The sequence below is a fragment of the Clavibacter michiganensis genome, from assembly GCF_021216655.1.
GTDB classification, from domain to species: domain Bacteria; phylum Actinomycetota; class Actinomycetes; order Actinomycetales; family Microbacteriaceae; genus Clavibacter; species Clavibacter michiganensis.
Genome location: NZ_CP080437.1, coordinates 1,074,535 through 1,303,702, shown reverse-complemented (window position 1 = coordinate 1,303,702; position 229,168 = coordinate 1,074,535). Strand labels below are relative to the sequence as shown.

Annotated in this window: 210 protein-coding genes, 1 tRNA gene, 3 rRNA genes and 1 pseudogene (1 of these 215 cut by a window edge); 155 read left to right on the top strand and 60 right to left on the bottom strand. The window is 72.5% G+C overall.

Going from position 1 to position 229,168, the window contains the following annotated elements; translation table 11 throughout:
- Positions 1-121 carry the 3' end of a polyribonucleotide nucleotidyltransferase gene (locus K0V08_RS06065; protein WP_012038734.1) on the top strand. Its footprint begins 2,153 nt before the window's first position, so the window shows 121 of its 2,274 coding nt (coding positions 2,154-2,274); its start codon lies off the left edge, out of view; it ends in the stop codon at positions 119-121.
- A gap of 69 nt (positions 122-190) precedes the next feature.
- Here the strand turns inward: K0V08_RS06065 and K0V08_RS06060 are convergent, their stop codons facing one another.
- Positions 191-577, bottom strand: a complete 387-nt coding sequence (locus K0V08_RS06060; RefSeq protein ID WP_012038733.1) for a hypothetical protein — start codon at positions 575-577, stop codon at positions 191-193.
- 22 nt (positions 578-599) lie between these two features.
- Positions 600-1,130 (bottom strand): YbhB/YbcL family Raf kinase inhibitor-like protein, encoded by a 531-nt coding sequence (locus K0V08_RS06055; protein ID WP_012038732.1) that lies wholly within the window; start codon positions 1,128-1,130, stop codon positions 600-602.
- 420 nt (positions 1,131-1,550) lie between these two features.
- On the opposite strand from K0V08_RS06055, the gene K0V08_RS06050 reads away from it, so the two are divergent.
- The 7 genes from K0V08_RS06050 to K0V08_RS06020 all read left to right on the top strand — a co-directional run bounded on the left by K0V08_RS06050 (position 1,551) and on the right by K0V08_RS06020 (position 7,678).
- A complete protein-coding gene (locus K0V08_RS06050; protein ID WP_079534631.1) occupies positions 1,551-2,690 on the top strand; it encodes an aldo/keto reductase in 1,140 nt (379 codons plus the stop codon).
- Between the two features lie 150 nt (positions 2,691-2,840).
- Positions 2,841-3,407 (top strand): hypothetical protein, encoded by a 567-nt coding sequence (locus K0V08_RS06045; RefSeq protein ID WP_231840597.1) that lies wholly within the window; start codon positions 2,841-2,843, stop codon positions 3,405-3,407.
- Positions 3,398-4,306, top strand: a complete 909-nt coding sequence (locus K0V08_RS06040) for a hypothetical protein (protein ID WP_079534633.1) — start codon at positions 3,398-3,400, stop codon at positions 4,304-4,306. The genes K0V08_RS06045 and K0V08_RS06040 overlap by 10 nt, the downstream gene beginning before the upstream one ends.
- A gap of 63 nt (positions 4,307-4,369) precedes the next feature.
- Positions 4,370-5,725 (top strand): M16 family metallopeptidase, encoded by a 1,356-nt coding sequence (locus K0V08_RS06035; protein WP_079534635.1) that lies wholly within the window; start codon positions 4,370-4,372, stop codon positions 5,723-5,725.
- A gap of 8 nt (positions 5,726-5,733) precedes the next feature.
- The gene (locus K0V08_RS06030; protein WP_012038728.1) at positions 5,734-6,336 is read left to right on the top strand and encodes a histidine phosphatase family protein; all 603 of its coding nucleotides are present in this window, start codon (positions 5,734-5,736) and stop codon (positions 6,334-6,336) included.
- Between the two features lie 59 nt (positions 6,337-6,395).
- Positions 6,396-7,229, top strand: coding sequence for a 4-hydroxy-tetrahydrodipicolinate reductase (dapB, locus tag K0V08_RS06025; protein ID WP_079534637.1), 834 nt, complete (start codon positions 6,396-6,398; stop codon positions 7,227-7,229).
- Positions 7,229-7,678, top strand: a complete 450-nt coding sequence (locus tag K0V08_RS06020; RefSeq protein ID WP_012038726.1) for a hypothetical protein — start codon at positions 7,229-7,231, stop codon at positions 7,676-7,678. Before dapB ends, K0V08_RS06020 begins: the two co-directional genes overlap by 1 nt.
- Positions 7,679-7,698: 20 nt before the next feature.
- Here K0V08_RS06020 and K0V08_RS06015 read toward each other — a convergent pair whose 3' ends face one another.
- Complete coding sequence (locus K0V08_RS06015) at positions 7,699-8,619, bottom strand: TIGR01777 family oxidoreductase (protein ID WP_079534639.1); 921 nt, start codon at positions 8,617-8,619, stop codon at positions 7,699-7,701.
- Between the two features lie 107 nt (positions 8,620-8,726).
- Between K0V08_RS06015 and thyX the strand changes: the two genes are divergently transcribed.
- On the top strand, positions 8,727-9,518 hold the full coding sequence (thyX, locus tag K0V08_RS06010; protein WP_079534641.1) for an FAD-dependent thymidylate synthase: 792 nt from the start codon (positions 8,727-8,729) through the stop codon (positions 9,516-9,518).
- Positions 9,519-9,547: 29 nt separating this feature from the next.
- Here the strand turns inward: thyX and K0V08_RS06005 are convergent, their stop codons facing one another.
- Positions 9,548-10,801: a hypothetical protein gene (locus tag K0V08_RS06005; RefSeq protein WP_012038723.1), complete on the bottom strand. Its 1,254-nt coding sequence runs from the start codon at positions 10,799-10,801 to the stop codon at positions 9,548-9,550.
- Positions 10,802-10,931: 130 nt separating this feature from the next.
- On the opposite strand from K0V08_RS06005, the gene dapA reads away from it, so the two are divergent.
- The 15 genes from dapA (at position 10,932) to dapF (ending at position 27,639) form a co-directional block, all read left to right on the top strand.
- Positions 10,932-11,915 (top strand): 4-hydroxy-tetrahydrodipicolinate synthase, encoded by a 984-nt coding sequence (gene dapA, locus K0V08_RS06000; RefSeq protein ID WP_043560894.1) that lies wholly within the window; start codon positions 10,932-10,934, stop codon positions 11,913-11,915.
- Positions 11,916-11,973: 58 nt separating this feature from the next.
- Positions 11,974-13,650 (top strand): ribonuclease J, encoded by a 1,677-nt coding sequence (locus K0V08_RS05995; RefSeq protein ID WP_079534643.1) that lies wholly within the window; start codon positions 11,974-11,976, stop codon positions 13,648-13,650.
- Between the two features lie 212 nt (positions 13,651-13,862).
- Positions 13,863-14,888 carry a permuted SH3 domain-containing protein gene (locus tag K0V08_RS05990; protein WP_012038720.1) on the top strand — a complete coding sequence of 342 codons (1,026 nt, stop codon included), beginning with the start codon at positions 13,863-13,865 and terminating at the stop codon, positions 14,886-14,888.
- A complete protein-coding gene (locus tag K0V08_RS05985) occupies positions 14,885-15,592 on the top strand; it encodes an ABC transporter ATP-binding protein (protein ID WP_079534645.1) in 708 nt (235 codons plus the stop codon). The genes K0V08_RS05990 and K0V08_RS05985 overlap by 4 nt, the downstream gene beginning before the upstream one ends.
- Entirely contained in the window at positions 15,589-16,821 is a 1,233-nt protein-coding gene (locus K0V08_RS05980; RefSeq protein WP_079534647.1) for an ABC transporter permease, read from the top strand. Before K0V08_RS05985 ends, K0V08_RS05980 begins: the two co-directional genes overlap by 4 nt.
- A 77-nt stretch (positions 16,822-16,898) precedes the next feature.
- Positions 16,899-19,745: an FtsK/SpoIIIE family DNA translocase gene (locus tag K0V08_RS05975; RefSeq protein WP_043560890.1), complete on the top strand. Its 2,847-nt coding sequence runs from the start codon at positions 16,899-16,901 to the stop codon at positions 19,743-19,745.
- Between the two features lie 3 nt (positions 19,746-19,748).
- Positions 19,749-20,375 carry a CDP-diacylglycerol--glycerol-3-phosphate 3-phosphatidyltransferase gene (gene pgsA / locus K0V08_RS05970; protein WP_079534649.1) on the top strand — a complete coding sequence of 209 codons (627 nt, stop codon included), beginning with the start codon at positions 19,749-19,751 and terminating at the stop codon, positions 20,373-20,375.
- On the top strand, positions 20,375-20,896 hold the full coding sequence (locus tag K0V08_RS05965; RefSeq protein WP_050976311.1) for a CinA family protein: 522 nt from the start codon (positions 20,375-20,377) through the stop codon (positions 20,894-20,896). The genes pgsA and K0V08_RS05965 overlap by 1 nt, the downstream gene beginning before the upstream one ends.
- Positions 20,897-21,035: 139 nt before the next feature.
- Entirely contained in the window at positions 21,036-21,344 is a 309-nt protein-coding gene (locus K0V08_RS05960) for a helix-turn-helix domain-containing protein (protein ID WP_079534651.1), read from the top strand.
- 85 nt (positions 21,345-21,429) lie between these two features.
- On the top strand, positions 21,430-21,654 hold the full coding sequence (locus K0V08_RS05955) for a DUF3046 domain-containing protein (RefSeq protein ID WP_043561787.1): 225 nt from the start codon (positions 21,430-21,432) through the stop codon (positions 21,652-21,654).
- Positions 21,655-21,936: 282 nt separating this feature from the next.
- The gene (gene recA / locus K0V08_RS05950) at positions 21,937-23,025 is read left to right on the top strand and encodes a recombinase RecA (RefSeq protein WP_012038712.1); all 1,089 of its coding nucleotides are present in this window, start codon (positions 21,937-21,939) and stop codon (positions 23,023-23,025) included.
- A 119-nt stretch (positions 23,026-23,144) separates the two neighbouring features.
- Positions 23,145-24,194, top strand: a complete 1,050-nt coding sequence (locus tag K0V08_RS05945; RefSeq protein ID WP_227266456.1) for a regulatory protein RecX — start codon at positions 23,145-23,147, stop codon at positions 24,192-24,194.
- Positions 24,195-24,244: 50 nt separating this feature from the next.
- Positions 24,245-25,831 (top strand): tRNA (N6-isopentenyl adenosine(37)-C2)-methylthiotransferase MiaB, encoded by a 1,587-nt coding sequence (gene miaB / locus K0V08_RS05940; RefSeq protein ID WP_079534652.1) that lies wholly within the window; start codon positions 24,245-24,247, stop codon positions 25,829-25,831.
- Positions 25,828-26,751: a tRNA (adenosine(37)-N6)-dimethylallyltransferase MiaA gene (gene miaA / locus K0V08_RS05935; RefSeq protein WP_012038709.1), complete on the top strand. Its 924-nt coding sequence runs from the start codon at positions 25,828-25,830 to the stop codon at positions 26,749-26,751. Before miaB ends, miaA begins: the two co-directional genes overlap by 4 nt.
- A 9-nt stretch (positions 26,752-26,760) precedes the next feature.
- Positions 26,761-27,639, top strand: a complete 879-nt coding sequence (gene dapF, locus K0V08_RS05930; protein ID WP_079534654.1) for a diaminopimelate epimerase — start codon at positions 26,761-26,763, stop codon at positions 27,637-27,639.
- Positions 27,640-27,687: 48 nt separating this feature from the next.
- On the opposite strand, the gene K0V08_RS05925 is transcribed toward dapF, so the two are convergent.
- Positions 27,688-28,314 (bottom strand): class I SAM-dependent methyltransferase, encoded by a 627-nt coding sequence (locus K0V08_RS05925; RefSeq protein ID WP_079534656.1) that lies wholly within the window; start codon positions 28,312-28,314, stop codon positions 27,688-27,690.
- A gap of 40 nt (positions 28,315-28,354) precedes the next feature.
- Between K0V08_RS05925 and hflX the strand changes: the two genes are divergently transcribed.
- On the top strand, positions 28,355-29,920 hold the full coding sequence (hflX, locus tag K0V08_RS05920) for a GTPase HflX (RefSeq protein ID WP_079534658.1): 1,566 nt from the start codon (positions 28,355-28,357) through the stop codon (positions 29,918-29,920).
- 85 nt (positions 29,921-30,005) lie between these two features.
- On the opposite strand, the gene lexA is transcribed toward hflX, so the two are convergent.
- Positions 30,006-30,686: a transcriptional repressor LexA gene (gene lexA, locus K0V08_RS05915; RefSeq protein WP_012038705.1), complete on the bottom strand. Its 681-nt coding sequence runs from the start codon at positions 30,684-30,686 to the stop codon at positions 30,006-30,008.
- A gap of 361 nt (positions 30,687-31,047) precedes the next feature.
- On the opposite strand from lexA, the gene K0V08_RS05910 reads away from it, so the two are divergent.
- The 5 genes from K0V08_RS05910 to K0V08_RS05890 all read left to right on the top strand — a co-directional run bounded on the left by K0V08_RS05910 (position 31,048) and on the right by K0V08_RS05890 (position 34,382).
- Positions 31,048-31,446: a hypothetical protein gene (locus tag K0V08_RS05910; RefSeq protein WP_079534660.1), complete on the top strand. Its 399-nt coding sequence runs from the start codon at positions 31,048-31,050 to the stop codon at positions 31,444-31,446.
- Between the two features lie 112 nt (positions 31,447-31,558).
- Entirely contained in the window at positions 31,559-32,167 is a 609-nt protein-coding gene (gene hisB / locus K0V08_RS05905) for an imidazoleglycerol-phosphate dehydratase HisB (protein WP_012038703.1), read from the top strand.
- Positions 32,164-32,805 carry an imidazole glycerol phosphate synthase subunit HisH gene (hisH, locus tag K0V08_RS05900; RefSeq protein WP_079534662.1) on the top strand — a complete coding sequence of 214 codons (642 nt, stop codon included), beginning with the start codon at positions 32,164-32,166 and terminating at the stop codon, positions 32,803-32,805. Before hisB ends, hisH begins: the two co-directional genes overlap by 4 nt.
- Positions 32,806-32,868: 63 nt before the next feature.
- Complete coding sequence (gene priA, locus K0V08_RS05895) at positions 32,869-33,618, top strand: bifunctional 1-(5-phosphoribosyl)-5-((5-phosphoribosylamino)methylideneamino)imidazole-4-carboxamide isomerase/phosphoribosylanthranilate isomerase PriA (protein ID WP_012038701.1); 750 nt, start codon at positions 32,869-32,871, stop codon at positions 33,616-33,618.
- On the top strand, positions 33,615-34,382 hold the full coding sequence (locus K0V08_RS05890; RefSeq protein ID WP_079534664.1) for an SseB family protein: 768 nt from the start codon (positions 33,615-33,617) through the stop codon (positions 34,380-34,382). Before priA ends, K0V08_RS05890 begins: the two co-directional genes overlap by 4 nt.
- 39 nt (positions 34,383-34,421) lie before the next feature.
- On the opposite strand, the gene K0V08_RS05885 is transcribed toward K0V08_RS05890, so the two are convergent.
- The gene (locus K0V08_RS05885) at positions 34,422-34,907 is read right to left on the bottom strand and encodes a DUF1844 domain-containing protein (RefSeq protein ID WP_012038699.1); all 486 of its coding nucleotides are present in this window, start codon (positions 34,905-34,907) and stop codon (positions 34,422-34,424) included.
- 379 nt (positions 34,908-35,286) lie between these two features.
- On the opposite strand from K0V08_RS05885, the gene infC reads away from it, so the two are divergent.
- The 19 genes from infC to K0V08_RS05790 all read left to right on the top strand — a co-directional run bounded on the left by infC (position 35,287) and on the right by K0V08_RS05790 (position 53,778).
- Complete coding sequence (infC, locus tag K0V08_RS05880) at positions 35,287-35,880, top strand: translation initiation factor IF-3 (RefSeq protein ID WP_015490649.1); 594 nt, start codon at positions 35,287-35,289, stop codon at positions 35,878-35,880.
- Complete coding sequence (rpmI, locus tag K0V08_RS05875) at positions 35,873-36,067, top strand: 50S ribosomal protein L35 (RefSeq protein ID WP_012038697.1); 195 nt, start codon at positions 35,873-35,875, stop codon at positions 36,065-36,067. Before infC ends, rpmI begins: the two co-directional genes overlap by 8 nt.
- A gap of 46 nt (positions 36,068-36,113) precedes the next feature.
- Entirely contained in the window at positions 36,114-36,506 is a 393-nt protein-coding gene (gene rplT / locus K0V08_RS05870; protein ID WP_012038696.1) for a 50S ribosomal protein L20, read from the top strand.
- 62 nt (positions 36,507-36,568) lie between these two features.
- On the top strand, positions 36,569-37,369 hold the full coding sequence (locus K0V08_RS05865) for a TrmH family RNA methyltransferase (RefSeq protein WP_079534666.1): 801 nt from the start codon (positions 36,569-36,571) through the stop codon (positions 37,367-37,369).
- A gap of 151 nt (positions 37,370-37,520) precedes the next feature.
- Complete coding sequence (locus K0V08_RS05860; protein WP_012038694.1) at positions 37,521-38,309, top strand: amino acid ABC transporter ATP-binding protein; 789 nt, start codon at positions 37,521-37,523, stop codon at positions 38,307-38,309.
- A 154-nt stretch (positions 38,310-38,463) separates the two neighbouring features.
- Complete coding sequence (locus K0V08_RS05855; protein WP_012038693.1) at positions 38,464-39,387, top strand: glutamate ABC transporter substrate-binding protein; 924 nt, start codon at positions 38,464-38,466, stop codon at positions 39,385-39,387.
- Positions 39,388-39,504: 117 nt separating this feature from the next.
- Complete coding sequence (locus tag K0V08_RS05850) at positions 39,505-40,152, top strand: amino acid ABC transporter permease (protein WP_012038692.1); 648 nt, start codon at positions 39,505-39,507, stop codon at positions 40,150-40,152.
- The gene (locus tag K0V08_RS05845) at positions 40,149-40,973 is read left to right on the top strand and encodes an amino acid ABC transporter permease (protein ID WP_012038691.1); all 825 of its coding nucleotides are present in this window, start codon (positions 40,149-40,151) and stop codon (positions 40,971-40,973) included. Before K0V08_RS05850 ends, K0V08_RS05845 begins: the two co-directional genes overlap by 4 nt.
- A gap of 128 nt (positions 40,974-41,101) precedes the next feature.
- On the top strand, positions 41,102-42,139 hold the full coding sequence (gene pheS / locus K0V08_RS05840) for a phenylalanine--tRNA ligase subunit alpha (protein WP_012038690.1): 1,038 nt from the start codon (positions 41,102-41,104) through the stop codon (positions 42,137-42,139).
- 2 nt (positions 42,140-42,141) lie between these two features.
- Complete coding sequence (gene pheT / locus K0V08_RS05835) at positions 42,142-44,685, top strand: phenylalanine--tRNA ligase subunit beta (protein WP_079534668.1); 2,544 nt, start codon at positions 42,142-42,144, stop codon at positions 44,683-44,685.
- Between the two features lie 129 nt (positions 44,686-44,814).
- A complete protein-coding gene (gene argC / locus K0V08_RS05830; RefSeq protein WP_079534670.1) occupies positions 44,815-45,864 on the top strand; it encodes an N-acetyl-gamma-glutamyl-phosphate reductase in 1,050 nt (349 codons plus the stop codon).
- Positions 45,861-47,015: a bifunctional glutamate N-acetyltransferase/amino-acid acetyltransferase ArgJ gene (gene argJ / locus K0V08_RS05825; protein WP_079534672.1), complete on the top strand. Its 1,155-nt coding sequence runs from the start codon at positions 45,861-45,863 to the stop codon at positions 47,013-47,015. The genes argC and argJ overlap by 4 nt, the downstream gene beginning before the upstream one ends.
- 23 nt (positions 47,016-47,038) lie before the next feature.
- The gene (gene argB, locus K0V08_RS05820; RefSeq protein WP_012038686.1) at positions 47,039-47,950 is read left to right on the top strand and encodes an acetylglutamate kinase; all 912 of its coding nucleotides are present in this window, start codon (positions 47,039-47,041) and stop codon (positions 47,948-47,950) included.
- Positions 47,947-49,164 (top strand): acetylornithine transaminase, encoded by a 1,218-nt coding sequence (locus tag K0V08_RS05815; protein ID WP_079534674.1) that lies wholly within the window; start codon positions 47,947-47,949, stop codon positions 49,162-49,164. Before argB ends, K0V08_RS05815 begins: the two co-directional genes overlap by 4 nt.
- Positions 49,165-49,313: 149 nt before the next feature.
- A complete protein-coding gene (gene argF / locus K0V08_RS05810; protein WP_012038684.1) occupies positions 49,314-50,237 on the top strand; it encodes an ornithine carbamoyltransferase in 924 nt (307 codons plus the stop codon).
- Positions 50,238-50,285: 48 nt separating this feature from the next.
- Positions 50,286-51,524, top strand: a complete 1,239-nt coding sequence (locus K0V08_RS05805) for an argininosuccinate synthase (RefSeq protein WP_012038683.1) — start codon at positions 50,286-50,288, stop codon at positions 51,522-51,524.
- A 4-nt stretch (positions 51,525-51,528) separates the two neighbouring features.
- The gene (gene argH, locus K0V08_RS05800) at positions 51,529-53,022 is read left to right on the top strand and encodes an argininosuccinate lyase (RefSeq protein ID WP_079534676.1); all 1,494 of its coding nucleotides are present in this window, start codon (positions 51,529-51,531) and stop codon (positions 53,020-53,022) included.
- Positions 53,019-53,156: a hypothetical protein gene (locus K0V08_RS05795; protein WP_012038681.1), complete on the top strand. Its 138-nt coding sequence runs from the start codon at positions 53,019-53,021 to the stop codon at positions 53,154-53,156. Before argH ends, K0V08_RS05795 begins: the two co-directional genes overlap by 4 nt.
- A gap of 7 nt (positions 53,157-53,163) precedes the next feature.
- Complete coding sequence (locus K0V08_RS05790) at positions 53,164-53,778, top strand: DNA-3-methyladenine glycosylase (protein ID WP_012038680.1); 615 nt, start codon at positions 53,164-53,166, stop codon at positions 53,776-53,778.
- 30 nt (positions 53,779-53,808) lie between these two features.
- On the opposite strand, the gene K0V08_RS05785 is transcribed toward K0V08_RS05790, so the two are convergent.
- Together K0V08_RS05785 and K0V08_RS05780 are read right to left on the bottom strand one after the other, a co-directional pair.
- A complete protein-coding gene (locus K0V08_RS05785) occupies positions 53,809-54,408 on the bottom strand; it encodes a hypothetical protein (RefSeq protein ID WP_079534678.1) in 600 nt (199 codons plus the stop codon).
- On the bottom strand, positions 54,405-55,112 hold the full coding sequence (locus K0V08_RS05780; RefSeq protein ID WP_012038678.1) for a hypothetical protein: 708 nt from the start codon (positions 55,110-55,112) through the stop codon (positions 54,405-54,407). The genes K0V08_RS05785 and K0V08_RS05780 overlap by 4 nt, the downstream gene beginning before the upstream one ends.
- 219 nt (positions 55,113-55,331) lie before the next feature.
- On the opposite strand from K0V08_RS05780, the gene tyrS reads away from it, so the two are divergent.
- From tyrS to der, 20 genes are all read left to right on the top strand, one after another.
- Positions 55,332-56,636: a tyrosine--tRNA ligase gene (gene tyrS, locus K0V08_RS05775; protein WP_079534680.1), complete on the top strand. Its 1,305-nt coding sequence runs from the start codon at positions 55,332-55,334 to the stop codon at positions 56,634-56,636.
- A 557-nt stretch (positions 56,637-57,193) separates the two neighbouring features.
- A 16S ribosomal RNA gene (locus K0V08_RS05770) occupies positions 57,194-58,714 on the top strand.
- 427 nt (positions 58,715-59,141) lie between these two features.
- Positions 59,142-62,261: ribosomal RNA gene (locus tag K0V08_RS05765) — 23S ribosomal RNA — on the top strand.
- A 117-nt stretch (positions 62,262-62,378) separates the two neighbouring features.
- Positions 62,379-62,495 (top strand): 5S ribosomal RNA (rrf, locus tag K0V08_RS05760).
- Together the 16S, 23S and 5S rRNA genes form the textbook arrangement of a ribosomal RNA operon.
- A gap of 1,026 nt (positions 62,496-63,521) precedes the next feature.
- The gene (locus tag K0V08_RS05755) at positions 63,522-64,463 is read left to right on the top strand and encodes a tetratricopeptide repeat protein (protein ID WP_231689058.1); all 942 of its coding nucleotides are present in this window, start codon (positions 63,522-63,524) and stop codon (positions 64,461-64,463) included.
- Positions 64,453-65,493: an HAD-IIA family hydrolase gene (locus tag K0V08_RS05750; protein WP_012038675.1), complete on the top strand. Its 1,041-nt coding sequence runs from the start codon at positions 64,453-64,455 to the stop codon at positions 65,491-65,493. Before K0V08_RS05755 ends, K0V08_RS05750 begins: the two co-directional genes overlap by 11 nt.
- Positions 65,494-65,502: 9 nt before the next feature.
- The gene (locus K0V08_RS05745; RefSeq protein WP_012038674.1) at positions 65,503-65,712 is read left to right on the top strand and encodes a hypothetical protein; all 210 of its coding nucleotides are present in this window, start codon (positions 65,503-65,505) and stop codon (positions 65,710-65,712) included.
- Entirely contained in the window at positions 65,705-66,583 is an 879-nt protein-coding gene (locus K0V08_RS05740; RefSeq protein ID WP_172405424.1) for a TlyA family RNA methyltransferase, read from the top strand. The genes K0V08_RS05745 and K0V08_RS05740 overlap by 8 nt, the downstream gene beginning before the upstream one ends.
- 5 nt (positions 66,584-66,588) lie before the next feature.
- Positions 66,589-67,506 (top strand): NAD kinase, encoded by a 918-nt coding sequence (locus tag K0V08_RS05735; RefSeq protein WP_012038672.1) that lies wholly within the window; start codon positions 66,589-66,591, stop codon positions 67,504-67,506.
- A complete protein-coding gene (recN, locus tag K0V08_RS05730) occupies positions 67,499-69,214 on the top strand; it encodes a DNA repair protein RecN (RefSeq protein ID WP_012038671.1) in 1,716 nt (571 codons plus the stop codon). The genes K0V08_RS05735 and recN overlap by 8 nt, the downstream gene beginning before the upstream one ends.
- A gap of 73 nt (positions 69,215-69,287) precedes the next feature.
- The gene (locus K0V08_RS05725) at positions 69,288-71,030 is read left to right on the top strand and encodes a CTP synthase (protein ID WP_079533566.1); all 1,743 of its coding nucleotides are present in this window, start codon (positions 69,288-69,290) and stop codon (positions 71,028-71,030) included.
- A complete protein-coding gene (locus K0V08_RS05720) occupies positions 71,027-71,704 on the top strand; it encodes an NUDIX domain-containing protein (RefSeq protein WP_012038669.1) in 678 nt (225 codons plus the stop codon). Before K0V08_RS05725 ends, K0V08_RS05720 begins: the two co-directional genes overlap by 4 nt.
- On the top strand, positions 71,701-72,687 hold the full coding sequence (gene xerD / locus K0V08_RS05715; RefSeq protein WP_012038668.1) for a site-specific tyrosine recombinase XerD: 987 nt from the start codon (positions 71,701-71,703) through the stop codon (positions 72,685-72,687). Before K0V08_RS05720 ends, xerD begins: the two co-directional genes overlap by 4 nt.
- Positions 72,688-72,792: 105 nt before the next feature.
- The gene (locus tag K0V08_RS05710; protein WP_174239708.1) at positions 72,793-73,641 is read left to right on the top strand and encodes a ParA family protein; all 849 of its coding nucleotides are present in this window, start codon (positions 72,793-72,795) and stop codon (positions 73,639-73,641) included.
- Positions 73,625-74,494, top strand: coding sequence for a segregation and condensation protein A (locus K0V08_RS05705; RefSeq protein ID WP_050976308.1), 870 nt, complete (start codon positions 73,625-73,627; stop codon positions 74,492-74,494). Before K0V08_RS05710 ends, K0V08_RS05705 begins: the two co-directional genes overlap by 17 nt.
- Positions 74,484-75,095, top strand: coding sequence for an SMC-Scp complex subunit ScpB (gene scpB / locus K0V08_RS05700; RefSeq protein WP_012038665.1), 612 nt, complete (start codon positions 74,484-74,486; stop codon positions 75,093-75,095). Before K0V08_RS05705 ends, scpB begins: the two co-directional genes overlap by 11 nt.
- Complete coding sequence (locus K0V08_RS05695) at positions 75,079-75,939, top strand: pseudouridine synthase (RefSeq protein WP_079533564.1); 861 nt, start codon at positions 75,079-75,081, stop codon at positions 75,937-75,939. Before scpB ends, K0V08_RS05695 begins: the two co-directional genes overlap by 17 nt.
- On the top strand, positions 75,936-77,054 hold the full coding sequence (locus K0V08_RS05690) for a prephenate dehydrogenase (protein WP_079533562.1): 1,119 nt from the start codon (positions 75,936-75,938) through the stop codon (positions 77,052-77,054). Before K0V08_RS05695 ends, K0V08_RS05690 begins: the two co-directional genes overlap by 4 nt.
- Positions 77,051-77,779, top strand: a complete 729-nt coding sequence (gene cmk / locus K0V08_RS05685) for a (d)CMP kinase (RefSeq protein WP_227266445.1) — start codon at positions 77,051-77,053, stop codon at positions 77,777-77,779. The genes K0V08_RS05690 and cmk overlap by 4 nt, the downstream gene beginning before the upstream one ends.
- Before the next feature lie 39 nt (positions 77,780-77,818).
- Positions 77,819-79,327, top strand: coding sequence for a ribosome biogenesis GTPase Der (gene der, locus K0V08_RS05680; RefSeq protein WP_043586316.1), 1,509 nt, complete (start codon positions 77,819-77,821; stop codon positions 79,325-79,327).
- A gap of 113 nt (positions 79,328-79,440) precedes the next feature.
- Here the strand turns inward: der and K0V08_RS05675 are convergent, their stop codons facing one another.
- Positions 79,441-80,778 carry an acyl-CoA dehydrogenase family protein gene (locus K0V08_RS05675; RefSeq protein ID WP_174240264.1) on the bottom strand — a complete coding sequence of 446 codons (1,338 nt, stop codon included), beginning with the start codon at positions 80,776-80,778 and terminating at the stop codon, positions 79,441-79,443.
- Between the two features lie 286 nt (positions 80,779-81,064).
- On the opposite strand from K0V08_RS05675, the gene K0V08_RS05670 reads away from it, so the two are divergent.
- The 6 genes from K0V08_RS05670 to K0V08_RS05650 all read left to right on the top strand — a co-directional run bounded on the left by K0V08_RS05670 (position 81,065) and on the right by K0V08_RS05650 (position 86,578).
- Positions 81,065-81,604 (top strand): hypothetical protein, encoded by a 540-nt coding sequence (locus K0V08_RS05670; RefSeq protein ID WP_079533560.1) that lies wholly within the window; start codon positions 81,065-81,067, stop codon positions 81,602-81,604.
- Between the two features lie 73 nt (positions 81,605-81,677).
- Positions 81,678-81,751 (top strand) — tRNA-Pro (locus K0V08_RS05665).
- A gap of 261 nt (positions 81,752-82,012) precedes the next feature.
- Entirely contained in the window at positions 82,013-82,915 is a 903-nt protein-coding gene (locus tag K0V08_RS16150; protein WP_158219002.1) for a sce7726 family protein, read from the top strand.
- Complete coding sequence (locus K0V08_RS05660; protein WP_128516984.1) at positions 82,890-83,840, top strand: sce7725 family protein; 951 nt, start codon at positions 82,890-82,892, stop codon at positions 83,838-83,840. The genes K0V08_RS16150 and K0V08_RS05660 overlap by 26 nt, the downstream gene beginning before the upstream one ends.
- 176 nt (positions 83,841-84,016) lie before the next feature.
- Complete coding sequence (locus tag K0V08_RS05655; protein WP_158219003.1) at positions 84,017-84,865, top strand: RES family NAD+ phosphorylase; 849 nt, start codon at positions 84,017-84,019, stop codon at positions 84,863-84,865.
- 396 nt (positions 84,866-85,261) lie between these two features.
- Complete coding sequence (locus K0V08_RS05650; protein ID WP_079533556.1) at positions 85,262-86,578, top strand: DUF2510 domain-containing protein; 1,317 nt, start codon at positions 85,262-85,264, stop codon at positions 86,576-86,578.
- Between the two features lie 64 nt (positions 86,579-86,642).
- Here K0V08_RS05650 and K0V08_RS05645 read toward each other — a convergent pair whose 3' ends face one another.
- Together K0V08_RS05645 and micA are read right to left on the bottom strand one after the other, a co-directional pair.
- Positions 86,643-89,804, bottom strand: coding sequence for a type 2 lanthipeptide synthetase LanM family protein (locus K0V08_RS05645; RefSeq protein WP_079533554.1), 3,162 nt, complete (start codon positions 89,802-89,804; stop codon positions 86,643-86,645).
- A gap of 91 nt (positions 89,805-89,895) precedes the next feature.
- Complete coding sequence (gene micA / locus K0V08_RS05640) at positions 89,896-90,102, bottom strand: lantibiotic michiganin-A (RefSeq protein ID WP_079533552.1); 207 nt, start codon at positions 90,100-90,102, stop codon at positions 89,896-89,898.
- A 361-nt stretch (positions 90,103-90,463) separates the two neighbouring features.
- On the opposite strand from micA, the gene K0V08_RS05635 reads away from it, so the two are divergent.
- The 5 genes from K0V08_RS05635 to K0V08_RS05615 all read left to right on the top strand — a co-directional run bounded on the left by K0V08_RS05635 (position 90,464) and on the right by K0V08_RS05615 (position 94,824).
- On the top strand, positions 90,464-91,600 hold the full coding sequence (locus K0V08_RS05635; protein WP_079533550.1) for a sensor histidine kinase: 1,137 nt from the start codon (positions 90,464-90,466) through the stop codon (positions 91,598-91,600).
- On the top strand, positions 91,597-92,271 hold the full coding sequence (locus tag K0V08_RS05630) for a response regulator (RefSeq protein WP_012038652.1): 675 nt from the start codon (positions 91,597-91,599) through the stop codon (positions 92,269-92,271). Before K0V08_RS05635 ends, K0V08_RS05630 begins: the two co-directional genes overlap by 4 nt.
- A 152-nt stretch (positions 92,272-92,423) precedes the next feature.
- Positions 92,424-93,323 (top strand): ABC transporter ATP-binding protein, encoded by a 900-nt coding sequence (locus K0V08_RS05625; protein ID WP_012038651.1) that lies wholly within the window; start codon positions 92,424-92,426, stop codon positions 93,321-93,323.
- Positions 93,324-93,331: 8 nt separating this feature from the next.
- Positions 93,332-94,072 carry an ABC transporter permease gene (locus tag K0V08_RS05620; RefSeq protein WP_231689057.1) on the top strand — a complete coding sequence of 247 codons (741 nt, stop codon included), beginning with the start codon at positions 93,332-93,334 and terminating at the stop codon, positions 94,070-94,072.
- 5 nt (positions 94,073-94,077) lie between these two features.
- Entirely contained in the window at positions 94,078-94,824 is a 747-nt protein-coding gene (locus K0V08_RS05615) for an ABC transporter permease (RefSeq protein ID WP_079533784.1), read from the top strand.
- A 36-nt stretch (positions 94,825-94,860) separates the two neighbouring features.
- On the opposite strand, the gene K0V08_RS05610 is transcribed toward K0V08_RS05615, so the two are convergent.
- Positions 94,861-95,352 carry a GNAT family N-acetyltransferase gene (locus tag K0V08_RS05610; protein ID WP_079533546.1) on the bottom strand — a complete coding sequence of 164 codons (492 nt, stop codon included), beginning with the start codon at positions 95,350-95,352 and terminating at the stop codon, positions 94,861-94,863.
- A 213-nt stretch (positions 95,353-95,565) separates the two neighbouring features.
- Between K0V08_RS05610 and K0V08_RS05605 the strand changes: the two genes are divergently transcribed.
- From K0V08_RS05605 to K0V08_RS05570, 8 genes are read left to right on the top strand one after another with little or no spacing between them, the layout of a single operon-like run.
- Positions 95,566-97,218 (top strand): TIGR04028 family ABC transporter substrate-binding protein, encoded by a 1,653-nt coding sequence (locus K0V08_RS05605; RefSeq protein ID WP_079533544.1) that lies wholly within the window; start codon positions 95,566-95,568, stop codon positions 97,216-97,218.
- Positions 97,219-97,258: 40 nt separating this feature from the next.
- Complete coding sequence (locus K0V08_RS05600; protein WP_079533542.1) at positions 97,259-98,194, top strand: ABC transporter permease; 936 nt, start codon at positions 97,259-97,261, stop codon at positions 98,192-98,194.
- On the top strand, positions 98,191-99,039 hold the full coding sequence (locus K0V08_RS05595) for an ABC transporter permease (protein WP_012038645.1): 849 nt from the start codon (positions 98,191-98,193) through the stop codon (positions 99,037-99,039). Before K0V08_RS05600 ends, K0V08_RS05595 begins: the two co-directional genes overlap by 4 nt.
- Positions 99,036-100,673 (top strand): dipeptide ABC transporter ATP-binding protein, encoded by a 1,638-nt coding sequence (locus K0V08_RS05590; protein WP_079533540.1) that lies wholly within the window; start codon positions 99,036-99,038, stop codon positions 100,671-100,673. The genes K0V08_RS05595 and K0V08_RS05590 overlap by 4 nt, the downstream gene beginning before the upstream one ends.
- A complete protein-coding gene (locus tag K0V08_RS05585; protein ID WP_079533538.1) occupies positions 100,670-101,743 on the top strand; it encodes a putative FMN-dependent luciferase-like monooxygenase in 1,074 nt (357 codons plus the stop codon). The genes K0V08_RS05590 and K0V08_RS05585 overlap by 4 nt, the downstream gene beginning before the upstream one ends.
- Positions 101,740-102,396 carry a CMD domain protein gene (locus K0V08_RS05580; protein WP_079533536.1) on the top strand — a complete coding sequence of 219 codons (657 nt, stop codon included), beginning with the start codon at positions 101,740-101,742 and terminating at the stop codon, positions 102,394-102,396. The genes K0V08_RS05585 and K0V08_RS05580 overlap by 4 nt, the downstream gene beginning before the upstream one ends.
- Positions 102,393-103,025, top strand: coding sequence for an alkylhydroperoxidase domain protein (locus tag K0V08_RS05575; RefSeq protein ID WP_012038641.1), 633 nt, complete (start codon positions 102,393-102,395; stop codon positions 103,023-103,025). Before K0V08_RS05580 ends, K0V08_RS05575 begins: the two co-directional genes overlap by 4 nt.
- Positions 103,022-103,690: a VOC family protein gene (locus K0V08_RS05570; protein WP_079533534.1), complete on the top strand. Its 669-nt coding sequence runs from the start codon at positions 103,022-103,024 to the stop codon at positions 103,688-103,690. Before K0V08_RS05575 ends, K0V08_RS05570 begins: the two co-directional genes overlap by 4 nt.
- Before the next feature lie 79 nt (positions 103,691-103,769).
- Here K0V08_RS05570 and K0V08_RS05565 read toward each other — a convergent pair whose 3' ends face one another.
- The 3 genes from K0V08_RS05565 to K0V08_RS05555 form a co-directional block, all read right to left on the bottom strand.
- Positions 103,770-105,263 (bottom strand): MFS transporter, encoded by a 1,494-nt coding sequence (locus K0V08_RS05565; RefSeq protein ID WP_079533532.1) that lies wholly within the window; start codon positions 105,261-105,263, stop codon positions 103,770-103,772.
- A 255-nt stretch (positions 105,264-105,518) separates the two neighbouring features.
- Entirely contained in the window at positions 105,519-106,487 is a 969-nt protein-coding gene (locus K0V08_RS05560; protein ID WP_079533528.1) for a trypsin-like serine peptidase, read from the bottom strand.
- 111 nt (positions 106,488-106,598) lie between these two features.
- On the bottom strand, positions 106,599-107,591 hold the full coding sequence (locus K0V08_RS05555; protein ID WP_079533526.1) for a trypsin-like serine peptidase: 993 nt from the start codon (positions 107,589-107,591) through the stop codon (positions 106,599-106,601).
- Between the two features lie 267 nt (positions 107,592-107,858).
- Between K0V08_RS05555 and K0V08_RS05550 the strand changes: the two genes are divergently transcribed.
- The 4 genes from K0V08_RS05550 to K0V08_RS05535 all read left to right on the top strand — a co-directional run bounded on the left by K0V08_RS05550 (position 107,859) and on the right by K0V08_RS05535 (position 112,867).
- Entirely contained in the window at positions 107,859-109,229 is a 1,371-nt protein-coding gene (locus K0V08_RS05550; RefSeq protein WP_079533524.1) for an LLM class flavin-dependent oxidoreductase, read from the top strand.
- Positions 109,226-110,476 carry an acyl-CoA dehydrogenase family protein gene (locus tag K0V08_RS05545; protein ID WP_079533522.1) on the top strand — a complete coding sequence of 417 codons (1,251 nt, stop codon included), beginning with the start codon at positions 109,226-109,228 and terminating at the stop codon, positions 110,474-110,476. Before K0V08_RS05550 ends, K0V08_RS05545 begins: the two co-directional genes overlap by 4 nt.
- A 100-nt stretch (positions 110,477-110,576) precedes the next feature.
- On the top strand, positions 110,577-111,737 hold the full coding sequence (locus K0V08_RS05540) for a hypothetical protein (RefSeq protein ID WP_079533520.1): 1,161 nt from the start codon (positions 110,577-110,579) through the stop codon (positions 111,735-111,737).
- The gene (locus K0V08_RS05535; protein WP_079533518.1) at positions 111,734-112,867 is read left to right on the top strand and encodes a hypothetical protein; all 1,134 of its coding nucleotides are present in this window, start codon (positions 111,734-111,736) and stop codon (positions 112,865-112,867) included. Before K0V08_RS05540 ends, K0V08_RS05535 begins: the two co-directional genes overlap by 4 nt.
- Positions 112,868-112,942: 75 nt before the next feature.
- Here the strand turns inward: K0V08_RS05535 and K0V08_RS05530 are convergent, their stop codons facing one another.
- Positions 112,943-113,944 (bottom strand): trypsin-like serine peptidase, encoded by a 1,002-nt coding sequence (locus tag K0V08_RS05530; RefSeq protein WP_079533516.1) that lies wholly within the window; start codon positions 113,942-113,944, stop codon positions 112,943-112,945.
- A 132-nt stretch (positions 113,945-114,076) separates the two neighbouring features.
- Here K0V08_RS05530 and K0V08_RS05525 point away from each other — a divergent pair, with 132 nt between their 5' ends.
- Positions 114,077-114,568 carry a DoxX family protein gene (locus K0V08_RS05525; protein ID WP_012038628.1) on the top strand — a complete coding sequence of 164 codons (492 nt, stop codon included), beginning with the start codon at positions 114,077-114,079 and terminating at the stop codon, positions 114,566-114,568.
- Positions 114,569-114,611: 43 nt separating this feature from the next.
- On the opposite strand, the gene K0V08_RS05520 is transcribed toward K0V08_RS05525, so the two are convergent.
- Positions 114,612-114,845, bottom strand: coding sequence for a PLDc N-terminal domain-containing protein (locus tag K0V08_RS05520; RefSeq protein WP_043560865.1), 234 nt, complete (start codon positions 114,843-114,845; stop codon positions 114,612-114,614).
- Positions 114,846-114,990: 145 nt separating this feature from the next.
- Here K0V08_RS05520 and K0V08_RS05515 point away from each other — a divergent pair, with 145 nt between their 5' ends.
- On the top strand, positions 114,991-115,644 hold the full coding sequence (locus tag K0V08_RS05515; protein ID WP_128516981.1) for a hypothetical protein: 654 nt from the start codon (positions 114,991-114,993) through the stop codon (positions 115,642-115,644).
- A gap of 233 nt (positions 115,645-115,877) precedes the next feature.
- Positions 115,878-116,881 (top strand): annotated as a pseudogene (locus K0V08_RS05510) (IS481 family transposase).
- A 3-nt stretch (positions 116,882-116,884) separates the two neighbouring features.
- Here K0V08_RS05510 and K0V08_RS05505 read toward each other — a convergent pair.
- The 4 genes from K0V08_RS05505 to K0V08_RS05490 all read right to left on the bottom strand — a co-directional run bounded on the left by K0V08_RS05505 (position 116,885) and on the right by K0V08_RS05490 (position 121,608).
- A complete protein-coding gene (locus K0V08_RS05505) occupies positions 116,885-118,120 on the bottom strand; it encodes an amidohydrolase (RefSeq protein ID WP_012038625.1) in 1,236 nt (411 codons plus the stop codon).
- Between the two features lie 92 nt (positions 118,121-118,212).
- Positions 118,213-119,649: a threonine/serine exporter family protein gene (locus K0V08_RS05500; RefSeq protein ID WP_227266427.1), complete on the bottom strand. Its 1,437-nt coding sequence runs from the start codon at positions 119,647-119,649 to the stop codon at positions 118,213-118,215.
- A 247-nt stretch (positions 119,650-119,896) separates the two neighbouring features.
- Positions 119,897-120,808, bottom strand: a complete 912-nt coding sequence (locus K0V08_RS05495) for a dienelactone hydrolase family protein (RefSeq protein WP_012038623.1) — start codon at positions 120,806-120,808, stop codon at positions 119,897-119,899.
- A gap of 179 nt (positions 120,809-120,987) precedes the next feature.
- The gene (locus tag K0V08_RS05490) at positions 120,988-121,608 is read right to left on the bottom strand and encodes a (deoxy)nucleoside triphosphate pyrophosphohydrolase (RefSeq protein ID WP_012038622.1); all 621 of its coding nucleotides are present in this window, start codon (positions 121,606-121,608) and stop codon (positions 120,988-120,990) included.
- Positions 121,609-121,725: 117 nt separating this feature from the next.
- Here K0V08_RS05490 and K0V08_RS05485 point away from each other — a divergent pair, with 117 nt between their 5' ends.
- A complete protein-coding gene (locus K0V08_RS05485; RefSeq protein WP_079533510.1) occupies positions 121,726-122,073 on the top strand; it encodes a LysR family transcriptional regulator in 348 nt (115 codons plus the stop codon).
- A 58-nt stretch (positions 122,074-122,131) separates the two neighbouring features.
- Here the strand turns inward: K0V08_RS05485 and K0V08_RS05480 are convergent, their stop codons facing one another.
- The gene (locus K0V08_RS05480) at positions 122,132-122,968 is read right to left on the bottom strand and encodes an alpha/beta fold hydrolase (protein ID WP_012038620.1); all 837 of its coding nucleotides are present in this window, start codon (positions 122,966-122,968) and stop codon (positions 122,132-122,134) included.
- A 124-nt stretch (positions 122,969-123,092) separates the two neighbouring features.
- Here K0V08_RS05480 and K0V08_RS05475 point away from each other — a divergent pair, with 124 nt between their 5' ends.
- From K0V08_RS05475 to K0V08_RS05460, 4 genes are all read left to right on the top strand, one after another.
- The gene (locus tag K0V08_RS05475) at positions 123,093-124,808 is read left to right on the top strand and encodes an AMP-binding protein (protein WP_079533508.1); all 1,716 of its coding nucleotides are present in this window, start codon (positions 123,093-123,095) and stop codon (positions 124,806-124,808) included.
- A gap of 114 nt (positions 124,809-124,922) precedes the next feature.
- On the top strand, positions 124,923-125,591 hold the full coding sequence (locus K0V08_RS05470) for an FMN-binding negative transcriptional regulator (protein WP_012038618.1): 669 nt from the start codon (positions 124,923-124,925) through the stop codon (positions 125,589-125,591).
- Positions 125,588-127,153, top strand: coding sequence for an amidohydrolase (locus K0V08_RS05465; RefSeq protein ID WP_079533506.1), 1,566 nt, complete (start codon positions 125,588-125,590; stop codon positions 127,151-127,153). The genes K0V08_RS05470 and K0V08_RS05465 overlap by 4 nt, the downstream gene beginning before the upstream one ends.
- A 41-nt stretch (positions 127,154-127,194) precedes the next feature.
- Positions 127,195-128,223, top strand: a complete 1,029-nt coding sequence (locus tag K0V08_RS05460) for an NADPH:quinone reductase (protein ID WP_079533504.1) — start codon at positions 127,195-127,197, stop codon at positions 128,221-128,223.
- A gap of 92 nt (positions 128,224-128,315) precedes the next feature.
- Here the strand turns inward: K0V08_RS05460 and K0V08_RS05455 are convergent, their stop codons facing one another.
- The 5 genes from K0V08_RS05455 to K0V08_RS05435 all read right to left on the bottom strand — a co-directional run bounded on the left by K0V08_RS05455 (position 128,316) and on the right by K0V08_RS05435 (position 132,950).
- On the bottom strand, positions 128,316-128,612 hold the full coding sequence (locus tag K0V08_RS05455; protein ID WP_012038615.1) for a hypothetical protein: 297 nt from the start codon (positions 128,610-128,612) through the stop codon (positions 128,316-128,318).
- A 155-nt stretch (positions 128,613-128,767) separates the two neighbouring features.
- A complete protein-coding gene (locus tag K0V08_RS05450; RefSeq protein ID WP_079533502.1) occupies positions 128,768-129,460 on the bottom strand; it encodes an NAD(P)H-hydrate epimerase in 693 nt (230 codons plus the stop codon).
- A complete protein-coding gene (locus K0V08_RS05445) occupies positions 129,457-130,272 on the bottom strand; it encodes an SGNH/GDSL hydrolase family protein (RefSeq protein WP_012038613.1) in 816 nt (271 codons plus the stop codon). The genes K0V08_RS05450 and K0V08_RS05445 overlap by 4 nt, the downstream gene beginning before the upstream one ends.
- 112 nt (positions 130,273-130,384) lie before the next feature.
- Complete coding sequence (locus tag K0V08_RS05440) at positions 130,385-131,413, bottom strand: LLM class flavin-dependent oxidoreductase (protein WP_079533500.1); 1,029 nt, start codon at positions 131,411-131,413, stop codon at positions 130,385-130,387.
- Positions 131,414-131,510: 97 nt separating this feature from the next.
- Positions 131,511-132,950 carry an MFS transporter gene (locus tag K0V08_RS05435; protein WP_079533498.1) on the bottom strand — a complete coding sequence of 480 codons (1,440 nt, stop codon included), beginning with the start codon at positions 132,948-132,950 and terminating at the stop codon, positions 131,511-131,513.
- 101 nt (positions 132,951-133,051) lie between these two features.
- Here K0V08_RS05435 and K0V08_RS05430 point away from each other — a divergent pair, with 101 nt between their 5' ends.
- The 3 genes from K0V08_RS05430 to K0V08_RS05420 all read left to right on the top strand — a co-directional run bounded on the left by K0V08_RS05430 (position 133,052) and on the right by K0V08_RS05420 (position 136,243).
- Positions 133,052-134,863: a gamma-glutamyltransferase family protein gene (locus K0V08_RS05430; protein ID WP_079533782.1), complete on the top strand. Its 1,812-nt coding sequence runs from the start codon at positions 133,052-133,054 to the stop codon at positions 134,861-134,863.
- Positions 134,860-135,393 (top strand): iron-sulfur cluster assembly scaffold protein, encoded by a 534-nt coding sequence (locus K0V08_RS05425; RefSeq protein ID WP_079533496.1) that lies wholly within the window; start codon positions 134,860-134,862, stop codon positions 135,391-135,393. Before K0V08_RS05430 ends, K0V08_RS05425 begins: the two co-directional genes overlap by 4 nt.
- A 130-nt stretch (positions 135,394-135,523) precedes the next feature.
- A complete protein-coding gene (locus K0V08_RS05420) occupies positions 135,524-136,243 on the top strand; it encodes a hypothetical protein (RefSeq protein WP_079533494.1) in 720 nt (239 codons plus the stop codon).
- Positions 136,244-136,250: 7 nt separating this feature from the next.
- Here the strand turns inward: K0V08_RS05420 and K0V08_RS05415 are convergent, their stop codons facing one another.
- The gene (locus K0V08_RS05415; protein ID WP_079533492.1) at positions 136,251-136,874 is read right to left on the bottom strand and encodes a nucleotidyltransferase family protein; all 624 of its coding nucleotides are present in this window, start codon (positions 136,872-136,874) and stop codon (positions 136,251-136,253) included.
- Between the two features lie 67 nt (positions 136,875-136,941).
- Between K0V08_RS05415 and K0V08_RS05410 the strand changes: the two genes are divergently transcribed.
- Together K0V08_RS05410 and K0V08_RS05405 are read left to right on the top strand one after the other, a co-directional pair.
- On the top strand, positions 136,942-137,310 hold the full coding sequence (locus K0V08_RS05410; protein ID WP_079533490.1) for a hypothetical protein: 369 nt from the start codon (positions 136,942-136,944) through the stop codon (positions 137,308-137,310).
- Positions 137,307-138,086 carry a phosphatase PAP2 family protein gene (locus K0V08_RS05405; RefSeq protein ID WP_079533488.1) on the top strand — a complete coding sequence of 260 codons (780 nt, stop codon included), beginning with the start codon at positions 137,307-137,309 and terminating at the stop codon, positions 138,084-138,086. Before K0V08_RS05410 ends, K0V08_RS05405 begins: the two co-directional genes overlap by 4 nt.
- A 14-nt stretch (positions 138,087-138,100) precedes the next feature.
- Here the strand turns inward: K0V08_RS05405 and K0V08_RS05400 are convergent, their stop codons facing one another.
- The 3 genes from K0V08_RS05400 to K0V08_RS05390 all read right to left on the bottom strand — a co-directional run bounded on the left by K0V08_RS05400 (position 138,101) and on the right by K0V08_RS05390 (position 141,111).
- A complete protein-coding gene (locus tag K0V08_RS05400) occupies positions 138,101-139,555 on the bottom strand; it encodes an amidohydrolase family protein (protein ID WP_079533486.1) in 1,455 nt (484 codons plus the stop codon).
- A 211-nt stretch (positions 139,556-139,766) separates the two neighbouring features.
- A complete protein-coding gene (locus K0V08_RS05395; protein ID WP_079533484.1) occupies positions 139,767-140,432 on the bottom strand; it encodes a hypothetical protein in 666 nt (221 codons plus the stop codon).
- A 49-nt stretch (positions 140,433-140,481) separates the two neighbouring features.
- Positions 140,482-141,111: a hypothetical protein gene (locus K0V08_RS05390; RefSeq protein WP_012038602.1), complete on the bottom strand. Its 630-nt coding sequence runs from the start codon at positions 141,109-141,111 to the stop codon at positions 140,482-140,484.
- Positions 141,112-141,297: 186 nt separating this feature from the next.
- Here K0V08_RS05390 and K0V08_RS16060 point away from each other — a divergent pair, with 186 nt between their 5' ends.
- Both K0V08_RS16060 and K0V08_RS05375 read left to right on the top strand, forming a co-directional pair.
- Positions 141,298-142,404 (top strand): XdhC family protein, encoded by a 1,107-nt coding sequence (locus K0V08_RS16060; protein ID WP_079533482.1) that lies wholly within the window; start codon positions 141,298-141,300, stop codon positions 142,402-142,404.
- On the top strand, positions 142,401-143,693 hold the full coding sequence (locus K0V08_RS05375) for an APC family permease (RefSeq protein ID WP_079533480.1): 1,293 nt from the start codon (positions 142,401-142,403) through the stop codon (positions 143,691-143,693). Before K0V08_RS16060 ends, K0V08_RS05375 begins: the two co-directional genes overlap by 4 nt.
- A 19-nt stretch (positions 143,694-143,712) precedes the next feature.
- On the opposite strand, the gene K0V08_RS05370 is transcribed toward K0V08_RS05375, so the two are convergent.
- Positions 143,713-146,598, bottom strand: a complete 2,886-nt coding sequence (locus K0V08_RS05370) for a molybdopterin-dependent oxidoreductase (RefSeq protein WP_079533478.1) — start codon at positions 146,596-146,598, stop codon at positions 143,713-143,715.
- Positions 146,595-147,506, bottom strand: a complete 912-nt coding sequence (locus tag K0V08_RS05365; protein WP_012038598.1) for an FAD binding domain-containing protein — start codon at positions 147,504-147,506, stop codon at positions 146,595-146,597. The genes K0V08_RS05370 and K0V08_RS05365 overlap by 4 nt, the downstream gene beginning before the upstream one ends.
- Positions 147,507-147,681: 175 nt before the next feature.
- On the opposite strand from K0V08_RS05365, the gene K0V08_RS05360 reads away from it, so the two are divergent.
- The 3 genes from K0V08_RS05360 to K0V08_RS05350 all read left to right on the top strand — a co-directional run bounded on the left by K0V08_RS05360 (position 147,682) and on the right by K0V08_RS05350 (position 151,235).
- Positions 147,682-148,410, top strand: a complete 729-nt coding sequence (locus tag K0V08_RS05360; RefSeq protein ID WP_012038597.1) for a hypothetical protein — start codon at positions 147,682-147,684, stop codon at positions 148,408-148,410.
- Positions 148,411-148,590: 180 nt separating this feature from the next.
- Complete coding sequence (locus K0V08_RS05355) at positions 148,591-150,258, top strand: stealth family protein (RefSeq protein WP_012038596.1); 1,668 nt, start codon at positions 148,591-148,593, stop codon at positions 150,256-150,258.
- Positions 150,255-151,235: a J domain-containing protein gene (locus K0V08_RS05350; RefSeq protein WP_012038595.1), complete on the top strand. Its 981-nt coding sequence runs from the start codon at positions 150,255-150,257 to the stop codon at positions 151,233-151,235. The genes K0V08_RS05355 and K0V08_RS05350 overlap by 4 nt, the downstream gene beginning before the upstream one ends.
- Positions 151,236-151,322: 87 nt before the next feature.
- On the opposite strand, the gene K0V08_RS05345 is transcribed toward K0V08_RS05350, so the two are convergent.
- The 3 genes from K0V08_RS05345 to K0V08_RS05335 form a co-directional block, all read right to left on the bottom strand.
- Positions 151,323-151,574 carry a hypothetical protein gene (locus tag K0V08_RS05345; protein ID WP_043560845.1) on the bottom strand — a complete coding sequence of 84 codons (252 nt, stop codon included), beginning with the start codon at positions 151,572-151,574 and terminating at the stop codon, positions 151,323-151,325.
- Between the two features lie 46 nt (positions 151,575-151,620).
- Positions 151,621-152,649 (bottom strand): hypothetical protein, encoded by a 1,029-nt coding sequence (locus K0V08_RS05340; RefSeq protein WP_012038593.1) that lies wholly within the window; start codon positions 152,647-152,649, stop codon positions 151,621-151,623.
- Between the two features lie 221 nt (positions 152,650-152,870).
- Positions 152,871-153,305 carry a hypothetical protein gene (locus K0V08_RS05335; protein WP_012038592.1) on the bottom strand — a complete coding sequence of 145 codons (435 nt, stop codon included), beginning with the start codon at positions 153,303-153,305 and terminating at the stop codon, positions 152,871-152,873.
- Between the two features lie 92 nt (positions 153,306-153,397).
- On the opposite strand from K0V08_RS05335, the gene K0V08_RS05330 reads away from it, so the two are divergent.
- Positions 153,398-154,366, top strand: coding sequence for a hypothetical protein (locus K0V08_RS05330; protein ID WP_012038591.1), 969 nt, complete (start codon positions 153,398-153,400; stop codon positions 154,364-154,366).
- Here K0V08_RS05330 and K0V08_RS05325 read toward each other — a convergent pair.
- Positions 154,363-154,791: an RNA-binding S4 domain-containing protein gene (locus K0V08_RS05325; RefSeq protein ID WP_079533476.1), complete on the bottom strand. Its 429-nt coding sequence runs from the start codon at positions 154,789-154,791 to the stop codon at positions 154,363-154,365. The two genes, K0V08_RS05330 and K0V08_RS05325, sit on opposite strands and share 4 nt — an antisense overlap.
- A gap of 43 nt (positions 154,792-154,834) precedes the next feature.
- Here K0V08_RS05325 and K0V08_RS05320 point away from each other — a divergent pair, with 43 nt between their 5' ends.
- A complete protein-coding gene (locus tag K0V08_RS05320) occupies positions 154,835-156,328 on the top strand; it encodes a flavin monoamine oxidase family protein (RefSeq protein ID WP_079533475.1) in 1,494 nt (497 codons plus the stop codon).
- Here the strand turns inward: K0V08_RS05320 and K0V08_RS05315 are convergent.
- The gene (locus K0V08_RS05315; protein ID WP_174240265.1) at positions 156,325-157,059 is read right to left on the bottom strand and encodes a hypothetical protein; all 735 of its coding nucleotides are present in this window, start codon (positions 157,057-157,059) and stop codon (positions 156,325-156,327) included. The two genes, K0V08_RS05320 and K0V08_RS05315, sit on opposite strands and share 4 nt — an antisense overlap.
- Positions 157,060-157,105: 46 nt before the next feature.
- A complete protein-coding gene (locus tag K0V08_RS05310) occupies positions 157,106-157,855 on the bottom strand; it encodes a Pr6Pr family membrane protein (protein WP_227324515.1) in 750 nt (249 codons plus the stop codon).
- 116 nt (positions 157,856-157,971) lie between these two features.
- On the opposite strand from K0V08_RS05310, the gene K0V08_RS05305 reads away from it, so the two are divergent.
- Positions 157,972-158,979 carry an NADP-dependent oxidoreductase gene (locus tag K0V08_RS05305; protein ID WP_228510693.1) on the top strand — a complete coding sequence of 336 codons (1,008 nt, stop codon included), beginning with the start codon at positions 157,972-157,974 and terminating at the stop codon, positions 158,977-158,979.
- A 40-nt stretch (positions 158,980-159,019) separates the two neighbouring features.
- Here K0V08_RS05305 and K0V08_RS05300 read toward each other — a convergent pair whose 3' ends face one another.
- On the bottom strand, positions 159,020-159,499 hold the full coding sequence (locus K0V08_RS05300) for a hypothetical protein (RefSeq protein ID WP_079533469.1): 480 nt from the start codon (positions 159,497-159,499) through the stop codon (positions 159,020-159,022).
- Between the two features lie 40 nt (positions 159,500-159,539).
- On the opposite strand from K0V08_RS05300, the gene K0V08_RS05295 reads away from it, so the two are divergent.
- Positions 159,540-160,496 (top strand): NUDIX domain-containing protein, encoded by a 957-nt coding sequence (locus K0V08_RS05295; RefSeq protein ID WP_079533467.1) that lies wholly within the window; start codon positions 159,540-159,542, stop codon positions 160,494-160,496.
- Here K0V08_RS05295 and K0V08_RS05290 read toward each other — a convergent pair.
- Genes K0V08_RS05290 through K0V08_RS05270 form a run of 5 tightly spaced genes read right to left on the bottom strand, consistent with a single transcriptional unit; the run spans position 160,493 to position 166,214 of the window.
- On the bottom strand, positions 160,493-162,085 hold the full coding sequence (locus K0V08_RS05290; RefSeq protein ID WP_079533465.1) for an inositol monophosphatase family protein: 1,593 nt from the start codon (positions 162,083-162,085) through the stop codon (positions 160,493-160,495). The genes K0V08_RS05295 and K0V08_RS05290 overlap by 4 nt on opposite strands.
- Positions 162,082-163,233, bottom strand: a complete 1,152-nt coding sequence (locus tag K0V08_RS05285; protein WP_079533462.1) for an ABC transporter ATP-binding protein — start codon at positions 163,231-163,233, stop codon at positions 162,082-162,084. Before K0V08_RS05285 ends, K0V08_RS05290 begins: the two co-directional genes overlap by 4 nt.
- A gap of 7 nt (positions 163,234-163,240) precedes the next feature.
- Positions 163,241-164,056: an ABC transporter permease gene (locus tag K0V08_RS05280; protein WP_012038581.1), complete on the bottom strand. Its 816-nt coding sequence runs from the start codon at positions 164,054-164,056 to the stop codon at positions 163,241-163,243.
- Complete coding sequence (locus tag K0V08_RS05275; RefSeq protein ID WP_012038580.1) at positions 164,056-165,009, bottom strand: ABC transporter permease; 954 nt, start codon at positions 165,007-165,009, stop codon at positions 164,056-164,058. The genes K0V08_RS05280 and K0V08_RS05275 overlap by 1 nt, the downstream gene beginning before the upstream one ends.
- Positions 165,006-166,214: an extracellular solute-binding protein gene (locus K0V08_RS05270; protein ID WP_174239703.1), complete on the bottom strand. Its 1,209-nt coding sequence runs from the start codon at positions 166,212-166,214 to the stop codon at positions 165,006-165,008. The genes K0V08_RS05275 and K0V08_RS05270 overlap by 4 nt, the downstream gene beginning before the upstream one ends.
- A 112-nt stretch (positions 166,215-166,326) precedes the next feature.
- Here K0V08_RS05270 and K0V08_RS05265 point away from each other — a divergent pair, with 112 nt between their 5' ends.
- Entirely contained in the window at positions 166,327-167,400 is a 1,074-nt protein-coding gene (locus K0V08_RS05265) for a LacI family DNA-binding transcriptional regulator (protein ID WP_012038578.1), read from the top strand.
- 23 nt (positions 167,401-167,423) lie between these two features.
- Here the strand turns inward: K0V08_RS05265 and K0V08_RS05260 are convergent, their stop codons facing one another.
- The 5 genes from K0V08_RS05260 to K0V08_RS05240 all read right to left on the bottom strand — a co-directional run bounded on the left by K0V08_RS05260 (position 167,424) and on the right by K0V08_RS05240 (position 172,158).
- Positions 167,424-168,284: a DUF3097 domain-containing protein gene (locus K0V08_RS05260; RefSeq protein WP_012038577.1), complete on the bottom strand. Its 861-nt coding sequence runs from the start codon at positions 168,282-168,284 to the stop codon at positions 167,424-167,426.
- Positions 168,281-168,562 (bottom strand): protealysin inhibitor emfourin, encoded by a 282-nt coding sequence (locus K0V08_RS05255; RefSeq protein WP_012038576.1) that lies wholly within the window; start codon positions 168,560-168,562, stop codon positions 168,281-168,283. The genes K0V08_RS05260 and K0V08_RS05255 overlap by 4 nt, the downstream gene beginning before the upstream one ends.
- Positions 168,563-169,609 carry a M4 family metallopeptidase gene (locus K0V08_RS05250; protein ID WP_079533460.1) on the bottom strand — a complete coding sequence of 349 codons (1,047 nt, stop codon included), beginning with the start codon at positions 169,607-169,609 and terminating at the stop codon, positions 168,563-168,565.
- A 93-nt stretch (positions 169,610-169,702) separates the two neighbouring features.
- Positions 169,703-170,407 carry a response regulator gene (locus tag K0V08_RS05245; RefSeq protein WP_012038574.1) on the bottom strand — a complete coding sequence of 235 codons (705 nt, stop codon included), beginning with the start codon at positions 170,405-170,407 and terminating at the stop codon, positions 169,703-169,705.
- A complete protein-coding gene (locus K0V08_RS05240) occupies positions 170,404-172,158 on the bottom strand; it encodes a sensor histidine kinase (protein ID WP_174240266.1) in 1,755 nt (584 codons plus the stop codon). The genes K0V08_RS05245 and K0V08_RS05240 overlap by 4 nt, the downstream gene beginning before the upstream one ends.
- A 141-nt stretch (positions 172,159-172,299) precedes the next feature.
- Between K0V08_RS05240 and K0V08_RS05235 the strand changes: the two genes are divergently transcribed.
- The 4 genes from K0V08_RS05235 (at position 172,300) to K0V08_RS05220 (ending at position 175,995) form a co-directional block, all read left to right on the top strand.
- On the top strand, positions 172,300-173,685 hold the full coding sequence (locus K0V08_RS05235; protein WP_012038572.1) for a C4-dicarboxylate transporter DctA: 1,386 nt from the start codon (positions 172,300-172,302) through the stop codon (positions 173,683-173,685).
- Between the two features lie 88 nt (positions 173,686-173,773).
- Positions 173,774-174,256, top strand: a complete 483-nt coding sequence (locus tag K0V08_RS05230) for an FHA domain-containing protein (RefSeq protein ID WP_012038571.1) — start codon at positions 173,774-173,776, stop codon at positions 174,254-174,256.
- Positions 174,256-174,957 (top strand): transcriptional regulator FtsR, encoded by a 702-nt coding sequence (gene ftsR, locus K0V08_RS05225; protein ID WP_079533458.1) that lies wholly within the window; start codon positions 174,256-174,258, stop codon positions 174,955-174,957. Before K0V08_RS05230 ends, ftsR begins: the two co-directional genes overlap by 1 nt.
- Positions 174,958-175,452: 495 nt before the next feature.
- Positions 175,453-175,995: a MerR family transcriptional regulator gene (locus K0V08_RS05220; RefSeq protein ID WP_012038569.1), complete on the top strand. Its 543-nt coding sequence runs from the start codon at positions 175,453-175,455 to the stop codon at positions 175,993-175,995.
- Positions 175,996-176,188: 193 nt separating this feature from the next.
- On the opposite strand, the gene K0V08_RS05215 is transcribed toward K0V08_RS05220, so the two are convergent.
- A complete protein-coding gene (locus K0V08_RS05215; protein WP_012038568.1) occupies positions 176,189-177,001 on the bottom strand; it encodes a ParA family protein in 813 nt (270 codons plus the stop codon).
- Positions 177,002-177,079: 78 nt separating this feature from the next.
- Here K0V08_RS05215 and K0V08_RS05210 point away from each other — a divergent pair, with 78 nt between their 5' ends.
- The 3 genes from K0V08_RS05210 to K0V08_RS05200 are packed head-to-tail and all read left to right on the top strand — an operon-like array spanning position 177,080 to position 182,495.
- Complete coding sequence (locus K0V08_RS05210; protein WP_079533456.1) at positions 177,080-180,481, top strand: pyruvate carboxylase; 3,402 nt, start codon at positions 177,080-177,082, stop codon at positions 180,479-180,481.
- Positions 180,482-180,496: 15 nt separating this feature from the next.
- Positions 180,497-181,969, top strand: a complete 1,473-nt coding sequence (locus tag K0V08_RS05205) for a mycothione reductase (protein ID WP_012038566.1) — start codon at positions 180,497-180,499, stop codon at positions 181,967-181,969.
- A 34-nt stretch (positions 181,970-182,003) separates the two neighbouring features.
- Positions 182,004-182,495, top strand: a complete 492-nt coding sequence (locus K0V08_RS05200) for a peptide deformylase (protein ID WP_012038565.1) — start codon at positions 182,004-182,006, stop codon at positions 182,493-182,495.
- A 36-nt stretch (positions 182,496-182,531) separates the two neighbouring features.
- On the opposite strand, the gene K0V08_RS05195 is transcribed toward K0V08_RS05200, so the two are convergent.
- Positions 182,532-184,358, bottom strand: a complete 1,827-nt coding sequence (locus K0V08_RS05195; RefSeq protein WP_079533454.1) for an AMP-dependent synthetase/ligase — start codon at positions 184,356-184,358, stop codon at positions 182,532-182,534.
- 133 nt (positions 184,359-184,491) lie between these two features.
- Between K0V08_RS05195 and K0V08_RS05190 the strand changes: the two genes are divergently transcribed.
- The 3 genes from K0V08_RS05190 to K0V08_RS05180 all read left to right on the top strand — a co-directional run bounded on the left by K0V08_RS05190 (position 184,492) and on the right by K0V08_RS05180 (position 187,655).
- Complete coding sequence (locus tag K0V08_RS05190) at positions 184,492-185,457, top strand: ROK family glucokinase (protein ID WP_079533452.1); 966 nt, start codon at positions 184,492-184,494, stop codon at positions 185,455-185,457.
- A 78-nt stretch (positions 185,458-185,535) separates the two neighbouring features.
- Positions 185,536-186,225 (top strand): lysophospholipid acyltransferase family protein, encoded by a 690-nt coding sequence (locus K0V08_RS05185; RefSeq protein WP_012038562.1) that lies wholly within the window; start codon positions 185,536-185,538, stop codon positions 186,223-186,225.
- A gap of 59 nt (positions 186,226-186,284) precedes the next feature.
- Positions 186,285-187,655 (top strand): class II 3-deoxy-7-phosphoheptulonate synthase, encoded by a 1,371-nt coding sequence (locus K0V08_RS05180; RefSeq protein WP_012038561.1) that lies wholly within the window; start codon positions 186,285-186,287, stop codon positions 187,653-187,655.
- A 68-nt stretch (positions 187,656-187,723) separates the two neighbouring features.
- Here the strand turns inward: K0V08_RS05180 and pknB are convergent, their stop codons facing one another.
- Entirely contained in the window at positions 187,724-189,673 is a 1,950-nt protein-coding gene (gene pknB / locus K0V08_RS05175) for a Stk1 family PASTA domain-containing Ser/Thr kinase (RefSeq protein WP_079533450.1), read from the bottom strand.
- A gap of 82 nt (positions 189,674-189,755) precedes the next feature.
- Positions 189,756-191,027: a LysM peptidoglycan-binding domain-containing protein gene (locus K0V08_RS05170; protein WP_079533448.1), complete on the bottom strand. Its 1,272-nt coding sequence runs from the start codon at positions 191,025-191,027 to the stop codon at positions 189,756-189,758.
- Positions 191,028-191,239: 212 nt separating this feature from the next.
- Here K0V08_RS05170 and K0V08_RS05165 point away from each other — a divergent pair, with 212 nt between their 5' ends.
- Entirely contained in the window at positions 191,240-191,581 is a 342-nt protein-coding gene (locus tag K0V08_RS05165; protein WP_079533446.1) for an Rv2175c family DNA-binding protein, read from the top strand.
- A gap of 51 nt (positions 191,582-191,632) precedes the next feature.
- Here K0V08_RS05165 and K0V08_RS05160 read toward each other — a convergent pair whose 3' ends face one another.
- Positions 191,633-192,754 (bottom strand): polyprenyl synthetase family protein, encoded by a 1,122-nt coding sequence (locus K0V08_RS05160; protein ID WP_012038557.1) that lies wholly within the window; start codon positions 192,752-192,754, stop codon positions 191,633-191,635.
- Between the two features lie 77 nt (positions 192,755-192,831).
- Between K0V08_RS05160 and K0V08_RS05155 the strand changes: the two genes are divergently transcribed.
- From K0V08_RS05155 to dnaE, 20 genes are all read left to right on the top strand, one after another.
- Entirely contained in the window at positions 192,832-193,227 is a 396-nt protein-coding gene (locus K0V08_RS05155) for a DUF3040 domain-containing protein (RefSeq protein ID WP_079533444.1), read from the top strand.
- 338 nt (positions 193,228-193,565) lie between these two features.
- Positions 193,566-193,997, top strand: a complete 432-nt coding sequence (gene mraZ, locus K0V08_RS05150; protein ID WP_012038555.1) for a division/cell wall cluster transcriptional repressor MraZ — start codon at positions 193,566-193,568, stop codon at positions 193,995-193,997.
- 103 nt (positions 193,998-194,100) lie between these two features.
- Entirely contained in the window at positions 194,101-195,057 is a 957-nt protein-coding gene (gene rsmH, locus K0V08_RS05145; protein ID WP_079533442.1) for a 16S rRNA (cytosine(1402)-N(4))-methyltransferase RsmH, read from the top strand.
- The gene (ftsL, locus tag K0V08_RS05140; protein WP_079533440.1) at positions 195,054-195,728 is read left to right on the top strand and encodes a cell division protein FtsL; all 675 of its coding nucleotides are present in this window, start codon (positions 195,054-195,056) and stop codon (positions 195,726-195,728) included. Before rsmH ends, ftsL begins: the two co-directional genes overlap by 4 nt.
- A gap of 91 nt (positions 195,729-195,819) precedes the next feature.
- Positions 195,820-197,601, top strand: coding sequence for a peptidoglycan D,D-transpeptidase FtsI family protein (locus K0V08_RS05135; RefSeq protein WP_079533438.1), 1,782 nt, complete (start codon positions 195,820-195,822; stop codon positions 197,599-197,601).
- Positions 197,602-197,613: 12 nt separating this feature from the next.
- Positions 197,614-199,158, top strand: a complete 1,545-nt coding sequence (locus tag K0V08_RS05130) for a Mur ligase family protein (RefSeq protein ID WP_079533436.1) — start codon at positions 197,614-197,616, stop codon at positions 199,156-199,158.
- Between the two features lies 1 nt (position 199,159).
- On the top strand, positions 199,160-200,569 hold the full coding sequence (locus K0V08_RS05125) for a UDP-N-acetylmuramoyl-tripeptide--D-alanyl-D-alanine ligase (RefSeq protein WP_079533434.1): 1,410 nt from the start codon (positions 199,160-199,162) through the stop codon (positions 200,567-200,569).
- A complete protein-coding gene (mraY, locus tag K0V08_RS05120; protein ID WP_012038549.1) occupies positions 200,563-201,672 on the top strand; it encodes a phospho-N-acetylmuramoyl-pentapeptide-transferase in 1,110 nt (369 codons plus the stop codon). Before K0V08_RS05125 ends, mraY begins: the two co-directional genes overlap by 7 nt.
- 2 nt (positions 201,673-201,674) lie before the next feature.
- The gene (gene murD / locus K0V08_RS05115) at positions 201,675-203,219 is read left to right on the top strand and encodes a UDP-N-acetylmuramoyl-L-alanine--D-glutamate ligase (protein WP_079533432.1); all 1,545 of its coding nucleotides are present in this window, start codon (positions 201,675-201,677) and stop codon (positions 203,217-203,219) included.
- A complete protein-coding gene (gene ftsW, locus K0V08_RS05110; protein WP_079533430.1) occupies positions 203,176-204,465 on the top strand; it encodes a putative lipid II flippase FtsW in 1,290 nt (429 codons plus the stop codon). The genes murD and ftsW overlap by 44 nt, the downstream gene beginning before the upstream one ends.
- Positions 204,462-205,565 (top strand): undecaprenyldiphospho-muramoylpentapeptide beta-N-acetylglucosaminyltransferase, encoded by a 1,104-nt coding sequence (murG, locus tag K0V08_RS05105; protein WP_079533428.1) that lies wholly within the window; start codon positions 204,462-204,464, stop codon positions 205,563-205,565. Before ftsW ends, murG begins: the two co-directional genes overlap by 4 nt.
- 41 nt (positions 205,566-205,606) lie before the next feature.
- A complete protein-coding gene (gene murC / locus K0V08_RS05100) occupies positions 205,607-207,037 on the top strand; it encodes a UDP-N-acetylmuramate--L-alanine ligase (RefSeq protein WP_079533426.1) in 1,431 nt (476 codons plus the stop codon).
- Complete coding sequence (locus K0V08_RS05095; protein WP_231689055.1) at positions 207,034-208,269, top strand: cell division protein FtsQ/DivIB; 1,236 nt, start codon at positions 207,034-207,036, stop codon at positions 208,267-208,269. The genes murC and K0V08_RS05095 overlap by 4 nt, the downstream gene beginning before the upstream one ends.
- A gap of 137 nt (positions 208,270-208,406) precedes the next feature.
- Entirely contained in the window at positions 208,407-209,546 is a 1,140-nt protein-coding gene (gene ftsZ / locus K0V08_RS05090; protein ID WP_012038543.1) for a cell division protein FtsZ, read from the top strand.
- The gene (locus K0V08_RS05085) at positions 209,543-210,274 is read left to right on the top strand and encodes a YggS family pyridoxal phosphate-dependent enzyme (RefSeq protein ID WP_079533424.1); all 732 of its coding nucleotides are present in this window, start codon (positions 209,543-209,545) and stop codon (positions 210,272-210,274) included. The genes ftsZ and K0V08_RS05085 overlap by 4 nt, the downstream gene beginning before the upstream one ends.
- A gap of 48 nt (positions 210,275-210,322) precedes the next feature.
- Positions 210,323-210,817 carry a cell division protein SepF gene (locus K0V08_RS05080; RefSeq protein ID WP_012038541.1) on the top strand — a complete coding sequence of 165 codons (495 nt, stop codon included), beginning with the start codon at positions 210,323-210,325 and terminating at the stop codon, positions 210,815-210,817.
- Between the two features lie 66 nt (positions 210,818-210,883).
- Positions 210,884-211,183: a YggT family protein gene (locus tag K0V08_RS05075; protein ID WP_043561739.1), complete on the top strand. Its 300-nt coding sequence runs from the start codon at positions 210,884-210,886 to the stop codon at positions 211,181-211,183.
- A 146-nt stretch (positions 211,184-211,329) separates the two neighbouring features.
- Positions 211,330-211,977 (top strand): DivIVA domain-containing protein, encoded by a 648-nt coding sequence (locus K0V08_RS05070; protein WP_079533422.1) that lies wholly within the window; start codon positions 211,330-211,332, stop codon positions 211,975-211,977.
- 135 nt (positions 211,978-212,112) lie between these two features.
- Positions 212,113-213,030, top strand: a complete 918-nt coding sequence (locus K0V08_RS05065) for an RluA family pseudouridine synthase (RefSeq protein ID WP_012038538.1) — start codon at positions 212,113-212,115, stop codon at positions 213,028-213,030.
- A 127-nt stretch (positions 213,031-213,157) separates the two neighbouring features.
- Complete coding sequence (gene dnaE, locus K0V08_RS05060; protein WP_050976373.1) at positions 213,158-216,619, top strand: DNA polymerase III subunit alpha; 3,462 nt, start codon at positions 213,158-213,160, stop codon at positions 216,617-216,619.
- Between the two features lie 31 nt (positions 216,620-216,650).
- Here dnaE and K0V08_RS05055 read toward each other — a convergent pair whose 3' ends face one another.
- The gene (locus K0V08_RS05055; RefSeq protein WP_012038536.1) at positions 216,651-217,166 is read right to left on the bottom strand and encodes a flavin reductase family protein; all 516 of its coding nucleotides are present in this window, start codon (positions 217,164-217,166) and stop codon (positions 216,651-216,653) included.
- A 61-nt stretch (positions 217,167-217,227) separates the two neighbouring features.
- On the opposite strand from K0V08_RS05055, the gene hisD reads away from it, so the two are divergent.
- The 3 genes from hisD (at position 217,228) to K0V08_RS05040 (ending at position 220,121) form a co-directional block, all read left to right on the top strand.
- Positions 217,228-218,532 (top strand): histidinol dehydrogenase, encoded by a 1,305-nt coding sequence (hisD, locus tag K0V08_RS05050; RefSeq protein WP_174240223.1) that lies wholly within the window; start codon positions 217,228-217,230, stop codon positions 218,530-218,532.
- Between the two features lie 17 nt (positions 218,533-218,549).
- On the top strand, positions 218,550-219,023 hold the full coding sequence (nrdR, locus tag K0V08_RS05045; protein ID WP_012038534.1) for a transcriptional regulator NrdR: 474 nt from the start codon (positions 218,550-218,552) through the stop codon (positions 219,021-219,023).
- Between the two features lie 63 nt (positions 219,024-219,086).
- A complete protein-coding gene (locus K0V08_RS05040) occupies positions 219,087-220,121 on the top strand; it encodes a quinone-dependent dihydroorotate dehydrogenase (protein WP_079533418.1) in 1,035 nt (344 codons plus the stop codon).
- Between the two features lie 30 nt (positions 220,122-220,151).
- Here K0V08_RS05040 and K0V08_RS05035 read toward each other — a convergent pair whose 3' ends face one another.
- Positions 220,152-220,745, bottom strand: coding sequence for a DUF3043 domain-containing protein (locus K0V08_RS05035; RefSeq protein WP_012038532.1), 594 nt, complete (start codon positions 220,743-220,745; stop codon positions 220,152-220,154).
- A gap of 40 nt (positions 220,746-220,785) precedes the next feature.
- Between K0V08_RS05035 and K0V08_RS05030 the strand changes: the two genes are divergently transcribed.
- The 6 genes from K0V08_RS05030 (at position 220,786) to K0V08_RS05005 (ending at position 226,351) form a co-directional block, all read left to right on the top strand.
- Positions 220,786-222,207 (top strand): dipeptidase, encoded by a 1,422-nt coding sequence (locus K0V08_RS05030; RefSeq protein ID WP_012038531.1) that lies wholly within the window; start codon positions 220,786-220,788, stop codon positions 222,205-222,207.
- 127 nt (positions 222,208-222,334) lie between these two features.
- Complete coding sequence (gene erpA / locus K0V08_RS05025; protein WP_012038530.1) at positions 222,335-222,697, top strand: iron-sulfur cluster insertion protein ErpA; 363 nt, start codon at positions 222,335-222,337, stop codon at positions 222,695-222,697.
- 124 nt (positions 222,698-222,821) lie between these two features.
- A complete protein-coding gene (ctaC, locus tag K0V08_RS05020; protein ID WP_012038529.1) occupies positions 222,822-223,733 on the top strand; it encodes an aa3-type cytochrome oxidase subunit II in 912 nt (303 codons plus the stop codon).
- A gap of 12 nt (positions 223,734-223,745) precedes the next feature.
- Positions 223,746-225,491, top strand: coding sequence for an aa3-type cytochrome oxidase subunit I (gene ctaD / locus K0V08_RS05015; protein WP_012038528.1), 1,746 nt, complete (start codon positions 223,746-223,748; stop codon positions 225,489-225,491).
- Position 225,492: 1 nt separating this feature from the next.
- The gene (locus K0V08_RS05010) at positions 225,493-225,909 is read left to right on the top strand and encodes a cytochrome c oxidase subunit 4 (RefSeq protein ID WP_079533416.1); all 417 of its coding nucleotides are present in this window, start codon (positions 225,493-225,495) and stop codon (positions 225,907-225,909) included.
- 4 nt (positions 225,910-225,913) lie between these two features.
- Positions 225,914-226,351 (top strand): GNAT family N-acetyltransferase, encoded by a 438-nt coding sequence (locus K0V08_RS05005; protein WP_079533414.1) that lies wholly within the window; start codon positions 225,914-225,916, stop codon positions 226,349-226,351.
- 221 nt (positions 226,352-226,572) lie between these two features.
- Here K0V08_RS05005 and K0V08_RS05000 read toward each other — a convergent pair whose 3' ends face one another.
- Together K0V08_RS05000 and K0V08_RS04995 are read right to left on the bottom strand one after the other, a co-directional pair.
- Entirely contained in the window at positions 226,573-227,715 is a 1,143-nt protein-coding gene (locus K0V08_RS05000; RefSeq protein ID WP_079533412.1) for a PP2C family protein-serine/threonine phosphatase, read from the bottom strand.
- Between the two features lie 469 nt (positions 227,716-228,184).
- Positions 228,185-229,102 carry a methyltransferase domain-containing protein gene (locus tag K0V08_RS04995; protein WP_012038525.1) on the bottom strand — a complete coding sequence of 306 codons (918 nt, stop codon included), beginning with the start codon at positions 229,100-229,102 and terminating at the stop codon, positions 228,185-228,187.
- Between the last annotated feature and the right edge of the window lie 66 nt (positions 229,103-229,168).

Genomic DNA, 229,168 nt, shown 5'->3' with positions numbered 1-229,168 from the left:
GGAGATCACCAAGATCGACGACCGCGGCAAGCTGTCGCTCGCTCCCGTCCTGGAGGAGACCGCCGATCAGGAGGGCCGCGACGCCGCCAGCCACGGCTCCGAGGCGCCTGCGGAGGGCTAGTCCCCGCCGTACCCGCTCGAACCGGATGCCCGTCCCACCTCGGCGGGGCGGGCATCCGTCGTCTGCGGGCTACTTCCCGTCGTTCGGATCCGTCGGGTACGGGACGTCCTGCGCGGGCGGCGCGGACAGGGACGGGGCGGGCGTCGGATCCGCGGACGGGCTCGGCGCCGGCGTCGGTGCCGGCTCGTCCGGAGTCGGAGTCGGAGTCGGAGTCGGCGTCGGCGTCGGGTCGGGAGCCGGCGACGACGGCGTGACGTCGGGCGTCGGGCCGGGCTCGCCGGTGGTCGGGGCGGGCGGCACCTGCTCGACGTCGCCCTGCGAGAGCGTGATCGCCGCGATGACCCCGGCGATCACGAGGACGGCGGCGATGACCGCGAGGACGAGCACGAGGCGCCGGCGCCGGGCGCGGGCGTCATCGCCCTCGCCCGACGCCGTCCGGCCGCCCTCGTGGGTCACGTCGTCGCCTCGATCCGGTCGCTCAGTCCGCCACGTTGATCGCCGTGCCCATGAGCTGGGCGCGGCCGATCACGTGGGGGAGCATCAGGAAGCCGAGCATCGCGGGGGTCGCGCCCTCCGGGATGTCCAGCGACTCCACGTCGAGCGCGGTGACGGTGAAGAAGTAGCGGTGCGTGCCGTGGCCCGCGGGAGGCGTCGCCCCGAAGAAGCCCGTCGCCCGCGCGTCGTTGTGCAGGGTCACGGCGCCCTCGGGCAGGAGACCCGACTCCGGATCTCCGGCACCGGCGGGCAGCGCTGTGGTGGAGGCGGGGATCCCGCGCACCGCCCAGTGCCAGAACCCGCTGCCGGTCGGGGCGTCGGGGTCGTACGCGGTGAGCACGTAGCTGCGGGTCGCGGCGGGCGCGCCCGTCCACGTGAGGGTGGGGGACCGGTCCTCGCCGCCCTGCCCTCCACCTCGCGCGGACTGGGGCAGCGCTGCCCCGTCGGCGAAGTCGGGGCTGGTGAGGTGGAAGGGAGCGGCGTCCGGCAGGCGGTGCAGCGGGTCGTTGGGCACGTGGGTTCCTCTCGGTGGGGCTGACCTCTCCAGCCTCGCACGGCCGGCCGTGGGGCGACCGGGATCGTCCCGCCCGGACCGCGGAGAGGCCCCCGGACCTCACGCCGACGTGCGCGCGGCGGCACGGCCCGGCGGACAAGGCCCCCGAAGAGGGGTCTGGGTCCCGACGAGGGCGCCTGGCTACCGTTGTCGATGCGGGCAGGTCCACGTGATCGCCCGCCTCCGGGGGACGCATCGGGGGATGCAGACCGCCGAGGGGTGCCGGGGTCGGGGGATCGCGGCACCCCTTCCGGCGTCGAGGCCGTCCCGATCGCCCGCATGCGGTCGGTCGGTGAGCGGCCCATGTCCCGGAGGCGAACGGCGGCGCGCGCATTCCCTTGGTACGCAAACCTTTCGCCTGCTGGGCGGTATCCTCGGGGTGTGACGACGTCCCCTCCCTCCGCCTCCGACGTCATGCCCGGGCCGCAGCCGCGGCGCCGTCGCGGGGGCTCGCTCGTCCCGCGCCTCTCGCGCCCGACCGGCGCGACGTCCCTGCCCGGCGGCATCGTCGAGACCACCGTCCAGGCCGCCGGCGCCATCGTCCTCGAGGCCTCCGCCGCGGCGCCCGGCCTGCGCACCGGCGGGAGCATCCCGCAGCCGGCCCGCCGCCGCGTCATCGGCGACACCGACCTCCGCGTCTTCCCGCTCGCGCTCGGCGGCAACGTCTTCGGCTGGACCGCCGGCGCGGAGGACGCATCCGCGATCCTCGACAGGTACCAGGAGGCGGGCGGAAACTTCGTCGACACCGCCGACTCCTACGCGAGCGGCCGCAGCGAGCACATGATCGGCTCGTGGATGCGCGAGCGCCGCAACCGCGACTCCATGGTCGTCGCCACCAAGATCGGCAAGAGCGAGGACTTCCCCGGCCTCGGCGGATCCCGCATCGAGCGCGCCGTCGACGCCAGCCTGTCGCGGCTCGGCACGGACTTCATCGACCTCCTCTACTTCCACTGGGACGACATCGACGTGCCGCTCGAGGAGAGCCTCGCCGCCGCCGGTCGCCTGATCGCGTCGGGCAAGGTCCGGCACCTCGCGGCGTCGAACTACGCGGCCGAGCGCCTCCTGCACGCGCGGATCATGGGCGGCCTGTACGACGCACCGCGGTTCGTCGCCCTGCAGACGCACTACAACCTCGTCAACCGGGCGCCCTACGAGTCGGCGTTCCTCGACGTCGTCCGCGGTCAGCAGCTGGCGGTGATGCCGTACTTCGCGCTCGCGAACGGCTTCCTCACGGGCAAGTACCGCACCCGCGACGCGGTGCGCGAGGGCGCACGCGGGGCCCGGGCCGCCAAGTACCTCACCCGCCGCGGCCTCCGCGTGCTCACCGCCCTCGACGAGATCGCGGAGCACCACTCGACGAGCGTCGCGACGATCGCGCTGGCCTGGCTCCTCGCCAAGCCGGGAATCGTCGCGCCGGTCGCGAGCGCGAGCCGACCGGAGCAGGTGCACGACCTGGTGCAGGCGTCCCACGTCCAGCTCTCGCGCCACGACGTGGCCCGGCTCGACCGCGCGTCCGAGTAGTCGTCCCGAGGGCGTCGCGCCCGCCGTCCTTCCCCTGCGATGTGGAGGGCCGCGGTCGTGCTCGTGATCCAGCGGCTACCTTTCCTGGACCCGCGACGCCAGGCGCTCCTGCGCCGGCTTTCTCGCGCGGGAGCCGCACGCCCGGGGGAGATGACCATGCACGACCGACTGCGCATTCCGCTGAGACGACGAGGGGGAGTGGTGGTGGGCGGGCTCACGGTGGTGCTCGTCGGCGGTCTGCTGAGCGGATGCACGGCGTCGCCCGCCGCGGATCCTGCTCCGGCGCCGACACCGTCGTTAACGCAGGAGCAGCAGGACGATCAGGCGTTCAGGGACGTCATGACGAGGTACATCGACCTCGATGCGAACTCAGACATAGAGGATGAGTTGAATGAGCTCCTGACGGGGAATGTCCTCAACAGTGAGAAGGACGGGCTCGCTGAAGCACGACGAACCGGGGAGCGACAAAGCGGCAAGGAGATCGCTTCCGGCTTCCAAGTCACCGATCGAGGTCTGGACCCAGCGGGTCTTCAGTACATGACGGCTCAGGTCTGCCTCGACACCGGCGGTCTGCGCCTCCTCGACGCGAACGGCAACGACATAACTCCGCAGCACGACACGCGCCGCTCGCTCCAGGTCAAGGCAATCAAGTCCCCAGACTCACTTTGGCGAATCAGCGACATAGTGCGGAACGAGGATGTCCACGCATGCGGGTGACGGTCGCGACGCTCACCCCTCTTCTGGTCATCGGCATCGTCACGGCGCCGGCCACCGCCGCTCATGCATCAGGTGAGGACTGCTCGACGAAGTACGGTGCCTTCGGCCCGTGCGCCTCCGGTCTCATAGGCGACGGAGGAGTTTCCATTAGCGCGCACGACCAGCAACCGGAGTCCTCAGGTGGGGGACAGCCGAATCGCGGTGAGCAGAAACCGCGGCCGGAAGCTCAAGGCTTCGTGGTGCCGCCTCCGGTGCCGCGGGGTCGGATGGCTGCGGATGTGGATGTGCCGTGCACTCCGAGCGCGCGTCTGTCGGGTGGGGGTCAGTGCTCGGATGGGCAGCATGCGTTCTTGCCGCCGGCGAGGGGACCGTCGAAGCCGGCGGATCCGGTGCCGGTCGTGGCTGCGGTTCCGGCGGTGTCACTTGCGGATGTGGCGCAGTTCGTGCCGCGGGATGCGTCGATCCGGTCGCAGCCGAACGGGTGGGCGATCGTGGGGGCGCCGGTGAACCTGTTCACGGACGCGACGCCGCAGGTGGTGGACGGGGTGTTGCTGGGTCGTCCGGCGCAGGTGCGGTTCGTGCCGGTGTCGTTCGCGTGGGATCACGGCGATGGCACGTCGACGACGGTCGTGGGGCCGGGCGCGTCGTGGCGGGAGTTGGGGCAGCAGGACTTCACGCCGACGGACACGAGTCACGTGTATGAGTCCGTCGGGGATCGGCAGGTGTCGTTGACGATCTCGTATTCGCCCGCCTATCGGTTCGACGGGGGTGGGTGGCAGCAGATCGCGGGGACGCTGCCGGTGCAGGTCGGCCCGGTGACGATCCGCGTGCTGCAGGGGTCGACGGTGTTGGTCGGGGGTGCGTGCGGGGAGCGGAACGCCGGCCCCGGATGCCCGTGAGCTGCCCGTCGCCGCCCGTCAGCCCCCGGCTCGCCGCGGGGCCCGTGGCGTAGGGTGACGGTGATGTCCCGCGCCGTAGAACTCCCCCTCGATCTCCCCGATCTCACCGTGCAGTCGACGGGCGGCGCCCGTGTCCGGCGGTCCGTCCTGGCGTCCGGCGTGCGCATCCTCAGCGAGGACGTGCCCGGCAGCCGCAGCGCCACGATCGGCATGTGGGTCGCGGTCGGCTCGCGCGACGAGCAGCCGGGCGACCTCGGATCCACGCACTTCCTCGAGCACCTCCTCTTCAAGGGCACGCCGTCGCGCACGGCCCTCGACATCGCCGTGTCCTTCGACGCGGTCGGCGGCGAGCACAACGCCGTCACCGCCAAGGAGTACACCTGCTACTACGCCAAGGTGCAGGATCGCGACCTCGGCATGGCCGTCGACGTGCTGGCCGACATGGTCACCTCCAGCCTCATCGACGCCGAGGAGTTCGAGACCGAGCGCGGGGTCATCCTCGAGGAGCTCGCCATGGCGGACGACGACCCCGGCGACGTCGTCAGCGAGCGCTTCTTCGAGGCCGTGCTGGGGGATCACCCGCTCGGCCGTCCCATCGGCGGCAGCCCCGCGGACATCGAAGCCGCCGAGCGCGACGCCGTCGTCGCGCACTACCGCCGCAACTACCGCCCGCAGGACCTCGTCATCACGGCGGCGGGCTCCGTGGACCACGACGCCCTCGTCGCGCGTGTGACCACCGGCCTCGAGCGCGCCGGCTGGGATCTCTCGGCCGTGGCCGCACCCGTCGCGCGTCGCACCGGGTCCACCCCGGTCATCACGCGCGGCAGCGGCCTCGTCGTCGTCGACCGGCCCATCGAGCAGACCAACATCCTGCTCGGCGTGCCCGGCCTCGCGGCGTCCGACGACCGCCGGCCCGCCCTCGCGATGCTCAACTCGGTGCTCGGCGGCGGCATGTCCTCGCGCCTGTTCCAGGAGGTCCGCGAGAAGCGCGGCCTCGCGTACTCCGTCTACTCGTTCGGCGCCTCCTACTCGGACGCGGGCGTGTTCGGCCTCTACGCCGGATGCACGGCCGCGAAGACCGAGCAGGTGTCGCGCCTCATGGTCGAGGAGTTTCGGAAGCTCGCCGAGGAGAACGTGACCGAGGAGGAGCTGGCGCGGGCGTTCGGGCAGCTCTCGGGGCAGTCCGCCCTCGCGCTGGAGGACTCGGACACCCGCATGTCGCGGCTCGGGCGGTCGGAGATCACCACCGGCGAGTACGTCGACCTCGACGAGACGCTCGTCCGCCTGTCCCGCGTCACCGCCGAGGACGTCCGCGTCCTCGCGGCCGACCTGATCTCCCGACCGCTCTCGATCGCCGCTGTGGGGACCGTCGGCGCGGACGCGTTCGCCCCGCTGCTCGAGACCCCCGCGCTCCTGTAGGAGGAACCGTGTCCCACTACATCTACCTCGTGCGCCACGGCGAGCAGCAGGACGCCGAGCACGGTCTGCCGGACGGGCCGCTGTCGGGCCGCGGCAAGCGCCAGGCCCACTGCATCGCCGACCGGCTGAGCGGCGTCCCCTTCACGTCGGTGCGCCATTCGCCGCTCGCGCGGGCGGAGGAGACGGCCGCGATCATGGCGGAGCGCATGCCGGCTATCGAGCCGGAGCCGTCGTCGCTGCTGTTCGACTGCATCCCCTCGGGACCGGTGCCGGACATGCCGCACGCGTTCGAGTCGTTCTTCGGCGGCATCACCGAGGAGGAGATCGACGCGGGCAGCGCGCAGATGGCGGATGCGGTGAGCGAGTTCCTGGCTCCTGCCCGCGGAGAACGGCACGACCTCCTCATCACCCACAACTTCGTCATCGCCTGGTTCGTGCGCCACGTGTTCGACGCCCCGGAATGGCGGTGGATGGGCATCAACCAGGCCAACTGCGGCCTCACCATCATCCGCGTCCGCTCCGCGAAGCCGCCCGTGCTCGTCGTGCACAACGACCTCGGACACCTGCCGGTCGAGCTGCGCACGGGCCTGCCGGAGCAGCAGCCCTACTAGCCGCAGCGGCACGTCGGCCGCCCAGCGTCGACGGGGGAGCGCGCCGGTACGCTGGGCGGATGACAACCACGGTCGCCGTCGTCGGCGCAACGGGACGCATGGGCCAGCTGATCTCGCAGATCGTCGAGGCGAGCACCGAGTTCGAGCTCGTCGCCAGCCTCGACTCGAAGGACGAGCTGTCGGACATGCTCGGCGCCGACATCGCGGTCGACGTGACGCTCCCGGCGGTCAGCCAGGGCGTCGTCGAGTACGCGGTCGCGCACGGCATGAACGTCCTCGTGGGCACGAGCGGCTGGACCGGCGAGCGCATCACCGAGCTCGAGCGGCGGATCACCGGCAACCTCGCCGTGGGCGTCGTCATCATCCCCAACTTCTCCGTCGGCAGCGTGCTCGCGACCTCGTTCGCGCAGATGGCGGCTCGCTTCTACGACTCCATCGAGATCGTCGAGGCGCACGGCGCGTCCAAGATCGACTCGCCGTCGGGCACGGCCGTCCGGACGGCCGAGCTCATGTCGCAGGCACGCGGCGCGCGCGGGCCCGTGCAGGCGCCGCACACCGATCAGCGGGCGCGCGGCCAGCAGGTCGCGAGCATCCCCGTGCACAGCCTGCGGATGCAGGGCGTCGTCGCCAAGCAGGACGTCGTGTTCGGCGGCAACGGCGAGGTGCTCACCATCAGCCACGACACGCTCGCGCCGAGCGCCTACGAGGCCGGCATCCTGCTCGCCCTCCGCGCGACCCGCACCGCGCGGGGCGTGGTGGTCGGGCTCGACCGCCTCATCGACCTCGACGGCTCGCGCGAGCGCGCCGCGCAGGCGGCGGCGGGCGACGCGCCGTCGGGTCCTGTGGACGACGGCGGGCCGAGCGGCCAGGCCGCCACCGTCACGAGCGCCTGATGGGGACGCGCATCGGCGTCGCAGTCATGGCGGTGCTCATGGTGCTGTACCTGGCGCTGGCCGGTCAGATAGCGATCCTGCTCCTGATCTCGGGCGAGCCGGTCGGCGTCGTGTTCGGCGTCGCGCTCCTGGTCCTACCCCTGCTCGGCGTGTGGGCGCTCGTGCGCGAGCTGTCGTTCGGCGTGCGCAGCGCGCGCCTGGTGCGGATCCTCGACGGGGAGGGCGGCCTGCCCGTCGCCGACCTGCCCACCCGCGCCAGCGGTCGTCCGCTCCGCGACGCGGCCGACGCCGCGTTCCCCGCCTACCAGGCCGAGGTCGAGCAGGATCCGGCCAGCTGGCGCGCGTGGTTCCGGCTCGGCCTCGCCTACGACGCGAGCGGGGACCGGCGCCGGGCCCGCGGTGCGATCCGCCGCGCGATCGCGCTGCACGGATCCGACTCCGCCGTCTGAGCCGGCCTCGCGCTCGCGCCTCAGCTCTTCGCGAGCAGCCGGTCGATGGCGAGTTCGACCGTGGGGTCGCGGAAGGCGAACCCGTCGGCGAGCAGCTTCTCGGGCCGCGCGGGCTGGCTGGAGAGCAGCAGCTCCTGTCCGGCCTCCTGCAGCGCGAGCCGGATGAGGAACTCGGGCGCCGGCACCAGGTAGGGCCGGTGCATGCGCTTCGCGAGGTGGCGCATCAGCCGGTCGGCCATGACGGGCTCGGGGCCGGTGAGGTTCACGGGGCCGGAGACCGAGGACGTCAGCAGGTGCACGATCGCGGCGGCCTCGTCGCGGAGGGAGATCCACGGCCAGACCTGCCCACCGGTGCCCAGCCTCCCGGCGAGCCCGAGGTTGGTGAGGAGGCGGAGCGGCGCGAGTGCGCCCGCCTGGGCCAGCACCAGGCCGGTGCGCAGGGTGGCGACGCGGACGTCGGCCGGCGCCTGCGACGCCTCGGCCTCCCACGCCTCCACGACCTCGGCGAGGAAGCCCGCGCCGCGCGGCGAGTCCTCGGTGAGGCGCTCGGCGGGACGGTCGCCGTAGAAGCCCACGGCGGATCCGTTGAGCAGCACCCGGGGCGGGTTCGCCGCCGACGCGATCGCGCCGACGATCGTCCGCGTCGCGGAGACGCGCGACGCGCGGATCTCCTCCTGGTACGGCTTCGTCCACGGCAGGCGGCTGATGGAGGCGCCCGAGAGGTTGACCACGGCGTCCACGCCGTCGAGCGCCGCGGGATCCAGCCGCCCCTCGGCCGGCTGCCACTCGCGCTCGTCGGGCGAGGACGGCGCGTGACGGACGAGCGTCCGCACGCGATGCCCGGCGGCGTGCAGCTGGGCCTGCAGCTCGGTGCCGATCGTGCCCCCGGCGCCGGAGATGAGGACGGTGAGCGGGGCGGGGGATGCGGTGCTGTCGGACATGGTCGAGCCCTTCGTCGGTGCCCATCAGCCTAGGACGCGGCCCCGCACGGCAGCCGGGAGGGGCTGCGCGCAGGCCGGGCGCGAGCGGGCGCGGACCGTCGCGTACAGTGACGGTCGTGCCCCACGACGACATCGCCTTCCGATCCGACATGACCGTGGAGCTCGTCCGCTCCAGCGCCCACGACTCCGACGTGATCTTCGCCGCCCGCGTCTCCACCGCAGGCGAGAAGACCCTCGAGCGCGCGCTCGACGAGCCCGACGGCCAGGACCGCGCCCTCGAGGGCGACGTCGACACCGAGGCCGAGGAGAAGCGCGTCAAGCGCGACCGCGGCCTCATCAACTACCTCATGCGCGACCGCCACGGATCGCCCTTCGAGCACAACTCGATGACCTTCTACGTGCAGGCGCCGATCTTCGTGTTCCGCGAGTTCATGCGGCACCGCATGGCCTCCTACAACGAGGAGTCGGGCCGCTACAAGGAGCTCGACGCCGTGTTCTACGTGCCCGGCCCCGAGCGCAACCTCGTGCAGGTCGGCAAGCCCGGTGCCTACGAGTTCCACGCGGGCATCCCCGAGCAGACGGCGCTCGTGCAGGAGGAGACCCGCCGCACCTCCGCCGAGGCATACGCCTCCTACCAGCGGATGCTCGCGCAGGGCGTGGCGCGCGAGGTCGCCCGCATCGTGCTCCCGCTGAACATCTACTCGTCGATGTACGTCACGCTCAACGCGCGTGCGCTGATGAACTTCCTGTCGCTGCGCACCAAGCACGAGGACTCGACGTTCCCGAGCTTCCCGCAGCGGGAGATCGAGATGTGCGCCGAGAAGATGGAGACCGAGTTCGAGCGGCTCATGCCACTGACGCACGCCGCGTTCCAGAAGAACGGCCGCGTCGCCCCGTAGTCCGCGAGGCGACGCCGCCGTCCTCCGCCTCACCCGACGCGCACCGCGACGCTGGTCCGCGAGACGGTGGGGTAGGGGTACCGCTCTCCCGTCACGCTCACCTCGAGGAGCCGCCCGCGGTCGGCGGCGACCGGCGTGTACGCGGGCTCCTCGGCGCCCGGGATGACCACCCCGTCGCGCAGCCACCGGTAGGTCAGCGTGATGGGCGCCGGACGCCAGAACCCGGTCCTGACGGTGAGCTGCCGTCCGACGAGCGGGAGCCCGCCGATCGCCGGCACGCCTGGGGAGATGACGGGCATCGTGACACGCGGGGTCGGAGCCGAGACGCGCTCGACCGACGCACGGCCCGGTGCGCTGCCCCGGACGCCGACGGTGATCCGCTTGCCGCCGTCGAAGCGCGCGTCGACCTCGTAGGTCGGCCCCGACGCGTCGGAGATCCGCTGGCCGTCGCGGTACCACTGATAGGCGAGCGTGACGGGGCCGGGCCGCCAGGTCCCCGTCCGGACCGACAGGGTGCTCCCCGGGACCGCGCGGCCGACCACGGTCGGGGTCGGCGCGGAGGCGAACGACGGCGTGCCGGGAGGGCTGCCGGTGGCGAGCTCCAGGTACACGTACCGGGCCACGTCGACGTTGGGCCCGTGCCAGAACACGAGTCGGACGGTGCGGTCGTAGCCGACCTCGAGGGTGGTCGATCCCACGGCGTCGGCGAAGGTGTACGGGTCGTCGCCGAACGCGTACACGACCGACCGCTCCTCCGGCCAGCCCGCGAGGTACCCGCGGACGTCCCAGGCGAGGGTGATCCGGGGTCCGTCGACCGTGATGACCGGGTCGTACCGCGTGGGGTAGCCGAGCGAGAGCACGGCGACGGGTACCGAGGCGGCGCCGATGACGGGGACGCCGTCGAGCGCGCCCGCGGCCCGGAAGGAGATGGTGTGCGGCCCGGCGGGGGCAGCGATCCGGATGTAGGCGTGGTCGAGCGGCCCGCTGTATGCCGTCCGCCAGGATCCCGCGCCGTCGAGCAGGTACTCGAAGCGGGGCGATCGCACGTCGAGCGTGCCGACGTCGAGGGACAGGATGACCTCGATCTCGGGGACGTCCGTCACCTCGCCGCCCACGAAGACCTCGGGGGCGGGCAGGGAGGGCGCGGCGACCGAGGCGAGGGGGAGCGACGCTCCGGATTGCGCCGCCTGGGCCGGCGCGGCGCCGGCGAGGGAGACCCCGACGACGAGCGCCAGGGTGAGGGCCAGGAGCGGCGAAGGCCGTCTCCGTGCCGGGATGATCATGGTGGCACCAGCGTCTCCGGGACATCGTCGTCCCGAGCGAAGGGTGCTCCCGATCCGGCCCGCGCGCATCCCCCCGTCCGGGGCGCCGGGGCGGAGGTTCGCCCCGCCCGGCCGCGGCCCGCCCGTTACGATGGTGCCCGTGTCCACAGAGAACCCGTTCGGCCAGGTCCTGGTGGCGCTCGTCACCCCGTTCACCGCCGATGGCGAGGTCGACTGGGCGGGCGTCGAGAAGCACATGGACGACGTCATCGTCGCGGGCGCGGACGGCATCGTCGTCACGGGCACGACGGGCGAGACCAGCACGCTGACCGACCCGGAGAAGATCAGGCTCGTCGAGGTCGGCCGGTCCGTGAGCGCGGGCCGGGCGAAGATCATCACGGGCGGCGGATCCAACGAGACCGCGCACGCCATGCAGCTCGCGCGCCAGAGCGAGAAGGCCGGCGCGGACGGCAACATGATCGTCACGCCGTACTACAACAAGCCCACGCAGGCCGGCGTGCTCACGCACTTCCGCATGATCGCGGACGCGACCGACCTCCCGGTCATCCTCTACGACATCCCCGGCCGCACGGGCATCCCGATCCAGTACGAGACGATCCTCCGCGCCGCGAAGCACCCGAACATCCTCGCCATCAAGGACGCCAAGGGCGACCTCGCGCAGGCCAGCCGCGTGCTCAACCAGACCGGCCTCATGTACTTCGCGGGCGACGACGCGAACGCGCTGCCGACCCTCGCGATCGGCGGGACCGGACTCATCGGCGTCACCGCGAACATCACCGCGACTCCGTACCGCACCATGGTCGACGCCGTGAACGCGGGCGACCTCGGCGCCGCGACGCACGCGCACCAGCAGCTCGAGCCGCTCGTCCGCGCGGTCATGACCCACGTGCCCGGCACGGTCGCGGCCAAGTACATCCTCCACGGCCTCGGCCGCATCGGCAGCCCCCGCGTCCGCCTGCCCCTCGTGGGGCCGGAGGAGTGGGAGGCCGCGCAGATCGAGGACGAGATCGACCTCGTCCGCGACGTCCCCGGCGTCGACTTCCGCAACTTCCGACCGGACCGCAACGCCGCGGCGGGTGGAGCGCTGCCCCAGGTCGCCGGCACCACGCGCTGACGCGCGCCCCGAGCATCCCCGCCGGCCGCATCGGCCGCACCGTCATCAGAGGAGTCCCATGCCCCACGGCGTCTACGACCCGCCCGCGCTCAAGCCCGGCACCCTGCGCATCACGCCCATCGGCGGCCTCGGCGAGATCGGGCGCAACATGACCACGTTCGAGATCGACGGCAAGATCCTCGTCGTCGACTGCGGCGTCCTCTTCCCCGAGGAGCACCAGCCGGGCGTCGACCTGATCCTCCCCGACTTCTCCTCCATCAAGGACCGCCTCGACGACGTCGTCGGCATCGTCCTCACGCACGGCCACGAGGACCACATCGGCGCCGTGCCGTACCTCCTCAAGCTCAAGCAGGACATCCCGCTGATCGGCTCCGGCCTCACGCTCGCCCTCATCGAGGCGAAGCTCAAGGAGCACCGGATCACGCCGTACACGTTCCAGGTGAAGGAGGGCGACCGCGAGCGCCTGGGGCCGTTCGAGCTCGAGTTCGTGGCGGTCAACCACTCCATCCCGGACGCGCTGGCCGTCGCCATCACGACCGAGGCGGGCAGCGTGCTGCACACCGGCGACTTCAAGATGGACCAGCTGCCGCTCGACGACCGGATCACCGACCTCCGCGCCTTCGCGCGCCTCGGCGAGGCCGGCATCGACCTCTTCATGTCGGACTCCACCAACGCGGACGTCCCCGGCTTCACGCCCACCGAGCGCTCCATCGGCCCGGTGCTCGACGCCGTCATCTCGAAGGCGCCCCGCCGCGTGATCGTCGCGAGCTTCTCCAGCCACGTGCACCGCGTGCAGCAGGTGCTCGACGCCGCGCACGCGAACGGCCGCCGCGTCGCCTTCATCGGCCGCTCGATGATCCGCAACATGACCATCGCCGCCGAGCTCGGCTACCTCAAGGTGCCGGACGGGGTCCTCATCGACTCCAAGAAGGCCGTCGACCTGCCGGACGACGGGATCGTCTACATGAGCACCGGGTCGCAGGGCGAGCCGATGGCCGTGCTCAGCCGCATGGTCAACCAGGAGCACCAGATCGAGATCGGCCAGGACGACACCGTCATCCTCGCGTCGAGCCTCATCCCGGGCAACGAGAACGCCGTCTACCGGATCATCAACGGGCTCACGAAGCTCGGCGCGAACGTCGTGCACAAGGCCAACGCGAAGGTCCACGTCTCGGGCCACGCGGCCGCGGGCGAGCTGCTCTACTGCTACAACATCCTCAAGCCGCGGAACGTGCTCCCGGTGCACGGCGAGTACCGGCACCTCGTCGCGAACCAGCAGCTCGCGATCCAGACGGGCGTGCCCGAGCGCAACACGTTCCTCGCGGAGGACGGCACCGTCCTCGACATGAAGGACGGGCACGTGCGCGTCACGGGGCAGCTCGACGTCGGCTACGTCTACGTGGACGGCTCGACCGTGGGCGAGATCACCGACGCCGACCTCAAGGACCGCCGCATCCTCTCCGAGGAGGGCTTCGTCACGATCTTCGTCGTGGTCGAGCCGCAGACCGGCAAGGCCACGGTCGGCCCGGAGATCGAGGCGCGGGGCTTCGCCGAGGACTCGAAGGTCTTCGACAGCGTCAAGCCGCTCGTCGTGAAGGCCCTCGCGGAGGCGGCGGCCAACGGCACCAGGGACACGCACGCGTACGCGCAGGTCGTGCGCCGCACGGTCGGCCGCTGGGTCAACTCGTCGCACCGCCGGCGTCCGATGATCATCCCGGTGGTCATCGAGGCCTAGGCCGGCCGCCGGCGAGGGCCGGCGCGCAGCACGTCCGGAGGGGGCGGGGGAGACCCCGCCCCTCCGTCGCGCGTGCCGACGACGCTCGTCCGCGCGGCCCCCTGACGGGGGTGCGCATGTCATCCGCGTGGACGAAGCGCCGCGCACGGCGCCGCCCCTAGCGTCGGAGGCGACCGGACGGGCCGCTGGGGACCGCCGGGGAAGGAGCGGCCGTGGGCGTCTGGCGGAGATGGATCCTCCCGATCACGAGGCTGGTCGTGCTGGCGGCGATCGCGGTCGCGCTCGTGCGCATGGCGTTCTTCGGGACCACGACGGAGGAGACGGCCCAGGTGCCGACCGGCTCCGTCGTCGAGTCGCAGGTCCCGGCGTCCATCGCGACCGTGGTGAACGACGTGACCGTGAAGGGCAGCATCCAGCCGGATCCCGACGTGGCCGTGAAGGCGACGCTGCAGGGGAAGGTCTCGAAGCTCGTCGCGGGGCAGGGCGCCACGCTCGCGGCCGGCGACCCGATCCTCGTCATCCGCCAGGAGACGCCGGTGGATCCGGTGGTCGCGGCGGACGGCACGGTCACGCAGCCGAAGCCCAAGGTCGTCACCGAGACCGTCACCGCGTCCGCCGCGGGATCGCTCGCGGAGCTCGGCGTGCTCGTCGGCCAGGAGGTCTCCGTGGGCGACGCGGTCGGTCGGATCGCGCCGCCCACCTTCCGCGCGACCGCGCCGCTCACCGCCGAGGAGCAGTACCGGCTCGTCACGCAGCCGACGGCGGCGACGGTCGCCATCACGTCGGGCCCTGCGCCGTTCGAGTGCGCGGACCTGCGCATCGGCCAGCAGGCCGTGGCGTCCACGGAGGGCACGGGCGCGGCCGGCGGGGCGGGCTCCGGATCCACCGGCGGCACCGAGTCGGCCTCCACCGGCGCGACCGTCTCCTGCGCCGTCCCGGCCGGGACACGCGTCTTCCCGGGCCTCGCGGCCGACATCACGATCCCCGCGGGCGAGGCGCCCGACGTCCTGACCCTCCCGACCACCGCGGTCGAGGGCCTCGCCGACACGGGCAACGTCTGGCTCGCGTCGGACGGCGGCGAGCCGGAGGAGCGCTCGGTCGGCCTCGGCATCAGCGACGGCAAGGTCGTGCAGATCACCTCGGGCCTCGCGGAGGGCGACATGGTGCTCGAGTTCGTGCCCGGGGCGCCCGTCCCCGAGGACGGGGCGATGACGATGCAGGGCGGGTACGGCGGATGAGCCTCATCCGCCTCGAGCAGGTGACCCGCACGGTCGAGCGTCCGGATGACGAGCCTCTGACGATCCTGCACGGCGTGGACCTCGACGTGTCCGTGGGCGACCACGTCTCGATCGTGGGCCGGTCGGGGTCCGGGAAGTCGACGTTGCTGAACATCCTGGGCCTGCTCGACACCCCGACGACCGGTGAGGTCTACCTCGACGACGTGCCGATGGCCCGTGTCTCGGGTTCTCGGCGCGACCGGGCCCGCGGGGGCGACATCGGGTTCATCTTCCAGCAGTTCAACCTGCTGCAGGGCCGCACGGCGCGGGAGAACGTGATGACCCCGCTGCTCTACTCGACGGGCCGCTCGTTCTGGCGTCGGGCCTCGATCGCGGCGGACATGCTCGAGCGGGTCGGCCTCGGTCACCGCGTCGACTCGATGCCGGAGACGATGTCCGGCGGCGAGCAGCAGCGCGTCGCGATTGCGCGGGCGCTCGTGCGCTCACCTCGTCTGATCCTCGCGGACGAGCCCACGGGCGCCCTCGACATCGAGACAGGCGCCACGGTGATGACGCTGCTCGCGGAGGTCGCGCACGCGTCCGGCGCCGCGCTGGTCACGATCACGCACGACCCGACCGTCGCGGCCCGCGCCGATCGGCACCACCGGCTGGAGGAGGGCGTCCTCGCGCCGTCCGAGGCCCTCACCCGCGGGGTGCTCGCATGACCGGCTGGCTGTCGCGCACGGCGACCGGTCTCGTGGGCGCGGTCGTGGAGGCGTGGGCCGAGCTGCGGATCCACCGCACGCGCGTGATGCTGTCGCTCATCGGCGTCGCGGTCGCGGTGGCGGCGATCACCTCCGTCGTCGGCCTCGGCGCGGTCGTGCAGCAGTCGCAGACGGAGCAGATGGAGCGCCAGTCGGGCCGACCCGCCGCGCTGTCGGTGTCCGCGTACTCCGCGACCGGTGACGGCCTGTCCTACGCCGAGCAGCGCACGCTCCTCGCGGACGTCGCCGACCGGTACGGCATCACCTGGTCGACGATCGTCGGCTCCACGACGGTGCCGGTCGACTTCCCGCGTGGTCAGGTGCAGGTCCAGACGGTCGTCGTCGACCGGGACTACGGCGAGATGCGCCGCGTCGACATGACGGACGGCCGCTGGTTCGTCGAGCGCGACGCCGACCGCCTCGCGCCCGCGCTCGTCGTCAATCCCGCGTTCCTCGCGGAGCTCGGGTCGCCGGACATCGCCGCGCACCCCTCCGCCGTGCTGCACGGCGAGCGCTCGGACCTCGTGGGCGTCGTCGTCGGCACCGTGCCCGCGCTGTACGCGGAGGAGCCGCCGACCGCCTACCTGCAGGCGTCCGACGCCGAGCGCATCATGTCCGACGACGCGCTCGACGCGATGGCGCCGCAGTCCGAGTTCTGGGTGCCCGAGGCGGAGGCCGACGCCCTCACCGCGGCCATCACCTCGCAGGTGGCGGCGACCGCGCCCGAGGGCCTGCAGGTGAGCGTCGGCCGCAGCGACTGGGGGACGTACGACTACGACCCGCTGCTGTCGGTCAAGATCCTCGTCGGGGGAGTGGCGGGCCTCGTGCTGCTCCTCGGCGCCCTCGGCCTCGTCAACATCTCCCTCGTGACCGTGAAGCAGCGGATCCGGGAGATCGGCGTCCGCCGCAGCTTCGGGGCGAGCGCGGGCCGCGTGTTCTTCGCCGTGATGATGGAGAGCATCGTCGCGACGGTGGCCGCCGGCGTGGTCGGGGTGATGGCCGCGGTCGCGATCGTGAAGAACCCGTGGATCCTCTCGTTCGTCGCCTCGGGCGTCACCGATTTCCCGCCGTTCCCGCTCTCGGCGGCGCTCCTCGGGCTCGGTGCCTCGCTCGCCGTCGGCGCGATCGCGGGCCTGCTGCCGGCACTCGTCGCGGTGCGCGTGTCCGTCATCGACGCGATCCGGTACTGATGCCGAGGCCGCGCCGGGAGCGCCCGGCCCGGCCCGGCGCGCCGTCGGCGACGGCGGCGCGGGATAACGTGGGACGCATGGCTACGAGCACCAGGTCGACCAGCCGCGCCGGGAAGACCTCCTCGGGCGCGCCGCGCGCCACGCCCCCGCGCAAGGGGCGTGCCGCCGACACGAAGCAGCAGACCGTCGCCTACCCCGTCCAGACGGAGCGGCGCGGCCCGCTCGTCGCCGCGTGGATGGGCCTCGCGCACGCCACGGGCGCCCTCTTCCGGGCCCTCGGTCCCGAGAAGCTCGCGAAGGAGGAGCGCCGCGACGGCATCCCCTTCCTCCTGGTGGTGCTCGCGATCGCCGGCGTCGTCGTCGAGTGGTTCAACCCTCTCAACGACGTGGCCATGGCCTTCGACGCGTACACGTTCGGCGGGCTCTTCGGCCGCGTGGCGTTCGCGCTGCCCATCGTGATGGTGCTGCTCGCCCTCTGGCTCTTCCGCCACCCCTCCTCGGTGAGCGACAACGGCCGCATCGGCGTGGGCGTCTCTCTGTTCCTCGTCTCCATCGCCGCGCTCTGCCACATCTTCAACGGCGCCCCGGATCCGCGGGACGGCATGCTCGCCCTGGCCCGCGCCGGCGGCGTCCTCGGCTGGGTGCTCGCGGCCCCGCTGTCGCTGCTCATCACGCCCATCGGCGCGGGGATCGTGGCCGGGATCCTCCTGGTGCTCTCCCTCTTCATCATCACGCGCACGCCGCCGAACCGCGTCGGCATGCGGCTGCGCGAGCTGTACTCCTACCTCTTCGGCGCCCCGCCGGTGGACGAGGAGCAGCGCGCCGCCGACCGCGCGGCCCGCAAGGCGCAGGCGACCGAGCAGGTCGAGCTCGAGGGGATCGACGACGACGGCCCTGTCGACACCGACAGCCTCCCGTGGTGGCGCCGCAACCGCAGCCAGCGCGAGGACGCGCCCGCGTTCGACAGCCCGGTCCTCGCGCCGCACGCAGGATCCGACGATCGCGACGAGACGACAGGCCGCGCCGCCGCCGAGGCGCCCACGACCGTCATCGACCGCACGGTGGATCCCGACGCCTCCCGCCCCGAGCCCGGCGCCTTCGCGGGCGACGACGCCGCGACCCGCCGCATCGACCTCGACGCGCCCGTCGACGCCACGGCCACCGCGATCCTGCCCTCCGTCCCCGTGCACCCGACGGGGATCCGCGACGACGACGAGCCCGCGGTCCTGCCGGGCTTCGAGGACGACGGATCCGACGCCCCGATCGTGTCGGGGGAGTCCGACGCCCCGCAGGCGCCCTACCGCCTCCCCGCCGCGAGCACCCTCGCGCCCGGCACTCCTGCGAAGTCCCGCTCTTCCGTCAACGACGAGGTGGTGCGCGCCCTCACCGAGGTGCTCACCAACTTCCAGGTCGACGCGACGGTCACGGGCTTCTCGCGCGGCCCGACGGTCACGCGCTACGAGCTCGAGCTCGCGCCCGGCGTCAAGGTGGAGCGCGTCACGGCGCTGGCGAAGAACATCAGCTACGCGGTCGCCTCCAACGAGGTCCGCATCCTCTCGCCCATCCCGGGCCGCAGCGCCATCGGCGTGGAGATCCCGAACACCGACCGCGAGATCGTCTCGCTGGGCGACGTGCTGCGGTCGTCCGCCGCGACGAACAGCGCGCACCCGATGACCATCGGCGTCGGCAAGGACGTCGAGGGCGGCTACGTCATCGCCAACCTCGCGAAGATGCCCCACCTCCTGGTCGCGGGATCCACGGGCTCCGGCAAGTCGAGCTTCGTCAACTCCATGATCACGTCGCTCCTCATGCGGGCGAAGCCGAGCGACGTGCGCATGGTGCTCATCGACCCGAAGCGCGTCGAGCTCACCATCTACGCGGGCGTCCCGCACCTCATCACGCCCATCATCACCAACCCGAAGAAGGCGGCCGAGGCGCTGCAGTGGGTGGTGAAGGAGATGGACATGAGGTACGACGACCTCGCCAGCTTCGGCTTCCGCCACATCGACGACTTCAACAAGGCCGTCACGAGCGGGTCCATCGTGCTCCCCGAGGGCAGCGAGCGGACGCTGCGCCCGTACCCCTACCTCCTCGTGGTGGTCGACGAGCTGGCGGACCTCATGATGGTCGCGCCGCGCGACGTCGAGGACTCCATCGTCCGCATCACGCAGCTGGCGCGCGCCGCCGGCATCCACCTCGTGCTCGCGACGCAGCGCCCGTCGGTCGACGTCGTCACGGGCCTCATCAAGGCCAACGTGCCGTCGCGTCTCGCGTTCGCGGTGTCGAGCATGACCGACTCCCGCGTGATCCTCGACCAGCCCGGCGCCGACAAGCTCATCGGCCAGGGAGACGGCCTCTTCCTCCCCATGGGCGCCAACAAGGCGGTCCGCGTGCAGGGCGCGTGGGTGCAGGAGGCCGAGATCGCCAAGGTCGTCGAGCACGTGACGCGCCAGGCGCGGCCCGAGTACCGGCAGGACGTCGCGGTCGCCGCCGAGAAGAAGGAGATCGACGCGGACATCGGCGACGACCTCGAGGTGCTGCTCGCGGCCGCCGAGCTCGTCGTCAGCACGCAGTTCGGATCCACGTCGATGCTGCAGCGGAAGCTCCGGGTCGGCTTCGCGAAGGCCGGCCGGCTCATGGACCTGCTCGAGGCGCGCGAGATCGTCGGCCCGTCCGAGGGATCCAAGGCGCGCGACGTGCTCGTCTCGGCGGAGCAGCTCCCGGGCGTGCTCGCGACGCTGCGGGGGGAGACGCCGGCCGCGGCGCCCGCGGCCGCCGCACCTGCTGCTGCAGCTCCTCCCGTCGCCGAGGCGGACGACGCGAACCGCTACCCGTCGGATCCGCTGCACAAGGACCTGGACGCGTACGAGCAGGTGGACGCCGAGGGCGACGACGACGCCTGGGGCCTCACGGGGAGGGACTGACCAGTGGCCGAGCCGAGCGTACCGGGCGCGACCGGGACCGGGGCACCGCGTGTCTGGCGCGCGGGCGACTCCCCGGCGAGCCCCTGGAACGTCGCCAACGTCCTCACGATCGTGCGGATCCTGCTGGCCCCCGTCTTCGTCGTCCTCCTCGCGGCGGACGACGGCGCCGACGGCCCGCTCCGCTACGCGGCCGCGGCGCTGTTCATCGTCGCGATCGCGACCGACGGGGTCGACGGGCACATCGCCCGCAGCCGCAACCTGGTGACCGACCTCGGCAAGCTCCTCGACCCCATCGCCGACAAGGTGCTCACGGGCGCCGCGCTCGTCATGCTCTCGGTGCTCGGCGAGCTCCCCTGGTGGGTGACCATCGTGATCCTCGTGCGCGAGCTGGGCATCACGGCGTACCGCTTCGCCGTGCTCCGCGACCGCGTGGTCGCGGCCTCCCGCGGCGGCAAGCTCAAGACGGTCGCGCAGGCCGTCGCGATCAGCGTCGCGCTGCTCCCGCTGTGGGACGTGGTGGGCGATGGCATGCACGTCGTCAACACGGTCCTCATGTCGATCGCGTTCGTCCTCACGGTCCTCTCCGGCCTCGACTACATGCGCCAGGCGCTGCGGGCGGAGCGCGCGTGATGAGCGCATACGTCGACGTGACGGACGATCAGCTCGCCGAGCGCGTGATCGCGGCCCTGGTGGCGAGCGGTCGGCGCATCGCTGTCGCGGAGTCGCTGACGGGCGGCCTGCTCACCGCCGCCCTGGTGGGGGTCCCCGGCGCATCGCGTGCGCTCCTGGGCGGCATCGTCTCCTACGACACGGCCCTCAAGCGCACGATCCTCGGGGTCGAGTCCTCGATCCTCGCGGTCCACGGCGCGGTCCACCCGGACGTGGCGAGGCAGATGGCCCGCGGCGTCCGACAGGCATGCGCGATCGACGGGCGCCCCGCCGACATCGGCGTCTCGACGACGGGCGCGGCCGGTCCCGACCCCCAGGACGGGCAGCCGCCGGGCACGGCCTTCGTCGGCCTGTCCATCGACGGCGACTCGCGCGCCATCGCGCTGCACCTCGACGGAGACCGCCAGGCGGTCCGCGCGGGTGTCGTCCGAGCCGCCCTCGCGGCCCTCGTCGACGCGCTCGAACCCGGCGGGAACATCTGATGCGGCTCCCGCGTTGTCGTAATCACGTTCACAAGCAACGCCCAGTGCCCCTGCTTAGCCTGAGTCCTCGGCCAGATGGTCACCCATCAGCCCCGGACCTCCGGTTCGATCAGGCACCAGGCGCAACGAGGAGGCTCCCGTGGTTCTAGTCCGTCAGGAGATCGGCGACGTCCTTCGCGACTTCCGCCTGCAGAAGGGGCGCACGCTCCGCCAGGTCGCCAGCAAGGCGAGCGTCGCCCTCGGGTACCTCAGCGAGGTCGAGCGGGGCCAGAAGGAGGCGTCGAGCGAGATCCTCGCCTCCGTCGCCGACGCGTTGGACACCCCGATCTCCGTCATCATGCGCGAGGTGGGCGACCGCCTCGCCGTCATCGAGGGGCTCAACCCCATCCCCGACACCATCCCCGACGACCTCGTCGCCGGCTTCGACAGCGACCTCATCGCGCGCTGACCCCTCCTCCACGGCCTCCCGCCCCGCTCGTCCTCGCGACGGGCGGGGCGTCGTCGTGCAGACGGCAGCAGGTAGCGTGGTCGGCATGCGACTGAGCGAGTTCCAACGGGCCGTCTCCGACGAGTTCGGCGCCGGCTACGGACCGGTGCTCGTCGCGGACCTCGTGCTCGGCGACCTCGGCGGGCGCACGTGCGCGCAGGCGCTGAAGGACGGCACGCCCGCGCGCGAGGTCTGGCTCGCCCTCTGCCGCGCGCAGGATGTCCCGCGCTCGCGCTGGAACGGCGCCGGCGTCCCCGAGCCGCGCGCCTGACGCTCCCGTCGTCCGACGTCCCTCGTCCTCGACGCCTTCCGGATCCGTCGACGACACGCGGCGCGTCGTTCGAATATCCCTTCGAACGCGCGTAGTCTCCCCACAGGAGCGATTCGAAGCGTGGACTGCACAGGTCCGGCCCCTCCGGCAGCGATGTCGGCGGCGCCGCATAACGTGCACCTCGCGGAGATCACCCGTCGCCTTGTCGGCACCGGACCCCGCGGCCAGCGGGAGCGGAGCGACAGCCTGCAGGCAACCCACCTTCGACACGAGGAGCACCCCATGGCATCATCGGCAGACCGCGAGAAGTCACTCGAGACCGCGCTCGCACAGATCGACCGGCAGTTCGGCAAGGGCTCGGTCATGCGGCTGGGCAGCGACGAGCGCGCCCCCGTCGCCGTCATCCCCACCGGCTCCGTCGCGCTGGACGTCGCGCTCGGCATCGGCGGGCTCCCGCGCGGCCGCATCGTCGAGATCTACGGCCCGGAGTCCTCGGGAAAGACCACGCTCACGCTGCATGCCATCGCCAACGCGCAGCGCGCCGGCGGCATCGCGGCGTTCATCGACGCGGAGCACGCGCTCGACCCTGAGTACGCGAAGAAGCTCGGCGTCGACATCGACGCGCTCCTCGTCTCCCAGCCGGACACGGGCGAGCAGGCCCTCGAGATCGCCGACATGCTCGTGCGCTCGGGATCCATCGACCTCGTCGTCATCGACTCCGTCGCGGCGCTCGTGCCCCGTGCGGAGATCGAGGGCGAGATGGGCGACTCGCACGTCGGTCTCCAGGCGCGCCTCATGTCGCAGGCGCTCCGCAAGCTCACCGGTGGGCTCAACCAGACGCAGACCACCATGATCTTCATCAACCAGCTGCGCGAGAAGATCGGCGTCTTCTTCGGCAGCCCCGAGACCACGGCGGGCGGCAAGGCGCTGAAGTTCTACGCCTCCGTCCGCCTCGACATCCGCCGCATCGAGACCCTGAAGGACGGCACCGACGCGGTCGGCAACCGCACCCGCGTCAAGGTCGTCAAGAACAAGATGGCGCCGCCCTTCAAGCAGGCCGAGTTCGACATCCTCTACGGCACCGGCATCTCCCGCGAGGGCAGCCTCATCGACTTCGGCGTCGAGCACGAGATCGTCCGCAAGTCGGGCGCCTGGTACACCTACGACGGCGACCAGCTCGGGCAGGGCAAGGAGAACTCGCGCAAGCACCTCCTGAACAACCCGGAGATCGCCGCCGAGATCGAGCAGAAGATCAAGGTCAAGCTCGGCCTCGTGAAGGACCCGAACGCCGTCGCCGACGCTCCCGCGGATTCGGCTCCGGCGCCGGTCGCGGCTGTCGCGCCGAAGGCCTCCGCCCGCAAGAGCGCCTGACCCGGCGCACCCAGGTGGGGCGCATCGCTCCGATGCGTCCCACCACCTGCACGATTCCGGTTCTTCCCCCATGGCGCCCGACGCCAGCAGGGGGTGACCCATCCGAGGACGGACGCATCATGGTCAGATTCCCCTCCGAGAACGAGCAAGGCACGGGCCCCGGGCCCGACGAGATCGCGCCCGTCGCCTCACTCGCCGCGCGGCGTTCGCGTCGAGAGGCAGCCCGGCCGAGCGCCGAGCCCGCGGCGCCCGCCGCGGAGCCGCCCGCATCTCAGGTCGCGCCGACGCATCCCGCGCGTGGCCGGACCGTCACCGAGGTCGACGGCATCGTCACGATCGGCGCCGCCGTCGACGAATCGGAGGCCGGTCGCGCACTCGCCGCGCAGGAGCGCATCGCGGAGGCGCGGCGAGTCCTCGCCGAGGCCGAGGCCCTGGCCGCGCGAGGATCCGGGGACGCGGCTGCCGCGTTCCCCGACGCGCGACCGGTCGAGCCGACATCCGCGGACGACCCGACCCCCGCTGCATGGCGTGCCGAGCAGGAGCGCGCCGAGCGGGCGCGCGTCAAGGCGGAGCAGGACGAGGCGTACCGGAAGGACATGCGCCGGCTCGAGGAGGACCGCGTCGAGGACGAGCGCCGGGAGGCGGAAGCCGAGGAGGAACGCGCGGCCGAGCGGACGCCCGAGCGCCAGCGGCGTCGGGCGGACAACGTCCTCGCGAACCGCCTGCGCGGGAGAGGGCTCTCGCTCGCGGAGGCGCGCGAGGTGCTCGACGGTGCGGAGATCGACGCGGACATCGCTGAGGAGACGCTCGTCAGGTACGTCGCCCTGCAGTACATCGACGAGGCCGCGCTGGCGGAGCAGATCCTGCACACGCACCTCGACCGCAAGGGGCTCGGCCGCCGCTCGGTCGAGATGGAGATGCGTCGCCGCAAGCTCGACCCCCTCGTCATCGAGGAGGCCATGGCCGAGCAGCCCGACGACGAGCTCGCTCGCGCCACCGAGGTCGCCATGAAGCGCCTGGGGCAGCTCTCGTCCTACGACGACGAGACGGCCGAGCGGCGCTTGACGTCGTTCCTGATGCGCCGCGGCTATGGGGGCGGCGTCGTGCGCGACGCGGCGAAGACCGCGCTCGCCACCCGCCGCGGCTCGTCCCGCGTGCGCTTCCGCTGACCCGGTCGTCGGGCGGCGCTCGGCGTCCGCGCACGTAGGATCGAGCCATCATGAGCACCCTCGCCGAGCACGTCCGCGACACCCCGCCCGCAGCTGAGCGGCCCCGGACGTACGAGGTCCGCACCTACGGGTGCCAGATGAACGTGCATGACTCGGAGCGGCTCACGGGATCCCTCGAGGCCGCCGGGTATGTGTCGGCGGAGGGCGCCGAGGCCGACATCGTCGTCATCAACACCTGTGCCGTCCGCGAGAACGCGGACAACAAGCTCTACGGCAACCTGGGCCACCTCGCCGGTGTGAAGCGCCGGCACGAGGGCATGCAGATCGCCGTCGGCGGATGCCTCGCGCAGAAGGACCGGGCGACCGTGCTCGAGAAGGCGCCCTGGGTCGACGTCGTCTTCGGCACCCACAACATGGGCGCGCTGCCGACGCTGCTGGAGCGCGCACGGCACAACGGCGAGGCGCAGCTCGAGATCCTGGAGAGCCTCGAGACGTTCCCGTCCACGCTGCCCACCAAGCGCGACGAGATCGCGAGCGGATGGGTGTCCATCTCCGTCGGCTGCAACAACACCTGCACGTTCTGCATCGTGCCGGCCCTCCGCGGCAAGGAGAAGGACCGGCGGCCGGGCGACATCCTCGCCGAGATCCAGGCCCTCGTCGACGACGGCGCGGTCGAGGTCACGCTGCTCGGTCAGAACGTCAACTCCTACGGCGTCGAGTTCGGCGACCGGCAGGCGTTCGGCAAGCTGCTGCGGGCCGCGGGCGCCATCGAGGGCCTCGAGCGCATCCGCTTCACGAGCCCGCATCCGGCCGCCTTCACCGACGACGTGATCGACGCGATGGCCGAGACGCCGGCCGTGATGCCGCAGCTGCACATGCCGCTGCAGTCCGGATCCGATCGCGTCCTCAAGGCGATGCGCCGGTCGTACCGGTCCGAGCGCTTCCTGGGGATCCTCGACCGCGTCCGCACGCGGATCCCCGACGCGGCGATCACGACCGACATCATCGTCGGCTTCCCCGGCGAGACGGAGGAGGACTTCCAGGAGACGCTCCGCGTCGTCGAGGCCGCCCGCTTCTCGTCCGCGTTCACGTTCCAGTACTCCATCCGCCCCGGGACCCCGGCCGCGACGATGGAGGAGCAGGTGCCCGCCGACGTCGTGAAGGAGCGATACGGGCGCCTCACCGCGCTGCAGGAGCGCATCAGCCACGAGGAGAACCAGCATGTCGTCGGCCGCACGGTCGAGGTGCTCGTCAGCGCGCACGAGGGCCGGAAGGACGGCGACACCCGTCGGGTCACGGGGCGCGCGCAGGACGGCCGCCTCGTCCACCTCGACGTGCCTGCGGGCAGCGGCGAGCCGCGGCCCGGCGACGCCGTCGAGGTCGAGATCACCCGGGCAGCGCCGTTCCACCTCATCGCGGACTCGGTCGATCAGGCCCCGCTCCGCATCCGCCGCACCCGAGCGGGCGACGCGTGGGAGCGCGCGCAGGCCGACTCCTGCGGTGTGCCCGCGCCGGCGGCGGGGACCAGCGCGGGCGGTCCGCCGCGCGTCTCGCTCGGGCTGCCCTCGCTCCGCGCGTCGACGATCGCATCCGCGGGCGCGGTCGACGGGTCCGCGCACCCGCGCCATCGCGCGTGATCCCGATCGTCGCGGTCGTCGGCGCCACCGGCACCGGCAAGTCCGGGCTGTCCCTCGACATCGCGGATCGGCTGCGGGCGCAGGGTCGCGTCGCGGAGATCGTCAACGCGGACGCCATGCAGCTGTACCGCGGCATGGACATCGGCACGGCCAAGCTGCCGGAGGCCGCGCGTCGTGATGTGCCGCACCACATGCTCGACGTCCTCGACGTTACCGCCGAGGCGACCGTGGCCGGGTACCAGGGGGAGGCGCGCCGGGTGATCACCGGCATCCTCGGACGCGGTGCGGTCCCGATCCTCGTCGGGGGATCCGGGCTCTACGTCTCGTCGGTCCTGTTCGACTACGAGTTCCCCGGCACGGACCCCGAGATCCGACAGCGCCTGGAGCGGGAGCTCGCGGAGACCGGGCCGGGCATGCTGCACCGGCGCCTCCGAGAGCTCGACCCGGCCGCAGCCCAGCGGATCGGCGCGCACAACGGGCGGCGCCTCGTGCGGGCGCTGGAGGTCGTGGAGATCACGGGTCCGCAGCCGGAGCGCGCGTCCGCCGAGCCACGGCCGTGGCACCCGGCGCGGATCCTGGCGCTCACGCTGCCGCGCGAGGAGCTCGTGCCGCGCCTCGACGCCCGTGTGTCCGGCATGTGGGCCGACGGACTCGTCGACGAGGTCGCCGGGCTGCTTCCCGCGGGGCTCGCGGACGGCGTCACCGCGTCCCGCGCCATCGGCTACGCGCAGGCGGCGCGGCAGCTCGCGGGAGAGCTCACCGAGGAGGAGGCGATGGAGGAGACGCGTGCGCTCACCCGTCGCTACGCGCGGCGACAGGTGTCGTGGTTCGGTCGCTACGCCGACGCGGTGCGGCTCGACGCGCGCGACGAACGGCTCCTCGAGCACGCGCTCGACGCCCTCCCGGCGGCGCGCCCGTAGGCTGGCGGGATGGCAGACCTGCAGTTCACCAAGGGCCAGGGCACGGGCAACGACTTCGTGCTGTTCGCGGATCCCGCGGGCGAGATCGACCTGACCGACACGCAGGTTCAGGCCCTCTGCGACCGCCACTTCGGCATCGGCGCCGACGGGACGATCCGCGCGGTGCTCTCGACCCGCATCCCCGAGGGCCGCGCCGCCCTCGAGGAGGATCCGGACGCCGAGTGGTTCATGGACTACCGCAACGTCGACGGCAGCCCCGCCGAGATGTGCGGGAACGGCATCCGCGTCTTCACGCTCTTCCTCATCGAGAACGGCCTCATCGAGCTGCCCCCGGGGCGCACGATCCCCATCGGCACCCGCGCCGGTGTCCGCGACGTGCAGCGCAGCGGATCCGGCTTCCAGGTCGACCTCGGCCGCTGGGAGCTCGCGGGGGGCGAGCCGCTCGTGCGCGCCAAGGACCTCCAGGTCGCGCGTCCCGGCCTCGGCATCGACGTCGGCAACCCGCACGTGGTGGTCGCGCTGCCGAGCGAGGACGAGCTCGCGGAGGCCGACCTCGCGTTCGTGCCGCAGCTGGATCCCGAGCCCGCCGCCGGCGCGAACGTCGAGCTGGTGGTGCCGGCGGATCCGCTCGTCGTCGACGGGGTGGGCCACATCACCATGCGCGTCCACGAGCGCGGGAGCGGCGAGACGCTGAGCTGCGGCACCGGGGCCGCGGCGGCAGCCCTCGCGACGCGGCACTGGGCGGGTGCCGCAGCACCGCACCAGTGGCGCGTCCAGCTGCCGGGCGGCGCGCTCGGCGTGCGCATGTTCCCGACCGAGGACGGCGAGCACGTGGGCCTCTCGGGACCAGCCGAGCTGGTCTTCGACGGCGTCGTGGCGCTGGCCTGATGCGGTGAGGCGTCGGGCTCGCCCGGCGCCTGACGCGGATGCCCGGCCCTAGGAGTCCGAGCGGCTGTCGGCGCGGTGGACCCGCAGCACCCGGAACCCCTTGTCGGACACCGCACGCGTCGTCTCCAGGCCCGCGGGCAGCGTGTCCACCAGCCAGCGCTGCAGCGAGTCGGATCCGAGGTTCCGCTGCACCACGAGCCAGGCGTCCGCGCCAGGGGAGAGCCGCGGCATCCAGTCGAGCAGGATGCCGTGCAGCGCCTCCTTGCCGACGCGGATCGGCGGGTTCGACCAGACGGCGGCGAACTCGAGATCCACGGGGACGTCATCGGGCAGCACGGCGTTGAGGTTCTCGAGGCCGAGGGACCGGGCGTTCGCCCGCGTCAGCGCGAGCGCCCGCTCGTTCACGTCGACAGCCCAGACGGTGGCCGCCGGCGACCGCATCGCCAGATCCAACGCGACGGGACCCCAGCCGCAGCCCACGTCCAGCAGATGCCCCTCGGCGGGGGGCTCCGGGACGTTGCGCAGCAGCACCAGGGAGCCCTGGTCGACGTGCTCGGGGCTGAAGACGCCGCCGGCGGTCTCGACGTCCACCGTGCGTCCGCCGAGCTCGACCGTGATCGTGCGCGTGCGGAGGGGGCCGGTCGGCGACGGGGAGAAGTAGTGCGCGTCGGCCATACCGGGACGATACCGGACGCCCGCGCTACGATGGGAGCACATGACAACGCACGACGAGCACGACCACGAGCCCGCGGACACGACGACGACGTCCACCGAGAACACCGACCGGGACGACGTCGTCGCGCGCGTCCTCGGCCGAGCGGAGAACCGGTCGGCCGGCTACGCGCTCTTCCGGGGGTCCGGCGCGCAGGCCCTGTCCGCCAACCCCGACACCGAGCAGGGATCGGACGGCGACCAGAGCGAGCGCGCCGACCGCCAGGCGCTGCGCCGGGTCCCCGGCCTCTCGACCGAGCTCGAGGACGTCACGGAGGTCGAGTACCGGCAGCTGCGGCTCGAGAACGTCGTGCTCATCGGCGTGTACTCGCAGGGATCCGTCGACGACGCCGAGAACAGCATGCGCGAGCTCGCGGCCCTCGCGGAGACCGCGGGCGCCGTCGTGCTCGACGGCCTGCTCCAGCGGCGTCCCACGCCGGATCCCAGCACCTACTTCGGTCGCGGCAAGGCCGAGGAGCTGCGCGCGCTCGTGGCGGCGGTCGGCGCGGACACCGTCATCGCGGACACCGAGCTCGCCCCGAGCCAGCGGCGCGCCCTCGAGGACGTGGTGAAGGTGAAGGTCATCGACCGCACCGCCGTGATCCTCGACATCTTCAGCCAGCACGCCAAGAGCCGCGAGGGCAAGGCTCAGGTGGAGCTCGCGCAGCTGCAGTACCTCCTCCCGCGCCTCCGCGGGTGGGGCGACTCGATGTCGCGCCAGGCAGGTGGCCAGGTCGGCGGCGCGGGCGCCGGCATGGGATCGCGCGGTCCGGGTGAGACCAAGATCGAGCTCGACCGCCGGCGCATCAACACGCGCATGGCGCGCCTCCGCAAGCAGATCGCCGCGATGAAGCCCGCCCGCGACACGAAGCGCGCCAACCGCGACCGGAACTCGGTGCCCTCGGTCGCGATCGTCGGGTACACGAACGCCGGGAAGTCGTCGCTGCTCAACCGCGTCACGAAGGCCGGCGTGCTCGTCGAGAACGCGCTCTTCGCGACCCTGGACGCGACCGTGCGCAAGACCGAGACGGACCAGGGCCAGCTCTACACGCTGGCCGACACCGTCGGCTTCGTGCGCAACCTGCCGCACCAGCTCGTCGAGGCCTTCCGCTCGACGCTGGAGGAGCTCGCCGACTCGGATGTGCTCGTGCACGTGGTCGACGCGTCGCACCCGGATCCCGCGGCGCAGCTCGCGACCGTGCACGAGGTCATCGCGGAGGTGGACGCCTCGTCCATCCCGGAGATCGTGGTGTTCAACAAGAGCGACCTCGCCTCCGACGGCGACCGCGTCGTCCTGCGCGGCCTCGCGCCCCAGGGCGTCTTCGTCTCGGCCCGCACGGGCGAGGGGGTCGAGGAGCTGCGTCGCCGGATCGCAGAGCTGCTGCCGCAGCCGACCATCGAGGTGGACCTCCTGGTGCCCTTCGAGCACGGCGAGATCGTCGCGATGCTCCACGACGGGGCGAAGGTCCTCGAGACCGCCTACGTCGAGGAGGGCACGCGCGTGCGCGCGCTCGTGACCGCCGAGCAGCAGGCGCAGGTCCAGGCGTACTCGGTGGTCCCTGCGGTCTGATCCGCGCCGCACCACCGCCCACCGCACGCACGAGAGCGGCCGGCCCCCTCGGGGACCGGCCGCTCTCGTACGCCGTGCTCGGGGATCAGACGGAGCGCATGACCGCGACGACCTTGCCGACGACCTCGGCGAAGTCGCCGAGGATGGGCTCGAACGCGCTGTTGCGGGGGAGCAGCCAGGTGTGGCCGTCGCGCTGGCGGAACACCTTCACCGTGGCCTCGTCGTCGAGCATGGCCGCGACGATGTCGCCGTTCTCCGCGGTCTTCTGCTGGCGGACCACGACCCAGTCGCCGTCGCAGATGGCCGCGTCGATCATCGAGTCGCCGACGACCCGCAGCATGAACAGGTCGCCCTTGCCGACGAGCTGGCGGGGGAGGGGGAAGACCTCCTCGACCATCTGCTCCGCGGTGATGGGGATGCCGGCGGCGATGCGGCCGACCATGGGCACCATGGCGGCGTCTCCCACCGGGGTCGACGGCTCGCCGCTCTCCGCCGCGCCGCTGCCGGGCAGGTCGATGAGCACCTCGAGGGCGCGCGGCCGGTTCGGGTCGCGTCGGAGGTAGCCGGAGAGCTCGAGCTGGTTGAGCTGGTGCGTGACGCTGGAGAGCGATGCGAGGCCGACGGCGTCGCCGATCTCGCGCATGCTCGGCGGGTAGCCCTGGCCGGCGATGGTGCGCTGGATGAACTCCAGGATCGAGATCTGCTTGTCGCTGAGGCTCTTGCGACGCCTCGTCGCGCCGCCTCCCGCCGCTCGCTCGTCCGTCATGCCACGGCCCGCCTCTCGTCGCCGACGCCTCCGCGGCACGGTCGACCCGGCGGGCCGACGCGCTCGCGGGGGCGATGTCGGTGGTGCCCGATGCAATGGACACCAGGCACTCGAAACTGTATCCAGCCGAGGCACCCCGGGCAAACACCTGTTCGAGCGTGTCGTGGGCGTGGCGACGGGATCTAGGTGATGAGGGCTTGCGGAGGGCTGGTTTCGAATGTATGTTCGGAACACAGCTTCGCATCCGGCTCTCCCGGCCGAGAGCCGGGTGCGAGCTGCCGGACCCGCATCGCATGCCACACCGCACTGCACCGCCGGGTGCGTCGTATCGACGCCCCACCGTCTCGCACGAGAGGTCACCATGAACACCGCAGCCACCACCATCCCCGCAGCCACCACCCCCGCCGGCCCGTCCTTCGCGCCCATCGCGGAGGCCGCCGTCGCGCCCCGCACGCGCCTGCGCATCACGCGCCGCGGACGCCTCGTCCTCACCGCGCTGGTCGCCGCCCCTCTCGCGCTCGGAGCCGGTCTCGTGGCGCTCAACGGCGGCGCGGCCGTCGCGTCGAAGGACGCGGCGGGCACCACGTTCGAGTACGTCACCGTCTCCAGTGGCCAGTCCCTGTGGGACCTCGCCGAGGAGATCGCGCCGTCGGCCGACCCGCGCGACGTCATCGCGTCGGTCGTCGACCTCAACCGCCTGCCGTCGTCGGACGTCGCGGCGGGCCAGCAGCTCGCCGTCCCCACCGAGTACGCGCACTGATCCTCGGGCGACGCCGCATGGGGCGTCGCACGCACAGCGGTCCGCCGCCGCGCTCCCGGTGGCGGCCGGGAGCGCGGCGGGTGGAGGGGAACCGATCGGTAGCATGGAGCCCATGAGCACCCTCGCGCGCACCGCGCACGTCACGCGGCAGACCAGCGAGTCCACCATCGACCTCCAGCTCGACCTCGACGGCACCGGCGCCTCCGAGATCAGCACGTCGGTGCCGTTCTACGACCACATGCTCACCGCGTTCGCGAAGCATTCCCTCACCGACCTCAGGGTCACCGCCACGGGCGACACGCACATCGACGTGCACCACACCGTGGAGGACGTCGGGATCGTCCTCGGGCAGGCCATCCGCGAGGCGCTCGGCGACAAGTCCGGCATCGCCCGCTTCGGCGACGCGCTCGTGCCGCTCGACGAGGCCCTGGTGCAGTCGGTCGTCGACATCTCGGGCCGTCCGTTCCTCGTGCACTCGGGCGAGCCCGCCGGCTTCGAGATGCACCTCATCGGCGGCCACTTCACCGGATCCATGGTCCGCCACGTGTTCGAGGCCATCACCTTCCACGCGGGCCTCACCGTGCACGTCACCGTGCTCGGCGGACGCGACCCGCACCACATCGCGGAGGCCGAGTTCAAGTCCTTCGCGCGCGCCTTCCGTCAGGCGAAGGAGCTCGACCCGCGGGTGTCCGGCATCCCGTCCACGAAGGGCGCGCTGTGACGCGGCCCTCCGTCGTCGTCCTCGACTACGGGAGCGGCAACGTCCACTCCGCCGTCAAGGCGCTCGAGCTGGCCGGCGCCGATGTCGAGCTGACGGGCGACCCGAAGAGGGCGCACGAGGCCGACGGCCTCCTCGTCCCCGGGGTCGGGGCGTTCTCCGCCGTGATGACCGCGCTGCGTGCGGCCGGCGGCGACCGCGTCGTCGACCGTCGTCTGGCGGGCGGCCGCCCGGTGCTGGGCATCTGCGTCGGCATGCAGGTCATGTTCGACCGCGGCGTCGAGCGCGACGTCGACGTGGCCGGCCTGGGGGAGTGGCCCGGCACGGTCGACCGGATCGAGTCGGACGTGCTCCCGCACATGGGCTGGAACACGGTCGACGTGCCCGAGGGGTCGGCGCTGTTCGCGGGCCTCGAGGAGGAGCGTTTCTACTTCGTGCACTCGTACGCCGCGCGCACGTGGGGTATCGACCCGCTCCCGCCGCTGCCCGCGCCCCGCGTCACCTGGGCCACGCACGGAGAGCGGTTCGTCGCCGCCGTCGAGAACGGCCCGCTCTCCGCCACGCAGTTCCACCCCGAGAAGTCGGGCGCGGCCGGGATCCGGCTGCTCGCGAACTGGCTCGGCACTCTCCGCGCCGCCTGACGCATCCCACCCGCCGCCCTGTGCGGCATCCCGCATGCCCGAGCCCCATCGATGGAAGGCCCCATGAGCGAGTTCACCAGCACCCCCCGCCTGACCCTGCTGCCCGCCGTCGACGTGGCGGGAGGGCAGGCCGTCCGCCTCACGCAGGGAGCGGCCGGCACCGAGACCGGCTACGGCGACCCCGTCGACGCCGCCCGCGACTGGGCCGAGCAGGGCGCCGAGTGGCTGCACCTCGTCGACCTCGACGCCGCGTTCGGGCGCGGGGACAACCTGTCGGTGATCTCCCGCGTGATCCGCGCCATCGACGGCGTGCAGATCGAGCTGTCCGGCGGGATCCGGGACGATCGCTCGCTCGACGTGGCGCTCGAGAGCGGCGCGACGCGCATCAACCTCGGCACCGCCGCGCTGGAGAACCCCGAGTGGGCCGCCAGCGTCATCGCCCAGCACGGCGAGGCCGTGGCGGTCGGGCTCGACGTCCGCGGCCGCACCCTCTCCGCTCGCGGTTGGACGCAGGACGGGGGCGACATCTGGGAGGTCCTCGAGCGCCTCGAGGACGCCGGGTGCGCGCGCTACGTCGTCACCGACGTCACGAAGGACGGCACGCTGCAGGGCCCGAACCTGCAGCTGCTCCGGGATGTGCTCGAGCGCACCGAGCGTCCGGTCGTCGCCTCGGGTGGCGTCTCGAGCCTCGACGACATCCAGGCTCTCCGCGAGCTCGTGCCGCTGGGTCTGGAGGGCGCCATCGTCGGCAAGGCCCTCTACGCGGGCGCGTTCACGCTCGGGGAGGCGCTCGACGTCGCCGGGGAGCGATGACGGGATCCTCTCCGCACGCCGACTCGGCCGGGACCCCCTGGGCGGGCCGGTCGTTCGAGCCCACCCCGTTCCCGGACGACGACGGATCTGCGCCCCCCGCCGTCGCGGCCGCGCTCGCGCGGCACGGTCGCGGCGAGGTCGGGCAGGCCGCGGTCGTGGACGCGCTCCGCGATGCGCGCCTGCTGATCCCGCTGGTCGCCCGCCTCGGCGAGGGGGGCGAGGGCGTGCACGGCCTGAAGGCGGACAAGAGCGCCGAGCTCTCGATCATCACGGTGGCCGGGCCCGACGGGCGCACCGTGATGCCGGTCTTCACGTCCGTCGCCGCGATGGGGAGGTGGAATCCCGCCGCGCGTCCCGTCCCCGCGGACGCCGTCCGCGTGGCGCTGGCCGCAGCGAGCGAGGAGACCGACCTCGTGGTCGTCGATCCGATGTCCGACACCGAGTTCGTCCTGCGGCGGCCGGCGGTGTGGGCGGTCGCGCGGTCGCTGCCGTGGATCCCGAGCCCCGAGGATCCGGATGTGGTCGCGGCGCTGGAGGCGAGCGTCGTCGAGGAACCGGCGGTCGTGTCCGTGAGCACGGCGCCGGGCGATCCGCGTGCACGCCTCGAGGGGCCGGAGCTGATGATCGCGCTGGAGCTCGTCGACGGACTCGACCGGCCGGCGCTCGACGCGCTGCTCGCGCGGCTGCAGGGGGAGTGGTCCCGGAGCGCGGTGCTCGCCGACCGCGTCGACAGCATGGGGCTCCGGATCACGTCCGCGCGCTGACGTGGTGGCGCGGCTCGCGCGCCCCGGCGGGCGGCTGGCCTAGGAGACGGGGCCGGTGTACTTCTCGCCCGGTCCCTTGCCGACGGCGTCGGGGTACGGCGAGGCCTCGCGGAAGGCGAGCTGCAGGGAGCGCAGGCCGTCGCGGAGGCTGCGCGCGTGCTGGTCGCCGAGCTCCGGGGAGGCGGCGGTCACGAGGCCCGCGAGCGAGATGATGAGCTTCCGCGCCTCGGCGAGGTCGGTCTGTGTGGCGGGGTCGTCGGCGAGCCCGCACTTCACGGCGGCGGCGCTCATGAGGTGGACGGCCGTGGTCGTGATGACCTCGACGGCGGAGACCTCCGCGATGTCGCGCGCGTACTGGTCGGCGACGAAGTCCGCGGTGTCGTCGTCCGCGACGCCCGCGGCCGAGGTGCCGTCGCCGGTCGCGGCGGGCTCCTCGAAGCGGTGCACGTGGGCGTCGGTCGGACCGGCGGACGCGGGGTCGGCGGGTGAGGTCGTCGCGGGGTCGGGCTGGGCCTGGTCGGTCATGTCTGTCCTCGTGCTGGGTGGCGGTGCCGGATGGCGGCGGAGGCGGCGGGAGCTCGTCGTGGCCGCCCTTCCGGGGCAGGGCCGGCGTCTGCTATGCTTGTAGACGGCTCCGGGGCTGTCACAGTCCCGGTTCGAAAGAGGATTGATCTCCCACCCGCGCTTGACCGCCTCCATAGGTTACCGGGTCGATTTCGCTCCCCCGTCCGAAGGGCCCCTCACCGGGAACCGTGCAGGTCGGGAGCCCCGCATCACGCGGGCATGGGCGTGTTGCCGAGTACGACGGATCCGTCGCACCCTGGTGAAGAACCCTCCTCGTCTCGAATCCGAGCGGCTCCCCGAGAGCAGCCGGGCCACCCGAAGACACGAATAGGAGCAGTCCATCAGCGATCCCCGTACCAACGATCGAATCCGAGTTCCCGAGGTTCGCCTCGTTGGCCCAGCAGGCGAGCAGGTCGGCGTCGTATCCATCGACGTCGCACTCCGGCTCGCGCAGGAAGCCGACCTCGACCTCGTCGAGGTCGCGCCCAATTCCAAGCCCCCCGTGGCGAAGATCATGGACTACGGCAAGTTCAAGTACGAGGCCGCGCAGAAGGCCAAGGAAGCGCGTCGCAACCAGGCGAACACCATCCTCAAGGAGGTGCGCTTCCGCCTGAAGATCGACAAGCACGACTACGAGACCAAGCGCAAGCGCGCCGAGGGCTTCCTGCAGGACGGCGACAAGGTCAAGGCCATGATCCTGTTCCGCGGGCGCGAGCAGTCGCGTCCGGACCAGGGCGTGCGACTGCTCAAGATGTTCGCGGAGGACGTCGCCGAGTTCGGCAGCGTCGAGTCCACCCCCACGATCGACGGCCGCAACATGGTCATGGTCATCGGACCGCACAAGAACAAGTCCGAGGCCAAGGCCGAGGCCAACGCGAAGCGCGACGCCACCAAGGCGAGCGCACGAGAAGCGAGAGAAGAGAACAATGCCTAAGCAGAAGACCCACTCGGGTGCCAAGAAGCGTTTCAAGGTCACCGGCACCGGCAAGATCATGAAGCAGCAGGCGGGCATGCGGCACAACCTCGAGGTCAAGTCCTCCGGGCGCAAGGCGCGACTCAACCAGGACCAGCCCCTGGCCAAGGCCGACATGAAGGTCGCCAAGAAGCTCCTCGGCCGCTAGGCCCCTCGTCGTCCGCGACACCTGAACTCGAATAGGAATCACTGAAATGGCAAGAGTCAAGAGGGCCGTCAACGCCCACAAGAAGCGTCGGGTCATCCTCGAGCGCGCCGCCGGCTACCGCGGGCAGCGCTCGCGCCTGTACCGCAAGGCCAAGGAGCAGGTCACCCACTCCCTCGTCTACGCGTACCGCGACCGCCGCGCGAAGAAGGGCGAGTTCCGCCGCCTCTGGATCCAGCGCATCAACGCCGCCGCGCGCGCGAACGGCCTCACGTACAACCGCCTCATCCAGGGCCTCTCGCTCGCCGGCGTCCAGGTCGACCGCCGCATCCTCGCGGAGCTCGCGGTCCACGAGCCCGCGACCTTCGCGTCGCTCGTGCAGACGGCCAAGGCCGCACTGCCCGCGAACACCTCGGCCCCCAAGGTCGCGGCGAACGCGTAGCGCATCCCGCACCACCGCCGACGGCGCGTCCCCATCCGGGGGCGCGCCGTTAGTGTTGGGCCATGCTCGACAATCCCCGCTCCCCGCGTGTCCGTGGCGTCGCCAAGCTCGCGAAGCGGGACGCGCGCGCCGACACGGGCCTCTTCCTCCTCGAGGGGCCGCAGGCCGTCTCCGAGGCGCTCGCCTTCCGGCCGGACCTCGTGCTCGAGCTGTTCGCCACCCCCACGGCCCTCGACCGCTACCCGGACCTCGCGCGCGCCGTCCGTGAGGCGGGCGTCGAGGTCGAGTTCGTCACCGAGGACGTGATCGCGTCCATGGCCGACACCGTCACCCCGCAGGGCGTCGTGGGCGTGTGCCGTCAGTTCCCGACGTCGCTCAAGCAGATCCTCGGTGACGACCCGCGCCTCATCGCGATCCTCGAGGAGGTGCGCGACCCCGGCAACGCCGGCACCATCATCCGCGCGGCCGATGCCGCGGGCGCCGACGCGGTGATCCTCACGGGCCGCTCCGTCGACCTCTACAACCCCAAGGTCGTGCGCGCCACGACGGGGTCGCTCTTCCACCTGCCGGTCGCGATCATGCCCGAGCTCGACGCCGTGCTCGAGCGCGTGAAGGCGGCGGGGCTGCAGGTCCTCGCCGCGGACGTCAAGGGCGACGACCTCCTCGCGGAGCGCACGTCGGGCGGCCTCGCCTGGCCGACCGCGTGGCTGTTCGGCAACGAGGCCTGCGGCCTCCAGGACGAGCACCTCGCCCTCGCCGACCGCGCCGTCGTCGTGCCGATCTACGGCCAGGCCGAGTCGATGAACCTCGCGACGGCCGCCTCCGTGTGCCTCTACGAGTCGGCGTTCGCGCAGCGCGCCTGACCATCACGCGTCGGACACCCGGCGTATGCGCGTCGTCCGGGTGCGCGCCGGCACCGCCCCTGACCGGCGGAAACGCGGCCTACGCGTCACGATGGGGTGACGATGCCCCGCGGAAACGCGGACGAAACACCGGCATGGATATGGTGATCGCATGGAGCAGAGCCCGACGGCGGACCCCGCCTCGCCCGCCGCAGCAGCGGTCGGCGAGCCCCTGGTCGTCGTATCCCACGTCAACAAGCACTTCGGGGACCTGCACGTCCTCAAGGACATCTCGACCACGGTGAACCGCGGCGAGGTCGTCGTCGTCATCGGCCCCAGCGGGTCGGGCAAGTCGACGCTGTGCCGCGCGATCAACCGGCTTGAGACCATCGACGACGGCACCATCACGATCGATGGCCAGGACCTCCCGTCCGAGGGCGCCGAGCTCGCGCGCCTCCGCGCCGACGTCGGCATGGTCTTCCAGTCCTTCAACCTCTTCGCGCACAAGACCGTGCTCGAGAACGTCACGCTCGGGCCGATCAAGGTGCGCAAGCAGGGCAAGGCCGAGGCGGAGAAGCGGGCGATGGAGCTCCTCGACCGCGTCGGCGTCGCGAACCAGGCGCAGAAGATGCCGGCCCAGCTGTCCGGCGGCCAGCAGCAGCGCGTCGCGATCGCCCGTGCGCTGGCGATGGACCCGAAGCTGATCCTCCTCGACGAGCCCACGTCGGCCCTCGACCCGGAGATGATCACCGAGGTCCTCGACGTGATGGTCGGCCTGGCGAAGGACGGCATGACCATGATGGTCGTCACCCACGAGATGGGCTTCGCCCGCAAGGCCGCCGACCGCGTGATCTTCATGGCCGACGGCGCCATCGAGGAGGACACGACCCCGCAGGCGTTCTTCGACGACCCGCAGAGCCCCCGTGCGAAGGACTTCCTCTCCAAGATCCTCGCCCACTGACGCGCGCGGAGGGCACGCGCCCTCCCGCACCCGCATCCGGACGCCGCCGAGGCAGGCGCGTCCGGGCGCCGCACCACGGCACGACCCGCACCACGCACCACGAGCGATCCCCATCGCGTCCGTCATCCACCTCACCAGCAGAGAAACGGGAACCATGAAGCACAGGAATCTCACCATCCTCGCGGCCGCCGCGGCGGTCGTCGTCGGCCTCACCGGCTGCGGCACCCCGGGCAGCGCGTCCGGCGGCGGCGTCGACGCCGGCACGAACGCCCCCGAGAACGGCGACGGCCCCTACAAGCTCGAGCTCACCGAGAACCCGACCTTCGACGAGGGCACCACGATGGCGCGCCTGGCCGCGGCCGGCGAGATGAAGGTCGGCACGAAGTACGACCAGCCGCTCTTCGGCCTCGCGGGCCTCGACGGCAAGCCCGCGGGCTTCGACGTCGCGATCGCCGCGCTCGTCGCCAGCAAGATGGGCATCCCCTTCGACTCGATCAAGTTCACGGAGACGGTGTCCGCGAACCGCGAGCCCTTCATCCAGAACGGCTCGGTCGATGCGGTCGTCGCGACCTACACGATCAACGACAAGCGCAAGGAGGTCGTGGACTTCGCGGGACCGTACTACGTCGCCGGCCAGGCGCTCATGGTCCTCGCGGACGACACCACGATCAACACGCCCGAGGACGTCCGCGGCAAGCAGGTCTGCTCCGTCGCCGGATCGACCCCCGCCGCGAACATCGAGGCCACGTTCGGCGCCGTCGTCGTGCCCACCGACGTCTACAGCAAGTGCCTCGACCCGCTGCGCAACGGCCAGGTGTCCGCCGTCACGACCGACAACGTGATCCTCTCCGGCTTCATCGACCAGAACGAGGGCGAGTTCAAGCTCGTCGGCGACGGCGAGACCTTCACCCAGGAGCCCTACGGCATCGGCATCGCCAAGGACGACGAGGCGTTCCGCACGTTCATCAACGACACGCTGCAGGAGGCCTACGACGACGGCACCTGGGCGCGCCTGTTCGAGGCGACGGCCGGCACGGTCATCGACACGCCGGAGCCCCCGGCGATCGACCGCTACTAGTCCCACCGGGTCCCGCGTGCGCTGATGCGCGCGCGGGACCCGTCCCCTGTCCGGGCGAGACGAGCCCGGATCCGACCATCGCCCGGCCCGCCGGGTGCAGACCATAGGAGGTGCGCCGTGGATGTGATCCTCGACAATCTCGACGTGTTCCTGCGGGGGTTCGGCGGCACGCTGCGCCTCCTCGGCCTCACCGTGCTGTTCGCCCTCCCGCTGGGGGTCGTGATCGCCGCGATGAGGATCTCGCCCGTCGCGAGCCTGCGTGCCACCTCCACCGTCTACGTCGAGCTGCTGCGGAACACTCCGCTGCTGCTCGTGTTCACCTTCTTCAGCGTCGTGATCACGTCGATCTCGGGCGCGCTGCCGTTCATGACGGCCGCGGTGCTCGCGCTCACGCTCTACACGGCGCCGTTCTTCGCCGAGGCGATCCGCTCGGGCATCAACAGCGTGCCCGTCGGCCAGGCCGAGGCCGCGCGCAGCATCGGGCTCACGTTCTCGCAGACGCTCGGATCGGTGATCCTGCCGCAGGCCGTGCGCACCGTCATCCCGCCGCTGATCAACGTGGTCATCGCGCTCACCAAGAACACCTCGATCGCGGGCGCGTACTTCATCTACGAGCTGTTCAACGTCGGCCGCGACGTCGCGAACGCCAACGGGAACGCGGTCGTCTGGGTGTTCGTGGGCGTCGCGTTCTTCTACCTCATCATCACGGTCCCGCTCGGCCAGCTGGCGGACCACCTCGAGAAGCGAGTGGCGGTCTCCCGATGAGCCAGGTCCTCTACGACGTGCCCGGCCCCAAGGCCCGCCGTCGCTCCCGCATCCTCTCCGTCGTCACGGGCGTCATCGTGGTGGCCGTGCTCGCCTTCGCCGCCGTGAAGCTCCAGCAGGCGGGTCAGTTCAGCCCCGACATCTGGCTCGTGCTCAACGACCCGCTCGTCTGGGGGCTGCTCCTCCGGGGCCTCGTCGTGGTGCTGCAGTCGGCCGCGGTGGCCGCGGTCCTCGCGATCCTCCTGGGCATGGTGCTCGCGCTCCTCCGCATGAGCGAGCACCGGGTCATCCGCTACGCCGTGACCGTGGTGCTCGAGTTCTTCCGCGGCATGCCCGTGCTGCTGATGATGCTGTTCATCTACCTGATCTTCCCCATCGGCCCGTACTGGTCGGTCGTCACGGCGCTCGCGCTCTACAACGGCGCGATCATCGGCGAGGCCCTGCGGTCGGGGATCCTCGGCCTCCCGCGCGGGCAGCGCGAGGCGGGGCTCGCGATCGGGCTCCGGCCGCTGCAGAACCGGCTGCTCGTGGAGTTCCCGCAGGCGTTCCGGACGATGCTGCCGATCATCGTCGCCCAGCTCGTGGTGCTCATCAAGGACACCGCGCTCGGCACCATCGTCAGCCTCGTCGGCCTCACCAAGCAGGGCGAGCTGATCCTCGAGGCGACGAGCCGCGACAACTCGCTGCCGATCTTCGTGGTCATGGTGGGCATGTACCTCGTGCTCAACCTCTCCGTGTCGACCATCGCGCGTCGTCTCGCCCGCAAGCGCGGACCGCGCGTGGCGAAGACCGTCGCGGCGGGGACGTCGCAGGGCGCGTAGCCGCTCCGCCCGGCGGATCACGCCGCCGACACGGGCCCGTCGCGCACGCCGCGGCGGGCCCGTCGTGCGCCGAGGGGACGCCCGCCGCGGGCCGGGACGGCGGCACCCGATCGGTAGACTCGGGCCTCATGTCCGAACCCCAGATCTCCGAGGAGACCGTCGGCGCCGCCGTGGAGCAGGCGATGGCCGCGCTCGCCGCGACCACCGACTCCGCGTCGCTCGCCCAGGCGCGCTCCGCCCACATCGGCGAGGCGTCCCCGCTCGCCCGGCTGAACGGATCGCTCCGCTCGCTGCCGCCCGCCGACCGCAAGGACGCCGGCAAGCTCGTCGGCCAGTCGCGCGCCCGCGTCACGCAGGCGTTCCAGGCGCGCGAGGCGGAGATCCAGGAGCAGGAGGCCGCCGCGCGGCTCGTGGCCGAGGCCGTGGACGTCACCGCGCTGCCGAGCCGCTGGCGCGCCGGTGCCCGCCATCCGCTCACCATGCTGGAGGAGCGCATCGCCGACATCTTCGTCGGCATGGGTTGGCAGGTGAACGAGGGCCCCGAGCTCGAGAGCGAGTGGTTCAACTTCGACGCGCTGAACTTCCCGCCCGACCACCCGGCGCGCGCCATGCAGGACTCCTTCTACGTGGATCCGACCGACGCGCACCTCGTTCTCCGCACGCACACCTCGCCCGTGCAGATCCGCACGCTGCTCGCCGACGAGCTGCCCGTGTACACGATCGCGCAGGGCCGCACCTTCCGCAGCGACGAGCTCGACGCGACGCACACGCCCGCGTTCCGCCAGATCGAGGGGATCGCCATCGACCGCGGCCTCACCATGGCGCACCTGCGCGGCACGCTCGAGCACTTCGCGCGCTCCATGTTCGGGCAGGACGCCCGCATCCGCCTGCGCCCCAACTACTTCCCCTTCACCGAGCCGAGCGCCGAGATGGACGTCTGGCACCCGGCCGCCGCGGGCGGACCCCGCTGGATCGAGTGGGGCGGCTGCGGCATGGTGAACCCGAACGTGCTGCGCTCCGCGGGCATCGACCCCGACGAGTACCAGGGCTTCGCGTTCGGGATGGGCACTGAGCGCACCCTCATGTTCCGCAACGACCTCTCCGACATGCGCGACATCGTCGAGGGCGACGTCCGATTCGGCGCGCAGTTCGGGATGGTGGTGTAGTCGTGAGGATCCCGATCAGCTGGCTCGGCGAGCACGTCGAGCTCCCCGCGGGGGTCACCCCCGAGGACGTCCACGCCTCCCTCGTGAAGGTGGGCCTCGAGGAGGAGGACGTGCACGCGTTCTCGATCTCCGGCCCCGTCGTCGTCGGGCAGGTGCTCGAGGCGAGCCCCGAGCCCCAGACCAACGGCAAGACCATCAACTGGTGCTCCGTCCGCGTCGCGCCCGAGGGCGCCACCGCGGCCGACGGCGGCGCGGACGTGCGCGGCATCGTCTGCGGCGCGCACAACTTCGTCGTCGGCGACAAGGTCGTGGTGAGCCTGCCCGGCGCGGTGCTCCCCGGCCCGTTCCCCATCAGCGCGCGGAAGACGTACGGGCACGTGTCCGACGGCATGATCGCGTCGTCGCGCGAGCTCGGCCTGGGGGAGGAGCACGACGGGATCCTCGTCCTCTCCTCGCTCGGCCTCGACCCCGAGGTCGGCACGGACGCGCTCGCGCTCCTGCACCTCGACGACCGCGCGGTGGAGGTGAACGTCACGCCCGACCGCGGCTACGCGTTCTCCATCCGCGGCATCGCCCGGGAGTACGCGCACGCCACGGGCGCCCGGTTCACCGACCCCGCCGACGCGCTCGCGCTGCTCGCGGCCGACGCGCCCGTCCAGGGCGTCGAGGTGCGCGTCGACGCCGCCGCCCCCATCCGCGGCCGCTCCGGCGCCGACGTGTTCGTCACGCGCGTGGTCTCGGGCCTCGACGTGTCCCGGCCGACGCCGCCGTGGATGGTGTCCCGACTGACCCTCGCGGGCGTCCGCTCCATCTCGCTCGTGGTCGACATCACCAACTACGTGATGCTCGAGCTCGGCCAGCCCCTGCACGGGTACGACCTCGACCGGCTGCAGGGCGGCATCGTCGTCCGCCGCGCCGCCGAGGGCGAGACGCTCGTCACGCTCGACGGGCGCGAGCGCGCGCTGCACCCCGAGGACCTCGTCATCGCCGACGGCTCCGGCCCGGTCGGGCTCGCGGGCGTCATGGGCGGCGCGGCCACCGAGATCGGTGCGGGCACCAGTCGCGTGCTGATCGAGGCGGCCGGCTTCGACCCCGTGTCGATCGCCCGCACGGCCCGCAGGCACAAGCTGCCGAGCGAGGCGTCCAAGCGCTTCGAGCGGGGAGTGGATCCGCGCATCGCGCCCGCTGCCGCGGCGCGCGCCGTGCAGCTCCTCGAGGACCTCGCGGGCGGCCACGCCGAGGGCCTCGGCTCGATCCTCGACACGACCGCGCCGCGTGAGGCGATCGAGCTGCCCCTCGGCTACCCGGCATCGCTCGTCGGCGTCGACTACACGGCGGACGAGGTGCGCCACGCGCTCGTCGACGTCGGGTGCGCGCTCGAGGAGCGCGACGGGATCCTCGGCGTCACGCCGCCGACCTGGCGACCCGACCTCCGCCAGCGCGCGGACCTCGTGGAGGAGGTCGCGCGCATCGTCGGCTACGACCGGATCCCCGCCGTGCTGCCCGTCGCGCCCCCCGGCCGCGGCCTCACCGCCGCGCAGCGCCTCCGACGCCAGGCCTCGATCGCGCTCGCCGCGTCCGGGCTCAGCGAGGTCATGGGGTCGCCGTTCGCGTCCGAGGAGCAGAACGCCCGCTTCGGCGCGGCCGATCGGGAGGACGCGCCCGCCGTGCGTCTCGCGAACCCGCTCGACGTCGCGTTCCCGTACCTCCGCCGCTCGCTGCTGCCGGGGCTCGTCGACATCGCGCGGCGCAACCTGTCGCGCGGATCCACCGACCTCGCGATCTTCGAGACCGGCACCGTGTTCCTGCCCCGCGCCGGCGTCGCGTACGGCTCTCCCGAGATGCCGCCCGGGGCCGCGCGCCCCGACGCGGACACGCTGCGGGCGCTCGACGCGGGCATCCCGCCGCAGCCGCGCCACGTCGGCGTGCTGATCCTCGGGGACGCCGTGCCGAAGCAGCCGGGCACCCCGGCGCAGCGCGCGGGCCTGGTCGACGCGCTCGACGCGGTCCGGCAGCTCGCGCACGCGGTGGGCGTGGAGATCCGCTTCGAGCAGGGCTCCCACATCGCCATGCACCCGGGCCGCACGGCCGCGGTCGAGGCCGTGACCGCACACGGCCCCGTCATCGTCGGATTCGCCGGGGAGCTCCTGCCCGCGCTCGCCGCCGAGCTCGACCTGCCCGAGCGCGTCGCGCTCGCCGAGGTCGACCTCGACCGGCTCGTCGGGCTCGCGGGCGGCGCGGTCGAGGTGCGCACGCTCACCTCGATGCCCGTCGCCACGCAGGACCTCAGCCTGGTCGTGCCGCTCGAGGTCCCGGCGGGGGAGCTGCTCCGCACGGTGATCGCGGGCGCGGGCGAGCTGCTGGAGTCCGCCCGGCTCGTGGACGACTACCGCGGTCCCGGCGTCGAGGCCGGCACCCGCTCGCTCACGTTCGCGCTCCGCTTCCGGGCTCCCGACCGCACCCTCACCGCGGCCGAGGCGAGCGCGGCCCGCGACGGATCCGTGCGGCTCGCCGCCGAGCGGTTCGGCGCGGCGCTCCGGGAGTAGGCGCCGGCCGAGCTCCCGGCCTCGCGATCCGCGCGGGCGGGCTCCTCCCCTCGGGAGGCGCCCGCCCGCGCCGTCGTCCCGGCCCGCGGCCCGGCGGGACCCCTCCCGCACCGGCACTAGATTTGATCCATGTCATTCTCAGTCGCCGTCGCGGGCGCGAGCGGCTACGCGGGCGGGGAGCTCCTCCGCCTGCTCGCCGATCACCCGCGCCTCGAGGTCCAGACGCTCACCGCCTTCCAGAACGCCGGCGAGCGTCTGCGTCAGGTGCACCCGCACCTCACCTCGTACGCCGACCGGACCTTCGTCGAGACGACCGCCGAGCGGCTCGCCGGCCACGACGTGGTCTTCCTCGCGCTGCCGCACGGCAAGTCCGGCGCCATCACGGCCGAGCTCGACGACCAGACCCTCGTGGTCGACTGCGGCGCGGACCACCGGCTCGTCGACGAGGCCGCGTGGGACGCGTTCTACGGCGGCGACTTCGCGGGCGCCTGGCCGTACGGCCTGCCCGAGCTGCTGCACGCGGAGGAGGGCGGCACCCAGCGCACGCGCCTGTCGGGCGTGAAGCGCATCGCGGTGCCCGGCTGCAACGTCACGGCCATCACGCTCGGCCTCCAGCCGGGCATCCGCGCGGGCGTCATCGAGCCGGAGGACATCGTCGCCGTGCTCGCGGTCGGCCCGTCCGGCGCGGGACGCTCGTTGCGCACGAACCTGCTGGCCAGCGAGATCCTCGGATCCGCGAGCGCCTACGCGGTCGGCGGCACCCACCGCCACACGCCGGAGATCCGGCAGAACCTCGAGACGGCGGGCGGCGGGCACGTGAGCGTCTCCTTCACGCCCGTGCTCGTGCCGATGGCCCGCGGGATCCTCGCCACGGCCACCGCGCGCCTCGCCCCCGGCTTCTCCGCGCACGACGTGCGCGCGGCCTGGGAGCTCGCCTACGCGGACGAGTCGTTCGTGCACCTGCTGCCGGAGGGGTCGTTCCCGAACGTGTCCGACGTCACGGGATCCAACACGGCCCTCGTGGGCCTCGCCATCGACGAGGCCGCGGGCCGCGTCGTCACGGTCACGGCCATCGACAACCTGGTCAAGGGCACGGCGGGCGCGGCGATCCAGTCCGCCAACATCGCGCTCGGACTGCCCGAGGCCATGGGCCTCCCGGTGAACGGGGTGGCCCCGTGAGCGTCACCGCCGCACGCGGCTTCGTCGCCGGAGGGGTCGCCGCCGGCCTCAAGTCGACGGGCGCGCTCGACGTCGCCCTCGTCCGCAACACCGGCCCGTCGCAGGCGGCCGCCGCGGTCTTCACCAGCAACCGCTGCCAGGCGAACCCCATCCTGTGGTCGCGCCAGGTCATCGGCGATGGCCGGGTGAGCGCCGTCGTCCTCAACTCCGGCGGTGCCAACTGCTACACCGGATCCCGCGGCTTCCAGGTCACGCACGCCACCGCCGAGGCGGTCGGCCGCGCGCTCGACGTCTCGAGCGGCGACGTCCTCGTCTGCAGCACCGGCCTCATCGGCGAGCAGCTCCCGCTCGAGAAGCTCGAGGACGGGGTCGCCCGCGTCGCCGTCGCGCTCGCCGACGGCGGGGGTGACGACGCGGCCCGCGCCATCATGACCACCGACACGAAGCCGAAGCAGTCGGTGCGATCCTCCGACGACGGGTGGACGGTAGGCGGCATGGCCAAGGGCGCTGGCATGCTCGCGCCGGGGCTCGCGACGATGCTCGTGGTGATCACCACCGACGCCGACCTCGACTCCGCCGCGCTCGACGCCGCCCTCCGCGAGTCCACGCGCGTCACGTTCGACCGCCTGGACTCCGACGGCTGCATGTCGACCAACGACCAGGTCACGCTCCTCGCGAGCGGCGCATCCGGTGTCGTGCCGGACACGGACGCGTTCCAGGCCGCGCTCACCGCCGTGTGCGCCGACCTCGCCGAGCAGCTGCAGGCCGACGCCGAGGGCGCCTCCCACGACATCGCCATCGAGGTCGTGCACGCGGCCTCCGACGACGACGCCGTCGAGGTCGGTCGCGCGGTCGCCCGCAGCAACCTCTTCAAGGCGGCCGTGTTCGGCAACGACCCCAACTGGGGCCGTGTCCTCGCGGCCGTCGGCACGACCGGCGCGGCGTTCGACCCGTACGGCATCGACGTCGCCATCAACGGCGTCCAGGTGTGCCGCGCGGGCGAGCCGCACGAGAGCCGCGACCTGGTCGACCTCCACCCGCGCGCCGTCCACGTGCTCATCGACCTGCATGCCGGCGACGCGACGGCGACAATCCTCACGAACGACCTCACGCACGACTACGTGCACGAGAACAGCGCGTACGCCAGCTGATGGGCGACGCAGACGGGACGGACGTGACCGCCATCACGCAGGACGCCGCGGAGCGCGACCAGGCGCAGGCCGAGTCGAAGGCCGCGACGCTCATCGAGTCGCTGTCGTGGCTGCAGCGCTTCCACGACCGCATCGTGGTCGTGAAGTTCGGCGGCAACGCCATGGTCGACGAGGAGCTCACGCGCACATTCGCGGAGGACGTCGTGTACCTCCGCTACGCCGGCCTGCGTCCGGTCGTCGTGCACGGCGGCGGTCCGCAGATCAGCGCGATGCTCACGCGCCTCGGCATCGAGAGCGAGTTCCGCGGGGGATACCGCGTGACCACCCCCGAGGTGCTCGAGGTCGTGCGCATGGTGCTCACCGGCCAGGTCAGCCGGGACGTCGTGCGCGGCATCAACGCCCACGGCCCGCTCGCGGCCGCCGTCTCGGGCGAGGACGCCGGCCTGTTCACGGGCCGCCGTCGCGGCGCGGTCGTCGACGGCGTCGAGGTCGACCTCGGCCTCGTGGGCGACGTCGTGGCGGTGGATCCCACGGCCGTGCTCGCGCAGCTCGACGCCGGCCGCATCCCGGTCGTCTCCTCCATCGCGCCCGACGAGTCCGACCCCGCCGTCTCGCTCAACGTCAACGCGGACGCCGCGGCCGCCGCGCTCGCCGTGGCCCTCGGCGCCGAGAAGCTCGTGATCCTCACGGACGTCGCCGGCCTCTACCGCGACTGGCCCGACCGCGGATCGCTCGTCTCCGACATCCGCTCCGACGAGCTCCGCGCGCTGCTGCCCTCGCTCGAGTCGGGCATGATCCCCAAGATGGCGGCGTGCCTCGAGGCCGTCGACGGGGGAGTGCCCAAGGCCGCCATCATCGACGGCCGCATCCCGCACTCGATGCTCCTCGAGATCTTCACCACGAACGGAATCGGAACGGAGGTCGTGCCCGCATGACCACGACCCAGCCAGAGCGCCGCACCACGCAGACCGAGAGCGAGTGGTCCGACCGCTTCCAGGCCGCGATGATGCGCTCCTCCCCGCCGCCGCTCGCCATGCTGGTGCGCGGCGAGGGCTGCCGCGTGTGGGACTCGACGGGCCGCGAGTACCTCGACTTCCTCGCCGGCATCGCCGTCAACTCGCTCGGGCACGCGCACCCGGCGCTGATCCGCGCGGTCACCGAGCAGGTCTCCACGCTCGCGCACGTCTCCAACTACTTCGCGACGCCGCCGCAGATCGCGCTCGCCGAGCGCCTGCGCCGCATCACGGGCGCGGGCGACACCGGCCGCGTGTACTTCGGCAACTCGGGCGCGGAGGCGAACGAGGCCGCGTTCAAGCTCGCGCGCCGCAACGGATCCGCGCATCGCACGCGCGTCATCACGTTGCAGGGCTCCTTCCACGGCCGCACGATGGGCGCGCTCGCGCTCACCGGGCAGCCCGCGCTGCAGGCGCCGTTCCTCCCGCTCCCCGGCGGCGTCGAGCACATCGCGCCGACCCTCGAGGCGCTCGAGGCGGCGATCGACGACACCGTGCAGGCGCTCATCCTCGAGCCGATCCAGGGCGAGGCCGGCGTGGTCGACCTGCCCGCGGGCTTCCTCCGCCGAGCCCGCGAGCTCACGCGCGAGCACGGGGCGCTGCTCATCCTGGACGAGATCCAGACCGGAGTCGGCCGCACCGGCCGCTGGTTCGCCTACGAGCACGAGGGCGTGCGGCCCGACGCGGTCACGATCGCCAAGGGCATCGCGGGCGGCGTGCCGATCGGGGCGCTCGTGGCCTTCGACGCGGCGGCCGACCTCCTGCAGAAGGGCCAGCACGGATCCACCTTCGGCGGCAACCCGCTCGCCACCGCCGCGGGGAACGCGGTGCTCACGGAGATCGAGGACGCCGGGCTCGTCGAGAACGCCGCACGCCGCGGCGAGGAGATCCGCGCGGCCATCACCGGGCTGGACTCCCCGCTCATCGCGGAGGTGCGCGGCCGCGGCCTGCTCATCGGCGTGGGCCTCCACCACGAGGACGCCGGGCGCATCGCGGCCGCCGCGCTCGGCGAGGGCCTCATCATCAATGCGCCGAACGCCCGCAGCCTCCGCATCGCGCCGCCGCTCATCGTGGGCGACGACGAGGTGCGCGACTTCCGCGAGCGCTTCGGCCGCGCCCTGGCGCACCTGCGCTGACCCGGGCGGGGTCGTCCGACACGACGGTCCGGGCCTCCCGCCGCACCCGTCGGCGGGCACCCCCGCGCGGGGGTGCCCGCCGACGGATCCGCCCCCGCACGTCCCCTAGGCTTGCCTGATCCGCGATTCCCCCGAGAGCGAGCGATGCGATGACCCGCCACTTCCTGCGCGACGACGACCTGAGCCCGGCCGAGCAGGCCGAGGTCCTCGACCTGGCGGTGCAGCTCAAGCGCGAGCGCTGGTCCGAGCGCCCCCTCGCCGGCCCGCAGACGGTCGCGGTGATCTTCGACAAGTCCTCGACCCGCACCCGCGTCTCCTTCGCCGTCGGCATCGCGGACCTCGGCGGCGTCCCGCTCATCATCAGCACCGCCAACAGCCAGCTCGGCGGCAAGGAGACCGCGAGCGACACCGCGCGCGTGCTCGAGCGCCAGGTCGCGGCCATCGTCTGGCGCACCTACGGCCAGGCCGGCCTCGAGGAGATGGCAGCGGGCACGACGGTCCCCGTCGTCAACGCGCTCTCCGACGACTTCCACCCGTGCCAACTGCTCGCCGACCTCCTCACCATCCGCGAGCACCGCGGGGATCCGGCCGGCCAGACCCTCACCTTCCTGGGCGACGGCGCCTGCAACATGGCCCAGTCCTACCTCCTCGCCGGCGCGACCGCGGGCATGCACGTCCGCATCGCGGCACCTGCCGGCTACGTGCCGTCGGAGGCCGTCGTAGCGGACGCCGAGCGCATCGCCGCGTCCACGGGCGGTTCCGTCCGCGTCCTCACGGATCCGGTCGAGGCCGTCTCCGGCGCCGACGTCGTGGTCACCGACACCTGGGTGTCGATGGGCCGCGAGGAGGAGAAGGCCCAGCGCCTCGCCGAGCTCGGCGCGTACCAGGTCACGACCGAGCTCATGGAGCACGCGGTCGACGACGCGATCTTCCTGCACTGCCTTCCCGCCGACCGCGAGTACGAGGTGGCCTCCGAGGTCATCGACGGCCCGCGATCGGTGGTCTGGGACGAGGCGGAGAACCGCCTGCACGCCCAGAAGGCGCTGCTCGTCTGGCTCCTGCGCCAGTCCTGACGCAGCCCCCACACCCCGAGACACCTCAGCAACGAAACGGAGAACGGCATGGCCGAACGCGTGGTACTGGCATATTCCGGCGGACTCGACACCTCGGTCGGCATCGGCTGGCTCAAGGACGCGACCGGCAAGGAGGTCGTGGCCCTCGCGGTCGACGTCGGCCAGGGCGGCGAGGACATGGAGGTCATCCGGCAGCGCGCGCTCGACTGCGGCGCGGTCGAGGCCGTGGTCGTGGATGCGAAGGACGAGTTCGCGGACGACTACATCGTCCCCGCGCTCAAGGCCAACGCGCTCTACCAGAAGCGCTACCCGCTGGTCTCGGGCCTCAGCCGCCCGCTGATCGCCAAGCACCTCGCGCGCGTCGCCCACGAGCTCGGCGCGAACAGCGTCGCGCACGGCTGCACGGGCAAGGGCAACGACCAGGTCCGCTTCGAGGCCGCCGTCGCCGCGCTCGCGCCCGACCTGACCTCCATCGCGCCCGTCCGCGACCTCGCGCTCACGCGCGACAAGGCCATCGTCTACGCGAACGAGCACGACCTGCCCATCGAGCAGAGCAAGAAGAGCCCGTACTCGATCGACAAGAACGTCTGGGGCCGCGCGGTCGAGACCGGCTTCCTCGAGGACCCGTGGAACGGGCCCATCGAGGACCTCTACGAGTACACGCAGGACCCGGACGTGCTGCGCGACGCCACCGAGGTGACCATCACGTTCGAGGCGGGCGTGCCCGTCGCGATCGACGGCGTGCGCTACTCGCCGCTCCGCATCGTCCAGGAGCTCAACGCGGCCGCAGGCGCGCACGGCATCGGGCGCATCGACGTCGTCGAGGACCGCCTCGTGGGCATCAAGAGCCGCGAGGTCTACGAGGCCCCCGCGGCCATGACCCTCATCGAGGCGCACGAGGAGCTCGAGAGCCTCACGATCGAGCGCGACCTCGGCCGCTACAAGCGCGGCGTCGAGAAGGACTGGGCGAACCTCGTCTACGACGGCCTGTGGTTCTCCGGCCTCAAGCGCTCGCTCGACGCCTTCATCGAGGACTCGCAGCGCCACGTGTCCGGCGACATCCGCATGACGCTCCGCGGCGGCCGTGCGGTCGTCACCGGCCGCCGGAGCGAGTCGAGCCTGTACGACTTCGACCTCGCCACCTACGACACGGGCGACACGTTCGACCAGTCGCTGTCCAAGGGCTTCATCGAGCTGTGGTCGCTGCCGAGCAAGATCTCGGCGCGTCGCGACCTCGCGGTCGAGCAGGCCGCGCTGGCGGCCGACCCCGCGCCCGCCGCGGAGTAGCCGCATGACCGAGAGCACGGATCCGTCCACCCGCGCGGGCGAGGCGGGCGCCCTCTGGGGCGGCCGCTTCGCCGGCGGCCCGTCGCCGGAGCTCGTGGCGCTCAGCCGCTCGACGCACTTCGACTGGCAGCTGGCGCCGTACGACATCGCCGGATCCCGGGCGCACGCCCGTGCTCTCGCGTCCGCGGGCTACCTGTCAGAGGCCGAGCGGCAGGCCATGCTGCAGGCGCTCGACACCCTCGAGGACCGCGTGCGCTCGGGCGCGCTCGTCGCGTCCGAGGCCGACGAGGACGTGCACGGCGCCCTCGAGCGCGGCCTCATGGACATCGCGGGCACCGAGCTCGGCGGGAAGCTCCGCGCGGGCCGCAGCCGCAACGACCAGATCGCGACGCTCGTCCGCATGTACCTCCGCGACCACGCCGCGGTGATCCACGCGATGCTCGTGCGGCTCGTCGACGCCCTGGCCGCGCAGGCCGAGGCGGCGGGCGGCGCGATCATGCCGGGCCGCACGCACCTGCAGCATGCGCAGCCGGTGCTCCTCGCGCACCACCTCCTGGCGCACTGCTGGCCGCTGGTCCGCGACCTCGAGCGGCTCGCCGACTGGGATGCGCGCGCCGACGTCTCGCCCTATGGATCCGGCGCCCTCGCGGGCTCGACCCTCGGCCTCGACGCCGGCGCGGTCGCCCGCGACCTCGGCTTCGCGCGCAGCTCCGAGAACTCCATCGACGGGACGGCCGCCCGAGACGTCGTGGCCGAGTTCGCGTTCGTGCTCGCCCAGGTCGGCATCGACCTCTCGCGGCTGAGCGAGGAGATCATCCTCTGGAACACGCGCGAGTTCGGGTTCGTCACGCTGAGCGACTCCTTCTCGACCGGGTCGTCGATCATGCCGCAGAAGAAGAACCCCGACATCGCCGAGCTCGCGCGCGGCAAGTCGGGGCGCCTCATCGGCAACCTCTCCGGCCTGCTCGCGACCCTCAAGGGCCTGCCGCTCGCGTACAACCGCGACCTGCAGGAGGACAAGGAGCCGGTCTTCGACTCGGTGCAGACCCTCGAGGTCCTGCTCCCGGCGTTCACCGGCATGATCGCGACCCTCCGCTTCGACACCGACCGCATGGCCGAGCTCGCGCCCCAGGGCTTCTCGCTCGCCACCGACGTCGCCGAGTGGCTCGTGAAGCACCGCGTGGCCTTCCGCGACGCGCACGAGGTCACGGGCGAGCTCGTGAAGGCCGCCGAGTCCCGGGGTGTCGGCCTCGAGGATCTGACCGACGACGACCTGCGCGCCGTCTCGCCGCACCTGGTGCCGGAGGTCCGCGAGGTCCTGAGCATCGAGGGATCCGTGGCGAGCCGTGACGGAGCGGGCGGCACCGCCCGGGTGCGCGTCGACGAGCAGCGCGCCGAGCTCGTGCGCCGGGTGGCCGAGCTGCGCGCGCGGGCCGATGCGGCGGCCGAGCGCCGGGCAGCGGCAGCGGCGTCGGCTTCCGGCGAGGCGTCGGAGTGACGCTCTCGAACGGCCGCCGTCCCGAGCGGCCCGAGCCCCGGCACCGCTGGCTCCTGCCGCTCGTCATCGGCGTGGCCGTCGCCGTGCTGGTCTTCGTGGTGGTCGTCGCGAGCCTCAACGGCGAGCTGATCTGATACCCGCGTGATCGACGCGGCCTTCTTCGCGCGCGACGCGGTCGAGGTGGCGCCCGCCCTCCTCGGCGGGATCCTGTCGCGGGAATCCGAGGAGGGCCGCGTCTCCGTCCGCCTCACCGAGGTGGAGGCCTATCGCGGCGTCGGCGAGGATCCCGGCTCGCACGCCTTCCGCGGGAAGCGGGCGCGCAACGCGACCATGTTCGGCCCACCCGCGCACCTCTACGCGTACTTCACGTACGGCATGCACACGTGCGCGAACATCGTCTGCGGTCCCGAGGGCACGAGCGCGGGCGTGCTGCTGCGCGCCGGCGAGGTCGTGGAGGGCGCCGAGCTCGCGCGGCGCCGGCGCGGCGCCGCGGTCCGCGATCGCGACCTGGCGCGGGGGCCGGCCCGGCTGGCGGTCGCCCTGGGGATCCCGCTGTCGGATGACGGCGCAGCGCTGGACGCGCCGCCGTATCGGCTGGTCCTGCCCGACGAGCCGCTCGCCCTCCCCGCCGCGGGCCCGCGCGTCGGCGTGTCCGGACCCGGCGGCTCCGGCGAGCTCTTCCCGTGGCGGTTCTGGGTGCCGGGCGACCCGACCGTCTCGGCGTACCGGGCGCACGTGCCGCGCGTCCGCCGCTGACCGGTCCGCGCGACGCGGACGGCCCGGCGGCTAGCGGACGACCAGCACGACCGCCGCGCAGGTCGCGGCCCACAGCCAGCTGACCAGGGTGCCGATGATGAACCGCTCCCGCGCCTCCGCCGCCTCGCCGAGCTCCGAGAACCGGCCGACGCCCTTGATCGCGATGATGACCGCGAGCGCCTCGGGGTAGCCGGCCAGGATGACGGCCACCACGGCCAGCCGCTCGAGCATCCCGATGGTCGCGCCGCCGCGCAGCACCTCGCGGGTGGGCCGACGCGACGCCGACGCATCGTCCTCGTGCCCGCGCGGCGCCACCAGGATCCCGCCGAACGCTCCGGGCGGCACCGATCCGCGGGTCGCGAGGGCGAGCACCACGGTGGACGCGGACCCGCCGCCCAGCACAGCGAGCACGACCGCGACCAGGCCCGTGAAGCCGACGACCAAGGGCGACGCGGGGCCGCTGAGCGCCAGCCCGAGCGCGAGGGCGCAGGCGAGGGTGCCCGCGGCCGCGACCACGCGGCCCGTGCGGGGCGCACGCACCGTCAGCAGCGCGAGGACGAGTGCCGCGGTCACCAGCACGCAGAGGGCGATCCACGCCGTGATCTCCCCGGGCGTCCCCACCGGGATCACGAGCGCGTCCCCGCGACGGTGGATCGCGGTGCGGATGCCGCGGTGCCCGCACCTCGGGTCGCCTGCGCGTCGAGGTGGGCGAGCAGCGCGACGAGCCCCGGGATCGCGGCCCGCTCGGCGCGCCACGCGCTGGTGCGCAGCCGCGTGCTCACGGCCTGGGGCGTGACGCCGAGCGCGGCGGCGACCTCCCGCTGCGTGCTCCCGTCGGCCATGCGGTCGACGACGTCCCAGCCCTGGGAGGTGCGGCGGTCCCGCGCCAGGAGCAGCAGCGTGATGAGCGCCTCGACCTCGTCGGGGCCGGGGAGTCCGGAGCCCGGGAGGTCGGATCCCGGACCATCGGGTCTCGGGGGAGCAGGCGGATCCACCGCGAGCGCGAACCTCGTCGCGCTGCGCTTCGCCGCGCCGACCGCGTCGCGCGCGGCGATGAAGGCCGGGCCGGTGGCCTCCCGCGTCGCCCGGGGGAGCGGGGTGCGCACGGTTCCGATCCCGAGCCCGACGCTCCAGTGCCCGGCGCGGGTGAGGACGAGCGCCATGTCGAGGGCGGTGTCCGCGTCGGCGACGAGCGCCTGCAGCTCGTCGCCGGACGTGCGGTCGACCGGGAGCACGAGCCGGCCCTCGAAGCGCGACGCGAGATCGTCCCGTCCCGTCCCGGCGCGGTCGACGTCGGTCCTGCTGCCCTTCTGGTCTGCGGTGATGACGAACATGCGGATCCCCCTCAAGGCTGTGCAGTTGATGCGTGCACATCAAAGCTATGCACTTGATCTACGCGGATCAAGCCCAGGAGCCTGATCACATCGCCTCGGTGCGCTTCCGAGCATGTCCGGGACCACCGACAGCGGTCCGAGGCCGACCACCCCGCCCGGGACCCGCCGACACCGCCGCGTCCCGCCGCCCCCGCGATGCCGCGCTGATACCGTGATCGCGTGACGAACGCCGATCCCGACCGCCTCTCCTCCCAGCGCAACGACCCGTCCTTCGAGGACGTGTGGGAGGAGATCGTCTGGCGCGGGTACGTGCACGTCTCCACGGACCAGGACGCGCTGAAGGAGCTGCTGTCCGGTCCGCCCATCACCTACTACTGCGGCTTCGACCCCACCGCGCCGAGCCTGCACCTGGGCAACCTCGTGCAGCTGCTGCTCATGCGCCGCCTCCAGCTGGCCGGGCACCGTCCGCTCGGTCTCGTGGGCGGGTCGACCGGTCTGATAGGCGACCCGCGGCCGACCGCCGAGCGCACCCTCAACGACCCGGAGGTGGTCGCGGACTGGGTGGGTCGTGTGCAGGCGCAGGTGTCGGCGTTCCTCAGCCCCGAGGGCGACAACGCCGTCCGGATCGTGAACAACCTGGATTGGACGGCGCCGATGAGCGCCATCGACTTCCTCCGGGAGGTGGGCAAGCACTTCCGGGTGGGCACCATGCTCAAGAAGGACGCCGTGAGCGCGCGCCTCAACTCCGACGAGGGCATCAGCTACACGGAGTTCAGCTACCAGATCCTGCAGGGCCTCGACTTCCGGGAGCTGCACCGCACGTACGGGTGCGTGCTGCAGACCGGCGGCAGCGACCAGTGGGGCAACCTCACTAGCGGCACCGACCTCATCCGGCGCAGCGAACGGACCACCGCGCACGCCATCGGCACGCCCCTCATCACCAACTCCGACGGCACCAAGTTCGGCAAGAGCGAGGGCAACGCGATCTGGCTCGATGCGGAGCTGACGAGCCCGTACGCGTTCTACCAGTTCTGGCTCAACACGGAGGACGGCGACGTCATCCAGCGCCTGCGCCTCTTCACGTTCCTCGACCGGGCCCGAATCGAGGAGCTGGCGCGAGCCGTCGAGTCCGAGCCCTTCCGACGCGAGGCCCAGAGGACGCTGGCCTGGGAGGTGACGTCGCTGGTCCACGGGATCGAGGCGACCGAGTCGGCGATCGCCGCGGCGCAGGCCCTGTTCGGGCAGGGCGAGCTGACCGCGCTCGACGAGCCGACGCTCCGCGCCGCGATGGGGGAGCTCCCGTCCGCGCAGATCCCCGCCGGCACCACCGTTATCCAGGCGCTCATCGACACCGGTCTGGTCTCGAGCTCGGGCGAGGCTCGGCGGGCGATCGCGCAGGGCGGGGTCTACGTGAACAACGTCGCGGTGGGCGACGCGGCCGCTGTCGTGGACGCCCTCCTCCACGGTCGTTTCGCCGTCATCCGTCGGGGCAAGAAGACCCTCGCGGGCGTCACCGTCGCCTGAATGCTCGCTTGATCGGGCCTTCCTCCCAAAGCCCGTTGCGACACGCCCGGGATGCGGGTTGTTTTGCGGGGGTGGGGTGGTCCGCGTAATGTCTCCTCTTGTCGCCGGAACGGGCGGGAAGCGAGAAGCTTCCGGAGCTGTTCTGGTGGTGGTGATCCTGGTGAAACAGAAGTTGCCGTGGCCCTGAAGGGTTGCGTGTTTACCATCAACTGAGCTAGGGTCTGATTCTGCTTCCGACGTGAGTGCTGGGCCTTCTGGTCTGGATCACTCCCACGGGGAGCGGTGGAGTGTGAGCTCCGATGGCTGGCTGTGATGGTCGGTGTCGGGAGCGTCCGTTCCTTGAGAACTCAACAGCGTGCACAATGTCAAATGCCAAATACCCGTTGCGGGTGTCCTTCGGATGCTCGTTTCGGATTCCTTTGGAATACATTTAAACAAACAAGCAAGTCAGTAATGATTTGTTCTGTCGGTTTCAAACTTGCTGGTTCGTGTTCGATTCCCGTTCACGTCTGGCTTTAGATGTGCCGATTGCTTTCGGGTGGTCGTGCGTTTAAGCATTTATGGAGAGTTTGATCCTGGCTCAGGACGAACGCTGGCGGCGTGCTTAACACATGCAAGTCGAACGGTGATGTCAGAGCTTGCTCTGGCGGATCAGTGGCGAACGGGTGAGTAACACGTGAGTAACCTGCCCCCGACTCTGGGATAACTGCTAGAAATGGTAGCTAATACCGGATATGACGATTGGCCGCATGGTCTGGTCGTGGAAAGAATTTCGGTTGGGGATGGACTCGCGGCCTATCAGGTTGTTGGTGAGGTAATGGCTCACCAAGCCTACGACGGGTAGCCGGCCTGAGAGGGTGACCGGCCACACTGGGACTGAGACACGGCCCAGACTCCTACGGGAGGCAGCAGTGGGGAATATTGCACAATGGGCGAAAGCCTGATGCAGCAACGCCGCGTGAGGGATGACGGCCTTCGGGTTGTAAACCTCTTTTAGTAGGGAAGAAGCGAAAGTGACGGTACCTGCAGAAAAAGCACCGGCTAACTACGTGCCAGCAGCCGCGGTAATACGTAGGGTGCAAGCGTTGTCCGGAATTATTGGGCGTAAAGAGCTCGTAGGCGGTTTGTCGCGTCTGCTGTGAAATCCCGAGGCTCAACCTCGGGTCTGCAGTGGGTACGGGCAGACTAGAGTGCGGTAGGGGAGATTGGAATTCCTGGTGTAGCGGTGGAATGCGCAGATATCAGGAGGAACACCGATGGCGAAGGCAGATCTCTGGGCCGTAACTGACGCTGAGGAGCGAAAGCATGGGGAGCGAACAGGATTAGATACCCTGGTAGTCCATGCCGTAAACGTTGGGAACTAGATGTGGGGACCATTCCACGGTCTCCGTGTCGCAGCTAACGCATTAAGTTCCCCGCCTGGGGAGTACGGCCGCAAGGCTAAAACTCAAAGGAATTGACGGGGGCCCGCACAAGCGGCGGAGCATGCGGATTAATTCGATGCAACGCGAAGAACCTTACCAAGGCTTGACATATACCGGAAACATGCAGAAATGTGTGCCCCGCAAGGTCGGTATACAGGTGGTGCATGGTTGTCGTCAGCTCGTGTCGTGAGATGTTGGGTTAAGTCCCGCAACGAGCGCAACCCTCGTTCTATGTTGCCAGCACGTAATGGTGGGAACTCATAGGAGACTGCCGGGGTCAACTCGGAGGAAGGTGGGGATGACGTCAAATCATCATGCCCCTTATGTCTTGGGCTTCACGCATGCTACAATGGCCGGTACAAAGGGCTGCGATACCGTAAGGTGGAGCGAATCCCAAAAAGCCGGTCTCAGTTCGGATTGAGGTCTGCAACTCGACCTCATGAAGTCGGAGTCGCTAGTAATCGCAGATCAGCAACGCTGCGGTGAATACGTTCCCGGGCCTTGTACACACCGCCCGTCAAGTCATGAAAGTCGGTAACACCCGAAGCCAGTGGCCTAACCGCAAGGGAGGAGCTGTCGAAGGTGGGATCGGTGATTAGGACTAAGTCGTAACAAGGTAGCCGTACCGGAAGGTGCGGCTGGATCACCTCCTTTCTAAGGAGCATGTGCACCTCTCCTCTGTATACAGGGAGATCAAGGGTGCCAAGTCACGCGTCAGGCGTCTGTTCTGGCGGTGGCGCTCATGGGTGGAACATTGACATTGATGCCGGCTGATGTGTCGGGCTGCTAGTACGCCTCCTTGTGGGGTGGGAACGTGGTCTGGTGTGTCGAGGGCATGTTGCACGCTGTTGGGTCCTGAGGGACCGGGCCGCACCTTCTGGGTGTGTCTGGTTTCTTGTCGGACCCTTTCCGTCGTCCTGTTGTGGATGGTGGTGGGGTACCGCCCGTATATTGAGAACTACACAGTGGACGCGAGCATCTTAGATTCACCGGTTTTCCGGTGGATCACAAAGATCTATTTATAGATCATTGGTCAATTCTGTCTCCCTTCGGGGAGGCGAAACGATTCAATCTCATGTGATTTCAAGATTCTAAGGGCAAACGGTGGATGCCTTGGCATCTGGAGCCGAAGAAGGACGTATAAATCTGCGATAAGCCTCGGGGAGCTGATAATAGAGCTTTGATCCGAGGATCTCCGAATGGGGAAACCCCGCCAGGCCCTTTGGGTGACCTGGTGACTCCCGCCTGAATATATAGGGCGGGTAGAGGGAACGTGGGGAAGTGAAACATCTCAGTACCCACAGGAAGAGAAAGCAAAAGCGATTCCGTTAGTAGTGGCGAGCGAAACCGGAAGAGGCCAAACCGATCATGTGTGATATCCGGTAGGAGTTGCATGGTCGGGGTTGCGGGACTTTCCGTACAGTTCTACCGAGCTGTGAGGGCAATGAGCGCGATATAGACGAATGGTCTTGAAAGGCCAGTCATAGAGGGTGCGAACCCCGTAGTCGAAATGTCGTCGCCTGTCCGGAGAGTATCCCAAGTAGCACGGGGCCCGAGAAATCCCGTGTGAATCTGTCAGGACCACCTGATAAGCCTAAATACTCCCAGATGACCGATAGCGGACAAGTACCGTGAGGGAAAGGTGAAAAGTACCCCGGGAGGGGAGTGAAATAGTACCTGAAACCGTTTGCTTACAAACCGTTGGAGCGCCCTTGTTGGTGTGACAGCGTGCCTTTTGAAGAATGAGCCTGCGAGTTAGTGATATGTGGCGAGGTTAACCCGTGAGGGGCAGTCGTAGCGAAAGCGAGTCTTAATAGGGCGTATGAGTCGCATGTTCTAGACCCGAAGCGAAGTGATCTATCCATGGCCAGGTTGAAGCGACGGTAAGACGTCGTGGAGGACCGAACCCACTTCAGTTGAAAATGGAGGGGATGAGCTGTGGATAGGGGTGAAAGGCCAATCAAACTTCGTGATAGCTGGTTCTCTCCGAAATGCATTTAGGTGCAGCGTTGCGTGTTTCTTGCCGGAGGTAGAGCTACTGGATGGACGATGGGCCCCAAAAGGTTACTGACTTCAGCCAAACTCCGAATGCCGGTAAGTGAGAGCGCAGCAGTGAGACGGTGGGGGATAAGCTTCATCGTCGAGAGGGAAACAACCCAGACCACCATCTAAGGTCCCTAAGCGCGTGCTAAGTGGGAAAGGATGTGGAGTTGCATAGACAACCAGGAGGTTGGCTTAGAAGCAGCCACCCTTGAAAGAGTGCGTAATAGCTCACTGGTCAAGTGATTCCGCGCCGACAATGTAACGGGGCTCAAGCACGCCACCGAAGTTGTGGCATTTATATTATAGGCAGGCCTTCGTGGTCCAGCCGTATGGATGGGTAGGAGAGCGTCGTGTGGCCAGCGAAGCGGCGGTGTGAACCAGCCGTGGAGGCCACACGAGTGAGAATGCAGGCATGAGTAGCGAAAGACGGGTGAGAAACCCGTCCTCCGAAAGACCAAGGGTTCCAGGGCCAGGCTAATCCGCCCTGGGTAAGTCGGGACCTAAGGCGAGGCCGACAGGCGTAGTCGATGGACAACGGGTTGATATTCCCGTACCGATGAAGAACCGCCCAAGACAATCCAGTAATGCTAAGTGTCTGAATCCTTGATTCGATCCCTTCGGGGTGACGGTCTTGGCCTAGCACACGACCCTACGCTGGGGCGTTTAGCGTATTAACAGGTGTGACGCAGGAAGGTAGCTGAGCCGGGCGATGGTTGTCCCGGTCTAAGGATGTAGGGCAGAAGATAGGCAAATCCGTCTTCTATGTAGCCTGAGACCCGATGGGTAGTCCTCACGGACGAAATCAGTGATCCTATGCTGCCGAGAAAAGCATCGACGCGAGGTTCCAATCGCCCGTACCCCAAACCGACTCAGGTGGTCAGGTAGAGAATACTAAGGAGATCGAGAGAATCGTGGTTAAGGAACTCGGCAAAATGCCCCCGTAACTTCGGGAGAAGGGGGGCCTGAGGCGTGTAGGGATTTACTCCTGAAGCGTTTGAAGGCCGCAGAGACCAGTGGGAAGCGACTGTTTACTAAAAACACAGGTCCGTGCTAAGTCGCAAGACGATGTATACGGACTGACGCCTGCCCGGTGCTGGAAGGTTAAGAGGAACGGTTAGCACGCAAGTGCGAAGCTGAGAATTTAAGCCCCAGTAAACGGCGGTGGTAACTATAACCATCCTAAGGTAGCGAAATTCCTTGTCGGGTAAGTTCCGACCTGCACGAATGGCGTAACGACTTCCCAGCTGTCTCAACCGCGAACTCGGCGAAATTGCACTACGAGTAAAGATGCTCGTTACGCGCAGCAGGACGGAAAGACCCCGTGACCTTTACTACAGCTTGGTATTGGTGTTCGGTGTGGCTTGTGTAGGATAGGTGGGAGACTGTGAAGCTCGGACGCTAGTTCGGGTGGAGTCATTGTTGAAATACCACTCTGGTCACTCTGGATATCTAACTTCGAACCGTAATCCGGTTCAGGGACAGTGCCTGGTGGGTAGTTTAACTGGGGCGGTTGCCTCCTAAAGAGTAACGGAGGCGCCCAAAGGTTCCCTCAACCTGGTTGGTAATCAGGTGTCGAGTGTAAGTGCACAAGGGAGCTTGACTGTGAGACTGACAAGTCGAGCAGGGACGAAAGTCGGGACTAGTGATCCGGCAGTGGCTTGTGGAAGCGCTGTCGCTCAACGGATAAAAGGTACCTCGGGGATAACAGGCTGATCTTGCCCAAGAGTCCATATCGACGGCATGGTTTGGCACCTCGATGTCGGCTCGTCGCATCCTGGGGCTGGAGTAGGTCCCAAGGGTTGGGCTGTTCGCCCATTAAAGCGGTACGCGAGCTGGGTTTAGAACGTCGTGAGACAGTTCGGTCCCTATCCGCTGCGCGCGTAGGAAATTTGAGAAGATCTATCCCTAGTACGAGAGGACCGGGATGGACGAACCTCTGGTGTGTCAGTTGTTCCGCCAGGAGCACCGCTGATTAGCTACGTTCGGAACGGATAACCGCTGAAAGCATCTAAGCGGGAAGCCGGCTTCAAGATGAGATTTCCATCCCTTTTAGGGTGAAGGCTCCCGGCTAGACTACCGGGTTGATAGGCAGGATGTGGAAGCGAGGACTAAAGACTCGTGGAGCTGACCTGTACTAATAAGCCGATATCTTGAAAACACTTTGCTTGCGTCCACTATGTGGTTCCCGATATACGGTCGGGTGCTAATTGAACAACCAGCTTGACTGGTCGATTCATCACAGATTTCATGCCCCGTGTGGGTGTGTATGAAGTGTTTCGGCGGCCATAGCGAGAGGGAAACGCCCGGTCACATTCCGAACCCGGAAGCTAAGACTCTCAGCGCCGATGGTACTGCAGGGGGGACCCTGTGGGAGAGTAGGACACCGCCGGACTTAACTTGAGAATGATCGGGGAGGCCCGTCGCACATCGTGCGGCGGGCCTTTCTGCGTTAACACCCGAACCACACCGGGTGACCCGCCATCGGCTGTGTGTTCGAGCTCGGGTCCGTCGTGGGCCATCGCGGCGGCGACAGCCGGACCGCGCCTCTCGTGGAGTCGCGTCCGGCTGTGTGTCGGTGGCCTCACATGGCGGAGGCCATGCGGCCCGCCGAGGACCGTGCGAGACGAGGATGATCGCCGAAGCCGGTCCGCTGCGCACGACCGACGGCACCGGTTAGCCTAGGACCTGACTTCGGCGACACCCACAACACCACAGACATCATCTGGCCTTCGCGGCCGACAGGAGCACAGTGAGCGACTCATCCGATCGAGACAGCCGGCCCGAGGGCCAGGACCGCGGATCATCGCACTCGCCGCGTGGACGTGATGGCGGCAAGCCGCCGTACGAGCGCGGTTCCGCGGGTGCGCCTCGCGGGCCCCGTGAAGGCGGGCGTTCCTCCGGTCCGCGTGCCGCCGGGGGAGACCGCCCGGCTCGTGACGGGGAGCGCAAGCCCTGGTCGAAGGACGGTGGTGGAGCCGCAGGTCGGCCGCAGCGTGATGGGGAGCGCAAGCCCTGTTCGCGTGATGGCCGCGGTGCCGGCGGGTCGGCTCGTCCCTCTCGGGACGGGGAGCGCAAGCCCTGGTCGAAGGACGGTGGCGGGGCGTCCCGGCCGCAGCGGGATGGGGAGGGCAAGCCCTGGTCGCGTGATGGCGGGTCGGGTGCGCCGCGTCCGGCGAGGGACGGGGAGCGGAAGCCGTGGTCCAAGGACGGTGGCCGGGATAGCGGTGGCCGTGACGCCGGACGCGGTGGCGCTCGGCCGCCGCGCGACGGCGACAAGCTCTGGACGCGCGACGGACGACCCGCGCGCAACGACCGCGACGCCCCTCGCTACGAGGAGGCCCTGACGGAGGAGCAGCTGCGCGCGCGTGAGCTGCGGTCCGTTCGTCCGCGCCACGAGGACCCCGAGATCCCCGAGGACGTGAAGCCGGGTGATCTCGACCGCATCGCGCGCAACGAGCTGAAGACGCTGAGCAAGGACAATGCCGAGGGCGTCGCGCAGCACCTGGTGATGGCGGCACGGCTCATCGAGGAGGATCCGGAGCTCGCGCACCGGCACGCCACCTCGGCTGCTCGCCGTGCCGGTCGCATCGCGGTGGTCCGGGAGTCGCTGGCCATCACGGCGTACGCCGTCGGCGACTACGCGCTCGCGCTGCGCGAGCTGCGGACCTACCGGCGCATCTCCGGCAAGGACGACCAGCTCGCCCTCATGGTCGACAGCGAGCGCGGGCAGGGACGCCCGGACAAGGCCTTGGAGCTCGGACGTTCGGTCCCGAAGGAGACGCTGCCGGCGGCAGAGCAGGTCGCGCTCGCGATCGCGATGTCCGGCGCGCGCCTCGACCTCGGCCAGACCGAGGCGGCTCTCGACGAGCTGTCGATCGCGCAGCTGAACCGGGACGTCGCCTACTCGTACAGCGCGGACCTCTTCCACGCCTACGCGGAGGTGCTCGAGGAGCTGGGTCGCTCCGCGGAGGCGGACGCCTGGCGTCAGCGAGCGGACGCGGCCGAGGCGGCGTTCGCGGATCCGGACGAGGGCTGGGACGACATGGTGGAGGTCGTCGAGGAGGACCTCGAGCTCGAGGACGCTGGGAATGACTCGTCCGAGCACGACGGGCCCGGCGACGCGAGCGCGGTGGGCTCCGACGGCGCTGCGGATGATGCGGTCGACTCCTCCGGAGATCCCCTCGTGACTGACGAGCCGAGCCCGCCGAGCGAGGAGAGCGACAGCGAGGAGATCGCGGTCGACGTCGACGACGAGCTCGAGGTCGACGGCGATGCGGGCGACGAGTCGCCCGCTACGGACGCCGAGGACGAGGACCCGCGCGCCGACGACGCCGGGGAGGCGGACCGCGATGTTCGCTAGGGCGTCGAAGGGCAGTGCGCCGCTCGAGGGCGTCGACGTGATCCTCGCGGACCTCGACGGCGTCGTGTACGCGGGGCCCGACAGCATCCCGCACGCGGTCGACGCGCTGAACCGCGCCGCCGGCGACGGGATCCGGCTCGGCTACATCACCAACAACGCCTCGCGCACGGACGCATCGGTCGCCGAGCACCTGAGCTCGCTCGGGCTCACGGTGGCGCCCGAGGACGTCGTCACGTCGCCGCAGGCCGCGCTGCGCCTGCTCGCGGACCGGGTGCCCGCCGGATCCACCGTGCTCGTCGTCGGCGGCGACGGCCTCGTGCACGAGCTCGAGAAGGCCGGCTACGTGGTCACGCGCTCCACGGAGGACAGCCCGGCGGCGGTCGTGCAGGGCTTCTCGCCTGACGTGGGCTGGGCCCAGCTGGCCGAGGCCGCGTTCGCGCTGGCCGACCCGGACGTGGTGTGGGTCGCGACCAACACCGACTGGACCATCCCCGTCGCGCGGGGCATCGCGCCCGGCAACGGCACGCTCGTCTCGGCCGTGCACACGGCGGTCGGCCGGCTCCCCGTGGTCGCGGGCAAGCCGGAGACGCCGATCTTCGACGTGGCGCGCGAGCGCTTCGACGCCCAGCGGCCGGTGTTCCTCGGCGACCGGCTCGACACCGACATCCTCGGGGCGACGCGCGCCGGGATGGCGTCCGTCCACGTGCTCACGGGGATCGACCGGGCGAAGCAGCTCCTCGCGGCAGAGGAGGACCAGCGGCCGACGTTCATCCTCGAGCACCTCGGGCAGCTGCACGAGCCGTACCCCGAGACGCGGTTCTCGCAGGAGGGCCGCGTGGCGACGGTCGGGAAGTCATCCGTGCGCATCGCGGGCGACCGCGTCGAGGTCGTGAAGGACGGCGGATCCACCATCGACACCCTCCGGGCCGCGTGCGCCGTGATCTGGAACTCGGGCCGGCCGATCTACGGGCTGGACGTGCAGGAGTCCCTCTACGTCGCCGCCGGTGCCGCCGGCGCGGGCCGGGCGTAGCGTGACGGCGTGAGCGACGACCCGGACGACAGCGCTCGAGCGGGCTCCGCGCCGGGGCCGGACTCCGACGACGGCCGCGACGTGGCCGAGGAGCTGGTCTCCCGGCTGCAGCTCATCGAGGAGCAGCCGCTCGGCGACCGCGCGGCCGCCTTCGCGCTCCTGCACGACGAGCTGCGCGCGCGGCTCGAGGGCGGCGACGGGGCCGCGACGCGTGGCTGACGCCGGCGACGGTTCCGCGCCCGCGTCCGCTGCCGACCCGGTCCCCGGCGAGGCGCTCGGCGGGGACCTGCGGCTCGACGCCGCCCTGCCGGCTCTCGGCCTCGCGCGCTCCCGCACGCACGCCGCCCGGCTCATCGCCGACGGGCTCGTCACGGTCGACGGACGAGGCGTCGTCAAGGCGTCGTTCCGGGTGATGCCCGGATCCGTCGTCGAGGTCGCGGGCTCCGACGCCTACGTGAGCCGAGGCGCCCACAAGCTCATCGGCGCGCTCGACGCCTTCCCCGGGGTCGCGGTCGCGGGGCGGCTGGCGCTCGACGTCGGCGCGTCCACCGGCGGGTTCACGCAGGTGCTGCTCGAGCGGGGTGCGCGGCGCGTCGTGGCGCTCGACGTGGGGCACGGGCAGCTGGACCCGCTCATCCGCGAGGATCCGCGCGTCGACGTCGTCGAGGGGTTCAACGTGCGCGACCTGACGCCCGAGTCGCTCGCCGGCGTGACGCCGGCGGACCTCGCGGGGGAGCGGCCCGGGCTCGTCGTCGGCGACCTGTCCTTCATCTCGCTCGGGCTCGTGCTGCCTGCCATCACGCGCACCGCCGCGGACGGCGCCGACGTCGTGCTGCTGATCAAGCCGCAGTTCGAGGTCGGGCGCACGGGGATCCGCGAGGGCATCGTGCACGACCCGGGGCTCCGCGACGACGCCGTCATGCGCGTGCTCTGGGCCGCGTGGGACCTCGGCCTCGGCACGGCCGGCCTCGTCTCCTCCCCGATCGTCGGCGGGGCCGGGAACCACGAGTACCTCGCCTGGTTCAGCGGTCGCGCGGGGAGCAATCCGACACAATGGAGATCGACGTCGAACGAGATCACAGGAGCGTGAGCGAAGTGGCTGGACCCGCGAGGCACATCCTGGTCGTGTCCCACACGGGACGGCGCGACTCGATCGACGCGGCGCTCAGCGTGTGCGCGCAGCTGGCCGAGGCCGACGTGCACCTCGTGCTCACGGCCGACGAGAAGGCCGACATCCTGCCCTTCGCGCCCGAGATGGACGGCGTCGCCGTGCTGGGGGAGGACGTGCAGACGGCCGACCTCGAGATCGTCATCGTCCTGGGCGGCGACGGCACGATCCTGCGCTCGGCGGAGATCGTGCGCGGCACCTCCGTGCCGCTCCTCGGCGTGAACCTCGGGCACGTGGGCTTCCTCGCCGAGAGCGAGCGGGAGGACCTCACGGCCACCGTGCGCCGCGTGCTCGACCGCGACTACACGGTCGAGGAGCGCATGACCCTCGACGTCACGCTCAAGGTCGGGGCCGACATCGTCTACCGGACGTGGGCGCTCAACGAGGCGACCGTCGAGAAGGCCAGCCGCGAGCGCATGCTCGAGGTGGTGGTGGAGATCGACGGACGGCCGCTCGCGTCCTACGGCTGCGACGGCATGGTCGTGTCCACGCCCACGGGATCCACCGCGTACGCGTTCTCGGCGGGCGGCCCCATCGTGTGGCCGAGCCTCGAGGCGATGCTCGTGGTGCCGCTCAGCCCGCACACGCTCTTCGCCCGCTCGCTCGTCGTGGGCCCGGAGTCCACCGTCGCCGTCGAGGTGTTGAGCCGCACGTCCGGATCCGGCGTCCTCTGGTGCGACGGCCGACGCACCCGCGACATGCCGCCCGGCGCGCGCGTCGAGGCCCGCCGGTCGGCCATCCCCGTGCGCCTCGCGCGCCTCAAGCAGTCGCCGTTCACCGACCGCCTCGTCAACAAGTTCGAGCTGCCGGTCACCGGCTGGAGGGGGCCGATCGACCGTGATTGAGGAGATCACCATCCGCGACCTCGGGGTGATCGGCCAGGCCACGCTGCCGCTCGGGCCCGGCTTCACGGCCGTCACCGGCGAGACCGGCGCGGGCAAGACCATGGTCGTCACCGCGCTGGGCCTGCTGCTCGGCGCGCGCGCCGACTCGGGCGCCGTGCGGCAGGGGAGCGAGCGCGCGGTCGTCGAGGGGCGTTGGATCATCGCGGCCGACGGGCCCGTGCCCGAGCGCGTTCGCGACGCCGGGGGAGACGTCGACCCGTTCGGCGACGGCTCGCGCGGCGAGCTCATCGTCACGCGCCAGCTCTCGTCCGAGGGCCGCAGCCGCGCGTCGGTCGGGGGCCGCGGGGCTCCGGCGGCGCTGCTCACGGAGATCGGCGAGCAGCTCGTGGTGGTGCACGGGCAGTCCGACCAGATGCGACTGCGGTCGTCCACCGCCCAGCGGCAGGCGCTCGACCGGTTCGCCGGTTCCGCGCTCGCGCCCGTGCTCGGCGAGTACCAGGAGGTGTTCCGCCGCTGGCAGGCGGCGCGCGCCGAGCTCGACCGCCTCGTCACGGAGCAGGACGCACGCACGCGTGAGGCCGAGGAGCTGCGCATCGCGATCGACGCGATCGAGGCCGTGGCGCCGCAGCCGGGCGAGGACGAGGAGCTGCGCGAGCGCATCGACAGGCTCACGAACCTCGAGGACCTGCGGGCGGCCGCATCCGCCGCCCATGAGCTCATGTCGTCCGAGGACGCGTCCGGCGAGATGGCCGACGCCGCCTCCGTGCTCGACACCGCGCACCGCCGCCTCGACCGGGTGGCGGCGCACGACCCGGGTCTCGCCGAGATCATCGAGTCGCTCGACAGCGCGCGGATCCTCGTGTCGGAGATCGCCGTGCAGCTCTCGGGCTACCTCGCGGGGCTCGACGCCGACGGCGCCCGGGAGCTCGAGACCCTGCAGGACCGCCGCGCGGAGCTCGCGGCCCTCACGCGCGCGCACGGCCCCACGGTGGAGGACGCGCTCGCGTTCCTCGACACCGGCAGCGCGCGCCTCCTGGAGCTCGACGGCGACACCGACCGGATCGACCTGCTGCGCGTCGAGGTCGAGCGCGACGAGCTGCTCGTCGGCGAGCTGGCCGCGCGCGTCACGGCCGTCCGCGAGGAGGCCGGCGCGCGGCTCGCCGCGGCCGTCACGACCGAGCTCGGCGCGCTCGCCATGGCCGACGCGTCGCTCGAGGTGCGGGTGTCGCCGCGGGAGGAGCCCGCGCTCTCCGGTGCCGACCGGGTCGAGATCCTGCTGCGGCCGCACGCGGGTGCGGAGGCACGCCCGCTCGGGCGGGGCGCGTCCGGCGGCGAGCTGTCGCGCGTGATGCTCGCGATCGAGGTCGTGGTGGCCGGCGACGACCCCGTGCCCACCTTCGTGTTCGACGAGGTCGACGCAGGCGTCGGCGGCGCGGCGGCGATCGAGATCGGGCGACGGCTGGCACGGCTGGCGGAGCGCGCGCAGGTCATCGTCGTCACGCACCTCGCGCAGGTCGCGGCCTTCTCGACCAACCACCTGCGCGTCGTCAAGGGCGGCGACGGCCAGGTCACCGCGTCGAGCGTCACGCAGCTCGAGGGCGACGCGCGGATCCAGGAGATGGCGCGCCTGCTCTCCGGCCTGCCCGACAGCGAGAGCGGGCTGGCGCACGCGCGCGAGCTCGTGGAGACGGCCGCCTCCCTGCGCTGAGCGGATGACCGGCGGCAGCCCCGGCGCGGCGTGGCTGTCGCGCAGCCCCGGAACACACGTAGGATGGAAGCCCGTGGCGGACATCAATTCAGCGGACACGGACTCGGGCACGACGGACAGCAACACCAGCACGACAGGCGCGGCGAAGACGACCAGGCACATCTTCGTGACCGGCGGCGTCGTCTCCTCGCTCGGCAAGGGCCTCACGGCGGCCAGCCTGGGCAACCTCCTCACGGCGCGCGGCGTGCGCGTCGTCATGCAGAAGCTCGATCCCTACCTCAACGTGGATCCGGGCACCATGAACCCCTTCCAGCACGGCGAGGTCTTCGTGACCGACGACGGCGCGGAGACCGACCTCGACATCGGGCACTACGAGCGCTTCCTCGACATCGAGCTGGACCAGGCGGCCAACGTGACCACCGGCCAGATCTACTCCGAGGTCATCGCCAAGGAGCGCCGCGGCGAGTACCTCGGCGACACCGTGCAGGTCATCCCGCACATCACCGACGAGATCAAGCGCCGCATGCGCCTGCAGGCCTCGGACGAGCCGCAGCCCGACGTGATCATCACCGAGATCGGCGGCACGGTCGGCGACATCGAGAGCCAGCCGTTCATCGAGGCCGCGCGCCAGGTGCGCCACGAGCTCGGCCGCAACAACGTCTTCTTCGTCCACGTCTCGCTCGTGCCGTACATGGGCGCGTCGGGCGAGCAGAAGACCAAGCCCACGCAGCACTCCGTGGCGGCGCTGCGCTCCATCGGGATCCAGCCGGACGCGCTCGTGCTCCGCAGCGACCGGCCCGTCTCGGACTCGAACAAGAAGAAGATCGCGCTCATGTGCGACGTCGACGAGCAGGCCGTGGTGAACGCGGTCGACGTGCCGAGCATCTACGACATCCCCGAGATGCTGCACGGGCAGGGCCTCGACAGCTACATCATCGACCACCTGGGGCTGCCGGCCGCTGACGCCGTGGACTGGTCCGGCTGGAGCGACCTGCTGGACGCCGTGCACGACCCGAAGCACGAGGTCACCGTGGGTCTCGTGGGCAAGTACATCGACCTGCCGGACGCGTACCTCTCGGTCACCGAGGCGCTGCGGGCCGGCGGCTTCGCGCACTCGGCGCGCGTGAAGTTGCGCTGGGTCGCCTCGGACGAGTGCGAGACGCCCGAGGGCGCGGCGAAGAAGCTGGGCGACCTGGACGCGCTGTGCGTGCCGGGCGGCTTCGGCATCCGCGGCATCGAGGGCAAGCTCGGCGCGCTCAAGTTCGCGCGCGACAACATGATCCCCGTGCTCGGCCTGTGCCTCGGCCTGCAGTGCATGGTCATCGAGTACGCCCGCAACGAGGCCGGCCTCGCCGGCGCCTCCTCCAGCGAGTTCGACCCCGAGAGCGAGTTCCCGGTCGTCGCGACGATGGCCGAGCAGGTCGACATCATCGCGGGCGGCGACCTCGGCGGCACCATGCGCCTCGGTCTCTACGAGGCGGCGCTCGCCCCCGGATCCCTCGCGGCCGAGCTGTACGGCGCGCCCGTCTCCCACGAGCGCCACCGCCACCGCTACGAGGTCAACAACCAGTACCGCGACCGGATCCAGGACGCCGGCCTCGTGTTCTCGGGCACGTCGCCCGACGGCACGCTCGTCGAGTACGTGGAGCTGCCCCGCGAGGTGCACCCCTTCTACATCGGCACGCAGGCGCACCCGGAGCTGCGGTCGCGCCCGAACCGCGCGCACCCGCTGTTCGCCGGCCTGATCCGCGCCGCGCTCGACCGCCAGGCGGCCAGCACGCTGTTCGTCGAGGACGACGCCGAGGCGGTCGCGTGACCGACGCCGTCGCGGGATCCCCGGCGGGCGGCCTGCACGACGACGCCGTCGCGTACGAGGTGACGTCGAGCGAGCGGGTGTTCCAGGGCAAGATCTGGGACATCCGCCGTGAGACCTTCGCGTACGGCGACGGCGAGATCACGCGCGAGTTCGTCGACCACACGGGTGCCGTCGCGGTGCTCGCGATCGACGACGAGGACCGGGTGCTCCTCATCAAGCAGTACCGGCATCCCGTCCGGATGCGCGAGTGGGAGATCCCGGCGGGGCTCCTCGACATCACGGGCGAGCCGCCGCTCACGGCCGTGCAGCGCGAGCTCGCGGAGGAGGCCGACCTGGTCGCCGCCGAGTGGAGCGTGCTGGCGGAGTACTACACGACGCCCGGCGGCAGCGACGAGGCGATCCGCGTCTACCTCGCGCGCGGACTGACCCCCACGGCGGAGGCGTTCGCGCGCACCGACGAGGAGGCCGACATCGAGGTGCGCTGGGTCGACCTCGACGAGGTCGTCACGGCGGTGCTCGAGCGGCGGATCCAGAACCCGTCGACCGTGATCGCGGTGCTGCAGGCGCACGTCGCCCGCTCGCGCGGCTGGTCGACGCTGGGACCGGCCGACGCGCCGTGGCCGCGGCACCCGAAGCTGCGCGACGGCGACGGCGGGGGCGCGTCCGGCTCGTGACCGACGTGGCCGAGGGATCCGGGGGAGCGGCGCCCGACGCCGTCCCCGAGGTCCCGGTCGCGCTGCGGCGCGCCGTCGACCGCTGGCTCCGGCACGTCGAGGTGGAGCGCGGCCTGTCCCGCAACACCCTCCAGGCGTACCGCCGCGACCTCGCGCGCTACACGGCGCACCTCGCGGACGAGGGCGTCGCGGATCCGGCCGACGCCAGCGCCGCGCACATCGCGGCCTTCGCGCAGCGCGTCCGCGACCCCGAGCACGGCGGCCTCACGGCGTCGTCGCTCGCGCGCATGCTGTCGAGCGTCCGGAGCTTCCACCGCTTCCTCGTGGAGGAGGGCATCGTCGAGGTCGACGTGTCCGCCGAGCAGAGGCCGCCCAAGCTGCCGAGCCGTCTCCCGAAGGCCGTCTCCATCGAGACGATGGGCCGGATCCTCGACGCGACCGACGGCGACGAGCCGCTCCGCGTGCGCGACAAGGCCCTGCTCGAGCTGCTGTACGCGACGGGCGCGCGCGTCAGCGAGATCACGGCGCTCACGGTCGACGACGTGCTCGGCGCCGACGGCGCCGCGGCCGAGCTGGTGCGCGTGCTCGGCAAGGGCGGCAAGCAGCGGATCGTGCCCGTCGGGTCCTTCGCCCGCCGCGCCGTCGACGCGTACCTCGTGCGCGTCCGCCCGATCCTCGCCGCGCGCGGATCCGCCACCCCGGCGCTCTTCCTCGGCCTCCGCGGCCACGCGCTCTCGCGGCAGAACGCGTGGCTCGTGATCAAGGCGGCCGCCGAGCGCGCCGGCGTCGCGGAGGAGATCTCCCCGCACACGTTCCGGCACTCGTTCGCGACGCACCTCATCGCGGGCGGCGCGGACGTGCGCGTGGTGCAGGAGCTGCTCGGCCACTCGTCGGTGGCGACCACGCAGATCTACACGCGCGTGACCGTCGACACCCTGCGCGACGTCTACACGACCGCGCACCCGCGTGCCCGCCGGGCGTGAGCGACCCTCCCCGGTAGACTTCCAGGATCCGACGGGACCGCGTCGGAGGAGCGGCAGAGAGAGATCCACGTGACGCGCAAGCCAGATGTGACCGAGCTCCCGGGAATGGACGTCCCCGTGCTCGGACCCACCGGTCGGGAGCTGCGCGAGTTCGCCGAGCCCGAGCCGCTCCAGGGCCACGGACCGGCCAAGATCATCTCCCTCTGCAACCAGAAGGGCGGCGTCGGCAAGACGACCACCGCCATCAACCTCGGTGCATCGCTCGCGAGCTACGGCCGCCGCGTGCTGGCCGTCGACTTCGACCCGCAGGGCGCGCTGTCCGCGGGCCTCGGCGTGCAGACCCACGACGCCGTCACCATCTACGACCTGCTGCTCGGCACCGTGAAGGACCCGCGCGAGGCCATCCAGACGACGGGCTTCGAGGGCCTCGACGTCATCCCCGCCAACATCGACCTGTCGGCGGCTGAGGTGCACCTCGTCAACGAGGTCGCGCGCGAGCAGATCCTCGCCAGCGTGCTGCGCAAGGTGAGCGCCGACTATGACGTGATCCTCATCGACTGCCAGCCGTCGCTCGGCCTCCTCACCGTCAACGCGCTCACCGCGAGCCACGGAGTGCTGATCCCGCTCGAGTGCGAGTTCTTCGCGCTCCGCGGCGTCGCGCTGCTCGTGGAGACGATCGAGAAGGTCAAGGACCGGCTGAACCCGGGGCTCGCGCTCGACGGGATCCTCGCGACCATGTACGACTCGCGCACGCTGCACTCGCGCGAGGTGCTGCAGCGCGTGGTCGAGGCGTTCGACGACAGCGTGCTCGAGACCGTGATCGGCCGGACGGTGAAGTTCCCGGACGCGTCGGTGGCGGGCAAGCCCATCATCCAGTTCGCGCCCGAGCACCCGGCCGCGCTCGCGTACCGCAAGGTGGCGCGGGAGCTCATCGCGCGTGGCGCCGTCGCGTAGGGGCGCACCCCTGGCCGAGCGCGAGCTCGCCGTCGACGCGGACGCCAGCGCGGCCGTGCGGGCGGATCCGGAGCGCGCCTTCCGGGTCAGCATCGGCAACTTCGAGGGCCCGTTCGACCTGCTGCTCTCGCTCATCGGCAGCCATGAGATGGACATCACCGAGGTGAGCCTCAGCCTCGTGACCAACGAGTTCATCGCGCACATCCGCGGGCTCGACGGACCCGAGGACCTCGACGAGGCGAGCTCGTTCCTCGTGGTCGCGGCGACGCTGCTCGACCTCAAGCTCGTGGGGCTCCTGCCGCAGGGCGAGCTCGTGGACGCCGAGGACGTGGCGCTGCTCGAGGCGCGCGACCTGCTGTTCGCCCGGCTGCTGCAGTACCGCGCGTTCAAGCAGGCGGCCAGCTGGTTCCAGGAGCGGCTGGCCGCCGAGTCCGGCCGCGCGTTCCGCGACGTGCCGCTCGAGGAGCGGTTCCGCGCGCAGGTGCCCGAGCTCGTGTGGACGACGTCGCCCGCGGACCTCGCGGCCATCGCCCTGCTCGCGCTCGCGCCGCGCGAGATCCCGACCGTGGGCCTCGACCACCTGCATGCGCCGCTCGTGAGCATCCGCGAGCAGGCGGCCGTCGTCGTCGCGCGGCTGCGGGGCGGGGCGCCGGTCACGTTCCGGGAGCTCGTCGCGGACGCCGGGGTCACGGGCGTCGTGATCGCGCGGTTCCTCGCGGTGCTCGAGCTGTACCGGGTCGCCGCCATCGAGTTCGACCAGCCGGAGGCGCTCGGCGAGCTCACGCTCACGTGGACCGCCGAGAGCTGGACCGACGACGCCCTCGCGAGCCTGGGGGCCGGATATGACAGCTGAGCCCGTGGATCCCGCTGACGGCACCGGCGCAGGTCCCGCCGACGCCCCGCTCGACCTCGACCGCGCGCTCGAGGCGCTGCTCATGGTCGCGGACGAGCCGCAGAGCGTGACGACCCTCGCGACGGCGACCTCGACGCCCGTCAAGGAGGTGCGCCGCGCGATCCAGCGGCTCGTCGACGACTTCGACGGGACGACCGGGGGAGTGCGCCGCGGCTTCGAGCTGCGTGAGGTCGGCGGCGGCTGGCGCGTGTACGTGCGGCCCGAGTACGACACCGTGATCCGCGACCACGTGCTCACGCAGAACCCCACGCGCCTCTCGCAGGCGGCCCTCGAGACGCTCGCGGTGATCGCGTACAAGCAGCCGATCAGCCGCAGCCAGGTCGCCGCGATCCGCGCCGTGAACGTCGACTCGGTGGTGCGGACGCTGCTCGCGCGGGGCCTCGTGACCGAGGCCTTCACCGACGGCGAGACCGGCGCGATTCATTACGGTACGACAGACCACCTGCTCACGCAGCTCGGCATCAACTCGCTCGACGAGCTCCCCCCGATCTCCCCGTTGCTCCCCGACGGGGCGGAAGGCTTCCATGACCCCCTCCTCTGATCGCCCGCACGCCTGGAACCCGGACGAGCCGGTGCAGGGCGTCCGCCTGCAGAAGGTGATGGCCGCCGCCGGCGTCGCCAGCCGCCGCGTCTGCGAGGACATGATCGCCGCGGGCCGCGTCACCGTGAACGGCGAGGTCGTCACCGAGCCCGGCCGCCGCATCGACCCCGACGTCGACGAGGTCGCGGTCGACGACCAGGCCGTGCAGCTCGACACCTCGAAGCGCTACCTCATGCTCAACAAGCCCGTCGGGATCTACTCGTCCCTGCGCGACGAGCGCGGCCGCCCCGACCTCCGCGAGTTCACGGAGGAGTTCGAGGAGCGCCTGTTCAACGTCGGGCGCCTCGACGCGGAGACGAGCGGCCTGCTGATCCTCACCAACGACGGCGACCTTGCGCACGTGCTCGCGCACCCGTCGTTCGGCGTGCTCAAGACGTACATCGCGAAGGTCACCGGTCGCGTCACGCCGCAGACCATCCAGCGCCTCACGCAGGGCGTGGACCTCGAGGACGGGCCCATCCAGGCGGACCGCGCGCGCATCCTCTCGGGCGGCGGCGACCAGACGCTCGTGGAGATCACGCTGCACTCGGGCCGCAACCGCATCGTGCGCCGCATGCTCGACGAGGTCGGCCACCCGGTGGAGGAGCTCGTGCGTCGCCAGTTCGGGCCGCTGCACCTCGGATCCCTGGGCGTCGGCCGCGTGCGCGACCTCACCTCCGACGAGCTCGGCCAGCTCCTCACCATCTCGCGCGAGGCCCGCGCGCAGGCCGGACCCGCGACGCCGCAGGGCACCGGCGCGGCCGCCGAGGCGCAGGGGGACGTGGACCGCGAGGACGGCGAGTGAGCGAGGCCGCGGGCGCGGCCGCCGCGACCGACACGCGCGTGCAGGGCACCGTCCGCATCGTCGGCACGGGACTCCTCGGCACGAGCATCGCCCTCGGCCTCCGCGCGCGCGGCGTCGACGTCGTGCTGGCCGACGCGTCGCCGACCACGCTCCGCCTCGCCGCGGACATGGGGGCAGGACGGATCGCCGACATCGGATCCGCCCCCGACCTGCCGTCGCTCGTCGTCGTCTGCGTGCCGCCGGACGTGACCGCGCGCGTGGTCGCCGCCGAGCTCGCCGCGCACCCGGACGCGCTCGTCACGGACGTCGCGAGCGTGAAGGCCGCGCCGCTCGCGGAGCTCGCCGCGATGGGCGCCGACCTCTCCCGCTACCTCGGATCGCACCCGCTCGCCGGGCGCGAGCGCGGCGGCCCCGTCTCCGCGACCGGCGACCTCTTCCTCGGCCGGCCCTGGGTCATCGCGGGCCACGACGGCATCACCTACGCGGCGGGCGCACCGGTCGAGCAGCTGATCCTCGACCTCGGCGCCGTCCCCATCGAGATGACCGCGGAGGAGCACGACGCGTCCGTGGCGCTCGTCTCGCACGTGCCGCAGGTCGTCGCGAGCCTCCTGGCGTCGCGGCTCGCCGACGGCGACGCGACCGCGCTCGGCCTCTCCGGCCAGGGCCTCCGCGACACCACGCGCATCGCGTCGAGCGACGCGGCGCTGTGGGTGCAGATCCTCGGCGCGAACGCCTCCCGCATCGTGCCGATCCTGAAGGCGCTCCGCACCGACCTCGACGAGGTCATCGAGGCGCTCGACGACGTCGACGCGCGAGGGTCCCGGCTGCGGGTGGCCGAGCGGATCCACGCGGGCAACGCGGGCGTCGCGCGCATCCCCGGCAAGCACGGCCAGGACCGCCGCTTCGCCGCCGTCACCGTGATGATCGACGACCGCCCCGGCCAGCTGGCCGCGCTGATCGACGACGTGGGCGCCGCCGACGTCAACATCGAGGACCTGCGCCTCGAGCACTCGCAGGGCGCGCAGGTGGGTCTCGTGGAGATCGCCGTGCTGCCCGAGGCCCGCGACCGCCTGGTCGCGCGGCTCGAAGAACGGAACTGGAGGATCGCCGGATGACCGGAGACACGACGCCCGCACCCGACCCCCTGGAGGACACCGTGCTGGTGGACGCCACGCTCAACCGCACGGTCGTCGCAGTCGACGGCCCCGCCGGCAGCGGCAAGTCGAGCGTGAGCCGCGCCGCCGCGCGCGCCCTCGGCTTCGACTACCAGGACACGGGCGCCGCGTACCGCGCGCTCAGCTGGTTCGCGCTGGAGAGCGGCGTCGACACGGAGGATCCCGCCACCGTCACGAGCCTGATCGAGGGCTTCGACTACGACATCGCGATCGATCCGTCCGAGACGCGCGTGAGCGTCCGCGGCACCGACGTCACCGAGGCGATCCGCGAGCCCCGCGTGTCCGCCGTCGTGAGCCGCGTGGCCCGCGTGCCCGAGGTGCGGCACTACATGGTGGAGCTGTTCCGCTCGCTCATGGCGTCGAGCGACAAGCCCGGCATCGTGGTCGAGGGTCGCGACATCACGACGGTCGTCGCGCCCGACGCCCAGGTGCGCATTCTGCTGACGGCCTCCCCGGAAGCTAGGATGAGCAGGCGTTCCGCGGAGACGTCGACCCAGTCGGCAGCCGCGGTCGGCGAATCACTCGCCTCCCGGGATCGGGCCGACTCGCAGGTCGTCGATTTCATGAACGCCGCAGATGGTGTGACCACCATCGACTCCACGGACATCGACTTCGACCAGACCGTCCAGGCGGTGGTCGATCTCGTTCACGCACGAACAGATTGAGGCGCGACCCGGTGACGGGCCGACACGCCAGAGGACAACATGGCTGATCACGACGACGACTTCCCCGAGCTCGACAGCGGGCTCCACGAGCGCCTGTCGAGCATCGACGAGGAGCTCGCTTCCCAGCGCGCGCAGACGCTCCGCGCCGGGCTCGAGGACTACGAGCTGGACGACGAGGACCTCGAGGTCCTCGAGTCCGCCACGGACGACCCCGACCAGGTCACGTACCTGCCGGCGCTGCCCGTGCTCGCGGTCGTCGGCCGCCCGAACGTCGGCAAGTCGGCGCTCATCAACCGCATCCTCGGCCGCCGCGAGGCCGTCGTCGAGGACACCCCCGGCGTCACGCGCGACCGCGTCTCCTACAAGGCCGAGTACGCGGGCCGCTGGTTCACGCTCGTCGACACCGGCGGCTGGGAGCCCGACGCGAAGGGCATCAACGCCTCCGTGGCCATGCAGGCCGAGATCGCGATGGACCTCGCCGACGCCGTGCTGTTCGTCGTCGACGCCAACGTCGGCGCCACGAGCACGGACGAGCACGTCGTCCGCCTGCTCCGCAAGACCAAGAAGACGGTGATCCTCGCGGCCAACAAGGTCGACGACGCGCGCCAGGAGCCGAACGCCGCCTCGCTGTGGTCGCTCGGCCTCGGCGAGCCGCACCCCGTCTCCGCGCTGCACGGCCGCGGCGTCGCGGATCTGCTCGACCTCGTGCTGAAGACCCTGCCGCTCGTCTCCAAGGTCGCCAAGGAGGAGGTCGGCGGACCCCGCCGCGTCGCCATCCTCGGCCGCCCGAACGTCGGCAAGTCGAGCCTGCTCAACAAGGCAGCGGGCGAGGAGCGCGTGGTCGTCAACGAGCTCGCCGGCACCACGCGCGACCCGGTCGACGAGCAGGTCGAGATCGCCGGCAAGGTGTGGCGCTTCGTCGACACCGCCGGCATCCGCCGCCGCATGCACCTCGCCCAGGGCGCCGACTTCTACGCGTCGCTCCGCACGAGCGCGGCGCTGGAGAAGGCGGAGGTCGCGGTCGTCATGATCGACGTCTCCGAGGTCATCAGCGAGCAGGACATCCGCATCATCGAGCTGGTGCTCGAGTCGGGCCGCGCGCTCGTGCTCGCGTTCAACAAGTGGGACCTCCTCGACGACGAGCGCCGCCGCTACCTCGAGCGCGAGATCGAGACCGACCTCGCGCACGTGTCGTGGGCGCCGCGCGTCAACATCTCGGCGCGCACCGGACGCCACATGGAGAAGCTCGTGCCGGCGCTCGAGACGGCGCTGGAGTCGTGGGACACCCGCATCGCGACGGGCAAGTTCAACGCGTTCCTCGCCGAGCTCACCGCCGCCCACCCGCACCCCGTGCGCGGCGGCAAGCAGCCGCGCATCCTGTTCGGCACGCAGGCCTCGAGCCGGCCGCCGACATTCGTGCTCTTCACGACCGGGTACCTCGACCCGCAGTACCGCCGCTACATCCAGCGTCGCCTGCGCGAGATCTACGGCTTCGAGGGCAGCCCGATCATCGTCAACATGCGCGTGCGGGAGAAGCGGAAGCGCTAGCTGGCACAGCGCGGAAGCGCTAGCGCTCCCTCTCCGCTGCCGCGTGCAGCACGACGGACGGCGTCGATCCCTCGCGGGGTCGGCGCCGTCCGTCGTCGGGGGCTGGCTGCGGATCACGTGTACCAGGTCGGCTCCGGGATCTCGCCGAGCAGCACGTGCCGGCCGACCTCGCGGCGCTTGTAGGGGATCGGGTCGTGCAGCGTGTGCGTCCGCAGGTTCCTCCAGAAGATGTCGAGCCCGGCCTTCGAGGAGGAGGCGCGCGCGCCCGTGAGCTCGAGGATCCGCGTGCCGACCTCCAGCCCGTCCTCCGCGATGCGCGCCTTGGCCGCCGCGACGCGCACGGCGATCTCGCCGCGCTTCCGCTCCGTGAGCTTCTCGCGCGGCGCGTGCAGCACGGCGCTGATCTCGGCGCCCACCCGATCGAGCAGCGCCTCCGACGCCCACACCTTCGACTGCAGCTGCCCGTAGCCCTCGAGCACGTACCACTCGTCGGTCGCGCGCTCCTTGTCGTCGCCGCCGTACGGCCATGCGCGCGTGGTGCTGCGCGTGTACGCGGCGGCCGTCTCGAGCGCGCCCTCCGCGATGCCCTGGTAGAAGTTCGCGAACACGAGCTGGATCGCCGGCACGTTGAGCGTGCCGTAGACGAGCGGCTGGAACACCTTGTCGACGAACCCGGCGGCGTCCGTCCACGGCACGCGCACGTCGCGGATCTCGACCGAGCCGGACTCCGTGAGCCGCTGCCCGAGGCTGTCCCAGTCGTGGCCGAAGACGATGCCGGGCTGGTCCGTCGGCACGATCGCGAACACGTGGGTCTCCGTGCCCTCGATGACGCCCTCGAGCACGGTGAGGTCGGACACGACGCCGCCCGTGCTGAACGACTTCCGGCCGGAGAAGATCAGGTCGTCGCCGTCCTCGCGGATGACGAGGTCGGAGTCGCGCGGGTTCACGGCGCCGCCGAAGAGCAGGTTGCCTGTCGTGGCGAGCTTCTCCACGGCCTCGATCTGCGCGTCCGTGCCGACGAGCCGCGCGGCCCACGCCCAGAGGTAGTGGTACCCGAGGAGCTGGCCGATGGATCCGTCGCCGCGGGCGACCGCGCGGATCACCTTGTACGCGGTGTCCCAGGTCTGCCCGCCGCCGCCGTGCTCCGCGGGCCCGAGCAGCGTGACGAGGCCGGCGTGCTTGAGGAGCGCGACCTCCTGGTGCGGGCTGGCGCCGGCGCGGTCGCGCTCGACCTGGTCGACGGCGAGGATGTCGGCGACCTCGCGGGCGCGGGCGATCCACGCGGCGGGCGTCGTGGGACGCGGTGCGCCCTTCCAGCGGTCGACGGGGGCGGCGCCGAGGGGAGCGGGGCGCGGGCGGTCGGTCCTCGCGGGTGCGTCCGCGTTCGCGGTGCCGTGGGCGGGCGTGGGGGAGCCGGATGCGGGTCGGGGCTCGCGGTCGATCAGGGTCATGTCCTGTCCTCTCGTGAAGGGGCGCGACCGGTGCCGCGCCTCGCGGTGGGGCAACGGTAGGGGCGGGTCGCGCGGGGTGGCGAGGGGTGTGACGGCGGGTGTCCCCGCGTGACGACGCGGGGCGTCACGGGCCGTCATGCGGGGGATCCGCCGACCGCCGGCTGGTGCCCGCGTCGCCTGTCCGGATCGCGCCGCTCCCCACGTTCGCGGGCGGCTCCAGGCGTCACGTCGTACCCTGATCCGGGCGCATCCGACGCCCGCTCACGAGACACGGAGGATCGCACCGGTGGACCAGCTGCTCAGCCGTCTCGATCGGATCGCCGCCGGGCGCCAGGCGGGCCACGTCATCGCCGAGGACATGCGCGACCACCCGTGGACGGCGCGGGCCTTCCGCTGGATCCGGTGGATCCTCATCGCCGAGACCATCGTGGGCGCGACCGCCGTTGCCATCGCCCTGACCCTCGCCGAGGACGGCGTCGCGATCGCCCCCGCCGTCTGGTTCCGCTCCTTCGTGGTGCTCGCGATGACCCTCACGCTCTACTACTTCGCCTGGCGCGCCTCGACCGGCTACTGGTGGGCGTACTCGCGCCTGCGCCTCTTCAGCCAGATCTTCCCGATAGTGACCCTCGTGGTCGCCGCGATCCCGGGCCTCTACCCGCTCTGGATGGTCATCGAGCAGATCGTCTTCTCGCTGCTGCTCATCGGGGTGGCCGACATCCTGCGGAGCGACCACATGCGGGAGGCGTTCCCGAAGCCGGGGAGGGTGGCTGCTTCCGCTGCGCCTGACCCCTCCGCTCCGGGTCACCCGGGTGGTGCGCCAGCCTGATCCGGGACCTCGTGCGTGCCGGAGCAGTGCCGCCGATGCGGTAGGCTCTACGAGTTGCCCAGCGATGGGACAGCGGGCTGTGGCGCAGCTTGGTAGCGCACTTGACTGGGGGTCAAGGGGTCGCAGGTTCAAATCCTGTCAGCCCGACGGACATGCCTCGGAAGGACCCATGGGTCCGGCCGGGGCATTCGTCATTGCGGTAGCTCGGTGCACCCCGTTCGCGGGTCATCCCTTGATGTCTTGATCGGAACCTAGCTAAGTTGGAGAAGTTGGACCATCGGGCGGGCGCAGTTACGGTTGCCCGCGATTAGTGCGAACAAGTGACATGGTCTTAGTTTCTCTGCTTAGTCGAGGGCAAGGAGCGATGAGGTATCTCATCTGAGTTATGGAGAGGCCTTGCAGCTTAATGTGATCAGTGCGACCTACAGCGAGCCCCTGGTGCGTCAAGCAGCACAGCTTTTTTCGACTAAAGCCTTTCGTCCAATCGTTGAAGGTTCCGCGTCGTCGCGCGTAGATGATACCGTCCGCCGGCTTCGCGAAGCACTGTCGTTGAGTAATGCTTCTAATGGCGAGGTGGTTCTCGAGGCCTTCAACTTACTTTCTCGCAATTATAGAACCGAGTACTATTATCGAAACTTGATCGCAAGTAATTTGCTAGTCGGTAAATATAAGGCCGCAAAAGCAGTCATGCTGAATGAGCTCGCCATTGGGGGCTCGATTGCTGATTCCGTAATTATCAACGACTTCGCCACAGTTTACGAGATCAAAACAGAATTTGACACGCCGAGTAAGCTTGATAGCCAGCTTCGTAGCTACTTTACTGTTTTTGGTTTTGTCAATGTTGTAGTGCCCAAGGAGGCCGCGGCGCGCTACCTAGCCTTACTCGAGCAGTCACCGGCGGGTGTGATTGGAGTGGATAGGCGAGGGCGACTATCGCAACTCGCTGCTCCGCGCCGCAGTTCGGCCGCTTTTGACCATGCCGCAATATTTAATGTTCTTAGGGCGCGCGAGCGAGACTGCGTCCTCGAAGCTTGCGGTCTCAGTGCTCCAAAGGTTCCAAATGGGCTACGGTACTCTGTAAGCCTCGAGCTTGCGCGTTCCATACCGGTGTCTCTATTCCAGGAGTCGGCCGAAATTGTTCTCCGAGCGAGAGGGAGTGCTGCGAGTCGACCATTTTTGCTAAATAAGCACTTATACCCCTTCAGGGCTCTCATTACGCAAATGTCTTTGAGTAGTCAGGAGGCTCGCAATTTATTGTCATGGGTAGAGTCAAAGGAGACGTCAAATGTACTACCCGTACTTTCGAGGTAAGCAGTATGAGCTTCTTGCGCTTAGAGATACCGCAGGACTGCTAGGTGTAGAGCAAAGCGTCCGTCCGATTATTGAGCCGGTTCGTCAGCCTGAGAATTCCGGATTGGATCGTTGTCTCGGTGCTCTGAAATCCGCGCACGTGGCTGCAACGCTTGTTGTGAACCCAAGCGTGGGAGATTTGAAGGGCGACTCCGCTCTGTCTTCGTTGTCTCTGCATTTAGCTTCCGCGGATGCGAATCAGCCTGCAATGCTCGGCCTTATTTTATCGGATTCGTCTGACGTGCGATCTCTTTTTGGCGCTTACTCGCGAAAGTTTGGTTCTCGCTACGATTTGGCCTTGTTGCATAAGGCCGCACATCCCGACATTGATTACATAAGGGAATGGGCCGCCACTCATAATGCGAAAATGAATGTAATCCAAAACGGCCTGCGGCGGCGTCATTTCGATTCCATCATCCCAAGTGCTCAAGCAGTCACCATTAGAGACGCCTTCGTATCTGAACCTCGTAATGCTGAGTTCCTCGAGCGCCAGGAGTCGGTCTTTACTGACGACCATTTGTTCTATGCTGAGGATGGTTGGGCGGGTTTCAGCGATTACTTGACCGTCGGCGAGCCCTTCGCCACAGGAGGTTTTCAGCCGCGGGCAGTCGTTATTCACTGGACTTTCGAGCGGGAGGTTGGTGGGCCTGTGATGATTCGGCATTTTACAAGCGTGAGCAATGCCGATACTGCCGATGTCGCCGGTAAATTCTTGCAAGCACTTGACAAACTGGTGGCGTTCCTCGACAGTCGTGATTTACAGACGCGTGCTGCCACCGTCATGCGCGAGCATGCGCGAAATCGTACATACCCCGGACTCGGGACATTAAAAAAGCTCTCGATCCAGAATCACCTAGAGCTGATGTCTGGGATCCTAGCCCGATGAGAGCCTGTTCGGCCTGCTTCGCGGCTCAAACCTGGCCCGTAAATGCTCGAGGCGAGGCGAGGTCCGCTGGTACATGCGACTTTGGACATGGTTACAGTCACAGTACTTGGCCCACGCATGCGTGGCGTGAACATATTTTACGATTGCTGTCTCTGTATGACCCCGTGGAGGAGGAAATGGGTGAGTCCCGCATAGCTGCTGTCCTTCAAAATGACTGGCAAATATTCTCCTTCACTGACTCCACCGTGGTTGAGTCATTTCTTTACGACGCAGTCGGATCACACGCGCTTTTAGTCGACGGAGCGGGAGCGGTATTACGCGCCGTACAAGGGGAAGCGGATCATCTCGCTTCGTGGGCAGAGTTCTCTGACGAGATTAAGACAAAAAATCGCTACTTCCCTTCCATGCTGCCTGATCCCGAAGTGCTCAAAAATACAATCGAAGTTCAAATTGAAGAGGTAAAAAGCGACGTTGCTCTCTACCGTGCTCGACTTGCCGACACTGTAGGGCAATACATGAGTGCCGATATGGGTGCACCTCCGCCCGCTAGAGCGAGTGCGGGGCGGGCCAATCCGGTGGGAGTGCCTTATCTCTATTTGGCATTCGATGAGGCAACGTGCATCTACGAAAGTCGTGCTGCGAGTCATGCTATCGTGAGCGTGGGGAAATTCCAGCTTACAAGGAGTGTGAGAGTGCTGAATCTGGCGGATGTGGAAGCGCCGGATTTCTTCGATGACGATGAAATTGTAAGGCTTACAAGTTTCAGGTACATGCAGGGACTGTCGAGAGAGCTCACCAAGCCAGTTCGTGCATCGGATAAAGAAACGGACTATATCCCTACGCAATACCTGTGTGAATTCGCGAAGTCTATAGGGTTAGATGGGGTTCTTTATTCGAGCGCCTTGCATCCAGGGGGCAGAAATCTCGTACTTTTCGCGCCTGCGCTTGCTGCGTGTCTAGCGGGTGTGGTTTCGTATGAACTTCTCGGACTCACGGCCGAATGGCAAGTAGCGGAAGCAGCGTAGCGATCGTTCCTTCGTGGTCCGATCGGGTCATGCGTCTTCCGTTCTCTTTCTTTGTCTGCATAAAGTCAGAGGGACAAGTACCTGGTTGGCATTGCGGCAAGAGGTGTTTTTGGTTGATTGGTCGTCAACGTGATGCGTTCATGGGGCTTCTCGTTGACGCCTTTCAGCGCCCGTCTTCCAGGGCGGTCGTTGGTCGTACTCGACAAAGCGTTTTCATGCCAAAGAGGTGCCATGAACAGCGCCCGGGACGCGACTAATAGGAGCAGTGCCGGGCAACTTTCACCCCCCACACGAGGGCTTACGCGCGGAGGAGTCCGCCCATAGCCTCAGGCGTCGTCACTCGACGGCACCACCTGCCGCCTACCCCTTCGTCGCGGTACGCACCCGAGGAGCACCATGCCCGACGCCCCCTCCGCCGCTCCTGCCGGCTGGTTCCCCGACGGATCCGGGCAGCTCCGCTACTGGGACGGATCCACGTGGACGTCGCACGTCGCGCCGATGGCGCAGCCCGCCGCAGCGTCGGCGCCCGCTCCGAGCGCGGCAGCGACGGCGGCGGTCGCCGCATCGCAGCAGGCCGACGCCGTGCGGAACGCCCAGGCGGCTGAGGCCGCGCACGACAAGGCGATGCGGGCAGCCGAGGCCGCGCAGGCGAAGGCCGTGCGGGCCGCGGAAGCGGAGCAGCAGCGCGCCGCGAAGGTCGCGCAGCGCGAGGCGGCCATGCAGGCGAAGGCGGCGGAGCGCGATGCAGTGGCTCGGGACAAGAGCGCCCGGGCGGCCGCAGCGACCGCCGCGACGCCGGTGCCGTTGCCGACGCGACAGCGCGCTACAGCAGCGCCGGTCGCTCCTGCGGCTCCGACTGCCGTGATCACCGACACCCGGCCGAGCCGCCACCCGGCGACCACGTGGGTCATCACGTCCGTCGTCGCGCTGGCTGTGCTGATCATCACCGCCCTCGGCGGCTTCGGCGGCATGTTCGTCTCGCTCGGCCTCGTCGGGATCGCCACGGCTCTCTACCCCTACGCCACGGGCCGCCGCAGCTGGATCCCGATCCTGACGACCCGTTCGCGCAACGGCGTCGCTGCCGTGGGCGCGGCCGTGCTCATCGTCATCGGGGCCACGGTCCCGGTCGCGGCGTCCGCTCCCGCTCCGCGCCAGGCGGAGGCGATCTCCGCCAGCGCGAGCCCGACCCCGTCTGCGAGCCCGACGCCCACCGCGACGCCGACCCCCGTGGTCCACGTCGTCGAGGACGTCAACACCAAGTCCGCCATCGACGCCCGCGCGCTCCTCCGGGAAGCCGGCTACGTCGTCCAGTACGTGCTCGAGTCGGGTGAGGCGACCGCCGTCACCGACGGCATGACCGTGAAGTCGCAGAGCCCGGTCGCGGGATCGCGTACCGACGCCGGATCCACCGTGACGCTCACGCTGCTGGCGCCCGCGCCGACGCCGACGCCGACGCCTGAGCCCACGGTCGCGCCGACGGTGGCGCCCGCGCCGCAGCCGGCGGCTCCTGCTCCGGCGCCCGTCGCGCCTGCTCCCGCGCCTGCTCCTGCCGCCCCGGCTCCCGCCCCTGCCCCGGCCCCGGGCCGGACGATCACGCCCGGTGCCTTCTGCAAGAAGACCGAGGTCGGCAGCGTCGAGAAGTCCGACACGGGCAAGAGCTACCGATGCGGCCCGGACGCCGACGGTCAGCGCAACCGCTGGTACCCGATGTGACCGACTCCCGGGCGGCCCCACGACGGCTGCCCGGGCCACCCCGCGCGAACAACCGGGGCGACCGTCAGCGCGGCCCCTCCAGCAGCAGCGCGTCCGGGATCCCCGGCTCCAGTTCCCGGCACAGCGCGTAGAGCGCGCCGGCCGTGCCGAGCATGAGCCCCCGCACGCTGGTCACCCCTTGGGGCAGACCGCTGCGCGGGCCGGCGCGGAGGACGCGCTGCAGCGCGCGGTCGCGGAACTCCGCGAGCCCGGTGTCGACGCCGGTGCGTCGGGTCGCGCCGCGCACGGCGATGAGGTTGCCGAGGGTCCCGTGGCACAGGGAGTCGTCGGAGGGGAGCGCGTCCGACGCCGTCTCGCGCGCGCCGACGAGGGCGAGCTCGAGGAGGTCCGGCCGGTCGAGCGTCGCGGCCGCGTCCGCGCGTGCCATCGCGATGCCGGCGGTGCCGTGGCACCAGTGCGCGGGGAAGGATCCGGCCGCGGATCGCGCCTCCGGTCTCGCGTCGCGCCAGCGGCGGCGGGACGGGTCGAACAGCGCGTCGTCGAAGCGCAGGGCGCGGACGGCCGCATCGGCGATGGCATCGTCGCCCAGCACGCCGGCGGTGCGGGCGAGCGCCCAGCCGACGCCGGATGCGCCGTGCGAGAACCCGCCCAACCGCGCCCGCTCGGCACCGGTCTCCCAGACGAGGGCGCCGCCCTCCACCTCGACCGCCGTGCTCATCAGCCGCCCCGCGAGCGCGCGCAGCGCATGGCGGCCCGCCTCGGTCGCGCCCTCGGGCAGCCCCGCGACGACGGCGCACGCGCCGGCGACGCCCGCCATCACGTCCAGGTGCGGATCCTCGTGGGCCACCTCGCCGAGCCGTCGGACGGCCGCCGCCCGGAGGTCGCGGTGCCCGTCTCCGCCGACTCGCGCGTCGTGGTGGGCGAGCGCGTGGAGGAGCCCGGTCGCGCCGCTGTAGGCGCCCACCGGCAGGTCGATCAGGCCGCGCGTCCAGTCGTCGAGGATCGCCGTGACCGCGTGCATCGCCCGGCCGGCCAGGTCGTCGAGCCCGAGGCCGGGCAGCACGCCGTGCGCGTGGGTCGCGGCGAACGCGATCCCGGCCAGCCCGTCGTACAGGGTGGGCCCCGCGGGGCGGTACTCGAGGCCGCTGCTGTCGAGGCTGCTGCTCACGCCGATCCAGGTCGCGTCGTCCCGGCCGAGGACGGCGGAGGCGAGGAGGATCCGGGCCTGTCCGCGTGCCGCCTCCCGCAGGGCGTCGTCGTCCACCCGCGGTGCGCGGGCCAGCGAGGCGGTGGCGTCCGCGGCCTGCCGTCCTCGCGCGTCGTCGCGGGCGTCGTCGTCTCCGTCGGGCGTCGCGGTCGCCGCCAGCACGGACTCGTCGACCAGCCGGAGGGACTCGGGGAGGTCGTCGAGGGTGAGCCGCGCGAGCCGGTCGAGCACGTCCTCGCGCGTGCTCCGCGCGAAGCGCTGCGGCCCGGCCTCCTCGTCGTCGGCGATGAGGGCGCGTGCGTCCATGCGCGTGGAGAACAGGGGCACGTCGAGCCGCCAGAGGGCGCGCTCCTCCGCCTCGACCAGCGCGGCATCCGCGGGATGCTCCTCGACGCGCGTCCAGAGGTGGCGGAGGAGGTGGTCCCGGTCGATGCCGCTGCGGAGCGGGCGGGGTCGGCGCATCTCCGTGAGGAGCAGGGAGTAGGAGCGGGTGGCGCGCACGATGTGCCGCGACGAGATGTCGGGCGCGGCCGACAGGATCGCGCGGACCTCCGCCCGGCGCTCGACGATGGCGCGGAAGGTGCGCTCGTACCCGTCCGCGAGGGCGGCGCGACCGGAGCGGATGCGCGCGAGCGTCGCTCCCGGCGGCTGGTTGCGCGACCGGCCGACCGGCATCTCGCGCGCCTCGATGCGCATGCGGTCCGTGGCCGCGTCCACCACCTGGTGGACGGTCGCCGTGGTCCCCGCGCCGTGCAGGCCCCCGGTGCTGACGCTGACGTCGATGCTCGTGCCCTCCCCGGTGGTGAGCTGGACCGGGAGGATGCCGCTGCCCAGCACCGACGCGTTGAGCATCCGCGACGCCCGGCGCAGGGCCGTCCCGTCCTCGCCGTCGACCTCGCTGCGGTTCTGGATCAGCGTCTCCAGGTCGATGGGCACGGGACCGTCCGCGGAGGCGATGACGTTCTCGAGGTGGAGGTCGGACGCGCCGAGCACGTGCGCGACGGCGAGCAGCGAGCCGAGCCGGCCGAGGTGCCGGGACAGGGGGATCGCGGAGGCGGCGTCCTCGGCGTGGGCCACGAACTCGACCCAGCCGTACCCGTCGCGCGGCAGCACCGCGGCCGCGCGCAGGCGGATCTCGGCGGGGAGGGCGGGCGCGAGCGCGTCGACGAGGTCGCGGTACAGCGCGAACACCCGGCAGTCGCGCGGCTTGTAGACGAGCCGGCTGCCGTCGGAGAAGCGCAGCGTCGCGACGGACTGCCCGCCGTCGTGGGGGTCGCCCGAGCTCAGGTCCACGGCCTCCAGGGCGTCGAGCCGCTCGGTCGCGAGGCCCATCCGGACGAGGTTGCCGTGGTCGGCGTGCAGGCGGTCGAGGATGCGCGCGACGTGCGCGCGCCAGCTGCCGATCGCCGTGACGAGGTCGCGCGCGAGGACGGGGTGGCGGGAGAGGAGCTCGGCGCGGTGCGCGGGGTCGGCGAGCCGCGCATCCAGCCGCGCGTGCCGACCCGGTGCCGGATCCCGGGCGAGCTCCGCGAGGAGGGCCCGGAGGGAGAGGCTCGCGAGGCGCTCCGCGAGGCCGTCGAGGAGATCCGCGCGTGCGGTGCGCGAGAGCCACGGGCGACCGTCCAGGTGCGCCCGCTGCGCGCCGACCATCGGGCCGAGCAGGGCGGCGAAGGGGAGCCCGGCCACGCGGGTGTCCTCGACGACGAGGTGGCCGTTCGCCGGCGCGTAGGCCTCCGCGGAGACCGGCGGATGCACGAGCCAGGGGTCGACCCGGGCGAGCCAGTCCGCGCTCGCGGCCCGCGGGGTCCACGCGTCGCCCGCCAGGAGCGCCACGAGGTCGTCGCCGTCCAGCAGCTGCCCGGCGAGGTAGGCGGCGTGCGTCCCGTCGTCGACGAGGGCGTCGTCGCGCCAGGCGCGCGTCAGCTCGGGGACCGGTCGGGCATCGGCCCGCGTCGCCGCGCGCCGTTCGCGCAGCCGGGACGCCTGCAGCAGCGAGAGCTCGGCCGCGGTGATCGTCACGTCAGATCCCCCTCGCCGCTCCGGCGGGCGGGGCCCGACGCGGAGCGGACGGACCGCGCGCCGAGCGCAGCCCGTCCGTCGAGTGCGTCCGTCAGCGACACGCGCAGATGATCGTCCCGCATTCGATGGTGAGCGTGCAGAGCCAGCCGCTGCTGGACATGTACGGGCTCACGACGCGACGGAACTCCGCGTCGATCTGGGTCTGGACGGACGGGCTGGTGTCCTCGCCCGCGTCGACGAGCATGTCCCACCGGGGGCTGACCATGACGGGGGTCTCCGTCTCGAGGATGTCGTTCATCGTGTTCCACCTGTGTTCCTGTTGTCGCGCATGGATCCCGGCCGGTCGGCCCAGACCGTCGTGGTGCGAGCCGCACCCATCCCGATGGCCCATGGGCCGTCACAGGTCCGACTTGCCCCGTGGGGATCGCGGATCCGTGCGCCTCGGCCGGTGCGGCGTCGACGCGCAGCCCGTGCGCGATCCCTGGTGTTCACGTTCCCAGCGGCTTCCGTCCGAGCGCATCGTGCGACCCGATGACATCCGCGGCCGTGCCCTCCGCCCATCGTCGGAGGCCGCGACCGGGATGCCCCGCGGACGGGGGGCCGGGGGGAGGGCGTCCGCCGGCGGCCGGGCGTGTCCTCCCCGCTAGCCTGAGGACGTGATGCGACGGGGGAGTCTGCGCGCGCAAGGCGACCAGGTCGTCGCGGGCGCTGCGGTAGTCCTGTGCGCCATCATGGGCGTCCTGGGCCAGCCCGACTGGATCTGGTCGTCCCTCATGGCGCTCACGCTCGCGGTGCGCCACGCGCGGCCCGTCACCGCCGCGCTGCTGGCCACGGCGATCTCGTCGGCGCACATGCTCGCCACGAGCTCGCTCCTGTTCCCGGGTGACGTCGTGCTCCTGGTGGCGGCCTACTCCGTCGCCGCCCACGCCGCGGACCGGCTCCGGCACGTCGGCCTCGCCCTCGGCGCGTGCTTCGTGGTCGTCCTCGCCGCGCGCACCCTCACCGGCGGGGAGCTGGGCTCCACGGGATCCGTCGGCATGGTCATCGCGCTCGTGTCCGTGAGCTTCGCGATCGCGTGGGCGGCCGGTCTGCTCGAACGGCGCCGCAGCGAGGCCGTCCGCACCGCCGAGCTCCGGACGACGCTGTCCGAACGCGACGCGGACGCCCGGACGCGGCTCGCCGCCTACGAGGAGCGCGAGCGCATCAGCGACGACATGCACGACGTGCTGGCGCACACTCTGACCAGCGTCATCGTCCAGGCGGAGAGCGGCCGGGCGACCGCGCCGAGCCCCGAGGCGTCGCGCATGTTCCGCACCATCTCCGAGACCAGCCGGGCCGCCCTGCACGAGGTGCGGGGGCTCCTGGCGCCCACCGACGCCGACGCGGACGTGCGTCCCATCCCCGGCTGGGACGACGTCGACGCCCTCGTCGAGGGCTTCCGCGGCTCCGGCCTCGGCATCGACAGGCAGGACGCGGGCTCGCCGCGACCCCTCCTGCCGGGCGTGGGCTTCGCCGTCTACCGGGTCGTGCAGGAGTCCCTCACGAACGCCATGCGGCACGGCGCGGGCGGCACCGCGCGCCTCCGCGTCGAGTGGTCGCCCGACGCGCTGGCGATCACCGTCGCCAATGCCGTGGTTCGCGACAAGCGGGGATGCCCCGTGCAGGAGCACCGGGGCCTCGCCGCGATCCGCCGTCGCTGCGCGCTCTACGGCGGGCAGGCCCGGTACGCGTGCGACGACGAGTTCGTCCTCCAGGCGCGGTGGCCGACCGCGCCGCTCGGCGGGAGCACCCCGTGACCGACGCGCCCGCGCCGATCCGGGTCGTCGTGGTCGACGACCAGTCCCTCGTGCGGGATGGCTTCGCCCGCATCGTGGACGCGCAGCCGGACATGGCCGCGGTCGGCGTCTGCGCGGACGGCGAGCAGGCCGTCGCCCGCGTCGTCGAGCTCCGCCCGGACGTGGTGCTCATGGACGTCCGCATGCCGGTCCTCGACGGCATCGAGGCGACCCGCCGGCTCGTGGAGGGCGGGCGCGCCGAGGGGACGCGGATCCTGGGGCTCACCACCCACGACACGGACTCCTACGCCATCCGGATGCTGCGCGCCGGCGCCGTCGGCTTCCTGCTGAAGGACAGCACCGCCGTGCAGCTGGTCGACGCGATCCGGTCCGTGCACAACGGCACGTTCGCCGCCTCGATGAGCACCACGCAGCGGCTCCTCGAGCGGCTGGCCGTCGAGAGGACGGCGCCGCCCGACCCGGACACCGCAGCGCTCGACGTCCTGACCGACCGGGAGCGGGTCGTGTTCACGCGCCTCGTCACGGGCGCGTCCAACCCGGAGATCGCCCGCGACCTGTCCATCGCGGAGGTCACGGTGAAGACGCACGTCGGGCACATCCTCACCAAGCTCGCCGTGCGCGACCGCGTCCACCTGGTGATCTGGGCGCACCGGAGGGGCCTCGCCGCCTGACCGCTGCGGCGCGCGGGCCGCGGCCCCGCCGACCTGCCCCCGCTCCTCCCATCGCAGGAGAGGGGACCGGGCGGGACCGGCCCACGGCACGATGCGCCCGCGCGGCGGCCGGCCGAGTATGGGGGCATGCCGACCACGACACCCCCGCGCCGATGAGCGCCGTCATCGCCACCCGCGGGCTCACCAAGCGGTTCCGGGATCACGTCGCCGTCGACGCGCTCGACATCGAGGTGCCGCAGGGGTCCGTGTACGGGTTCCTCGGGCCCAACGGCTCCGGCAAGTCCACGACCATGAAGATGCTGCTCGGGCTCACGCAGCCCACGTCGGGCGAGATCCACCTGTTCGGCCAGCGGCTCACGCCGGCGACGCGCGGCGGGCTCCTGCCGTCCATCGGCTCCATGATCGAGGCGCCCGCCGGCTACGGCCACCTCACGGGGTGGGAGAACATGCGGATCGTGCGCGACATGCTCGGGCTCGCGGAGGCCCAGGTGGAGCGGGCGTTCGCGACCGTGCGGCTCACGCAGCACCGCGACAAGCTGGTGCGCCGGTACTCGCTCGGAATGAAGCAGCGGCTGGGGATCGCCATGGCCCTCGCCCGCGACCCCTCGCTGCTCGTCCTCGACGAGCCCACCAACGGGCTGGATCCGGCGGGCATCGAGGAGGTCCGCTCCCTCCTCATGGACCTGGCCGGCCAGGGCATCACCGTGATGGTCTCCAGCCACCTCCTCGACGAGATCGAGAAGATGGCGGGCGTGCTCGGCATCCTGGCCGACGGCCGGATGATCTTCCAGGGCACGCGCGCCGAGCTGTTCGAGCACTCCATCCCCGACCTCGTCATCGAGACGTCCGCGCCGGACCGGGCCATGGCGGAGGTCGCCGGGGCGGCCAGGAGCCCGGAGGGGATCCGGCTCAGCGCCCGCTCCAAGGACGAGACCGCGGACATCGTGCGCCGGCTCGTGGCGGCCGACGTGCCCGTGCACGAGGTGCGGCGGCTGCCGCAGAGCCTGGAGGACGTGTTCATGGACATCACCGGGCGCGGGGGGCAGCTGTGAGGCGCGCCGTGGCGATCGAGTTCCGCAAGATGCACCGGCTCCGCTCGCTCCCGCTGCTCATCGGCATGGTGGTGGCCGTCGCCGCCCTGAGCTCGGCGTCGCAGTTCGCGGGCAGCACGCGTGCGGGCTTCGACGATCCGGGCGCGCGCCCCTGGGCCGCGCTCCTGCTCGGCTACACGCTCATGGCGGCGATGACCTCGCCGATCCTCACCGCGGTGATCGCGAGCCGCCAGACCGACATCGAGCACCAGGCGGGCGGGTGGATCCTCGCGGCGGGCGCGGGACGCACGGCGGGGGAGCTGTGCCGGGCCAAGCTCGTGGCCCTCGCGGTGCTCCTCGTGCCCGCCGTGCTGATCCAATCGCTGCTCGTGATCGCCGCCGGGTACGCCGCCGGGATCCGGGTGCCCGTCGAGGTGGGGCCGTGGGCGCTGTACACGCTCCTGCTCTACCTGGTCGACGTGGCGTTCTGCGCGCTGCACGTCTGGCTCGCGGCGCGCGTCGAGAACCAGCTCATCAGCGTGGGCGTGGGGATGCTGGGCGCCTTCCTGGCCGTCTTCTCCCTCCTGCTCCCGTCCGTCGCGAGCCGGGCCATCCCGTGGGGGTACTACGCCGTCATCTCGCAGGCCGGCCAGTCGGACGCGGGCGTGGGCTACGTCGCCTCGCCGCTCGGGTGGATCGCCGGCTTCCTCGTCGTGGTCGCGGCGGCCTTCGCGCTCGCGACGATCCGGCTCGACCGCGTGGAGAGGTGACGGGCGTGTTCCGAGCCGAGGCCGTGAAGCTCAAGCGCTCCAGCATCTGGATCATCGCGGTGCTGCTGCCGCTCCTGGCAGTCGTCACCGGCACCATCAACCTGGCGAACAACACGCAGACCCTGGACTCCGGGTGGGCGTCCTTCACCTCGCAGGCGGTGCTGTTCTACGGCCTGCTCTTCTACTCGATGGGCATCAGCCTGCTCGCGGCGGCCATCTGGCGCGTCGAGCACCGCGGCACCAACTGGAACGCCCTGCTGACGGCGACCGCGCGACCGATCCGGCTCGTGCTGGCGAAGATCGTGGCGATCCTCGTGCCGGTGGCGCTGATGCAGGCGGTGCTCGTCGGCGGCACGGCGGTGTCCGGGCTGTTCGTGCTCCGGCTGGACGGCCCGTTCCCCGTCGCGTTCCTCCTCGTGGGGCTGATCGCGACCGTGGCGGCGCTGCCCCTCATCGCCGTCCAGTCCCTGCTGTCGCTGCTCCTGCGGTCCTTCGCGGCGCCGGTCGCGCTGTGCCTCGTCGGGTGCGTCGCGGGCGTCGCCGCCGTGACCTCGGCGGCCCTGCGTCCGCTGGCGGAGGTGCTCCCGCAGGCGATCAACACCCGGGCGCTGAACCTGGGGTCGACGGCGATCGCGGGATCCGGGGGCCTCACGGCGGCGGACACCCTGCCGCTCCTCGCGACGAGCGTGGGCCTCGGCGCGCTCGTCGTCCTCCTCACCCTCGCGGCGATCCGCGTGGTCAAGCTCCGCTGAGCGGCGCGTCGGTCCGCGGGCCTCGCGCCCGCATCCTCACCGCACCATCCGCACCGTGACCATCTCCGCCCCCTGGTACGTCTGCCGCTCGACGCCCCCGTCGCGCGCGAACCCGTTGCGGCGGTAGAACGCCGCCGCGCGCGGGTTGTCGTCGGCGGCCCAGAGGTAGGCGGGGGAGTCGCCGACGGCCGCGTCGAACAGGGCCTGGCCGGCGCCGGTGCCGTGCGCGGACGCGACCACGTTGATCGCGTAGAGCTGGAAGGGCCGCGGCGGATCCTCGTCGCGCGCCGGTCCCGCGAGCGCGAAGCCGACGATGCGGTCGTCGTCGAGGGCGACGAAGGTCGGAGCCCCGGAAGCGTCACCCAGCGAGCCCCGCCACTGCTCGGCGCGCGCCGCGACGTCCAGGCCGTCGAGGTACGCGGCCGGCAGCAGGTGCGCGTACGTCTCCTGCCAGGTGCGGATGTGGACCTCGGCGATCCCGTCGGCGTCGTCGGGCACGGCGGGACGGACGGTGGGGTGCGTGGTCATCCCGGAACCCTAGAGGGCGTCGGCATCCGGCAGCGGAGCCGACGGCGGCGAGGCGTCACGCCGGCGCCGCAACGGCGAGCACGCGGGTGGCATTCCCCGCATGACGCCGCGTTGCACCCCGTTACGCCGCGTGTTCCGCGGCCCTGCGAAGACCCTGCATGCGTGTTGGAGTCGTCTCACCCATCCACGCACAGCACACGCAGGAGCAGAACCATGCCTCGTCCTCCCCGCCCCGTCATCGCCCTCACCGCCCTCGTCGCGGCGACCGGACTGCTGGCGGGCTGCTCGGCGGGCGGCGGAGGGGATCAAGCGGCGAGCGGCGAACCGAAGGCCGGCGGCACGCTCACCTACCTCGAGCCGCAGACCTGGACGACGCTCTACCCGCCGGCCGCCGGCTTCTACCCGAACGGTGCCGTCGTCAACAACATCACCGACCGGCTGCTCTGGCAGGACCCGGAGACGCTCGAGCTCGAGCCGTGGATCGCGACGGCGCTGCCCGAGGTGAACGCCGACGCGACCGAGTACACGTTCGACATCCGCACCGACGTGACCTACTCCGACGGCACCCCGCTCACCGCCCAGAACGTCGTCGCGAACTTCGACCTCTACGGCAAGGGCGACGTCGACCGAGCGCTCACCGTCAGCGAGGCGATCAACAACTACGACCGCGGCGAGGTCGTCGACGCGGACACCGTCAGGTTCCACTTCACGGCTCCCGCGCCCGGCTTCGCGCAGGCCACCTCGACCATCAACTCGGGGCTCGTGTCCGACTCGACGCTCGCCAAGGCCGACGACGGTTTCGGGCCCGGGCAGGCGGAGACGGTCATCGGCAGCGGGCCGTTCACGGTGTCCGGGGAGTCGGTGGGCACGCAGATCCAGCTCGCCGCCCGCGAGGACTACGACTGGGCGCCGCCCGAGGCCGCCCACCAGGGCCGGCCGCTCGTCGACGGGGTGGACCTCATCGTCGCCGCCGAGGACAGCGTGCGGGTCGGCACGGTCGTGGCCGGGCAGGCCGACGTCGCCCGGCAGATCGAGGCGCCCGACGAGGCGCAGTTCCGCACGGGCGACCTCCAGCTCGTCGCGGCGGCGACCAACGGCGTCGACAACGGCATCAACCTCCGCTTCCGCACGCCGCAGCTCGAGGACGTGCGCGTCCGACAGGCGATCATCGCGGGCGTCGACCGGCAGGCGATCCTCGACACCCTCTTCAGCGACAGCTACCCGCTCGCGACCGGCGTGCTCGCGAAGAGCGCGCTCGGCTACGTCGACACCTCCTCGTACTACGCGCATGACGCCGACAAGGCCGCCGCGCTCCTCGACGAGGCCGGCTGGGTCCCCGGATCCGACGGCATCCGCCAGAAGGACGGACGGAAGCTGGAGCTCGTCGTCAACGAGGCGCTCCCGCAGCCGCGCTCCAAGGAGGTCGTGACGCTGATCCAGTCGCAGCTCGCGGAGATCGGCGTGGAGGTGGAGCTGTTCTCGGGCGACCAGGCCGCGCAGACGAAGGCCTCGCAGGACCCGGACGCGCTCGAGGCGTACCACTCGATGGTCGGCCGCTCGGACTACGACGTCCTCAAGTCGCAGTACTCCTCCACCAACCGCAACGTGCTGCTCAACCGGAACCCCGCGGACGGCAGCATCGCCGACCCGGAGCTGGACGCGCTCCTCACCCGCATCGCGTCGGAGCCCACGACGGAGGGCCGCCAGGCCGCGTCCGCCGCTACCCAGCAACGCATCGCCGACCAGGCCTACGTGCTGCCGCTGTTCGAGGAGCCCCAGGTCTACGGCCTCCGCGGCGACGTGCGGGGCTTCGCCACCGAGTCGGTCGGCCGCCCAGTGTTCGCGGGCGTCTGGCTCGACCGCTGATGCGGGGCGTCCTTCCCCTGTCGACGGGCGGGGGACCGCGATGAGCTACGCCATCCGGCGCGCCGGGCAGGCCGTCATCGTGCTCGTCCTCGCCTACGTCGTGGCCTACGTGTTGCTCGCCGCGCTGCCCGGCGACGCGGTGCTCGCCCGCTACGGCGGCCCCGAGCTCGGCCTCGCGCCCGAGCAGCTCGCGGCGATCCGCGAGTCGTACGGCGCCGACCGCCCGCTCATCGTGCGGCTCGGCGAGTCCGCCGCCGCGTTCGCGCAGGGGCAGCTCGGGTACTCGGTGCAGAGCGGCGCGGCCGTGTCGACGCTGCTCGCCACCGCGATCCCGTCGACGCTCGTGCTCGCGGTGCTCGGCCTCCTGGTCGCCGTGGTGCTGGCCGTGCCGATCGCGTTCCTCGCGACGTACGGCGGTGCCAGGTGGATCCGTCGGGTCTTCCGCGACCTGCCGCCGCTGCTCGTCTCGCTGCCCGTGTTCTGGGTGGGGATCATCCTCATCCAGGTGCTGTCGTTCCGGCTCGGGCTGGTGCCGATCATCGGCGCGAGCCCCGGCGAGGCGCTGATCCTGCCGGTGCTCACGATCGCCGTGCCGATCGCGGCGCCGCTCGCGCAGGTGCTCATCCGCAGCATCGACGACGTGTCGGCCATGCCGTTCGTCGAGGTGGTGCGGGCCCGCGGTGCCGGCACGCCGTGGCTGCTGCTGCACGGCGTCGGCCGGAACGCGCTGCTGCCCACGCTGACGATGGCCGGGCTGCTGTTCGGCGAGCTCGTCGGCGGGGCGGTCGTCACCGAGGCCGTGTTCGGCCGCGCGGGCGTCGGCCAGCTCACCGTGCAGGCGGTCGCGAGCCGCGACAGTCCGGTGCTGCTCGCGGTCGTCGTGCTCTCCACGGTCGCCTACGTCGTGATCAACCTCGCGGTCGACCTGCTCTACCCCGTTCTCGACGCGCGCCTGCGCAGAGGAGGTGCGCGATGAGCGCCACGCTCGCCACCATCGACGCGCCCCGCGCGCGTCCCCGCAGCCGGGCGCGCCTCGCCGGCGGCCTCGTGATCCCTGTCCTCGTCGTGCTCGTGATGCTGCTGTGGGCGCTCGTCCCCGGCCTCTTCGCGTCCGGCAGCCCGACCGCGTCCGTCGCGCCGTCGCTGCAGGCGCCGAGCGCCGCGCACTGGTTCGGCACCGACTCCACCGGCCGCGACCTCTACACGCGCGTCGTGTTCGGGGCGTCGCAGTCGGTCGTCGGCGCGGTCGTCGCGGTGCTCGTCGGTCTCGTCGTCGGCACGCTCCTCGGCGTGGTCGCGGGCACGGTCGGCGGCATCGTCGACGACGTGCTCATGCGGCTCGTCGACGTGCTGCTCGCGATCCCGGGCCTGCTGCTCAGCTTGAGCATCGTGATCCTGCTGGGCTTCGGCACCACGAACGCCGCGATCGCGGTGGGTGTCACGTCCATCGCCGTGTTCGCGCGGCTGTCGCGGGCGGAGGTGGTGCGCGTGCGGATCAGCGAGTACGTCGAGGCGGCGTACGGATCCGGCGGCACCCTCGTGCAGGTGCTGCGCCGGCACGTGCTGCCGAACTCGCTCACGCCCGTGATCGCGCTCGCGGCCCTCCAGTTCGGATCCGCGATCCTGCAGATCTCCACGCTCGGCTTCCTCGGCTACGGCGCCCCGCCGCCCACGCCCGAGTGGGGCCTGCTCGTCGCGGAGGGCCGCGACTACGTGGCCACCGCGTGGTGGCTCACGGTGCTCCCGGGCGCCGTGGTCGTGGCCGTCGTGCTCGCGACCAACCGCATCAGCCAGTCGATCCGCGGAGGGCAGCTCGCATGACCGATCCCACGCATCCGCTCCTCGCCGTGCGCGACCTGCAGGTGGACTACCGGACGGCGGCGGGCACCCGCCGCGCGGTCGACGGCGTCTCCTTCGAGATCACCGCGGGGCGTGTCACGGCGCTCGTCGGCGAGTCCGGGTCCGGCAAGTCGTCCGTCGCGCAGGCCGTGGTCGGGCTCCTCGCCCGCAACGGCACCATCGCGGGAGGGGGCATCGCGCTCGGCGGCACGGAGCTGGTCGGCATCGGGGAGTCGCGGCTGCGCGGCATCCGCGGGCGCCGCATCGGGCTCGTGCCGCAGGATCCGGGCAGCTCCCTCGACCCCGTGGCCACCATCGGGGCGAGCGTCGCCGAGGGGCTGCGGATCCACGGATCCCGCGACCGCCGTCGGAACCGCGCCCGCGTGCTCGACCTCCTCGAGCGCGTCGGCATCGACGACCCGGAGACGCGCGCCCGGCAGCACCCGCACGAGCTCTCCGGCGGCATGCGCCAGCGCGTGCTCATCGCCGCGGCGATCGCGCTCGAGCCGGAGCTGATCATCGCCGACGAGCCCACGAGCGCCCTCGACGTGACCGTGCAGCGCCGCGTGCTCGACCTGCTCGACCGGCTCCGGGAGGAGACCGGCGCGGGGCTGCTGATGATCACGCACGACCTGGCGGTCGCCGCCGAGCGCGCCGACGAGGTGGTCGTGATGCAGCGCGGCCGCGTGCAGGAGACGGGACCGGCCGCGCGCGTGCTCGCGTCGCCGGCCTCCGCCTACACGCGGGTGCTCCTCGCGGACGCGCCGTCGTTCCGGCAGGTGGTGGAGCGCTCGCCCGCGGTCGTGGATCCCGCCGCGCCGCCGCTCGTCGAGGTCGCCGGACTCCGCCGCGAGTTCCGGCGCCGCGGCGGATCCCCGCTCGTGGCCGTCGACGACGTCTCCTTCCGGGTGCCGCGCGGCACGACGCACGCGATCGTGGGGGAGTCGGGCTCCGGCAAGACCACGACCGGGCGCGTCATCGCGGGCTTCGACCGGCCGACGGCGGGCGAGGTCCGCGTCGGCGGCGTCGACGTGGCCGGCCTCCGCGGTCGGGGGCTCCGCGGGTTCCGGCGCACCGCGCAGCTCGTTCACCAGAACCCGTTCGGGTCGCTGGATCCGCGGCAGACGGTCGCGGAGATCGTGCGCGAGCCGCTCCTCAACTTCCGCGACGGCGCGGGCGCGGGCGACGCGTCCGCGCGCAGGGAGGCTGTCGCCGAGCACCTGCGGCTCGTCGACCTGCCGGCCGAGACCGCCGACCGCCGCCCGCGGGAGCTCTCCGGCGGACAGCGGCAGCGCGTCGCGATCGCCCGCGCGCTCATCCTCCGGCCCGAGCTGGTGGTGTTCGACGAGGCCGTCTCGGCGCTCGACGTGACGGTGCAGGCGCAGGTGCTGCGGCTGCTCGCGCGGCTGCAGTCCGAGCTCGGTCTCACGTACGTGTTCATCTCGCACGACCTCGCGGTCGTGCGGCAGATCGCCGACACGGTCTCCGTGCTCCGGCGCGGCCGACAGGTCGAGGGAGGACGGGTGGACGACGTGTTCCACGAACCGCAGCACGAGTACACGCAGGAGCTGATCCGGGCGATCCCCGGTCGCGGGATCCGCGGGGCCCGCGCATGACCGGCGCCCGGCTCGGCTTCTTCGGCCGCGTGCTCGACGCGGGCACGCCCGCCGAGCGCTACGAGGCGGCGCTGGAGCAGATCCAGCACGCCGAGCGCCACGGCTTCGCCTCGGTGTGGCTCGCGCAGCACCACTTCGGCGAGGAGGGCGGCGGGCTCCCGTCGCCGTTCGTGTTCCTCGCGGCGGCCGCGGCCCGGACGACGCGCATCGCGCTCGGCACCGCGGTGCTCACGCTGCCGCTCGAGGATCCGCTGCGGGCCGCCGAGGACGCGGCCGTGCTCGACCTCCTCAGCGGCGGCCGCGTGCAGCTCGGGCTCGCGTCCGGCGGCACGCCCGCGTCGTTCCCGGCGTTCGGTCGCGACTCCGGCGACCGTCACGCGCTTTTCCAGGACCACCTGGCCGTGTTGCTCGACGCGCTCGAGGGACGCGGGGTGCGCGGCACGGGGTCGCGCATCTACCCGCCCGCCGACGGGCTCGCGGCGCGCATCTGGCAGGGCACGTTCTCCGTCGCGGGCGGCGCGCGCATCGGATCCCGTGGCGACGGCCTCCTGCTCTCCCGCACCCAGCCGCGCCCCGACGATGCGCCCGACGCGCCGCTGCACGAGCTGCAGCTGCCGATCATCCAGGCCTACCGGGACGCGCTGCCCGCCGGCGCGCCCGAGCGGATCCTCGCGTCGCGGACCGCGCTCGTCGTGGATCCCGCCGACCGCGCCGCCGCGCGCGAGCTCGCCGAGCCCGCCCTCCGCCGCTTCGCACGCAGCGTCATCGGCGAGCGGGCCGACGCCCTCGACCTCGACGCCGTGCTCCGCGTGACCGACACGCACCTGGGCACGGTCGACGAGGTCGCCGACGGCCTCGCCGCCGACCGCACGCTCGACGAGGCGACCGACGTCTCGTTCCAGGTGCACTCGATCCCCGCGACGCACGCGCTCACGCTGCGGAGCCTCGAGCTGCTGGGAGCGGAGGTCGCGCCCCGCCTCGGGCTCGCGACCGGCGCCACCGCCGCCGATGCGCTGCGCGCCGCCCACCTGCCCGCACCCACCCCGACCCTCGCTGGAGGAGCCGCATGACCCACGCAGCCGACGTCGTCGACCTCCTGGCCGGCCTCGCCCCCGACCACCCGCTCCGCCTGATCCGCGACCTCCGTCCGGACGCCCGCGCGAACGCGCAGCGCAGCTTCGAGGCGCTGCTCGAGCCCGCGGAGCCCGGCGCGTTCACGTACGCCGAGCGGTACGCGGTCGCGGCCTTCGTGGCGCGGCTGCACGGATCCGACCGCGCCGCCGCCTTCTACGCCGACCTCCTCGGCGACGCCGACGCGGCGCTCGTGCCCGTGATCGACCGGGCCGCGCGCCAGGGCGCGACCGCGGGACCCACGGGCACGTACCGCGAGCCGGGCCTCGCCGCCGAGAGCGTCGCGACGGATCCGTGGACCCCGGACGCCGCCACGCGCGGCGCCGTCGGCCCGCGCCTCGCCGCCGCCCTCGCCCACGCGCACCTCCTCGTGATCCGCCCCCGCGAGTCGAGCCCGGACGCCCTGCGGGCGCTCGGCGCCGCCGGGTGGACGCCCGACGAGATCGTGAGCCTGTCGCAGCTGATCGCGTTCCTCGCGTTCCAGCTGCGGGTCGCGTGGGGCCTGGCCGTCCTGGCCGCGCAGCCCGTCACCGTGCCCGCGGATCCCGCCCGCACCGCATCCACCCCCGACCCGGCAGGAGCCGCCCGATGACCGCCGCCGATCCCGTCACCGACCCCGTCGACCTCGCGCGCCCCGACGCCTTCACGCAGGAGGGCCTCGGCTGGGTGCCGTGGCTCGCGCCCGTCGCCGAGGCCGACCTCGACGAGGCCCAGCGCGCCGCCCTCGTGGAGCCCGCCCGCGCGCGCATGCCGTACTTCCGTCTGCTGGCCCGGGATCCCGCCGCGCTCGAGGCCCGCACGCGCACCGACCTCGACATCTTCCACAACCCCGACGGCGGGATCGGCCGGGCCGAGCGCGAGCTCGCGGCGGCCGCGACCTCCCGCGCGAACGGCTGCGTCTTCTGCGCATCCGTGCACGCGGCCGCCGCCACGCGCTTCTCCGGCCGCGGCGACGACGTGCAGCGCCTCCTCGACCAGGGCACGGGCGCGCCGCTCGGCGACGAGCGGTGGGACGCCGTGGTCGCCGCATCCGTGGCGCTCGCCGCGACGCCGCTCGAGTTCGGATCCGCCGACGTCGCCCGCCTGCGCGCGGCCGGCCTCGACGACGCGGCCGTGGTCGACGTCATCAACGGCGCCGCGTTCTTCAACTGGGCGAACCGGCTGATGCTGTCCCTCGGCGAACCCGAGGTGCCCGCCTCCCGACGCGGAGCGGGCGCGTGAGCGGGGTCGGCGGCTCCGCCGTCCCGACGCTCCTCGACCACGTCGTCATCGCGGGGCCGGACCTCGCGGCGCTCGTCGCGTGGTTCGCCGACCGCACGGGCGTCGAGGCCGAGCCCGGCGGCGTCCACCCCAGCGGGACCGCCAACGCGCTCGTCGCGTTCACGGTCGACGGCGTCCGCGGCCCGCGGTACCTCGAGCTCATCGGGCCGGATCCCGCGCGCGTCGACCGCGCCGTGCCGACGCGCTTCGGCATCGCCGAGCTGAGCCGCCCGCGCGTCGTCACGTACGCGGTCCACCCGGCCGGCATCGCGGACGTCGCGGCTCGGGCGCGCGACGCCGGCGAGGACCCGGGCCCGGTCGCCGACCTGTCCCGGCGCACGCCCGCGGGCGCGCTCCTCGAGTGGCGGCTCACGCACCCGCGCGGCGCCCGGCCGGACGTGCCGTTCCTCATCGACTGGGGATCCACGCCGAACCCGGGCACCACGATCGGCCCGGCCGTCGAGCTGCTCGCCTTCACGCAGACCGCGGTGGATCCGGCGCCCACGGAGGCCGCGCGCGCCGCGCTCGACCTACCGGCAGGATCGCTCGCGGACCTCGCCGCCGGCCCGCATGACGGCTACGCGCTGCGCGTGCGCGCGGCGGACGGGACGCCGGTCGACCTCTGACCGGGGCATCGTCGCGACGCGACGCACGACGAGGCGGTAGCCGGGATCCCTCCCGGCCACCGCCTCGTGTCGTGTCGCCCTAGCGGGTCGTCGCGCGCTCGCGCTCCCTGCCGCCCACCGGAGCGGATCCCGCCACGGCCACCGCCGGGTGCACGGCCCCGTCCGCCTCCGACGACGACGCCTCCGCCTCCGCCCACCGGGCCGGGATCGCCTCGCGCGCCGGGTCCTTCGCGGCGAGCGCCGCCGCGATGGTCAGCAGCGCGTACAGGCCGATGTAGGCGCAGAGGATCCACGGGGATCCGCCGCCCCACTGCAGGAACAGCACCGCGAGCAGCGGCGTGAGCCCGACGGAGAAGATGCTGCCGACCTGGTAGCCGAGGCTCACGCCGCTGTATCGGACGCCCGTCGGGAACTGCTCGGCGAACCACGCGGCCTGCGGTCCGTAGATGGAGTCGTGGAACACGTTCATGCCGAGCGCGAAGACGAGCGGCAGGAGCAGCAGCGGGCCGGAGTCGAGGAACGCGAAGAACGGCCAGATGAGGATCCCGATGCCGGCGGCGCTCGCGATGGTGAGGCGGCGGCGGCCGACGCGGTCGGAGATCCAGCCCCAGAGGGGAGTGGTGAGCACGCTCAAGGCCGACACGATGAGCACCGCCGTGAGCGCGCTGCCCGAGTCGCCCCGCTTCTCGGCGAGGTAGGAGAGCGTGTAGACGGTGAGGATCGAGTACAGCGCGGGCTGCACGAGGCGGAGGCCCGCCGTGATGAACACGGCGCGCGGGTGCCTCCGCAGCACGACGCCGAGCGGGAAGCGCTCGACCTCACCGGCCGCCTTGATGTCGCGGAACTCGGCGGCGTCCTCCACGCGGAGGCGGATCACGAGGCCAACGGCCACGAGCACGGCGCTGAGCAGGAACGGCAGGCGCCAGCCCCACGCGAGGAACGCCTCCTCGCCGAGCCCGAAGCGCGTGGCGGCGAAGACGCCGGTGGCCAGGAGCATGCCGCCCGCGGATCCCATCTGCGTGAACGCGCCGAACAGGCCGCGGCGGTGGGCGGGGGCGTGCTCGACGGAGAGCAGCGCGGATCCGCCCCACTCGGCGCCCGCCGCGATGCCCTGCACGAGCCGCAGGAACACGAGGCCGACGACGCTCGCGAGGCCGATGGTCGCGTACGTGGGCAGTACGCCGATGAGCGTCGACGCGATCCCCATCAGCACGAGCGAGTAGACGAGCATGCGCTTCCGGCCGATCCGGTCGCCGAGGTGCCCGGCGACGATCCCGCCGATGGGGCGCGCGAGGAACCCCACGCCGTACGCGGCGAACGACGAGAGGAGGCCGACCGCGGGCGTCTGGTTCGGGAAGAACTGGCTGCCGAACACGAGCGCGGACGCGGTGGCGTAGAGGTAGAAGTCGTAGTACTCGACGGTGGTGCCGATGAACGACGCGGTGAGCACGCGGCGTCGGCGGCGGGACACGTCGGCGGGCGCCTCGGGGGCTTCAGGCGCGGAGGGCGCTGCGGGCGGCGGGGTGGTCGACGCGGCGGATGCGGCGGATGCGGCGGGCGGTGCGGTGGTCATGGGGTCTCCAGCGGTGCGGCTGCGGTGCAGGGGGAGCGGCGCGAGCGGGGATCCGCTCGGGTGCCGCCCACCGTGGCCCGTGATCCCCCGCCCGGGGAAGAGCCGCGGTCACGCCGCGTAACGCGGGCCCGTCACGGAGCGTCACACCCGCGGATGTCGTCGAGTCGCCCGGGACACGCGAGAGGCGCCCGGACACGCGAGAGGCGGTCGGCGAGCACGATGCCCGCCGACCGCCTCCGCATCGGACCCGCCGCGTCAGTTCGCGACGGCCGCCGTGAGGTCGTAGGCCGAGTGCTCCACGTCCTTCCACACCGGGCCGAGCACGTGGCTGTCGTCCTCGTACCGCTCGGCGACGTTCCCGAACTGCGGGGAGTCGGTGAAGTCGCCCGCGAGGATGGGTCCGCCCGAGGTGCCGGCGTTCATGTCGCAGGGGAGCGCGATCTGCTCGGCCGACACGGCCTCGCCCTGACCCGAGCACCACTGCAGCGACTCGCCGTCGAAGCGCCCGGCGGCCGGGTAGCCGTACGCGGACGCGTGCTCCGCGCCCGGCTGGTCGAAGAGCACGGGCGAGGCGCCGACGGCCGACTGGACGTCCTGGCCGGAGTCGTCGCGCTTCACGGCCATGAAGCTCGAGTCGTCGCCCTGGTCGTCGTCGTTCCGCTGGTACCAGCCGGAGGGCACGTAGCCGGTGATGACCGGCCACGCCCCGTACTGCGACTCGCCGTGGTCGTAGGCCGGGTAGAAGACGATGTGGTCGGAGAAGACCTGCTTCTGGGTGAGGCAGTGGCCGGCGGTGGCGATGGTCGACCGGTTCGCCGACTCGACGACGTTGGCCGAGCAGGCGTAGCCCTTGCCGGCCTGCGTGTAGAAGATCCGGCCCATGTGCGGGATCGGCTCGATCTGCGTGGCGTGCGCCGAGTCCGCCACGGCGTCCGTGGCGACCGCACCCGAGTCGGACGTGCCGTCCGCCGGGGCGGGGGCGTCCGCGTCGATGGCGGCGGCGCGGCGCTCGGGGGTCCAGAAGTCGACGGCCTCGGCCGCGTCCTCGCTCGAGACGTGGATGCCGACCGTGGCGGAGGAGGCGTCGAGCGTCACCGAGGCGGGGGCCGCCGGGCGCTCGGCGGCGGTGGCCGACGACGCGGCGCCCAGGAGCGCGGCGCCGAGGCAGACGGCGGAGACGGCGGCGAGGCGCCGGCGGGCGGGGGGAGCGGTGCGGTGGGGCATGGGGATCCTCTCGGTTCGTGTCGGAGCGGTGCGGGGCGCGCACGGCGTGGGCGCCCGGTTGGTGCGTCATGGGGTGCGGGAACGGCGCCGGCGGACGGCCCGTCCGCCGGATCACACGGAGATCGCGGCCGTGAGCTCGTAGGCCGACTGCGCCGCGTCCTGCCAGACCGGCCCGATGTTGTGCATCCCGTCGAGGGCCCGTTCGGCCACGTTGCCGAACTGCGCGCCGTCGGGGCCGTCGCCCTCGAGGATCGGGCCGCCGGAGACGCCGCCCGTCATGTCGCAGCCGAGGTCGATCTGCATCCCCGTGTACACGTGGCCCAGGCCGGCGCAGCGCTCCAGCTCGCCGCCGTCGAACCGGCCCGCGGCGGGGTAGCCGTACATGCTGACCTCCTGCGCGGCCGGCGCGAAGAAGCGGACGGGCGACGCGCCCGCGACGCTCTGGACGTCGTCGCCCTCGTCGTCGTGCGCGACGGCGAGGAAGCTCGTGTCCTCGGCCTGGTCGTCGTCGTTCCGCTCGTACCACCCGATCGTGACGTTGCCGCCGACCACGGGGAACGCGCCGAGGGAGGGCGAGCCCTCCTCGTAGCGCGGGTAGAAGACCATGTCGGTCGAGAACTCCTGGCGGACGGTGAGGCAGTGGCCCGCGGTGGCGATGGTCGACCGGTTCGCCGACTCGACGACGTTGGCGCTGCAGCTGAAGTCCTCGCCGTCGCGGTGGACGAAGAGGCGGCCCATGTGCGGCACGGGAGCGACCTGCTCCGCGACGGGGACCGTGGAGGCGGCGGACGCGGCGAGCGCGTCGTCGGCGGGCGCGGATCCGGCGGCGCCGTCGGTGGCGCCATCCGCGGCGCCATCCGCGTCGATGGCGGCGGCGCGGCGCTCCGGCGTCCAGCGGGCGACGGCGGCCTCGGCCTCGGCGCTCGACACGGAGAAGCCGCCGACGGGCGCGGACACGGGGATCGACGCACCGGCGCGAGCCGAGCGCTCGTGGACGGAGGCCGCGGAGGCCGCCGAGGCGACGCCGAGCAGGGAGGCCGTGAGGCCGAGGGCGGCGACGGCGGCGAGGGACCGGCGTGCGGTGCGGGCAGGGTGGGAGGGCATGGTGATCCTTCGGACGGGGCCGCGGAGGGCGGGCGGAGGCGGCGCGGACGGGCGTCGGTGCCGGTGGTGCGCGGTGCGAGGGGGTGCCGAGGGGGACCGGGCCGACGAGCGTCCGCCGGGTCTCGCGCCGACCGTAGCGATGGGCGTGCGCCAGCTGAGCCGGTCCTGCACAGCCCGTCCGCGAGCGCGCGTGTGACGGACCGCTACGCCCGCCCGGACCGCTTCTCCCCACCCGTGCGACGCTGGGACCCCGACGAGAGGACCCCCATGCCCGACGCCCGGCCCCCGCTCCGCTTCGCCGCGTTCGTGATGAACACCGCCAGCCACATCCAGCACGGGCTGTGGCGGCACCCGTCCGCCCGGCAGCACGAGTTCGACGACGTCGAGCTCTGGGTGGACCTCGCGAAGACCCTCGAGCGCGGCCGCTTCGACGCGATGTTCTTCGCCGACGTGGTCGGCCTCTACGGCCCGGGCGACGGCGCCTACGACGTGAACGCGCGCGAGGGCCTCCAGTTCCCGAGCAACGACCCGTCCGTGCTGATCTCCGCGCTCGCCGTGAGCACCGAGCACCTCGGCTTCGCCTTCACGAGCTCGGTGCTGCAGTCGCACCCCTTCGACTTCGCGCGCAAGGTCTCGACGCTCGACCACATCACGAAGGGCCGCATCGCCTGGAACGTCGTGACGAGCGCGCTCGACGGCGCAGCTCGCAACTTCGGCCACGACGGCCTCGAGGACCACGACGCCCGCTACGCATGGGCCGACGAGTACCTCGACGTCGTCTACAAGCTGTGGGAGGGCTCGTGGGACGACGACGCGCTCCAGCGCGACAAGGAGCGGGGCGTGTTCTCGGATGCGTCGAGGATCCACCGCATCGACCACGAGGGGCCGCGCTACAAGGTCGCCGGCCCCCACCTGTCGTCGCCGTCGCCGCAGCGCACGCCCGTGCTCTTCCAGGCCGGATCCTCGCCCGTCGGCCGCCGCTTCGCCGCCCGGAACGCGGAGGCGCAGTTCATCCTGTCGTCGACGCCCGAGAAGACCCGCGCCCTCATCGAGGACACCCGGGCGCTCGCCGTGGACGCCGGCCGCCGCGCGGACGACCTCTCCTTCTGGCTCGGGCTCTCGTTCATCACCGGGAGCACCGAGGAGGAGGCCAAGCGCAACGAGGCCGAGATCGACGAGTACCTCTCCGCCGACGGCTTCCTGCTGCACTCCAACCTCGGCTTCGACCCGAAGACGGGCGAGCAGCTTGACCCGGCCACCCCGCTCTCGCAGGTCGAGACGCAGGCAGGCCAGAGCCACCTGAACTGGCTGCGGGAGGCGTCGCCCGACCGCGAGCCGACCATCGCCGACCTCGCCCGGCTCTCCGCGAAGCTGCGCGGCCGCGTCGTGGGCACGCCCGAGCAGATCGCGGACGTGCTCGCGGGCTGGCAGGAGGCGGGCGTCGACGGGATCAACGTCATCAACTGGACCCTGCCCGGCAGCTACGAGGACTTCGTCGACCACGTCACGCCCGTGCTCCAGGAGCGCGGCCTCCAGCAGCGCGAGTACGAGCCCGGCACGCTGCGGCACAAGCTCACGGGCCGCGACCGCCTGCCGGAGTCGCACCCGGCGGCGGCGTACCGGGGCGCGTTCTCGTGACGGCGACCGACGTCCGGGCGACGCCGGCCGCATCCACCGCCGACGTGCGCGCCGAGCTCCTCCCGCTGTTCGAGCGGATCCGCGCGGGCGCCGTCGCCCGCGAGCGCGACCGCGCGCTCGCCTTCGACGCCGTCGCGCTCCTCCGCGAGGCGCGCTTCGGAGCGATCCGCCTGCCCGTCGCGGACGGCGGGCGCGGCGCGACGATCGCCCAGCTCACGGAGCTCGTGGTCGAGCTGTCGGCAGCCGACGCGAACGTCGGGCACCTGCTCCGCGGCCACTTCGGCTACGTCGAGCTCGTGCTGCGCCGGCCACCCGGGCCGGCGCGTGAGGAGTGGATCCGCCGCATCGCGTCGGGCGCCATCGTCGGCAACGCCACGAGCGAGCAGACCGGCAACACGCTGGCCGACATCTCCACGACGCTCCAGGAGCGCGACGGCCGCTGGATCCTCGACGGCACGAAGCACTACTCCACCGGCACGCTCTACTCCGACTGGATCTACCTGGCCGCGGGCCGCGAGGCCCCTGACGGCGTCGAGCGGGTGACCCTCGCGATCCCCACCGACGCCCCGGGCGTCACCGCGGTCGACGACTGGGACGCGTTCGGCCAGACGCTCACCGCGAGCGGCACCACGACCTTCGCGGGCGTGGAGGTGGATCCGGCGACCGTCACGGCCTACCGCGAGGCGCCGCTGAGCCACATCCAGGCCTTCTACCAGCTGTACCTCGTGGCGGTGCTGGCGGGGATCGCGCAGGAGGTGGAGCACGACGCGGTCGCGTACGTGCGGAGCCGCACGCGCACCTACATCCACGCGAACGCCGCGCTCCCGCAGGACGACCCGCAGGTGCTCGACGTCGTCGGTCGGATCTCCACGTCCGCGTTCGCCGTGCGCGCCGCGACCCTCGCGGCCGCGACCCGCCTCGACGATGCCGTCGCGACGGCGGCGCTCGGGGTCGCCCTCGACAAGCCGACGCTCGACGCCGCCGAGAACGCCGTCTACCAGGCGCAGGTGCACGCGGTCGACCAGGTGCCGGCCGCCGCGACGCTGCTGTTCGAGGTCGGGGGAGCGTCCGCCACGTTCCGCGAGCGCGCGCTGGACCGGCACTGGCGGAACGCCCGCGTCGTCGCGAGCCACAACCCGGCGATCTACAAGGCGCGGGCGATCGGCGACTACGCGGTCGCCGGTCGCGGCCCGGTCGACGCGTGGGCCGCGTACGAGAAGGTGGGCGCGACGCCGTTCCCGCGGTGATCCCCGTGCCGCCCGACCTGGGGGCGGCCGCGCGACCGGTCGCCGTCCGCGCGCTCGGTACGGTGGACGGGCGGCCGGGATGCCGCGGGACAGGGGATCCATGACGACGCACGCGCCCAGCCGACCGCAGCTGGACACGACGCCGCTGACCGGCCGCATCGACCGCGACGACCTCCACCGGTTCCGCCGCGAGTTCACGGCGCGCTTCCCCGTGCTCGTCTCGCCGCTGTTCGTCCTCGGCCGCATCGCCCTGGGCATCCTCGCCGTGCTCGCGATCCCGCTCGGCGGCGTCCTCCTGCTCACCGGCGGCCTCGGCGCGATCGTCGCCGAGGACCCGGAGACCCGCGGCGACGCCCTCGGCATGACCGTGTTCGCGATCCCGCTGTTCGGCGCCGGCGTCTTCTTCGCGTGGCGCCTCATCCGCACCCGCCGCCGCCGCAGCAGGATCCGCTCGCACTACCGCCTCGCGCGCTTCGGGCGGATCAACGGCCTCAGCTACACGCCCGGCCCGGTGTCCGACGGGCACATGGGATCGGCCGCGCGCGGCATGTCCGTGACCCGCGTCATGCGGCCCCGCACCGCGCGCCCCGTGGAGTTCGGCAACCACGAGCTGAGCCGGGGATCGAGGGCGTCGGGCATCACCCAGTACGGCGGCTACGCGATGATCGGCCTGCGCCGCGAGCTGCCGCACATCCAGGTGATCTCGAACCGCACGCGCCTGCGCCGCGCGCTCACGCCGACCGTCGACGTCGCCCGCTCGCAGCGCCTCGAGCTCGAGGGCGACTTCGACCGGCACGCCGCGCTCTACTGCCCCGACGGCTACGAGCGCGACGCCCTCTACCTCTTCACCCCCGACGTGATGGCCGTGCTGGTCGACCGGGTGCGCGGCTTCGACGTGGAGATCCGTGGCGACCGCCTGCTGCTGCGCTCGCCCGCCGACATCGTGACCCTGGATCCCGACCGCTGGCACGACGTGATCGACGCGACCGCCGCGCTCATGGCGAAGGTCGACCGCTGGGAGCGCTGGCGCGACGACCGGCTGCTGTCGCTCGAGGGCGAGGAGCGTTCGGTGCTCACTGCGTCCGACGAGGCGCTCGCCGTGCCGGAGCCGGGGAGGACCCGCCGTCGCGCCCGTCGGTCGCGCGGCGTCGCGGCGGCCGGTCGCCGGCTGCGGATGCGGCCGACCCTCGGGCTCCTCCTGCTCATCGCGCTCGCCGCGGTCTTCCTCGGCCTCGGCTTCCTGATCACGACGCTGCCGTGACCGGCGCCACGGCGCTCACCCGGGCCCGGCTCGACACGGATCCGCTCACCGACCGGGTCCGCGGGCGTGACCTCCGCGCCTTCCGCCGGGAGTTCCGCCGCGCGCACCCGGAGGCGGAGGGGATCGGCGTCAAGGCGCGCACCTTCCTCATGCTGTTCCTCACGTGGGACTCGGCCATCGCGCTCGCGGCGTTCGGCGGGATCATCGCGGAGACGCTGCAGGAGGGCGCGCCCGACGCGGGGGAGCAGGTCCTCTTCCAGGCGCTGATCGCGTCGATCTTCGCCATCCTGCTGGTCGTCTTCGGCAGCTGGGCGATCCGCTCGCGCGAGCGCCGCGGCGGCTATCGCGCCCACTACCGTCTCGTGCGCTTCGCGGCGGCCAACGGCATGACGTACCTGCCGGGCCCGATGTCGGACGGGCGGTTCGGATCCGCGCGGCGGTACTTCGACCTCACGCGCGTGATGCGGCCGACCCGGGCGCCCGGCGTGGAGTACGGCAACCACGAGATCGTCACGGCCGGGCGGCGCGAGGGCGCGCCGCGCTTCGGCGGCTACGCCATGATCCGGCTCGCGCACGAGATGCCGCACATCCGCGTGATCGCCCGGCGGGGGATCCTCCGCCGCGCGCTGACGATGATGTCGCGCCCGGAGCGGGAGCAGCGCCTGGCGCTCGAGGGGGACTTCGACCGCCATTACGCGCTGTACTGCCCGGCCGGCAGCGAGCGCGACGCCCTCTACCTCTTCACGCCCGACATCCTCGCGCTGCTCATCGACCGGGTGCGCGGGCTCGACGTCGAGGTCGTCGGCGACCGGCTGCTGCTCACCTCGTTCGACGACGTCGTGACGCGCGACCCCGAGCGCTGGCGTGACGTGATCGAGGCCACGACCGCGCTCGTGGCGAAGGTCGACCGGTGGGAGCGCTGGCGGGCCGACCCGATCGAGCGGCCCGAGGACCCGTCCGCCCTCGACGCGGTGGTCGAGGCGCTGGGCCTGCCCGACACGGCGCGCGCCTCCCGGCCGCGGTCGGTGCGCCGGCTGCGCATGACCCCGACGCTCGGCGGCGTCATCGCGTTCGGCGTGCCGATCCTGCTGTTCGTCGCGGGCTGGATCGCCGTGCTGGTGTCCGGCTGACGGCACGCGACGTCTCCGGCCGGGACGGCGTCGGGTCGCGCACCTCGACGGACGCGGCGCGCGACCCGACGCGGATCACCCGACGCGCGACTGGGCGACGCGGTACGCCGCCTCGATGACGCGATCCCAGACGGGCGCGACCACGAGGGGCTTCTCGTCGAGCCCGCCGGACAGCACGCTGTACTGGCGGGCGCCCGGACCCGACCCGTCGAGGAACGGCGCGCCGGACGCGCCCTCCTTCATGTCGCAGTCGAGCTCCTGGCCGGTCTGGCCCTCCAGGTGCGTGGCGCGCGCGAAGCCGCTGCAGAGGAAGGGCGCGTCACCCGTGAACCGGCCCACGGCGGGGTAGCCGATGACGGTCGTGTAGTGCGTGCGCGGCTGGTGGAACTCCACGGGGGAGGCGCCGACGGCCTCGGTGAGCGTGCGCCCGTCGGGGCTGCCGACCGTGAGGAACGCGGTGTCGCGCGCCGGATCCAGCGTCTCGCGCCAGCCGGCCGGCAGCGTCACCGAGGTGACCGGCCACACGGTGTACGGCTGGCCCTTCACGTAGCCGGGCACGAAGACCATCTTCGACGGGTCCTTGCCCGGGAAGGCGCAGTGGCCCGCGGTGGCGACCGTGAGTCCGTTCGCGGACTCGACGGCGTTGCCCGTGCAGCTCATCTCCTTCCCGTCGACGACGTAGGCGACCACGCCGATGTGCGACACCGGATCCACCTCCTGGGCGACCGGGATCACGGGGCGGGCGCGGCGCTGGTCGCGGGCCGCCGACGTGGTGAGCTCGTCCGCGGAGGGCACGTCGTCGACGGTGCCCGGCGTGCCGGTGGCCCGCGTGAGCACCGGAGAGGCCGCTCCCGCGAGCCGCTCCGGGGTCCAGAAGGCGACGGCGTCTGCCGCGTCCGCGGCCGATCGGGTCACGGTCGTGGGCGCTGGGGTCCCGTCGTCGGTCGTCGCCGCGGCCGCCGGCGACACGGTCGCGAGGGCGAGCAGGCCGGCGAGGCCCGCGGCGGCGCCGAGGAGCGGACGGTGCAGGAGGGCGCGGGCGATCAGGCGCGCGGCGGAGCGGTGCGGATGCGTCATGGACGGCCTTTCCATCGGGGGGAACCGCCCGCCGGGAGGCGGGGCGGGTCCCCGACGGTAGCCGCGGGGCGCACCGCCGCGAGCGGACGGCGAACAGCCGCGCGCACATCCGCGGCCGGTCAGACTGGGGGCATGACCTCGCGCCCCGCACCCCGCCCGACGTCCGCCGACGAGCGGGAGGCGGATCCGCGCATCGCCCCGGACGGCGGCCGGCGCTCGATCCCGCGCACCCTGGCCCGGATCCTCCTCGGCCTCGTGCTGGTCATGGCGGGCACCGGCCACCTCACGGTCGCACGGCAGTCGTTCCAGGCGCAGGTGCCGACGTGGCTGCCGATGGATCCCGACTTCGTGGTGCTCGCGTCGGGCGTCGTGGAGATCGTGCTCGGCCTGTCGCTCGTGCTCCTCGGCCGCTGGCGCGTGTGGGTCGGCCTCGTGGTCGCGGCGTTCTTCGTCGCGATCTTCCCCGGCAACATCTCGCAGCTCGTCACCCGCACGCCCGCGTTCGGCCTCGAGACCGACGCGGCCCGCGCGATCCGCCTCGTCTTCCAGCCGCTCCTCGTGATCTGGGCGCTCTGGGCGACGGGCGCGTGGTCCGCCTGGCGGAACCGGCGCGCCCGCCGCTGACCGGGGTCGCGCGGCGGGCGTCTCCGCGGCCGAGAACGTGCGACTACCGGAGCAGCCGCGACACTGCGCGCTCGGCTTCCGGAGTCCGCGAACCGATTGCGAACCAGGCGAGTGCGCCGAGAAGTGGCATCGCGACGATCACGAGGATCCAAGCGGCGCGGGACCACGGCCGGAGATTCGGTACACGGCTGATTTGCAAGAGGGCAACCACGATCGTGCCCAAGTAGGCCGCGAAAAAGGCCACGACCGCGACGACTCCGAAGGTTTCCAAGTCCATTACTCCTATTTCTATGCCTGCATAAATTTGCCTGTATTATTTTTATGGTCCCACGTCGCCTAGCCGAACGTCAAGGGGCGGGCCGAGGGGCGCCTCCTGTCAATGGCTTGCGCGATCGTCGCCTCGACACGGGTACGTTCCGCATATGATCACGCCTGTCGGGACTTCCGGCAGGGGATCGTTCACCAACGGGGTTGAATTAATGATCACTAGGAAATGGTCTGCGGCGGTAGTAGGAGCCTGCATTGGTCTGGTAAGCGTCGTCTCGCTGGTGAGCCCGGCGCAGGCGACGGGCTCACAGGCATCTACCGTGAGTGCGGGACAGAGTCGAACGATTGCCTACGACGGAGGAGTCACGACGACGATGACTCTCGGGCTCCCCGCGCGCGTCAGCGTCAATGAAGTCGAGGCGGATCCAGGGCTCACGGCGGGGCAGAAGCAGGAGATCGAGAGTGCAGCAGCGATATCCGCTGATGCGCTGTCGTCGAACCATTGGAGCCAATTCACAATCGGCGGTTCATATCAGCAGACGCAGAATGGGACGTTCTACTACAACGGTAGCCGTGTATGGATCTCCCAGAGCTACGCGGGGCGTCAAGGTCCGCATCTTTGCTTCTCGAACTATCACATCACACCCATCGAGAACATCACGGTGGGGGAGAATGGCGGTATCACTTTCCGTCGGCTGAGTTGCGACTGGGATGTCGTGCAGCCGATCGGTATCACCACCCATGCGAGCATGACGGCCACCGTCTCCAAGGACGGCCGGATTTCCGGCTTCGGCGCGACGGTCGGCTAGCGCCGGGCCGAGAGAGAAGCAGCGAGGGCCGTGGTCCACGGTGGTGGGCCGCAGCTCTCGCTGTTGCACCCATGCTCGGCGGGCAGGCAGTGCGCGGACGAACATGGGCAGCGCGTGTCACCGTGCTATGCCCTAGGTGTAGTTGCTCGGGAAGTTGTGGACGCGGGGGCGGATGACGAAGACCTCCGGGACGATGTGGCTCACCACGCTCATCATCTTCCACGGAGGTCTTCGTGACTCACGCTGATGCCCCGTTCACTCCTGCGGGCAGGGTTCGTCTTGCCCGGTTGATCGTCGAGGATGGGTGGCCGATCCGGCGTGCTGCGGAGCGGTTCCCGTGCTCGCCTTCGACGGCGTCGAAGTGGGCTGCCCGTCACCGGGCCGGGCTGGACTTGACGGACCGGTCATCGTGGCCCGCGCGGAGTCCGAACCGGACCCCGACCCGCATGGAGCGGCGCATCATCGCGTTGCGGGTGACACGGCGGTGGGGCCCGCACCGGATCGGGTACCACCTCCGCATCCCTCGATCCACGGTCGGGAGGGTGCTGGGCCGGTACGCGATGCCGCTGCTCCGGAACATCGATCAGGCCACCGGGCTCCCGGTCCGCCGGCCGCGGCCGGTCCGTCACGAGAAGGCCCGACCCGGGCAGCTGATCCACGTCGACATCAAGAAGCAGGGCCGCATCCCCGACGGCGGTGGATGGCGGTTCCACGGGCGCGGCTCCGCGCAGGACCGTGCCGCTCACGTTCGCCGGGGCCGAGCCGCGCGGGCTGGCGCCAAGGATTCGCGCGGCTTCCGGTTCCTCCACCATGCGGTCGATGATCACTCCCGACTCGCGTACTCCGAGATCCTCGACGACGAACGAGGCGCCACCGCAGCCGGGTTCTGGGGCTGGCGCATGCGTTCTTCGCCGCCGCGGGAATCCGCGTCGAGGCCGTGATGACGGACAACGGGGCCTGTTACCGCTCTCGCGACTTCGCCGCCGCGGTCGGGGGCGCGAAGCATCGCTTCACGCGCCCCTACCGGCCGCAGACCATCGGGAAGGTCGAACGCTTCACCCGCACCCGCACCCTCGCCGACGAACGGGCCGACGCCCGCCCCTATGACAGCGACGACGCCCGCACCGCGACCTATTCAGCGTGGCTGCACGACTGCAACCACCGCCGACGCCACACCGCGTTCGGCGGGCTGACGCCCGCCGAACGCGTTCACAACCTCACTGGGAACTACACCTAGGCATCAGAGGGTCGCGACGCCGACGCGCGAGAGCAGGGCGGCCGTCGCGGCCTTCACGCCCGTCTCGATCGTGCCCTCCAGGGTCGGCGCGAACTGCGGCGTGTGGTTCCCGGGAGGCGGGGTCTCGCCACCGAGCGCGGACGGCTCCACGCCGCCAAACGCCCAGTAGACGGTCGGCACGCCGATGGCCTCGCCGAGGATCCCGAAGTCCTCGCTGCCCATGATGGGCGGCGACTCCTTCACCATGTCCTCGCCGAGCTGCGCGGTGAGCGCCGCCACGATCCCGCGCGTCGCCTCCGGGTCGTTGCGGTTGAGCGGGAACGACACGATCTCCTCGATCTCGGGCTCCGGTGCCCCGCTCGCGTCGGCCTCGGCCAGGATGATCCGTCGCACCGACGCCAGCACGCGCTCACGCACGGCCGGGTCGAAGGTCCGGATGCTGAGGCCGAGCACCGCGTGCTCCGGGATGATGTTCTCCTTCGTGCCCGCCTGGAACGTGCCGACGGTGACGACCGCGGCGGCCTGCGGATCGAGCTCGCGCGCGACCACCGTCTGCAGGCGCAGCACGATGGCGCTGGCCGCGACGATCGGGTCGATGGAGTTCTGCGGCTGCGACCCGTGCGCGCCGCGGCCCTTCACGGTGACGCGCCACGAGTCGCTCATGCTCATGAACGCGCCCTCGCGCGTCGCGACCACGCCGACGGGGAGCGGGAAGACGTGCTGCCCGAGGATCACCTCGGGGCGCGGCGCCCGGTCCCAGAGGCCGTCGGCGAGCATCGCGCGGGCGCCCTCGCCGGTCTCCTCGCCGGGCTGGAACACGAAGACGATCGTGCCGGCCCACGCGTCGCGGTTCGCGGCGAGCGCCTGCGCGGTGGTGAGCGCGGCGGCGACGTGGAAGTCGTGGCCGCAGCCGTGCATCGTGGGCACCTCCGTGCCCGACGGGTCGATGCCCGTGTCGCGGCTGGCGTGCGCGAGGCCCGTCTCCTCGAGGATGGGGAGGCCGTCGGTGTCGGCGCGGAACGCGACGACCGGGCCGTCGCCGTTGCGGAGGATCCCGACGACGCCGGTGCCGCCGCAGCGGCTCGTCTCGGCGCCGATCGCCTCCAGGTAGGCCTCGATCGCGGCCGCGGTCGCGTGCTCCTGCATCGAGAGCTCGGGGTGCGCGTGCAGCGAGCGGAACAGCTCGTGCGCATCCCGCACGTCGTCGTCCAGCAGGCTGACTCCGGGGTGCACGTCCATGGGGATCCTCCTCGCGAGTGGGTGGCGTCCCTCGTGGGGACAGGTGGATCCAGGCTATGCCCGGCCCTCAGCGGCCCCGACGACGCGACCGGTCAGCCGAGGTCGACGCCGCCGCCCGCCGGACGCGCGGGCGGATCCACGAGCGACGGGTCGCGGATGATGCCGATCGGGGTCGTGTCGAGGCGCACCGACTGCACGACCACCCGCTTCGCGCGGCGGCGGAGGTGGCGACGCGCCTGCGGCGTCGCGAGCAGGCTGCCGAGCACGAGGCCCGCGCCGATCGCGAGGGTCGTCGCCATCGCGCCGACGAACGCGCCCGTGGCTCCCGACGTGCCGGCCATCGAGTTGAGGAGCGCCGAGGCGACCGCGAGCGAGGGCAGGAGGGATCCGCAGAAGGCGGGCACCGCGATCGCCGTGGCCGACACCCGGACGCGCGCCGCGACCACCGTCCCGAGCGCACCGAGCAGCGTCGCCACCAGGAACGTCGCGGCGAGCAGCGGGACGCCGGCCGCCTTGAGGATCCAGAGGGAGACCGTGCCGACGAGCGCGACCCCGATGGCGACGGGCATCACGCGCGCGTTGGCGCCCTGCGTGATCCCGGTGGCGCCGGCCGCGAAGAACGTGGTGATGAGCAGCATCCAGAGGGGGAGCGCGCGGAGGGTGATGTCGGTGGGATCCACCTCGATGTCCACGCCCGCGGTCAGCGCCAGGCCGCCCGGGATGCCGACCGCGATGCCCGCGACGATGAGCACGATGATCATGGCCCGCGACAGCGCCATGGCGCGGAAGCCGGAGATGGCGTCCTGGGCCCAGGTGACGATGGTGACGTGGGGGAGGATCAGCACCACCACGGCCGCGACCATCGCGGCGGCGCTCCCCGCGGGCATCACGCCCGACCAGATCGCGAGCGTGCCGACGGCCGCCACGATCGCGGACTGCACGGCGACCACGAAGAACGGCGGGATGCCGCGGCGCGAGAGCTGCCGGCCGAGCACCATCGCGCCGATCATCAGCAGGAACGCCCCGACGGCGCCCGGGAGGGAGCCGCCCGCCTGCAGCGACACGGAGACGCCGAACAGGCCCATGGCGGCGTCGGTGATCCACGACGGCCAGCGCGGCGGCGACTTGAGCACCTCGACGAGGCCGTCGACGGCGCTCGTCATGTCGCGGTCGTCGTGGAGCAGCTCGTCGACGATCTGGTAGACGAGCGAGAGCCGGTGCAGGTCGCTGCCCTCGGCCGTGACCACGCGCAGCTTGACGAGCGGCGGGCCCTCGAGCGGCGCGTACTGGATGGTGATGGCCGTTCCCGTGATGTCGAGCTCCAGCGGCGCGAGGTTCCACTTGGTGCTCACGGCGACGATCGCGATCTCGACCGCGCGGACGTCGGCGCCCGAGGCGAGCATCACCTCGCCGAGGTCGAGGCAGAAGTCGACGATCTGACGCGGGGAGTAGAGGTCGCCGAGGCGGCCGTGCGCCGGCTCGGTGCCCTCGTAGATGGTGCCGCGGAGGCGCGCGCGGACGTCGCGCATCTCCTGCGGGTTGACGCGGCGGCGGCGCTGGCGCGGCGGACGGGCAGCACCGGGATCCCGGCGGGGGCGGCGTGGATCCGCGGGAGGCGGGGTGGTGCTCAGCGCGATCAGCGCTCCGTTCGGTTGCCGGCCCGCGCGCGGCGGGGGCGGATGGTGGATCGCTCCCACACTAGGCGGGACTCGGGGGACACGCCCGCGCGGCGCCCGACCCGGGAGGATCGGACGCCGCGCGGGTCGAGCGGACGGGTCAGCCCTTGGGGCAGGAGCTCAGCGACGCGCTGATGGGGCCGCCGACCTTCGGGGCCGGGCAGATGAACTTCGCGTACGCGCTGTTGCCGTCGAGGTAGCGCTTGAGGAACGCCGTGACGGCGTTCCGGATCGTGGCGCTCGGCACGTGCTGGCCGCCCTCGTGGCCGATGCCCGCCAGCTCCAGGTACTGCTTCGGCGTGCCGGCGGGGATGGAGTCGTACGCGGGCTTGCCGAAGTCCTTCGGGTCGGCGACGTCGTCCTTCTGGCCGGTGATGACGAGGGTCGGGGTCGTCATCTTCGGGTACGACGGGTACATCGCGTTCGGGTCGGTCGCGGGCGGGAAGTCGAAGGGCATGAGCCCGATCGCGGCCTTGATGGACGGGCGCGACTGCGCCGCCTGCATCGTGCCGCCGCCGCCGAACGAGTAGCCGATGAGGCCCACGTCGTCCTGGGAGACCTCGGACCTCACCGCGCTCTGGCCGGTGAGGTAGTCGGCCGCCGCGAGCATCTGGGCGGCGCGCAGGTCGGGGAGGTCGTCGGTCGTCAGCGTGTCGATGGCGAAGGCCACGAAGCCCTGGGAGGCGACGAGCTCGGCCATCTCCTTCTCGTTGGCGTTCGTGTCCGTGAAGCCGGGCGTGATGACGACGGCGCCGAGGACGGGCTTGCCGGTGTCCTGGGGCGCGTAGATGACGCCGCCGCCGAACTTCGTGACGGCGGTCCGGGGTACCACCGTGGTGCGCACCGCGAACGGCGCGTGGTGGTGGGCGGCGGCGCTGGTGTGCGTGGCGGCCCGGTGGTGGACGGGCGCGGAGGCCTGCGCGGCGGTGGGGATCGCGAGCGTCGCGACGAGCGCGAGGGCGGCGACGGCCGCGGGGCGGCGGAGCTGGGGGACATGACGGACATGGGTCATCTCTCTCTTCGTGGTGCGCGGGAGCCCGGGCGGTCGCCGCAGGCAGGGTGCTGCTGGACGTTAGGGGCACGCGCCGCGGGATGCGGTCCGGTCGTCCCCAGCGGCCGTGCCTGGAGATGATCGGCACGCGCGATGCGGTGCGGGCTCGCGTGCGTCCGCCGCGATCGCCGCGGCCGGACTCAGCCGAGCAGCGCGCGCACGTCCGCCAGTGACAGCCGTGCCGATGCCGCGATCCGGTGCTCGTCGAGCCCGGCGGCGTGGGCGGCGCGCACGCCCTCCCGGAGATCCGAGACGGCGCGCACGTGCCCGGCCGACAGCTCGCTGAGGCGCGCGGCGTGCGCATCCCGGGCAGGGTCGCGGACCGGGGGCGGCCCGGCCACGTCGATCACCCAGTCAGCGTCCGGGTGCTGCGCCCGGAGCACCAGCCGGCGCACCGCGGGCAGGTCCGGCGCCGACCAGGCGAGCTCTCCGAGGTCGGCGAGCGGCACCCAGCGCAGCTCGTCGTGGTCGGTGCTCGTCGTCGGGAGCTCGCCGACGGGATCCGCCAGGTAGCAGGCGAGGTCGATGACGCGGTCGCCGACGGGCACCTCGGAGCGGTCGACGAGCGCGCCGACCGTCACGTCGACGCCGAGCTCCTCGCGGATCTCGCGCGCGAGCGCCGATTCGGGCCGCTCGCCGGCCTCGACCTTGCCTCCCGGGAACTCCCATGTCCCGGCGCCCGCCTTGTGGGCCGCGCGGCGGCAGGCGAGCGCGCGTCCGTCGTGGACCATCACGGCCGCCACGACCTCGAGTCCCGCCATGCCGCGCCTCCGTCCGGGTCGTCCGCCCGGCTCGACGCTACCGGCCGCGCCCGGGACGACCGCACCCGCCCTGTACCGTGGGTCCTCCGGCATCCGCCGCGACGAGAGGCTCCACCCGTGAAGATCAGCCACCAGCGTCACTTCGTGGTCGCGGCCGAGGTGCTGCACCATCCGAAGGCGGCGGATCAGCTCGGCATCTCGCGCGCGAAGCTCGCCTCCTCCATCCGCGCCATCGAGGAGCACTACGGCCGTGCCGTCTTCGACCCGCAGAGCACCGAGACGCGCCTGACGAAGACCGGCCGCCTCGCGTACGAGGAGGCCATCGAGGAGCTCGCGAAGCCGTCCACCCCGCCCGAGGCGCCGAAGCCGCCGGCGGGCGGGAAGGCGAAGGCCTCCAAGGGCCAGGGTCGCGCGCCCGTCGTCAAGGGCCAGCCGAAGCCCTACAAGCGCACGCAGGGGCGCTGAAGCGCACGCAGGGGCGCTGACCCGATCGGATCAGCGCCCCTGCGGCGTGCGGTGCGAGCTACTTCTTCAGGAACTCCAGCACGGCCTGGTTCCACTCCTCGGGGTGGCTGACCGTGACGCCGTGCGGGGCGTCCTTCACGACGTGCAGCTCCGAGCCGGCGATGGCGCGGTGGGTGCGCTCGCCGGATCCCTCGAACGGCACCGTGGCGTCGCTGTCGCCGTGGATGACGAGCGTCGGCACGGTGACCTTGGTGAGGTCGTCGCGGAAGTCCGTGGTCGCGAACGCGGCCATCGACGCGAGCGCCGCGTGCTTCTTCGACTGGTGCGCCAGCGCGATGGCCTCCTGGCGCTCCGCCTCGGTGACCTTGAGGACGCCGTTCGCGGAGTAGAAGCCGGTCGTGAACTCGTCGTAGAAGGAGTCCTCGTCCTTGGTGAGGCCGGCCGTCATCTCGGCGGCGGCGTCCTTCGTGAGGGGACCGTCCGGGTTGTCGTCGGTCTTCTCCAGGTACGGCGGCACCGCCGAGGCGAAGACGACGCTGTGCAGGCGCGCCTCGCCGCGCGTCCCGATGTAGCGGGCGATCTCGCCGCCGCCCATCGAGAATCCGACGAGCGTGACGTCGACGAGGTCGAGCTCGGTGAGCACGGCGTCGAGGTCGGACGCGAAGGTGTCGTAGTCGTAGCCGGTGAGCGGCTTGTCGCTGCGCCCGAAGCCGCGGCGGTCGTACGTGATGACCCGGAAGCCGGCGGCCTCGAACGCGGGGACCTGCTTGCTCCAGGACTCTCCGGACAGCGGCCAGCCGTGGATCAGGACGACGGGGCGGCCCGTGCCGCCGGTGTCGTCGACGTGGAGGTTCGTGTCCTTGAGGAGCCCGTGGTGGGCGGTGATCTCGGTCATGCTGCGTCCTTCCGTCTTGCATGGATTCGTGCACTACTGGATTGCTTCGGAGCGGTCGGCGATCCGGAGCGGTGATGCGGATCCCCGGCCGCCGGCACCCGGGCGCGGGCGGCAGGATGGACCCATGACCCGAGCCAACTCCTCCTACCGCGCCGCCCGCGACCTCCTCCGGGAGATGCGCACCGACCGGACAGCCGCGGTCGCGCGGTTCGAGTGGCCCGACGTCGGGGACTCCTTCAACTGGGCGGTCGACTGGTTCGACCAGATCGCGCGCGGGAACGACCGGGTGGCGCTGCGCGTGGTCGCGGGCGACGGATCCGAGCGCCAGGTCACGTTCGACGAGATGGCCACGCGCTCCGACCGCGTCGCGACGTGGCTCGTGGGGCTCAGGGTGCGGAAGGGCGACCACGTGATGCTCATGCTCGGCAACCGGGTGGAGCTGTGGGAGACGATGCTCGCGATCATGAAGGCGGGCGCCGTGATCCTGCCCACCTCCACGGTCCTCGGATCCGCCGACCTCGCCGACCGCGTCGAGCGCGCGGGCGTCCGCCACGTCATCGCCGACCTCGCGCACACGGCCGTCTTCGACGACGTGCCGGGGGAGCACTCGCGCATCGCGATCGGCGCTGGCGCGGACTCGCCCGTGCCCTCCGGGTGGACCGACTACCGCGACGCCGACGACGCGCCCGCGGACCGGGTGGGCGTCGAGGTCGCGTCCACGGATCCCGCGCTCGTCTACTTCACGTCCGGCACCACGAGCAAGCCGAAGATGGTGGTCCACACGCACGTCTCGTACCCGGTCGGGCACCTGACGACCGCCTACTGGCTCGGGCTGCAGCCCGGCGACGTGCACCTCGCCATCAGCTCGCCCGGCTGGGGCAAGCACGCGTGGAGCTGCTTCTTCGCGCCGTGGATCGCGGAGGCCACCGTCTTCGTGCACGACTACGCGCGCTTCGACGCGCACGCGCTCGTGGAGCAGCTCGACCGGGCCGAGGTCACGACGTTCTGCGCGCCGCCGACCGTGTGGCGCATGCTCATCCAGGCGGGGATCCGCGAGCGGCCGGGGAGGCTGCGGGAGATCATGTCCGCCGGCGAGCCGCTCAACCCCGAGGTCATCGCGCGCATCGAGGAGTGGTGGGGGCTCACCATCCGCGACGGCTACGGCCAGACCGAGACCACGGCCATCGTCGCCAACGCGCCCGGCGACGCCGTGGTCCCGGGCTCCATGGGCACGGCGCTCCCCGGCGTCGACCTCGTGCTCGTGGATCCCGTCACGGGCGAGCCCGCCGACGAGGGCGAGATCTGCCTCGACCTCACCACCCGGCCCGTGAACCTCATGGCCGGGTACCTCGGCGACGACGCCCGCACGGCCGAGTCGACGCGCGACGGGTTCTTCCACACGGGCGACGTCGCCCGCCGCGACGCCGACGGCACCATCACCTTCATCGGCCGCACCGACGACATCTTCAAGTCGTCCGACTACAAGATCTCGCCGTTCGAGGTCGAGAGCGTGCTCATCGAGCACCCGGCGGTCGCGGAGGCCGCGGTCGTGGGCGCGCCGGATCCCGTGCGGCTCAACGTCGCGAAGGCCTACGTGCACCTCGCCGCCGGGTGGGAGCCCGACGAGGCGACCGCGCTCGCCGTGCTCAAGCACGCGCGCGAGCGGTGCCCGGCCTTCATGCGCGTGCGCCGCGTGGAGTTCGGCGAGCTGCCGAAGACCGCGTCGGGGAAGATCCGCCGGGTCGAGCTGCGGCAGCGCGAGGTGGCCGCATCCGACGCCGGCGAGCGGCTCGACGGCGAGTGGCGCGACGACCGGTTCCCGGGGCTGCGGGCGCGCTGACGCGCGCCCGGCCCGGGTCGTCCGCGCGGTGACGGGAGCCGTGCCCGGCGGCCGGTAGCATCCCGTCATGCCCCTCGCCTCCCCGTCCGCCCTCGAGCCGCGGCGGGCCGCCCGGTGAGGGAGAACCCGTCATTCGCGCTCGAGGACGTCGCCGAGATCCGCCGCCTCGTCGACGGGAACCCGTGGGCCACCATCGTGAGCGGCACGGGTGCGGGGCTCGTCGCGTCGCACTACCCGGTGCTGCTGGATCCCGACCGCGACGACCTCACGCTCCTCACCCACGTGGGCCGCCCCGACGAGCGGATCCACGAGCTCGGCCAGCGCGACGGCGCCGACGGCGAGGTGCTCGTCATCGTCCAGGGCCCGCACGGCTACGTGTCGCCCGGCTGGTACGACGCCGACCCGGCTGTGCCCACCTGGAACCACATCAGCGCACACCTGACCTGCCGCGTCGAGATCCTCTCGGCCGAGGAGAACCTGCGGGTGCTCGGGCAGCTGGTGGACCGCTTCGAGGACCGCATGCCGGAGCCGCGCCGCATGGAGGGCACGGCCGCCGACGCCGCGTACGCCGCCCGGATCAGCGCCGGCACCGTGGGCCTCCGCCTCGTCGCCACGCGGTTCGTCGCCAAGGCCAAGCTCAGCCAGAACAAGCCGCCGCACGTGGTCGAGCGCGTGCTCCACGAGCTCGAGCACGGCGCGGAGTACCCGAACCCGGCGCTCGCCGCGGAGATGCGGCGTGCCAGGGACCTGACCGCGGGCGGATCCGCCGGGATCGACGCGTGAGCGCGCTGCTCCTCGCGGGCGGACGCCTGCCCGGATCCGACGCGCCCGTCGACGTGCTCGTCCGCGACGGGCTCATCGCGTCCGTCGGGCCGGCCGGATCCGCGGATGCGACCGGCGTCGGGATCCGCGCGCTCGACGGCCGGTTCGTGATCCCGGGCCTCTGGGACAACCACGTGCATTTCACGCAGTGGACCAAGGTGTCGCGCCGCCTCGACCTCTCGCGGGCGTCGTCCGCCGCGGAGGCCGTCGACCTCGTGCGCGCCGCGCTCGCGGCCCGCGCCGCATCCACCGGATCCGGACCGGTCACGAGCGCGGGCACCCCCGAGGCGCTCGTCGGCTACGGGTTCCGCGACGGGCTCTGGCCCGACCTCCCCACGAAGGACCTGCTCGACGTCGTCGCGGGCGACACCCCCGTGCTGCTCGTCAGCGGCGACCTGCACTGCTGCTGGGCGAGCTCCGCCGCGCTCGCGCCGCACGGCTACGGGGATCACCCCACCGGCCTCCTGCGCGAGGAAGACTGCTTCGACTTCATGTACCGCGTGGAGGAGGGCGACGCGTCGTCGCTCGACGCGCAGGCCGTGCAGGTCGCGCGCGAGGCCGCGCGCCGCGGCGTGGTCGGCGTCGTCGACCTCGAGATCGACTGGAATCCGGCTCGCTGGCGCCGACTCGCCGCCCTCGGCCACGACGCGCTCCGCGTGGAGGTCGGCGTCTGGCCGCAGGACCTCGACCGGGCGCGCGACGAGGGGCTCCGCACGGGCGACGTGCTCGCGGGCACCGGCGGGCTCGTGCGCGTGGGACCCGCGAAGGTCGTCACCGACGGATCCCTCAACACCCGCACCGCGTACTGCTTCGACCCTTACCCCGACCTCGACGGCCAGGGCGGCGACGCGCACGGCGGCGCGTGCGGCCAGCTCTCCGTGCCGCCGGAGGAGCTGCGGGAGCTCATGGTGCGCGCCGCGCGGCAGGGGCTGCGGCCCGCGATCCACGCCATCGGCGACCACGCGAACCGGCTCGCGCTCGACGCGTTCGCGCACCTCGACCGCGAGCTCGGGGGCGCGCACCGCGACGCCGACGGGCTCGCCGGATCCATCGAGCACGCTCAGCTGCTGACGCACGAGGACGTCGCCCGGTTCGCCGCGCTCGGCGTGGTCGCGAGCGTGCAGCCCGAGCACGCCATGGACGACCGCGACATCGCCGAGGTCTACTGGGCAGGCCGCACGGCCCGCGCCTTCGCCCTCGCCGACCTCCGCGCCGCCGGCACGCGCCTCGCCCTCGGCTCCGACGCGCCCGTCGCGCCGCTGGATCCGTGGGCCACCATGAGCGCCGCCGTCGGCCGGTCGCGCGACGGCCGCGAGCCCTGGCACCCGGAGCAGGCCATCGACCGGGCGGCCGCGCTCGACGCCTCCGTCCGCACGCGCGTGGCCGTGGGGGAGCGGGCCGACCTCGTGGTCGTGGAGCGGGATCCGCTCGCCGCATCGACCTCCGCCGACGACCTCCGGGCGATGCGCGTGTCCGCCACCCTGCTCGGCGGCCGGTTCACGCACGACACGCTCGGGGGCTGACCCGCAGGAACACCGCGCGGGCGTCGGGCGTTGGCCTCGTCATGAGAGCCATCGCCTACACCCGCATGGGTGCCCCCGACGTCCTGCAGCCCGTCGACCGCGACGAGGCCGCCCCCGGCCCCGGCGAGGTGCGCGTCCGCGTCGTCGTCTCGGGCGTGAACCCCACCGACTGGAAGTCCCGCGACGGCGGAGCGCCCGGCCAGGAGCTGCCGTTCCCCGAGGTCGTCCCGAACCAGGACGGCGCCGGCGTCATCGACGCCGTCGGCCCCGGAGTGACCGACCTCGCCGTCGGCGACCGGGTCTGGATCATGCTGGCCGCCCACGGCCGCCCCACCGGCACCGCGCAGGAGAAGACGGTCCTGCCCGTCGACCGCGTCGCGCCGCTGCCCGACGGCCTGTCCTTCGACCTCGGCGCGAGCCTCGGCGTCCCCGCGGTCACCGCCCACCGCGCGCTCACCGTCTCCGAGGACGGCCCGTCGCGCCTCGCGCCCGGCGCCCTCGCCGGCACGCACGTGCTCGTCGCGGGCGGCGCGGGAGCGGTCGGCCACGCGGCCATCCAGCTCGCGCGCTGGGCCGGCGCGACCGTGATCACCACGGTCAGCTCGCCCGAGAAGGCCGCCCTCGCGACGGCCGCCGGCGCGCACCACGTCGTCGACTACAAGGCGGGCGACGCGGCCGCGGAGATCCAGTCCATCGCGCCCGACGGCGTCGACCTGATCGTGGAGGTCGCCCCCGCCCAGAACGCCGCGCTCAACCAGGCGGTCGCCAAGAACCGCGCCTCGGTCGCGGTGTACGCGAACAACGGCGGCGACACCGTCACGCTGCCCGTGGTCGACAGCTTCGTGAAGAACCTGCGCTACCAGTTCCTGCTGCTCTACACGGTGGGCCAGGAGGCGCTCGACGTCGCCCGCGCGGACATCCACCTCGCCCTCATCGACGGCGCGCTGCCGGTCGGCGAGGACGCGGGCCTGCCGATCACCCGCTTCCCGCTGGAGCGCACGGCCGACGCCCAGCAGGCCGTCGAGGACGGCGTGACCGGCAAGGTGCTGATCGACGTGACGCCCGCCTGATCCGACGGGCCCCGGACGACGGATGGCCGCACCGCCCTCGGGCGATGCGGCCATCCGTCTGCTCGCCGCAGCGCGGCTGCGGCGGTAGCGGGCTACTCGGTGCGCGCCACCCGGCGCCTCGAGCGCGGCGGCCGGGTGAGCAGACGCTGCATCACGAGCGGCGCGAGGGCGCTCGCGTTGAGGCAGGTGGAGACGAGGAACGCGATCGCGAGCGCGTTGCCCGGGACGTCCCACGCGTCGCCCAGGAGGTGCAGCGCGAGCACCCCCAGCGAGACCGCGAGCAGCAACCACGACGATCCGCGGAGCCACCGCGGGGTGCGTGCCCCCGCGAGGGCGACGACCGCCATGACGGCGGCGTTGGCGATGGCGAGGGCGAGCGGGCCGGTCATGCGGCCCCTCCACCCGTGGTGCGGTGCTTCCTGGCGTGACCGTGCATGTTGTCGTCCCCCTTCGACGGGCCGGATGGCCTGCTTCGACTCTTCCGCAGGGGGAGCGTGGGGTGAAGTCGGCGCTATCGGGGACAAGCGCCCGCCCGGGCGCGTCGTCAGCGCGCGGCGCGCACCAGCGGCGTCGCCCCCGAGAGGTCGAGACCGACGTCGACCAGCTCCACGCGGCCCGCGAGCGCGCGCCCGGGGCCCTGCATCAGGCCGGCCTTTCCCGCGCCGAACGTGACCGTGACGTCGGCGGGCAGCACGGCGGGATCCGGCACCGCGGCGTCGTCGCAGCCGACGCCGCTCGGGATGTCGCGCGCGATCACGGCGGGACCGCCCTCCGCGGTCACGACGGGCAGCAGCGCGGCGACGACCCGGCGGCCCTCGCCGCGGAGAGCCGGGCTGTCGGTGGTGCCGATGCCGAGGATCCCGTCCACGACGAGCGCCGACGAGCGCGCGATGTCCGCGAGGGTCGCGTCGTCCAGCTCGTCCGCGGAGGTGATGGGCACGCCGGCCGCGACGGCCTGTGCGGCGCCAGCCTCGTGGATGCGCCCGGCCGTCCGGATGACGCCCACCTCGCGGCCCTCGCGCGCGAGCTCGGCCGCGGCCAGCAGCGCGTCGCCGCCGTTGTTCCCGGCGCCGACCAGCACGAGCACCGGACCGTCGGGTGCGAGAGCGCGGCACGCCCGCGCGAGACCGGCGGCCGCCACGCGCATGAGCTGCGCCCCGGCCGCGAGCAGCGGTGCCTCGGCGGCGCGGATGTCCGCGGCCGCGTAGCCGTCGGCGATCAGGGCGGGGTCGCTCACGACGGCGCGATCCGCTCCACCAGCAGCTCCGCCCACGCCCGGTAGACGCGTCCGTACAGGGTGTCCTCCGGGTTCGGCGCCGTGAACTCCGGGATCCGCCAGGCCGGGAAGGGCACGCTGTCGGCCCGGTCGTGGCGCGCGACGACCCGGCGGGTGCTGCGGTTCAGCGCCTCGGCGTGGCGCCCGACGGGACCGGCGATGAGCGGGGGCGTGACGGGCGAGATCTCGAGCGGCGGCACCTCCGTCACGAGCACGAGCGCGCCCTCGGGCATGCGCGCCTGCATGCCCGTGATGCACGCGTCGAGCAGCGACTCCCAGAGCGGCGTCGGGGTGAAGCGGATCGCGTCGCCTATGCCCAGGGCGAGGACGGCCACGTCGGTGCTCGCCCACGCGGGGAACGCATCGAGGCCCGCGCGCCAGGAGCGCACGGTGAAGTCGGGGAACGCCTGCACGGACCAGAAGACGCCGCGGCCGGTGCGGGCGGCGAGCTTGTGCGCGACCTGCCCGGCGACGCCGAGGTCGTGCGACACGGTCTGGTAGCCGACCGCCGTGCCCTCGCCCACGACGGCGAGGCCGAAGGGATCGGGGCCGGACAGCGATCCGGTGGGGGAGTCGCGGGGGAAGGTGGCGCGCCGCATCTCGCGGTAGAGGACGCGGTACTGGAGCCGCCCGATCGTGGCCGACCGGAGCGACGCGAGCGGCCCGGTCGAGAGCGCCCGCGCGCCCGCTGCGGGCTGGACGGCCCACGCGTCGGACGGCTCCGCGGCGTCATCGCGACCCGGTTCGGGGTCGGAGGGCGGTGCGCCGGTCATCGCAGCCCGTCCTGTCCGTCGCGACGCCCCCGGAATGGGGACGATCGCAGGATATCCCGCGCACGGGCACACCCTCCACCGCGACAGCCGCGAAGGGACCCCGGAGGTCGGATCAGGCCAGGATGTCGCGGACCATGGGCGCGACGATCGTGCCGTAGCGCTCGATCCCTCCCATCATCCGCTCGTGCGAGAACGGGCCCGCGCTGTACTTGAGGTCGAAGCGCGTGGCGCCCACGGCCTTCAGCGTCGCGGCGATCTTGCGGGCCACGGTCTCCGGGGATCCCACGTACAGCGAGCCGTGCTCGATCTCCTGCTCGTAGGAGGCGCGGGCGAGCGGCGGCCAGCCGCGGTCCTTGCCGATGCGGGCGTGCATCACCTGGTAGTCGGGGAAGAAGGCCTCGCGCGCCTCGGCGTCGGTCTCGCCGACGTAGCCGGGCGAGTGGATCCCGACGGGCAGGCGCGGCTGCTCGAGCTGGTCGAGGGCGCGCGCGAACAGGTCGGCGTAGGGGGCGAAGCGGTGCGGCTCGCCGCCGATGATCGCGAGCATGAGCGGGAAGCCATGGCGCGCGGCGCGCACGACCGACTCGGGGCTGCCGCCGACGCCCACCCAGGTCTTGATGCCGTGGGCGGTCTTCGGGAACACGTCGTGCTCGGTGAGGCCGGCGCGCGTCGAGCCGCTCCAGGTGACGGGCGTCTCCTTCACGAGCTCGGCGAAGAGGCCGAGCTTCTCCTCGAAGAGGCGCTCGTAGTCGCTCAGCTCGTAGCCGAAGAGGGGGAACGACTCGGTGAACGATCCGCGGCCGAGGATGACCTCGGCGCGACCGTTCGAGACCGCGTCGAGCGTCGCGAAGCGCTGGAACACGCGCACCGGGTCGTCGGAGCTGAGGACCGTGACGGCGGATCCGAGGCGGATGCGCGAGGTCGTCGCGGCGATGGCGGCGAGCGCGACCTCGGGGGAGGAGATCGCGTAGTCGTCGCGGTGGTGCTCGCCCAGGCCGATGAAGTCGATGCCGACCTGGTCGGCCAGCACGCCCTCGGCGACGACGTTGCGGATCACCTCGGCGTAGGGCAGCTCACGGCCGTCCGGTCCGACCGTGACGTCGCCGAACGTGTCCAGTCCGAGCTCGATCTCCTGCGCCATGCTGCCCTGCTTCCTTGATCCATGCGAACGTATGCATTCGGGTCAACTGTAGGGGCGGGGTCGGCATTCCCGCGAATCGGGCGGGCCGCGTGCCGGGTCAGTCGACGACGGGTTCGGCGCGGGCGATCTCGGTGTCCTCGACGCGCGACTCCGGCATCAGCAGGCCCGCGACCACGGTCGCGAGCGCGCAGACGCCGACCGCGAGGAACACGGCGCCGGATGCGGCGATCACGGCGTCCGGATCCCGCTGCCCGCCGGCCGACGCCGCGAAGATCGCGTTGGCGATCGCGCCGAAGACGGCGACGCCCACCGCGCTGCCGATCGAGCGCGCGAACAGGTTCGCGCCCGTGACGACGCCGCGCTCGCCCCAGCCGACGCTCGACTGCGCGCCGATGAGGCTGGGCGTCGCGACGAGGCCGAGACCCAGGCCCACCACGAAGCAGCCGGCGGCGATGCCGGCGAGCGTGGGCGTGCCGGCGAGCGCCGCGATGGATCCGGTGCCGACGATCGTGAGCGCCATGCCGATGAGCACCGTGCGGCGGAACCCGATGCGGAGGTACAGGCGGCCCGACAGCGACGCCGAGATCGGCCAGCCGATCGTGAGCGCTGCGAGCGCGAGGCCGGAGACGAGCGGTGTGACCCGCAGCGACCCCTCGAGGTAGGTGGGCACGTAGGAGGTGAGGCCGATGAGGATCGCGCCGACGCCGAGCGACACGAGCGTGGTCGTGAGCAGCAGGCGGCGCGAGAACACCCAGAGCGGGAGCACGGGCTCGGCGGCGCGGCGCTCCACCAGCAGGAACGCGACGATCAGCACGGCGCCGATGGCGAACGCGCCCATGCTCGGCACGGAGTCCCACGCCCAGGCCTGACCGCCCTCGAGCACCGCGAGGATCAGGAGGCTGAGGCCCACCGTGAGGAGCGCGGCCCCCGCGTAGTCGACGCGGTGCTTCGTGCGCTCGATCGACTCGTGGAAGCGGCGGACGATCATCCAGCCGGCGAGGAGGCACAGCGGCACGTTGACGAAGAAGATCCAGCGCCAGGTCGTGAACTCGGAGAACACGCCGCCGAGGGTCGGGCCGACCACGCTCGAGACGGCCCACACGCTCGCGAGGTAGCCCTGCGTCTTGGCGCGCTCGGCGACCGTGTAGATGTCGCCGGCGATCGTGATCGCCATGGGCGCCACCGCGCCCGCGCCGAGGCCCTGGATCGCACGCGCCGCGATGAGCGCGGGCATGCTCCACGCGAACCCGCACAGCACGGATCCCACGAGGAACAGGCCGATCCCGATGAGGATGATGGGCTTGCGGCCCACGGTGTCGCTGAGCTTCGCGTAGAGCGGCACGGACACCGCCTGCGCGAGCAGGTAGATGGAGAACAACCACGGGAACGAGGCGAAGCCGCCGAGGTCGTCCACGATGGACGGCACCGCGGTGGCGAGGATGGTCGAGTCGATGGCCACGAGGCCCGTCGTCATCATCAGGGCGATGAGGATGGGTCCGCGCTCGGATCGGAATCCGACGCCGCTGGTGTCAGTCATGAGCCTCCCGGGTCGAACGGTGAACGGCCGGGAGGCCGACGGCATTCCCGCGACGCGCGATCGATGTGGTCGACTGGGATCCCCACCGGAAGGACCCCTTCGTGACGTTCCGCGCGCCCGACGCATTCACCACCCGACCCACGCTCCGCGGCACATTCGGCATGAGCGCCTCGACGCACTGGCTCGCGTCCGGCACCGGCCAGGCCGTGCTCGAGCGCGGCGGCAACGCCTTCGACGCGGCGGTCGCCGCCGCGTTCGTGCTGCACGTGGTGGAGCCGCACCTCAACGGGCCGGGCGGCGACATGACCGCCGTCGTGAAGGTCGCGGGGGAGGGTGCGCCGAAGCTGCTCATGGGGCAGGGATCCGCGCCCGCCGCCGCCAGCCCTGAGCGCTTCCGCCAGGAGCGCCTCGACCGCGTGCCCGGCGCCGGCGCGCTGGCCGCGGCCGTGCCCGCCGCGGTCGACGCGTGGCTGCTGCTGCTGCGCGACCACGGCACGTGGGAGCTCGGCGACGTGTGGGCCTTCGCCATCGGGTACGCGCGCGACGGGCACCCCGTGCTCGAGAGCGTCCGTCGCACCATCGCGGGCGTCGGCGACCTGTTCCGCGAGCACTGGTCCGCGTCTGCCGCGTTCTGGATGCCGGACGGCGAGGCGCCCGTCGCGGGGTCGCTCGTGCGCAACCCGGCGTGGGCGGCGGCGATGGAGCGGATCCTCGCCGAGGCGTCGACCGCAGCCGGCGCTGGCACGACGCGCGAGCAGCGCATCGAGGCCGCCCGCACCGTCTGGGCCGAGGGCTTCGTCGCGGAGGAGATGGTCGCGAGCGTGCAGGACCCGCACCGGCACTCCACGGGCGCCGACCACGCGGGGCTGATCACCGCCGCGGACCTCGCCGGCTCGCGCGCGTCGTGGGAGGACGCGGTGTCGATCGGGTTCCGCGGCCTGCGCATCTGGAAGACCGACGCCTGGGGCCAGGGGCCGGCGCTGCTGCAGGCGCTGATGATCCTCGACGGGTTCACGGACGAGGAGATCGACCCGGCGACGGCCGCGGGGATCCACCGCATCATCGAGGCGCAGAAGCTCGCCCTCGCGGACCGCGAGGCGTACTACGGCGACGCCGTGCCGGGCGGCGCGCCCCTCGACGTGCTGCTGTCGCCCGAGTACGCGGCCGAGAGGCGCGCGCTCATCACCGACGATGCCTCGCACGAGCTGCGTCCCGGGCGCGTCGACGGCGTCGAGCCCTTCCTGCCGCCGCTCGTGGTCGAGGGCGACGCGCCCGCCTCCGCCGGCGGCACGGGCGAGCCGACGGTCTCCCGCTCGGGCGAGACCCGCGGCGACACCTGCCACCTCGACATCGTCGACCGGTGGGGCAACATGATCTCCGCCACGCCCTCCGGCGGCTGGCTCCAGTCGTCGCCGTTCATCCCCGCGCTCGGCTTCTGCCTCGGCACCCGCCTGCAGATGACGTGGCTCGAGCCCGGCGGCCCGTCGTCGCTCGTGCCCGGCCGCCGGCCGCGCACGACGCTGACGCCCACGCTGATCACGCGCGACGGCGAGCCCGTGGAGGCGCTCGGCTCGCCCGGCGGCGATCAGCAGGACCAGTGGCAGCTGCCGTACCTGCTGCGCACGATCGTCGGCGGCTTCAGCCCCCAGCAGGCCGTGGACGCGCCGACGTTCCACACGACGAGCGTCCCCGGCTCCTTCTGGCCGCGCACCTGGACGCCCGGCGGCCTCGTGGTCGAGGGGCGCGTGGGCGAGGACGTCATCGCGGATCTCCGGGCGCGCGGGCACGTCGTGGAGGTGGCGGGGGACTGGACGCTCGGGCGCCTGTCGGCCGTGACGCGGGATCCCGCCACCGGGCTGCTCGGTGCCGCGGCCAACCCGCGCGGGGCCCAGGGGTACGCGGTCGGACGATGACGCTCGATCGGCAGATCGCGTCGGCGCTCATCGCGGACCACGCGCGGCGGCGGATCGGCAGCGACGCGGCGCTGCGGGCGGCCTCGGCACCCGGCCGGTTCGTCGCGGAGCCGGATGCAGCGACCCCCGCCGTCGGCGTAGTCCTCGGCACGTCCGAGCAGCGGAACGCGACGTGCGGCGACGTGGTCGACCTGCGGGTGCTCGCGGTGGATCCCGCGCACCCCGCCGTCGACGCGGGTGCCGCCGTGGATCCCGCCGAGCGCGTCGCCGTCCGCTGGCACGGCCGCGGGTGCACGGTCTCGCAGGCGTCCGCGTCGATGCTCGCCGAGCTCGTCGAGGGGCGGACGGCCGCGGAGGCGTCGGCGCTCGTCGTCGAGCTGCGCGCGCTGATCCGCTCCCACGAGCTCCGGCCCGGCGCGGAGGACCGGCTCGGCGACGCCTTCGCCCTCGCCGACTCCGGCCGCTACCCGCTCCGCGGCACGTGCGCGCTGCTCGCGTGGCACGCGCTGGAGGAGGCGCTGGGGGGCTGAGGCTCGTCAGGTCCCGCGGTGCACCGATCACGAGACGCGTCCTGTGCGCAAGCGTTTGCGACCTGGGCGCACACGCTGCATGATGCCCGCATGGCCGCGACGGACGCGGTCGCTCGGCATCGGAGGAAGCATGCGGATCTCGCGCACGACCCTGTCCATCCTGACCATCACCGCCCTCGCCGTCGGCGGGGTGGCGGCTCCCGCCAGCGCGGCACCGGACTCACAGCATCCGGCGTCCGCCTCCTCGAAGCTCCCCGCGGGAGATCGCGCGCGCATCGCGCAGCGCCTCGTCGACTTCGGCGTGCCCGCCGAACTGCGCGCCGGGCTCCTCGACGGGATCGATCACGACCGTGTCCTCGACGCCGCGACGGAAGCGACCCCGACATCGACCGACACCCTGGTCCACGACGGCCTCGCGTACGAGGTCTCGCGCTTCGCCGACGGCTCCTTCATCGCGACAGCCGTCGAGGGGCCCAGGGAGAGCACGGCGATCCATCCCGACGACATCCAGGACTGCTCCCGGTACACCGGCGCGGGGGTGACCGAGTACTCGCACTGCCTCGTCATCAGCGACACCCCGACGCTGACGTTGCAGTTCCGAGCGTCCTACTACCGATCGGTGCGTGCCTCGGGCATCGACGAGATCTCCGACTGGGACATCCAGGCCTATGCGGGATCTTGCGCCATCCAGGAGTTCGACATCGTGAAGGCCCGCTACGGGTCCGCGACCGGTCCGGCGAAGGCCCGTCTGCGCTGCTTCGCGAACGCCGTGAGCGGGATCGCGAGCTCCTACCCCTACCTCGACCTGGTGGTCGACGGCTCGGGTGCGCGATCCGCGTCGAACTTCTGACGGAGCGTCAGGCGCGCCGGTCGACGTCCGCTCCCGTGCTGAGGTCCGCCGCCTCGACGAGCTGCGCGCCGTGCGAGGCGAGGTAGGGGCGGGCGCCCGCGTCGCCGCGCACCTCGGCGGCCAGCGGCGCCCAGTGGTCGCGCCCGAGCAGGGCGGGGTGGCCGGGCCGGCCGCGGAAGACGGCCTGGCGGAGCGTGGCCGGATCCGCGGGGCCGGCGTCGAGCACGCGCCGGACGGTCGCCGCGTCGAGGTCGGGGACGTCGACGGGGACGACGGCGAGTGCGACGGGCGGCGGATCGAGGGCGGCAGCGGCCCGGAGCGCCGCGCGCAGGGAGGCGGACATCCCGAGGGCCCAGTCGTCGGCGCGCACGACGAGCGCGTGGGCGGACTCCGGGAGCGTGGTGAGGAGCGCCTCCGCCTCGTCCGCCCGCGCGCCGAGCACGACGAGCACGGGGGAGCAGCCGGCGTCGGCGAGCGCGCGGATCGCGGTGGCGAGCCACGGCGTGCCGTCGGGATGCGTCGCGAGGGCCTTGGGGCCGCCGTACCGGGTGCCCGCGCCGGCGGCGAGGACGACGCCCGCGATGCGCGCGGACGGTCGCCCGTCGTCGTCCGCGAACCGTGATCCCGCCATCTGCCCATGCTAGGAGCGCGCCCGTCGCGCCCTCGCCGACTCCTGCCGTGCGGCCTACGCTCGATCCATGGATCCCGACACCGCGTTCGCGCTCGCCCTCACCCTGACGCTCGGCGTGCCGGTGCTCGTGGTCATCGCGGCCGTCGTGCTCGTCGTCGCGAAGGCCCGTGGCGCCGGGTGGGGCTGGTACCTCGTGGGCTCCACGATCGTCGCGCTCGTCCTGGCTCTGGGTCTCGCCGTGCTCGCGGCGTGGGCGACGCGGGACGGCGTCGGGCAGCTCGACGTGGACGCCGGCGTGTTCGGGATCGTGCTCATGGGCGTCATCGGGGGCGTCGCGACGTTCGTCATCGGCGTCATCGCGGGCACGGCCGGCCTCATCGCGTCCGCCGTCCGCCGCCGCGACCGCGTGCCGTCCTCCGCGCTCGTCCACGGGTGATCCGGCCCGCCACCGGCGACCGCCTGCCTGCGCGCCGTCGCGTCCGCACGAGCCCGCCCGGTCGCGTCGTCCGCGCGGCGACCCGCGTCGGTCCTTCGGGCACCTTCGCCGCCGTCCTGATCCTCGGCCTCCTCGTCATCACCGCCGCGTCGAGCCTGTTCGCGGGCCTCTACGTCGCCGTGATCGACGACGACAGCGTCGCCCTCCTCGACGAGCCCGCGCTGCACCTCGCCATGGACGTCCGCTCGCCCTGGCTCGACACCGCCGTCACCGTCTTCACCGAGGCCGCGGGCGTCTACGCCGTGCCGCTCGTGGGCGTCGCGGTCATCGTCGCCCTCGCGATCCGTCGGCGCCAGTGGGTGCCGGTCGTGCTCGGGCTCACCGCGGGCGCCGGATCCCTGCTCATGACGGAGGTCGGCAAGGAGCTCGTCGGCCGCGACCGCCCGCCGCGCGCCGACGCCGTGCCGCCCTACGAGACGTCGCCGTCGTTCCCGTCGGGCCACACCCTCAACGCGAGCGTGGCCGCCGGGATCGTCGCGTACCTGCTCGTCCTGCGGCAGATGCGGCGGTCGACGCGCGCGCTCACCTACGTGATCGCGATCGTGTTCGCCGCCTCGGTGAGCCTCAGCCGCGTGTACCTCGGCCACCACTGGCTCACCGACGTGATCGCGGGCTGGCTGCTGGCGCTCGCGTGGCTGGCGTTGATCGTCGTGGCGCATCGCGTGCGGCTGAAGCTGATGGAGGGGCGTGAGCGGGACGCCCGGGAAGACACCTGATCCGGCGGGCCTCCTCAGCGCGCCGACACCCGCCGCCCCTGCACGTGCACAGCCGAGATGGCGGGCTCGCGCAGCCCCATCAGCAGCGTGAAGAGGATCTGGTCGGTGGCGCGATCGGCGTCGTCCGCGCGGATCCCGTGGGCGAGCGTGAGGGCGAGCGGCTCCCAGAGGTCCGGCGTGATCGTCAGGAAGTCGGCGTCCTTGCCGACGTCGAGGTTGCCGTAGCGGTCCTCCATGTCGAGCGCGCGGGCGCCCGCGAGCGTGCCGGTGAACAGCAGCTCGGCCGCGTCGATCTCCACGCCCGCGTCGCCCGGCTCCGACAGGTGCACCTTGAACGCGTCGTTGAGCACGCGGGAGACGAGCCACTCGTCGCCGGCGCCCACGTCGGATCCGATCGCCACGTTCACGCCCGCCGCCACCGTCCGCCGCCACGGCATCGTGCCGGACCCGAGGAACTGCTGCGACGTCGGGCAGTGCGCGATGCTGCTGCCCGTCTCGGCGAGCCGCGCCAGCTCGGAGTCCTGGCAGTGCACCGCGTGCGCGAAGACGCTGCGACGCCCGAGGAGGCTCGATCCGCCGCGCTCCGACCCGGGCAGGAAGAGCCCGTCGTAGGTGTCGAGGTAGGTGTCGGTGCCGTAGACCTGGCGGACGGCCGCGATCTCACCCGTGCCCGGCCTGTCGTTCTCGTTGAGGTGCGAGTGGAAGTGGACGCCCTCGCCGCGCGCCACGTCGTACAGCTCGCCGAGGCCGCGGAGCGTCGTCGGCGTCACCGAGAGGCTGAACCGCGGGACGATCGCGACCTGCAGCGTCGCCGTCGTCGCATCGCCCGTGTCGACGGCGTGCCAGCGGTCGATCTCCGCGCACGACAGCGCGATCGCGTCCTCCTCGGACGTGAGGAGGGGGGCGGCGGGGCCGGAGCCGACCGTCTGGATGCCGCGGCCGCTCACCAGCCGGAGCCCGGCGTCGCGGGAGGCCTCGAACAGGGCGTCCTGGGCGTGCGGGAACGCGGATCCGAACACGAGCGCGCTCGTGGTGCCCGCCATGATGCGGCGGCGCGTGAAGTCCGCGGCGATCATGCGCGCGAACCCCTCGTCCTCGAGGCGCGCCTCGGACGGGAACACGCACGAGTCGAGCCACTCGAGGAGCTGGCCGCCGCCGTGCGCGCTCGTCGTGTAGGTCTGCGGGAAGTGCACGTGCGCGTCGACGAAGCCGGGGATCAGGAAGTCGGAGGCGTCGCCGTGCACGGGAGCGTCGGCGAACGCGGCGGGGAGCTCGCGGTACGGGCCGACCCACGCGATGCGGCCGGCGTCGTCGATCGCGAGCGCGCCGTCGGGGACGGAGACGAGGTGGCGGCGGGCGTCCTCGACGCGCGGGGACCCCGTGATGTGGAGGACGTGGCCGCGGTGCACGGCGCGGCGGGAGTCCGTCGTGGGCGACGCGGGGTGGTCGGTGGTCCGGGGTTCGCTCATGCGGGGGATCCGTTCGCTCGGCTGGTGCGCGGCGGTGCTGGACGGCGGGAGCCCGAGGGCATCACGCGGAGGGCCGGATCCTGCGGCGGCGCGGCGTCGCGTCGCACGGGATCGAGAACCCGGTCGATCGTCGACCTCCCGACGGGGCGCGCGCTCCGACACGCCGCGACCGACGGCGGCGCTCAGGAAGCGGTGACCCTTCTCGGCGTCGTCACCTCGGAGGCCGCCCGGCCGGTCCCGCCGTAGGGGACGGGCCGGGTTCGGCGTCGTCCGTGCGCCTCACGCCGTCGGCCCCGTCGATGCTCCCCGGCGCATCCACCGCGAGCAGCGGCTGCAGGAGCGCGTCGATCTGCGCGACCCGTCGTCGGCGGACCACGGCCATTCCCGCTACCGCGACGGCGACCACCGCGGGCAGGGTCCAGGCGAGGGGCGGCCCGCCGAGCACGCCCACGGCGACCGTGCCGACGAGCGCGACCGCCGCGATGAGCACCGCCCACGGTCCTCCGAGCTGGTCGTGGACGTCGCGCCGGCGGAGCAGCAGCCACCGCCAGGAGTCGGCGTCGGCGTCGGCGGGGACCTGGCCGTCGTCGATCGCCTCGGAGACGTCGACGAATCGGATGCGAGGCGGGGCCCCGCGACGTCGCCGGGAGATGGCGAACGTGAGGACCAGCCCGACGACCGCGCCGACCGTGAGCGTCGCCACGATCCGGTCGAGGTCCGCCTCCTGGCCGAGCGCGACCCGGGAGCAGGTCAGGATCGCGGACCACGCCAGGGCGACACCCATCGCGGGGACGACCGCGGGGGCGTCGGCCAGCCGGCGGCGGGCGCGCCGCCATCGACCGTGCGTCGGAGGGGCGGTGCCGTGAGTCGGCGTCATGCTCGCTCCCCGGATCTGTCGCACGCCGGGTCGTCGCACGCAGAGCCCATCATCCAGCAGCCGGGGGGATCCGGTCGTCGGGGGCGGGCGGCGCCCACTCCGCGTGTCGGGCGTCGTCCGCGCGTTCCTGCTCCTGCAGCCGGATGAGGAGGGCGTCGACCCCGTCACGGCGGCGACCGCGCGACACGATGTTCGACATCCCCCAGGTCACGAAGACCGCCAGGAACACCAGTCCGGCGACGGCCCGGTCGCCGCTCGCCCCGTTGAGGAACGTCAGGGCCACGACGACGACGAGCCCGATCGGGACGATCCACGCCTCCTGCCGGATGTCGGCTCGGCGTCGTTCGAGCGCCGCGACCCAGGCGCCGAGGTCCGCGCCCGCCGGGAGCTCGCTGTCCTCGGCGGCCTCGGACACCTCGACCCAGCTGGGGGTGCGGGCCCAGCGTCGGCCCCGGATGCGTCGCGAGCCGATCATCAGCGCGCCGAACACGAGCGCGAGGCCGGCACGGAGGAGCAGCGCGACGCCGACCTCTTCCCACCCCGCGAAGTCGATGAGGGTCAGGAACCCGAAGTAGATCGCGGCGACGGCGAGCACCTGCACGACCGCGGGCGCGTCGGCCCACGCGCGGCGGATCCGCCGGAACAGGGGCTGCGGGCGGTCGGGTGCGGTCGGGGTCATGCGGCCTCCTCGGGCGCGGCGGATGCGCGCGCGTCGCCGCGGGAGGATCCCCCCGGCATCCGCGTCCCACCCTACGCAGGGGCCGTGCGAGGCTTGACGCGGGCGGTACCATCGCGATCCATCCGGTCGCCGCCCTCCCCGTCCCGCTCCGCGCCCGCCCGTCGGCGCTCCCGTCCCGGAGGTGCCGTGCTCGAGATCGCCGCGGAGGTGCTCGACGCCCTCGCCGACGGCCGTCGTCTCGCCGTCGCGTGCGTCACGGACGTGCTCGGCAGCGCCCCGCGCACGGCGGGCACGGCGATGGCCGTCGACGACCGGGGCCGGGTCATCGGATCCATCTCCGGCGGCTGCGTCGAGGGCGCCGTCGTCGAGGTGGCCCACGGCGTGCTCGAGGACGGGGTGCCCGCGCTCACGTCCTTCGGCGTCAGCGACGACGACGCGTTCCAGGTCGGCCTGACGTGCGGCGGGCGGATCGGCGTGGTCGTCGTCGAGGTCGCCCCCGCGGGCGACGCGCGGTCTCCGATCCCCGTCGCCGTGCGCGCCGCGCTCGAGGACGCCCGCGCCGGCCGCGCCGCATCGCTCGCGCTCGTGCTGGAGGGGCCGGCCGCCGGCGCGTGGATCACCGGGGCCCCCGACCCCGAGGCCGACGCGGCCGTCGGCGCCGACCCCGCCCGCCGGATCCGCGCCGAGCTCGCCTCCCGCCTCGCCGCCGGCCGCTCGGGCACCACGGAGGTCGACTGCGCCGACGGGCCCCTGCGCGTCCTGCACCTCGTCACCGCCCCGCCGCCCCGCCTGCTCGTCTTCGGCGCCGTCGACTTCTCCGCCGCCCTCGCCGACGCGGCCGCGCTCCTCGGCTACCGGGTGACCGTGTGCGACGCCCGGCCGGCCTTCGCGACCCGCGCGCGCTTCCCATCGGCCCACGAGGTCGTCGCCGAGTGGCCCGACGAGTACCTCGCACGCACCGAGGTCGACGCCCGCACCGTGATCTGCGTGCTCACCCACGACGACCGCTTCGACGTTCCGCTGCTCGTCGCCGCGCTCCGTCTGCCGGTCGCGTTCGTCGGCGCGATGGGATCCCGCGCCACCGACGTGCGCCGCCGCGCGCTGCTCGTGGAGGAGGGCCTGACGGAGGCCGAGCTCGCGCGCCTGCGCTCGCCCATCGGCCTCGACATCGGTGCCAGCACGCCGCAGGAGACGGCCGTCTCCATCCTCGCGGAGGTGCTCGCGGCGCGCGCCGGTGCCGCGGGGGCGCCGCTCACGACGACCACCGGACCGATCCACGGGGAGAGCGCATGACCGCCGCCGCCGAATCCGCATCCGCCGCGCCGCAGCCCGCCCTCGCCCGCCGCCTCGGCCTCCTCGACGCCACCGTGCTCGGCCTCGGTGCGATGATCGGCGCCGGGATCTTCGCCGTCATGCCCGCCGCCGCCCGCGCGGCAGGCGGCGGCCTCCTCGTCGGCCTCGCGATCGCGGCGGTCGTCGCGTTCTGCAACGCCACGGCGTCCGCGCAGCTCGCGGCCCGCTACCCGTCGTCCGGCGGCTCGTACCTGTACGGCCGGGAGCGGCTGGGGGAGTGGCCGGGCTTCCTGGCGGGCTGGTCGTTCGTCATCGGCAAGACCGCGAGCTGCGCCGCCATGGCCCTGACCTTCGCCGCGTACGCCGTGCCCGCCGCATGGCAGCGGCCGGTGGCGGCGCTCGCCGTCGTCGCGCTCGCCACTGTCGGCTGCCTCGGCGTGACCCGCACCGCCCGGCTCGCGCGCGTGATCATCGCCGTGGTCCTCGCGGTGATCGCGCTCGTGCTGGTCGCCGGCCTCGTCGCGGGCGGGCCGCATGCAGCCGCAGGACCGGTCGCGGGCGTCGTCGACGCCACGCCCTACGGCGTCCTCCAGTCGGCGGGGCTCCTGTTCTTCGCGTTCGCGGGCTACGCGCGCATCGCGACCATGGGGGAGGAGGTGCGGGATCCCGCCCGCACCATCCCGCGGGCGATCCTGCTGGCGCTCGGCGGCGCGCTCGTCGTCTACGCCCTCGTCGCCGTGACGCTGCTCGGGGTGCTCGGGGACGCGCGGCTCGGCGGATCCACCGCGCCGCTCGCCGACGTCGTGCGCGACGCGGGCTGGGCGTGGGCGGTGCCGGTCGTCGGCGTCGGGGCCGCGGCCGCGTGCCTCGGCGCGCTGCTCGCGCTCCTCGCGGGGATCGGGCGCACGTCGCTCGCGATGGCGCGCGAGGGCGACCTGCCGCGCGCGCTCGCCGTCGTGCACCCGCGGTACCGGGTGCCGCAGCGGGCCGAGATCGCGGTGGCCGCGGTCGTCGTCGCGCTCGTCCTCACCGTGGATCTCCGCGGCGTCGTCGGCTTCTCATCCTTCGGCGTGCTGCTGTACTACGTGGTCGCCAATGCCGCGGCCTTCACGCAGGAGCGCGCGGATCGGCGGTACCCGCGGGCGCTGCAGGCGCTCGGCGTCGTGGGCTGCCTGGTGCTGGTGGCGACGCTGCCCGGGGCGTCCATCGCCGTGGGATCCGGCGTGCTGCTGGTCGGGGTGGTCGGGCGCGCGGTGGTGCTCGCCCGTCGGCGCCGGGCCGCTGCCTGATCGCGGTGCACCCCGCCCGCTACTCCCGCGTCCCGCGCTCCCCGAGCGTCGTCGGGCTGTCGAACCGTGGCTGCGGGCCGCCGCCGTGCAGCAGCCGCCACACGCGGTCGCGCGACATCGGCAGGTCGTGCGGCCGGATCCCGATCGCGTCCCGCACCGCGTTGGCGAGCGCGGGCGCGACCGGGTTGTAGGGCGCCTCGCTCATCGACTTCGCGCCGTGCGGCCCGTTGTCGTCGTGCGTGGCGGCGAAGAGCACCTCGGTCACGGGCAGGTCGGCGAGCTGGGGGATGTGGTAGTTCCGCAGCACGTCCGTGAGGATCCGCCCCTCGCCGTCGTGCACGACCTCCTCGTACATGGCGGTGCCGAGCGCCTGCGCCGTCCCGCCCTCGACCTGGCCGCGCAGCTGCGCGGGGTTCAGCACGGTGCCGGCGTCGACGGCCTGCACGGAGCGGAGGATGCGGACCTCGCCCGTCGCGGGATCCACCGCCACCCGGAAGGCGTGCACGTTGAACGCGAGGGAGCGGAGCGCGCCGTCCTCGTGCGCCTGGGCGGCGAGGCCGTCGGGGCCGACCAGCTCGGCGATCGGCACCGCGACGCCGTCGTCCGCGACGAGCGCGTCCGGCGTGAGCGCGAACGCGTCGGCGGCGATCCCCGTGCGCGCGGCGGCCGCCTCCCGCAGCAGGTCGGCGAGCGCGGTCGCGGCCCCGTGCACGGCCTTGCCCGCGACGACCGTGCCCGCGGATCCGAACGCGCCCGTGTCGTAGCGGGTGACGTCGGTGTCGGACTGGCGGATGCGGATCCGGTCGGGCGTCGTCCCCAGCGCGGTCGCGGCCAGCTGCGCGTGCACGGTGGTCGTGCCGTTGCCGAACTCGGCCGTGCCGACGGACACCGTCACGATCCCGTCGGCCGCCATCGCCACGGTCACGTCCGCGAAGTGCCCGCGGGGCGGCATCGTGGCGATCATCGCGGCGGCCATGCCCTCGCCCACGAGCCAGCGGTCGCCCTCCGGCACCGGATCCCCGCCGCCGTCGCGCAGCGCCTGCTCGGCGAGGTCGAGGCACTGGTCGAGCCCGTAGCTGCCGCCGAAGCCGAGGTCGGGGCCCTCGGCATGGGTGATGATCAGCGGGTCGCCCGGCACCACGGCGTTGCGGCGCCGGATCTCGAAGCCCGAGATGCCGAGCTCCCGCGCCAGCTCGTCGAGCGCGGACTCGATCGCGAAGATCACCTGCCCGAGGCCGTAGCCGCGGAACGCGCCCGACGGCAGGTTGTTCGTGTAGACGCTCTGCGCGTCCACGCGTTTCGCCGGCGAGCGGTAGAGCGCGATGGACTCGTTGCAGCCGTGGAACATGACGCCCGGCCCGTGGTTGCCGTACGCGCCCGTGTCGCTGAGCACGTCGACCGCGAGCGCCGTGAGCACGCCGTCGGCGGTCGCGCCGACCGTGACGCCGACGCGCATCGGGTGCCGGGCGGGGGAGAGCGTGAACTCGTCCGACCGGGTGAACTCCAGCTGCACCGGCCGGCCGGTCGCGAGCACGGCGAGGGTGACGACGTCCTCGGTGAGGATCTCCTGCTTGCCGCCGAACCCGCCGCCGACGCGCGCCGTGAAGACGCGCACCTGATCCGGCTCCAGCTCGAACAGCCGGCAGATCTCGCGCTGCACGAGGAACGGCACCTGCGAGCTGGTGCGGAGGACGAGGCGGCCCTCCTCCATCCAGCCGATGGTCGCGTGCGTCTCGAGGTGCGTGTGCGCGACGCGGTGCGTGGACCACGTGCCCGAGACGACCGCGTGGGCCCGGGCGAGCCCGGCGGCCACGTCGCCGTGCTCGCCGTGCATCTCCGCGACGATGTTGCGCTGCGGGTCGGCGAGGCGCGAGACGGCGGGATCCTTGTCGCCGTGCACGAGCGGAGCGCCCGGCCGCCGCGCCTCCTCGGGGTCGAAGACGGCGGGCAGGACCTCGTAGTCGACGCGCACCAGGCGCACGGCCGCCTCCGCGATCCCGACGTCGTCGGCGATCACCGCGGCCACGCGCTGCCCGCGGAACCGCACCACGTCGTCGAAGACGCGGCTGTCGTCGGGGTCGTCGAAGCGGTCCTCGTGCCGCGCGGACGAGTAGAGCGTGGCGGGGGAGTCGTGGTGGGTGAGCACGGCGTGCACGCCCGGCAGCGCGAGCGCCTCCGACGTGTCGATGGAGCGGATGCGCGCGTGCGGGTACGGGCTGCGGACCAGGCTCGCGTGCAGGAGGCCGGGGATCGCCACGTCGAGCGTGTACGGCTCGGTGCCGCTGACGACGCGCTCGCTCGCGGGCGCGTGCAGCGACGTGCCGACGCGGCCGGTCTGGGCGCGCTCGGCGGCGCGGGTGCCGTCGGCCGTCGCGGCGGACCCGGCAGCGGCGGTGGCGGATCCCGTCGCCCGCACGGGCCCGAGCCCCTCCGGTCGCTCCCCGCCGCAGCCCGCGGAGTGCGCGTGGGCCGCGCCGCCGTGCTCCCCGCGGATCGCCTCGTCGATGGCCCGGTACCCGGTGCACCGGCAGAGGCTGCTCTTCATCACGCGCGGCAGGTCGTCGAGGTCGCCGTCGCCGAGCGACGCCGCCGTGACGACCATGCCGGGCGTGCAGAACCCGCACTGGAACCCGGCCGCCTCCACGAACCGCTCCTGCACCGGATGCAGGTCGCCCGGCGTCCCGAGCCCCGCCGCCGTCGTGACCTCCCGCCCGGCCGCCCGGAACGCCGGCAGGATGCACGAGTGCACGGCCTCGCCGTCCAGGAGCACCGAGCACGCGCCGCAGTCGCCGGAGTCGCAGCCCTTCTTCACGCTGAACACCTCGTGCGCGCGCAGCCACGTGCGCAGGCTCTGGCCGGGCGCCGGCTCTCCCGGGATCTCGCGGCCGTCCACGGTCATGCTCACGGGCGTGCTCCTGCCGTCGTCGTGGTGGCGGCGCCCGGCGGGGTGCCGCGCTCGCCGGAGGGCGGTCCGTCGCCGGAGCCCGCCACCTCGCCGGCCAGCTCCGCGCGGATCTCCTCCGCGAGCAGCGCGCTCACGGCACGGCGCCAGTCGGCGGCGCCGTGCGCGTCGGTGAACCAGGATCCGATCGCTCTCACGTCGTCGGCGAGCACGCCGGCCGCGGGCAGCGCCGGGTAGCGCAGCGGCTCGGGCCGGAGGGTGGCGCCGGTGACGGTCAGGGTGAACGCGCCGCCTTCGTCGAGCCGGCCGATCACCACGGATCCGGAGCGCCCGATGGGCGACAGCGCGATCTTGCGGAAAGCCGTCCGGGCGCGCAGCGACGACGCCGGCACGTGGATCGAGCGGAGCACGTCGCCCGGGCGGAGCGCCGTCGTCCGGTCGCCGGTCACGAGCTCCGCCACCGGCATCCGCTCGTCGCGCGCCGGTTCGTCGACGGTGGCTGCCCGCCAGATGAGCGCCTCGGCGTCGAGGGCGGAGGCGAGCGCCGTCATCGGCCCCGCGGGCAGCGCCGAGCAGATGTTCCCGCCCACGGTCGCGACCCGCCAGATCTTCGTCGACCCGAACAGCGCCGTGCACGCCTGAAGGAACAGCGGGTGCGCGGCCCAGCTGTCCCGCGGCGGGATCCCGGCGACCTCCGCGATGGTGCACGTCGCGGCGATCTCGAGCCCCTCGTCCGTGACCACGAGCGACTCCCAGCCGAGCGCGTGCAGGTCGACGAGCCCGGTGAGGTGCGGGTGCGGCTCCGCGAAGATGCCGGATCCGCCCGCGAGCGCCGCCACGCTCGGCCCGAGGGCGGCGAGGTCGTCGCGCGTCCGTGCGGGCAGGACGGAGCGGACGGTGGGCTGGTCCATGGGTCTCCTCTGAGGGCGTCCCGGTCGACGGCCGCGGGTCCTCCCGGGGGAGCGCGGGCGCGCGTGGGGGTGTGACAGCGATCCTCGCATCCGCCCGGCCCCGCCCCCGCCCGCGCGCCCCGAGTTGCCGCCGTCGGGATGCGCTGCCACGCTCGGGGCGAGACCCGGGGAGACCATGAGCATCCGCACCGCCGCCCGCGCCGCCCGTCCGCGTCGCCGATCCCGCGGCGGCACCGCGCTCGCCGCGTCCGGATCCGCGCTCGCCGTGTCCCTGCTCCTCGCCGGCTGCGCCTCCACCCCCGACGGCCCGCCCGCCCCGCCGTTCGACGCCGTCGCCCTGCCGGCCGAGGCGCCCACCGCGCTCCCGGACCAGCGCGTCGCCCCGGGCGAGGTCGTCGCCCTCGCGAGCGCGGACGCGGCCGGTGTCGACGGGCCGGTCGTCGCCACCTCCGTGCTGGGCGTCGCCGAGGGCCAGCCCGCCTACTGGTCCGGCTACGAGGACGGCGCGCGCTTCGCCGACCGCATCCCGTACTTCGCGTTCGTCCAGACGCGCTGGCTCGAGGGCGAGCGCGGCCCCGCCAACGGTCCGGTCCTCCGCCCCTTCCTCGCCGACGGCACCGAGGTCGACATCATCCAGCGTCAGGTCGGCGGCGTCAGCGCGTCGGCGCAGTGCCCGTACGAGATGCCCGTCCTCCGCGCGGACGACGGCCACGCCGCCGAGGAGCACCTGGAATGCGTCGTCTACGCCGTGCCCGTCGGCCAGGAGCTCGCCGAGCTGCGCTGGCACGACGTCCCGCGCACCGTCCTCGAGACGCCGGATCCCGCGACCCACCCGTTCCTCGCGGCGCCCGTCGTCTGGGAGGTCGACGCCCTCCCGGCGGCCGCCGCCGAGGCCGAGGGATGACGATCGTGGACGCATCCCGTCGCGCGCGCCGACACCGTCGAGGACCGGCAACCGACCGCGCCTGATCCGCGGAGGGCCCCCGACCGGGGGCGCGCACCCGCGCTCGGTAGAATGATCCGTCGCCACCCGTCGGGTCAGGCGACCGCACCAGGCACACGAGAAGCACCAAGGGGATGATCCATGGCGGGCAGCGCACGGCAGTTCAACGTAGCGCTCGAGCCGACGGTCGATCCCGCCACCAGCGAGGAGGAGTTCTCCCGCCAGGACGACGCGGTCGCGCCCGCCCCCGCCACGTGGCCCACCACGCACCACCGCCCCGACGTCGTCGTCCGCAAGGGCCTCGCCACGCTGGTGAACCGCACGCTCACGCCGCACCAGGCGCTCGTGACCGACCTGCTCTTCATCCGGGACGCGCTGCTCGCGACCGGCATCGACTTCTGGCTGATCCGCGGCAACGACGAGCGCCCGGTCATCGCCATCGACGTCCAGAACCGCGACACCGTCGTCCGCGCGCTCGTCGCCGCGTGCGCCGACGAGCCGCTGTACGCCAAGACCGTGGACGGCCGCCGCCGCCCGCCGCTGCTCGTCGCCGACGGCCGCCTCACGGACAACCCCGACGCCGGGATCTTCCGCCTCTACCGCCCGCGCATCGAGCCGGTGGGCCTCCTGGCCTACGGCGCGTCCACCGCGGTCGAGCTGCAGTTCTTCCGCTTCGAGGGCGAGACCATCGTCTGGCCGGTCGAGAACTCGCTCACGCGCGAGATCCTCCCCGCCGCCGAGGTCGTGCCCGCCACGGTCGAGATGTACGGCCACGAGTGGAAGACGCTGCGCGGCATGTTCGACGCACAGGCGTCCGACATCACCTTCGACATCGACATGGTCTTCTCCTGGGTCGACGGCAACGACCCCGAGTTCCAGAAGCGGCGTGCCGAGCGCATGAAGGACGTCGTGGTCGGCGAGGGCGACGACTCCGAGGCCCGCTTCCGCCAGATCGACGAGCTCAAGTACGCGCTCCGCTCGGTGTACCTCTTCGCGCCGTGGGTGCGCCGGATCTTCATCGTCACTGACTCCCCGAAGCCGTCGTGGCTGGCCGACCACCCCGCCGTCACGTTCGTGCGCAGCGAGGAGTTCTTCACGGATCCCGCCGCCCTCCCCACGCACAACTCGCAGGCCGTCGAGTCGCAGCTGCAGCACATCCCGGGCCTCAGCGAGCACTTCCTCTACTCGAACGACGACATGTTCTTCGGCCGCCCCGTGCAGCCCGGCATGTTCTTCTCGCCCGGCGGGATCACGAAGTTCATCGAGGCGTCGACCCGCATCGGCCTCGGCGACAACGACTCCGACCGCAGCGGCTTCGAGAACTCGGCGCGCGTCAACCGGCGCCTGCTCATGGACCGCTTCGGCCGCCTCATCACCCGCCACCTCGAGCACGCGGCCACGCCGCTGCGCAAGAGCGTGCTGCTGGAGCTCGAGCAGGAGTTCGCGGAGGACTTCCACCGCACGCAGCTCAGCCGCTTCCGCTCCAGCACCGACATCTCGGTGACCAACTCGCTGTACCACTACTACGCGCAGATGACCGCGCGAGCGGTGCAGCAGGAGAACGCCAAGGTCGCCTACGTCGACACCACGTCGCGCGCCGGTCTGGATCTGCTCCCCGGCCTCCTGAAGCGCCGCTCGCAGGACTTCTTCTGCCTCAACGACGGATCCTTCCCCGAGGTCCCGGCCGAGGAGCGGCAGGAGCGCGTGCAGGAGTTCCTCGAGCGCTACTACGGCATCCCGGCGCCGTGGGAGGCGGAGGTCGCTGACGCCGCCGACGCGCCCGTCACGCCCGCCACCCCGGCCGAGTGAGCCGCGCGGGGAGCCCCGCCGACCGCACGCCGTACGAGGTGCTCGGCGTGGATCCCGCGGCCGACACCGCGACCATCCGCGCCGCGTACCGCCGGCTCGTCCGCGCGACCCACCCGGACACGGGCGGCGAGGCGCACCTGTTCCACGCGGTGCAGCGCGCGTGGGAGCTCGTGGGGGATCCCGACGACCGCGCCGCGTACGACCGAGGCCAGGGGCGCACGACGACCGCGGACGACGACCCGCTCGGCCCGGACGACGCCGGGTACGCGCCCGCGCCCGGATCCGGCACCCGACTCGGCGCGGCCGTGCACGGCGTCGCGGGCGCGCTCGCCCGCGCCCACTACCTCGACCGCGTGGCCGAGTGGCAGGGCGTCGCGCCGGGGACCGAGCTCGGCGTGGATCCCTGGTCGCCCGAGCTGGTGCGCCGCGCCCCGCGCGACGTCCGTTGGCTCCTCGCGAAGGCCCTGGCCGAGGAGGCGACCGCGCGGGCGGCCGCCTCGCTCGGCATGGGCGCCACGATCTTCCACGACGTCCGTCCGCTCGACGGCCAGGGCAAGGTCGACCACGTCGTGCTCGCCCCCGCCGGCCTCTTCGCGCTGAGCTCCGAGGACTGGGGCACGGCCGTCCAGCTGGTGCGCGGCGAGCTGCAGCCCGTGGCGGCGGATCCCGACGGCGCCTTCGCCCCGGGCGACGCGCCCGTCACGTGGCTGGTCGGCGCCGCGCGCGCCCTCGCGGCCTCCGCCGGTGTGCGCTTCGCGGCCGCCGTGGTCGTCGTGCCGGACGACGCGCTCGCCCAGCCCGTCGAGCGCGTGGAGCGCGGGCGCAACCGCGGCGCGCTCGTCGTCCGCCGATCCGTCCTGCCGCTCGTGCTGCGCGACGGCGTCTCTGAGGAGGGCCGGCTCAGCGTCGCGGATCCCTACGCCGTCCGGGCGCTCCTCCGCGAGCGGCTGACCCTCCTCGGGCCCGCCGCGGGCTGACGCGGTCGGCGGGCGCCGCCCCACGCCGGAGGGCCCGCCGCGACGGATCGCGACGGGCCCTCGTGCCGTGCAGGCGGTGCGGGTGGATCAGGCGGGCAGGTCGGTGGGCGCGTCGCCCGAGCCCGTGTCGGCCGCGTCCTCGTCGGAGCCGAGCGAGTCGCCACCGCTGGAGAGGCCCCCGTCACCGGGCCCCTCGTCGTCGTCCACGTGCTGGATGCTCTCGCCGTCGGGGACCGTGCCGCCGACGCTCGCGTCGGAGTCGGCCTCGCCCGGCATGGCCTGCGTGACGCCGGGGGCGCCCTGGACGGTGGACAGGGGATCGATGTCGGAGTCGCTCATCACCCGACCGTACGCCGGAGCCCCGCGCGCGTCCGGGCGGGCGCGGTCAGACGGCGGGGGCGAGCGGCGCGTCGAGCTGGTCGACGCAGCGGGCGAAGGCGCGGGCGAGCGCGTCGAGCTCCCCGGGGTCCGGACGCGGATCCGGGAAGAGCGCACGCGCCTCCCCGGCCTCCCGACCGGCGAACAGCAGGGCGCGCTCGTGCAGGCGCTTGTCCCCGGCCGCGACGCAGGCGTCGCCCATGGACGCCACGTGCTGCTCGACGTGCCTGTCGAGACCCGCCGCGCGGGCGTGGGCCACCCGCCAGAGGATCGGGGTGCGGGGGTTGTGCATGGTCGTGCCCTCGACGACGCGGTCGACGGAGGCGTCGAACTCCTCGACGGGGAGGATCTGACGTCCCGTCCGCGCCTGCGCGCGGATCAGCTGGCAGACCTCGACGGCCGTGGCGGGATGCGGGCCCGGTGCGGCGGCGGGTGCGTCGTGGTCGAGTGCCGCGACGTAGTCGAGCGCCGCGTCGAGCAGCGGGCCGCCCCCGTCGCGGCTGTCCTCGGCCGCGGACCGGGCGGACACGAGCGCCTCGGCCTCGTCGCCGACGGCGACGAGCGTCTTGAGCAGCGAGATCCGGCTGCGCAGCCGGAGCATGAACATGGCGCCGCCGATCACCGCAGGGCTCGCGTCCCGGCCGCGCACGAGGTCGACGCCGAGGATCTCCTCACGACCGGGCTGCCGGCCGCTGGACAGCTCGTGCACCTCCCGCAGGAGCGCGATCGCGGGGCGCGGCTGACCCGAGTACCGCAGGAGGTCGGCGTGGTTGATCACGCACTCGACGGCGAACCGGATCGCGTCCGCGTCCTCCCGCATGAGCCGGTCGGCCGCCAGGATCCCGCGATCCAGCAGCTCGGACGCCTGCGCGGCCCGGCCCGTGCGGGCCAGCACCAGCGTGAGCGTGTTCAGGGCGAGGAACAGGCGGTCGGGCGTCCGCTCGTCGGCGCCGTCGACGTAGCGCCGGGCGTTGTCGACCAGCTCCGAGGTGCGCCACAGCTGCGGCGGCGTGTCGATGAGGGTCTCGTTGATCATGCGGTGCTCGGCCTCTTCCGTCGGGGCGCCGGCTGTCCGGCGCTCGTGATGCGCCGTCGGGCGCCCCGCGTCCCGGGGCCGTGGGCGAGGCCGCCGACCGGATCGAGACGGGGATCCCACGGTAGGGCGCGCGTCTCCCGGGGCGCCTGCGCCCTCCACACCCGCGGCCCACGCACGAGCGCGCCGCCCGCGATGCGGACGGCGCGCTCGGGGACCGCGACTCAGTCGATGCGCTTCAGGCTCTCGAGGCGGCCGAGCAGGTCGCGGTCCTGGGCGTCGAGGTCGCCCTCGGCGGCGACGACGCGGATGGCGGCCTCGAAGTCGAGGTCCTGGTCGTCGGCGACGCCCGCGACGTCGGCCACGACCCAGAGGAAGCTGACGAGCTCGGGGAGGATCTCGGAGAGCACGGCGTCCGGGAAGATCGCCGCGGCCTGGCGGAACATGCGGTCGGTGGCCGGGCCGCCGAACGCGTGGTCGAGGTCGGCGACGATGCCGTCGTCCTCGTCGAGGTCGGTGGAGATCCAGTTGGCGACGTGCTCGCCGTCGAGGTGGATCGCGGAGATGAAGAGGGGCTCGCCGCCCGACTCGCTCTCGACGATCTCGGTGATCGTGTAGCCGGCGACGCCGGGAGGCGTGAGAAGGGAGTCGTCATCCATGCGCTCATGCTATCCGGGGCGGGGCGTCCGGCGAGGCCGGAGTCCCGCGTCCGCGGGCGGATCGCGCCAGGTCGCGCGGGTAGCCTCGTCGGATGACCTCCGCCGCCGATCCCGCGACCTCCGCGGCGACGGCGTCGACGGCGGCCGACCGCTCCGCGCGCGACCCGTCCGCGGTCCTGGGACCCGCTGCCTGGCACGACCGGGCAGCCCGCCACGCCGACCGCGCCGACGCCTTCTCCGCGGGGTTCCGCGCGCGCCGCCTCGCCGGCCGCACCCACGAGGTCGACGACTTCCTCTTCACCTACTACCCGCACAAGCCGTCGCTCCTCCGCCGCTGGCACCCGGGCGCGGGCGTCGTGCTCGCGGACGCGGCGGACGACGAGCGCGCGGCGTGGCGCTGGTACGTCGCGGACGGAGGCCGCGCGGCCGGTGGGGTGCGGGTCGACGCGTCCGCGTACCTCCGGGCCCGCGGATCCACCGCGTCCTTCATCGAGCGGATCCTCGGCCGCACCGCCGCGCGCCCCGGGCGCTTCTCCTGTTTCGGCCTGCACGAGTGGGCGATGGTCTACAAGGTCGGGCCCGGCGAGCAGCGGCATGAGCGCCTGCCGCTCCGTCTCGGATCCGCCGCGACCGACGAGGTCGTCGAGACCCACAAGCTGGCGTGCACCCACATCGACGCCTTCCGCTTCTTCACGCCCGAGGCCGTGCCGCGGAACGCGCTCGCGCCCACCCGCGAGACCCAGCCGGACCTCGAGCAGCCCGGCTGCCTGCACGCCGGCATGGACGTCTACAAGTGGGCCACGAAGCTCGGCCCGCTCGTGCCCGGCGAGGTGCTGCTCGACGCGTTCGAGCTGGCCCGCGACATCCGCTCGCTCGACATGCGCGCGAGCCCGTACGACGTGTCCGGCCTGGGTCTCGAGGCGGTGCGCATCGAGGAGCCCGCGGGCAAGGCGCGCTACGCGGCCGAGCAGCGCGGCTTCTCCGAGCGGTCGAACGCGCTGCGGGCGCGGATCCTCGTCGAGCTCGCGCACGCCCGCCGCGCGGCCGACGCCGGGCTCTAGCGCCCGCGCATCCCCTCGGGGTCGCGCAGCCGCTCGATCTCGCGCCGGTCGCGCTTCGTCGGCCGTCCGGCCCCGCGGTCGCGCACGATCGTCGCGGGCGCGGCGTCGCGCGGCGGCGGCGGGGGAGTGAGGTCGGTCATCGCCTCCGCGGCGATCGCGGGACCCACGCGCTTCACGAGCGTGCGGCGCACCACGAGGATCCGCTCGGCACCCGCGACGCGCACGCGCACCTCGTCGCCGGGCCGCACCGACTGCGACGCCTTCGCGCGCTCGTCGGCCACCTTCACGTGCCCGGCCCGGCAGGCGGCCGTCGCCTGCGACCGGGTCTTGTAGATCCGCACGGCCCAGAGCCAGCTGTCGACCCGGACCGCGGCCTGCGCGGCATCCGCGGCCCGCGCGGGAGGCAGGGCGGCGTCGGCGGGCATGCTCCGACCCTAGGCGACGGCTCCCCGGTACGCTGGCCCGAGCATGTCGATCTCCCGCCGCACCCTCCTCACCGCGTCCGTGTCGGGGCTGTCGCTCCTCGGGCTCGCGGCGTGCACGCGGACGACGCCGACGCCCGCGACCCCCACGGCCACACCCTCGACGATGCCGACCCCCACGCCGACACCCGGCGCGACCGGTCTCCCGGAGCCCACCGCCTTCGCGCGCTCCGACTGGGCGGGCGACCCGTTCGCGCGCGGATCCGGCAGCTTCCTGCGCCCCGGCGCGACGACCGCCGACCGCGAGGCGCTCGCCCGCCCCATCCAGGACCGCGTGTTCTTCGCCGGCGAGGCGACGAGCGCCGACCGCCCCGGCACGGTCGCGGGCGCGTACGCCTCGGGGCTCCGCGCGGCCGGCGAGGTGGATCGCGCGGGTGCCGGATCCGAGCGCGTCGCGGTCGTCGGCGCCGGCATCGCGGGAACGGCGGCTGCCCGCGCCCTCCGTGACGCCGGGCACGACGTCGTCCTCGTCGAGGCGCGCGCGGACCTCGGCGGCCGGATCCGCGCGGCCGGCGGCACCGGCTGGCCGCACCCCGCGGAGCTCGGCGCGCTCTGGATCGCCGCCGACGACGACGACCTGCTGCGCGACGCGATCGAGGCCGCCGGCATCACCCGCTACGGGCTCGCGCTCGTCGCCGAGGACCGCGGACCCGACGGCGCGGTGCTGGGACCGTCGAGCGCGGGATCCGACGCCGTCGCCGCCGCCCGCGCCTGGGCCCTCGCGCAGCCGGGCGCCGTGAGCCTCGCCGCGGCCCTGCGCGAGACCGGCGGCGACGCGCTCCCCACCGAGGGCGGCGCCGCGTCGCCCGCCGCCCGCCTCGCCGCGATCCTCGCCACCGACGTCGCGATCGCCCACGGTGCGGCACCCGACGAGCTCTCGGGCTCCCGCGGCCTCGACGAGCCGGCACCCGTCGGCAACGTCGCCGTCACGGGTGGCTTCGCGGGCCTCGTGCAGCACCTGCTGCGCGACCAGGACATCGACGTGCTGCGGGAGTCCACCGTCTCGCGCATCGCCTACGGGAACGGGCGGGTGGGGCTGCGGTTGGGATCCGGCGAGTCGCTGTCGGTCGACCGCGTGGTCGTCACCGTGCCGCTCGGCGTGCTGCAGGAGGGCGCGATCGCCTTCGACCCGGCGCTGCCGTCGTCCCACGACGTCGCCATCCGCGCGCTCGGCCCCGGCCGCGCGGACCGGATCTGGCTGCGCTTCGCCGAGCCGTTCTGGTCGACGACGGCCACGGTCTGGACCTCCTACGACGAGGACGGCCGCTTCACCCGCTGGTACAACCTCATGCCGATCTCGGGCGAGCCCGTCCTCATGGCAGAGGTGGGCGCGGAGGCGGCGGAGCGGGTCGCGGCGATGGACGACGAGGCGCTGCGGGCGGCGGCGCTGCGCTCGCTCGCGCCGTTCGCGGATACGGAGCTCCTCGCGACGCCGGAGCCGACCACCACGGGCGAGCCCCGCGCCACCCCGACGCCCTAGGACGGATCGGGGTCCTCCGCGGGCTCCGGCCCGAGCGCGTCCCGCCGCATCACGGCATCGGCGACCTCCCGGCGGGTCGCCTCCGCCGAGTGATGCAGGAGCTCCTGGAGCTGCGTGCGCAGCAGGAGCTGGGCGTGCTCCTCGTCGAGGTCGAGCAGCCCGCGGATCCGCTCCACGGCCTCGGCCCGGGACGCGACCCCGGCGAGCTCGGCGACGAGGGGCCCGAGCGCGTCGGCGGCGGCGACGCGCGTCCGCAGCCACGCGATGCGCGCATCGTACGACCGACGCGGGTCGGCGTCCGTCGGCGGCCGTCCTGACGTGGCGACGTGGCTGCGGCGCGCGATCGCCTCGGCCGTGATGCCCACGCGCAGGGGGCCCGCCGTGCGCGCGGACGGTCCGACGAGCGCGACGTGGAGGTCATGCGGGCCCGGGCGGAGGGCCGCCCAGTCTCCGGCCGGGATCGCGACCGGGATCCGCGTCCGGTCTCCCGGATCCAGCGCCACCGCGCCACGCTGCCCGCCCGCGAAGGCGAAGGAGATCCCGGGCGCGGGCGCGCCGCGCTCCGTGAACGCGCCGAACGCGAGGAAGGCGTCGCCCTCCCGTGGGACCCACCGCTCGGCGCCCACGTTCACGACGTCGACGACCGGGGCCTCGGGGTCGGCGTCGTGGGTCATCACGGTCGGCCAGCGGAGCTCGAGGTCGGGACGGGGGATGTCGTCGGATGCGGTCATGCTCCAGGCTCGCACGCCCGCCTGCGCCCCTCCGGACGCGGAGGCGTCAGCGCTCGGCAGCCGCCGTCTCCCGCGGCGTCGACGCGGACGCGTCCGTGGACGCGCGCGCGGGCGCGTCCGCGACGGTCACCTCATCCGCCTCTGCGTCGTCCCCGCGCCTCCTGCCCCGCCTCCCGCCGTCAGCGGGCCGCACGCGGCTGAGCGCCACGACGAACGCGGACACCCCCGCCAGCACGCCCGCCACGAGGGCCAGCCACGCGGCGATCTCGAACGGGACCCCGACCTGCGCGGGGTCGAGGAAGAAGTAGGGGTACCAGCCGACGCGCGGACCGCGGAGCTCCGTGAACGCGCACCAGGCGACCGGGAAGGGCATCGCCCAGCCGACGGCCTTCCACGTGACGCGCGGGCGGCCCGGCGCGAGGGTCCAGTCGAGGAGCGCGTAGGCGGGGATCACGAAGTGCAGCAGCCGGCTCGACCACGGCACCTCGACGTAGTACGCCTGCGAGCTCGACTCCAGCACGATGAGGCCGAAGACCACGCCGGACACCACGACGTAGCTGAGCACCACGGCGCGCACCGCGGCCATGAGCGGCGGCTCGGCGCGGCCGCGGATGGCCTGCAGCCCGGAGGCGGCGAGCACGACGACGCCGGCCATCCCGCTCTGCGTCGTGAAGTAGCTGAACCAGTTCTCGGCCGCGAAGGTCGTGAAGCCCTGCACGTAGTCGAAGTCGCCGATGAGCGCGACGACCACGACGATCGCGGCGACCAGGCGCACGCCACCGAGGATCCTCTGCACGTGACTCCGATCGCGACCGGCTCCTGGCGTGCCGGCCGCGTCCAGTCTACGAACGAGGTCTCACGATCGGCTCCGTGCCCTCGCGCGTCGCGGGCGGGAGCGGCAGGATGACGCCCATGAGCCCTTCATCGCGATCCACCAGCCAGCAGGTGCAGTTCGGATCCTTCGGCGGCGTCGACGTCCTCGAGGTCGTCGACATCCCGCGTCCCTCGCCCGGCCCCGGCGAGGTGCTCGTCGAGGTGTTCGCGGCGGGCATCAACCACATCGAGGCGTACATCCGGCAGGGCCGCTTCCCCGACGAGGTGCCCACCGCCTTCCCCAACGGGCAGGGCAGCGACTTCGCCGGATGCGTCGCGGCGGTCGGCGAGGGCGTCACGCGCTTCAAGAAGGGCCAGGACGTCCTCGGCCACACCGTCATGGCCGCGCACGCGACGCACGTGGTCGTGCCCGCGGGCAACGTCGTGCCGAAGCCCGCTCAGCTCCCGTGGGAGGTCGCGGGCGGGCTGTTCCTCGCCGGGCTCGTCGCGCACGACGTGCTGCACGCGGTCACGGTCGGCGAGGGCGACACGCTCGTCGTCACCGCGGCGGCCGGCGGGGTGGGGAGCATCGAGGCGCAGCTCGCCATGCGGCGCGGCGCCCGCGTCATCGGCACGTGCGGCGAGCGGAACTTCGACTACCTGCGCCAGATCGGGGTGACCCCGGTGGTCTACGGCGACGGCCTGGCCGACCGGATCCGCGCGGCGGCGCCGAACGGCGTGCAGGGCTTCGTCGACAACTTCGGCGGCGGCGAGCACGTGGCCGAGGAGCTGGGCGTGGCGGGCAAGCGCTTCAGCTCGAGCGACGACCGCCGCGAGCTGGAGCTCGAGGCCGTCCTGCCTCCCGTCGAGGAGGACGACGTCCACCGCTCGCGCACGCTCGCGACCGTCGCGGAGCTCGCGGCCAAGCGCGAGGTCGACGTCCTCGTCTCGGGCTTCTACCCGCTGGCGGAGGTGCAGGACGCGTTCGACGACCTGGAGCGCCGGCACGCGCGCGGCAAGATCGTGCTCGGCATGCGGCCCGTGCACTACCCGGGCGACCGGCGCAGCACGGCGAAGGCGCGCGACGTGGCGGAGGGACGCGCCTGACCCGGATCGGGTGACGCCCGCCGGGCGGGGCGCGCGCCGGTCAGCGCGCGACGACCTCAGCGGGCTCCGGCTCGGCCGGCGCCTCGGTGTGCGCCTCACGCCACCGCAGCAGGTCGCGCACCGCGGGCGACTCGTCGCATTCGAGCATCGCGACGGCGGCCCGCGGCGTCGCGTCGTTGACGGCGAGCCAGGAGCGCACGCGCTCGGAGGTGTCGCCCACCAGCATCGTGAGCACGGCCGCCGGCGCCTGGGGGTTGCGGGCGAGGCACGCGCGGACGCCCTCGTCGGCGTCGCGGGCGAGCGCCTGCTGCACGTCGAGCGGCGCGTGCGGGCTGCTCGCCACGCTCTCGCGCACCTTGGGGTCGCGGTGCTCGGCGAGCAGGCGGAGCCGGCGGATCTTGCTGGGCGTGACCTCGGGCGCGGGATGCAGCGCGGCGGCCTGCTCCGCGGTGAGGACGGCGGGCGCGGTCCGGTGCAGGGCCTCGAGCTGCGCGGCGGTGGTGAACCTGATGCACGACATGCCCCGACGCTATCGAAGGTGCCCGTGAGATGGTGGATCCATGACCGCCGACCGCCCGCCCGAGCTCCCGCGCGGCGCGCATCGCGACAGCGGCGACGCGTGGGTCGAGAGCCCCGAGGGCCAGCGGTTCTGGGGCGCGTTCGGCGCCGCGGGCCTGCTCGTGCACGACCCGGATCGCGGCGTCCTCCTCCAGCACCGCGTCGCGTGGAGCCACCACGGCGGCACGTGGGGCCTACCCGGCGGCGCACGTCACGCGGGCGAGTCCGCCGTGGACGGCGCCGCGCGCGAGGCCGCCGAGGAGGCGGGGGTGCCGCCCGCGGGGATCCGCCCCGTGCTGGCGACCGTGCTCGACCTCGGCTTCTGGAGCTACACCACCGTCACGGCCCGCACCATCCGCCCGTTCGCGCCGCGCGTCGCGGACGCCGAGAGCATCGAGCTGCGCTGGGTGCCCGTCGACGAGGTCGGCGGGCTCGAGCTGCACCCGGGCTTCGGCCGCGCCTGGCCGATGCTGCGCGACGAGCTCGCGCGCGAGGTCACGATGGTCGTCGACACCGCCAACCTGCTCGGCTCCCGGCCGGACGGCTGGTGGCGCGACCGCGCCGGATCCACCTCCCGCCTCCTGGCCGGGCTCGACGCGCTGGCGCGCGACGGCCTGCCCGCCGCCGACCTCGGCCTGCCGGGCGCCGTGCGCTGGCCGGAGGTCGTGGCGGTCGTCGAGGGCGACGCGCGCGACGCGTCGCTCCCGGCTGATCCCGCTGCGTCTCCCGCGTCTCCCACGCTCCGCGCCCCCGGCGTCGCCGTGGTCGCCGCGCCGGCCGACGGCGACGGCGAGATCGTGCGCGTCGCCGGCGCGGCGCGCGACGCCGGGCGCGAGGTCGTGGTCGTCACGGCCGACCGCGGTCTCGTCGCCCGGGTCGAGGCGCTCGGCGCGTGTGTCGTCGGGCCCGGCCGGATCCGCGCGCTGCTCGACGCGCGCGCGGATCGCGACGCGGGCTAGGCGGCCGGAGCGGGCTCGGCCGTCGCGCCGGACGCGAGGGCGACCGACGCCGCCTCGACGATCCCCGCGCGCCAGAGCGCATGCAGGGCCAGGGCGGTCGGCCGGTCGCGGGCCGCGAGCACGCCGCCGGACGCCGGGAACAGCGTGTCCTCTCCGTCCGCGTCGAGCACGACGCCACCGGCCTCGCGCACGATGAGCGTCGCCGCGAGGTGGTCGACCGGGCCGAACGCGCCGATCACCGCGCCCGCGCCATGGCCGAGCGCGATGCCCGCGACCGTGAGCGTGCCCGACCCCATGATCCGCAGCGTGCACCACCGCGCGGCGAGCGCGTCGAGCAGCGGCAGCATCCCCGGCCACGGCGCGTGCCCCGCGAGCTCGGTGCTCACCATGCGGCCGCGGAGGGGATCCGCGTCGGGCGCGTGGACGCCGCCCGGCGTCGCCCGCAGGTCGAGGCGAGCGCCGGCGGACCAGGCACCCTCGCCCGCGGCGGCCTCGACGACCGTGCCGCGCCAGGGATCCGCCACCACGCCCACGACGGGCTCGCCGTCGACCACGAGGGCGAGCGAGAAGCTCGTCCACGGCACGCCGTTCGCGAGGTTCGCCGTGCCGTCGACCGGGTCGAGGTACCAGCATGGGCGGCCGGGCACGGCCTCGCCGCCGTACTCCTCGCCGACGAGCACGTGGTGCGGGAACTGCGCCCCCACGACCGCGCGCACGTCGCGCTCGACGGCCCGGTCGATCTCCGTCACGTGATCCGCGGGGTTCGCCTTCGTCGTCACGGCCCCGACCTCGTGCGAGCGGACGTGGTGGACCGCGCGCGCCGCGAGGTCGCGCGCCGCGGCACGGGCCCGGGTCCGCTCCGCGGCGGGCGCGGTCGCGCGGGCGTCCGCGGCGGCGGGGTCGGCCTCCCGGCGAGCGAGCACGTCGAGGAGCGTCGCCAGCTCGTTCGTGGTGATCGCGTCGACGCCGATCGACGCCAGCCACTCCATCTGGGCGGGCTCGTCCACGGTCCACGCAGCCACCCGCGCGCCGAGCGCGTGAACGGCGTCCACGAGCGCGCGGCCGACGACGAGGTGCGGCATGTTGACGACGGCGGGCCGGAGCTCCGCGAGGTCGTCCGCGGTGGGCGGCTGGGGGTCGGCCCACGGCAGCCAGATGACGGCCGCCGGGTCGAGCTCGCGGATCAGGCGCATGCCGTCGAGGTGCCCGCACCAGGCGACCCGCGGCGTGCGCGGGGCGGCCTGGACCACCGCGTGCGCCGCGGCGGCGGGATCCCCGGATGCCATGTCGATCACCAGCTCCACGTCGGTGCCCGCCAGGAGCTCGAGCGCGTCGGCGAGGAGTGGGATCCGGAGGTCGCCGCCGCCGAGCGCCCGCACGTCGGCGAGGTCGAGGCCAGCGACCCGCGCGTCGACGCCCCACAGGCGCTCGAGGGTGTCGTCGTGGACGAGGACGACCTGGCCGTCGCGGGTGACGTGGACGTCGACCTCGACCGTGCGGGCGCCGGCGTCGGCCGCCGAGCGGATGGCCGCGAGCGTGTTCTCGCGGTGCCGAGAGGAGTCGCCGCGGTGGGCGGTCGCTGCCGTCATCGCGCGTCGCCCGTCATGGCGCCGTCCGGCACCAGGACCCCGTCGCGGTAGTGCCGCACCTCGCGGAGCGTCACGGTGCCGGCCTCGCCGACCGCGGGCGCGGATCCGGTCACGAGGGCCCGCACCTCCACGCCGCCCGCGTCGAGCACGAGCTCCTGGAAGTGGCCGTGCGGCAGCACCCGGCGCACGACCACGGAGGTCGCGTCGGGCTCGGGCGTGTTCCCGCGCGGTGCGTAGGACACGTCCTCGGGGCGGACGGCCCAGACGTCGGCGTCGGCCGAGGTCGGCACGAACGCCGCGGGCGGGCCGGCCGTGAGGGTCTCGGGCGTCGTGCCCTGCAGCCGCGGCGCGGGCAGCAGGTTCATGCTGCCGATGAACGACGCGACCACGAGGGTCCGCGGGCGCGCGTACAGCTCGGTGGGGGCCGACACCTGCTCGATGCGGCCCTGGTGCATCACGGCGACGCGGTCGGAGATGGCGAGCGCCTCGTCCTGGTCGTGCGTGACCATGACGGTCGTGATCCCCAGGCGCTGCTGGATGTCGCGGATCTCCTCGCGCACCTTCACGCGCAGCTTGGCGTCGAGGTTCGACAGCGGCTCGTCGAGGAGCAGCAGGTCGGGCTCCTGCACGATCGCCCGGGCGAGCGCCGCGCGCTGCTGCTCGCCGCCGGAGATCTGCGTGGGGCGCGAGTGGGCGTGGTGGCCGAGGTTCACGGTCTCGAGCGCGGCCATGACCCGACGGGTGATCTCGTCCTTGGACAGCTTCCGGAGCGTGAGCGGGAAGGCGACGTTCTTGAACACGGTGAGGTGCGGCCAGAGCGCGTAGTTCTGGAACACCATCGCGCTCGGCCGCTTGTCGGGGCCCGCTGCGGTGACGTCGCGGCCGCCGATGACCACGGATCCGCGGTCGGGCTCGAGGAACCCGGCGATCATGCGGAGCGTGGTGGTCTTCCCGCAGCCCGACGGGCCGAGGAGCGCGACGAGCTCGCCGCGCGCGACGTCGAGGTGGAGGTCGTCGACGATGGTGCGGCCGCCGAGGTCCTTGGAGAGCCCGGCGACGACGAGGCCGGACGGCGCGGCCGTCCCGGTGCCGTCGTCGTCGGCGCGCGGCGGGGCGGCGGTGGGGGAGGTGGGGGCTGATGCGGTCATGACCGGCCTAACGGATCTGGAAGCCCTCGGCCAGACGCCCGCCCATGATGTGGCGGCGGGCGAGCAGGAGGAGGGCGACGGAGGGGACGGAGAGCAGGATCGCGAACACGGCGGCCACCTGCTTCGGGTGGTTGAGGACGAGCGAGTACATCTCGGTCGGCATCGTCATGTAGACGGGCGCGCCCACGAGGTAGGTGCCCTGCGCCTCGTCGAACGCGGCGAGGAACGACATGAGCACGGCCACGAGGATCCCCGGCAGCGCGAGCGGCAGGGTCACGTGCAGGAACGTCCGGACGCGCCCGGCGCCCGCGTCGCGCGCGGCCTCCTCGAGGGAGCGCGGCACGGCGCTGAACGCGGCGGCCGGGATCCAGGTCATGAACACGACCGTGCCGATCAGCTGCACGATGACGATGCCCGTGACCGTGTTCATGAGGTGCAGCCCGTAGAACAGCGACGCCATCGACACGAAGAGCCCCATCTTGGGGAACGCGTTGGTGGCGAACAGGCCCACCAGCAGGATCCGCCGCCCGGGGAACTGGAACCGGGAGAACGCGTACGCGGCCGGCAGGCAGACGAGCGCCGAGACGAGCACCGTGATGGGCGCGAAGTACAGCGAGTTGCGGACGGCCGCGGCGAGCTCGGCGTCCTCGAACACCACGCGCCACCAGTCGAGCGTGAGGCCGGCGGGCACGAGGCTCGGGTAGTCCCAGCTCGTCGCGAACGCGTGCGCCGCGAGCCAGAGCAGCGGGCCGAGGATGAACACCGCGACGACCGCGAACAGCGCGGCCTGGATCCAGCCGCGGGCGGAGAGGAGCGCGCGCATCAGACCCGGCCCTCCTTCTTCGCGGAGCGGAAGTTGGCCCGCACGTAGAGGAACGCGATTCCGGACGCGAGCACGAACACCACGACGGCCATCACGATCGACTGCTGCGGGTGGTTGAAGCCCGTGAAGTACTTCGAGATGTCGACGCCGAGCATGCTGGGCGCGTTGGGGCCGGTGAAGTACGGCACCGTGAAGGAGCCGAGCACGCCGATCGCCGTGAAGGTCGTCGCGATGACGAGCGGGATGGCGGCGAGCGGCACGAGCACGCGCGTGACGATGGCCCACGTCGAGGCGCCCGCGTCGCGCGCGGCCTCGATCATGGCGTCCGGGATGCCCTGCACGCCGGAGGTCGCCATGAGCGTGGCGAACGGCAGGCTCGTCCACACGGATCCGATGACCACCGCCACCGTGGTGTAGCCCCAGGTCGGCCCCTCGAGGCCGACGAGCGCGAAGACCGTGCGGACGAAGCCGTCGCCCGAGTAGAAGGTGAGGATCGCCCACGACGCGATGACGACGGGGATGAAGAGCGGGACGATCGCGAGCCCCGCGAACACCGACGCGAGCCGACCGCCGCGGAGGCGCAGGTTGAGCGCGATCGCGAGCGACAGGGCGATCACGATCGCGGTGGACACCACGGTCACGAGCACCGTCACGCCGAGGTCGCGGAGGAACCGCGGGTCGGTGAACACGTCGACGTAGGCGTCCAGCGTGCCCCACCAGCTCGTGGCGGTGCGCGTGCCGAGGCCGATCGTGGCGATGGTGCTGTTGAGGCCGCCCGTGTGGCCGAGGCTGAAGCCGATCGCGAGCACGACGGGGATCCCGACGAAGAACGCGAGCAGGAGCGCGGGCGGGAGGGCGAGAGCCAGGCCGACGCCGGCGCGGCGGGTCTCCGGGGAGACCCGCCGCACGCTGGCGGCCCGGGCGGCGGGATCCGCCGTCCGGACGGCCGTCACTGGCCGGGGACCTTCTGGTCCCAGAGGTTCGACATGTCCGACGCCATCTGGCTGTAGTAGCCGGGGCGGAGCGTCGACGGGTCAGCCGAGGCGAACTGGTCCTTGAGGTCGGCGGGCACCTGGTCGAGCGAGATCACGGGGTAGCCCGCGATGGTGCTCGCGATGATGGCCTGGCCCTCGGCGGAGAGCACGTAGTCGGCGAGCTTCTGCGCGACGTCCGCGTGCTCGGCCGTCTTGGGGATGCCGAGGTAGGAGGCGTGGCCGGTGAAGGCCGGGTCGGAGATCTGCGCGTACTTCACGGTCGCCGGCAGCGTGCCGGACTTCTGCGCCGTGATGACCTGGTCGCTCCAGACGGGGGCCATCTCGATGGCGCCCGTGCCGAGCAGGTCGAGCACCTGGTTGTTGCCGTTGGGGTAGACGCCGCCCTGGTACATGGAGGAGTCCAGGCCCTTGAGCTCGTCGAAGCCCGCGTCCCACGCGCCCTCGAGCGACTGGTCGTAGCCGGTCGTCATCTTCTCGCGCGTGGCGTCGTCGACGTGGGTGTCGAGGACGGTCGTGACGAACGCCTGGCCGGATCCGCCGGTGGAGGGGGAGTTGTAGGCGAACTGGCCGGGGTTGGCGCGGATCCAGGAGAGGAGGTCGGAGAGCGTCTTCGGCGGGTCGGTCACCTTGGTGGAGTCGTAGGCGAGCAGCACGGAGGAGGCGCGGTAGGGGATCCCGAAGCCGCCGCCGGACTGCACGGTCGCGTCGGGCACGGTCGCGAGGTTCGGGATGGTGTCGGCCGAGACGGGCGCGAGGAGCCCGCCGGTGCCGGCCGCGGCGGTGAAGCCCGCGTCGATGAGGTCGTATCCGGGGTCGGATCCGCCCTGCACCGAGCTCGTGAGCGTGGCCATGGTCTGCGCGTCGTGCTCGCCGTGGAGGTCGAGCGTCGTGGTGACGGAGGCGCCGGGGTTCGCCTTCTCGAACGCCGGGATGATCCCGTCGTCCCAGAGAGCCTGGACGTTGGTGTCGCCGGAGATGAAGACGCGGGCTGTGCCCGATGCGTCGGTGACGGCGTGGTTCTGGGCCTGGGCCTGCGTGCTCGTGGTGGGAGCGCAGCCCGCGAGCGCGACCGCGGCGGACGCGGCGGCGGCGAGGGCGAGGAGGGAACGGCGGGGGATCACGGGTCGGGTGTCCTTCTGCTGGGGGAGCGATGCGGATCGCATCGTTTCGATGGTGCGGTCCTCCGGTGGCCCGGACGTGAACGGGACGTGGCGATCCCGGTCCCCGAGGGCGAACGGGCCTCCCGGGGAACGGCCCGTGAATAGGGTGGGCGGCATGAGGAGGAACTCGCCGCGCACCTCCGTGACCCTCGCCGACGTGGCCGCCCTCGCGGGCGTCTCCACCTCCACGGCGTCGCTCGCGTACCGCAGCACCGGCTCGATCACGCCCGCCACGCGCGCCCGGATCCTGCGCGCCGCCGCCAGCATCGGCTACGCGGGGCCGGATCCCACGGCCAGGTCCCTGAAGAGCGGCCGCTCCGGCATCGTCGGCGTCGTCGTAGCGGGCAGCATCCGCCGGGCCTTCCAGAACCCGGTCGCGCTCGCGACCATGGCCGGCCTCAGCGAGGCGCTCGACGACCTCGACGTGGGTCAGCTGCTGCTGCCGGGACGGCGCGAGCCTCGCGAGGGATCCGCGCCGCTGCTCGAGGGCATGCCCGTCGACGCCGTGGTCTTCCTCACCCGCGGCGAGGAGGTGGACGCGCTCCTGCCCGGGCTCCGCGCGCGTCGGATCCCCATGGTCGGCGTCGAGGGGCCGCACGGGGAGGGCGTGGCCGTGGTCGACATCGACGACGCCCGCGGCATGGGCGAGCTCGCGCGCCACGTGCGCGCCCTCGGCCACCGCCACGTCGCCGTGCTGATGCGCACCACGCGGATCGAGGAGGACGGCCCGCCCGGCCCCGTGACCCCCGTGGGACGCGACCTCGAGGACATCGTCAACCGCACGATCCGCGAGCGGCTCCGCGCGGCGTGGAGCGTCTTCCCCGACGCCGTCCGCGTCGAGGCGGGCGGGCGCGACCTGGAGGCGGGGGAGCGGGCCGCGGGCGTGCTGCTCGACCTGCCGTCGCGGCCGACGGCGATCCTCGCCCAGAACGACATGCTCGCCGCGAGCGCGATCCGCGCGGCGGCCGCGCGCGGGCTGCGCGTGCCGGAGGACCTCACCGTCACGGGCTTCGACGGTGCGCATCTGCCCTGGCTCGAGCGCCAGCTCACGACCGTGGAGCAGCCGCTGCACGACCGCGGGGTGCGCGCCGGGCGCATGGTCGGCGAGCTGCTCGCGGGCCGGGCGCCGGCGAGCGTCGTGCTGCCGGTGCGCGTGCGGATGGGCGACACGGCGGCGGCACCCGCCTGACCCGCGGCGCACGCGCCCGGGCGCTAGCGTCCGGCGGGATCCGTCACGAAGTCGATGAGCTGCTCCACCCGGCCGAGGAGCGCGGGCTCGAGGTCCTGGTACGAGCGCACCTGGCCGAGGATCCGCTGCCACGCCCGCGCGATGTCCGCCTGCTCGTCGTGCGGCCAGCCCAGCGCGGCGCAGATGCCGTGCTTCCACTCCACGTTCCGGGGGATGACGGGCCACTCGCGGAGGCCGAGGCGCCCGGGCTTCACCGACTGCCACACGTCCACGTAGGGGTGGCCGACCACGAGCGCGTGCGCCCGGTGCGGCCCGCGCGCGACGGCCTCGGCGATGCGGCTCTCCTTGGATCCGGGCACGAGGTGGTCGACGAGCACGCCCACGCGGCGGCCCTTCCCGGGCCGGAAGCGGTCGAGCTCCTCGTCGAGGTGGTCGACGCCCTCGAGGTACTCGACGACGACGCCCTCGATCCGGAGGTCCTCGCCCCACACCTTCTCCACGAGCTCGGCGTCGTGCCGGCCCTCCACGAAGATCCGGCTGGGCAGGGCGACGCGGGCCTGCCGGTCGGCGACCGCGAGCGATCCGGACGCGGTGCGCGCAGGGCCTGCGGGCGCGGCACGCGGGACGCGGAGGGCCACGGGCTCGCCCTCGAGCAGGAAGGACCCGCCGAGCGGGAACGTGCGCTGCTTCCGGCGGAAGTCCTCGAGCACGACCATCCCGGACTCGACGCGCACGATCGCACCGCAGAACCCGGTCGACAGCTCCTCGACCACTAGGTCGCGCGTCGCGTCCTGCGGCCGCGGGGCCTTCTTCGCGGGGCCGCGCCAGCCGGGGGCGAGCACGTCCTGTCCGTAGCGGTCGTCAGCGGAGGGGGGCGGGGTCATCCTCCGAGGCTCTCACGGGACGCGTCGCGCACCCGGTCGACGAGCCGACGCCACGCACCGTCGACCGCGGCCTCGCCGAGGCGCGCCTCGCGGTCGCCCGCGCGCACGAGGTAGACGAAGCGGTCCGCGCCGGGTGTCGACGCGACGGGCTCGTCCCACGGGCAGGCGTCGACGAGCGCGCTCCAGTCGGCGGCGCCGTCCTGGCCGTCGTCCACGCGCACCGACCAGGTGCGGGTCATGCCCGCCACCCCGCCCGTGCGCGACACGGCGATCTCCACCTAGACCTCGATCCCGACGCCCTCCCACGCCGCCTGGACCGCGGCGACCTCGGACGCGCCCTCACCGTACCGCGCCGCCGCCGCGTCGATCGTGGCGCGGGAGAACGCCGGGAAGTCGGCGTCGGCGCGCACGGCACCGGACTCGATCACGTCGTACCAGACGCGACCGGCGCCCTCCCAGGCCGCGCCGCCGATCGCCGTGGCCGCGAGGAAGAACGCGCGGTTCGGGATCCCGGAGTTGATGTGGACGCCGCCGTTGTCCTCCTGGGTCTCCACGTAGTCGTCCATGTGGCCGGGCTGCGGGTCCTTCCCCAGCACGTCGTCGTCGTACGCGGTGCCGGGCGCGCTCATCGAGCGGAGCGCCTGGCCCGTCGACCGCTCGAGGAACAGCTCCGCGCCGACGAGCCAGGTGGCCTCGTCGGCCTTCTGCCCGAGCGAGTGCTGCTCCACGAGCACGCCGAACACGTCGGAGATCGACTCGTTGAGCGCGCCCGACTGGCCCTGGTAGACGAGGCCGAGCGTGAGCTCGGTGACCCCGTGGGTCAGCTCGTGGCCGATGACCGTGAGCGAGCGGGTGAAGGGCGCGAAGACCTCGCCGTCCCCGTCGCCGAAGACCATGCGCGTGCCGTCCCAGAACGCGTTGTCGTACTCCTCGCCGTAGTGCACGGTCGCGAGCAGCGGCAGGCCGCGGTCGTCGAGCGACTCCCGCCCGTAGACCTCGGAGAAGAGGGAGTACGTCGCGCCGAGCCCCGCGTAGGCCTCGTCGACCTGGGCGTCGCCCGTGTCGGGCGCGCCCTCGACGCGCACCGTGCGGCCCGGCAGCTCCTCGCGGTTGCCGGCGTCGGAGATGGTGCGGTGGATCCCGGACGGGTCCCGTCCGGCCAGCGCCGACGCGTCCGGCGCGGCGCCCGGACCGCGGCGGTCGTGGATGAGCGGTCCCTGGTCGCGGAGGGCGCGGCGGGCGGCCTGGCGGGCGGCGGCCATGCGCTCGGGGTCGGCCTCGGCGAGGCGGGTCAGCAGGTACGGCGGGAGGATGGTGCGTCTCATGACCCGAGACTCGCACGGGGCGGCGACATCGTCATGGGCGGGAGCGGATCCGGCGCCGGGCTCGCGCGACGGCGCCGTGTGCCGTACGGTGCGTCAGCTCGTCCAGCGGTACCCGAGCTCGGGCCGGCCGGGCGTCCCGTAGCGCGGCACCCGCTCCACCTGGCCGACGTCGGCGAGGTACTCCAGGTAGCGGCGTGCCGTCACGCGCGACACGTCGAGCGCGCCCGAGACCTCCGCCGCCGAGACGCCGTCGGCGCCGCCCGTCACCACGCCGTCGCCCCGCGCGATCCCGCGCACGAGGTCGAGGGTCTCCGCCGACATGCCCTTGGGCAGCCGGGCGTCCGACGCGGGGGAGCGCAGCGCCGCGAGCGCCCGGTCCACCTGCAGCTGGGTGGTGCTCCCGCTGCCCGCCCCGAGCCCCTCGCGGTAGCCGACGTAGGCCGCCATCTTCTCCGCGAACGCCGCGAACGTGAACGGCTTGATGAGGTACTGCACGATGCCCGCGGTCACCGAGCTGCGCACGACGGCCTGGTCCCGCACCGCGGTCACGGCCACGACGTCGGTCGCACGCCCGGCCGCCCGCAGCCGGCGGCAGACCTCGAGGCCGTGCATGTCGGGCAGCGTCATGTCGAGCAGCACGAGGTCGATCCCGTCGGGCCCGGCCTCCGCGACGAGCCGCAGCGCCTCGCCGCCCGTGTGCGCGACGCCCGTCACCTCGAACCCGTCGAGCCGGCCGACGTAGAGGGCGTGGGCCTCGGCGGTCAGCGCGTCGTCGTCGACGACCAGCACGCGGATCACGCGCGCACCCCGCCGTCGCCGGCGTCGGCAGCGTCGGGCACGTCGTCCGGGTCCGCTCCGGGGGCGTGGGCGGGATCCGCGGGCAGCACGACCCGTACGCGCGCCCCGCCCAGCGGAGCATCCGCGTCGCCCACTTCGACCCGTCCGCCGAGCCGTGCGGCCGAGCGGGCCACGAGCGCGAGGCCCACGCCGCGCGGCCCGGCGTCGCCCGCCTTGGTCGTGACCCCGAACTCCAGCACGCGCGGCCGCACCGCGGGATCCACGCCCGGTCCGTCGTCCGCCACCTCGACGACGAGCGCGCCGGCATCGGTCCGCGACAGCGAGAGCTCGACGCGGCCGCGGTCGTCCCCGCGCGCCGTGGCGACCGACGGATCCGCCGCCGCGTCGATCGCGTTGTCGACGAGGTTCCCGACGATCGTCACGAGCTCCGTCGCGGGCACGCCCGGGTCGCCCGTGCCGTCGGCCACCCGCACGGACAGCGCCACGCCGCGCTCGGCCGCCTGCGCGGCCTTGCCGCGCACGAGCGCCCGCACGACGGGATCCGCGTCCGCCGCCAGCCCGCCCTCCGACGCCCTCCGGTCCGTCTCCAGCTCCGCGGCCGCGAGCGCGAGCGCCTCGCGCGGCCGCTCCAGCTCGATGAGCGACACGATGGTGTGCAGCCGGTTCGCGAACTCGTGCGTCTGCGCCCGCATGGCGTCCGAGAGGGTGCGAAGGGTCGCGAGCTCGCCCGACAGGCGCTGGATCTCCGTCCGGTCCCGCAGCGTCGTCACCGTGCCGAGCCGCGCGGCGCTGCCGGTTCGGCCGGTGGGCAGCGCAAGCCGCTGCGTGACCACGAGGACGCGCCCGCTGGGCAGGTGCACGACCTCGTCCGCCGTCGTCCCCGCGACGAGCAGCCGTTCGATCGCGGGCGGCATCCCCAGCTCGTGGATCTCGACGGGACCGGTGGCGGGATCCAGCTCGAGGTCGAGCAGCTCGGCTGCCTGGTCGTTGTGGAGGACGAGCCGCCGGTCGCGGTCGACGAGCACGATGCCCTCGCCGACCGAGTGCAGCACCGACTCGTAGTACGCGAGCATGCGCGCCATCTCCTCGGGCCCCAGCCCCCACGTCGTCCGCGCGAGGGACCTGCTGAGGAGCACGGCACCTGCCGCGAGGAGCAGCGCGAGCGCCCCGACCGTGCCGAGGAGCCCGGGGAGGCGCGCGCCGAGCACCTCGGTGACGCGGTCGACGGTGACGCCGGCCGCGACCAGCCCGACGATGCCGCCGTCCGCGTCGCGCACGGGGACGACCGCGCGCACGCTCGGCCCCAGCGTGCCCGTGAACGTCTCGGTCAGCGACCGCCCGGCGAGCGCGGGGCCCGTGGTGCCGAGGTACCTGCGGCCGATCTCGTCCGGGTCCGGATGGGTCACGCGCACGGTGTCGCGGTCCATGATCGTGACGAAGTCGACCCCGGTGTCGCGCGTCACGTCGAGCGAGTAGTCGAGGAGGGCCGCCGTGGGATCCGCCGACGCCAGCCCCTCCGCCACCCGCGGCGAGTCGGCCACGGTCGTCGCGACCGCCAGGCTCCGATCCGCCGCGGCCTGCTCGGCGCGCTGCCGGGAGTCCGCCCACAGCGCCGCGGTGGCCACGACCGCGACGAGGAGCAGGACCGCGAGCTGCACCACGAGGAGGCGCGCGGCGATCCCCCGGGGGAGGCCCACCCGGAGGCCCGAGAGCGGGTGGCGGAGCCGGTCGGCGAACGCGCGTCCGGCCATGCTGCCCCCTCGCGTCCGCGGCCGGCACCCGGCAGGAACATTATGAACACAACGCGGGAGCGCCCCCGCCCGTGGGCCATCCTGTCGAGGACCGCCTCGCGCACCTGTGCGCGGGCGCCGCTCACGAGACAAGGACGTCCCATGACCAACCCCATCGCCGCGCTCCGTCGCCTAGACCGCCAGCACTACCTCTACATCGCCGTCATCATCGCGGTGCTGCTCGGCATCACGGTCGGGCTCGTCGCCCCCGAGACGGGCGTCGCCCTGAAGCCCGTCGGCGACGCGTTCGTCGCCCTGATCAAGATGATGATCGCGCCCATCATCTTCTGCACCATCGTGCTCGGCGTCGGCTCGGTCGCGAAGGCCGCCACGGTCGGCCGGGTCGGCGGGCTCGCGCTCCTCTACTTCATCGTGATGTCGACGTTCGCGCTGGCGATCGGCCTCGTGGTCGGCAACCTCATCCACCCGGGCGAGGGCCTCGACCTCAGCGGCCTGCGCGCGCCGGAGGGCTCGACGGAGGCGGCGGGCGAGACGGACTTCCTCCTCTCGATCATCCCCACCTCGCTGCTGTCGTCGCTCACGTCCGGCAGCATCCTGCAGACGCTCTTCGTGGCGCTCCTCGTCGGGTTCGCCCTGCAGCAGCTCGGGAAGCGCGGCGAGCCCGTGCTGGAGGGGATCCGCAACATCCAGATCCTCGTGTTCCGCATCCTCAGCATGGTGATGTGGGTGGCCCCGGTCGGCGCGTTCGGCGCCATCGCCGCGGTCGTCGGCGCCACCGGGTTCCAGGCGGTCATCAGCCTCGCGACCCTCATGATCGGCTTCTACATCACGTGCGCGCTCTTCATCGTCGTGATCCTCGGCTCGCTCCTCTGGTTCGTCACCCGCGTCAGCATCTTCAAGCTGATGCGCTACCTCGGCCGCGAGTACCTCCTCATCGTCTCGACCTCCTCGTCCGAGGTCGCGCTGCCCCGCCTCATCGCGAAGATGGAGCACGTCGGCGTCTCGAAGCCCGTCGTCGGCATCACGGTCCCCACGGGCTACTCGTTCAACCTCGACGGCACGGCCATCTACCTCACTATGGCGTCGCTGTTCATCGCCAGCGCGCTCGGCAGCCCCCTGGCCCTCGGCGAGCAGGTGTCGCTCCTCGTCTTCATGATCATCGCGTCGAAGGGCGCGGCGGGCGTCACGGGCGCCGGCCTCGCGACCCTCGCGGGCGGCCTGCAGTCGCACCGCCCCGACCTGGTGGACGGCGTCGGCCTCATCGTCGGCATCGACCGCTTCATGTCGGAGGCGCGCGCGCTCACGAACTTCACCGGCAACGCGGTCGCCACGCTCCTCATCGGCACCTGGACCCGCGGCATCGACGCCGACCGCGTCGCCCTCGTCCTCGGCGGCGGCGACCCCTTCGACGAGAAGAGCATGGGCACCGACCACGAGACCGAGCTGGAGGCCCCGGCCGAGGCGCTCGAGGCCGACGTCACGCGGGCGGGCGAGCTCGGCGACGAGCCCCGCGGGACCGCCCGCTGACCCGGACCGGGGCCACGCCCGGGTGCCGCCCACCGTGGTCCCGGCCGTGTCCGATCCGTTACGCTGTCAGGTCACAGGAGGTACGACCATGGATGGACGCGAAGAGGGTCACGGCGCCACGCGCGTGCCCGAGCAGTACACGAGCACGGACACCACGGCCACCTTCCGCGATGAGCTCGGAGCGGCCCTCGCGGGTCTCGACGGCGCCGTCTCGGCCGAGGAGAAGGACGCCGTCACGGCGCTCCCCTCGGGATCCGCCCTCCTCGTGGTCCGGCGCGGCCCCAACCAGGGCGCGCGCTTCCTCCTCGACGCCGACGTGACCGTGGCCGGTCGCCACCCCGACGCCGACATCTTCCTCGACGACGTCACCGTGTCGCGCCGCCATGCGGAGTTCGTCCGACAGGGCACGTCGTTCCAGGTCAAGGACCTCGGCTCGCTGAACGGCACCTACTTCGACGGCGTGCGGATCGACACCGCGCTCCTCCAGGACGGCGCGGAGGTGCAGGTCGGCAAGTTCCGCCTCACGTTCTACGCGTCGCGCACCGACCTCGTCGGCCGGACGAACGAGTAGTGCCGGCGTCCGCCGCCCGGTCGACGCCAGCCCGCACCCCCGGTCTCCTCAGCATCGGGCAGGTGCTGGCGCGCCTCACGCCGGAGTTCCCCGACCTCACCAACAGCAAGCTCCGCTTCCTCGAGGAGCAGGGTCTGGTGCAGCCGTCCCGCACGGAGTCCGGCTACCGCAAGTTCAGCCCCGCCGACGTCGAGCGCCTGCGCACCGTCCTCGGGATGCAGCGCGACCACTACCTGCCGCTCAAGGTCATCCGCTCCTACCTGCACGACCTCGACGCCGGGCTCTCGCCCGCCCTCCCCGGCGGCACGCCCGTCCCGACCGTCTCCATGCTCGACCAGGAGCGCCGCTACAGCCGGGCCGAGCTCGTGCGCGAGTCCGGCGCCACCGCCCCGCTCCTCGGCGACGCCATCACGGCCGGCGTGCTCATGCCCGCGGAGGTGTACGGCGAGGAGGCGGTGCAGGTGATGCGCGCGCTCGTCGAGCTGCAGCGCACCGGCATCGAGCCGCGTCACCTCCGCGGCTTCCGCCAAGCGGCCGAGCGCGAGCTGAGCCTCATCGAGTCGGCCCTGGTGCCCGTGTCCCGCCGACGCGACTCGTCGAGCCGCGCGCACGCCGCGGAGCTCGCGCGCGAGATCGCCACGCAGCTCGAGGTCGTGCGGGGGAGCCTCATCCGCTCCGCCCTCGGCCGCCTCTCGTCCTGAGGTCGCGCTGGCGCCGTGGTCCGCCCTCGGCCGCGGCTCGTCCTGAGGTCGCGCTGGCGCCGTGGTCCGCCCTCGGCCGCGGCTCGTCCTGAGGTCGCGCTGGCGCCGTGGTCCGCCCTCGGCCGCGGCTCGTCCTGAGGTCGCGCTGGCGCCGTGGTCCGCCCTCGGCCGCGGCTCGTCCTGAGGTCGCGCTGGCGCCGTGGTCCGCCCTCGGCCGCCTCTCGTCCTGATCGGGCTCGCGCGGACGGACCCGGCCGGTAGGCTGACGTGTCCGCACGGGGCCGTCCGCACGTCGGAGGGGCCCGTCGGGACCGGTCGATGCGCACCCCCGACGGGGGCGCGGCGGAGGGCCGGGGCGACACGCCGGGCGCTTCCGCCGGATGTCGTTGATCGGGCCCGCGGGCCCCGCTACCGTGAGAACACGATCCCGACGAACCGACCCGAGCAGCGCGAGAACCCCACCGGGGCGAGCGCTGAGGGGTGGAAGGCAGAACGATGAGCGACTCCACCCCGGACTCCGGGCGCTACGACCTCGGTCTGCTCTTCACCGACGGCCTCCCCGAGATGGACGCGAGCGCCGGATACCGCGGTGCCGTCGCCGCCCGGGCAGCGGGGATCACGTACCGCCAGCTCGACTACTGGGCCCGCACCGGCCTCGTCGAGCCCACCGTCCGCGGGGCCTCCGGCTCCGGCACGCAGCGCCTCTACGGCTTCCGCGACATCCTCGTCCTCAAGCTCGTGAAGCGCCTCCTCGACACCGGCATCTCCCTGCAGCAGATCCGCACCGCCGTGAACCAGCTCCGCGAGTCCGGCGTCGTCGACCTCGCGCAGACCACGCTCATGAGCGACGGCGCCAGCGTCTACCTCTGCACCAGCAACGACGAGGTCATCGACCTCGTGAGCCGCGGCCAGGGCGTCTTCGGCATAGCCGTCGGCAAGGTCCTCCGCGAGGTCGAGCACTCCCTCGTCGAGATCGACACGCAGACCGTGGATCCCACCGACGAGCTCGCGGCCCGCCGCGCCGTCAAGGCGTCCTAGACCCGAGCGCCCGCTCCACCCGCCGGCGCCCCTCCAGGGGCAGCGGGGCCCGTCCGCCGTGCGCGGCGCGCAGCGGCGTCGCTCCCCTCACCGGCACGCGCTCACGCCCTCATCCGACATGGGCCCGGGCGTATGCGCCTCAGACGACGGACGCCGCCCCTCGAGCAGGGGCGGCGTCCGGGGAGCGAGCGGATCAGCGCGCGGCGTTCTCCGCGTAGTCGCCGATCTTCGCCGTGCGCATGATGCGCTCGAGGAGCTGGTCGAAGTTGCGCGCCATCTCCTGCGCGCTCTCGCCGGGCCACACATGGAGCGGCTTCGCGGCGCCCTGCGCCTGCTGGAGCGAGGTGCGCTCGGGCAGCTGCGGGCTCAGCACCAGCGGGCCGAACATGTCGCGGAGCTCCTTGATGCGGAACTGGTGCTCGAGCGACTGCACACGGGCGCGGTTGACGATGATGCCGAGGGGCTGCAGGCGCGGGGAGAGGCCGCGGCGGATCTCCTCGATGGCGCGGAGCGCGCGGTCCGCGGCGGCGACCGAGAAGAGGCCGGGCTCGGTGACGACGGTGACGCGGTCGCTCGCCGCCCACGCGGTGCGCGTGAGGGCGTTGAGGGAGGGCGCGCAGTCGATGAGCACGAGGTCGTAGTCGGCCTCGACGTTGGCGAGCGCCTCCTCGAGCTTCCAGATGTCGCGGATGCTGGGGTGCGGGCCGTCGAAGTTGATGGCGGACGGGCTGCCGATCATGACGTCGATGGTCCCGGGGCGGCCCTTGGTCCAGCCGCTGGGCGCGATGGCCGCGCGGACGATCTTCTCCTTGGGGGAGGCCAGCACGTCGGCGACGTTGAGGTGGCCGGCGACCTGGATGTCCATGCCCGTCGACACGTCCGCCTGCGGGTCGAGGTCGACCACGAGGGTCCTCAAACCGCGGGAGAAGGCGGCGGACGCCAGTCCCAGGGTCACTGTGGTCTTTCCCACGCCCCCCTTGAGGGAGCTGACGCTCAGTACATGCACGTGGGAGAGGCTACCGTCGATACTCTGGGAAGACCTAAACGCGGGGTCCCGAAGCCCCTCTCGACGGAAGGCCCCGCCATGTTCGAGAAGATCCTCGTCGCCAACCGCGGGGAGATCGCGATCCGCGCGTTCCGGGCCGCCGTCGAGCTGGGCGCCCGCACGGTCGCCGTCTACCCGCACGAGGACCGGCACTCGCTGCACCGGCTGAAGGCGGACGAGGCGTACCTCATCGGCGAGGAGGGCCACCCCGTCCGGGCGTACCTCGACGTCGACGAGATCATCCGCGTGGCGCTCCAGTGCGGCGCCGACGCCATCTACCCGGGCTACGGGTTCCTCTCCGAGAACCCCGACCTCGCGCGCGCGGCCGCCGACAACGGCATCGTCTTCATCGGCCCCTCCGCCGGGGTGCTCGAGATGGCTGGCAACAAGGTCACGGCCAAGGAGCACGCGACCGCGGCCGGCGTGCCGGTCCTCGCGTCGACGCCGCCGTCGACCGACGTGGAGCTGCTGCTCGAGCAGGCGGAGGGGATCGGCTTCCCGATCTTCGCGAAGGCCGTCGCGGGCGGCGGCGGCCGCGGCATGCGGCGCGTCGAGCGCGCGGAGGACCTCGAGGACGCGCTCCGGGCCGCGATGCGCGAGGCGGACAGCGCGTTCGGCGACCCGACCATGTTCCTCGAGCAGGCGGTGCTCCGGCCGCGGCACATCGAGGTGCAGATCCTCGCCGACGCCACGGGGGAGACCGTGCACCTCTTCGAGCGCGACTGCTCGGTGCAGCGCCGGCACCAGAAGGTCGTGGAGATCGCGCCCGCGCCGAACCTGGACCCCGCGATCCGCGACGCCATGCACGCCCACGCGATCGCGTTCGCCCGGAGCATCGGCTACGTCAACGCCGGCACGGTCGAGTTCCTGCTCGACACCGACGGGCCGCGCGCCGGGCAGCACGTCTTCATCGAGATGAACCCGCGCATCCAGGTCGAGCACACCGTGACCGAGGAGGTGACGGACGTCGACCTCGTGCAGTCGCAGATGCGCATCGCGGCGGGGGAGACCCTCGCCGAGCTCGGCCTCGGCCAGGACGCGATCGTGCTGCGCGGCGCGGCGCTCCAGTGCCGCATCACGACCGAGGACCCGGCGCAGGGCTTCCGCCCGGACACGGGCAAGATCACGACGTACCGCTCGCCGGGCGGCGGCGGGATCCGCATCGACGGCGGCACGGTCGCGACCGGCGCGCAGATCAGCCCGCACTTCGACTCGATGCTCGCGAAGCTCACCTGCCGCGGGCGCGACTTCCCGGCCGCCGTCACGCGGGCCAAGCGCGCCCTGGCCGAGTTCCGGATCCGCGGCGTCTCCACGAACATCCCCTTCCTCCAGGGTGTGCTCGACGACCCCGACTTCCAGGCGGGCGACATCAGCACCTCCTTCATCGACGAGCGGCCGGGGCTCGTGCGCAGCAACGTGTCGAAGGACCGCGGGACGAAGATCCTCAACTGGCTCGCCGACGTCACCGTCAACCAGCCGAACGGGCCGCGCACCGCGGTCGTGCGGCCCGTCGACAAGCTGCCCGACGTCGACCTCCGGCAGCCGGCGCCCGCGGGATCCCGCCAGCGGCTCCTCGAGCTCGGACCCCGCGGCTTCGCCGACGCCCTCCGTGCGCAGACCGCCCTCGCGGTCACGGAGACGACGTTCCGTGACGCGCACCAATCGCTGCTCGCGACGCGCGTGCGCACCCGCGACCTCGTGGCCGTCGCCCCGTACGTCGCGCGCACGACGCCCGAGCTCCTCTCCGTCGAGGCCTGGGGCGGCGCCACCTACGACGTGGCGCTGCGCTTCCTCGGCGAGGATCCGTGGGAGCGGCTCGCGTCGCTGCGCGAGGCGCTGCCGAACGTCGCGATCCAGATGCTGCTGCGCGGCGCCAACACGGTGGGCTACACGCCGTACCCGACGGAGGTCACCGACGCGTTCGTGCAGGAGGCCGCCGCGACCGGCGTCGACGTGTTCCGCATCTTCGACGCGCTCAACGACGTCGAGCGCATGCGCCCCGCGATCGACTCCGTGCTCGCCACCGGCACCACGGTGGCCGAGGTCGCCCTCTGCTACACGGGCAACCTGCTGGATCCCGCCGAGGACCTCTACACGCTCGACTACTACCTCGGCTTGGCGGAGCGGAGCGTCGCCGCGGGCGCGCACGTCCTCGCGATCAAGGACATGGCCGGGCTCCTCCGCCCCGCGGCCGCCGAGCGCCTCGTCACCGCGCTCCGCCGCGAGTTCGACCTCCCCGTCCACGTGCACACCCACGACACGGCGGGCGGCCAGCTCGCGACCCTGCTCGCGGCCAGCCGCGCCGGGGCCGACGCGGTCGACGTCGCGAGCGCGCCCATGTCGGGCACCACGAGCCAGCCGTCGGCGTCCGCGCTCGTCGCCGCCCTCGCGGACACCGAGCGCGACACGGGCCTCTCGCTCGACGCGGTCAGCGACCTCGAGCCGTACTGGGAGGCGGTCCGCCGCCTGTACCGGCCGTTCGAGTCCGGGCTCGCGGGCCCGACCGGGCGCGTGTACCGGCACGAGATCCCCGGGGGGCAGCTCTCGAACCTCCGCCAGCAGGCGATCGCGCTCGGCCTCGCCGACGACTTCGAGCTCATCGAGGACATGTACGCCGCCGCCGACCGGATCCTCGGCCGCATCCCCAAGGTCACGCCGTCGTCCAAGGTGGTCGGCGACCTCGCCCTACAGCTCGCGGCCGCGAAGGCCGACCCGGCCGACTTCGAGCGCAACCCGCAGGACTACGACATCCCCGACTCGGTGGTCGGCTTCATGGCGGGCGAGCTGGGCGACCTGCCCGGCGGCTGGCCGGAGCCGTTCCGCACCCGGGTCCTCCAGGGACGCGACGTGCGCATCGGCGTCACGCCCGTCTCCGCCGAGGACCGCGCCGCGCTGCGCGTGCCCGGCGTCGAGCGGCGGCGCACGCTCAACCACCTCCTGTTCCCGCAGCCGACGGAGCAGTTCGAGACCATCCGCGAGCTCTTCGGCGACCTCTCCGTGCTCGACACCGACGACTACCTGCACGGCCTCCGCCCGGGGCAGGAGCACGCGGTGCGGATCAGCCGGGGCGTCGAGGTCCTCATCGGCCTCGAGGCCGTGGGTGACGCGGACGAGTCGGGGATGCGGACCGTCATGGTCGTCATGAACGGACAGCTCCGCCCCGTCTTCGTCCGAGACCGCGGCATCGCCGTGACCACGACCGCCGCCGAACGCGGTGACCCCGCGAAGCCCGGGCACGTGTCGGCGCCGTTCTCCGGCGTCGTCACGCTGAAGGTGGAGGAGGGCCAGGTCGTCGCCGCCGGCCAGCCCGTCGCGTCCATCGAGGCGATGAAGATGGAGGCGGCCATCACGTCGCCCGTCGCGGGACGCGTGGCGCGCCTCGCGGTGCCGACCACGCAGCAGGTCGACGCGGGCGACCTGCTCGTCGTCGTCGAGCCCTAGGAGATGAGCCACGAGATGACCGACAGCCCGCAGGACCCGCAGCAGGACGAGCGCTACGACCTCGTGATCGTGGGGGCCGGATCCGGCAACTCGATCGTCGACGAGCGCTTCGGCGACCAGCGCGTGCTGCTCGTCGACGACGGCGAGCACTTCGGCGGGACGTGCCTCAACGCCGGCTGCATCCCCACGAAGATGCTCGTGCACGTGGCGGACGTCGCCGCGGAGACCCGCGACGGCGCGGCCCTCGGCATCCGCGCGTCGGTGGACGCCGTGGACTGGCCCGCGATCAGCGCGCGTGTCTTCGGCCGCATCGACGCGATCAGCGAGGGCGGGCGCGAGTGGCGCGAGAGCGGCATGGGGAACGTCACGCTGCTGCGCGAGAGCGTCGGCTTCGAGGCGCCGGGCGTGCTCGTGTCGGCGAGCGGCCAGCGGATCACCGCCGACCGGATCGTCCTCGCGGCCGGCTCCCGGCCCCGGCCGCTGCAGGCGGTCTACGCGCCCGACCCCGACATCCACGACTCCGACTCGATCATGCGCATCGCCCAGCTCCCCGCCTCGCTCCTCGTCGTGGGCGGCGGCTACGTCGCGGCCGAGTTCGCGCACGTGTTCAGCCACCTCGGGGTGCACGTGACGCAGGTCGCCCGCTCCGCGCACCTGCTCGGCAACCTCGACGCCGACGTCTCGACGCGCTTCACGACGCTCGCACGCACGCAGTGGGACGTCATCACCGACTGCGAGGTGGAGGAGATCGAGCGCGACGGCGACGTGCTCCGCTCGCGACTCGCCTCCGGTCACCTGGTCGAGACGGAGGCCGTGCTCGTCGCGCTCGGCCGCGTCCCCAACACCGACACGCTCGCCGTCGCGAACGCGGGCTACGACCTGCACGAGGACGGCCGCGTCGTGGTCGACGACCGGCAGCGCGTCCTCGCGGGCGGCGAGCCGGTGCCCGGCGTCTTCGCGCTCGGCGACATCAGCGCCGACCACCAGCTGAAGCACGTCGCCAACCACCAGGCGCGCGTCGTGCAGCACAACCTGCTGCACCCGGACGACCTGATCGGCGGGGCGCCCGGGCCCGTGCCGCAGGCGGTCTTCTCGCGCCCGCAGATCGGCTCGTTCGGGCTCACGGAGGCGGAGGCCCGCGAGGCCGGACCCGTCGTCACGATCGAGCAGCCCTATTCGTCCACCGCGTGGGGCTGGGCGCTGGAGGACACGACGTCGTTCTGCAAGCTCGTGGTGGATCCGCGCGACGGCGGCACCATCCTCGGCGCGCACATCATCGGCTCGGACTCGGCGGCGCTGATCCAGCCGCTCCTCATGGCCGCCAGCCTCGGCCACCCGGTGACGGGCCTCGCCCGGGCGCAGTACTGGCCGCACCCGGCGGTGACGGAGATCGTCGAGAACGCGCTGCTCGCCGCCGAGTCCGCGGTGGCCGCCTGGGCACGGGAGAATGGCCAGGGCGACGCGCCCGCGGGGGCCGGTCGATCCTGACCCGCCGCCCGCCCAGGACCCACGGAAGCAGAGAATGACTGAACGACAGATCCGCCTGTTCGGCGATCCGGTGCTGAAGACCGTCTCCTCGGAGATCCACGAGATCGACGATGGCGTGCGCGCCCTGGTCGAGGACCTCCTCGACAGCGTCCGGCCCGACGGCCGCGCCGGGGTGGCCGCCGCGCAGATCGGCGTCAACCTCCGCGCATTCAGCTACAACGTGGGTCCGGCGTTCGGCTACGTCCTGAACCCCGTGATCGAGGAGCTGCGCGGCGAGGCCGTCCTCGTCGACGAGGGCTGCCTCTCGGTGCCCGGCCTCTGGTTCCCCACCATGCGCCACCCCGAGGCCGTGATCACCGGCATCGACCTCGAGGGGAAGCCCGTCCGCATCGAGGGCACGGGCGTGCTCGCCCAGGCCTTCCAGCACGAGGTCGACCACCTCGACGGCCTGGTGTACCTCGACCGGCTCGACAAGCAGCGCCGCCGCGAGGCCATGAAGCAGGTGCGCGAGTCCGACTGGTTCTGAGCCGACGGCCCGCGCGTGCGCGGGCCGTCGCTCCTTTCAGTGGACCAGCGAGTGGCCCTCGGTGGTCGGCGCCGCCTCGTAGATCCGCGTGATGACGTCGGCGAAGGCGTCGAGCACCACCTGGCGCTTGATGCTGAGCTTCGGCGTCAGGTGCCCGGCCGCCTCGGTGAGCTCCACGGGCAGCACGACGCACTTCCGGATGGACTCCGCGCGCGACACCGTCGCGTTGGCGGCGTCGACCGCGCGCTGCACCTCGGCCAGCACCGCCGGGTTCTGCGACGCCTGCTCGAGCGTCATCGCGGAATCCTGGCCGTTGTTCGCGAGCCAGACCTTGAGCATCTCGGGATCCAGCGTGATGAGCGCCGAGATGAAGGGCCGGCGGTCGCCCGCCACCACGACCTGCCCGACGAGCGGGTTGGCGCGGATGGGGTCCTCGAGCGCGGCAGGGGCGACGTTCTTCCCGCCGGCCGTGACGATGATCTCCTTCTTGCGGCCTGTGATCGTGAGGTAGCCGTCGGCGTCGTAGCTGCCGAGGTCGCCCGTGCGGAACCAGCCGTCGTCGAAGACGGCCGCGGTCGCCTCCTCGTCCTGCCAGTACCCGTCGAAGACGTTGACGCCCTTCACCTCGATCTCGCCCTCGTCGGTGATCCGCGTGGAGACGCCCGGGAGCGCGGGGCCGACCGTGCCGATCCGGAAGCCCTTCACGAGGTTGACGCTCACCGGGGCCGTCGTCTCCGTGAGGCCGTAGCCCTCGAGGATCGTGAGGCCGAGCGACCGGTAGAAGTGGCCGAGGCGGAGGCCGAGGGGCGCGGATCCGCTGACCGCGAAGCGCACGCGCCCGCCCATCGCCTGCCGGATCTTGGAGTACACGAGCGCGTCGAACACCTTGTACTGGAGCTTGAGCGCCAGCGGCACGGAGCCCGCGTCGACGGCGACCGAGTGCGCGTACGCGACCTCGGCGGCCTTGCGGAAGACCTTGCCGCGACCCGCGCCCTCGGCCTTCTGCTCCGAGGAGTTGTAGACCTTCTCGAAGACGCGCGGCACCGCGAGGAGGAACGTCGGCTTGAACGACGCGAGCGCGGGCAGCAGCTGCGTCGTGTCGGCCTGGTGCCCGGTCTTCACGCCGGCCTGCACGTTGAGGATCGAGATGAAGCGCGCGAACACGTGCGCCGTCGTGATGAAGAGCAGCGTCGACGCTCCGACCCGCACGACCTCCTCCATCGCGACCTCGGCGTTCCGCGAGAGCTCGACGAAGTTCGCGTGCGTGAGGATGCAGCCCTTCGGCCGCCCGGTGGTGCCCGACGTGTAGATGAGCGTCGCCATGTCCGAGCCGACGGCGATGTTCCGGCGACGCTCGATCTCGGCGTCCGGCACGTCGACGCCCTGCTCGGCGAGCTTGTCCAGGTCGCCGAGGTCGATCTGCCAGACGTGACGCACCGCCGGCAGCTCCGGGTGCACCTCGTCGAAGCGCGAGAAGTGGTCGGCGGTCTCGAGGATCATCGCCACCGCGCCGGAGTCCTGCATGTTCCAGTGCACCTGGCCGGGGGAGGAGGTCTCGTAGACGGGCACGAGGACGGCGCCCGCGAAGAACACCGCGAAGTCGACGAGCGTCCACTCGTAGCGGGTCCGGCACATCATGCCGATGCGCTCGCCCGGCTCGATCCCCGCCACCACGAGGCCCTTGGCGAGGGCGACGACCTGGCGGTGGAACTGGGCGGCCGACACGTCGCTCCAGCCCCCGCTCCCGTCCGGCAGCGCGAACAGCGGAGCGTCGGGGCTCGTCCTCACGCGGTGCACCAGGACGTCGGTGATGTTGTCGTCGGGTCTCGCCTCGACGACGGCGGGCATGGTGTGCTGTTCCACGGCAACTCCCTCGGTACCGGAAATGGATGTGGTCAGCCTATCGGCGGGGGACTCCCGGGCGCTCGTCCCCGGTCGGGGGCGTCCGGCACGTCAGTAGGATCGACGGGCGAGACGATGAGGAAGGGCCCGCGGAGTGCATGCAATAGGGATCGACATCGGCGGGACCAAGATCGCGGGGGCGGTGGTCGACGAGCTCGGCATCATCGCGGCGGAGGAGCGCACGCCCACCGAGGCGAGCAGCCCGGACGCGATCGTGGAGGCCGTCGTCGGCATGGTCGAGCGGCTCCGCGCCCTGCACCCCGACGTCGTCGCGGTCGGCGTCGCGGCGGCTGGCTTCATCGACGCCGCGCAGTCCACCGTCTACTACGCCCCGAACATCAACTGGCGCAACGAGCCGGTGCGCGAGAAGCTGCGCGGCCGGATCGACCTCCCCATCGTCATCGAGAACGACGCGAACGCCGCCGGCTGGGCGGAGTTCCGCTACGGCGCGGGCCGCCTCGTCAGCGACATGGTCACCCTCACGATCGGCACGGGCGTCGGCGGCGCGATCGTCGCCGACGACCGGCTCTTCCGTGGCGGCTTCGGCGCGGGCGCCGAGCTCGGCCACATGCGCGTCGTCCCCGACGGCCTGCCCTGCGGCTGCGGCGCCCGCGGCTGCATCGAGCAGTACGGATCCGGCCGCGCGCTCCTGCGCACCGCCGACGAGCTGGCCGACCTCGGCGGCACGCACGGGGAGGGCCTCGCCGCCCGCCGCCGCGAGGTGGGCACGCTCACCGGGCACGACGTCAGCGACCTCATCCAGGCCGGCGACCCCGGCGCCCTCCTCGCCCTCCGCCGCCTCGGCGGCTGGCTCGGCGAGGCCGCCGCGAGCATCGGCGCGATCCTCGATCCCCAGATGTTCGTGATCGGCGGCGGCGTCGCGCAGGCGGGCGACCTGCTGCTCGGCCCCATCCGCGAGGCCTACCTCGCGCACCTCCCGGCCCGCGGGTACCACCCGGAGCCGGAGTTCCGCATCGCCGAGCTCGTCAACGACGCCGGCGTCGTCGGCGCGGCGGACCTCGCCCGTCGCCACGCGGCCGCGCTGCACCACGGGGCCTGACCCGGGGCGCCGGCCTGCGGCGTCGCGCGTGCCCGGCCGCCTATGCTGGATGCGACCCCACCCGGAAGGTGACCGACGATGTTCTACTGGTTCATGAAGAACCTGGTCGCCGGACCCCTCCTCCGGAGCACGTTCCGACCCTGGGTCACCGGGATCGAGAACATCCCCGCCAAGGGCGGCGTGATCCTCGCGAGCAACCACCTGTCCTTCATCGACTCGGTGTTCCTGCCGCTCCTCGTGGACCGCAACCTCGTCTTCCTCGCCAAGAGCGACTACTTCACGGGAACCGGCCTCAAGGGCTGGGCCACCAAGATGTTCTTCACGGCCACGGGCATGCTCCCCATCGACCGCTCCGGCGGCAAGGCGTCCGAGGCGTCCCTCAACACGGGCCTCCGCGTGCTGGCCGAGGGCCGCATGCTCGGCATCTACCCTGAGGGCACGCGCAGCCCCGACGGCCGCATGTACCGAGGCCGCACGGGCGTGGCCCGCATGATCCTCGAGGGCGACGTCCCGGTCGTCCCGATCGCCATGATCGACACCGAGAAGGTCATGCCCATCGGCACCCGCATCCCGAAGGTCCGCCGGATTGGTGTGGTCATCGGCGAGCCGCTAGATTTCAGTAGGTTCGCCGGCCTCGAGGGAGACCGCTTCATCCTCCGCTCCATCACCGACGAGATCATGTACGAGCTCTCGAGGCTGAGCGGCCAGGAGTACGTCGACGTCTATGCGACCTCGGTCAAGGAGAAGCGCGCGAGCGCGGCCCGCTGACCGTCTCCCGCACAGCCTCCACCGCGCACCACGCGCACGACACGAACCGGGATCCCACCGTGGCCTCTGAGCACCTCGTCCCCGCCCACCCCGACGTCCTCGCGGGCCTCGACCACTGGCGCACCCTCGAGGTCAAGCAGCAGCCGCAGTGGCCGGATGCCGCCGCCGTCCATGCCGCGTCCGCCGAGATCGCCCTGCTGCCGCCCCTGGTCTTCGCCGGCGAGGTGGATCTGCTGCGCTCGCGCCTCGCCGCCGCCGCAGACGGCCGAGCGTTCCTCCTCCAGGGCGGCGACTGCGCCGAGACCTTCGCGGGCGCCACGGCCGACGCCATCCGCAACCGCGTGAAGACCGTCCTGCAGATGGCCGTGGTCCTCACGTACGGCGCGGCCATGCCCGTCGTGAAGATGGGCCGCATGGCCGGCCAGTTCGCGAAGCCCCGCTCGAGCGACTCCGAGACGCGCGGCGACCTGACGCTGCCCGCGTACCGCGGCGACATCGTCAACGGCTACGACTTCACGCCCGAGTCGCGCGCGGCGGATCCCGCGCGCCTCGTGAAGGGGTACCACACGGCCGCCTCGACGCTGAACCTCATCCGGGCGTTCACGCAGGGCGGCTTCGCCGACCTCCGTGAGGTGCACAGCTGGAACAAGGGCTTCGCCGCCAACCCGGCGAACCAGCGTTACGAGCAGCTCGCCCGCGACATCGATCGCGCGATCAAGTTCATGGAGGCCGCGGGCGCGGACTTCGACGACCTCAAGCGCGTCGAGTTCTACACCGGTCACGAGGGTCTCCTCATGGACTACGAGCGGCCCATGACGCGCATCGACTCGCGCACCGGCACGCCGTACAACACGTCGGCGCACTTCATCTGGATCGGGGAGCGCACGCGCGACCTCGACGGGGCGCACGTCGACTTCCTGTCGCGCGTCCGCAACCCGCTGGGCGTCAAGCTCGGGCCGTCGACCACGCCCGAGACGGTGCACGAGCTCATCGAGAAGCTCGACCCGGACCGCGAGCCCGGCCGGCTCACCTTCATCACGCGCATGGGCGCCGGCAAGATCCGCGACGCCCTGCCGCCCCTGCTCGAGGCGGTCAAGGCGTCGGACGCCAACCCCCTGTGGGTCACCGACCCCATGCACGGCAACGGTCTCACCACGCCGACCGGCTACAAGACCCGGCGCTTCGACGACGTCGTCGACGAGGTGCAGGGCTTCTTCCAGGCGCACCGGGCGGCGGGAACGCATCCCGGCGGCATCCACATCGAGCTCACCGGCGACGACGTCACCGAGTGCCTCGGCGGATCCGAGCACATCGACGAGGCGACGCTGGCCACACGCTACGAGTCACTGTGCGACCCGCGGCTGAACCACATGCAGAGCCTCGAGCTGGCGTTCCTCGTGGCCGAGGAGCTGGCTGCGGCGCGCAGCTGAGCCCACCTGTCCGACGATGCCCCGCGGCCCTCTGGGCGGCGGGGCATCGTCATGCGCGCTGGGGCAGATCAGCCGGAGGCGGTGATCCCGAGGTTGACCGTCGACCCGCGACGCGCCATCGCCTGCGCATCCGGGCTCGCCGACGCCACACGCGTGATGCTGTTGGGCAGGGCGTCCCAGAACGCGGAGTACGCGTACTTGAAGCCCGCCTTGTCGAGGGCGGCCTTCGCCTCGTCGCGCGTGAGGCCGACGACAGCCGGCACGGCCACGAGGTCGGGACCCTTGGAGATCTCGAGCCCCACCTTGCTGCCGGGGGCGTCGCCGAGTCCCGAGCGCACCGGGGCCTGGTCGAGGGCGTAGACCGAGATGACCTCGCCCGTGTCCACGTCGTCGCTGAAGCTCTGCTTCCCCGGCTCGCCGACGAGACCCGCCTGGGAGAGCGTCGCCTTGGCCTGGTCGACGGATCGACCGTTCACCTGCGGGATCTTGCCGGCGGCGACCACCAGGGTCACGGGCTGCTGCTCCGCGTACTGGGCGCCGATGGGCGCTCCTGACGAGTCCAGCACCTGCACGACCGTGCCTTCGGCGGCGTCGCCGTACTGCCGGATGGTCGCCTCCTGCACGACGAAGGGCACGCCCTCGAGGCGAGTGCGGGCGTCCGCCTCGGCTGCCCCGACCACGTCCGGCACGTCGAGGAGCCGCGGTCCGGTCGACGCGTACAGCGTGACGGTGGATCCCTGGTCGACGGGAGTGCCGGACGCCGGGACGCTGCGCGTCACGTGCCCCACCTCGACGTCCACGCTCGGCTCCTCGGCGCGCGCCACGACGAACCCCTGGCCCTGCAGCGTGCCGGCCGCGTCGTCGACGGCTATCGCCGTCACGGACGGCACCGGCACGCGCGCGCCCGGGCCCTGGCCGTAGTACCAGCCCGTTCCACCGGCGAGGGCGGCGAGCATCACGATGAGGAGCGCGAGCATCCAGCCGCGCGTACGACGGCGGGAACCGGCCGCGGCCAGGGCGACGACGGATTCCGGCTCGGTGCGCTCGGTCTCCTGTCGCGTCGTGACGGGCGGACCGCCCACGACCTGCGTCTCGCCGGTCGTGACGGACGGGAGGGCCGGGGCGCTCGGGAAGACGACGGTGCGCTGGAGCGGAGCCGGGTCCCCCGACCGCGCGTCGAGCCGGTTCTGGACGGCGTAGAGCTCGTCGAGGAGGGCCCGGGCGTCGCGGGGCCGCTGCTCGGGATCCCGGGCGGTCGCCCACAGCACCAGCTCGTCGAGCTCGACCGGCACGGACGCGTTCGCCGTGCTGGGCGTCGGAACCTGGTCGTTCGCGTGCTGGTAGGCGATCTGCATGGGCTGCTCGCCCTTGAACGGCTGCTCGCCCGCGAGCATCTCGTACATCATGATGCCGACCGCGTAGATGTCGCTGCGGGTGTCGGCGATGCCCCGGGTGACGAGCTCGGGGGAGAGGTACGCGATGGTGCCGAGGAGCGCCTGCCCGGTGGCGGTGTTCGCGCTGACGGCGCGCGCGAGCCCGAAGTCGCCGATCTTGATGCGCCCGTCGTCCGCGAGCAGCACGTTCTCGGGCTTGAGGTCGCGGTGGACGATGCCGGCCTTGTGCGCGGCGGCGAGCCCTGAGAGCACCGCCTCGAGGATGTCGAGCGTCTGCTCGGGCGTCAGCCGCTCGTACTCCTGCAGCAGCTCGCGCAGCGTCATCCCAGGGAGGTACTCCATGACGAGGTACGCCATGTCGGAGTCCTGGCCCTGGTCGAAGACGTTCACGACGTTGGGATGCGCCAGCCGCGCCGCCGAGCGCGCCTCCTGGATGAAGCGGTCACGGAACGCGCTGTCGTCGGCGAGGTGCCCGTGCATCACCTTCACGGCGACGCGGCGCTCGAGCCGGAGGTCGGTGGCGACGTATACCGTCGCCATGCCGCCGCGCGCGATGCGGGACCTGACCTGGTACCGACCGTCGAGGAGACGGCCGATCATGGGGTCGGTCGGGCTGGAGGTCACTGGATGATTCTAGGGATCGCGGGTGCCGGGGCCTCCCCGGCACACCGGTGCGCCGCCTGTCGGGTGCGCCTGGGGATCGGGGTCAGCCGATCTCGTCGAGCCAGGCCCAGGCCGATGCCTCCCACTTCGCGTACGCGTCGGGGTAGGCGGAGTACTGCACGGCCTGCGCGGCCTGCGTGACGGTCATCGACTTCCACCCCGCGGTGTCGAGGAGGCCGGCGGTGAGGCCGGGATTCGGGTTGACAGGGCCGCCGAAGAACGCGCGCGCAGCGTAGTAGGGGTCGTGGAGCTGCTCAGGCCTGCCCCAGCCCTGGCTCGGGCGCTGCTGGAACAGCCCGATGGAGTCGCGGTCGCCCCAGTCGAGGTTGCGGAGCGTCGACTCCTGCGCCGCGGTCGCGAGCGCGATGACGAGCCCGTAGTCGCTCACGCCGGCGGAGCGACCGACCTCGACGATGACCCGCGCGTTGCGGCGCATCTCGTCGGTCATGATCGTCGTCCCGTCCAGCGACGCGACCTGCACGACGGCCGTCGACGCGTGCGGGATGGTGAGCTTGCTGCCCGCGTAGATGATGCTCGACCAGTTGAGCCCGTTGGCGTTGAGGAGGTCCTGCACGGTGACGCCGGACTTCGTCGCGATGCTGTGCAGGGTGTCGCCGGTGGCGATCGTGTACGTCCCCGAGAGGCCCTGCTTCGCGGCGGGCGATGCGCTGGCGGGAGCCGAGGGCGCCGACGTCGCGGTGGATCCCGCTCCCGGGATCGTGAGGCGGTTGCCGGGGAAGATGGTGCTCGTCGCCTGCAGGCCGTTCGCCTGGAGGACCGACGACGTCGAGACGCCGTGCTTGCCGGCGATGCCGGTCACGGTGTCGCCCGCGACCACGGTGTAGCTCGCGCCGGCTCCGCTCTTGGTCGCGGAGGGGGCCGCCGTCGAGGCGCCGGATCCGCCGAGCGTGAGCGTCTGGCCGGGGAAGATCGTCGTCTTCCAGCCGAGGCCGTTCTGCGCGAGCACGGATGCGGTGGAGAGGCCGAAGCGCCCGGCGATGGTGGAGACCGTGTCGCCCTGTTCGACCACGTAGGTGGCGGGCGCCGCGGCAGTCGGCGCGGCTGCCGGGGCTGCCGTCGGAGCGGCGACGCGGGGGAGCTTGGTCTGCGTGGGGCCGGACTTGGCCTTGGGCACCCGCTTGACGGGGGCGGCCTCGGCCGGCGTCGCCATGCCGAGGCTCACCGCGAGGGAGCCGACGAGCACGATGGGCATGGTCGCGAGGAGCGCCTTGGAGCGGCGGTTCGTCGAGCGTCCCGTGGCGGTGTCCGAAGACCGGCTGGGGTCGCGAGGAGAGATGGGTTCGGTCATGGGCATGCTGGTCTACTCCGGCCGTCGTGCTCGATTCCCTGATGCAGGTGTTCCACGTTAACACGCAGAGAGAGAAAAGCGCACATAAGGGACGGATGTGACTGGAGTGAACAGCGACACGCGTCTTCGGCGGATAGGCAGCGATCGACGACCCCGGACGTGTCGTCGCCAGGGCACCGGGTCCCGGGGCCGCCTGCGGACGTGCCAGCATGTGAGGCGTGAACGAGCCAAATGCCGACCGTGAGTGGTTGACCGTCCCCGATCTCGTCGACCTCCTGGGTCTCACCGTCAGCCGCGTGCGTCGGCTCATCGAGGACAGGCGGCTGCTGGCCGTCCGTCTCGACGGAGTGCTCAAGGTGCCCGCCGTCTTCCTGCGGGATGGCGAGCCGCTGTCCGAGCTGCGGGGCACCATCATCGTGCTCGGCGACAACGGCTTCACCGACGAGGAGGCCATGCACTGGCTCCTCACGGAGGAGCCGAGCCTCGGTGCGGCCCCCGTGGATGCGCTGCTCGCCGGGCGCAAGGCCGAGGTGCGGCGCGTGGCCCAGGCCAGCGCCTGATCCCCGCCCCCGCGGTGGTCGACGGCCCGACGCGAGCCGCCCGGGTCGCGATCAGGTGACGCGGCGCGTGACGCTGTCGACGAGCAGCTCGAGCTGGTTCTTCGCGCGGGAGCCGATGGGTGCGTCACGCAGCGCCGCCAGGGACTCCCGCACGTGACGCGCGATCATCCCCTCGACCTCGTCGAGGGCCGCGCTCTCACGGAGGATCGACTGGAGCACGCGGATCTGCTCGTCGTCGAGGTCCGGATCCCCGAGGAGCGCGTCCACCGTGCGGCGCACCCCGTCCGGGAGCCGGCGGCGTGCCAGCGCGATGAGGACGGTCCGCTTGCCCTCGCGGAGGTCGTCGCCGCTCGGCTTCCCGGTCATGGCGCTGTCGCCGAAGACGCCGAGCACGTCGTCGCGCAGCTGGAACGCGATGCCGAGCGGCAGCCCGACGGCACGCAGGGCCGTGACCTGCTCGGGCGTCGCCCCGGCCAGGTTCGCGCCGACGACGAGCGGGGCCTCGATGCTGTACTTGGCGGACTTGTAGACGATCACGTTGTGGGCGCGGGCGAGCGTGTCCTCCTCGGGGACGGTCGGCCACGCGACCTCCTCGAGCACATCGAGGTACTGGCCGAGCGTGACCTGGGTCCGCATCATGGCGAGCTCGGCGCGGGTGGCGCGCGCCGCGGACCCGTCCGCCAGCGCCAGGAGCGAGTCGATGAGCAGCTCGTCGCTCCAGCCCAGGAGGAGGTCGCCGAGGAGGGTCGCCCCCGCCTCGCCGAAGCTCGCGGAGGATCCGCCCCAGCCGCTCGCCGCGTGCAGCGCCTCGAAGCGGCGGTGCGCGGCGGGCCGGCCGCGACGCGTGTCGGAGCGGTCGATGATGTCGTCGTGGACGAGGGCCGCGGCGTGGAAGATCTCGAGGCCCGCTGCGACGCCGACTACCGCGCGGTACCCCGGGCGCTCCTCGCCCTGCGGGCGTCCGGCGGGGGAGGGCTCGAGGTCGATGACCGAGCGCCAGCCCCAGTAGCAGAACTGCGCGCGGAACCGCTTGCCGCCTCTCAGCAGATCCGAGGAGAACTCCTGGATGGGCACAAGATCCGGGCTGATCTCCCGGAGTCCCGCCGCCTGCGCCGCCAGGAAGTCGTCGAGGCGGGTCTGGACGTGGCTGACGAGGCGGTCGCTTTCGGGCACCTGCCTAGCCTAGCCAGGGGCAGGGAGCTAGAATTCACGGGTGAACACCAACGCGTCGTCCCGAGCCTGAGGGGAACATGATGCCGCTTTCCGAGCAAGAGCAGCGCCTGCTGGAGGAGATGGAGCGCAGCCTCTATCACAACGACGCAGAGTTCGTGGCGACCGTCAGCGGTCGCCGCAGCAGACCGAACTACACCATGGTCGTGGTCGGGGTGCTGGTCATCGTCCTCGGCATCGCCGCCCTGGCCGCCGGCGTCATCACCAAGCTGGCCATCATCGGCATCCTCGGCTTCGCGGTCATGATCGTCGGAGCGCTCCTGATCTTCAGCCCGCGCGAGGCGGCTGCCGGGGCGTCGTCGCCCACGGCGGCTCCCGCGCCCGGCAGAGGCGGTGCCAAGCGGCCTTCCTCGTCGTCCTCCTTCATGGACAAGATCAACGAGCGCTGGGAGAAGCGCCAGGGCGGTCAGGACTGACCTCCAGCTGAGGCGGTCCTCCACCGCCCTCCACTCGACCCGAAGGGGCCGATCCCGAACAGGGATCGGCCCCTTCTTCTGTCCCCTCCGCCGCCCACACCCCTCCCCAGCGCTCCGCCGGCCGTCCTCGGACCGCCCGTGGGGCGCTTCTGCGTGCCCGCGGCGCGCCGGTCGTCGCATTCCCCTCCACATCCCTCCCCACGAGAAGGGCCAGCAGATCACTGGGATCGGGGGACAGTCCCCGCGAATTCACCCCGCGTCCCTGGCGGTGGGTGGAGGGCTGTGGAGTAAAGTGGAGAAAGTCCTGAACCACGGCCGGAGAGACAGGGGGTGTCGGTGTGTTCCTCGGCACCCATTCGCCTCGTCTCGATGACAAGGGGCGGCTCATCCTCCCCGCGAAGTTCCGCGACGAGCTCGAGGGCGGCGTCGTCATGACGCGCGGCCAGGACCGCTGCATCTACGTGTTCACGACGCGCGAGTTCGAGGAGCTGCACGACCGGATGCGCCAGGCGCCCCTCGCGAGCAAGCAGGCGCGGGACTACATGCGCGTCTTCCTGTCCGGGGCGAACGCCGAGACGCCGGACAAGCAGCACCGCATCACCATCCCGCAGGCGCTCCGAACCTACGCGGGCCTCGACCGCGAGCTCGCGGTCATCGGCGCGGGCAGCCGCGTCGAGATCTGGGACGCCGGCACGTGGGACGAGTACCTCACCGCCAACGAGAGCGCGTTCGCCGACACCGCGGAGGAGGTGATCCCCGGCCTGTTCTGACCCCGGCCCCTGACTCCCAGCCGTCCGACGCCCTGCCGCACTTCCCCGGCGGCAGGTCGGGACGGATGGGGATCAGGAGCCGCGGACAGGACAGCGGGATGCCATGGCACTCGACGACATCCACACCCCCGTCCTCCTCGAGCGGTGCCTCGAGCTGCTCGCCCCCGCCCTCCAGGGCGAGGGCGCAGTGCTGGTCGACGCCACCCTCGGCATGGCAGGCCACTCCGAGGCGTTCCTCGACGCGCTGCCCGGCCTCCGGCTGGTCGGGCTCGACCGCGACCCGGACGCCCTCGCCATCGCGGGGGAGCGGCTCGCGCGCTTCGGCGACCGGGTGCACCTCGTGCACACCGTCTACGACGGCATCGGACGCGCGCTCGACGAGCTCGGGATCGGCGAGGTGCAGGGCGTCTTCTTCGACCTCGGCGTCTCGTCGCTCCAGCTCGACCGCGTCGAGCGCGGATTCTCGTACTCGCAGGACGCGCCGCTCGACATGCGCATGGACGGGACCGCAGGGCTCACGGCCGCGCAGGTCGTCGCCGAGTACGACGAGCTCGAGCTGCGCCGGATCTTCTACGACTACGGCGAGGAGAAGCTCGCCCCCCGCTACGCCAGCCGCATCGTCCAGGCACGCGAGGTGGAGCCGATCACCACGTCGGCGCGGCTGGTGGAGATCATCCAGCAGGCGACGCCCGCCGCGGTGCAGCGGGCCGGGCATCCGGCCAAGCGGGTCTTCCAGGCGCTGCGCATCGAGGTCAACCAGGAGCTGAGCGTGCTGGCCCGCGCCATGCCCGCCGCCGTCGACCGGCTCGCCGTCGGTGGACGCGTGGTCGTCGAGTCGTACCAGTCGCTGGAGGACCGCATCGTGAAGCGCGAGCTGCGCGCCCGGTCCACGAGCACCGCGCCCGTAGGGCTCCCCGTCGAGCTCCCCGAGCACCGTCCGGAGCTCAAGCTCCTCGTCCGCGGCGCCGAGCTCGCGGACCAGCACGAGATCGCCCAGAACCCCCGCGCCGCATCCGTCCGGTTGCGCGCCGCCGAACGAGCCAGGAGGCGACACGCATGACCGATGCAGCACGCGCGACCGCGCGTCCCCGGATCCGGCCGTCCGCCGAGCCGCCCACCCGCCACATCGAGGTCGTCGCCACCCGCGGCCAGCGTCGCGCCCGACCGCGCACCGTCTACGCGGTGATCGTGGTGGGCGGGCTCTTCGCCGTACTCCTCGCGCAGCTGCTGCTCTCCATCGGCCTGTCCGACGGGGCCTACGCGATCCAGTCGCTGCAGCAGCAGCAGAAGGAGCTGGACCGCACCCACCAGTCGCTCACCGAGGACGTCGACCGGCTGTCGTCGCCGCAGAACCTGGCGCGCAACGCGCAGGCGCTCGGCATGGTCGCGAGCGCATCGCCCTCCTTCCTCTCGCTCGACGGAACCATCCAGGGCACCCCGCAGGCGAAGGACGGCGCCACCACGGCGCTCACGGCCGACACCCTCATCGGCAACTCGCTCCTCTCCGGGGTCCCGCTCACCATCGAGAGCGACCCGACGAAGCGCGCGGCCGCGCTCCAGGCCGCGACCGCGCAGGACGGTGCCGCCGCGGTCGACCCCGGCTCGGCCATCCCCGGCTCCGCCGAGGCCTCCGGCGGGGTGACCGCCGGGACCCCGAGCGCGCCTCCCGCGTCCGGCGCGGCCCCCGGGCTAGCGTCGGCCACGTCGATCCCGACCCCGCAGACCCGCTGATCCCGTCCGCCGCCGATAGGCGCAGGCCACCGCACGACACCGCTCCTCCGGAGCACCGCATCGCACCGAAGGCATCGAGAGGAACCCCCGAGTGAGCACGATCTCGAACCGACGGCGCATCGCCTTCTCCCTGATCGCGATCCTGGCCGTCATCGGGGTCTTCGTCGTCAAGCTCATCGACATCCAGGTCGTGCAGGCCACGGAGCTCAATGAGGAGGCGCTCGGCAAGCGGGCCATCTCGCAGACGCTGCCCGGCGTCCGCGGCAGCATCTACGACGCCGACGGCAAGGTGCTCGCGGACAGCGTGCTCCGCTACGACGTCACGATGGATCCGTCCAAGGCCGGCGACTTCACCCGGACGGTGACCGGCGACGATGGCAAGCCCGTGAAGCAGGACGTGTCGCTCGCGGACGCCGAGGCGCAGCTGGGCGCGATCACCGGGCAGAAGCCCGAGGAGATCGACGGGCTCATCACGGGAGCGCTCGACAAGGACCCCAAGTCGCTGTTCGGCTACGTGACCAAGGGCGTCGACGTCGACGCGTACCTCGCCATCCGGGACCTGAAGATCCCGTGGATCTACTTCCAGGCCGTGTCGAGCCGCACGTACCCGAACGGGCAGATCGCGGGCAGCATCCTCGGCTACATCGCGGGCGACGGGACGATCAAGGCCGGGCTCGAGCAGGAGTACGACTCGTGCCTCGCCGCCCAGGACGGCGCGCAGACGTACGAGCGCGGCGCGGACGGCGTGCCCATCGCCGGCAGCACCGTCACGCAGAAGCCGGCCAGGGACGGCAGCGACGTGATGACCAACATCGACACGGACCTCGAGTACTTCGCGCAGACCGCCGTCGCCGAGCAGGCCGTGAAGGTCGGCGCCGACTACGGGCACGCGACCATCGTCGAGGTGAAGACGGGCAAGGTCCTCGCGGTCGCCGAGTACCCGTCCGTCGACCCCAACGACGTGTCGGCCACGAAGCCCGAGGACCGGGGGAGCCGTGCGTTCAGCTCCCCGTTCGAGCCCGGATCCACGCTCAAGGCCGTGACCGCCGCCGCGCTCCTCGACTCCGGCAAGGCCGACGCGGGCACGCACGTGGTCGCGCCCTACACGTTCACGCGTCTGAACGTGAAGCTCAGCGACAGCTACGTGCACCCCGACCTGCACTTCACGCTCGCGGGCGTGCTCATGGACTCCTCGAACACGGGCATCTCGGCGCTCGGCGAGCGCCTCTCGGCCTCCGACCGCTACGACTACCTCAAGGCGTTCGGCGTGGGCGAGAAGACGGCCATCGACTTCCCCGGCGAGAGCAGCGGGCTCGTCCGCCCGTGGCAGGAGTGGGACCCGCAGACGAACTACGCGACCATGTTCGGCCAGGGCCTGACGACGACGGCGCTGCAGGTCGCGAGCATCTACCAGACCATCGGGAACCACGGCGTGAAGCTGCCGCTGTCGCTCGTCTCCGGCTGCAAGGCCGCCGACGGCACCGTGACGGACCAGCCGGACACCACGGGCACGCAGGTCATCTCTCCCCAGGCCGCCGACTCGACGGTGAACATGCTCGAGACGGTCGTCACCGACGGGCACCTCTCCAAGGACCTCACGATCCCGGGCTACCGGGTCGCGGCGAAGTCCGGCACCGCGCAGGTGGCGGAGGCCGACGGCAAGTACGGCAAGAACTACCTGGTGTCGATCGCGGGCCTCGCGCCGGCCGAGGACCCCCAGTACGTCGTGTCGATCAGCCTGGCCAATCCGGATACCATGAAGTCCTCGGCGGCCGCGGCGCCCGTCTTCCAGAAGATCATGTCCCAGGTCCTGAAGACGTATCGGGTGCCCCCCTCCACCGTGCCGTCCCCGAACCTCGCCACGACCTACTGAGAGATGAGGGCGATGACCTCCCCTGCCACTCCCGCCCTCCGCCCCGAGCATCCCGTCGCACGGTCGCTGTCCGGACTGGTGAGCGACTTCGCGCTCGACGTCGTCGGCGACGTGGACGACGTGGAGGTCACCGGCGTCACGCTGTCCTCCGGGGACGTGCAGCCGGGCGACCTCTACGTCGGGCTCCGCGGGGTCCGCGTCCACGGCGCCCGCTTCGCCGCCGACGCGGCGGCGAGCGGCGCGGTCGCGGTGCTGACCGACCCCGACGGGCTGGCCGACGCCCAGGGCTCCGGCCTCCCGGTGATCCTCACCCCCGACCCGCGGGCCGCCGTCGGCGACATCGCCGCGTGGGTGCACCGCTCGGCCGAGAACCCGGCGACGCTGTACGGCGTCACGGGCACCAACGGCAAGACGAGCGTGGTGTACCTGCTCGACGGCCTGCTCCGCCAGCTCGGCGTGGTGACCGGGCTCACGTCCACGGCCGAGCGCCGCATCGGCGAGGAGAGCATCACCAGCCGGCTCACGACGCCCGAGGCGAGCGAGCTGCACGCGCTCCTCGCCCGGATGCGCGAGGCCGAGGTCCGCGCCGTGACGATCGAGGTGTCGGCGCAGGCCCTCACCCGGCACCGGGTCGACGGCCTGGTGTTCGACGTGGCCGCGTTCATCAACCTGAGCCACGACCACCTCGACGACTACGCGGACTTCGAGGAGTACTTCGACGCCAAGGCCGCGTTCTTCGACCCCGACCGCGCGCGCCGCGGCGTCGTCTCGCTCGACACCGAGTGGGGCCAGCGCATCGTCGACGGTTCGCGCATCCCGATGACCACGATCGCCTCGAAGCCCGGCGTCGACGCCGACTGGACCGTCACGGTGCTCGAGCAGACGCCCGACTCCACGGGCTTCCGTCTCGAGGGGCCCGACAACCGCGTGCTCGTCTCCCGCGTGCCCGTCCCCGGCTGGTTCATGGCCGCCAACGCGGGGCTCGCCATCGTGATGCTCGTCGAGTCCGGCTACGACCTCGACGCCGTCGCCCACGTGCTCGACCGCGACGGCGGCATCCAGGCGTACATCCCGGGTCGCGCCGAGCGCGTCTCCGGCGAGACCGGCCCCCTCTTCTTCGTCGACTACGGGCACACGCCCGACGCCTTCGAGCAGACGCTGCAGGCGCTGCGTGCCTTCACGCCCGGCAAGCTCGTGATGGTGTTCGGCGCCGACGGCGACCGCGACACCACGAAGCGCGCCGAGATGGGCGCGATCGCGGCCCGCCTCGCCGACGTCGTGGTCATCACCGACTACCACCCGCGCTACGAGGACCCGGCGTCCATCCGGGCCAGCCTCATCGCGGGCGCGACGGCCGCGGTGCCCGACCGCGAGATCCACGAGGTGCCCGACCCCGCCACGGCGATCCGCACGGCGGTGTCGCTGGTCGGCGAGGGGGACACCATCCTCGTCGCCGGACCCGGGCACGAGGACTACCACGAGGTGGCCGGGCGCAAGATCCCGTTCTCCGCCCGTGACGACGCGCGCGCGGCCCTCCGCGACGCAGGCTGGAGCTGACATGATCGCCCTCACCCTCGCCGAGATCGCCGAGGCGGTCGACGGCCGTCTCCTGCTGCGCGGCGACGCGACCGCGCAGACCGTCGTCGACGGCGCGGTCGACACGGACAGCCGGCTCATCGCGCGCGGCGGGATCTTCGTCGCCAAGCCCGGCGAGGAGACCGACGGCCACCTGTTCGCGCCCCAGGCCGTCGAGGCGGGCGCCGCCCTGCTCCTCGTCGAGCGCGAGCTCGACCTGCCCGTGCCGCAGGTGCTCGTCCCCGACGTCGTCGACGCGCTCGGCCGCCTGGCGCACGAGGTCGTGGCGCGGGTGCGCGCGCTCGGCGACCTGCGGATGGTGGCGGTCACGGGATCCAACGGCAAGACCACCACGAAGAACCTGCTGCACGCGATCCTCTCCACGCAGGGCGAGACCGTGTCGCCCGTCGCGTCCTTCAACAACGAGGTCGGCGCTCCGCTCACCATGCTGAAGGTCACGCGCACCACGCGGTTCCTCGTGGCGGAGATGGGCGCGAGCGGGCTGGGCGAGATCACCCGCCTGATCCGCATGGCCAAGCCCGACGTCGGGATCGTGCTCACCGTGGGCCTCGCGCACGCGGGCGGCTTCGGCGGCATCGAGCGGACGCTCGTGACGAAGACCGAGATGGTGAAGGACCTCCTGCCCGAGGACACGGCCGTCCTCAACGCGGACGACCCGCGCGTCTCCTCCATGAGCGACAAGACGGAGGCACCCGTGCTGTGGTTCGGTCGCGATGCCCGCGCCGCCGTCCGCGCGACCGACATCGTCGCGTCCGCGGCCGGCACGACCTTCACGCTGCACCTGCCGGACGGGTCCGAGCGTCCGGTGTCCTTCCGCGTGCTCGGCGAGCACCACGTCACCAACGCGCTGGCCGCGGCTGCGGGCGCCTGGGCCCTCGGCGTCGACGGCGACGCCATCGTCTCCGCGCTCCAGACCGTGCAACGCGCCGAGCGCTGGCGCATGGAGGTGCTCGGCGGCAACGGCGTCACGATCATCAACGACGCATACAACGCGAGCCCCGACTCGATGGCGGCGGCGCTCCGCACGCTCGCGCAGATCCGCGGGCCGGAGCAGCGCACGGTCGCCGTGCTCGGCGAGATGAGCGAGCTCGGCGAGTTCTCCGAGGAGGAGCACGACCGCGTGGGCCTCCTCGCGGTGCGCCTCAACATCGGCCAGCTCGTCGTGGTCGGCCGCCCCGCGCGCCGCCTGCACCTCGAGGCCATCGCGCAGGGCTCGTGGGACGGCGAGTCGATCTTCGCCGAGGACGCGGCCGAGGCCCGCGAGATCCTCGACCGGATCCTCCGCGACGGCGACCTCGTGCTCGTGAAGTCGTCCAACTCCGCCGGGCTCCGCTTCCTCGGCGACGAGCTGGGGGAGAAGTACGCGTGGTAGCCCTCCTCTTCGCGGGCGCGTTCTCGCTCGCGTTCACGCTCTTCCTGACGCCGCTGTTCATCAAGCTGTTCCACCGGCTGCAGTGGGGCCAGTTCATCCGCGACGACGGACCGCAGACCCACCACACCAAGCGCGGCACCGCCACGATGGGCGGCATCGTCATCATCCTGGCGAGCGTGCTCGGCTACTTCGTGGGGCACCTGCTCACGTGGGACGGGATCCGCTTCGACCCCGTGACGCCGTCCGGCCTGCTGGTCGTGTTCATGATGGTCGGCCTCGGCTTCGTCGGCTTCCTCGACGACTACCTCAAGACCCGCAAGCAGCAGTCGCTCGGGCTCGGCGGCTGGCAGAAGATCGCCGGCCAGGTCGTCGTCGCGACCGTGTTCGCGGTGCTCGCCATCACGCTGCGCGACCCCGTGTCCGGCCTCACGCCCGCATCCACCGCCATCAGCCTGTTCCGCGACCTGCCGCTCGACTTCATGGCGCTCGGGGCGGTCATCGGCACGGGCCTCTTCATCGTCTGGATCTGCCTCATCGTCGCGAGCGCCTCGAACGGCGTGAACGTGGCCGACGGGCTCGACGGCCTCGCGGCGGGCGCGTCGATCTTCTCGATCGGCTCCTACGTCATCATCGGCTTCTGGCAGTTCAACCAGTCCTGCGACAGCGTCTCCAGCTACCAGAACGAGTACCGCTGCTACGAGGTGGCGAGCCCGCTCGACCTCGCGATCATCGCGGCCTCCATCGTGGGAGCGCTCATCGGCTTCCTCTGGTGGAACACGTCACCCGCGCAGATCTTCATGGGGGACACCGGCTCGCTCGGCCTCGGCGGCGCGCTGGCGGCCCTCGCGATCCTCAGCCGCACCGAGCTGCTGCTCGTCTTCATCGGCGGCCTGTTCGTGATCGTCGCGGGCTCGGTGGTGCTCCAGCGCATCTACTTCAAGCTCACGCACGGCAAGCGCATCTTCCTGATGAGCCCGCTCCACCACCACTTCGAGCTGAAGGGCTGGGCGGAGGTCACGGTCGTCGTGCGCTTCTGGATCATCGCCGGGCTGCTCGTGGCGGCGGGCGTCGGCACCTTCTACCTGGAATGGATCACGCAGTAGAGATGACAGACGCCACCTCCGACGACGGCACCGCGCTCGCTCGACCGGGCTCCCTTCACAGCTGGCACGACGACTGGACCGGCCTCCGCGTCGCCGTCCTCGGCCTCGGGCGCACCGGCTTCTCGGTGGCCGACACGCTGGTCGAGCTCGGCGCCGATGTGCTCGTGGTCGCCGCCGACGCCTCGCCCGAGCGGCTGGCGCTGCTCGACGTGATCGGCGGGCGCCTCGTGCGGCCGACCGAGGAGGAGCCCGTCCCCTCCGAGCTCGTGGCCTTCGCGCCCGAGCTCGTGGTCGTGTCGCCCGGCTACGCGCCGACGCACCCCTTGCCCGCGTGGGCGGCTGAGGCGGGGATCCCGCTGTGGGGCGACATCGAGCTCGCCTGGCGCGTGCGCGACAAGACGGGGACGCCGGCCGAGTGGATCACCATCACCGGCACAAACGGCAAGACCACCACCACGCAGCTCACGGCCGCGCTCCTCCAGGAGGGCGGGGTGCGCGCCGTGCCGTGCGGCAACATCGGCCTGCCCGTGCTCGACGTCGTCCGCCACCCGGACGGCTTCGACGTGCTCGTGGTCGAGCTGTCGAGCCACCAGCTGCACTACATGCGCGAGGTGCGGCCCTATTCGAGCGCGTTCCTCAACCTCGCGGACGACCACCTCGAGTGGCACGGCTCGCGTGCGGCGTACGCCGCCGCGAAGGGGCGGGTCTACGCGGACACGCGCGTCGCCTGCGTCTACAACCGCGCCGACCGCGCCACCGAGGACGCGCTCCGCGAGGCCGACGTCCAGGACGGCGCTCGTGCCATCGGCTTCGGCCTGGACGCGCCGGGTCCCAGCGACCTCGGGATCGTCGACGGGATCCTCTGCGACCGCGCCTTCCTCGAGGAGCGGTTCACCTCCGCGCTCGAGCTGACGACGATCGACGAGCTGCGCGCCGTGGGACTCGCGGCGCCGCACATCGTGCAGAACATCCTGGCCGCGGCGGCCCTCGCCCGGTCCTACGGCGTGGAGCCCGGCGTCGTGCGGCAGGCGCTGCTGCGCTTCGAGCTGGACAGCCACCGCATCGAGCGGATCGGGGAGCGCGACGGGGTCGCGTTCGTCGACGACTCGAAGGCCACCAACCCGCACGCGGCGTCCGCGTCGCTCGCGGCGTTCCCCTCCGTGGTGTGGGTCGTCGGCGGCCTCCTCAAGGGCGTCGAGCTCGACGACCTGATCCGCGCCCACGCGGCACGCCTGCGCGCGGCGGTCGTCATCGGCGTCGAGCGCGTCGAGGTCCTCGCGGCATTCGCGCGACACGCGCCCGACGTCACCGTCCTCGAGGTGGCCGAGAGCGACACTGAACAGGTCATGCGGTCCGCCGTGCGGCTCGCGGCGGGCGTGGCCCGGGAGGGCGACACCGTCCTCCTGGCCCCGGCGGCGGCATCCATGGACCAATTCACCGACTACGCCGACCGCGGACGCCGATTCCGGACCGCGGTCGACCACCACCTGGGAGGTGCGGCGGATGACACTGCCCCCGAGAACGACGCGGACCCCTCGCGCGGCTGACGCGCCGGGGCCCCGCGGCCCGCGCACCCCGCAGGCGCCCGTCGACGACGCGCAGGAGGGGACGCAGCGTCGCGGCCTCGCCGCCCGCATCCACCTCGGCCGCGCCTTCCACGCGGAGAGCGGCTCCTACTTCCTGCTGCTCGGCACGACGCTCTTCCTGGTCGTCTTCGGCCTGGTGATGGTGCTGTCGTCCTCGAGCATCGACTCGTTCGTCGCCGGCGGCGGCTTCTTCGGCATCTTCCTCAAGCAGGGCATGTTCGCGCTCATCGGCGTGCCGCTCATGCTCCTCGTCTCGCTGGTGCCGCCGATGTTCTGGAAGCGCTGGGCCTGGGTGCTGCTGATCGCGGCCAGCGCCGTGCAGCTGCTGGTGTTCAGCCCCATGGGCGTGAAGGTCGGCGAGAACATCGGCTGGATCCGCATCGCGGGCACGACGTTCCAGCCCGCCGAGCTCATCAAGGTGGGCCTCGTGATCTGGCTGGCGTTCATCCTCGCGAGGAAGCGCCACCTGCTGCGCACCTGGCCGCACATCCTCATCCCGGTGCTGCCCGTCGCGGGCGGGGCCGTCGGGCTCGTCGCGCTCGGCGGCGACCTCGGGACCGTGATCATCATGGCGAGCATCGTCCTCGGCGCCCTCTTCTTCGCGGGGATCCCGATCGGAAAGCTGACGCTCATGCTCACGATCGGCTCCGTGCTCGCGGTGCTCATGACCGTGATCAGCGACAGCCGCATGCGCCGCGTCACCGAGTTCCTCACCGGGCAGTGCGACTACGCGGGCGGCTGCTGGCAGTCCACGCACGGCCTGTACGCGCTGGCCGCCGGCGGCATCTTCGGCGTGGGCCTCGGTAACTCGAAGGCCAAGTGGATGTGGCTGCCCGAGGCCGACAACGACTACATCTTCGCGATCATCGGCGAGGAGCTCGGCCTCATCGGCGCGATCGTCGTCATCCTCCTGTTCGTGGTGCTGGCCATCGGCTTCATCCGCGTGATCCGCGCCAACACCGACACCTTCGCGCGCGTCGCGACGGGCGCCGTCATGACCTGGATCATCGTGCAGGCCTTCGTCAACATCGCCGTGGTGCTCAACCTGCTCCCGGTGCTCGGGGTGCCGTTGCCGTTCGTGTCGTCGGGAGGGTCGTCGCTCGTCACGACGCTCGTGGCGATGGGCATCGTGCTGGGCTTCGCCAGGAGGCCCACGACCGAGGAGTCGCCGGACGTCGTGCCCGCCGTCGTCGGGATGCGCTCGTGACGGTCTACCTGCTCGCCGGCGGCGGCACCGCCGGGCACGTCAACCCCCTGCTCGCCGTGGCCGACGAGCTCCGTGCGCGCGAGCCGGGGTCGACGATCCTCGTCCTCGGCACGCGCGAGGGCCTCGAGTCCCGGCTCGTCCCTGCCCGCGGCTACGAGCTGCTCACCATCGCGCGCCTGCCGTTCCCGCGCCGCCCCGACGGGGCAGCCGTCCGCTTCGCGCCGGCGTTCGCGCGGGCCGTGGGGCAGATCCGCCGCATGGTCGCCGAGCGCGGCATCGACGTGGTCGTCGGCTTCGGCGGCTACGCGGCCGCGCCCGCCTACGTCGCCGCCCGCCGCTCGGGCGTCCCCGTCGTCGTGCACGAGGCCAACGCCTCGCCGGGTCTCGCCAACCGCCTCGGCGCGCGCGTCGCCGCGGCGGTGGGGATCACGTTCCCCGGCACCGCGCTCGGCCCGCGCGCCGAGGTCGTCGGCATGCCCCTGCGTCGCGAGATCGCGACCCTCGACCGCGCCGCGGTCCGCGACGCCGCGCGCGCGGAGCTCGGCCTCGACGCCGACCGGCCGACGCTGCTCGTCACGGGCGGATCCACGGGCGCGCGCAGCCTCAACCGCACGGTCGTGCAGGTCGCCGAGCGCATCACGGCGACCGGCGCGCAGATCCTGCACATCGTCGGCGGCGCGCAGGAGTTCACCGACCCGGGCGTGGAGCGCTACCACGTGGTCGGCTACTCCGACCGGATGGAGCTCGCCATCGCCGCGGCCGACCTCGTCGTCTCCCGCGCCGGCGCCGGCGCCCTGTCCGAGCTCACCGCCGTCGGCGTCCCCGCGGTCTACGTGCCGTACCCGGTCGGCAACGGCGAGCAGGCCGTCAACGTCCGCGGCGTCGTCGCGGCCGGCGGCGGGATCGTCGTGGCCGACGCCGACTTCACGCCCGACTGGGTGCTCGCGCACGTCCTCCCGCTCCTGTCCGACCCGGCGGCGCTCGCGCGCATGTCCCAGGCGGCCGCCTCCGTCGGCACGCGCGACGGCGCGGCCCGCATGGCCGACCTCGTCCGCGACGCCGTCGCGGCCCGACCGTCCCGGCCCGCCGCGCGGCGCTGACCGCCGCCCACCCCGCTTCCCACCCTCCGAGGAGACCGCACGTGATCGCACCCGACCTGACCATGGACATCCCGACCGAGCTCGGGCGCGTCCACTTCGTGGGCATCGGCGGGTCCGGCATGAGCGGCATCGCGCGCCTGTTCCTCGCGGCAGGGCACCGGGTCACCGGATCCGACTCCCGCGACTCCGACGCCGTCCAGGCGCTCCGGGAGCTGGGCGCCGAGATCCACGTCGGCCACGACGCCGCGCACGTGGGCGACGCCGACGCGCTCGTCGTCACGGGCGCCCTGTGGCAGGACAACCCCGAGTACGTGCTCGCGAAGGAGCGGGGCCTGCCGATCCTGCACCGCTCGCAGGCGCTCGCCTGGCTCATCTCCGGCCAGCGGCTCGTGGCCGTCGCGGGCGCCCACGGCAAGACCACGTCCACGGGCATGATCGTCACCGCCCTGCTCGAGGCCGGCCGCGACCCCTCGTTCGTCAACGGCGGCGTGATCGGCGGGCTCGGCGTCTCGAGCGCCCCCGGATCCGAGGAGCTGTTCGTCGTCGAGGCCGACGAGTCCGACGGCTCGTTCCTCCTCTACGACACGTCCGTCGCGCTCATCACCAACGTCGACGCCGACCACCTCGACCACTACGGCTCGCACGAGGCCTTCGACGACGCGTTCGTGCGCTTCGCGAGCGCGGCGTCCGAGCTCGTCGTGATCTCGAGCGACGACCCGGGCGCGCGACGCGTCACCGCGCGCATCGAGGGACGCGTCGTCACGTTCGGCGAGGACCCGGCCGCCGACATCCGGATCACCGACATCGTCACCGACGGCCCCGTCGCCTTCACGCTGACCCACGACGGCGTGTCCCGCCGCGCCGCGCTCCGCGTCCCGGGCCGCCACAACGCGATCAACGCGGCGGGCGCCTACGCCGTGCTCGTGGGCCTCGGCGTGGATCCCGACGACGCGATCGCGGGACTGGCCGGCTTCTCGGGCACAGGCCGCCGCTTCGAGCTGCACGCGGAGGTCCGCGGCGTGAGCGTCTACGACGACTACGCGCACCACCCCACCGAGGTCCGCGCCGCGCTCGACGCCGCGCGCACGGTCGTGGGGGAAGGCCGGATCATCGCCGTCCACCAGCCGCACCTCTACAGCCGCACGCGGATGATGGCCGGCGACTTCGCGCGCGTCTACGAGGAGCTGGCCGACCACACCATCGTGCTCGACGTGTTCGGCGCCCGCGAGGACCCGATCCCCGGGGTCACCGGCGCCCTCGTCTCCGAGTGCTTCGAGGACGCGGGCCACGTCGACTACCTGCCCGACTGGCAGGAGGCGGCCGACCGGGCCGCGGAGATCGCGCGCGACGGCGACTTCATCGTGACCCTGAGCTGCGGCGACGTGTACCGGATCATCCCGCAGGTCATCGCCGCGCTCGAGCGTCCCGCCGGATCCCCGCAGCCCGCCGCGTCCTCCCGGCCCCGCGAGTGAAGCGGCCCGAGGGCTTCGACCGGCCCCGGGTCCCGAAGCCGCCGGCGCCCGCCGCGCCCGCCGAGGGCGCGGACGCGTCCAGCCGTCGCGGCCGCGGATCCCGCCCCGCCGCGCCCGTGACGCCCGCGCGGACGCCGCCCGCGCCCGCCCCGGCAGCGCCGACGCCGCCCGTGACCCCGCGCCCCCGCGCGGCGTGGCGCGACGACGACGAGCCCGACACCGAGCCCATCGTCCTCCCGCACCTCGCGCAGGCCCCGGTCGAGGCGCCGCCCGCGCCGCGCACGGGCCGTGAGCCGACGACGCCGCGCGCGGGCGGCCTGGCCGGCAGGCTCGGCGCGCGGGCACGCGGAGCGGCGGAGACCGCGGCCGCCGCCCGGCCGCTCCGCCGGCGCACCCACCCGGACGCGGACGGGGAGCCCACCCCGCGGGCCCACCGCCCGGCCCGCCCCGCGAGCGCGGCCACCGGAGACGCCGAGGCCCGACGCCAGCTGCGCCGCGCCCGCCGCGAGCGGCAGCGCTACGAGCGCCAGGAGGTGCGCCGCTTCACGCAGCGCGCCCGCCGTCGACGCGCCGGGCTCCTCGGTGCGCTCGGCGCCGTCCTCACCCTCGCGATCGTGGTCGGCATCGCCGTGTACTCGCCGCTGCTCGCCCTCCGCACCGTCGAGGTCGAGGGCGCGGACCGCGTGTCCCCGTCGAGCATCCAGGCGGCGCTCTCCGACCAGGTCGGCACGCCGCTCCCGCTCGTCGACCTCGACCGCGTCGGCGACGAGCTCCGCGCCTTCCCGCTCATCCGCAGCTACAGCACCGAGAGCCGCCCGCCGTCGACGCTCGTGATCCGCATCGTCGAGCGCACGCCCGTCGCCGTGATCCAGTCGGGCGCGGGCTTCGACCTGGTGGACCCCGCGGGCATCACGATCGAGCGCACGACGGCGCGCCCCGACGGCTACCCCCTCATCGACCTGCCGAGCGCCGACTTCTCGTCGCCGCGCTTCCAGGCCGCCGCCGCGGTCCTCGTCGCGCTGCCCGCCGACTTCCTGCCGCAGGTCGACAGCATCCAGGCCAACACGACCGACGACGTGATGCTCACCCTCCGCAGCGGCAAGAAGGTGCTGTGGGGGAGCGGCGAGCGCTCGATCGACAAGGCGCAGGTGCTGCAGGCGCTGGTCAAGGCCCGCGGGGACGTCGGGTCGTACGACGTGTCGGCGCCCGACGCGCCGGTCGCCGGACCCTGATCCCGCCCGGCCTTCGCGACACGCGGCACGGGAGTCGTCGCGCCGCCCCCGAGCCCCCTAACGTCGGGATCAGGAAATGCATACTGAGTAAACTCTAAGCCTCCACCGGAGGTCGAAGGTTCTAGCGGAGGCCCGTCGTGTCGAACAACCAGAACTACCTCGCCGTCATCAAGGTCGTCGGCATCGGCGGTGGCGGCGTGAACGCCGTGAACCGCATGATCGAGCTCGGTCTGCGGGGCGTGGAGTTCATCGCGATCAACACCGACGCGCAGGCGCTGCTCATGAGCGACGCGGACGTCAAGCTCGACGTCGGCCGCGAGATCACCCGGGGCCTCGGCGCCGGCGCGGACCCCGAGGTCGGCCGTCGCGCCGCCGAGGACCACGCGGAGGAGATCGAGGAGGCCCTCGCGGGTGCCGACATGGTCTTCGTCACCGCGGGCGAGGGCGGCGGCACCGGCACCGGCGGCGCACCCGTCGTGGCCCGCATCGCGAAGTCGATCGGCGCGCTCACCATCGGCGTCGTCACGAAGCCCTTCGGCTTCGAGGGCAAGCGCCGCTCGGCCCAGGCCGAGCTCGGCGTCGCGACGCTGAAGAACGAGGTCGACACGCTCATCGTCGTGCCGAACGACCGCCTGCTGGAGATCAGCGACCGCGGCATCAGCATGCTCGAGGCCTTCGCGACCGCCGACCAGGTGCTCCTCGCGGGCGTCCAGGGCATCACCGACCTCATCACGACCCCCGGCCTCATCAACCTCGACTTCGCCGACGTCAAGTCGGTCATGCAGGGCGCCGGATCCGCGCTCATGGGCATCGGCTCGTCCCGCGGCGCCGACCGCTCCATCAAGGCCGCGGAGCTCGCGGTCGCGTCGCCGCTCCTCGAGGCGAGCATCGAGGGCGCCCACGGCGTGCTGCTGTCCATCCAGGGCGGGTCCAACCTCGGCATCTTCGAGATCAACGACGCGGCCAAGCTCGTGCAGGAGGCCGTGCACCCCGAGGCGAACATCATCTTCGGCGCCGTCATCGACGACACCCTCGGCGACGAGGTGCGCGTCACCGTCATCGCGGCGGGCTTCGACGGCGGCGAGCCGGCCTCCAAGGTCGAGAACCGCCGCAGCGGCTTCGTCGCCGCGGGCGGGGGAGCGGTCGCCGCTCCCGAGGCCGTCGAGTCGGCGCCGGCCCGCCCGCAGGCGGAGGCGCCCGTCGCGTCCGTCCCCGCGAGCGACCCGACGTTCGAGGACGACGGCGACGACCTGGACATCCCCGACTTCCTGAAGTGACGGACGCTCCGCTCACCGGCGGCGCGCACGCGTCGGACGCCCGCCCCGACGAGGCCCACCCCGGCCTCGCCGAGCGGTGGGCGTCCGTGCAGGCGGACGTCGCCGACGGGATCCGCGCGGCCGGCCGCCGGCCCGACGAGGTGACGACGATCGTGGTCACCAAGTTCCAGCCCTTCTCGCTCCTGCGCGCGCTCGTGGAGCTCGGCGTCCGGGACCTCGGCGAGAGCCGCCACCAGGAGGCGCAGGGCAAGGCCGCCGAGCTCGAGGGCACGGGCGTCGCCTGGCACTTCGTCGGCCAGCTGCAGGGCAAGAAGGCCAGGCAGGTGAGGCGCTACGCCTCCGTGATCCACTCGGTCGACCGTCCGTCCCTCGTGGACGCGCTCGCGTCCGACGAGCAGGAGACGCGCGTCTTCCTGCAGGTGAACCTCACCGATGACGACGGACGCGGCGGCGTCCGGCCCGCCGAGGCCGAGGCCCTCGCGGAGCACGCGGCGGCCGCGTCCGGCATCCGCGTCCTCGGCGTCATGGCGGTCGCGCCCGACGACGGCGAGCCCCGCCGTGCCTTCGCGCGCCTGCGCGGGATCTCGGACGACGTGCGCCGCATCCTGCCCGGGGCGCGCGCCATCTCCGCCGGCATGTCCGGCGACCTGCGCGAGGCGCTCCTCGAGGGCGCGACACACCTTCGGATCGGGTCGGCAATCACGGGAAAGCGACCCGACGGCCCTTAATGTCGGGAGTGCGGTCCGGTTCGTCAGGCCGAAACGGAAAGAGGAATGATGGCCAACCCACTTCGCAAGACCATGGTGTACCTGGGACTCGCCGACGAGGAGCTCGACTACCAGCAGGGCCAGCAGCCCGCGCAGCAGCAGCAGTCGCCCGTGCAGGCCGTCCCGACGCCCGCCCCCGCTCCCCAGCAGCAGGCGAAGCGCGCACCCGTGACCCCCCTGCACAAGCCCTCGACCACCACAAGGAATGCGGCGCCGGCTGAAATGAACGAGATCCTCACCGTCCACCCCAAGGCCTACAAGGACGCCCAGGTCATCGCCGAGAACTTCCGCGAGGGCGTGCCGGTCATCATCAACCTCTCGCAGATGACGGACGACGACGCCCGCCGCCTCATCGACTTCGCCAGCGGCCTGTCCATCGGCCTCTACGGCAAGATCGAGCGCGTCACGGCCAAGGTGTTCCTCCTGTCGCCGTCGCACGTCGCCGTGTCCGGCGAGCAGTCGGCCACCGAGGCCGAGGTCGAGGCCTCCTTCTTCGGACGCTGATCCACCCAGCACCGCCATGGCGGGCGACGACGGGACCTCCCATCGGCGCCCGCCATACTTGTGTCCGTGATCATCGTCAACATCGTCGCCACCGTACTGTGGTTCGCCCTCCTGGCGTTCATCATCTGCATGTGGGGCCGGTTCGTCCTCGACCTGGTGCAGTCGCTCTCGCGGCAGTGGCGTCCGCGCGGCGCGATGCTCATCGTCGCCGAGGCCTCGTACACGGTCACGGATCCGCCCATCGGCTTCGTCCGCCGCCTGATCCCGCCGCTGCGCCTCGGCCCGGTCGCGCTCGACTTCGGCTGGATGATCACGATGCTCGTGGCGATCATCCTGCTCAACGTCGTCCGCGGCTTCACGGGCTGACGCCCGACGCCCGACGCTCCGTCCGCCGTTCCGCGCTCCCGTCGCCGGAGCGACGCGTTCCGCTGATAGCGTTGGGTCGCACGTTGTCCCGAATCCCCCGTCCGCACCTGCGGACCCCGCTCTACGCACAAAAGAGGTGGCAGGCCATGGCTCTCACTCCTGAAGACGTCGTCAACAAGCGTTTCCAGCCGACCAAGTTCCGCGAGGGATACGACCAGGACGAGGTCGACGACTTCCTGGACGAGGTGGTCGTCGAGCTGCGACGCCTCCACCAGGAGAACGAGGAGCTGCGCCAGCGCCTCGGCTCTGGCGACGCCGCCCCGGCCGCGACCACGGTCATCGAGACCCCCGCTCCCGCCGCCGTCGAGCAGGCCCCCGTGGTCGTCGAGCCCGAGCCCACCCCGGAGCCCGAGCCGGCCCCGGTCGTCGCGCAGGTTCCCGCCGCGCCCGCCGCGGACGTCGACGACGAGACCTCGAGCACGAGCAGCCTCCTCAAGCTCGCCCGCAAGCTCCACGAGGAGCACGTGCGCGAGGGCATCGAGAAGCGCGACGCGCTCGTCGCTGAGGCGCACGCCACCGCGGCCCGCATCGCCGCCGAGGCCGAGGCCGAGCAGCGCTCGAAGACCGCCGTCCTGGAGAAGGAGCGCCAGGTCCTCGAGGGCCGCATCGACGAGCTCCGCACGTTCGAGCGTGAGTACCGCACGAAGCTCAAGGGCTACATCGAGGGCCAGCTCCGCGAGCTCGACTCCGCCGGTTCCAGCGAGGCGCCCGCCACCGCCTCGTTCGGCAACTAGCACCGAACCACCCGCACGCCCGACGGCGGCGCGGGACCCGGCTCCGAGGAGCGACGGGGTCCCGCGTCGCCGTCGTCGTTCGCGCAGCCCGCGTCACCGCCGCACCGCCAACACCGCACCGGAAGAGGTCACCCGATGGAGCACCGCACCATTCCCGTCCCCGACGGGCTCGACGGGCAGCGCGTCGACGCCGGCCTCGCCCGCCTCCTCGGCTTCTCGCGCAGCTTCGCGGCCGAGGTCGCCGAGGCAGGCGGCGTGACGCAGGACGGGCGCGAGGCGGGCAAGTCCGACCGGCTCGTCGGCGGATCCGTGCTCGCCGTCAGCTGGCAGCCGAAGCAGGAGCCGACCATCGTGCCGCTCGCGGTGCCCGACCTCGGCATCGTGCACGACGACGACGACATCGTGGTGATCGACAAGCCCGTCGGCGTCGCAGCGCACCCGAGCGTCGGATGGACGGGGCCGACCGTGCTCGGCGCGCTGGCCGCCGCCGGGTTCCGCCTGAGCACCTCGGGCGCGGAGGAGCGGCAGGGCATCGTGCACCGTCTCGACGCGGGAACCAGCGGGCTCATGGTGGTGGCCAAGACGGAGCGCGCGTACACGGAGCTCAAGCGGCAGTTCCACGACCGGGAGGTCGAGAAGGTGTACCACGCGGTCGTGCAGGGGCATCCGGATCCTCTGGCGGGCACCATCGACGCGCCCATCGGGCGCCACCCCCGCAGCGACTGGAAGTTCGCCGTCACCGCAGACGGCAAGCCGTCGGTCACGCACTACGAGACGCTCGAGGCGTTCCGCCGCGCGGCGCTGCTCGAGGTGCACCTGGAGACCGGCCGCACCCACCAGATCCGAGTGCACATGGCCGCGCAGCGCCACCCCTGCGTGGGCGACGCGATGTACGGAGCCGACCCGACGCTCTCCGCCCAGCTCGACCTCCACCGGCAGTGGCTGCACGCGATGCGGCTCGAGATCACGCATCCCGCCACGGGCGACCGGGCGTCGTTCTCGAGCTCGTATCCGGCCGACCTGCAGCACGCGCTCGACGTCCTCGAGGACTGACCCGCGACACGCCCGGAGGGCCTCCGGGAGCCTGCCTATGATTGCTGCACCGCCGACCGATCAGTAGAAGAGACCCGTGCCCCGCAACGACTCGTTCGTCCACCTCCACGTCCACAGCGAGTACTCGATGCTCGACGGTGCGGCCCGCGTCGGCCCGCTCGTGCAGGCCGCGGCCGAGCAGAAGATGCCGGCCGTCGCGATCACCGACCACGGCAACGTGTTCGGCGCGTTCGACTTCTGGAAGCAGGCCAAGGCCGCGGGCGTGAAGCCCATCATCGGCACCGAGGCGTACATCACGCCGGGCACGCATCGCGGCGACCGCACGCGCATCCGGTGGGGCAACGGCGGCCAGGACGACGTCTCCGGATCCGGCGCCTACACGCACCTCACGATGCTCGCCGAGACGACGGAGGGCATGCACAACCTCTTCCGCCTCTCGTCGCGCGCCTCGCTCGAGGGCTACTACTTCAAGCCCCGCATGGACCGCGAGCTGCTCAGCACCTACGCGAAGGGCCTCATCGCCACCACCGGCTGCCCGTCCGGCGAGGTGCAGACGCGCCTCCGCCTCGGCCAGTACGACGAGGCCGTGAAGGCCGCGGCGGACTTCCGCGACATCTTCGGGGCCGAGAACTACTTCTGCGAGGTCATGGACCACGGGCTCGGCATCGAGCGCCGCATCATGACCGACCTGCACCGGCTCGCGAAGGACCTCGGCCTCCCGCTCGTCGCCACGAACGACCTGCACTACACGCACGAGCACGACGCGACGAGCCACGCGGCGCTCCTGTGCGTCCAGTCCGGCACGACGCTCGACGACCCCAACCGCTTCAAGTTCGACGCCGACGAGTTCTACCTGAAGACCGCGCAGCAGATGCGCCACCTCTTCCGCGACCACGAGGAGGCGTGCGACAACACGCTCCTCATCGCCGAGCGGTGCGACGTGCAGTTCAACGAGTCCGCGAACTACATGCCGCGCTACCCGGTGCCCGAGGGCGAGAGCGAGCAGACCTGGTTCGTCAAGGAGGTCGAGCGCGGCCTCGTCCGCCGCTACCCGCGCGGCTTCTCGGACGACGTGCGCAAGCGCGCCGACTACGAGGTCGGGGTCATCGCCCAGATGGGCTTCCCGGGCTACTTCCTCGTCGTCGCCGACTTCATCAACTGGTCGAAGGAGAACGGGATCCGCGTGGGCCCCGGGCGCGGCTCGGGCGCAGGCTCGATGGTCGCGTACGCCATGGGCATCACCGACCTCGACCCGCTGGAGCACGGCCTGCTCTTCGAGCGGTTCCTCAATCCCGACCGCGTCTCCATGCCCGACTTCGACGTCGACTTCGACGACCGTCGCCGCGGCGAGGTCATCCGCTACGTGACCGACAAGTACGGGGACGAGCGCGTCGCGCAGATCGTCACGTACGGCACCATCAAGGCCAAGCAGGCGCTCAAGGACTCCAGCCGCGTGCTCGGCTACCCGTTCTCCATGGGCGACAAGCTGACGAAGGCCATGCCGCCCGCGATCATGGGCAAGGACATCCCGCTGTCCGGCATCCTCGACACCGACCACCCGCGCTATCGCGAGGCGGGCGACTTCCGCGAGGTGCTCGCGATGGACCCCGAGGCGCAGAAGGTCTTCGAGACCGCGCAGGGCATCGAGAACCTCAAGCGCCAGTGGGGCGTGCACGCGGCCGGCGTCATCATGTCGAGCGAGCCGCTCATCGACATCATCCCGATCATGAAGCGGGAGCAGGACGGCCAGATCGTCACGCAGTTCGACTACCCCGCCTGCGAGTCGCTCGGCCTCATCAAGATGGACTTCCTGGGGCTGCGCAACCTCACGATCATCGACGACGCGCTCAACAACATCGAGTCCAACCGCGGCGAGAAGCTGGTGCTCGAGGACCTGGGGCTCGACGACCAGGGCGCGTACGACCTGCTGGCCCGGGGCGACACGCTCGGCGTGTTCCAGCTCGACGGCGGGCCCATGCGCTCGCTCCTGCGCATGATGAAGCCCGACAACTTCGAGGACATCTCGGCCGTCATCGCGCTCTACCGGCCCGGCCCCATGGGCGCGAACTCGCACACCAACTACGCGCTGCGGAAGAACGGGCTGCAGGAGATCACCCCGATCCACCCGGAGCTCGAGGAGCCGCTGCGCGAGGTGCTGGGCACCACGCACGGCCTCATCGTCTACCAGGAGCAGGTGATGTCGGTGGCGCAGAAGCTCGCGGGCTTCACGCTCGCGCAAGCCGACCTCCTCCGCCGCGCCATGGGCAAGAAGAAGAAGTCGGAGCTGGACAAGCAGTTCGAGGGCTTCTCTCAGGGCATGAAGGACAACGGCTACTCGATGGCCGCGGTGAAGGCCCTCTGGGACATCCTGCTGCCGTTCTCCGACTACGCGTTCAACAAGGCGCACTCCGCGGCCTACGGCGTCGTCTCCTACTGGACGGCGTACCTCAAGGCCCACTACCCGGCCGAGTACATGGCCGCGCTCCTGACGAGCGTCGGCGACTCCAAGGACAAGATGGCGCTCTACCTCAACGAGTGCCGCCGCATGGGGATCAAGGTGCTGCCGCCGGACGTCAACGAGTCGATCGGGTTCTTCGCGGCAGCGGGCGCCGACATCCGCTTCGGCCTGGGCGCCGTCCGGAACGTCGGGGCGAACGTGGTCGAGGCGCTCCGCGGCGCACGCACCGAGCAGGGCGCGTTCGAGTCGTTCGACGACTTCCTCAAGAAGGTGCCGCTGCCGGTCGCGAACAAGCGCACGGTCGAGTCGCTCATCAAGGCGGGCGCCTTCGACTCGCTGGGCGACACCCGTCGGGCGCTGCTCGAGGTGCACGAGGGCATGATCGACGCCTCCGTCAGCGACAAGCGCGCGGCCATGAACGGCCAGGTCGGCTTCGACTTCGACAGCCTCTGGGACGAGCCGCAGCACGCGCGCAAGGTGCCCGAGCGGCCCGAGTGGGCGAAGCGCGACAAGCTCGCGTTCGAGCGGGAGATGCTGGGTCTCTACGTGTCCGACCACCCGCTGGCCGGGCTCGAGATCCCGCTGGCCAAGCTCGCCTCGACGGGCATCGCCGAGCTGCTGGCGACCGACGCGTCGATGGACGGGGAGACGGTGACGCTCGCGGGGCTGCTCACGAGCGTGCAGCACCGCACCGCCCGCAACTCGGGAAACCAGTACGGCATGGTGCAGCTCGAGGACTTCGGCGGCGAGATCACCTGCATGTTCATGGGCAAGGCGTACCAGGAGTTCGCGCCGGCCCTGCAGAGCGACACCGTGGTGGTGATCCGCGGCCGCGTGTCCACGCGCGACGACGGCATGAACATCCACGCCTTCTCGATGTTCCAGCCCGACCTCGGGCAGAGCCTCGGATCGGGTCCGCTGCTCATCAGCCTCGCGGAGAACCGCGCGACGACGGAGACCGTCATGGGCCTCAACGACGTGCTCATCCGCCACTCGGGCGACACCGAGGTGCGGCTCCAGCTCGTGAAGGGCGACAGCGGGCGGGTGTTCGAGATCCCGTACCCGGTCACCGTGAGCGCCGACCTCTACGGCGAGCTGAAGTCGCTGCTCGGGCCGAACTGCCTGGGGTGATCCGCCGCTCGCCCGATCAGGGCGCCGGCGCTCAGGCCTCGGAGCCCGGACGCAGGTAGCGGCGCGCGTGGTAGACGAGCGGCTCGTCCTCCACGCCCGCTCCGCCGTCCTCGATCCGCACGATCACCACGATCGCGTCGTGCACGTGGACCCGCTCGACGATCCGGGCGACGAGGAGGGCCGTCCCGCCCGCGAGCACGGGCAGGCCGTGCGGACCGGCGGACCAGTGGTCGCCCGCGAAGCGCTCGGACGCCGGGCCGCTGAGCCGCTCCGCGAGGTGCCGGTCGCGCGCGCCGAGCACGTGGATCGCGACATGGTCGGCGGCGGCGATCGCGGCGGCGCTCGACGCCGTGCGCGCCAGGCTGAAGCTGGCGAGCGGCGGATCCGCCGACACGGAGGCGAGCGACGTCGCCGTGAAGCCGACGGGGGAGCCGTGGGGATCGCGGGTCGTGACGACCGCGACGCCCGCGGCGTGGCGCCGGAACGCGGCGCGGAAGGCGGCCTGGCCCGGGGCCTCGGCGAGCGTGGTGGCGGGGTGCGCGTCCATGCCTGGTGACGCTAGCCGCCGGATCCGCCCGGCGCCCGCTCGGTAGACTTCCGGAGTCATGATGCGCATCCAGGACCTCCGCGGCACCACGCCCAGCACCGCCGACCTGCTCGACCTCCTCCCGCGTCCGGTCACCGACGTCGCCGTCGCGCTCGACGTCGCCCGCGAGCTCGTCGAGGACGTGCGCACCCGGGGGAGCGCGGCGCTGCTCGACCAGGCGGAGCGCCTCGACCGGGTCCGTCCGGAGTCGCTGCGCGTCCCCGCCGAGGCCATCGCCGCCGCCGTCGACGACCTCGACGCCTCCGTCCGCGCCGCCCTCGAGGAGGCCATCCGCCGCGTCCGCCTGGGCTCCGCCGCGCAGGTCCCGCCGGAGACCACCACCACGGTCGTGCCCGGCGGCACGATCGTCCAGCGTTGGCAGCCCGTCCGCCGCGTCGGCCTGTACGTGCCGGGCGGCAAGGCCGTCTACCCGTCGAGCGTCGTGATGAACGTGGTCGCCGCGCAGGTGGCCGGCGTCGCGAGCATCGCGCTCGCCTCGCCCGCGCAGGCCGCTCACGGGGGATCCGTGCACCCCGTCATCCTCGGCGCCGCCGGCCTCCTCGGCGTCGACGAGGTCTACGCGATGGGCGGCGCGGGGGCGATCGGGGCCTTCGCGCACGGCGTCCCGGATCTCGGCCTCGAGCCCGTCGACGTCGTCACGGGCCCCGGCAACATCTACGTCGCCGCCGCGAAGCGCGTCGTCCGCGGCGTCACCGGCATCGACTCCGAGGCGGGCACGACCGAGATCCTCGTCATCGCCGACGCGCACGCCGATCCCCGCCTGGTGGCCGCCGACCTCGTCAGCCAGGCCGAGCACGACGAGATGGCGGCCTCCGTCCTCGTCACCGACTCGCCCGAGCTCGCGCGCGCGGTCGACGCCGAGGTCGAGGCCCTGGCGGCGACCACGGGTCACTCGGCCCGCGTCGGCCAGGCGCTCACCGGACCGCAGTCGGCGATCCTCGTGGTCGACGACCTCGTCACGGCCGCGCGCTACAGCGACGCGTACGGCCCCGAGCACCTCTCCGTCCAGACCGCCGACCCGGACGCCCTGCTCGCGCACCTGCACAGCGCCGGCGCGATCTTCCTGGGTCCGCATTCGCCGGTGAGCCTCGGCGACTACCTCGCCGGATCCAACCACGTGCTCCCCACGGGCGGCCAGGCCCGCTTCGGCTCGGGCCTCGGCGCGTACACGTTCCTCCGCCCGCAGCAGGTGGTGCGCTACGACGCCGATGCTCTCCGTGAGGCCGAGCCGATGATCGTCGCGCTCAGCCGGGCCGAGGACCTGCCCGCGCACGGCGACGCGGTGACGGCGCGCCTCACGCCCTGACGTATCCTGGCCACACCATGTTCTGCCCCTTCTGCCGCCACCCCGACTCCCGCGTCGTCGACTCCCGCACGAGCGACGACGGGCTGTCGATCCGCCGGCGCCGGCAGTGCCCCGAGTGCGGCCGCCGCTTCAGCACGACGGAGACCGCGAGCCTCAGCGTGATCAAGCGCAACGGCGTGGTCGAGCCGTTCAGCCGGGAGAAGATCGTCACCGGCGTCCGCAAGGCGTGCCAGGGGCGTCCCGTCACCGACACCGACCTCGCGGTCCTCGCGCAGCGCGTGGAGGAGGCGATCCGGGCCACCGGCGCGTCGCAGATCGAGGCGAACGACATCGGCCTGTCGATCCTGCCGCCGCTGCGCGAGCTCGACGAGGTCGCGTACCTCCGCTTCGCCAGCGTCTACCAGGGCTTCGACTCGCTCGACGACTTCGAGTCCGCCATCGCGCAGCTGCGCGTGGCGCACGCCGCGACCCCCGACGCCGACGCGCTCTGACCCGCGGCGGGTCCCGCGTCGGTCCCGCGGGACGCCGCCCGCGCAGGCGCTAGCCTGGTGCCGATGTATCCCCTCCTCTTCCGCACGGTCCTGTCGCGCATGGACCCGGAGGACGCCCACCACCTCGCGTCCACGGCCATCGCCCTCCTCCCGTCGTCCGGCTTCGGCTGGATCGCCCGGCGGCTGACGGCACCGGATCCGTCGCTCGCGGTCGACGCCCTCGGCCTCCGCTTCCCGTCCCCGTTCGGCGTCGCCGCGGGCTTCGACAAGGACGCGCAGGCCGTGCTCGGCCTCGGCCAGCTGGGCTTCGGCCACGTCGAGGTCGGCACCGTCACGGCCGAGGCGCAGCCGGGCAACCCGCGGCCGCGCCTGTTCCGCCTGATCGAGGACCGCGCCGTCATCAACCGCATGGGCTTCAACAACGGGGGAGCGGCCGCTCTCGCCGACCGGCTCCGTCGGCTGCGGTCCCGGCGCGATCGGCCCGTGATCGGCGTCAACATCGGCAAGACCCGTGCCGTGGCCGTCGACGACGCCGTGGCCGACTACGTCCGGTCCGCGCGCCTCGTCGCTCCGGTCGCCGACTACCTCGCGGTCAACGTCAGCTCGCCGAACACGCCGGGGCTCCGCGGGCTGCAGGAGATCGAGCTGCTCCGGCCCCTCCTCACGAGCATCCGCGACGCCGCGGACGGCGTGCCCGTGCTCGTGAAGATCGCGCCCGACCTGCAGGACGCGGAGGTCGAGCGGATCGCCGAGCTCGCGACCGAGCTGGGCCTCGCGGGCGTCATCGCCACGAACACCACGCTGTCCCGCGCGGACCTCCGCACGGACGCCGCGGTCGTGGAAGCGGCAGGCGCCGGCGGGCTCTCGGGGTCGCCGCTCGCCCCGCGCGCGCTCGAGGTGCTCCGGATCCTGCGCCGCGCGCTGCCCGCCGAGTCGTGCGTCATCTCCGTGGGCGGCGTGGACACGGCGGAGGACGTGCAGGCGCGGCTCGACGCCGGCGCCACGCTGGTGCAGGGCTACACGGCGTTCCTCTACCGGGGTCCGCTCTGGGCGAGGTCCGTCAACGCCGGCCTCGTGCGGATCCGCCGCACGCGGTGACGCGCACGCGCCGACGGCGCGCGCGGGCGATCAGCCGAAGGTGACCTTCTCGCGCCGCTTGACCTGGGGCTTGGGCAGGCGCATCGGCCGCATCTGGATGGTACGCATCCCCGTGTACCAGCGGATCCCGCGCTCGACGCGGTCGGCGCCGACGCGGGCGGCGATGGCGGCCCGGACGCGGCGCCCGGTGAAGTAGGCGTCGATGATGGCGGCGATGACGAACACGTAGATCGACAGCAGCGGGATCGCCGACAGGTTCGGCAGCACGAACGTGAGCACCACGACGACGCCCATCACGGGGAGCAGCAGCTCGCCGACGCTCCAGCGCGCGTCCACCACGTCGCGGGCGTACCGCTTCTGCGGGCCCTTGTCGCGGACGGGCAGGTAGCGCTCGTCGCCGGCGGCCATGCCCGCGTTGGCCCGGGCGCGCGCCTCGCGCGCCTTCTCTTTGGCCTGCTGCGCCGCGAGCTTGCGGTCCTGGGGCACGAGCGGGCGGAGGTTCGCGGCCTCCCGCTCCCGACGGGTCGGGGTGGGGCCCTTCTTCCCGTCGGCCGTGCGGCCGTCGCCGGGCGCCTGGGCGTCCGTCTCGGAGGGGGTCTCTGCGGGGGTGTGCTGCTTCGCCACGTCTCTCGTCCTTGCCTGGAGTGAATCTAAGATTACCTGCATGACGCCTCCCGACACCTCCGCAGACGCCGTGACCGCACCTGACCAGGAGGTCGTCGACCGGCTCGCGGCCGCCGTCGCGGGAGGGCTGCCCACCACGATCGCCGACCTCTCGGCGCTCGTGCGCATCCCCTCCGTCTCCTGGCCGGCCTTCGATCCGACGCACGTCGCCGCCAGCGCGGACGCCGTGGCGGGGCTCCTCGCCGGGCTCGGCGTCTTCGACGACGTCTCCGTCCACCGCGCCACGACCCCTTCGGGCGACGACGGGCAGCCCGCGGTCCTCGCCACCCGCGCCGCGAAGGACGGGAAGCCCACCGTCCTCCTCTACGCCCACCACGACGTGCAGCCCCCCGGAGCCGACGAGCACTGGGAGACCCCGCCCTTCGAGCCGACCCTCCGCGGGGATCGCCTGCACGGGCGCGGCGCCTCCGACGACAAGGCCGGCATCATGACGCACGTCGCGGCCATCCGCGCGCTCGTCGAAGCAGAGGGCGACGACCTCGACCTCGGCCTCGCGGTGTTCATCGAGGGCGAGGAGGAGGCCGGGTCCCGCTCCTTCTCCGACTTCCTCGCCACGCACCACGACGCCCTCGCCGCCGACGTCATCGTCGTCGCCGACAGCGACAACTGGGACGTCGACACCCCGTCGATCACCATCGCCCTCCGCGGCAACGTCACGTTCCGCCTGACGGTGCGCACGCTCGACCACGCCTCGCACTCGGGCATGTTCGGCGGCGCCGTCCCCGACGCGATGATGGCGGCCGTCCGCCTCCTCGACTCCCTGTGGGACGAGCGCGGATCCGTCGCCGTCGCGGGCCTCACCTCGACCGACATGGAGACGCCGGCCTACGACGACGCGCGCCTCGCCGAGGAGGCGGCGCTGCTGCCTGGTGTCTCCGCGGTGGGCACCGGCCCCATCCTCACGCGCCTCTGGGCGCAGCCGGCCATCACGGTCACGGGCATCGACGCGCCCTCCGTCGCCAACGCCAGCAACACGCTCCTCCCCGAGGTGTCCGTCCGCATCAGCGCGCGCATCGCCCCCGGCCAGACGGCGGCGGACGCGTACCGCGCCCTCGAGGCGCACGTCGAGCGGAACCGTCCCTTCGGCGCGCACGTGGAGCTCAGCGACGTCGACCAGGGCGACCCCTTCCTCGTCGACACGACGGGCTGGGCCATGGCCGAGGCCACCGCCGCCATGACCGCCGGTTGGGGCCGCGCGCCCGTGCAGGCCGGCATCGGCGGATCCATCCCGTTCATCGCCGACCTCGTCGAGGCGTTCCCGTCCGCGCAGATCCTGGTCACCGGCGTCGAGGACCCGGACACGCGCGCCCACAGCCCGAACGAGTCGCAGCACCTGGGCGTGCTGCGGCGCGCGATCCTCAGCGAGGCCGTCCTGCTGTCGCGCATCGCCCGCCGCAGCTGACGGGCCCCTCTCGACCGCCGGCCGGATCGGGCCGGCGGTCGGGAACACCCGGGTGACTCCCGCGGTTGCACGACGTAGACTCCACCGGAGTCGCCCGACCGCAGATCCCACCACCCGAGGAGTGCTCATGACCGACACCACGCTGACCGAGACCGCCCAGGCGGCCCACCGCGTCGGACTCACGGACACCGCGGCGAGCAAGGTCAAGAGCCTGCTCCAGCAGGAGGGCCGCGAGGACCTCCGCCTCCGCGTCGCCGTCCAGCCCGGCGGCTGCTCGGGCCTCATCTACCAGCTCTACTTCGACGAGCGCGAGCTCGACGGCGACGCCACGGTCGACTTCGACGGGGTCGAGGTCATCGTCGACAAGATGAGCGTCCCGTACCTCGACGGCGCCACGATCGACTTCGAGGACACCATCCAGAAGCAGGGCTTCACCATCGACAACCCGAACGCGGGCGGCTCGTGCGCGTGCGGTGACTCGTTCCACTGACACACGGAACGGTAAGCGGATCTGGGCCCGGAAACACGGGGCCCGAGCAGGGAGTCGTCCTTCGGGCGGCTCCCTGTCGCGTAGTGTGGGACCCGTCACATCCGGTTCTTCGAAGGGTCTGCACGTGCGCTTCACTCGCCGTCAACGTTGGCTGACGATCCCCGTCGCCCTGGGCATCTCGATACTCCTCGCGGGGTGCACGCAGCAGCAGCTCCAGGGCTTCCTGCCGACGGAACCGGGCACGACCAACCACGTGGACTCGGTCATCGGCCTGTGGGTCACCGCCTGGATCGTCCTCCTCGCGGTGGGCGTCCTCACCTGGGGCCTCACCATCTGGGCCGCGGTCGTGTACCGCCGCCGCAAGGGCCAGACCGGCCTGCCCGTGCAGATGCGCTACAACATGCCGATCGAGATCTTCTACACGATCGTGCCGCTGATCCTCGTCCTCGGCTTCTTCGCGTTCACCGCCAAGGACCAGGCCGCCATCGAGGCCCGCTTCGACAAGCCCGAGGTCAAGGTCCAGGTCTTCGGCAAGCAGTGGGCGTGGGACTTCAACTACCTCGGCGGCGAGACCGAGGCCGGCCAGCCCATCGAGGGCGGCGCGTACGAGCAGGGCGTCCAGGCCGTCGACGACCCGAACGGCCCGCAGGGCTCCATCGACAAGGACAAGCTCCCCACGCTCTACCTGCCGGTCAACACCAAGGTCGAGCTCGAGCTCAACACCCGCGACACGCTGCACTCCTTCTGGGTGGTGGACTTCCTCTACAAGAAGGACCTCATCTCCGGCAAGACGAACTACATGACGTTCATCCCGGAGAAGGAGGGGACGTACATGGGCAAGTGCGCCGAGCTCTGCGGCGAGTACCACTCCCTCATGCTCTTCCAGGTGAAGGTCGTCTCCGTCGACGAGTACAACGCGTACATCGAGAGCCAGAAGGCCGCCGGCTTCGAGGGCGACCTCGGCAAGGACTACGACCGCCTGCAGAACCTCCCCGGCACCGACGTGCCGGCCACCACCGAGTCGTCCGAGAAGTAGGGCACACACACCGTGACATCGACACTCAACCGTCCCACCGCGATCCCCGCGGGACAGGCGAAGGTCCTCGAGAACTCCGGCAAGGCCGAACGGCGTGGGAACGTCGTGGTCAACTGGATCACCTCCACGGACCACAAGACCATCGGGTACCTGTACCTCATCACCTCGTTCCTCTACTTCTGCCTGGGCGGCGTGATGGCCCTCGTCATCCGCGCACAGCTCTTCGAGCCGGGCCTGCACGTCGTGGAGACGAAGGAGCAGTACAACCAGCTCTTCACCATGCACGGCACGATCATGCTGCTCATGTTCGCGACGCCGCTCTTCGCCGGCTTCGCCAACGTGCTCATGCCACTGCAGATCGGCGCTCCTGACGTCGCGTTCCCGCGACTCAACGCCTTCGCGTACTGGCTGTTCAACTTCGGCTCGCTGATCGCGGTCGCCGGATTCCTCACCCCGGCCGGAGCGGCCTCGTTCGGGTGGTTCGCCTACGCCCCGCTGTCGAGCACGACGTTCTCGCCAGGGTTGGGCGGCAATCTCTGGGTGATGGGCCTCGCGCTCAGCGGCTTCGGCACCATCCTCGGCGCGGTCAACTTCGTGACGACCATCATCACGATGCGCGCGCCCGGCATGACCATGTTCCGCATGCCGATCTTCACGTGGAACATCCTCGTGACGTCGATCCTCGTGCTCATGGCGTTCCCGGTCCTCGCGGCCGCGCTCTTCGGCCTCGGCGCCGACCGCATATTCGACGCGCACATCTACGACCCGGCAAACGGCGGCGCCATCCTCTGGCAGCACCTCTTCTGGTTCTTCGGGCACCCCGAGGTGTACATCATCGCGCTGCCGTTCTTCGGCATCGTCTCCGAGGTGTTCCCGGTCTTCAGCCGCAAGCCGATCTTCGGGTACAAGACCCTCGTGTACGCGACCATCTCCATCGCGGCCCTCTCGGTCACGGTGTGGGCGCACCACATGTACGTCACCGGGTCCGTCCTGCTGCCGTTCTTCTCGCTCATGACCATGCTCATCGCGGTCCCCACCGGCGTGAAGATCTTCAACTGGATCGGCACGATGTGGCGTGGTTCGGTCACGTTCGAGACGCCCATGCTGTGGGCCATCGGCTTCCTCATCACGTTCACGTTCGGCGGCCTGACCGGCGTCATCCTGGCGTCGCCCCCGCTCGACTTCCACGTGTCCGACACGTACTTCGTGGTGGCGCACTTCCACTACGTGGTGTTCGGCACCGTCGTGTTCGCCATGTTCTCCGGCTTCTACTTCTGGTGGCCCAAGTGGACGGGCACGATGCTCAACGAGCGCCTCGGCAAGGTCCACTTCTGGCTGCTGTTCGTCGGCTTCCACACCACGTTCCTCATCCAGCACTGGCTGGGGGTCATGGGCATGCCGCGTCGTTACGCGACCTATCAGCCCGAGGACGACTTCACGTGGATGAACCAGCTGTCCACGATCGGCGCCGGCATCCTCGCGCTGTCGATGATCCCGTTCTTCCTGAACGTCTGGATCACCGCGCGCACGGCGCCCCGTGTGACCGTGAACGACCCGTGGGGCTATGGCCGCTCGCTCGAGTGGGCGACCTCCTGCCCGCCGCCGCGGCACAACTTCACGTCCATCCCTCGGATCCGCTCGGAGGCCCCGGCCTTCGACCTGAACCACCCCGAGGCGGGCATCCCCGTGGGAATCGGTCCGGCGAAGGACGCTCCCGATGCCGCGACCTACGACATCTCCAGCGACAAGGTGAAGTGACGTGCGCGCCAATAGGAACCTGTTCTACGTCCTCGCGGTCTTCTTCGTCATCGCGGCGGCCGCCTACACGATCTGGCACCTGATCGACCAGAACACGGTCGAATGGGTCGGCACGCTGGCCATCGCGCTCTCGGGCGCGCTGGCCGCGTTCATCGGCTTCTTCGTCGCCCGTCTCTACGCGGCGCAGAACGGGGAGCTCCCGGAGGACCGCAGCGACGCCAACGTCGACGACGGCGACCCGGAGCTGGGCTTCTTCAGCCCGTGGAGCTGGTGGCCCGTGATCCTCGCGGCCGGCACCGCGTCCGTGTTCCTCGGCCTCGCCGTGGGCATCTGGATCGCGATCATCGGCGGCGGGCTCGCCATCATCGCGCTCGTGGGTTGGACCTACGAGTACTACCGCGGCTACTTCGCGCGCTGATCCGATGGTCGACATCCGGCACGCCCAGGCATCCGACGGGGACGCGGTCTTCGCCCTGTGCCAGCAGCTCGACATGATCAACGCCCCGGCTACGCGCGACGACTTCGACGTCACCTTCTTCCACATCCTCCGGGCCAACAAGGACGAGGGGCGGGACGTCCTGCTCGTCGCGGAAGACTCGGGGGCGGTCGTCGGATACGCGTACCTCGTCGTGAGTCGCCTGCTCTACGCCGGCGGGTTGAGCGCCCATCTCGAGGAGCTCGTCGTGGACGCGGGCGCCAGGAGCGGCGGCACGGGCTCCGCTCTCGTGCGTGCCGTGGAACGGCTCTGCGGCGATCGCGGCGTCGGGCAGATCACCATGAGCACACGGCGGGCCGGGGAGTTCTACAAGCGCCTGGGCTACGAGCGCACGGCCGAGTTCTACAAGAAGCTCCTGCGGTAGATCCGCTCCGATCGTCGCGATGCCCGGCCTCCTCGAGAGGCCGGGCATTCTCGCGTCCGGGCATGCGTGGTCGCACCGTGCGCCGTGCGCGTCCGTCGTCGCCGCTCCGCTGCGCGGAGGAGGCGGTGCTCGTCCGCGGCCGTGCCGCCGTCGGTCGACCCGCCGTGCGAAGCGGTGGGCGTCAGATGCGCCGTCGGTCCGTGTCGCCCGCGCCGCGCAGGTCAGCGGGTGGTCGCGGAGGGCAGGCAACGGATCGCCACGACCGTGACGTCGTCCGGGGGCGTGGTCGCCGCGGCGAGGCGGGTGAGGCTCGCGACTGCCGCGACGGCGCTGCTGTCGGCCTCCATCGCGGTCCGGGCGGCGAGATCCATGGACGCGATGGTCCCGTCGAAGAGGTCGAGCACGCCGTCGCTGCACACGAGGAGCATGTCGCCGGGTTCCAGGCGCACCGTCGACGGGGACCACCGCTGGGTGCCCAGGGCACCGAGCGGGAGGTTCCGCGAGGGGATCGGGTGACGGGAGCCGTCAGCACGGCAGACGACCGCGAGGCCGTGGCCGGCGTCGACCAACGCGATGTCGCCGCTCCGCGCGTCGAGCCGCAGATGCAGGAGGGTGACGAACGCGTCGTTCGCGTCGAGGTCGGATTCGACGGTGCGGTCGACCACGGCGAGCGTCCGCCCCGGATCAAGGGAAGTCGATGCGACCCGCAGCGCAGCACGGACGGTGGCCGCGATCATGGCCGCCCCCACGCCCTTGCCCATGACGTCGGCGAGCGTCACCACGAGGCCTTCCGCGGTGCGCTGCCAGTCGAAGAAGTCGCCGCTCACCGCCCCGCTGGCGACGCATGCGCCGGCGACCTGGTAGCCGGGCAGATCGGGGACGCGCTGGGGGAGGAGGCGGCGTTGCACGCTACCGCCGTCCACGAGCTCCTGCCGGGATGTCGCGGCACGTGCGGCGAACATCTTGGCTGCCTGCTCGCCGCTGAGGGAGGCCATGCTGAACGACACGACGACGAGGAGCACCAGCGTGATGAGCGTCGTGCTCGGCGTCCCGAACCATGACGTGAAGATGCCGCTCCTCGGACCCGCGGCGAGGAACACCACCAGCCGGATCGCGTAGTACGCGGCGAGGGTCCCCGAGGCGAGGATGAGCGCCCAGCGCGTGCGCGACAGGCCCGCGTCCAGCATGACGATCTCCCGGGTCGAGAGCCCGATGAGTCCGGCCATGAGCGACAGGAACAGCGCACCGCCTGACCAGTCGTCCGTCGCCGGCGAGTCGGCCGCCGACACGGCCACGATGACGGCTGCCGGGGACACGACCAGCCACCACGGCGTCGCGCGGTCACGCAGCGACCTGCTCCCCATCCACACGCAGGCGGCGCCCGCGACGATCAGCCCGTTGCCGAGCGGGTTGCCCCAAGCCTGGGAGGCGGTGCCGTCCTGCAGGTAGGCGAGGGATCCCCCCCATGAAGAGGACCAGGGCGGTGCACCACCAGAAGCTGAACGGCGACCGCGTGGCGCGGAACGTCACCAGCGCGAAGAGCAGGAACAGGGTGAGGGTCGTCACGCCGAAGGCGACGCGGAGGGTGATCGAGTCGAGCAAGATGCGGTCCGTGATCCATGGGTCGGGCCGGACGCGATACCCCGTCGAGGATCAGCCGGTGGGAGGAGAAGCGCTACCACCGGGAGGCACGACACGATGGCGACCGCTTCCCCCCGGACAGCAGCTGCATGACGTCCGTCACGCTACTCCGTCACGCCGTGCCCGGTCCGGGACGGCATGCCGCTGCCGGTGATGGACGTCGCAGAGTGGAGCCCTGGCGAACGGCCGTGGTCATCCGGGGACGACGTCTTGGCGTCGACGCAGGACGTGGACCATGACGTCGACGGTGACATCGTGCCGGTCCCCGCCGCCGGCGGCCACGTCGGCGGTCCCGCGATCCGCCACGGCTGCGTGATGGGCGGACGGACCCATACCCAGCAGCAGCCGGACGTCGTCCTCCGGGAGGCGCAGGACCCGTCGGACGCGGGTCTCCGACTCGGTCTCGAAGTACGGGTCGGCCGCCTCGAGGATCCTCTCCCGCTTGTCCTCCTGGACGCCGACGGCGCGCCCTGACGCTCGCAGCTCCCCGAGGTGCTGCGGCCCCGCCGCGACGATCGCGACGCGGCCGCCCGGGGCGAGCACGCGGTGGAACTCGGGAAGGTTGCGCGGCGCGAAGACGTCGAGGATCAGGTCGGCGACGCCGTCGCGCATCGGGAGGGCGGCCCACGTGTCCGCGACGACGCCGTCGACGTCGGGACGGCCGCGGACGGCGATGGCGACCGCCGCGGGGGAGAGGTCGGCGGCGAGTCCGGTCGATCCGGGTACGGCGTCCAGGACGGCCCGGAGGTAGTGGCCGGTGCCGCAGCCCGCGTCGACGATGCGCAGCCCTGCTTCACGGTGACCGCTGCGGGCGACCGCGGGCCGGGACGGAGCATCCGATGCCGGCTCGTGCGGGGCGACGGTCGCGTCGGTCAGGGCGTCGACGAGCGGGGCGTAGTGCCCGCGGTCGAGGAAGGTGCCGCGCGCGGCGAGCATCTCGGCGGTGTCGCCGGTGACTCGCGTACCCGATGCGAGCAGGTTGGCGTAGCCCCGCTTGTTGCCGTCGACGGTGTGTCCGTGCTCGCACCGCAGCACGAGGGGCGGCACCGCACGCAGGTCCGAGCCGCAGGAGGGGCAGCGCAGCCAGCTGGCGAGCCGGTCGAGATCCACGGGTCCTCCTGGAGACGTTTCAGTCTGGTCGAGCCGGACGCACGAGAGCCGGCCCGGCGTGACGCC

Excerpts from the sequence above, each read along its gene's own strand:
- K0V08_RS06045 (WP_231840597.1), top strand. The coding sequence starts at position 2,841 with ATGACCATGCACGACCGACTGCGCATTCCGCTGAGACGACGAGGGGGA.
- K0V08_RS06040 (WP_079534633.1), top strand. The coding sequence starts at position 3,398 with ATGCGGGTGACGGTCGCGACGCTCACCCCTCTTCTGGTCATCGGCATC.
- K0V08_RS06035 (WP_079534635.1), top strand. The coding sequence starts at position 4,370 with ATGTCCCGCGCCGTAGAACTCCCCCTCGATCTCCCCGATCTCACCGTG.
- dapB (WP_079534637.1), top strand. The coding sequence starts at position 6,396 with ATGACAACCACGGTCGCCGTCGTCGGCGCAACGGGACGCATGGGCCAG.
- K0V08_RS06020 (WP_012038726.1), top strand. The coding sequence starts at position 7,229 with ATGGGGACGCGCATCGGCGTCGCAGTCATGGCGGTGCTCATGGTGCTG.
- K0V08_RS06015 (WP_079534639.1), bottom strand. The coding sequence starts at position 8,619 with ATGTCCGACAGCACCGCATCCCCCGCCCCGCTCACCGTCCTCATCTCC.
- K0V08_RS06005 (WP_012038723.1), bottom strand. The coding sequence starts at position 10,801 with ATGATCATCCCGGCACGGAGACGGCCTTCGCCGCTCCTGGCCCTCACC.
- dapA (WP_043560894.1), top strand. The coding sequence starts at position 10,932 with ATGGTGCCCGTGTCCACAGAGAACCCGTTCGGCCAGGTCCTGGTGGCG.
- K0V08_RS05995 (WP_079534643.1), top strand. The coding sequence starts at position 11,974 with ATGCCCCACGGCGTCTACGACCCGCCCGCGCTCAAGCCCGGCACCCTG.
- K0V08_RS05985 (WP_079534645.1), top strand. The coding sequence starts at position 14,885 with ATGAGCCTCATCCGCCTCGAGCAGGTGACCCGCACGGTCGAGCGTCCG.
- K0V08_RS05980 (WP_079534647.1), top strand. The coding sequence starts at position 15,589 with ATGACCGGCTGGCTGTCGCGCACGGCGACCGGTCTCGTGGGCGCGGTC.
- K0V08_RS05975 (WP_043560890.1), top strand. The coding sequence starts at position 16,899 with ATGGCTACGAGCACCAGGTCGACCAGCCGCGCCGGGAAGACCTCCTCG.
- K0V08_RS05965 (WP_050976311.1), top strand. The coding sequence starts at position 20,375 with ATGAGCGCATACGTCGACGTGACGGACGATCAGCTCGCCGAGCGCGTG.
- K0V08_RS05955 (WP_043561787.1), top strand. The coding sequence starts at position 21,430 with ATGCGACTGAGCGAGTTCCAACGGGCCGTCTCCGACGAGTTCGGCGCC.
- recA (WP_012038712.1), top strand. The coding sequence starts at position 21,937 with ATGGCATCATCGGCAGACCGCGAGAAGTCACTCGAGACCGCGCTCGCA.
- K0V08_RS05945 (WP_227266456.1), top strand. The coding sequence starts at position 23,145 with ATGGTCAGATTCCCCTCCGAGAACGAGCAAGGCACGGGCCCCGGGCCC.
- miaB (WP_079534652.1), top strand. The coding sequence starts at position 24,245 with ATGAGCACCCTCGCCGAGCACGTCCGCGACACCCCGCCCGCAGCTGAG.
- dapF (WP_079534654.1), top strand. The coding sequence starts at position 26,761 with ATGGCAGACCTGCAGTTCACCAAGGGCCAGGGCACGGGCAACGACTTC.
- K0V08_RS05925 (WP_079534656.1), bottom strand. The coding sequence starts at position 28,314 with ATGGCCGACGCGCACTACTTCTCCCCGTCGCCGACCGGCCCCCTCCGC.
- hflX (WP_079534658.1), top strand. The coding sequence starts at position 28,355 with ATGACAACGCACGACGAGCACGACCACGAGCCCGCGGACACGACGACG.
- lexA (WP_012038705.1), bottom strand. The coding sequence starts at position 30,686 with ATGACGGACGAGCGAGCGGCGGGAGGCGGCGCGACGAGGCGTCGCAAG.
- K0V08_RS05910 (WP_079534660.1), top strand. The coding sequence starts at position 31,048 with ATGAACACCGCAGCCACCACCATCCCCGCAGCCACCACCCCCGCCGGC.
- hisB (WP_012038703.1), top strand. The coding sequence starts at position 31,559 with ATGAGCACCCTCGCGCGCACCGCGCACGTCACGCGGCAGACCAGCGAG.
- priA (WP_012038701.1), top strand. The coding sequence starts at position 32,869 with ATGAGCGAGTTCACCAGCACCCCCCGCCTGACCCTGCTGCCCGCCGTC.
- K0V08_RS05890 (WP_079534664.1), top strand. The coding sequence starts at position 33,615 with ATGACGGGATCCTCTCCGCACGCCGACTCGGCCGGGACCCCCTGGGCG.
- K0V08_RS05885 (WP_012038699.1), bottom strand. The coding sequence starts at position 34,907 with ATGACCGACCAGGCCCAGCCCGACCCCGCGACGACCTCACCCGCCGAC.
- rpmI (WP_012038697.1), top strand. The coding sequence starts at position 35,873 with ATGCCTAAGCAGAAGACCCACTCGGGTGCCAAGAAGCGTTTCAAGGTC.
- rplT (WP_012038696.1), top strand. The coding sequence starts at position 36,114 with ATGGCAAGAGTCAAGAGGGCCGTCAACGCCCACAAGAAGCGTCGGGTC.
- K0V08_RS05865 (WP_079534666.1), top strand. The coding sequence starts at position 36,569 with ATGCTCGACAATCCCCGCTCCCCGCGTGTCCGTGGCGTCGCCAAGCTC.
- K0V08_RS05860 (WP_012038694.1), top strand. The coding sequence starts at position 37,521 with ATGGAGCAGAGCCCGACGGCGGACCCCGCCTCGCCCGCCGCAGCAGCG.
- K0V08_RS05855 (WP_012038693.1), top strand. The coding sequence starts at position 38,464 with ATGAAGCACAGGAATCTCACCATCCTCGCGGCCGCCGCGGCGGTCGTC.
- K0V08_RS05845 (WP_012038691.1), top strand. The coding sequence starts at position 40,149 with ATGAGCCAGGTCCTCTACGACGTGCCCGGCCCCAAGGCCCGCCGTCGC.
- pheS (WP_012038690.1), top strand. The coding sequence starts at position 41,102 with ATGTCCGAACCCCAGATCTCCGAGGAGACCGTCGGCGCCGCCGTGGAG.
- argC (WP_079534670.1), top strand. The coding sequence starts at position 44,815 with ATGTCATTCTCAGTCGCCGTCGCGGGCGCGAGCGGCTACGCGGGCGGG.
- K0V08_RS05815 (WP_079534674.1), top strand. The coding sequence starts at position 47,947 with ATGACCACGACCCAGCCAGAGCGCCGCACCACGCAGACCGAGAGCGAG.
- argF (WP_012038684.1), top strand. The coding sequence starts at position 49,314 with ATGACCCGCCACTTCCTGCGCGACGACGACCTGAGCCCGGCCGAGCAG.
- K0V08_RS05805 (WP_012038683.1), top strand. The coding sequence starts at position 50,286 with ATGGCCGAACGCGTGGTACTGGCATATTCCGGCGGACTCGACACCTCG.
- argH (WP_079534676.1), top strand. The coding sequence starts at position 51,529 with ATGACCGAGAGCACGGATCCGTCCACCCGCGCGGGCGAGGCGGGCGCC.
- K0V08_RS05780 (WP_012038678.1), bottom strand. The coding sequence starts at position 55,112 with ATGTTCGTCATCACCGCAGACCAGAAGGGCAGCAGGACCGACGTCGAC.
- K0V08_RS05750 (WP_012038675.1), top strand. The coding sequence starts at position 64,453 with ATGTTCGCTAGGGCGTCGAAGGGCAGTGCGCCGCTCGAGGGCGTCGAC.
- K0V08_RS05710 (WP_174239708.1), top strand. The coding sequence starts at position 72,793 with ATGGACGTCCCCGTGCTCGGACCCACCGGTCGGGAGCTGCGCGAGTTC.
- scpB (WP_012038665.1), top strand. The coding sequence starts at position 74,484 with ATGACAGCTGAGCCCGTGGATCCCGCTGACGGCACCGGCGCAGGTCCC.
- K0V08_RS05695 (WP_079533564.1), top strand. The coding sequence starts at position 75,079 with ATGACCCCCTCCTCTGATCGCCCGCACGCCTGGAACCCGGACGAGCCG.
- cmk (WP_227266445.1), top strand. The coding sequence starts at position 77,051 with ATGACCGGAGACACGACGCCCGCACCCGACCCCCTGGAGGACACCGTG.
- der (WP_043586316.1), top strand. The coding sequence starts at position 77,819 with ATGGCTGATCACGACGACGACTTCCCCGAGCTCGACAGCGGGCTCCAC.
- K0V08_RS05675 (WP_174240264.1), bottom strand. The coding sequence starts at position 80,778 with ATGACCCTGATCGACCGCGAGCCCCGACCCGCATCCGGCTCCCCCACG.
- K0V08_RS05660 (WP_128516984.1), top strand. The coding sequence starts at position 82,890 with ATGTACTACCCGTACTTTCGAGGTAAGCAGTATGAGCTTCTTGCGCTT.
- K0V08_RS05655 (WP_158219003.1), top strand. The coding sequence starts at position 84,017 with ATGGGTGAGTCCCGCATAGCTGCTGTCCTTCAAAATGACTGGCAAATA.
- K0V08_RS05650 (WP_079533556.1), top strand. The coding sequence starts at position 85,262 with ATGCCCGACGCCCCCTCCGCCGCTCCTGCCGGCTGGTTCCCCGACGGA.
- micA (WP_079533552.1), bottom strand. The coding sequence starts at position 90,102 with ATGAACGACATCCTCGAGACGGAGACCCCCGTCATGGTCAGCCCCCGG.
- K0V08_RS05635 (WP_079533550.1), top strand. The coding sequence starts at position 90,464 with ATGCGACGGGGGAGTCTGCGCGCGCAAGGCGACCAGGTCGTCGCGGGC.
- K0V08_RS05625 (WP_012038651.1), top strand. The coding sequence starts at position 92,424 with ATGAGCGCCGTCATCGCCACCCGCGGGCTCACCAAGCGGTTCCGGGAT.
- K0V08_RS05610 (WP_079533546.1), bottom strand. The coding sequence starts at position 95,352 with ATGACCACGCACCCCACCGTCCGTCCCGCCGTGCCCGACGACGCCGAC.
- K0V08_RS05605 (WP_079533544.1), top strand. The coding sequence starts at position 95,566 with ATGCCTCGTCCTCCCCGCCCCGTCATCGCCCTCACCGCCCTCGTCGCG.
- K0V08_RS05600 (WP_079533542.1), top strand. The coding sequence starts at position 97,259 with ATGAGCTACGCCATCCGGCGCGCCGGGCAGGCCGTCATCGTGCTCGTC.
- K0V08_RS05595 (WP_012038645.1), top strand. The coding sequence starts at position 98,191 with ATGAGCGCCACGCTCGCCACCATCGACGCGCCCCGCGCGCGTCCCCGC.
- K0V08_RS05590 (WP_079533540.1), top strand. The coding sequence starts at position 99,036 with ATGACCGATCCCACGCATCCGCTCCTCGCCGTGCGCGACCTGCAGGTG.
- K0V08_RS05585 (WP_079533538.1), top strand. The coding sequence starts at position 100,670 with ATGACCGGCGCCCGGCTCGGCTTCTTCGGCCGCGTGCTCGACGCGGGC.
- K0V08_RS05580 (WP_079533536.1), top strand. The coding sequence starts at position 101,740 with ATGACCCACGCAGCCGACGTCGTCGACCTCCTGGCCGGCCTCGCCCCC.
- K0V08_RS05575 (WP_012038641.1), top strand. The coding sequence starts at position 102,393 with ATGACCGCCGCCGATCCCGTCACCGACCCCGTCGACCTCGCGCGCCCC.
- K0V08_RS05565 (WP_079533532.1), bottom strand. The coding sequence starts at position 105,263 with ATGACCACCGCACCGCCCGCCGCATCCGCCGCATCCGCCGCGTCGACC.
- K0V08_RS05560 (WP_079533528.1), bottom strand. The coding sequence starts at position 106,487 with ATGCCCCACCGCACCGCTCCCCCCGCCCGCCGGCGCCTCGCCGCCGTC.
- K0V08_RS05555 (WP_079533526.1), bottom strand. The coding sequence starts at position 107,591 with ATGCCCTCCCACCCTGCCCGCACCGCACGCCGGTCCCTCGCCGCCGTC.
- K0V08_RS05550 (WP_079533524.1), top strand. The coding sequence starts at position 107,859 with ATGCCCGACGCCCGGCCCCCGCTCCGCTTCGCCGCGTTCGTGATGAAC.
- K0V08_RS05540 (WP_079533520.1), top strand. The coding sequence starts at position 110,577 with ATGACGACGCACGCGCCCAGCCGACCGCAGCTGGACACGACGCCGCTG.
- K0V08_RS05530 (WP_079533516.1), bottom strand. The coding sequence starts at position 113,944 with ATGACGCATCCGCACCGCTCCGCCGCGCGCCTGATCGCCCGCGCCCTC.
- K0V08_RS05525 (WP_012038628.1), top strand. The coding sequence starts at position 114,077 with ATGACCTCGCGCCCCGCACCCCGCCCGACGTCCGCCGACGAGCGGGAG.
- K0V08_RS05520 (WP_043560865.1), bottom strand. The coding sequence starts at position 114,845 with ATGGACTTGGAAACCTTCGGAGTCGTCGCGGTCGTGGCCTTTTTCGCG.
- K0V08_RS05515 (WP_128516981.1), top strand. The coding sequence starts at position 114,991 with ATGATCACGCCTGTCGGGACTTCCGGCAGGGGATCGTTCACCAACGGG.
- K0V08_RS05505 (WP_012038625.1), bottom strand. The coding sequence starts at position 118,120 with ATGGACGTGCACCCCGGAGTCAGCCTGCTGGACGACGACGTGCGGGAT.
- K0V08_RS05500 (WP_227266427.1), bottom strand. The coding sequence starts at position 119,649 with ATGCGCGACGTCCGCGCGCGCCTCCGCGGCACCATCTACGAGGGCACC.
- K0V08_RS05495 (WP_012038623.1), bottom strand. The coding sequence starts at position 120,808 with ATGACCCATGTCCGTCATGTCCCCCAGCTCCGCCGCCCCGCGGCCGTC.
- K0V08_RS05490 (WP_012038622.1), bottom strand. The coding sequence starts at position 121,608 with ATGGCGGGACTCGAGGTCGTGGCGGCCGTGATGGTCCACGACGGACGC.
- K0V08_RS05480 (WP_012038620.1), bottom strand. The coding sequence starts at position 122,968 with ATGACCGAGATCACCGCCCACCACGGGCTCCTCAAGGACACGAACCTC.
- K0V08_RS05475 (WP_079533508.1), top strand. The coding sequence starts at position 123,093 with ATGACCCGAGCCAACTCCTCCTACCGCGCCGCCCGCGACCTCCTCCGG.
- K0V08_RS05460 (WP_079533504.1), top strand. The coding sequence starts at position 127,195 with ATGAGAGCCATCGCCTACACCCGCATGGGTGCCCCCGACGTCCTGCAG.
- K0V08_RS05455 (WP_012038615.1), bottom strand. The coding sequence starts at position 128,612 with ATGACCGGCCCGCTCGCCCTCGCCATCGCCAACGCCGCCGTCATGGCG.
- K0V08_RS05445 (WP_012038613.1), bottom strand. The coding sequence starts at position 130,272 with ATGACCGGCGCACCGCCCTCCGACCCCGAACCGGGTCGCGATGACGCC.
- K0V08_RS05440 (WP_079533500.1), bottom strand. The coding sequence starts at position 131,413 with ATGGCGCAGGAGATCGAGCTCGGACTGGACACGTTCGGCGACGTCACG.
- K0V08_RS05435 (WP_079533498.1), bottom strand. The coding sequence starts at position 132,950 with ATGACTGACACCAGCGGCGTCGGATTCCGATCCGAGCGCGGACCCATC.
- K0V08_RS05425 (WP_079533496.1), top strand. The coding sequence starts at position 134,860 with ATGACGCTCGATCGGCAGATCGCGTCGGCGCTCATCGCGGACCACGCG.
- K0V08_RS05420 (WP_079533494.1), top strand. The coding sequence starts at position 135,524 with ATGCGGATCTCGCGCACGACCCTGTCCATCCTGACCATCACCGCCCTC.
- K0V08_RS05415 (WP_079533492.1), bottom strand. The coding sequence starts at position 136,874 with ATGGCGGGATCACGGTTCGCGGACGACGACGGGCGACCGTCCGCGCGC.
- K0V08_RS05410 (WP_079533490.1), top strand. The coding sequence starts at position 136,942 with ATGGATCCCGACACCGCGTTCGCGCTCGCCCTCACCCTGACGCTCGGC.
- K0V08_RS05400 (WP_079533486.1), bottom strand. The coding sequence starts at position 139,555 with ATGAGCGAACCCCGGACCACCGACCACCCCGCGTCGCCCACGACGGAC.
- K0V08_RS05395 (WP_079533484.1), bottom strand. The coding sequence starts at position 140,432 with ATGACGCCGACTCACGGCACCGCCCCTCCGACGCACGGTCGATGGCGG.
- K0V08_RS05390 (WP_012038602.1), bottom strand. The coding sequence starts at position 141,111 with ATGACCCCGACCGCACCCGACCGCCCGCAGCCCCTGTTCCGGCGGATC.
- K0V08_RS05375 (WP_079533480.1), top strand. The coding sequence starts at position 142,401 with ATGACCGCCGCCGCCGAATCCGCATCCGCCGCGCCGCAGCCCGCCCTC.
- K0V08_RS05365 (WP_012038598.1), bottom strand. The coding sequence starts at position 147,506 with ATGGACCAGCCCACCGTCCGCTCCGTCCTGCCCGCACGGACGCGCGAC.
- K0V08_RS05360 (WP_012038597.1), top strand. The coding sequence starts at position 147,682 with ATGAGCATCCGCACCGCCGCCCGCGCCGCCCGTCCGCGTCGCCGATCC.
- K0V08_RS05355 (WP_012038596.1), top strand. The coding sequence starts at position 148,591 with ATGGCGGGCAGCGCACGGCAGTTCAACGTAGCGCTCGAGCCGACGGTC.
- K0V08_RS05345 (WP_043560845.1), bottom strand. The coding sequence starts at position 151,574 with ATGAGCGACTCCGACATCGATCCCCTGTCCACCGTCCAGGGCGCCCCC.
- K0V08_RS05340 (WP_012038593.1), bottom strand. The coding sequence starts at position 152,649 with ATGATCAACGAGACCCTCATCGACACGCCGCCGCAGCTGTGGCGCACC.
- K0V08_RS05335 (WP_012038592.1), bottom strand. The coding sequence starts at position 153,305 with ATGGATGACGACTCCCTTCTCACGCCTCCCGGCGTCGCCGGCTACACG.
- K0V08_RS05330 (WP_012038591.1), top strand. The coding sequence starts at position 153,398 with ATGACCTCCGCCGCCGATCCCGCGACCTCCGCGGCGACGGCGTCGACG.
- K0V08_RS05325 (WP_079533476.1), bottom strand. The coding sequence starts at position 154,791 with ATGCCCGCCGACGCCGCCCTGCCTCCCGCGCGGGCCGCGGATGCCGCG.
- K0V08_RS05320 (WP_079533475.1), top strand. The coding sequence starts at position 154,835 with ATGTCGATCTCCCGCCGCACCCTCCTCACCGCGTCCGTGTCGGGGCTG.
- K0V08_RS05315 (WP_174240265.1), bottom strand. The coding sequence starts at position 157,059 with ATGACCGCATCCGACGACATCCCCCGTCCCGACCTCGAGCTCCGCTGG.
- K0V08_RS05305 (WP_228510693.1), top strand. The coding sequence starts at position 157,972 with ATGAGCCCTTCATCGCGATCCACCAGCCAGCAGGTGCAGTTCGGATCC.
- K0V08_RS05300 (WP_079533469.1), bottom strand. The coding sequence starts at position 159,499 with ATGTCGTGCATCAGGTTCACCACCGCCGCGCAGCTCGAGGCCCTGCAC.
- K0V08_RS05295 (WP_079533467.1), top strand. The coding sequence starts at position 159,540 with ATGACCGCCGACCGCCCGCCCGAGCTCCCGCGCGGCGCGCATCGCGAC.
- K0V08_RS05290 (WP_079533465.1), bottom strand. The coding sequence starts at position 162,085 with ATGACGGCAGCGACCGCCCACCGCGGCGACTCCTCTCGGCACCGCGAG.
- K0V08_RS05285 (WP_079533462.1), bottom strand. The coding sequence starts at position 163,233 with ATGACCGCATCAGCCCCCACCTCCCCCACCGCCGCCCCGCCGCGCGCC.
- K0V08_RS05280 (WP_012038581.1), bottom strand. The coding sequence starts at position 164,056 with ATGCGCGCGCTCCTCTCCGCCCGCGGCTGGATCCAGGCCGCGCTGTTC.
- K0V08_RS05270 (WP_174239703.1), bottom strand. The coding sequence starts at position 166,214 with ATGCGATCCGCATCGCTCCCCCAGCAGAAGGACACCCGACCCGTGATC.
- K0V08_RS05265 (WP_012038578.1), top strand. The coding sequence starts at position 166,327 with ATGAGGAGGAACTCGCCGCGCACCTCCGTGACCCTCGCCGACGTGGCC.
- K0V08_RS05260 (WP_012038577.1), bottom strand. The coding sequence starts at position 168,284 with ATGACCCCGCCCCCCTCCGCTGACGACCGCTACGGACAGGACGTGCTC.
- K0V08_RS05250 (WP_079533460.1), bottom strand. The coding sequence starts at position 169,609 with ATGAGACGCACCATCCTCCCGCCGTACCTGCTGACCCGCCTCGCCGAG.
- K0V08_RS05240 (WP_174240266.1), bottom strand. The coding sequence starts at position 172,158 with ATGGCCGGACGCGCGTTCGCCGACCGGCTCCGCCACCCGCTCTCGGGC.
- K0V08_RS05235 (WP_012038572.1), top strand. The coding sequence starts at position 172,300 with ATGACCAACCCCATCGCCGCGCTCCGTCGCCTAGACCGCCAGCACTAC.
- K0V08_RS05230 (WP_012038571.1), top strand. The coding sequence starts at position 173,774 with ATGGATGGACGCGAAGAGGGTCACGGCGCCACGCGCGTGCCCGAGCAG.
- K0V08_RS05220 (WP_012038569.1), top strand. The coding sequence starts at position 175,453 with ATGAGCGACTCCACCCCGGACTCCGGGCGCTACGACCTCGGTCTGCTC.
- K0V08_RS05210 (WP_079533456.1), top strand. The coding sequence starts at position 177,080 with ATGTTCGAGAAGATCCTCGTCGCCAACCGCGGGGAGATCGCGATCCGC.
- K0V08_RS05205 (WP_012038566.1), top strand. The coding sequence starts at position 180,497 with ATGACCGACAGCCCGCAGGACCCGCAGCAGGACGAGCGCTACGACCTC.
- K0V08_RS05200 (WP_012038565.1), top strand. The coding sequence starts at position 182,004 with ATGACTGAACGACAGATCCGCCTGTTCGGCGATCCGGTGCTGAAGACC.
- K0V08_RS05185 (WP_012038562.1), top strand. The coding sequence starts at position 185,536 with ATGTTCTACTGGTTCATGAAGAACCTGGTCGCCGGACCCCTCCTCCGG.
- K0V08_RS05170 (WP_079533448.1), bottom strand. The coding sequence starts at position 191,027 with ATGCCCATGACCGAACCCATCTCTCCTCGCGACCCCAGCCGGTCTTCG.
- K0V08_RS05155 (WP_079533444.1), top strand. The coding sequence starts at position 192,832 with ATGATGCCGCTTTCCGAGCAAGAGCAGCGCCTGCTGGAGGAGATGGAG.
- rsmH (WP_079533442.1), top strand. The coding sequence starts at position 194,101 with ATGGCACTCGACGACATCCACACCCCCGTCCTCCTCGAGCGGTGCCTC.
- ftsL (WP_079533440.1), top strand. The coding sequence starts at position 195,054 with ATGACCGATGCAGCACGCGCGACCGCGCGTCCCCGGATCCGGCCGTCC.
- K0V08_RS05130 (WP_079533436.1), top strand. The coding sequence starts at position 197,614 with ATGACCTCCCCTGCCACTCCCGCCCTCCGCCCCGAGCATCCCGTCGCA.
- K0V08_RS05125 (WP_079533434.1), top strand. The coding sequence starts at position 199,160 with ATGATCGCCCTCACCCTCGCCGAGATCGCCGAGGCGGTCGACGGCCGT.
- murD (WP_079533432.1), top strand. The coding sequence starts at position 201,675 with ATGACAGACGCCACCTCCGACGACGGCACCGCGCTCGCTCGACCGGGC.
- ftsW (WP_079533430.1), top strand. The coding sequence starts at position 203,176 with ATGACACTGCCCCCGAGAACGACGCGGACCCCTCGCGCGGCTGACGCG.
- K0V08_RS05080 (WP_012038541.1), top strand. The coding sequence starts at position 210,323 with ATGGCCAACCCACTTCGCAAGACCATGGTGTACCTGGGACTCGCCGAC.
- K0V08_RS05070 (WP_079533422.1), top strand. The coding sequence starts at position 211,330 with ATGGCTCTCACTCCTGAAGACGTCGTCAACAAGCGTTTCCAGCCGACC.
- K0V08_RS05065 (WP_012038538.1), top strand. The coding sequence starts at position 212,113 with ATGGAGCACCGCACCATTCCCGTCCCCGACGGGCTCGACGGGCAGCGC.
- dnaE (WP_050976373.1), top strand. The coding sequence starts at position 213,158 with ATGCTCGACGGTGCGGCCCGCGTCGGCCCGCTCGTGCAGGCCGCGGCC.
- K0V08_RS05055 (WP_012038536.1), bottom strand. The coding sequence starts at position 217,166 with ATGGACGCGCACCCCGCCACCACGCTCGCCGAGGCCCCGGGCCAGGCC.
- hisD (WP_174240223.1), top strand. The coding sequence starts at position 217,228 with ATGCGCATCCAGGACCTCCGCGGCACCACGCCCAGCACCGCCGACCTG.
- nrdR (WP_012038534.1), top strand. The coding sequence starts at position 218,550 with ATGTTCTGCCCCTTCTGCCGCCACCCCGACTCCCGCGTCGTCGACTCC.
- K0V08_RS05040 (WP_079533418.1), top strand. The coding sequence starts at position 219,087 with ATGTATCCCCTCCTCTTCCGCACGGTCCTGTCGCGCATGGACCCGGAG.
- K0V08_RS05030 (WP_012038531.1), top strand. The coding sequence starts at position 220,786 with ATGACGCCTCCCGACACCTCCGCAGACGCCGTGACCGCACCTGACCAG.
- erpA (WP_012038530.1), top strand. The coding sequence starts at position 222,335 with ATGACCGACACCACGCTGACCGAGACCGCCCAGGCGGCCCACCGCGTC.
- K0V08_RS05005 (WP_079533414.1), top strand. The coding sequence starts at position 225,914 with ATGGTCGACATCCGGCACGCCCAGGCATCCGACGGGGACGCGGTCTTC.
- K0V08_RS05000 (WP_079533412.1), bottom strand. The coding sequence starts at position 227,715 with ATGGGGAGCAGGTCGCTGCGTGACCGCGCGACGCCGTGGTGGCTGGTC.